Origin of the sequence: Neisseria yangbaofengii, assembly GCF_014898075.1 — a bacterium.
In the GTDB taxonomy this organism is placed as follows: domain Bacteria; phylum Pseudomonadota; class Gammaproteobacteria; order Burkholderiales; family Neisseriaceae; genus Neisseria; species Neisseria yangbaofengii.
On the sequence record NZ_CP062976.1, the window covers coordinates 516,820 to 747,505 of the forward strand.

The window sequence follows — 230,686 nt, forward strand, 5'->3', positions numbered from 1 at the left end:
ATTTTTCAGCGTTAAGTAATGAAGCCAATTTGCAAGGCTTGCCAAATGCGTGGTTGGTGTTTGGGGTAAATGACCACAAACAGATTGTCGGTACACAATGTTATTCAACACAATTAGATATCAATGAAATTAAAAAGGAAATTACCGACAAAACAGGTGTTGGATTTATTGAAATTCATCAGGTAATTCATCCTAATGGAAGAGTGTTATTATTAGAAATTCCAGCAGCACCGCAGGGGATGCCTGTAGCCTATGATGGGCATTTTTACGGGCGGAGTGGCGAATCTTTAGGGGCGTTGGCATTGTCTGAATTGGAACGAATTCGCCATCAGACCCAGATGGATTGGAGTATCGGTATTGTTCCTGAAGCGACTTTTGATGATTTAGATCCACAAGCGATTTTGGTTGCTCGGCAAAAATTTAGTCTGAAAAATCCCAAGCTGGCACAAGAGTTACAACATTGGGATGACATTACCTTTTTAAACAAAGCTAAAATTACCATCAACAATAAAATTACTCGCACCGCACTATTATTGTTGGGTAAAAGCGAATCGGCATATTTACTTAACCCAGCAAGCAGTCAGATTACCTGGATTTTAAAAGATCGAAATGGCATTGAAAAAGATTATCAACATTTTGAATGTCCGCTGTTGCTAAATGTGGACAAGGTTTTCGCTAAAATTCGCCGAATTACTTACCGATATATTCGAGAAGATAATCTTTTTCCTGAAGAGGTGGAACAATACGCTACCTATATTATTCGTGAAGCCTTACATAATGCTATCGCCCATCAAGATTACACACTTGGCGGAAAAATTAGTTTGATTGAATTTGAAGATGATCGCTTAGTTTTTTGTAATGCAGGGCATTTTATTCCTGAAAGCGTTGAAAATGTGATTCAGTCGGATGCCCCTGAAATCCGTTATCGTAATCGCTTTCTTGCCGATGCAATGGTTAATTTAAATATGATAGACACCATTGGCAGTGGTATTAGAAAGATGTTTTTATTACAAAAAGAACGTTTTTTCCCTTTACCTGAATATGATCTGAGTCATAACCGTGTGCAAGTTACCATTATCGGTAGAGTATTAGACATTAACTATGCCCGTCAATTGGCTCAAATGCCTGATTTAACCCTTGAACAAATTATGCTACTAGATAGGGTGCAAAAAAAGAAAACGCTTACTAATGAACAGGCAAAATACTTAAAGCAGCATAGATTGATTGAAGGCAGAAAACCGAATTATTATTTATCTAAAATGGTTGCACAATCAACTGGAGAAACTGGGCAATACATCCGCAATAGGGCTTTTCACGATCAATTCTATAAACAGAAAATTCTCAATTACCTTGAACAGTTTGGTTCGGCAAAGCGAGAACAAATCAATGAGTTGCTTGTGCCACATTTGCCTGATGTGCTGGATGCACAGCAAAAATACAATAAAGTCAAAAACTTATTACAGGCTTTAAAGGCGGATGGGACAATTCGTGTTCACCAACGTCTATGGTACTTGTCTAAATAGACAAGATAAAAGAAAAAATTAGACAAAATCAACCCCAAAATTTTACAAAAACATAGATAAAACAATTGGTTATGATTTGTCTAAATTTGATATAGAGAAAACAGACTATCCTAAATTAGACAAAATTACAATGCCAACTAACTACAACGACCTTTACGCCTTTCTTGCCGTGGCAAAATCAGGCAGTTTTACTCAAGCGGCGAATGGGCTGGGGATTTCGCAATCGGCACTCAGTCGCACGGTGAAATTGTTGGAACAACGGCTCGGCGTGCAACTGTTTCACCGCACCACTCGCAGTCTGTCGCTGACTCATTCAGGCGAACAGCTGTTTGCCGTTGCCGAGCAAAGTTTTGAGCGATTGGATCGGCAACTGACGATGCTTGGGCATTTGAGCGATACGCCGTCTGGCTTGGTGCGGATTACCGCCAGTCAATACGCCATTGATAAGGTGTTGTTGCCGAAACTGGCAGGCTTTAAAACCGATTATCCGCAAATCCAGCTTGAGCTGATCAGCGATACGGCACTCACCAACATCATCAGCGAACGCTTTGATGCGGGCGTGCGTTTTGGCGATGTGGTGGCGGAAGGAATGATTGCGGTGCGGATCGGCGATGATGAGAAAATGGCGGTGGTCGGCTCACCTGATTATTTCCACGCCTACGGTTTCCCCAAAACGCCTGACGATTTACGCCACCATCAATGTATCGGCTACCGTTACGCCAGCGGAGCGATGTATGACTGGGATTTGGTGCAAGACGGCAAACCGATTCAAATTAAAACGCAGGGGCAATGGACGTTTTCCAACGATTATTCCATTCGGGATGCGGCAAAGCGTGGGCTGGGTTTGGGCTATGTGCCACAAGATATGGTGGAAGGCGAACTGGCTCGGGGCGAGCTTATTCAGGTGTTGCAACCCTTTAGCCATACGTTCACTGGCTTTCACCTGTATTACCCACACCGCAATGTGTCTTATGCCTTAAGGTGCGTGATTGATTATTTGAAGGTGTAGCTGGTGTAAAATGCCGTCTGAAAATGTACGCTTGTCTTTCAGACGGCATTTGTCAGCAAAAAACTCTAAAAAAACCGCCCGCTCTTTTACATTTCCGCCTGTTCGCTCACCATAAAATGAGCAATGCGGCGGCTGATTAGCCAGTTGCCGTTGTGTTTTTGATAGCTGTCTTGATAACGCACGCTGTGGGTATGCACGATATTTTGGCCGTCTTTGCTTTCTACCAGTTTGACTAAGCAATAGTTAATGGCGTCGGCACGGTTTTCAGCGGTAAAGGTAACGGTATGCTGTCCGTTGAGATGGTAAACCGTGTGGAAATTTGCCAAAAAATTGCTAAAAACCCGCTCGATTTCGGCTCGTCCTGTCATATCGGCGAACAGTTCGCCGCCGATATAGGTGGTTACGCGGGCGTCTTCGGTGAATAAGGGCATTTGTTCGGCGACTTTTTTCTCGTCTGCGAGATTGGAAAAAGTGTCCACCAAATCTTTTAATGCCAAACGATCTTGAATGTGTTGAAGGTTCATTTTTACTCCTTAATAGATAGTTTGATGTGATTGTGTTGGCAAAATCTTTACTTCAGATGGACGGGAAATACTACCCGAAGTAAATGATTTTGCGTTGATGCAAGCGGTTTTTTTGTTTAAACCTGCAAAATGTCGTCTGAAAGTCGGGGGCTACACTTTGCCAATTCCCAAACTTTGTCCGCTATAACGCTCTGGATCGGCGATAATTTTGCTGATTAAATCGGCAATACTGCGTTTGGAGACTTGCGAACCTTGAAACGGCTCGCCTTTTTGTGTCAGTTGGTAATCAATTTCAGGGCTGTTGGTAAACCACGCCGGGCGGATCAGAGTGTACGCCAAACCGCTGTTTTCCACGATGGCAGCCGAGCGTTTATAGGGCTGCAAAATCACCCCGTGATCTTCGCCTGTTTCGTTGTAAATGCCCATTGAACTGATCCAAATCAAGCGTTTTACACCGCTTTTTTCCATCGCTTTGACGACATTGTCCGCCATTGGCTCAAGGTTGCCGGCAAGGTTGGCATAGACCAAATCTTGTCCTGCCATTGCCGAACATAATGCGTCAAAATCCAATACATCGCCTTTGACAATCCGCACATTCGGGGCGGCAAATTCTGCCAAAGGTTCGCTACGACGGGCAAATAAGGTGAGATGAATATCTGGTTTGGCAAGTAATACAGGGATCACTTGACGAGCCAAACCGCCCGTTGCTCCTAAAATTAAGATGTTTTTCATTCGTTTTCCTTTGTTGTTTGACGATGGGGTTATTCTAAACTAAGTGATTTCATTTGATTAGTAGGGTAAAATTGCATAGGTTTATGAATAAAATTCATCAATGGAAATAGCGATGTCTGAAAATTTAAACGATTTACGCACTTTTTTATTGGTCGCCGAAACAGGCAGTTTTACCAAAGCGGCGGCACAGCTTGGTGTATCGCAATCGGCGTTAAGCCACGCCGTTCGTGGCTTGGAAACACGGCTGGGGGTGAAGTTGCTCAACCGCACCACCCGCAATGTGTCCACGACGGCAGCTGGCGAGCAGTTGCAACAGCGGTTACGCCCACTGTTTGACGATATTGACGAACAGCTCAACGCCCTTGGCACTTTTCGCAACAGCCTAAGCGGAACATTGCGGATCAACAGCACAGAACACGCCTTAAGCACGGTGTTATGGCAGAAATTTCAACAGTTTATGCACCGCTACCCCGATATACAGCTTGAGCTGACCTGCGAAACCCGCTTTACCAACATTGTGGCGGAACGTTTTGATGCGGGTATTCGGCTGGGCGATGATGTGGAAAAAGATATGATTGCGGTGCGAGTGTCGGACGATTTGCGAATGTGCGTGGCGGCAAGTCCTGCTTATCTGGCAAGGCACGGCACGCCAAAAACACCGTTTGAGCTGACCGAACACCAATGCGGTGCAATGCGACTGATGACGCTCGGTAACTTGCTGGTGTGGGAATTTGCCGATCCGCTGAATAAAGGCAAGGTGGTTAAGGTGCAACCGCAAGGACAATTTATCGCCAATCAAACCAATCTGTTGGTGCAATTTGACTTAGCCGATTTGGGGCTGATTTGGATACCCACCGACAGCATTCAGGCACAATTAGCGGACGGGCGTTTGCTAACTGTGCTGGACGATTGGGCGATGGTTTATCAAGGCTACCATCTCTATTACCCTTCCCGCCGTGCCGACTCGCCGATATTTCAAGCCTTGGTCAAATCGTTGAAAGTGTAACAAGCGGGTGGGTTTTGGGGGATTTTTTGCAAAAATGCCGTCTGAAAATTCCCTTTCAGACGGTATTTATCATTTAAAAAACTTTCAAAAAATTAAGCGGGGTTTTTAGTTAAAACTCTTGCTTAGTTGGGCGGATAGTAATCTCGTTAATCGCTACATCTGCTGGTTGTTCAAGGGCGTAGATGACGGCACGGGCGATGCTGTCGGGGGTGATTTCGTTTTGTTGGTAGAACTGTTCCATTGCTTCACGGGCTTGACCGTGTTGAATGCTTTGGGTCAGTTCGGTTTGGATTGCCCCTGGGTAGAGCGTGGTAACGCGAATGTTGTCGCCCGCCACTTCTTCCCGCAAGCCTTCGGCAATGGTTTTCACGGCAAATTTTGTCGCTGAATAAACCGTGCCGACCCCGCTGGCGACTTTTAATCCCGCAACAGACGATAAGTTGATAATGTGTCCGCTTTGCTGGGCTTTCATCGTTGGCAATACGGACGCAATGCCGTAAAGCACGCCTTTGATGTTGACATCAATCAATTTGTCCCATTCATCCACTCGGCAATCACTCATCGGTGCCATTGGCATAATGCCTGCGTTGTTAATCAGCACGTCAATGCGTCCGAAGGTGGTAAGGGCTTGTTGGGCTAAATGTTCCATTTCGCAGTGGCGACTGACATCGGTGGCGACCGCAATGGCTTGTCCGCCGTTAGCTTGAATATCGGCAACTAAGGTTTCAAGGCGATCTAAACGGCGGGCGGCTAATACCAATTTTGCCCCTTTCGGTGCAAGATGGCGAGCCATTGCTTCGCCTAGCCCACTGGACGCGCCAGTAATGATGATAACCTTATCTTGAATGTGGTTCATTGTTTATCCTTCTTATCAAAACTCTTAAAAAACCGCCCGCTCTTTTTGTGCAAGCGGTCTAAAATCGGCAATTTTCTGCAACGTCGTTTTCAACGACCTTATTTTTCCAACGCCTGCAACTGTGCAATCACTCGCTCCGCGTGTTGCTCGGCTTGGCTACGTTGGGCGTCAAGGGCGTTTTGGTCGGTGCGGGCAATGTAGCTAATCCCGTGGGTGTAAACAGACGGTAACCATTCTAAGTTGCATAATTTGGCAGTGCTTTTGAGCGGTAGTAATAAGTCGTCAATGTTGCCCATTGCATCCGCTATATAGGCTTGTTCGGGGGCGCCAGTGGTGAATGAGAGCAACAGTTTTTTCCCGCCCAGTTTGGCGGTTGAGCCGTGGGCAAAGCCGTGCAGGAATACGTCATCAAGATATTTTTTCAGCAATGCTGGCAAGCTGTACCAGTAAAACGGGAATTGCCACACAATCACATCGGCGTTTAATAAGGCTTGTTGTTCGCTTGCCACATCAATAGCGTTCTCGCTGTAAAGAGTATCCAGACGGCGGATTTCGGCATTTGGTAAGCCTTCGGCTAAACGGTTCAAAATGGCTTGATTGGCAACGGATTGTGCTAAATTTGGGTGTCCAGAAATAATTAAGATGTTCATGGTTACTCCTTAAACGTTGAGAATATCGGCGGAAATTTTGCCGACGTGGAATGCTTGAATATCGCACTGGGCAACGCCGTGGATCATATAAGGATCTTGGGCAAGCAGAGCGTGCAAGTTGGCTTCGCTTTCCGCTTTGGCGATAATCAGCCCGCCAGCACTGGCTTCAAAGCGTCCGAACAGCAAAAATGTGCCTTGCTCAAAATGGCGGTTGAGAAAATCTAAGTGGGCTTGGCGGTATTGATCCGCGGTTTCGCTTGGGGTTACGCTTACATTGATTAAAAACATCTTTACTCCTTATTGTTGGATAAACGTTAAATTGCCTTTGCTCCCCAGTGTGTTTGGGGTGAGTTCAAACAGTTGTTTGTCGCTCAACATACTTTTGGTTTGGCTTAAATAATCTTGAAACCACGCCGTTTGGCGGTGTTGCTGATAGGCATCGGCGTTGCGGTAAAGCTCAAAAAATAGCCACTGATTCGCCTGCTCGGCATTGGTAACCGCATACATCGCCAGTACGCCCGCTTCGTTAGCCATAGTTTGTTGCATTTCATTCAACACAATTTGGCGGAAGGCTTGATTATGCTCGGGCTTTACTGTGATTTTGGCGAATTTCACCAGTACGCCCTTTGCCTGCAATAGCTCGGCTAAATCCGCCCGCTCGACGATAAATTGCGGGGCGGTTTCCCATATTTGCTTCGGCTTGACCGCTTTTTTCGCCAGTGCCAGATAGTTTAAAAATTGTGGCGAACGGCGGTGTATTTGGTAGGCGTTGTCATCTTGATAAATCTCCAATACATATTGCGTTTGCGGATTGTCTGCCAACTGCGCCGAATACATTGCCAGCGTGCCTTTTTCATTGGTGATAGACGTTTTAATGTTGTGCTGTCCGACTTGCTGAAACTCGGTAAGATGTGTTGTATCCAACTGCATTTCAAAAATTCGCAAAATCGGTGTCGCTTGTGCGATTTGTGCAAGGGATAAACTGCCAGCGAGCAGTAAAGTTTGCCATTTTTTCATTTTTTCTCTCTTTGCGTGAAATTTTGGGCGTAGTATAACCAATACATTTACCCTTGATAAGACAAAGAATAGCTAATACACTATTAGTTAAAAGCTAATAATTGGAGCAAAAATGAATAGTGCATTGTATGGTTATTTACGCATTTTTCACGCTATCGCCACAGAAGGGAGCATTGTCGGCGCATCAAAACACCTACAAATTAGTTCACCGTCGGTCAGCACGGCATTGAAATCCTTAGAACAGCAACTTGGCTTGCCGTTATTTCACCGCACGACCCGTCATATTGAGCTGACGGACGCGGGTAAAAAGCTGTTTGACGATACTCAACAGGCAATGCAACGCCTAAGCAATGCCGTGGACGATGTGAAACAGTTGCAACAAGCACCGAGTGGTAACTTGCGGATCACGCTTTCCCGTTTTGCTTTTGGGCTGATTATCCAGCCTTATTACGCCGAATTTTGTCGCCGTTATCCCCATATTCAACTGGAAATTTCTATCAATGACGCCACCATAGACATTATTCAACAGGGGTTTGATTTTGGTATCCGTTTCGGCGATAAACTGGCGGATAATATGATTGCTCGTTGTCTGTTGCCAAGTTTTAAGCTCGGTTTATACGCCAACGCGGATTATCTCGCCAATCACGGCACGCCTAACAGCCTGCCAGAACTCGCTCAACACCGTTTTATCAGCTTCCGCCTAAAGACGGCAAACCGTGTGTTGCCGTTGGTGATGATGCAAGATGGGCATCCGCTGAATATAGAAATGGAAAATGGATTGATTACTAACGATATTGATGTCGTCATGGATGCTATCCGCCAAGGGATCGGTATTGGGCAAATGTTTGAGCCTGTCATTGCTCTACAAGCCGATAAAGCGTGCTTTATTCCATTGCTTGGCGATCACTGGCAAAGCTATCCGCCCGTTTATCTCTATTACCCCAAAGATAGCCAAAAAGCCAAACGCATTCAGGTTTTTGTTGAATTTTTACAGGAAAAGCTAGGGCAAGTAGGGTGAAATTGTAGATTTTCCGAAAAAATGCCGTCTGAAAATCGGTTTCAGACGGCATTAACGATTGTTTGGCAATTCAACCTACTTCTCTTCTGCCAAAATCTGCTGGACGGCAAGGGCGATTTGTTCGTCTTGTTCTATGGCGAGTTTGTTCATCGCGTCGTTTTGGTAGGCGGCGATGTTTGGATCGTACACGTCCGCCATCAGCTTGACATTGTGGCGGTCAATGCCGAAGAACATATCGCCGATTTCGTGTACTTTATCCCGCTCTATGCCCAGTGCCTGCAAGGCTTGTTTGCCGGTGCGGAGGGCGGAGTCGAAGGTTTCCCGTATTTGCACGTCCGCCCCCGCTTGTGCCAATTCAAAGACGTGATGGCGGTCGTGGGCTCTGGCGATGATTTTGGTGTGCGGATTAACCATTCGCACGTGATGGGCGATTTTGGTGGCTTTTGCCACATCGTCAATGGCGATAATCACCAGTTTGGCATTTTGCACGCCTGCGGTTTTGAGCAAATCAGGGTGGGACGCGTCGCCGTAATAGCTTTTCATTCCGATTTTTTTCAGTCCGTCTACTAAGGTCGGGTTTTTGTCGATAATCGTGGCGTTAAAGCCTGCCGCTCGCAGCAGTTTGCTGACAATCTGCCCGTATCGTCCGATACCAATGAGCAAAATCGCATTTTGTTCGTCAATGGTATCGGCGGCACGCTCGCCGGTGTTGGCAAAGCGTGGTGCGATAAATTTGTTATGGATAATCATAAACAGCGGCGTTAATGCCATCGACAGCACCACAATCGCCGTCATATTGGCGTGAACTTCTTGGCTGATTACACCTTGTGCGGTGGCAGCGGCGAACAGTACAAAGGCGAACTCGCCCCCTTGAGCCATCACCACAGCACGATCAAGGGCATCGGCATTGTTTGAACCAGTCAGACGAGCCACGATAAAGATAACCAAGCCTTTGACCAACATCATCGCAAACACGGCGGACACAATCACCACCCAGTTGCTGATAACGTGGGCAAGGTTTAAGCTCATACCCACGCCAAGGAAAAACAAGCCCAATAACAAGCCTTTAAACGGATCAATATCCACTTCCAACTGATGGCGGAAACTGGAATTAGACAGCAATACGCCTGCCAAAAACGCCCCCATCGCCATAGACAAACCGCTGGCTTCCATCAATAACGCCGACCCCAGCACCACAAACAGGGCAACGGCAGTCATCAGCTCACGGATTTTGGTGTTGGCGATAATGCGAAACAGCGGATTAAGCAACCAAACGCCAGCCACCACCAGTGCCACTACCGCCCCTAAAGCCGTGCCGATGTGCTGCCACAGCGGGGTATCGTTTACCTGCCCCGTTTCGGGAGCTAAGAATGCCACCAACGCCAGCAACGGCACAATCAGCAAATCTTCAAACAACAGCACCGCAATAATCCGCCGTCCCCGCTCGCTGGTCATCTCGCCCCGTTCCGCCAAGGTTTGCATCACAATCGCCGTGGATGTCAGCACAAAGCCCGACGCAGCAATAAAGGAAAACTGCAACGAAAAACCATAGAGCATAGACACCGCCGTCAAGCCGGCAATGGCGGTGAGAATCTGCATACTGCCCATACCGAAAATATATTTACGCAAGCCCCATAAGTGCTTCGGTTGCATTTCCAGCCCAACCAAAAACAGGAACATCACCACGCCGAGTTCTGCCAAATGGATAATGGCCTCGGCATCGTTAAACAGACCCAAACCAAAAGGCCCGATGGCAAGCCCTGCGGCAAAATAGCCCAGCACCGCCCCCAAGCCTAAGCGTTTAAAAATCGGCACGGCAACCACTGCCGCCCCCAACAGCGTAACCACGCTGACCAATTGACTTGCACCTTCTACGGCCATTATTCCTCCGACAAATAAAAAAGAAAGGCAAAAAATGCCCAAAATGAATTTTTCAACATGAATTTAAAACGGCGGATTTCGCCGTATCCGCCAAACGGCATCTATTCGGTTTGACGAACTATATTGCCCCGTATTTTACTTGAAAACGCAGTAAAAATCTCTGAATTGCCACGAAAATCCGACAAAAATCAAGACTGATTAAACAATGCTTTTTTGTTAAAATAACCGCCCGTTCCAAGCATTTCATTCTGACTAAGGAAAACGATTTATGAACCCGTGGATTTTATTAGCAGCTGCAATTGTTTCCGAAGTTATCGGCACAAGTAGCTTAAAAGCCAGCGAAGGCTTTACCAAACCGCTGTATGCAGGGATTGCCATCGTTGCCTTTGTCGTTGCCTTGTATTTAATGTCGATAATTACCCGCACCTTGCCGCTCGGGCTTGTGTACGCCATCTGGTCGGGTGTAGGCATTGTGCTGACCGCCATTGTCGCCTTCTTTGCTTTCGGGCAAAAACCCGATCTTGCCGGACTTATCGGCATGGCGATGATTATCGGCGGCGTGCTGGTGATTAACCTGTTTTCCCAGTCGTCCGCCCATTGATAAGCGCTTAGACCCGCCGATTTGGGCAAAGGCCGTCTGAAAACCGATTGGGAACTTTCAGACGGCATTTACAAAACGCTACGCTTTGAGTTTGTTTTCACATCTTAGTTCATCTCATCAACCACTTCTTTTAACAAAGTATAAGAATAAGCCTGTTTGTCTTCATCAAAGATAAAACTTTGGGCGATGATTTCGTCAAATTCCACTTGTGTCCGCAGGGCGTGTAGCTGGGCTTTGACGCTCGCCTTTGTGCCTTTGAGCGTGCAACCGGTCATTTTATCCACCAAACGGCGATAACTGTTATGCTGACCCAGCTCGCTAATATCCACAGGGCCAAAATGAACGGAGCGGTTGGAACTAATGATTTCGTCCCACAGGGCATCATCGGATTTTGCCGGCGGTTGCAGTTTATTTTGGGCGTTAGTAACCACATTCAAATAAAACTGGCTTTGCGTGGTCGCCAGGCTCTCGGCTTCTTCATCGCTGTCGGCGACAATCGCATTTACCCCCACGATCACATAAGGCTTGGCTAGATATTGGCTCGGTTTGAAATGCTGACGGTAAATTTTCACCGCATCAACCAACATCGCCGGGGCAAAATGCGAGGCAAAAGCGTAGGGCAAACCAAGTTCTGCCGCCAAATAGGCGCTTTCGGTGCTTGAGCCGAGAATATAAAACGGCACATCTACGTTTTTGGCAGGATAGGCATTGACTTCTGCTGTGCCGTCAAAATAGCTTCGCAGTTCGGCGATTTCTTGCCTAAAATCACCGTGCTGGCGACCTTTTCGCAAGGCAAAGGCGGTCAGCCCGTCAGTGCCGGGGGCTCGCCCCAGTCCCAGTTCCACACGCTCTGGGAAAATGGTTGCCAGCGTGCCGTATTGCTCCGCCACCACATAAGGACTGTGGTTGGGCAACATCACGCCACCTGAGCCTACTTTGAGCGTTTGCGTGTTGGCAAGGGTGTGCATAATCAACAGCTGGGTGGACGAACTCGCCAGATTTTGCATATTGTGATGTTCGGCGATCCACATTCGCTCAATGCCGATTTTTTCCAAATGTTGGGCAAGTTTGATGTGCGATGCAATGGCATCTTGGGCATTTTGCCCTTCACGGATAGGCACAAGATTTAAAGCGGATAATTTCATAGCGTTCTCCAAATCGGTATTTTGATAGCGTTTATTATAGGACGAACCTGATCCAAAACCTTGCTTAAAATAAGCGGATTTTTGCCTAATTTGCCAAATGATAAAACAAAGCCAGATTTGGCTATTTCAAATCTGGGCTTTGCGTGATTTACCTTAAGCGGCAAGGGCGTGCTTGATCAATTTTTCAATTTCGGATTTCGGTCTGGCACCTTCGCTGCGTAGCAACATTTTGCCATTTTTAAATGCCATCAGTTGTGGCACGGCACGAATGTTGTAGTTGGCCGCAGTGTGTCCGGATTGAAATACATTGACTTTAACCACTCGCAGTTTGCCGGCATATTCATCGGACAGCTCATCCAAAGACGATGAAATGGCATTGCAAGGCGGACAACCGTCGGCATAAAAATCCACCAAAACAGGCAGTTGGCTATTCAGCACGGCTTTTTCAAAACCTTCGTCATTGGTATAAATTACTTGGCTCATAAACACCCCCTTAGCCTGCTTTACGGCTAGCCATCAAACCGCCGTCCACATCCCAGATGGCACCTGTGATCCAGCTTGCCTGTTCTGACAACAAAAAGGCGATGGTTTGTGCCACTTCTTCTGGCTGACCATTGCGACCGAGCGGGTGGATTTTGGCAAACGCCGCCATTGCCCCTTTGATCTGCTCATCGTCCATAATGCGAGAAAGCAAGCGGGTTTCCATCATCGCTGGGGCGACCGAATTGACACGGATATTGTGGGCGGCAAGTTCGGCCGCTGCGTGTTTGGTTAAAGTATCCAAGCCGATTTTTGCCATTGAATAAGCCGCCATCGGCGTGCCTTCCAGCGGCAGGCGAGAAAGCACCGCAGAGATATTCACGATTGATCCTGACTTGCCACGGGCGATCAGATTTTTTGCTACCGCTTGCGTGATAAAGAAAATCGCACGGTTAAAATCAAGGAAATTATCATAATCTTGACGGCTATGATCAACAAAGTTTACTGGATAAAAAATCCCAGCCGAGTTTAGCAATAAATCAATATCGCTATGCTCATCAGTAATTTGCGTAATCAGTTTTTCCACTTCGGCAAAATTTGTCAAATTCGCCGAATAGGCAAAGGCGTTATCATTGCCGGCAATCGCCGCTAATTTTTGGCGTGCATCTTCGGCTTTTTGCGGATTACTGCCCACAACCACCACGCTACCGCCTTGCCGAGCAATCAGCTCCGCTGTGGCAAAACCCACGCCAGCAGTACCGCCGAGCACTAATAATTTACGATTTGCAAAAGATTTGTTCATTATCATTACCTCATCAGTTAAGCACAAATGTGCGTTTTGTTTGTGAGTATATGATAGGGGATTTGTGGCGGGATTACTTGCCAAAACCAGCAGAAAAATTGCCTAATTTGATAAGTTGCTCTTAAAAGCTTTTAAAAAAACCGCCTGCTTTTTTTGTACAAGCGGTCAAAAATCACCAATTTTCTGCAAACTTCTACAAAAATGCCGTCTGAAATTCTTTTTCAGACGGCCTCTTTGATTTTGGCAAATCACTTTAATCGATTTTGCCGAATTTTCCGCTTTGGAAATCGCTGAAGGCTTGGCGGATTTCTTCGGCGGTGTTCATCACGAATGGACCGTAGCCGACAACGGGTTCGTCAATCGGAATACCGGAAAGCAGTAAGATTTTGACTTCTTCACTACCGACTTTGATGTGTATGTCGCCACCGGTTTTTTCAAAACTCACCAACTGTCCTGCCGTTGCCTGTTCTTTATCGTTAAAGACAGCATTGCCCCGCAGGACGACCACAGACAGGTTGTGGGTTTCGGGTATTGCCAATACAGCGTCTTTACCGGCGTGAATGACACCATCCCACACGTTCATTTCGGTAAAGGTGTCGGCCGCACCTTTTACACCGTCTTTTTCGCCTGCAATCAGACGCAAGTAGCCTGATTGGTCGGGCAATCCGACAATGGGAATGTTTGCTTTGGCAAGATGTTGGTAGCGTGGCGGTGTATTTTTGTCTTTGGCTGGAAGATTTACCCAAAGCTGCACCATTTCAAAAAGCCCGCCTTTTTTGCTGAAGTTTTCAGAGTGGAACTCTTCGTGGATAATGCCCGAGCCTGCGGTCATCCATTGCACATCACCTTCATAAATGATTCCGCCACCACCACTGGAGTCACGGTGTGCTACTTCGCCGTGATAGGCGATGGTTACGGTTTCAAAACCTTTGTGCGGATGTTGTCCGACACCCCGTGGGCTGCGTGCTTCGTTGGGTGCAAATTGGTAAGGTGCGGCGTAATCAAGCATCAGAAACGGATTGGTACCTCTATCGTCTGCCATATGGGAGAAGAGCGGTTGGACGAGAAAGCCGTCGCCGACCCAATGTTTGCTGTTGGCTTGGTAGATTTGTTTAACGTTGCGCATCATCATATTCCTTCTTTTGAGGCCGTCTGAAATTGTTCAGACGACGATAATCTATATTTGATTGGGTTACTGTATCTGCATTCCGGCGGCTTGCGCACGGCGGAGTTTGGCGGGGGTAATGTCGTTGCCTTCGCTGTCCACTACGCTGACGACCGATAGAATGTTGGTCATTTGTCCGAGAATCTGTTTCAAATAGATTTGGCGCAGTTGTTCCCGTTCGGTAAGTTCGGCGGCGGTAAGACCTGTGGTTTGGTGTTTTCGCGCCAGTTCGTTGATGCAGTCTAATTCTTGGATACGCATGATGTCTCCTGTTTTGCTTGTGGGCGTTGTGTTGATGGATGTATTATATGGGGAACGTATTTTTTTACAAGTACGCACATTTTTTATACTGTTAAAAATATAGTGGATTAAAATAAGAAAGGTGCAAGGCGACTACGCCCGCCGTGTACAAGTAGTACATAAGGACGTAGGCAACGAATCAGATTTCTTATTTGAATTCACTATAGAATGTTTGGAGGAAACGATGTCGGAAACAGAATACGAACACAGTGCTTGCGCCCCTGTTGTTAACACTTTGAATATAATCGGCGGGAAATGGAAGGTATTGATTTTATATTATTTGAGCAGAGATACCCGCCGCTTCAACGAATTGCAGCGGCTGCTTGCCGGCATTACCCAGCGTATGCTGACATTGCAGCTGCGTGAGTTGGAAAACGATGGGATTGTTCATCGGGAAGTGTATCCGCAAATTCCGCCTAAAGTGGAGTATTCGCTGACCGAATTCGGCAAAACGCTGATGCCGGTAATCGAGGCAATGCACGTTTGGGGCGGGCAGTATGCGGCGGAATGTATAAAGCATAAAAAGCCGTTGCAGGAATGAGTTGTTTTCAGACGACCTTTAACGACATAGTGAATTTGCTTTAAAAACAGGACAAGGCAAGCCGTAACAAACCGCAGTCGGAAAAGTAGAAAAAACCGCCTGCTCTTTTTCTGCAAGCGGTTTGATTTTTTAGATTTTTGGCAAAAATACCGTGCGAAACCTAAATTTTACACGGTTTTATCATTCAAAAAACTTTCAAAAAATTACTCACAATCGCAAAAGCGATTGTTCGCTACTTAGTAGCCGTTGGCAAAGCCAACGTTCAAAAAACTTTGTTTTTTGTGAGCGGGGTTTGGGGCTTTATAGGTTTAAGATCATCTGAACATGCGGTATGCCATCTTCCAAGAATTCTTCCGAGCAGACACTAAAACCTTCTCGCTCATAATAGCCGACCACATAGCTTTGTGCTTCAATATAAATCTGCTTTGGTGCAAAGCGTTTTTGAATTTGGTGAATGCCTTCTTTTAAAATTTTCCCGCCTAAGCCCGTTCCACGTTGCACGGTCAGCACTCTGCCCATATGCACGAGATCGGCGTCTTTGGCAAAAGCACGCAAATATGCCACAACTTGCCCATTTTGCTCATAAAAAATATGTAGGCTCGCATAATCTTTATCGTCCATATCCTGATAAACGCAGTTTTGTTCAAGGACAAATATCGCACTACGTGCTTTTAAAATTTCATATAGCTCTGTTGTGGTGAGTTCGTGAAAGAATTTCGCTTTGATTTCCATTGGTTATATCTCTTTTAACGCGTGCTTATTTTTGAATTTATATCATATCAGTTTGTAGCTACAATAAGCCAATCTAAGCAAAAACTCTCAAAAAACCGCCTGCTCTTTTTGTGCAAGCGGTCAAAAATCGCCAATTTTCTGTAAACTTCTACAAAAATGCCGTCTGAAAACTGACTTTCAAACGGCATTATTTTATGCGATGAACTTAATTCCCTTGTTTACGCTGTGCCATTGCACCGCCGTCCACGTCCCAGATTGCCCCTGTTACCCACGATGTTTTGTCCGATAACAAGAACACAATGGTTTCGGCGACATCTTGCGGTGTGCCGTTGCGACCGAGCGGATGGAAATTTTTGAAACTCTCTAAGGTGTCGTTCACCTGTTCGGCACTGGCGAATTTTTCAAAAATTTTAGTTTCAATCATCGCTGGGGCGACCGAATTGACACGGATATTATGGGCGGCAAGTTCGGCGGCAGCGTGTTTGGTCAAGGTGTCCAAGCCGATTTTCGCCATTGAGTAGGCGGACGCTGGCACGGTATCAATCGGCAGGCGAGCTGGCACAGCGGTTACATTAACAAAAGATCCGCCACGCTTTTTCGCCACTAAGTTTTTCGCCACCGCTTGAGTGATGAAAAAGGTTGCACGGTTTAAGTCCAAGAATTTATCGTAATCGGCACGGCTGTGTTCCAAAAAGGTGATGGGGAAATACACGCCGGCGGAATTGACCAGCAAATCAATGTCGCTGTGGTTTTGGTTTAACTCGGCGATCAAATTTTCCACGCTGGCAAAATCGGTCAAATCGGCGGTTAGGGCAAAGGCTTTGTCATCGCCTGCGATTTTTGCCAAGTCTTGACGAGCGGTTTCGGCTTTGGCAGGGTTACTGCCGACAATCACCACCGAGCCACCTTGTTCGGCAACCATTTTGGCGGTTTCAAAACCGATACCGCTTGAGCCACCGACCACGAGTAATTTATGTTGTTCAAATGCTTTCATTTTTTACCTTCTATTTGCTATGGTTAATCAATACGCTTAATTGCGTTAAGTGTGCTTATTATAGTGAGCGTTGTTCGCCGTTGTTTGCCTAAAACACGCAAATTCTTGCCTAATTTGATAAATCTGCTTTTAGCCAAGGCAACACAGGTTTTGGCACGTTGTCAGGGCTTAGTCCGCCACTGTTCACATAATAAAATTGCATTGTAAAATCTATATCCACCGTTGCCTGAATGCGTGGATCGGCATATAACGCCAACATATAGCGATACAGATGTTGAAAGTCGGCAAGCGGTTTTAAGTTTGTGCGGAACAAATCGGCATACACCGCTTCAAAGCGGATCAAGGTTGGAAACAGCCAAAAATCCGACAGCGTAATCTGCTCGCCAAATAAATAGCGTTGCTCGGCTAGGCGTTGATCCAGCTTGCTTAGGCTTTGGAACAATTCTTGCAACTGTTTTTGGTATTTTTCTGGCGTATCGGCATAGCCCACTTGATAGACTTTGCGGTTAATTTTCACATCCAGCCAATCGTTTAGTTTGGCAATCTCATTGCGTAAATGAGATGGAATTAAATCCGCTGGATTATTGCCCAATTCGGCAAATTTCTCGGCAATCTCCCACGCCATTTCCCCTGAATTATGGCTGGCAATGGTTTGGGTTTGCTTGTCCCACAATAACGGCACGCTGGCTCGCCCTGAAAAATCGGCTTTGCCTTTTAAATAAACATCACGCAAAAAGGGCAAATGGTTGGCGGTATCGTAAAAATCTTTGTTAAACGCCAAGCCGTCTGCGGTCATTATTGGGGCGGTGCTGGACGCTGAAATCACATCGGTCAGCCCCAAATAATGGCGAACCAAATTCGCACGGTGTGCAAAAGGGCAACCGTAGGCAAAATAAAAATGATAGCGGTCTTTTTCGGCGATTAACGGCTGTGCGATTTGATCAACCTGCTCCAACTGCACATCGTCGCCTTGCCATTGACCTTTATTCAAAACACCCATTTTTTCTCCTTATATGGACGGCATCGCCAACGTCGGCAATGCCGTATCACGGTGAAGCGGTTATAATTTATGCAACTCTAATGCACCAACTCGGCTTTCTGCTCGTTGATAAGTGTCGCTTTGTTCCACTTGACTGACAAAGCGAGCGATGTTTGGATAGGCTTGCTCTGGCAACATAAAAATCGCCACTTGCAGCGGAAAACTCATCATAATATCAGCACCAGTGAGTTGCTCGCCGCAGAACCATTTTTTATCGGCAAGATATTGCTCAATATAATCAAGGTGCAAGGCAACCTGACCGTTGATATAGTCGGCTTTGTTGCTGTCGCCTGCGACCAGTTTGAGCGTAAAATTCGGCATAATTGAGCCTTCGGCGTAGTGTATCCACTGTTTATACTGGGCGTAATCGGCGTAATTCTCGGCAGGCAAAAATCTGCCGTTGCCGTAGCGTTTGATCAGGTATTCCACGATCGCACCGCTTTCGGCTAGCACCAAATCACCATCGGTTAAAATCGGCGACTTGCCCAATGGGTGCAAGGTTTTAAAAATCGCCGGTGCGGCACGAGTTATCGGCTCACGCTCAAAGTTTTTCACTTCATACGGCACGCCCAACTCTTCAAGCAGCCACACGATACGCTGTGAACGGGATTGTTTAAGAGAATAAATCGTAATCATAATTTTGTCCTTTTGGTTTGGGTTAATGGCGATATTATAGGCAAAACCAGCGGCAAATCTTTGCCTAAAATACGCAGATTATTGCCTAATTTGATAAATGAGGTTGGGGGAGGGGTGGGGAATTTTGGAAGTTTGCAAATAATAATGCCGTCTGAGGGTTGAGTTTCAGACGGCATTGTTTGTAGGAAATTGTCAGGTTTTATGCAAAACAGCTTGTGTTTTTTGATCGAATGATTGCTTTAGGATTTTTGAGCATTATCAATAACCATGCGGCTTTGCAGTGCCTTTTGGCATTCTTTGACAACACTCAAAAATCCCAAAATGGGTCTTCAGGCAAAAAAGCAAAAGTGTAAACAATGCTAGGATTTTCTACACATTGTTATTTAAAAAAAACTCTGAAAAAAAACGCTCTTTTGCTTGCTACAAGCGGTCAAAAATCGCCAATTTTTTGCAACAATATCGTGTGAAGTTTTGTTTTTAGACAGGATCATTATTCTCTTGCCTACAAACATTCCTTAGAAAAAGTGTCATTATGCAACGAAAAATCATTCAATCCTTAGAAAAATGGAAGCAAAATCCTAGCCGTAAGCCTTTGATTATTCAAGGGGCAAGGCAGGTTGGAAAAACTTGGGCGATAAAGCATTTTGGCAAGCAGTCATTTGAACAAGTGGCGTATATCAATTTTGATAACAATAGCCGAATGAAAACCTTGTTTACCGGCGATTACGACATCAACCGCCTAATTCTTGGCTTAAAAATTGAAAGCGGTGTGGATATTCAAGCCCAAAACACGCTGATTATTTTTGATGAGGTGCAAGAAGTACCGCAGGCGTTGTCATCGCTCAAATACTTTTATGAAAACGCACCGCAGTTTTATATCGTGGCGGCAGGGTCGTTACCGGGCATATCGTTACATCATCAGGTTTCATTTCCTGTGGGCAAAGTGGATTTTCTGCCGATGTATCCGATGGATTTCCACGAATTTCTAACCGTACTTGGCAAGCAGGATTTGGTTGAATTGCTTAATATGCAAGATTGGGCGTTGATTGCTGCGATGAAAATGACCTATATTGATTTGTTGCGACAATACTATTTTGTCGGCGGAATGCCTGAAGCGGTGCAAACTTTTATTGATAGGCAAAATTTTGATGCGGTTCGCCAAGTGCAACGAAATCTATTGATGGCGTATGAACAGGATTTTTCCAAACATATTAAAGATGGGCAGACGGTGCAAAAAGTGCGGTCAATTTGGGCGTCCATTCCTGAACAACTTGCCAAAGAAAATAAAAAATTTATGTATTCACAGCTACAAAAAGGGGCGAGAAGCAAAGACTACGAGATCGCCTTACAATGGCTCAAAGACAGCGGTTTGGTGCATCGTGTGCCACGCATTAAAAAGCCCCATTTGCCACTTTCGGCATACCAAGATAACGCCTTTAAATTATACGCTTTGGACGTAGGGTTGCTGGCGGCACAAAGTCATTTAGATGTTAGCGTTTTGTTAGAGGGGAGCCGTATTTTTAGCGAATTTAAAGGGGCTTTAACCGAGCAATATGTGCTGCAACAGCTGATTGCCAACCAAGAAAACCCTGTTTTCTACTGGACAACGGAAAAAGGCACGGCGGAAGTGGATTTTGTGCTGCAACGTAAACAAGCAGTGATCCCGATTGAAGTGAAAGCCGAAGAAAATCTAAAAGCCAAAAGCCTGAAAGTCTATGTGGAACAGTTCCAGCCTGAACAAGCGATTCGTTTTTCAATGGCGGATTATCGTAAGCAAGATTGGCTGGTGAACGTGCCGTTGTATGGATGTGATATAACAAAAATTTGATAGAATATGCTGATATTTATTGTGAGGTGAATGATGGAAGTACAAGATTGGGGTGGTGGCTTAACTGCACACGAAGTAGAAGCAATTGAAAAAATTAAGCAAGCTTTTTCAGTTCCTGCTAATAGGACAAATCAACCCTTGAAAGGGGAAGGATTAAAAGTATTAGGGGCATTAAAATCTATGTTCCCTTGGAAAGGATATTCAGGTTTTCGCTTTGCCGACGTGAAAGAACACAAAGAAGGTGAATTTGACTTGGTAATTATTACGCATTGCAATGTATTGATTGTGGAATTAAAGCATTGGAATGGTGAATCGATTACTAATGATGGTTTACGCTGGTTCAAGGGAAAACAGGATATGGAGTATTCTCCTGTTGAGGTTACTCGGAAAAAATCCTACCTCCTAAAAAAGAAATTAGAAAAGTTTCGTGGGAAATTTGCCAATTCTACGGAGAAATTCCCTATTCCCAAAATAGAATTTTTGGTTGTGATGACAGGAAATTCTGATTTTAGTGGTTTATCAGATAAAGAAAAAATGCACACCATTAGTTTAAATGATTTTTTATTATTGGCTGATAATCAAAAATTTACGGAACAATTTGGAGAATATACAAAATATCCAAATAACCAAACATTAAATAATGATTTCTCTGTATTTGATGAAATTTTCAATGGTAATTCTGTTAAGCCCAAATCCATTAATACAAATGGCTATTATGCTGAAGATACGCCTATTTTTAATCACCCTAAACAGATTTTTCAAGAATATCTTGCTCAAACTGAAAATAAAAAACACCAAGATCAGGCGTTATTACGCCGTTGGAATTTTACTAAAATTAACCGCCCAGAGGCTCAAACTCCAGATGGTCGCTATCGTTTAGTTAGTCGTGAATATGATGTATTAAACCATATAAAACTACAAAATAAAGACTTATATCACACCTGTTTAAATTACAAATCCACACCGCAAAAAGGCGAGATTACTGCCGAACATATTGATTTGTTTGAATTTTTTCCGCAGCAAAAACGCTTTAATCAATTTGTCGGTGGTGTCAGTGGCGAGAATTTAAGCCAAGAACGTCGTTTGGGATTGGTGCAATTGTTGTTAGACAAATTTGCCCAGTTGCACAAAATAGGTATTGCTCATCGAGATTTGGGTGAACATAGCATTTGGCTGTCGGCAGACGATACCATTACTTTGTCAGGATTTGCAACAGCATATTTCAAAGATGAACAAACTGTTGGTGATATTCGTGAGATTTTGGAAGTATCAGGCGATTTGGCAAAAGATGCATTTAAACTTTCAGACAACATTAAACTTACCCCTTATCAATATGATGTGCGTTCATTGGCAGTGTTAGCTTGGCATATTATCAAAGCTGAGCGGATTTCTCCCGCTAGTATCACCGATATGAAAACAAAATTGAGTCAAGCAACCGAATGGTATAGTGATTTATTGCGAGAAGCATTATCTGAAAAAACCTTTAAAAGTGCTGTAGAGTTTTTGGATCAATTTAATCAACATAAACCCGAACAAGCGGTCGATTTTTCCTTTGATTTTGCAAAATTAGATCCATTTATCCACGATATCAACCATTCCCGTGCTTATCGTGAAGATAATGATTTTATTGTTGAAACCAGTGAAAAAGAAGTTTATCAATCTAACGGCTTATTGGTGAAAGCATGGCTGAATGCGGACCCGCAACAAGACCAAACCAAAGCACGAGTGGTATTAAATTGGTTGGAAAACATGGCGAAGCTGGCAAATTTATCGCCTGACTATGTGCCGAAAATCCGAGAATTTGGTATTGCCAAAAAATCTGGCTGCCTGTTTGCCGTGAGTGATTTTATTGATGGGCAGACATGGCAAGCGGTTTGTCAATTGGATTTGCCTGACGAACAGAAATTGACGATTATTCAAAAATTTATTCAGAATATTGAACATTTACACAGTTTGGGTTTTACGCACGGCGATTTGAAACCTGACAATGTGTTGGTAACGCTTGATGACGACAATATCCAGCTTCATATTTTGGATATTCTGGATTTTTCGTCAAGTGGACAAAGCCAGTTCAATACCGAATATTCGCCTGAATTTGACCACGCTACCGAAAAACAACGGGACAATTTTGCCGTCATGAAAATGGCGTGTGAGCTATTAGACGTAGCGTGGAATATGCCGTCTGAAAAACTTGCCAACATCAGCGATGTAGTACAGCAAGAATATTCAGACAGCCAAACAGCGTTTATTTCATTGGTTCGTTTTAAGGAAGCACTTAATCCAAAACCGACCATACCGATGATAAATATTACGGTTGGCGGGCGAGATTCGTTTTTACCGATTGAGATTTATCCTGAAAATGGCGAGTTGTTTGTTCAATTTGAAAAAAGCAAACAAGGCGATGTATTGGTGCAATTCATCGGTTTTGGTGGCGTGTTAAAAGTATTTTATTCTGTCCAAGATAAGCAATTTACTCACGCCTTATCTCCGATTGAACGTAGCTATATCAGCAAGCGAGACCGTGATAACAGTGTGATGAGTTTAAGACTTGGTCTGAATATTACTTATGGTCCTTATAGCGAAATGAAGGCACTCAATGACGCACTAAAAGATGATGAGCTATTTAACCAAACTATCAATCAATTCATTGATGAGCAAATTTCTAGGTTGCCTGAAAAAGAATTGATTGAGGAAGTTAAAGTTTTTGAAACTGATTTTGAAATAGAAATTGCCGATATTGATGCCACAGAACCACTAATTGAGCAACGCCCAAGTATTCAAAAATTGTGGCAAGCAATTTTGGATACGGAAACCGAAGCTTTACCGTCTGTTACTGCAAATGAAGCATTGCAAAAAACTGAAAATGGTGAGATCTATATCCCGTATGACGGTGAAATCAATCCAATTGATCAGTTTCAACGTGATGAAATCGTGGAAGCCATCGGTAAAAGTGAAGATGGCGAAAAAACATTTAAATATGGTGTAGTGGATATTGCTAAAAGCCAGTTAAATGAATTACATATCAAGCCGAAAAGCCTGACCAATTCAGCAAATAATATTCAAGCGGATACGCCTGTTTATCTGCAAAGTGTACAAAATAAAGCGTCATATAAACGCCGTAAAAATGCTTTGCAACGTATTTTAGACGGCGAAAGTGCAGTCAAAGGTTTGGTACATTATTTTGATGAAAGCTGTACGTTGCCGTCTGAAAAATACGATGTTCAAGTAAGTGATAAAGAATTTGCTCGTTATGACCAACCTGAAAAAGGTGTGAGTTTGAATGACGCACAGCGTATCGCTTTTCAAAAACTGATTGCCAATGGACCGCTCTCGTTATTACAAGGTCCGCCGGGAACGGGAAAAACCGAATTTATTTCGGCTTTTGTGCATTATCTGTTTGATGTGCAGAAAGTTCGTAATATTTTGCTGGTCAGCCAATCGCATGAAGCCGTGAATACGGCTGCCGAACGTATCCGTAAACACTGTCGGCGTTTGGGGACAGATTTGCAACTGGTGCGGTTTAGTAACCGTGAAGTAGCGGATTCGGAAATTCTGGAAGATGTGTTTTCGCCGAATTTAGTCAGCCAAAAACGAGCGCAATTAAATGTAAACAAGATTGGTAATATCTGTCAGCTTGGGCGCAGTATGGGGCTGCCTGAAAGCTATTTGCGTGAGCGTGCCGAATTGGCATTTGAGATGGGGACACAAATCCGCCGTTATCAAAAAATCGTCAAATCAAGTAAAGATGAAATTATTGATGAGGACGAAAAACGTTTACGTAAAAAATTAGAAAAAAGTATTAAAGAACAAGCTCAAACAAAGGGACTGCGTGAATTAGTGGAAATTGATGAGATTTTGCCGAAACTGATTGGAGAATTAAATCAAAAACACAATATTCAACCAAGTGAAGATGTACAGGCAGGCAAGCTTATTGATTTAACCCAAGATATGTTAGAAGCTCTTTCCAACGAACGCACCAATTATGATGAGTTTTTGGCTCGTTCCCGCCAGCTTGTGATTGGTACTTGCGTTGGTATTGGGCAAAAACATATCGGCATTGCCGATAATCTTTATGATTGGGTAATTGTGGACGAAGCGGCGCGTTCTATTTCCAGTGAATTGGCGATTGCAATGCAGTCTGGTACTCGGATTTTGCTGGTAGGCGATCATAAGCAGTTACCGCCGTTATATTCGGAAGAACATAAAAATGCACTAGCCCGTCGTTTGGGCATTTCCAAGCGTGGCGAAGAGTTAGATCAAGCATTGGGCAGTGATTTTGAACGGGTATTCCAATCCGAATATGGCAAGCAGACTTGTGCCACGCTCAAAATCCAATACCGCATGGCTCCTGCCATTGGTAGCTTGGTGTCATCTTGCTTTTACGGCAATGTTTTGGAAAACGGTAAACAGGACAGCGATGTGCCGAACAGTTATGACAAGCTGCCTGAAAAACTTAAAGCTTGCGTAACGTGGTTAGATACGGCTTCATTGCCGAAAGCGTATCACGAACAAGGCAAAAAAGGTAGTTTGTCCAACCGTGCCGAAGCCGATGTAATTATTGGTGTATTACAAGACTTGGCGGAAGATGAAACGTTTATGAACAGTAAAACCGTTCATAAATGCTTAGAAAAAAACGAACAAGCCATCGGTGTTATCTGTATGTATGGCGATCAGAAACAGTTGATTCGAAAAAAATTCAATGAACGCAGTTGGAGCGATGATTTCCGCCGTTTGGTTAAAATTGATAGTGTGGATAGCTATCAGGGTAAAGAAAACCGTGTGATTATATTGTCGCTGACACGCTACGATAAATCATACAGTACAGGCTTTTTACATTTGCCGAACCGTATCAATGTAGCCTTATCTCGTGCGATGGACAAACTTGTGATTGTCGGGGCAAAAACCGTATGGGAACAACCGAAAAACAGCAAAGCACCATTGGCAATGGTATTACGCTTTATGCAAGAACAAACAAATAAGCAATATTACGCCATTAAGACCTTAAAAAACGGAGCGAAAAAATGAATGAACAAAAAACGCCGTACAATCAAATAGATTTTGTAATCAAAGCTCCACGCTTCCGAATTGTGTTTTCGTATATGAGTGATAAAGGAGTGGCGTTTGTACGTGAATATTTATTGCGGTTACTTAAAATAACGCCATGCAAACCTGCACAAATTGCTCAATATTTCGGTTTCAATCAATACGAAACCGAAGTAGCTTTGGCAGATTTAGAGCAAAACAAATGGATTGTTTGGCGAGATGACGGTTTGATAGCCTTATCTGCGGAAGGTTTACGTTTGTTTCAAAACGATGGACAAGATTCTCCACAAATCCCCACATTAAAAGAATTGGGTGGCGAATACCGTATGGAGTTACTGGATAATAATTTTTTGCAGAAAAAAGATTGTGATAAAGTCCGTCAGCAAGCGATAGAATTGGATATTGAACCGAAAGTGTTATCCGAAAGCAGTGAAATTGCCCGAAAATCGTTTCAAAACCGTTTCCGCCAATTAATGGAAGATGATATCGTTGAGGTAAAAAATGAAAAGGGAGAGATTGAAAAAGATATTTCATTGTACAAAATTGATGTCATCGAACCCAAAGGCTCGCCTGAATATTTTCGTTTTACGCAGGCATTTGAGCTACTGCCTGAAACAGGCGAAGCCAAAGAACGCCACGATGTACAGACTATTATTCATCAGGATAATATCCGACAAGCCATTACCGCCCAGCTGGAACAGTTTGGTAATTATGATAATTTGCGTGAATTACGCAAAAGTATGGAAGAAATTGGTGATGATGATACCTTGAGAGTATTGTTTGGTGGACGATTTGATATTATTAAGTTTAAGAAAATTCAATATCAATTTGAGCAAGAAAAAGGCTTGTATTTTTTAGGGCAGATTTATCATCAATCAAAGAACAATAAGGAACCTCAATCAAAGAACAATCAGGAACCTCCTGATATGGTTTTTGATAAAATTGACACTATATTAGGTCAGCTTAAAAAAACATCAGAAACTAAAAAACTCTATTGGCTTGCACCAAGCGATATTTATTGGGCAAAACAACGCAAAATTCACGATAAACTGCAAAATTTGGTAGATAAGCAAAAACAAGGTTATGAATTCCGTTTGTATCTGCCATTATCCGACAAGCAAAACCAGCGTGAGCGTGAAAAGAAGAGGTGGCTAAATGAATTTAGAGATATTTCTGACGACAAAATCTTGTACGGATTTTGTGAAGGATTTTTGAACGGTAATACAGAAATTCTACTTTTAGAAGATAAATTTGCAGTGGTCTGTTATCACGCTAAATTAACAGGTTATCCTGTTACTCTACCGATTGGTTTTATGACAACAAAAACAGATAAAGTAAGACATATTATCGAATTGGCAGAAAAATATCTTAATTCAACAATATTCTCTGATATAGATGAGGGAGAGAAAAGAGATTTTGGACTATTGAGCAAACGTTAAAGTGATCCAAGCTATATAACACGCCATTTCTGGCATCGATCCGAGCGTTTGGCCGATTTTCTTCGCGCCGGTGCGGATTGGTTTGTACGGTTTGGTAGCGGTGTAAAGCTTCTTCAAATACCGGCGCACATAAAATCGACATCATTCCCGCGTAGGCGGGAATGACGATCTTTCTGTTTTTTACTGGTTGTTCATGGGGCAAAGATCTTAGCCTTTTATCGGATAAAATTTATCTTATTCTTTTGTAATCTGATTGATTCAGATAAAGAAAAACCATGCCGTCTGAAACGTTCAGACGGCATGGTTTTATTAATTGCTGTTAAACCGTTAATTTCGCCAAACACTCATGCAGCGGATTGAAATAGTTGGCCAAATAGTCGTCAAACGGGATTTCATCGGCGGCCTTCGCTTCGATTTCGGCAAATTCCTGCAAGGATTGTTGGCTTTGCGCTTCCAGTTCGGCTTGTACGTCTTCTGGCAGCGGTTGCTTTAAGGTTTCCAAATGTTGCGCGGTCAAGGCCATTGCCCACGGCAGGAACTCTTGTCCGGCCATTTCGGCTTGTACACGTTGCGGCAGGCGCAGGGTTTCGCCGCTGTTGGCGCGGATTTGGTTTTGTACGGCTTCGCGGTAGCCGATGTTTGCAGAACTTTGGTCAAGGCGCTCGGCAATCGGCAGGATTTCGTGCAGGATTTCATCCGCCCAATCTTGCGCGGAAATGCTGCGGCCGTTTTTAAACAGGCTGAACCCTTCGCTCAAGCCCAAGCAGGCGGTGCGCAGGCGGTTGTGGTTGGCTTCGTTGTAGTCGGCGGTGGTAAATGCGGGCGAATCTTTCAGCAAACACCACAGCATAAAGCCTTCCAAGAAATGGATTTGTTCCAGGCTGATGCCAGCAGGGTCATACGGATTGTTGTCGAGCAGGCGCAATTCGATATAGGCAATACCGCGTGCGCTCAAGGCGCTGATCGGCAGTTCGCCTTTTTTCATCACTTGTTTCGGACGTGCGCCGCTGTAATATTCGTTGGCGATTTGCAGGATATTGGTGCTGATTTGGCGGTAAGAACCGGCCGGGCCGCGCAAACCTAAGTATTCGTACACCGGCGCCGGAGTCAGCACTGCCGCACCCAAATCGCGGACGTATTCGTTCAAATGATTGAAGCTGACGCTGAAATCGACTTTGTTTTGGTAGCCGAGCTGGCTCATGCGCAGGGTAGTGGCGTTTTTCCAGGTAAAGCTTTGCTCGTGCAGACGGTCGAGCACATTTTGCGCCGGTTGGAAACTTTGGTCGCAGGCAGGGGCGGCGCCGAACAGGTGGCAAATCAGCCAGCCGTGGCGCTGGATGTTGCGAATCATGCCCATGTAGCGTTCGTTGCGCCAAGCGTCGGTCGGTTCCACGCCTTCTTGCTCGGCTAAGGCTGCCCACAAGTTTTCCGGAGGCGAATAGTTGAAATGCACGCCGGCAATCATTTGCATGGTGCGACCGTAGCGGTAAGAAAGGCCGACGCGGTAAAGGCGTTTCAATTTCGCGCCGTTGCTTTGGCCGAAGTAGCCGATTTCGATGTGTTCGGGGTTGTCGGGCAGACGGCAAGGCATGCTGGCCGCCCACATGCGTTCTTCACCGATGTTTTGCGCGCTGAATTGGTGTAATTCCAGAAGCTGCCGGTACACGGCTTTCGGGGATTGATGCGGATCGGTAACCAGTTCCAACAACGCTTCGCCATAATCGATGGTGATGTTCGGATGGGTATAGACGTTGCCCAAGGCTTCCGGGTGGCGTGTTCCGGCAAGGTGGCCGTCGGCGGTGGTGCGCAAGCTTTCACGCTCGATGCCGATGTTGCCGCCGGATAGTGGAAGGGTCTCGATGTTCATGTATGTTCCTTGGCAGAAAATGCGGGCTTCTGCGAAAAGTAGATATCGGGATGGCCGTTTGCTGCCATCAAACAAGGCAATTCTAGCACGGAACGGCAGCGGCGGAATATGGTTATGTGTGAGTGAACGGAGGATATTCAGACGGCCAAACGGTTATTCGCAAGCTATCTGTAAAGATAAGCGGATGAGATGGTTATCAGCAAAGTGATTTCAGACGGCATGAATAAAAATATCAGGCCGTCTGAACGTTAGCTTTGTCGCAAAATCCATTTTGCCCGCTCGATAACCGGCGCATCAATCATTTGCCCGTCCACTTGGAAAACTGCTTGGCCGTTGTGTTCTGCTTCGGCAACGACTTTGGCCGCAAAAGCCAACAAGTTTTCAGACGGCCTTAACGCTTCTTTTACCGCAGCAACTTGTTTCGGGTGGATACACAAAACCCCGCCGAAACCCATGTCGCGCCAGTATTCGGCATTGCGGCGGTTGGCTTCGTGGTCGTTGAAATCGGGGAAGGTGGTTTCGATGGGCGGATGCAGGTTGTTGATGCGACTGTGCAGCAGCATGTCGGTGCGCAAACGGTCGAACACGGTTTGCGCGGCGGCGGTGCCGTAGCTCATGCCCAAGTCATTGGCCAAATCCAAGCAGCCGTAGGTGAGTGCGAACAGGCCGTCTGAACGCGCCAATTGCCCCATATCGGCCATGCCTTGCGCCGATTCGATGTCGGCGATAACCGGCTTGCCGGCGGCATGGTACAGCGAAGAAATTTCGTCGGCGCGAACGGTTTTGGAAAGCAGTATCCCTTTGATTTCAGGCATAGTCTTTAGTGCCGCCACATCGTCCGCATAAAACGCGCTGCGCGGATTATTGATTCTGATCCATACCGAAGGCTGACCGGTCTGGCGGCAATATTCGGCGATGTTGGTGCGGGCGGCGGCTTTGTCTTCCGGTGCGACCGTATCTTCCCAGTCTGCAATCACTTCGTCCGCACCGCTGGCAAACGCTTTGGCAATCCGCTCAGGACGTGTGGCGGGAACGAACAGGAAAATTTTCGGAATCGGGCGGTTCAGCATGGCTCCTCCTTTGGTTTTTGATGGCTTTATGCGAAGCATTGTAGCGGATTTTGATGAAAACAGGCCGTCTGAAAACGCAGTTTTCAGACGGCCTGTTTATTTCAGCGATTAAGCAGCTTTGATTTGTTTTTTCGCCGCCCAAATATTCAAGCCCAAGATGGCGGCAACCATGGCGATACCGATTAAATCGGTCGTCAGTTCCGGCACAATCATCATCAGGCCGCCGGCAGCCAACGGCAGACGTTGCCATGTCGGAATGCCGGTTTTAAACCAACCCTCCACGGCGGCCGACAAACTCAATACGCCGACAATGGAAGTGATGCTTACCGATACAATTGTCCACCAATGCGGCAGCGGGAATTCGGTGGCGGTTACGGCGGTGCCGGCCACGTCAATCATCAGCATATTCGGGTTATACACAAACATAAACGGCACGATAAATCCGGCCAGCGCCAATTTGAGCGATTGGAAACCCGTTTTCATCGGGTCTCCACCCGCAATGCCTGCACCGGCAAAAGCAGCCAAAGCCACAGGCGGGGTGATGTTGGCGAAAATACCGAAATAGAACACAAACATATGCGCCACCAATACCGGTACGTCAAACGAAGCCAGCGCAGGGGCAGCCATGGTTGCGGTGATGATGTAGGCCGGAATCGACGGCAAGCCCATGCCCAAAATCATCGAGGCTATCATGGTCAGAAACAGGGTGAAAAACAGCGAACCTGCACCCAAGGTAACGATGGAAGAAGTCATTACCGTGCCGAAGCTGGTGAGGTTGACCACGCCAATCACAATGCCCACCACCACACATGCCGCCATCACCGACAGCGATTGTTTGGCACCGTCTTCCAAGGCGGCCAAAATATCGCGCCAGCCCATACGGGTTTGCGGGCGCAGCCAGCTGACGACGACCGTAATCGCAATGGTATAAGCCGCGGCATAGCCCACCGGCACGGATTCGGCCAACATGACTACCAGTGCGACAATCGGCAGCAGCATATGGCCGCGTGCTTTCAATACTTCTTTCAACCGTGGTAAATCGGCTTTCGGAATGCCTTTCAAGTCGCGTTTGCCGGCGCGGAAATGCACTTGCGCAATCACGCCCAAATAGTAAAGCAGAGCGGGCAACAGTGCCGCCAACGCAATGGTACTGTATTTCACGCCTGTTGTTTCAGCCATGATGAACGCAGCCGCCCCCATAATCGGCGGCAGAATCTGGCCGCCCACCGATGCGCTGGCTTCAACCGCACCTGCAAAATCTCGGTGGTAACCGATTTTCTTCATCAACGGAATGGTAAATGCACCCGTGCCGACCACATTGGCCACCGCAGCACCGTTGATGCTGCCCATAAAACCGCTGGAAATCACCGCCACTTTGGCAGGGCCGCCCTGTTTGTGTCCGGCCAATGCAAGCGCCATATCGTTAAACAATTGCCCCATACCGGAACGCGCCAAAAATGCGCCGAACAGGATAAACAGGAAAATAAACGTTACCGATGCACCGATGGCAGTGGAGTACAGACCTTCTGTTTTCAGGTAAAGTTGGCCGAAAATATCACCCAAATCATAAGGCCGGGTGAGCAGGCGGTCGGGCATGAAATCCATATGGCTGATAAACGGATAAGCTAAGAAGAGCAGCGCAAACACCGGTAAAATCCAGCCGGTAATGCGGCGTGCGGCTTCGATCACGACAACCGTGGTGATCATCGAAAACACGATATCGAGCGTGTTCGGAATGCCGCCGCGCACGGTCATAATTGCGTCGTATTGCCATATCAGATAGCCGGCGCCGGAGAATGCGGCGACAAACCACAGCCAATCATACCAAACCACTTTTTGGCGGCTGCTTTTTTGAGCCGGAGGATAAATCAGGAAAATCAGCGCACAGCCGGCGGCAACGTGAATCGAGCGTTGCAGCAGCGTGGGCATGGGAAAAAAGGTAATGTAAACGTGGAACAGCGAATACAACACCGCAATCGCACCGATGATGTAGCGTACGGTTGAGTTTTGCAGGGTACGCGTTACCGATTCGCGGTCGTATTTTTCTAAAATCTCTTGGCTGTCGGGTGCAGTATCGGTTTTCAGAGGTTCGGTCATAAACAGTGTCCAAAATAAATAAAGATGCGCGGCTTCTTAATGGGAGCGAGGCGCACGGCAGTATAATCGGGCAGGCTGGCAGCCAGCGGCCAAATCTGCCCGTCAACATGGATTTCACCCTGCATATTGCGCGAAACCGTCCAATTTAATTCGAGCAGTTTCAGACGGCCTTGCTGTGCCACAAAGCCTTTATCGGCGGCAACAGGCAGGCCGTCCGAAGGCATACCGGCACCGAAAGTCTGCATTTGCGTGCGCGTTAAGTGCAGCTTTTTGCCATCGGAACGGTATGATTCGCGCCAAAGCTGGTGTTCGACCGAGTGCCGCCATTGCAGCGTAAATTCAGGTGGCAGATAACATTGCCTGCCCTGCAACGATATTTCCACGGCAGCCTGCGGCCAAAGCATAAAGCCGGTGGCAGCAATCAGCAAAACGGCGGTCATGAAACGCAGCATAGGCAGGGAAAGGACAGATCCGGTTTTTCAGACGGCATGTGATAATCAGGCCGTCTGAAAACTTATTATCATGTTGATTAATCAAAATAAAAGCTTAAGCGTGAAACAGTTCAGACGGCCTGATGACTACCGGAGGCCGTCTGAAACACAAAACGCTTATTTGGCTTCGTCAAAATACTTTTTCGCACCCGGATGCATTGGAGCGACAAAGCCTTCTTTGGCAGTGGCCGGGTCGATTTCCTTAGCTGCTTGGTGTGCAGTTTGCAACACGCCCAGGTTGGCAAAGAATGATTTGGTCAGCTTATACACATCGTCTTCGCTCAATTCGCTACTCACCACCAAAGCATTGCGGATGGCGGCGGTCGGTATGTCTTCGGCGTTGCCGTAGGTACCTTTCGGAATATTCATCGCCACGAAATAAGGTTTGTCTTTGGCGATTTCTCTGATTTTGTCGGCAGGGATGGAGACCAGTTGCAAATCGAAACCTTGCTGCAATTCCATCAGCGACGAGTTTGGCAAGCCGCTGGTTAAAAATGCGGCATCGATTTTGCCGGCCTTCAGTGCATCGGCTGCCTCGGCGTAGCCCAAATAATCGATTTTCAAATCATCGTAGGTCATCCCGAAACCGTTAATCAGGTTGCGTGCGTTCACTTCAACGCCGGAATTTTGCGCGCCCACGGCCACACGTTTGCCGCGTAAGTCTTCCAGAGTTTTAATGCCGGATTTGGCCGAAGCCACGACTTGAACATAGTTCGGATACAACGCAGCAATTTGCGAAACGCTGCCGATTTTTTCTTTAAAGCTGTTTTGGCCGTTGACCGCATCGCTCAATACATCACTCATCACAAAGGCCATTTCGGCTTTTTTCTGATTGATTAGGTTGATATTTTCGACTGAAGCCCCGGTAGTTTGGGTTTTGGAATTGACGCCGAATTCTTTGGTATAGGCTTCGGCTAAAGAAGTGGCCAAGATATTGTAAGGGCCGGATGCGCCTCCTGTAGCGATGGTGACAAATTTGGTTTGCAGCTTGTCGGCAGCGGCGGCAGCGGCATTTTCTTTTGGTGCACTGCCGGCGGATTTACCGTTGTCGGAACAAGCGGTCAGGGCAAGTAATGCTGCGGCTGCAATGGCAGCGGAACGTTTGAATTTCATGATCTTTTCCTCTATGGTAAAAGGACGTTTGCTCATAGAAAAGCAGAATGTCCGATAAAGCTTTTCAAGTGTCCGATACCATCTTAAATACGATAAATCGGCATGAACATTTGAATGCGTATTTTTATCAAAATTGCACGCTAAGAGTAGCGGAATTCAAATAGCTTGGCAAGCATAAAGAAGGGCTTAGGAAAATATCGTTTGAAATTAAACGATATGCCTTAAGAATAAAAATGCCGTCTGAAATTGAATTTTCAGACGGCATTTTATGATTTATTCACTCAACCCAAACCGGTTGGCTTTTTCCACTTCGTGCCATGCTTCCAGGATCAGTGTGCCGTCGTTGTCTTTGAGTAGTGTGGCATCGGAGAGCATACGTCGCCAAGTACGTGCGCCTTTGAGGCTGTGCATCAAGCCTAAGCTGTGGCGGGCGATGTGGCGCAAGATGGTGCCGCGGCCGCTTTGGATTTGCGCTTGGCTGTAGGTAAGCAGGCGTTGCACCAAGTCGGCGTATTCGATGGGGGCGTGGCTGCTGCCGTAAAACAGTTGATCCCATTCGCGCATCACCATCGGGTTGTGGTAAGCCTCGCGGCCAATCATCACGCCGTCAACGTGTTGGAGATGTTCGGCGATTTGTTCGTTGGTGGTGATGCCGCCGTTAATCAGGATTTCCAGATCGGGGAATTCTTGTTTCAGGCGGTAAACGTAGTCGTATTTCAGCGGCGGGACTTCGCGGTTTTCTTTGGGTGATAAGCCGTCGAGCCATGCATTGCGGGCGTGGACGATAAAGGTTTTGCAGGCGGTTTTGTCACGCAGGGTGCCGACAAAATCGGCTACGGTTTGGTATTCGGTTTGGCGGTCGACACCGATGCGGTGTTTGATTGTGACCGGAATCTGCACGGCATCTTGCATGGCGTTTAAGCAATCGGCCACTAAATCAACTTCATTCATCAAACATGCGCCGAATGCGCCTTTTTGCACGCGTGGGCTGGGGCAGCCGCAGTTGAGATTGACTTCGTCATAGCCGTATTCTTCCACTGCTTTGGCAGCTTTGGCCAGATCGGCAGGTTCACTGCCGCCCAGTTGCAGCGCAACGGGATTTTCGCCTTCGTTAAACATGAGAAATCGGTTTTTGTCGCCATACACAATCGCGCCGGAGTTGATCATTTCGCTGTAAAGCCAAGTGTTTTGCGTGATTTGGCGTGCCATGTGGCGGTAGTGGCGATCGGTCCAGTCGAGCATGGGGGCCACGGAAAGGCGGCGTGCGGGTAGGATATTTGTTGTCATGTCAAGGTGTTAAGCGGGTGTAAATGGATATGATTATAACAGAGGCGAACGCGGCGATATGGCCGGTGCTGACTATATTATTTGGGCGGAGTCTCTTTGTGATATGTTGCCGATTAAGTGAATTAAGTGAATATTTCAACGAAGTTTGATTTAAAGCATATTTCTTTTTATGTAATATTGTGTAGTCGTATAAATATGTTAGTATTTGTCAAAATAAATATTTATTTAATAATACCATGTTTTATATAATAAATATTTTAACTTTTGAATTTCTATATTTATTTATATAATATTCTTGTTTATTTCTTAACATTTTAAAAGGACATGTCATGAAAGCGTTGAAATCGTTTCTGATATGGGGCTTGGTGGTGTTGGCAGGGGTATTTGCTTTCGCCACTTTAGCGCTCAGCCGCGGCGAACACGTCAGTGCTATTTGGCTGGTGGTGGCTGCGGTATCGGTGTATTGTATTGCCTATCGTTTTTACAGCCTTTATATCTGTAAAAATATTTTGGAATTGGACACACGCCGTATGACACCGGCGGAACGCAACAACAACGGTGTCGATTATGTGCCGACCGATAAAAAAGTATTGTTCGGTCACCACTTTGCTGCGATTGCCGGCGCAGGTCCGTTGGTAGGTCCTGTGTTGGCATCGCAAATGGGTTACCTGCCGGGCACGTTGTGGATTATTTTCGGCGTGGTATTGGCCGGTGCCGTGCAGGATATGATGGTATTGTTTGTGTCTATGCGCCGCGACGGTAAATCCTTGGGCGACATCATCAAACAAGAATTGGGTACTGCCGCCGGTGTGATTGCATCTATCGGTATTCTGATGATTATGATCATCATCACGTCGGTATTGGCCTTGATCGTGGTGAAAGCGCTGACCCACAGCCCTTGGGGTACGTTTACCATTGCCGTGACTGTGCCGATTGCGCTGTTTATGGGTTTTTACGCCCGCTTTATCCGCCCGGGCCGTTTGGGTGAAATCGCAATTGTCGGCTTTATCGCCATGATGAGTGCAGTGATTTTCGGTAACCATGTGGCCGAAAGCGCAATTGGTCCTTGGTTCGACTTAAACGGCGTGCAATTGGCCTTCGGCATTATGCTGTATGGCGGTATTTCTTCGCTGTTGCCGGTGTGGTTTTTGATGACTCCGCGCGATTATCTGGCGACTTTCCTGAAAATCGGTACCATTATTGCGTTGGCCATCGGTATTATTGTGGTTGGTCCTGTGCTGAAAATGCCGGCCGTGACCCACTTTATCGACGGTACCGGCCCGGTATTTTCAGGTAAGCTGTTCCCGTTCTTATTCATTACCATTGCTTGTGGTGCGGTATCCGGTTTCCATGCGCTGATTTCTTCCGGTACGACACCTAAAATGATTGAAAACGAAACCCACGTCCGCGCCATCGGTTATGGCGGTATGTTGATGGAAAGTTTCGTCGCCGTTATGGCTTTGGCAGCGGCTTGCGTTTTGGAGCCCGGCGTGTACTTCGCCATGAACAGCCCGGCAGCCTTGATTGGTACCGACCCTGCAACCGCGGCACATGCCATCACCACCCATCTGCAAATTCCGGTGGATGCGGCAACTTTGGCCGATACCGCGCGTGAAGTAGGTGAGAATTCGATTCTGTCCCGCGCCGGCGGTGCGCCGACTTTAGCAGTCGGTATGGCACATATCATGAGCCAACTGATTCCGGGCGAAGCAATGATGGCTTTCTGGTATCATTTTGCGCTGTTGTTTGAAGCCATGTTTATTTTGACTGCGGTGGATGCGGGTACCCGTACTTCACGTTTTATGGTGCAAGATTTGCTGGGTATTTTTGTGAAACCTTTAGGCACCGGTCAGGGCATGTTCTCGAATCTGGTGGCGACTTTCTTAACCGTCGGCGCATGGGGCTACTTCCTGTATACCGGTGTAACCGACCCGCTGGGCGGCATCAATTCGCTGTGGCCTTTATTCGGTATCGGTAACCAAATGCTCGCCGGTATGGCATTGATTATGGTAGCGGTTGTGTTGGTGAAAATGAAAAAAGAGCATTATGTGTGGGTGCCGTTGGTGCCGGCCTTGGGCTTGTTGATTGTAACCGCCGTGGCTTCCATGCAGAAACTGTTTGATTCCGACCCGCGTGTCAGCTTCTTGGCACACGCTGCGCAATACCGTGAAGCAGCTGCCCGCGGCGAAGTGTTGGCGCCGGCCAAAGACGTGGCGCAAATGGGGCAGATTGTCTTCAACGACTATGTCAACTCAGGCTTGTGTGCGGCATTTATGCTGGTTGTGATTTTCATCGCCATCTACGGCTTGATGACTGCCATGAAAGCGCGTAAAGTGGCTTGGCCGACTGCTAAGGAGGTTCCTGCCGTTTACCGTGACGAGGTTCAAACCAATGAGAAAATTGCTTAATCATCCTTTAATAGGCCGTCTGAAAAAAGTGCATAAAAGCTTTTGTATTGCTGCCAATTATATGGCCGGTATTCCCGATTATGACCGCTACGTTGCCCAACAACGCAAATATAATCCGAATACGCCGGTGATGACTCGGGCGCAGTTTATCGAGTATTGCCGAATCAAAAGCGGAGGCGGTTGCTGTTGAAAGATAAAAAAAGCCCTGTATGGTTGCATGCAGGGCTTTTTCTGTTGATTAAGATAATAAGCAGAGACCTTTGCTTAATCTCCGCTATCTTTGGTATATGTTTTCGTTATGTATAGTGGGTTCGCTATACTAATCAATATTTTAGCATTTTAAGTGCTATGTTTTCGCCTTCTGTACTGCGCTAACTTTAAAATAACGCTCAAATCTGGGATTTGGCCAAAGGTTGCAGTTTTTGATTGATTAAGTAAAAGCCGTCTGAAACATTTCGATAATAAAACGGTTCAGACGGCCTTGGTTTAATCAGAGTTTAATTTGATTACAGGCTGTAATACATCTCAAATTCCAGCGGGTGAGGTGCCATGCGAATGCGGCGGACATCTTCTTCTTTGAAGGCGATGTAGCTCTCAATCCAGTCTTTGCTGAACACGCCGCCGCGGGTCAGGAATTCGTGGTCTTCGTTCAACGCAGCCAAGGCTTCGTCTAAAGAGGCGCACACGGTCGGCACCAAAGCGTCTTCTTCCGGCGGCAGGTCGTAGAGGTTTTTGGTTGCCGGATCGCCCGGGTGGATTTTGTTTTGGATACCGTCCAAGCCGGCCATCAGTAAGGCGGCGAAACACAAGTAAGGGTTGGCCGTCGGGTCAGGGAAGCGTGCTTCTATGCGGCGGGCTTTCACGCTGTTCGCCGATGGAATGCGGATAGAGGCCGAGCGGTTTTTCGCTGAGTAAGCCAGTTTTACCGGTGCTTCAAAGTGTGGCACCAAGCGTTTGTACGAGTTGGTTGATGGGTTACAAATAGCGTTCAGGGCTTTGGCGTGTTTGATGATGCCGCCGATGTAGTAGAGCGCGGTTTCGCTCAAACCCGCATAGCCGTCACCGGCAAACAGGTTTTGGCCGTCTTTCCAAATCGATTGGTGCACGTGCATACCCGATCCGTTGTCTCCCATAATCGGTTTCGGCATGAAAGTGGCGGTTTTACCGAAGTTGTGTGCCACGTTCCAAATCACGTATTTCATGTCTTGGGTTTGGTCGGCGCGACGGACTAAGGTGCCGAATTTGGTGCCTAATTCCATTTGCGAACCGGTGCCTACTTCGCCGTGATGCACTTCGACTTCAATGCCGATTTCTTCCAAAATGTTGGCCATAGCCGAACGCAAGTCCTGGCCTTGATCAACCGGTGCCACAGGCGCGTAGCCGCCTTTGACCATCGGGCGGTGGCCGGTGTTTTGGCCGTCGAGGCGGGCACCGCTTGACCATGCGCCGCTTTCGGAAGTGATTTCGTAACGGGTTTTATGCATGGCGGTTTCAAATGCCACGCCGTCAAATACAAAAAATTCAGGTTCGGGGCCGAAGAAGGCGGTGTCGCCGATGCCGGAAAATTTCAGGTAGGCTTCGGCGCGTTTGGCGATGGAACGCGGGTCTCGGTCGTAGCCTTGGCCGTCGGCAGGATCGATGACGTCGCAGGTAATCACGACGGTGGTGTCATCGTAAAAAGGGTCGATAAAGGCAGTTGACGCATCCGGGCGCAACTGCATGTCGGAAGCCTGAACGCCTTTCCAGCCGCCCATAGAAGAGCCATCAAAGGCTTGGCCGTTTTCAAACCAGTCTTCAGGGTCTTCCAATACAATGTGCGATGGAATGGTAAAGTGGTGTTGTTTACCTTTGGTGTCGGTAAAACGCAAATCAACGAAGCGCGCTTCGCTTTCTTCAATCAGTTTTACAACGTCTTTAATAGACATGTTCAAGCTCCTAAAATAGGGAAATCAGCCAATCCAAATAAACATGCGCCGCAGCAGCTGCATTTGGTTGCATGTTTATTTGAATAAACCGGATCGGCAGGCATTAAAAATCGGGTGGGCTATTTTATCACGTTTAAGGGCTTGTCAGTAGCCGTTAAAAAATAGTGCATGAAGGTTTGGAGCCGTCTGAAAACAGCGGTAAATATAACCATTGCGCTGTGTTTTGCTCGATTCAAACCAATGCTTGAAATATAATTTCAGACGGTCTGATTGTCAACAATTTGCTGCTCAAACGGCACAATACGCCAACTTGCGGTATTTAACGCAACATCCGCTCTTTAATCCTGACAAAATCCCGTTATAATAACGCTTTTTCCTGATGAGTGAAGGAAACCAACCATGAGCAGCAAACCGCGTTACGCCGTATTCGGCAATCCTGTGCAACACAGCAAATCGCCACAAATCCATCAAGAATTTGCCAAACAGGAAAACGTTGCCATTGACTACGACCGCATTTATGCCGAAATCGGCGGATTTGCCGAAGCTGCTGCCGCATTTTTTGCCGAAGGCGGGCAGGGCGCAAACGTGACCGTGCCGTTTAAATTGGATGCTTTCAATTTTGTTGACGAACATTCCGAGCGCGCTTTGGCCGCCGGTGCGGTGAACACCATTATTCCTTTGGGCAACGGCAAATTCCGCGGCGACAATAGCGACGGCGTGGGCATGGTTAACGACATCATTCAGGCACAGGGCGTGCCGGTAGCGGGCAAACGCGTGTTGCTGATTGGGGCAGGCGGCGCGGTGCGCGGCGTGATTCCGGTATTGCAAGGCCATCAACCGGCTGAAATCGTCGTCACCAACCGCACCCATGCCAAAGCGGAAGAAGTGGCCGGGCGCTTCGGTATTCGCGCCATTGCCATGAGTGAATTACCGGAAAACCATTTCGACATTATCATCAACGGCACATCGGGCGGCTTAAGCGGCGAATTGCCAGACATCGCACCGGCCGTGTTCGGCGTGTGTGCCTTGGCGTACGACATGGTTTACGGCAAAGATTCCGAACCGTTTTTAAAATTTGCCGCCGAATCGGGCGCGCGCCAAACCGCCGACGGCTTGGGCATGCTGGTCGGACAGGCCGCGTTTTCCTACCAATTGTGGCGCGGTTTCGAGCCGGACATCAAACCTGTGTTTGAATACATGAAAGACTTGTGATGTTGCGCATTCTTAAATGGCTGATTGCGCTGCCGGTGGCAGGCTTTATCTTGTTCAACGCGTATGTGTACGGCAACATCATCACTTACCGCGCCGTCGCGCCGCACCAAACTGCATTTATGAGCATGCGCATGGGCCAGTTCCAGCAAGAAGGGCGCAGCGAAACGCTGGATTACCGATGGGTGCCGTATGAACGCATTTCGACCAACCTGAAAAAAGCGCTGATTGCTTCGGAAGATGCCAAATTTGCCGCGCACGACGGTTTTGATTGGAGCGGCATTCAAAACGCCATCAAGCGCAACCAAAAAAGCGGCGAAGTGAAGGCCGGTGGCTCGACCATCAGCCAGCAATTGGCGAAAAACCTGTTTCTCAACGACAGCCGCAGCTATATCCGCAAAGCTGAAGAAGCCGCCATTACCGCGATGATGGAAGCCGTGACCGACAAAGACCGTATTTTCGAGCTGTATCTCAATACCATCGAATGGCATTACGGCGTGTTTGGTGCCGAAGCTGCGTCGCAATATTTCTATAAAAAACCGGCGGCCGAATTGACCAAACAGCAAGCCGCCAAGCTCGCCGCCCGCGTACCCGCGCCTTTGTTTTACGCCGAAAACCCGAAAAGCAAACGCCTGCACGGTAAAACCAACATTATCTTGCGGCGCATGGGTTCGGCAGAATTACCGGTTAGCGATACCGAATAATGCCAAATCGCTTATTAATGAAAAAGGCCGTCTGAACACTATTTTTCAGACGGTCTTGGTTTTATCATATAGTCACACAAATAAAAATGATAAGCGTTGAGAAGCTTAATCACGCTTGACCTGTTGACCGACGATTCACCGACCGAGAAGCTTATGGAAAAAATCACACACAGCGCGCACATCAACTTAGCAACCGCGCACAAACTGATTCAATTCGGCATGGAATACGCCGAGCACAAACACCTTCATCTCGCCATAGCCATCGTCGATGCCGGTGGTCATCTGCTTGCCTTTGCCCGCATGGACGAAGCCGCTTTAATTTCCATCGATACCGCCGTCAACAAAGCCAAAACCGCTGTTTACCTGAAAGCCCCATCGAAGCAATTAGCCGACTTTAGCGGTCAAACCGCGCCGCGTATTTTCCCGGCCGATAAGCTCACCGCCCGGCAAGGTGGCATGCCGTTGCTGCACCAAGGCCGCATGGTCGGTGCCGTAGGCGTGAGTGGTGCTGATGGTGAAAGTGACAACCGTACCGCCGAAATGATTGCCGCCGCATTTGCCGGATAAGTTGGTTGGTACATAAAAATAAAGCGATACATAAGGCCGTCTGAAGTTTCAGACGGCCTTGCCGCCTATCGTTGCAACGCCTTTCCCGACTTTAATAGGCCGTCTGAAAGCAAAAGGCAAACCTCAATCAAGCTGATACTGGCCGCGCTCATGCGTAAGCAGGCCGTGACGGCATTCATGTTGTTGGCCACAACGGCCAAGACTTCGACAAAGTCCGATACATATGTAAATAAAAAACGCCCTGAATAAATCAGGGAGGCATTGTTGCACCGTCAAGAAATGTAAGCATTATTGACGGTGCAATATACTATAGTGAATCCACTTTAAAATAGTACGGCGTTGGTTCGCCCGGCCGTATTATCTATACTGTCTTCGGCTCGCCGCCTTGTCCTATTTTTAAAGTGAACCCACTATATCTTTCCATGGCTTTAAAATAAAACGCTAAAACGCGCAGTCTTGATTCAAATCAAGCGGCTTTATTTGTATAATAACGGAAAAATACAGCAGCAATAACAAAGGAACAAATGGAGAAGCAGACTATAGGCATGATTCAGATTACTGTGGCGGCGGTGTGTTGGGGTTCGCTCGGTTTTTTAGGCATTTTGCTCAACCGCGCCGGTTTTGACGGTGTGCAGGTGGCGACTTTGCGCATTGTGATTGCGGCGGCGATTTTGCTGCTGTTACTGCCTTATTTCATGCGCTTTTTGTGCGGATTGGACATCAAGCGCTTACCGATGCTGACGGCTCAATCGCTCATTGGCATGTTGGGCATGAGTTTGCTGTATTTTGCGGCAGTAGCCAAAGTCGGCTCGTCGCTGGCGGTGGCTTTACTGTATACCGCACCGGTATGGAGCTTGATTTTCAGCCGTATGCTGTTGGGTGAACCGATTACGCGGAAAGCTGCCATGCTTACGGTGGTGGCTGCACTGGGGGTGGGCTTGACCATGGCCGGCGGCATGAGTTTTGATGCGGTCGGGATTATGATTGGGCTGGGATCGGGTATTTGCTACGCGCTTTATGGCGTGTTGGGCAAAAAAGTTATGACGGGTGTGCCTCCGATGATGTTGCTGTTTACATCGGTGATCATTTCTGCACTGGCTTTGCTGTGTCTGCCTGCTACGCACCAAACCTTGGTGCAATTGGCTGCGCTGGATTTTTCGGTATGGCTGACCGCGTTTGCCTTGTCTTTGGTTGGCACTATTATTGCATTCGGCTTATTTGTCAAAGGTTTGGAAAAAATGTCTGCCGCCAAAGCCGCTGTGTTTACTGTGTTTGAGCCGTTTACCGCGGTTATGCTGGCGGTGTTCCTGTTGGGCGAACAATTGGGCGCATTGCAATCGGTGGGTGTGTTTTTGATTATTGCGGTGGCGGTGTTGAATGCGGTGGGGAAGAAAGAAAAGATGGAACGGGCATTGGGATAAGTGACACCGGCAAACTTTTCACACTTAAATATAGTGGATTCACTATAAAAATAAAAGGCCGTCTGAACAATATTATTCAGACGGCCTCTATCATTCCAACTCAATCCAAATCAAACCTTATTCCGCCATGGTTTGAAACACTTCACGCGCGATGGCGATGGTTTCGTCAATCAGTTCCGGCGTGTGCGCGGCGGACACGAAACCGGCTTCGTAGGCCGATGGGCCGAAAGCAACATTGCGTTCCAACATGCCGTGGAAGAAATGTTTGAAGGCATTGATGTTGCTGCGTGCCATGTCGCCGTAGTTTTGTGGTGTGTGGTCGGCGAAATACAGGCCGAACATACCGCCGACGCTGTCGGCAGTGAATTGCACGCCGTTTTCTTGTGCAGCGGCGGTGAAACCTTGCACCAGTTGCCCGGTACGGGCGGTCAGGTTTTCATAGAAGCCGTGGCGCTGGATGATTTCCAGCGTTTTCAGGCCGGCGGCGACGGCCAGCGGGTTGCCGGAAAGGGTGCCTGCCTGATAAACGCCGCCGAGCGGGGAAATGGCGGCCATAATGTCTTTGCGGCCGCCGAAAGCAGCCAACGGCATACCGCCGCCGATGACTTTGCCCATGGTGGTGAGGTCGGGTTTGATGCCGTGCAGCGATTGCGCGCCGCCCAAGGCCACGCGGAAACCGGTCATCACTTCGTCGTAAATCAATACGGCACCGTGCTGTTCGGTCAGCGAACGCAGGGCTTTGATGAAGTTTTCAGACGGCCTTACCAAGTTCATGTTGCCGACAAAGGGTTCTAAAATCACGCAGGCAATTTCGCCGCCGAGTTGGGCGAAGGTTTCTTCGAGTTGGGCGACGTTGTTGTATTCGAGTACCAAAGTGTGTTTGGTGAAATCGGCCGGCACGCCGGCGGAACTCGGGTTGCCGAAGGTTAAGAGGCCGCTGCCGGCTTTGACCAAGAGGCTGTCGGAATGGCCGTGGTAGCAGCCTTCGAATTTGATGATTTTGTCGCGGCCGGTGTAGCCGCGTGCCAGACGGATGGCGGTCATGGTGGCTTCGGTGCCGGAGCTGACCAAGCGCACTTGTTCGACGCTCGGCACCAGCTTGGCGATTTCTTCGGCGATGGCGATTTCGCCTTCGGTCGGTGCGCCGAACGACAGTCCGCCCAATGAAGCTTCCCGCACGGCTTCAATCACTTCGGGGTGGGCGTGGCCGACAATCGCAGGGCCCCAAGAGCCGACGTAATCGATGTAGCGGGTGTCGTTTTCGTCCCAAACATAAGCACCTTCGGCTTTTTTGATAAAGCGGGGAATGCCGCCGACGCTGCCGAATGCCCGTACGGGGGAATTCACGCCGCCGGGAATAATGGCTTTGGCACGGTTGAACAAGGTTTCGTTACGGTTCATGCTGGTGTCCTTTGAAAAAGGCCGTCTGAAAGGGTGAGGCCGTCTGAAAAATAAAGTGCTATTTTAACATTGATTTGCGGATAAGCGGTTTCAGACGGCATGATTCAGGCAGCCAAATGCACGGTGCACTTTCAAATTCATGCAGATGAATATGAAAATTATGCTTTAAAAACAATCACTCTATTCATTTTTCATTGGGTTGTGCTATAATCCCGCATCTTAACCGATACTTAGAAAAAATCATGTTACGAGGATTACTGGCAGCCGGCCTTTTACTTTGTTCGTCGCTGACTTGGGCGCAGCGCGATGTGCCTGCGGATATGAGTGTGGCGGTGTTGAAACAAGTCGAATTGCCGTATGTGAAATTGAGCAGCGGCGGCTTTTCGTGGACGAAACTGCTCACTTTGGGCTTGGTTGACGGCAATGCCGGACGCTTCCAATTATCCCGGTTTGTGCGCATCCGCGATGAAAACGACCGCTTCATCGTATTAGGCCGTCTGAACGCGCAAGTCGGTAAACCCTTGGCCGTGAAACAAGACGGCGCAGGCGTAATTCGCGAAATTTGGGTACTGACCGAAGGGGAAGTGCAAAGCTTTGCCGAACGCGTAGACAATCAGGCGCAGTGAGTTTCAGGCCGTCTGAAAACAAATTAAAACCTAAACACGGTTGTTTTCATATCAACAGGCAAACCGTGTTGCTTTAAAATATATCAAATTGAGAGAACCGCACTTTCAGACGGCCTTTGCAATCTTCAAAGGCCGTCTGAAAGTTTTATAAATCAGCCCCGCGATTACGGGCTACCTGAGAAAGCACAAACCATGAAAAAAGTCTTTATCCGCACGTTCGGTTGCCAGATGAACGAATACGACAGCGAAAAAATGCTGGCCGTTTTGGCGGAAGAACACGGCGGCATCGAGCAGGTGTCGCAAGCCGATCAAGCCGATATTATTTTGTTCAACACTTGTTCCGTGCGCGAAAAAGCGCAGGAAAAAGTCTTTTCCGATTTGGGCCGCGTGCGTCCACTCAAAGAAAAAAATCCCGACCTGATTATCGGCGTGGCCGGCTGCGTGGCATCGCAAGAGGGCGAGGAAATCATCAAGCGCGCGCCTTATGTCGATGTAGTCTTTGGTCCGCAAACCCTGCACCGCCTGCCGAAAATGATTGTAGACAAAGAAACCACCGGCCATGCCCAAGTCGATATTTCCTTCCCCGAAATCGAAAAATTCGACCATCTGCCGCCGGCGCGTGTGGAAGGCGGCAGCGCGTTTATTTCCATTATGGAAGGCTGTTCGAAATATTGCAGTTTCTGCGTGGTGCCTTATACCCGCGGCGAAGAATTTTCACGCCCGTTGAATGACGTGTTGACCGAAATTGCCGGTCTGGCGCAACAAGGTGTGAAAGAAATCAATTTGTTAGGCCAAAATGTGAACGCCTACCGCGGCGAGATGGAAAACGGCGAAATCTGCGACTTCGCCACCCTGCTGCGCATTGTGCATGAAATCCCCGGCATCGAGCGTATGCGTTTCACCACCAGCCACCCGCGCGAGTTTTCCGATTCGATTATCGAGTGTTACCGCGATTTGCCGAAACTGGTGTCGCATTTGCACCTGCCGATCCAAAGCGGCTCCGACCGCGTGTTGAGCGCCATGAAACGCGGCTATACCGCTTTGGAATACAAATCCATCATCCGCAAACTGCGCGCCATCCGCCCTGATTTGTGTTTGAGCAGCGACTTTATCGTCGGCTTTCCGGGCGAAACCGAACGCGAATTCGAGCAAACCTTAAAGCTGGTGAAAGACATCGCCTTCGATTTGAGTTTCGTCTTTATTTACAGCCCCCGTCCCGGCACGCCTGCCGCCAATCTGCACGACGACACGCCGCACGAAGAAAAAGTCCGCCGTCTGGAAGCATTGAACGAAGTCATCGAAGCCGAAACCGCCCGCATCAACCAAACCATGGTCGGCACCGTGCAACGTTGTTTGGTCGAAGGCATTTCCAAAAAAGATCCTGACCAGCTTCAGGCACGTACCGCCAACAACCGCGTGGTCAATTTCAACGGCACGCCGGAGATGATTAACCAAATGGTTGATTTGGAAATCACCGATGCTTATACCTTCTCGCTGCGCGGTGTGCCGGTGTCTAAGAATTAATTGAGTTTTTTTATTAAATGTTAAAAGGCCGTCTGAAAATATATGCTTTCAGACGGCCTTTTTATATTCAAGCCATTCAAATCACCCACTGATAAAGCGCAATCATCAGTGGCATACTCACCACGCAAAACAGGGTAGTGATGCCGTAAATTGCACTGGCTTTTTGCGGATTCTTTTGATACAGCACCGCCATTTGAGTAACTGTGGCTGCGGATGAGCTGACGGTTGCCAAAAAGCTGATGAGTACCACGGTTTGGTTGTGGCCGTTTTGCTCGGCGAGACCGAAGAGTTTGATCATCACCAGCAACACCAGCGGCATCAGAATCAGTCGCAGAAAGGTAACGAGATAGATGCGTTTGGAGGCGATGATTTCTTTTAACGGCAGCGAGGCAATCAGCATGCCGGCGATCATCATGGCAATCGGGCCGATCATGCTGCCGACATTGGCCAGTGCACTGTCCGCCACGCTCGGCAGCTTGATTTGAAAGGTAAACATGAATAAGCCGACGGCGATAGACAAAATATTGACGTTGGTGAAGATTTTTTTTACCGACATTTGGCCGCGTCCGGCAAACATCACACGCAGGTGCGTCCAGAATAACACGGTCTGCACAATCAAATAGCCTGCGGTGTAAATCAGCCATTCTGCGCCGAACACGGCCAATACCACCGGAATAATCAGATTGCCCGCATTGGTGTAAATCACGGCGGCTTGTTCCGGGATATCCAGCTTGAATATTTTGGCAAAAAGCTTGCCCAACACAATCAGCGAAAAGTTAAACAACAAAGCAAGTTTCAATGAAAGCCACAAGCCGTCTAGAATCTGGGGTGTATAATCGGCTTGGAAGGCGTGAATCATCACCGCAGGGCTGATGAGATAAAGCGTAATCACGGAAAGCGGATAGCTGTCGGCCGGTTTGAGCAGTTTGGATTTCACCAAGGCAATACCCATTAACACAATCAGCGTGAGCTGGGCAATTTTTTCGGCGAGCAGCAGGGAAGTTTCCATGGAAATATTGATAGGATATGAATGGATAGGGATTTTACGCCTTTGTGATGGGGGCTACAAATTGTGTTGCCTTTTTACGTATTTATTTATGAGAGGCCGTCTGAAACAGAAAGGATGGCAATAAATGATTTTTCAGACGGCCTGAATTGATTTAATTGCCCGAAGGAGTAGGAATTTCAGTATAATACCGCCCAAATTTTTCCTTAACTTTTAAAGATAAACATGAATACTTCAGACAACAGTATGTTCGAGCGCATTTTTAAATTGCGCGAAAACGGCACCAACGTACGCACGGAAGTGATGGCAGGTTTGACCACCTTCCTGACCATGTGTTACATCATCATCGTCAATCCCTTGATTTTGGGTGAGGCGGGCATGGATGTCGGCGCGGTGTTCGCCGCTACCTGTATTGCTGCGGCCGTCGGCTGCTTTGTGATGGGCTTTGTCGGCAATTATCCGATTGCGCTCGCCCCGGGTATGGGCTTGAATGCCTATTTCACCTTTGCAGTGGTAAAGGGCATGGGTGTGCCTTGGCAGGTAGCTTTGGGCGCGGTGTTTATATCGGGCTTGATTTTCATTTTATTCAGTCTGTTTAAAGTGCGCGAAATGCTGGTGAACGCATTGCCGATGGGTTTGAAAATGTCGATTGCGTCCGGTATCGGCCTGTTTTTGGCCTTGATTGCCTTAAAAGGTGCGGGTGTGATTGTCGATAATCCGGCCACGCTGGTCGGCATGGGTGATATTCACCAGCCGTCGGTATTGCTGGCTTTGGGTGGCTTTGCGGCAGTGTGCGTGTTGAGCCATTTCCGCATTAAAGGCGCGATTATCATCACCATTTTGGGCATTACCGTGTTGTCCAGCCTGATGGGTTTGAGCGAGTTCAAAGGCGTGGTCGGCAGCGTGCCGAGCATTGCGCCGACTTTCATGCAGATGGATTTTGAAGGTTTGTTCACCGTCAGCATGATCAGCGTGATTTTTGTGTTTTTCTTGGTGGACTTGTTCGACAGTACCGGCACTTTGGTCGGCGTGGCACACCGCGCAAATTTGTTGGTAGATGGCAAACTGCCGCGCCTGAAACGCGTTTTGCTGGCTGACTCGACTGCGATTGTGGCCGGCGCCGCCTTGGGGACATCGTCAACCACACCTTATGTAGAAAGCGCGGCGGGCGTGGCCGCGGGTGGCCGCACGGGTTTGACCGCTGTAGTCGTCGGCTTGCTGATGCTGGCATGTTTGGTGTTCTCGCCGTTGGCGCAAAGCGTACCGGCATTTGCTACCGCACCGGCTTTGTTATACGTTGGCACACAAATGTTGCGCAGTGCCACTGAAATTGATTGGGGTGATGTTACCGAAGCTGCTCCTGCTTTTTTAACCATCGTGTTCATGCCGTTTACTTACTCGATTGCCGACGGTATCGCAGCAGGCTTTATCAGCTATGTGGTAATCAAATTGCTGTGCGGCCGTACGAAAGAAGTGCCGCCGATGGTGTGGATTGTGGCTGTATTGTGGGCGTTGAAATTCTGGTATCTTGGCGGTTGATTCGCGCTGCTGGAGAATGCTTTAAACAGGCCGTCTGAAAACAATATGTTTCAGACGGCCTGTTTTTATTGTTATAAACAACTGAATAATTGGTTTTGTATGAAAATAATTCAAGTAGAAGTGCGGTTTAGGATAAAATCCGTCAAATAGTCCGTCTAAAAATAGTTGCTCATTTCAAGTATTTGTCAACGCATTTGATTGAAAGCAGTGCCGCTTTAAAATGAATCGACAAAAAAGCTGATTATTTTTTAGGTCTTTAAAAAAAATTGTTGCTTTCGATTATATGCAACTTAAATGGATTTAGACAATAAAATACAATTTATTATGTGTGTTTTAGGTTTGTAATCAGGCTATTTCTAATTAAGTTGTTTATTTTTAATCAATAAAAGTCATCAAGTGGATTGAAAAAATGTTTGACATACAAAAAATTATGGCTTAGATTTAAATCAAATAAAAAAACTACATGAAACTACATCATACAAAGGAACCCGCCATGACTTTCCGCGCAATTTTGCCGCTGTCTCTTCATTTCAACGAAATCTTCTCTTTATCCGCTGTCGCTTTCGGTTTGTTGCCCGTTAAAGTCGTCACGTGTTAAGCCGGTTTATTCTTTCGCTATATCTTTCTGTTTTATTTTAAATCCAAAAAGCTCGAATAATTTTCAATAAGCAGTGGGGCGCGCGTACCACGGCTGGTTTAAGCTCAAACGTTAAGTGTTTATTGAAAATGATTTTAGTGACGCCAATCAAAGTTTGATTTGGCGATGTGATTGATAAGAGGAGAAAAAAAGATGACCCAAGCTTCAGCTGGCCTGCGTTTTCGTCAAGCCGTTCAAGAATCTAATCCGTTGGCAGTGGTGGGCTGCGTCAATGCTTATTTTGCCCGTTTGGCGACCCGCAGCGGCTTCAAAGCGATTTATCTGTCCGGCGGCGGCGTGGCGGCGTGTTCGTGCGGCATTCCCGATTTGGGCATTACCACCATGGAAGACGTGTTAATCGATGCCCGCCGCATTACCGACAATGTGGATACGCCGCTGCTGGTGGATATTGATGTAGGTTGGGGCGGCGCATTCAACATCGCGCGCACCATCCGCAATTTCGAGCGCGCCGGTGTGGCTGCGGTACACATTGAAGACCAAGTGGCACAAAAACGTTGCGGCCACCGTCCGAATAAGGCCATCGTGTCTAAAGAAGAGATGGTTGACCGCATTAAAGCCGCTGTAGATGCGCGTGTGGATGAAAACTTCGTCATCATGGCGCGTACCGATGCGTTGGCGGTGGAAGGCTTGGATGCAGCAATCGAGCGTGCGCAAGCCTGCGTGGAAGCCGGAGCCGACATGATTTTCCCGGAGGCGATGACTGAATTGGGCATGTACAGACAATTCGTCGATGCGGTGAAAGTTCCGGTATTGGCCAACATCACCGAATTCGGTTCAACTCCGCTTTATACCCAGCAGGAGTTGGCTGAAAACGGCGTGCAATTGGTGCTGTATCCGCTTTCAACCTTCCGTGCTGCCAGCAAAGCGGCATTGAATGTATATGAAGCGATTATGCGCGACGGCACGCAAGCCAATGTGGTTGATACCATGCAGACCCGTGCGGAATTGTATGAACACTTGGGCTATCACGATTTCGAACAGAAATTAGACCAATTGTTTCAAAATAAATAAAGCCGTAGAAATAGAAGTTGTTGGATTTTCAGACGGCCTGTCTCAGTGAAAGGCCGTCTGAAAAATAATCATATTAAAAAAGAAATTAATAGGAGAAACATCATGACAACCGAAACCCCGACTTTCAAACCGAAAAAATCCGTAGCCCTTTCAGGCGTGGCGGCGGGCAATACCGCATTGTGTACCGTAGGCCGTTCCGGTAACGATTTGAGCTACCGAGGCTACGACATCTTGGATTTGGCCGAACACTGCGAATTTGAAGAAGTCGCCCACCTGCTGATTCACGGCCATCTGCCGAATACGTTTGAACTGGCGGCCTACAAACAGAAACTGAAATCGCTGCGTGGTCTGCCGATTCGGGTAATTCAGGTATTGGAAAGCCTGCCGGCACATACCCACCCGATGGACGTAATGCGTACCGGCGTATCCATGCTCGGTTGCGTTCATCCTGAACGTGAAAGCCAGCCTTTGAGCGAAGCCCGAGACATTGCCGACAAACTGATTGCCTGCTTGGGCAGTATGCTGCTTTATTGGTATCAGTTTTCGCACAACGGCAAACGTATCGAAGTGGAAAGCAAAGAAGAAAGCATCGGCGGCCATTTCCTGCACCTGTTGCACGGCAAACGCCCGACCGAATCGCAAATCAGAGCCATGCACGTTTCCCTGATTCTGTATGCCGAACATGAATTCAACGCTTCCACCTTTACTTCCCGTGTGATTGCCGGTACCGGATCGGACATCTATTCCGCCATCACCGGCGCCATCGGCGCACTGAAAGGCCCGAAACACGGCGGTGCCAACGAAGTGGCATACGACATTCAAAAACGCTACCGCAACGCCGACGAAGCCGAAGCCGATATTCGGGAACGTATCGGCCGCAAAGAAATCGTGATTGGTTTCGGCCATCCGGTGTACACCATTTCCGACCCGAGAAATGTGGTGATTAAAGAAGTGGCACGCCGATTGAGCGAAGAAAAAGGCGATATGCGCCTGTTTGACATTGCCGAGCGTTTGGAAACCCTGATGTGGAACGAGAAAAAAATGTTCCCGAATCTGGACTGGTTCTCTGCCGTTTCCTACCAAAAACTGGGCGTACCGACCGCCATGTTTACGCCGCTGTTCGTGATTTCCCGCACCACCGGCTGGGCGGCCCACGTTTTGGAACAGCGCCAAGACGGCAAAATTATCCGTCCTAGCGCCAACTACACCGGCCCTGATGATACCCCGTTCGTACCGCTGAGCGAGCGTTAATCAAAAGCCGATAAACTCTTTTCGTGCCTTGATGCGGAATCAGTTTATCGGCCTGTCGATTTTCAGACGGCCTAAAAGATGTACAGGCCGTCTGAAAATCAGAGTGGTAATTAATAAAGTAGCATTCCCCATAAATTATTTATTAATAATTAATTAGTGCCATTCTTTCCATTGTTTGAGCTGTGGTCGGATTTATTTATATTCCGTAATATTTGGAAGGAGTATATATCATGATTATTGGCACTTTAGGCAACACGGAATTCCCGTCTACTTGCAGTTATGTAGCTGTAGTTGGTCAATTTCCAGGCTCCGCTATCAATCTTTACAGTACTTTTGAAGAGGCCGTGCATTGCTTGAAACGGCATGAAGTTGACAAGGTCGTTATACCTGCGGCGTATCCGAAGATCAATCCGATTATCATGGACGAAGATTTGGAGGCGGTTAACAGTTTTATATTTAAAATTCCTGCTTTGGTACTTGCGGCAAAAAACGTATCAGATTCGGAGTTTGAATGTTTGTATTTTCATGAAGCTACATTGAGCCTGTTAAACAGAATAGAAGATAAATTTTGCTTTAAGTCCAAACAAACGGCAAATTCAAATACCGAGGCAGCATTACAAGCAGCGCTATCTGATAAAAATGCTTGTATAACCAATTCTGTTTGTGTTGGAAAATTCGGGCTGAATATTCTGCAAACCGTCAAATCGGGATTTAAAATGCCTTTTATCGAATTTAAAGATAGGGGCTGATTTGTGGATACCGGAAATATTGTTTATTTTTTCCTTTCCAGTGTGTTGGTTGCCGCTCTGCCCGGTCCGGCGATGATGTTGGTGGTGCAAGGATCGGTAAATGGCGGATGGCCCAAAGGGGCGGCGGTTACGGGCGGAATTTTGTCGGCGGATGCGCTATTGTTGGCTGCTGTGTGTCTGGGTGTGGGCAGTTTGATTGCTTCTTCACCTTCGGTATTGGCGGTAATGAATATTTTTTCTTCGCTGTATCTGATCTATCTGGCAGTCGGTTCATTCCGTCAAATACGCAGCCTAAAGTTAGAATTGGAAACACCTTTGCAAAAAAGTACCTGGCAGTCCGGGTTTATTATTACCATCATCAATCCCAAAACCATTATTTTTCTCATTGCCTACCTGCCGCGTTTTGTTAACCGGGATTCGGCTTGGTCGGAAAGTATGCAGTTGGCGGTATTGTCGTTTTGGTTTTTAGCGGCCGTAGCCGTAGTAATGCTGTGTTATGCCTTGGCGGCGCACCGGGCAAGGAATTTTTTGTCGAAGGCGGCGGTACGTCGAGCGATGGAAGCAGTTTTCGGTACGGTTTTATTGTTTATCGGGCTCAGCGGGCTGAGTGAGTTATTGGATTCTTTAAGAAATTAAAGTGAATTCACGTTATTCGGGCAGTGCCTCGGCGGGAACGGCGCAGCAATTGACCGACCGTACATCGGGCATACGGATTAGCGTGGATTTGTGCGGCTTATACCAAAAGTCAGTGTTAATCAAACAGGCCGTCTGAAACCAACGTTAAAGAAAAGTACAATTGAGTATGAGCAAAGATTGGAATCCGCAACACTATCAGCGTTTTGAAAAAGAACGCAACCGCCCGCCGGCTGAATTGTTGGCACGGATTGCGCACATCAAAGCGCAACGGATAACCGATTTGGGTTGCGGTTCGGGCAGCAGCACCGCTTTATTGCGCCAAGCTTGGCCGCAAGCCGAAATTACCGGTGTGGACAGTTCGCCCGCCATGCTTGCCGCCGCGCAGGAAAAATTGCCCGATTGCCGTTTTGTGTTGCAGGATTTTCACGATTGGAAGCCGGAGGTGCCGCAAGATATTGTATTCGCCAATGCGTCGCTGCAATGGTCGGATACGCCGCAAACGCTGTTGCCGTACCTTGTCCGCCAGTTGGACCAAGGCGGTGTGTTGGCGGCGCAAATGCCCGATAATTTGAACGAACCGTCGCATTTTCTGATGCAAGACACCGCTGCTTTACCCAAGTGGAAACATTTGAACCAAGCTGCCGACATCCGTCCGCCGGTGTGGGATGTGTACCGCTATTACGATTTGCTGGCGGCGCAAGGTTGCGAAGTCGATGTGTGGCGTACGGTGTATTACCACGTTTTGCCCGACACCGCTGCTATCGCCGATATGTTTGCCAGCACCGCACTGCGCCCTTATCTGGTGTGTTTGGACGAAGCGCAGAAGTGCGAATTTATGCAGGAATATATCGATCAATTAAACCGGTATTACCCGTGTCGGCACGATGGCAATGTGTTGCTGGCTTTGCCGCGAATGTTTATTGCGGCGCATAAAAATCAGGCCGCCTGAAAGCGGCGATTGCTATCGTCAAAACTATTTTTCAGACGGCCTGACAGCCGGACAGGCTGTCTGAAACCCAAAGCAGTCAAACAGAAGAAAAACATCAATCACTGGAGATCACCATGTCTAGCCAAATCTATAAAAAACCGTTACCCGATACCAATCTGGAATATTTCGATGCCCGCCAAGCCTGCGAAGATATTCAGGCGGGTTCTTATGACAAGCTGCCTTATACAAGCCGTATTCTGGCGGAAAACCTGATTAACCGTGCCGAAAACGTGCCGCTGGAAACTTTGCAGTCATGGCTGAAGCAGCTGATTGAAAACAAACAGGAACTGGATTTTCCGTGGTATCCCGCACGTGTGGTGTGCCACGATATTTTGGGGCAGACGGCATTGGTCGATTTGGCAGGGCTGCGTGATGCGATTGCCGAAAAAGGCGGCGATCCGAGCAAAGTCAATCCGGTGGTGCAAACCCAGCTGATTGTCGATCACTCATTGGCGGTGGAATGCGGCGGTTACGACCCCGACGCTTTTCGCAAAAACCGTGAAATCGAAGACCGCCGCAACGAAGACCGTTTCCACTTTATCAACTGGACGAAAACCGCTTTTGAAAATGTGGACGTGATTCCCGCAGGCAACGGCATTATGCACCAAATCAATCTGGAAAAAATGTCGCCCGTGGTTCAGGTGAAAAACGGCATTGCTTTCCCCGATACCTGTGTCGGTACCGACAGCCATACGCCGCATGTGGACGCTTTGGGCGTGATTTCGGTGGGCGTGGGCGGTTTGGAAGCGGAAACCGTGATGCTGGGGCGGGCTTCGATGATGCGCCTGCCCGATATTGTCGGCGTAGAATTGACCGGCAAACGCCAAGCGGGTATTACCGCCACCGATATTGTGTTGGCGCTGACCGAATTTCTGCGTAAAGAACGGGTAGTCGGTGCATTTGTCGAATTTTTCGGCGAAGGCGCACGCAGCCTGTCTATCGGCGACCGAGCCACGATTTCCAACATGACCCCTGAATTCGGTGCAACCGCCGCCTTATTTTCGATTGACGAACAAACCATTGATTATTTGAAACTGACCGGCCGTGATGATGCGCAAGTCAAATTGGTGGAAACCTACGCCAAAACCGCAGGTCTGTGGGCCGATGATTTGAAAACCGCCCGCTATCCCCGTGTTCTGACCTTCGATTTATCGTCTGTTACCCGCAATATGGCGGGGCCGAGTAATCCGCACGCCCGTTTTGCTACCGCTGATTTGGCGGCCAAAGGTTTGGCACAGCCTTATGAAATTCCGGCCGACGGCAAAATGCCCGACGGTGCAGTGATTATTGCGGCGATTACCTCGTGTACCAACACGTCCAACCCGCGCAACGTAGTGGCCGCCGCCTTGCTGGCACGCAATGCCAACCGTTTGGGCTTGAGCCGTAAACCATGGGTGAAAACCTCGTTTGCTCCCGGCTCGAAAGTGGCGGAAATCTATTTGAAAGAAGCGGGCTTGTTGTCGGAAATGGAACAACTCGGTTTCGGTATTGTGGCCTTTGCCTGTACCACCTGCAACGGCATGTCGGGCGCACTCGATCCGAACATCCAACAGGAAATCATCGACCGTGATTTGTATGCCACGGCCGTATTGTCGGGCAACCGCAACTTTGACGGCCGTATCCATCCGTATGCCAAACAGGCGTTTTTGGCATCGCCGCCTTTAGTGGTGGCGTATGCGATTGCCGGTTCGATTCGTTTCGACATTGAAAACGATGTGCTGGGCATTTCAGACGGCAAAGAAATTCGTTTGAAAGACATTTGGCCGAGCGATGAAGAAATTGATGAAATCGTTGCCCGATATGTGAAACCGCAGCAGTTCCGTGATGTGTATATCCCGATGTTTGACACCGGCGAAGCAGAAAAAGCACCGTCGCCGCTGTATGACTGGCGGCCGATGTCCACCTATATCCGCCGTCCGCCGTATTGGGAAGGCGCATTGGCCGGTGAGCGGACATTAAAAGGTATGCGTCCGCTGGCGATTTTGCCCGACAACATTACCACCGATCATCTTTCGCCAAGTAATGCCATTCTGCCGACCAGTGCCGCCGGTGAATATCTTGCGAAAATGGGGCTGCCCGAAGAAGATTTTAACTCTTACGCCACCCACCGCGGCGATCACCTGACCGCCCAACGTGCCACGTTTGCCAATCCTAAGTTATTCAATGAAATGGTGAAAAACGAAGACGGCACCACCCGACAAGGTTCGCTGGCAAGGGTTGAACCCGAAGGCAAAGTGATGCGCATGTGGGAAGCGATTGAAACCTATATGAACCGCAAACAGCCGCTGATTATCGTGGCGGGCGCAGATTACGGGCAAGGTTCGAGCCGCGACTGGGCGGCAAAAGGCGTACGCTTGGCGGGCGTAGAGGCGATTGTGGCCGAAGGCTTCGAGCGTATCCACCGTACCAACCTGATCGGCATGGGTGTGTTACCGCTGCAATTCAAAGAAGGCACCAACCGCCACACGCTGAAGCTGGACGGCACGGAAACTTATGATGTCATCGGCACACGCGAACCGCGCAGCGATTTGACTTTGGTGATTCACCGTCAAAACGGCGAAACAGAGGAAGTGGCGGTTACCTGCCGCTTGGATACTGCCGAAGAAGTATTGATTTACGAAGCCGGCGGTGTGCTGCAACGCTTTGCACAAGACTTCTTGGAAGGTAACGCCGCATAAGCGTTTCAGACGGCCTTGTGTATCCGCAAGGCCGTCTGAACTTATACAATGGCAAGTAGGGTGGGTGTAAACCCGCATTGTTCAGACGACAAATATTCTGAAAAACTTCAGACGGCCTCATTGCTAAACAGGCCGTCTGAAACCCAAACAAGAAAAAAAGGAGAATCAAAATGCCGCAAATAAAAATCCCGGCCATCTACTACCGCGGCGGCACATCCAAAGGCGTATTTTTCAAACGCACCGATTTACCCGAAGCCGCGCAACAGGCAGGCGAAGCGCGCGATAAAATCCTGTTGCGCGTGTTAGGCAGCCCGGACCCTTACGGAAAACAAATCGACGGTTTGGGCAATGCCAGCTCGTCCACCAGCAAGGCCGTGATTTTGGATAAATCCGAACGCGCCGGCCACGATGTCGATTATCTGTTCGGCCAAGTGTCGATTGACAAACCGTTTGTCGATTGGAGCGGCAACTGCGGTAACCTCACCGCTGCCGTGGGCGCATTCGCCATTTCGCAAGGTCTGGTTGACCCGGCCAAAGTCCCTTCGGACGGCATTTGTACCGTCAATATCTGGCAGCAAAACATCGGCAAAACCATCATTGCCCATGTGCCGATGCAAAACGGCGAGGTATTGGAAACCGGCGGTTTCGAACTCGACGGCGTGACCTTTCCGGCCGCCGAAGTACAAATCGAATTTCTTGACCCTGCCGACGGCGAAGGCAGCATGTTCCCGACCGGCAATGTAGTGGACGATTTAGACGTACCGAATATCGGCACCTTCAAAGCCACCATGATTAATGCCGGCATTCCGACCATTTTCCTGAACGCCGCCGATTTGGGCTACACCGGCACCGAATTGCAGGACGACATCAACAACGATCCGGCCGCTTTGGAAAAACTGGAAACCATCCGCGCATACGGCGCCGTCAAAATGGGCTTGATTCAAGACGTGGCCGAAGCTGCCACCCGAGCGCATACGCCGAAAGTAGCTTTTGTCGCGCCTCCGGCCGATTACACCGCATCCGGCGGCAAAGCCATCAAAGCAGGCGACATTGATTTGCTGGTGCGCGCCATGAGCATGGGCAAACTGCACCACGCCATGATGGGCACGGCTTCCGTTGCCATCGCCACCGCAGCCGCCGTCGAAGGCAGTTTGGTGAATTTGGCAGCAGGCGGCGGTAAACGTGATGCCGTGCGCTTCGGTCATCCGTCCGGTACTTTGCGTGTAGGTGCATCGGCCGAGTTGGTTGAAGGCCAATGGATTGCCACCAAAGCCGTGATGAGCCGCAGCGCCCGCGTGATTATGGAAGGCCGGGTGCGTGTGCCGGATGATACGTTTTAAGGCAGTTTGAAATAAGTTTGATGATAGGCCGTCTGAAACTGAGTTTCAGACTGCCTAACTTTTAACCGGCAGTCACTTGTAAATAAACTGACGAATCCGCTGGCGCAGCCGAACGCAGCATGATTTTGGCAGAGAAAAGGCTCGCTGTTTGAGCCGCCCTAAGCGGCAAGTTCGAGCCTGCTGCCAAAATCTTGTGAAGTAAGAGAAGTCCGCCCCAAAGGATGAACCTGCAACTGCGGCCGCCTTTCTTTTGTTTACTTTCAGCTTCGCAGAAATTCTGCTTTCTGACGGAAACCTCGTTTCAGCTCCGCAGAAACGCTGCTTGCTTCGGAAACTTCGTTTTAGCTCCGCAGAAACTCTGCTTGCTTCGGAAACTTCGTTTTAGTTTCGCAGAAACTCTGCTTCCTTCGGAAACTTCGTTTTAGCTTCGCAGAAACTCTGCTTCCTTTGGAAACTTCGTTTTCTTTGGTGAAACAAAGAAAAAACAGGCGGCTTTGCGTCCATAAAGCGCAAACATCAAATCTACAGAAGTAGTCAATAAATCCGATAAATTGAAATTCAGAAAATATTTTCACGATAGTGTTAAAAAAGTGATGTTTACTTGTTTGCGTAGACAAAAGGCGGTCTGAACCCAAAAACTTTCAGACGGCCTTTTGTCTTTTCAATCAATAAGTTTTACAATATGCGCCGAACCAAAAACATTAAACGCAAAGGACACAAACATGGCACAATTTTTCGCCATCCATCCCGACAATCCGCAAGACCGCCTGATTAAGCAAGCCGCCGACATCGTGCGCAATGGCGGCGTGATTGTTTACCCCACCGATTCCTGCTACGCGCTGGGTTGCCAATTGGGCGACAAAAACGCAATGGAAAAAATCCTGCAGATCCGCAAAATCGACCAAAAACACCACCTGACCTTGATGTGCGGCGACTTGAGCGAATTAGGCACTTATGCCAAAGTGGACAACAGCCAGTTCCGCCAACTCAAAGCGGCCACGCCGGGTAGCTACACCTTTATTTTGGAAGCTACCAAAGAAGTACCTAACCGCACCATGCACCCGAAACGAAAAACCATCGGCCTGCGTGTACCCGACAACAAAATCGCCTTGGCTTTGCTGCAAGAATTGGGCGAACCTTTGTTAAGCTGCACCTTAATGCTGCCCGAAGACGACGAACCGTTGACAGACCCTTACGAAATCCGCGACCGTTTGGAACACAGCGTCGATTTGGTGATTGACGGCGGCTGGTGCGGCACCGAGCCGACCACCGTGATTGACATGACCGACGGCACGGAATTGCTTCGTGAAGGCAAGGGCGATAAGGGTTTGTTTGGGTTGTAAAATATGATGAGAAAAGGCCGTCTGAAAAGGGATCTTTCAGACGGCTTGATACATAAAATCGTTAAGGAGAAAGGGAACTTATGAAAACCTTAGGCATTATCGGCGGTATGTCGCCCGAAAGTACGGTGATTTACTATCAGGAAATCAATCGCTTGGTGAATCAGAAAGCAGGTGGCAATCATTCTGCGCCGATGGTGATGCTGAGTGTCGATTTTGAAGAAATCGTACGGCTCCAGAAAAGCGGCGCATGGCAGGAAACGGGCGGAATTCTGGCAGAAGCGGCGGTTAAGCTCGAAAGCATTGGTGCGCAAGGAATTTTGTTGGCAACCAATACCATGCACAAAAATGCGGCCGAAATTCAGGCAGCCGTGAAAATACCGTTTTTACACATACTCGATGCCACTGCTGAAGTGATTAAGGCACAGGGCATTAAAAAGGCAGGCGTTTTGGGAACGGCATTTACTATGCAGGATGCGTTTTACAGAGACGGCCTCAAGCAGCGTGGCGTAGAGATGGTGGTTCCTGATGGGCAGGCACAAGCGGAAGTCCACCGCATTATTTTTGAAGAACTGTGTTTGGGGAAAATTCTGCCCGAAAGCCGTGATTTTTATTTGGATACTGTGCAGTATTTGGCTGAACAGGGAGCGGAAGGTGTGATTTTAGGCTGCACTGAAATCGGCCTTTTGATTCGCCAAGGTGATCATGAGTTACCGTTTTTCGATACTGCGGCGTTGCATGCGCAAGCGGCGGCAGATTTTGTATTAAGAACGTAAGTGTTTTCAAACCCTTTGCACTGCCTTGAATCCCTACTTTATGCCCATATCTGCAAAATCTGTTATATTCTTGACTATTTGGCGGTTCAGACGGCCTTGATATTGGAAAAGTTGTGTCCCAAAAACGGCTTTCCTCGGAGCAAAAACCATGTTTCAGAATTTTGATTTAGGCATTTTTTTACTGGCGGTGCTGCCGGTGTTGCTGGCGATTACGGTGCACGAAGCGGCGCACGGCTATGCGGCGCGGTATTGGGGCGACCATACCGCCGAGCAAATGGGCAGGCTGACGCTGAATCCGTTAGCGCACATCGATCCGATTGGCACGGTTGTAGTGCCGGCGGTATTGTTTTTTACCACCGGTTTTATGTTCGGCTGGGCGAAACCGGTGCCGGTGATTCCGCGCAATTTCCGTGATGTGCGCTTGGGTATGCGCACGGTGGCAATTGCCGGGCCGTTGTCGAACCTGGTGATGGCGTTCGGTTGGGGATTGGTGGCGGTGGCGGCTGTGTATGCGCCTGAATCGTATCAGCTTCCGATGTCAAAAATGGCGCAATACGGTATTTCGATTAATGCGGTGTTGTTTGTGCTGAATATGCTGCCGGTGCCGCCTTTGGACGGTAGCCGCTTTGTCGATAGTTTCTTACCGGCAAAGCAATCCATGCAATACCGAAAGCTCGAGCCTTACGGCACATGGATTATTCTGATTCTGTTGATGACAGGCGTGTTGTGGTCGGTGATCGGGCCGATGGTGAATTTTATTATGTCGTTGGTAGCAGGATTTGTCGGGTTGATTATATAAAAAAAACTAAGGCCGTCGGAATATTCAGACGGCCTTGTTGTATGTAGATTATCTTAAAAATCGAAACCGATTTGTTCGGCAGAAGAAGCATCGGCAGGGGCGAGTAAGTCGAGTTTGCGGTTGCGGATTTTGTTTTTGCGCATACTCAACAAACGCATGACTTGGTGTTTTTGGTCGTCGCTCATCTGCTGCCAATAGAGCCGTTCTTCACGACTGCGCAAACAGCCTTTGCAATAGCCTTTGGCATTGGCTTCGCATACGCCGGTACACGGGCTGGGAATAGTGAAAAAGTCGGGCTGTTGCATGGCAGGAAAAAATGTCATTTTTCTGCCATGGTAGGCGGTTATTCATGCGAAGTCAATGAGATACGAAAAAGGCCGTCTGAAAGCCGAATGTGTTTCAGATGGCCTTGTGATGAGGCTGAACGGTTTACACGGTTTGCGAATATTTCGCCGTGGTTTCTTTGTGGCGCAAATGGTAGTCGAATACCATGGCAATATTGCGGATCAGGAAACGGCCTTTCGGGGTAACGGTCAGCCCGTGAGGCTTCAAGCGTAGCAAGCCCAGTTCGGCCAGATTCTGCAAGTCGGCCAATTCATCAGCAAAATATTGGTGAAACGGAATGCCGAACACGCTTTCGTAAATTTGGAAATCCAATGAAAAGCGGCACATCAAATCTTGAATGATGTTGCGGCGCAATAAGTCGTCTTGGTTCAACTGATAGCCGCGCATAATCGGCAACCGGCCTTCATCGATGGCGGCGTAATAGGCTTCGATGCCGCGCTCGTTTTGGGCATAAGTGCTGCCGATTTTGCCGATACTGGAAACCCCGATGGCCACCAAATCGCAATCGGCATAGGTTGAGTAGCCTTGGAAATTGCGTTGCAACCAGCCTTCTTTCAGGGCGATAGAAAGCTCGTCGTCAGGTTTGGCAAAGTGATCCATGCCGATAAACACATAGCCGCGGCCGGTCAGGGTTTGTACGCAGTATTGCAGCATGTCGAGCTTTTCTTCACTGCCCGGTACGGCATTGGTGTCGATGCGGCGCTGTGGTTTGAAAATATGCGGCAGGTGGGCATAGTGATACAGTGCCAAGCGGTCGGGATCGAGGCTGAGCACGGTATCAATGGTGGCTTTCATACTCTCTACCGATTGATGCGGCAAGCCGTAAATCAAATCGACGCTGACAGATTTGAAGCCGGCTTCGCGGGCGGCATCAATCACTTCTTTGGTTTCTTCAAAGCTTTGAATGCGGTTCACCGCTTCTTGCACCTTCGGATCGAAATCCTGAATGCCCACGCTCATGCGGTTGAAACCGAGCTTGCCGAGTTTGTGTACTGTTTCGCGGCTGACTTTGCGCGGGTCGATTTCGATGGAATATTCGCCGTTGGGTATGAGTTGGAAATGTTTGCGAATCATCTCAAACACGCGTTCGAGTTGGCCGTCGTTCAAGAAGGTCGGGGTGCCGCCGCCGAAGTGAAGTTGGGCTAATTGATGGCGGCCGTTGAGATGAGGGGCGAGCAGCTCCATTTCACGCTCGAGATACTCAATATAAGCATCGGCACGGGTTTTATCCTTGGTGATGATTTTGTTGCAGCCGCAGTAATAGCAGATGGTATTGCAAAACGGAATGTGAATATAAAGCGATAAAGGCTTGTTGAGCGCGCCCAAACCGCGTAAGTGCAGTGCATGGGTGTATTCGGCTTCGCGAAAGCCATCGTGGAAGCGGTCGGCAGTAGGGTAAGAAGTATAGCGTGGGCCACTTGCCGGAAGTTTGGCAATCAAGTCGCGGTCAAACTCTGGTATATCGTTGTTTTTTATTGAGATTATTTTCATGATGGTCGTGTTGTGTCTATATTTTGTTTAACGAATTAGTAAAATTCGATTTAGTTTGCTAGAATGCCACATTATGATAAACCTGTCTTGATATGAGTCAAGATAAGCTTAGTCAGGGCAAGAAGTTTTATAAAAAAGGTATTTTTATTTTATGGCCACACACAATTCTACACATCAATTGAAAGCATTGTGTTCGACGTGTTCTTTGCGTGAACTTTGTTTGCCGGTTGGTTTGTTGCCTAACGAATTTTCCCAATTGGATGCCGTGATCCGTCAGAGCCGCCGTCTGAAAAAAGGCGAATATCTGTTCCGTGCCGGTGAGCCGTTTACTTCTTTGTTTGCCATTCGCGCCGGTTTCTTTAAAACCACAGTGGCGAGTCAAGACGGGCGTGACCAGGTGACCGGCTTCTTTATGTCGGGCGAGCTGATTGGTATGGACGGCATTTGTTCGCATGTCCACAGCTGTGATGCCGTAGCCTTGGAAGATAGTGAAGTGTGTGAATTGCCGTTTGCACACATGGAGGAGTTAGGTCAAAACATTCCGAGCCTGCAAACACACTTTTTCCGCTTGATGAGCCGCGAAATCGTGCGCGATCAAGGCGTAATGTTGTTGTTAGGCAATATGCGTGCCGAAGAGCGTTTGGCCGCGTTTTTGTTGAATTTGTCGAATCGTTTGTATTCGCGTGGTTTTGCCGCCAATGATTTCATTTTGCGTATGTCGCGTGAAGAAATCGGCAGCTATTTGGGCTTGAAACTGGAAACAGTCAGCCGCACACTGTCGAAGTTCCATCACGAAGGCTTGATTGAAGTGGAACACAAACACATTAAGATTCTTGATTCACAGGCTTTGAAAAAAATGGTATCCGGTTGTGCGCATGCCGTGTAAGGTTGAGGCATAAAAAGGCCGTCTGAAACATTTTGGTTTCAGACGGCCTTTTTATGCCTCCGGGCAGACAAACGCTTTAAATAGAGAAGTCTTCCACAATCGGTGCATACAAGATGCGGTCGATGGTCTCGCGGTTTAAATGCGGTGCGAACATTTCGATAAAGTCATAAGTATAGCCGCGCAAATAAGTATCGGAACGGATAGCAATCCAAGTTGGCGACGGCTCGAACAAATGAGCAACATCAATCAATTCTAAATCCTGATCGGCTTGCGGGTCATAAGCCATTTTCGCCATCAAGCCCGCACCCAAGCCCAGTTTGACATATGTTTTCAGTACATCGGTATCAGCTGCGGCCAAAGCGACTTCCGGCTGCTCCAGCTTGGCTTTGGCAAAAGCGCGTGCAATACTGCTGCCGGAATGGAAGGCGAATTCATAAGTAATCAACGGGAAGCCGGCCAAATCTTCAATGCTGAGCGGATTTCTACAATCGAGCAAAGGATGGTTTTTCGGCACCACCACCGCATGATTCCAGTCGTAGCAGTTGAGTTTGCGCAATTCAGGGTGATCGTCGAGCTTCTCGGTAATGATGGCGATGTCGGCTTCGCCGTTGCTGACCATTTGCGCAATCGCCGAAGGGCTGCCTTGTTTGATAGTAAGATTAACCTTGGGATAATGTTTCACAAAGTCAGCCACAATATGTGGCAGGGCATAGCGCGCCTGTGTGTGAGTGGTGGCGATGGTGAGTGCGCCGCTGTCATGGCCGGTAAACTCACTGCCGATATTTTTGATGTTTTGCACATCCCGCAAAATACGCTCGGAAATTTCCAACACTGCTTTACCTGGCTGCGAAACCGAGACCACACGCTTGCCGCTGCGGATGAAAATCTGAATGCCCAGTTCTTCTTCCAATAATCGGATTTGTTTGGAAATTCCCGGTTGGGAAGTAAACAGCGCGTCGGCTGCTTCGGAAACATTCAGATTATGGCGGTAAACTTCGAGCGCGTAGCGTAACTGTTGTAATTTCATGGTGTTTGAGTTGTGGGCATTGTGCGACAATATGGCGTAATTTAGCATATTTTATTTAATTTGTCGGCGGGAATCGGGTTTCTTTGGGAAGTTTTTGTTTTTTCAAGAAGTATCTGAATTCGATATGAGAAAGTCTTAAAAAGGAACAGTTATACTTTGAAATGGTTGTTGCTTTTGCGCAACGATAGCGTAAACCTTACGGGGATTTATCCATAAATAAATGACACAAGATTGATTTTTCGGCATGATTGGCAATCAGGAAGCAGGCAGTTTCATGATTGTTAAGAGGCATCGAGTATTGACAGTTTGCCCTCGGCTTCTTTATAGTGCAACCTGATATATCCGATTTGCCGCCATTTTATATGCTGCGGCCTGTATATTGGTAAAGTTGCAGCGGCGCATTACAGTATCCGTTGCATAACAATTTTGATGAGGGAATAAAATGACCAAACAGCTGAAATTAAGCGCATTGTTCGTTGCCTTGGTGGCTTCTGGCACCGCAATGGCAAGTGAAGCGCATACCAAACACGGTTACACCGTAAGCAGCAAATCTCAAGAAGTCGTGCGCAACAGCTACGGCGAGTGCTGGAAAAACACTTACTTCGACAAAGCCACTCAAGGCCGTGTTGAATGTGGTGATGCCGTTGCTAAAGTTGAAGAGCCGGAATACGCTGATGAAACTGTTTCATTGTCTGCTAAGACTTTGTTCGGCTTTGATAAAGACGTCTTGCGTCCTGAAGCTCAAGAAAACCTGAACGCTTTGGCCCAACGCCTGAGCAACAGCAACGTACAAACCGTACGTGTTGAAGGCCACACTGACTTTATGGGTTCTGAGCAATACAACCAAGCATTGTCTGAGCGTCGTGCTAATGTCGTGGCTAACTACTTGGTTAACCGCGGTGTTGCTTCTAACAAAATCTCTGCTGTAGGTTTGGGCGAATCTCAAACTCAAATGACTGCAACTTGTGAAGCCGAAGTAGCTAACTTGGGTAAAAAAGTTTCTAAAGCGAAACGTCGTGCTGCTCTGATTGCATGTATCGAACCGGATCGTCGCGTTGATGTGAAAATCCGTAGTGTGGTAACTAAGCAAATTGCTCCTGGTACTGTACAAGGTGAACGTCCTGCTGTTGATGATGGTTGGATCCCTTCTCCACACAGCCGTGTACATGGCTACACCAAACCTTAATTAGGTTTTGAATAAACCCCGCTTCGGCGGGGTTTTTATTTGTATTTTATTGCTGGCAATATTCAATATTGATGGTAAATTGGGTTTATGTCGATTTCAGGCCGTCTGAATTATAAACGCAATGGCTTAATTCAATGTCAGCGCAGACAATTGGTTTTGAGATAAAATAATAAAGATAGATTAGACAATTCAATCATTTGTATAAAAATAATTTTTTAAAACACGGTTAGAGTTGTTTCCTTTTTTGTAATGTGGTTTACTTTTTTAGGAAGCCTGAATGACGGAATTTGATTTTATTCGAAAATACCTGCAAAACCGGCAGCAAGACCATCAAGTTGTGCTGGGTATTGGTGATGATGCAGCAATTGTGCGCCCGCAAGCAGGGTATGACTTGTGTTTTAGTTCGGATATGTTGCTGAAAAACAGGCATTTTTTTGAAGATGTAGAGCCTGAGGATTTAGCATGGAAAGTGCTGGCGGTTAATATTTCGGATATGGCTGCGATGGGAGCGAAACCAAAATGGGCTTTATTGAGTGCAGGGCTGCCTGAATTGGATAAAGATTGGTTGAGTCGTTTTTGCAACAGCCTTTTTGATTTGGCGCAACGCTTCGGTGTGACCTTAATCGGTGGTGATACGACACGCGGCGATTTGGTTTTTAATGTCACGATTGCAGGTGAGCTGCCGCAAGGACAGGCGTTGCGTCGTGATGCGGCAAAAGCCGGCGACGATATTTGGGTTTCCGGGAAAATTGGTCTGGCTGCTTCAGCTTTGAATTATTTGTTGAAACGGTGCGATTTGCCGTTTGAAGTTTTTCGGCGGTGTGAAGCTGAGCTATTAAGGCCCATGCCGCGTGTGGCGTTGGGGCGGGCGATATTGAATGTGGCGCATGCTGCGCAAGATGTTTCAGACGGCCTAGCCCAAGATATCGGCCATATTTTGACAGCTTCAAATGTCGGTGCGGAAATTTGGGCGGATGAGGTGCCGACGTTGCCCTCATTAAAAACTGCATTGCCGCGTGAACAATGGCTGCAATACACCTTAGCCGGTGGCGATGATTATGAATTGGTGTTTACTGCGCCGCAACATTGCCGCGAAGCATTGTTGGAGGCTGCGCAAAAAAGCAACACACCGATTACGCGCATCGGTAGAATTACCGATGCATGCCGTCTGAAAGTGGTAAACTCTGTTTCAGACGGCATGGAAATTGCATTAACTTCTTTAGGATTTGATCATTTTGGCTGATTTTAGACCAACGTTTTCATGGTTGAAACAAAAGCCGCTGTGCTTTCTGGCATTCGGTTTCGGCTGCGGTTTGGCGCCGGTTGCGCCGGGAACCTTCGGCACACTTCCGGCCTTACCGATTGCGTTTGTGCTGGCTTTGCTCGGTATTACCGGTTGGTGGTTAGCATTGGTTTGCGCGGGTCTGTTTGTATGGGGCATTCAGATTTGTAATCATGCCGAAAAAGAATTAGGCATTCAGGATTACGGCGGCATTGTGTGGGACGAAATTGTAGCCATGCTGTTGGTTTTGGCATTTGTGCCGTTTAAATGGCATTGGTGGCTGGCGGCGTTTGTTGTGTTTCGCTTGTTTGATGCCATTAAACCGTGGCCGATTAAATGGTTTGATGCCCGCATACACGGCGGTTTGGGCATCATGCTGGATGATATCATCGCGGCATTCATGGCGTTGATTGTTTTGAATATCGCGGCGTGGATTGTGTAAACAATCCGACATTTTGACCGGAAGCATATCCCGGCAAAATGCAGGTTATCTGATGATGGCTTTTTATAAAATTCACTAAAAAAATATTACCATACGGGGTAAACAACATGAATCAAATTGAAATCAATGTACAGTCACGTTATGTGGCTGGGCAAAGCGATGTTTATCGCGACCGTTATGCCTTTAATTACGTCATTACCATCTGCAACCGAAGCGACGAGGTGGTAACCTTGCGTCAGCGTTTCTGGGAAATTACCGACGGACATGGTGAAACAGAATCGGTCGGCCATCCGGGTTTGGTTGAAGAACAACCGGTCTTGTATCCGGGCGAAGAATACGAATACAACAGCGGTTCGCAAATCAGTACGCCTTGGGGTAGCATTGAAGGCGCGTATGAATTTGAAAACAGCATCGGTAAACGCTTTATTGTCGGTGTGCCGAAATTGGATTTTAAAGCAGGCTTTACCTTGCAGTAATTAACATTGAAATGCCGTCTGGAACTGGTTTCAGACGGCATTTTTAATAAATTGTTGCTTATTTCAACATTATTTTCTAAATTATTCTGAAAATTTGCTAAAAATCATCATGATTTTAGTATTTTATTTTTTATTTTAAAATAAAGGCTTAGCTAAATAAAAAACCAAAACATTCCTGATTTGCAACATAAGTTGTGTACATAACATTGCAAAAATTAACTCTTTATGCTGAAATCAATCCATCTTAACAAAAATGGCAGAGGAGAATGCTGATGGAGGCATTGAAATCATTCTTCGACGTGGTCAGCGGATGGGTGTGGGGTCCGATCATGCTGGTGTTGCTGGTCGGTACCGGTGTAGTGTTGACCGTTATGCTAAAAGGCTTGCAATTCAGCATGCTGGGCTATGCATTAAAACAAGCGTTCTGCCCGCATCCTAAAAAAGACGACCAAGACCATGAAGGTGATATTTCCCATTTTGGTGCGCTGATGACGGCTTTATCGGCCACCATCGGTACCGGTAATATTGCCGGTGTAGCCACTGCGGTGATAGTCGGTGGTCCGGGTGCTGTGTTCTGGATGTGGGTTACCGCCATTTTCGGTATGGCTACCAAATACGGCGAAGGCGTGTTGGCAGTGAAATACCGTGTGCAAAACAAAAAAGGCGAGATGTCCGGCGGCCCGATGTATTATATCGAAAAAGGTTTGGGCAACAAGTGGAAATGGATGGCGTATGCCTTTGCGCTGTTCGGTACGTTTGCATCGTTCGGTATCGGTAGTTCGGTACAGTCAAACTCAGTGGCGCAAGCCGTGCACGCCAGCTTTAATATTACGCCTGGCCTGACCGGCGCGGTATTGACTTTGCTGACCGCGATTGTGGTACTGGGCGGCATCCGCGGTATTGCCAAAGCGGCTTCGGTGATTGTACCGATGATGGCGGTATTGTATGTGTTGGGTGGTTTACTCATTATCCTGATGCACTTGGACATGGTTGCACCGGCAGTCAGCCTGATTTTGCGTGACGCGTTTACCGGTGAAGCAGCAGCCGGCGGTGCGCTCGGTATGGTGATTCGTTACGGTGTGGCGCGTGGTGTGTTCTCTAATGAAGCCGGTATGGGTTCGGCGCCGATTGCGGCAGCTGCGGCCAAAACCGACCACCCTGTGCGCCAAGCTTTGGTGTCGATGACCGGTACCTTTTTGGATACCATCGTGGTGTGTTCGATTACCGGTATCGTGTTGGTAATAGGCTTGATGGGGGCGGGCGGTGAATTTGTAAAACCGGAGTTGAGCGGTGCTGCCTTGACCACGATAATCTTCCAGCAATTATTGCCGGGCGCGGGCGGTTGGATCGTGACCATCGGTTTGATTTTCTTCGCATACTCAACCATTTTGGGCTGGTGTTACTACGGTGAGAAATGCGCGACTTATGTATTCGGCGACGGCTTTGCCAATATCTACCGCGTGTTTTATGTTGCCACCGTAATGCTCGGTACCGTATTGAGCTTGGATTTGGTTTGGTTGGCAGCCGACACCTTCAACGGCTTGATGGCAATTCCAAACTTGATTGCCTTGTTGCTGTTGTCCAAAGTGATTGTCAGCGAAACCCGCGACTTTAAACATAAAGTGAAAAATGGAGAATTGCCACACTGATTAACGTGATGGCTGAAAGGCCGTCTGAAACAGAAATGTTTCAGACGGCCTTTTTTATCTTTGATGAGGGGGAAAGTGAAAATAAATAGGCCGAGACCTGTGCAAAACTCCCTTTCCCAAACAATAAAGATTACTTGAGTTATCAATTAACCTTTATTTCCCCTCCAAACACACAGATTTCCCTAAACTCCCCCGAATCCTGCCACCCAAGCGCCCGCTTTCCCGGGTGCTCCCTTTTCGGCAGCAGGCGCAACGAGGCTGAGTTTATTTGCCGCTTCGGGCAAATTCAAACACCGCTTTCCAATGACTTTGTGCATTCGCTTTCCGTAAGCCGAAATATGTTGCCCTATGGCAGCGGAACTTGCGGTGCAATGTACCGAAGCTCTGTTCCGCCACATAACGGGTATTTGATAAGTATCGGTTGCGTTGTTTGCCTTCGTCTGTTAAGGGGCGGCCACGGCGGGCTTTACCCATAATGCCGTCCGAAAGTTTTTTGTTGTTTAAGCATTCCCGATTGGCTTTGCTGCCGCAGCTTTGCCGGCATATACGGCGGTGTATTCGGCTGTGCCGTCTAAGTGGCGGCACTCGTGTTTGTTGGCAGGGTTGACATGCAGTTGGCCGGTATAGCCTTCTTGGCCGGTACGGGGGTGTTGTTTACAGCTGGTTTGAATTTGCCGTCTTTTTTATCCGACGGGCGTCTTTGTCTTTGCCGGGGGAGGTTTCGCCGGTGATACCTTCTCATCGGTTTCAATAGTCTGACGTTGTTTGCCGCCGGCAGTTTGGATGATGGCGGCGGCAATAACGGCGGCGGCTTTTTCTACTTTGAGCCTTTGTCGGTTAATCGGTTCCGACGGATAAGGCAAAGTTTGGTCTTGCGCCAACCGGCAGCGGCAGAGTGTGCTGTGATCGGGAATGTCCGGTTCGCCAAAGCCGCAGAAGAGGTTGGGGACGATACGGTAATCAGGCTATGTTCGAGTTCGGGGACGGAGAGGCTGTGCCATCGGCCGGTCAGGACGGCTTTGAACATGGAGGGCAGAATAGGCCGGACGGCCGCGGATGGAGCGTTTTTTTTGTTGCTCAAGATAGGTATGGATGGGTTGCCAATTGATGATTTGGTTGATTTTGAGCAGCGGGAAGCGGTCGAAGCCGTTTATGGTAATGATGGTTTGGGCGGTTTGTTGGAAAAAGCTGCCCAAAAAAAAATCCTCTAAATTCGGTTTAGGGGAATTTAGAGGATTTTTTTGGGGAGACAAAAGTTTCAGGCCGTCTGAAAACAAATCATTCAGACGGCCTTGGAACATTTGTAATTGCTTTATTCCGCCGTCACGCCCACGCGCACATCAATCAATTTGCGCACAATAATCGTCACTGCAAAAATTACCGCCATCACCGGAAAAGTAATGCCCAGTGGTGTTTCGCCGGTTAAGAAATTGCGGTACAGCAGGAAACCGGCCAGCCATAATCCTAAACCGACGAAATCGAATTCATGCTGTGATGCGTCGTGTTTCAACACAAAATAGTCGGCAATCAAAATCGCCACCATTGGAGCAAACACCGAACCAATCATCAGCAAGAAGTTTTCAAACCGGGTTACGGGCAGGGTAACGGCCAAGAGGGCGCCGATAACGGCCACCACCGCGCCGACGTGGATTTCATTGGCTTTGCCGAAAATGGTTTTGCTGCTCACGCCGGCGGAATAAGCGTCCAAATAAGTGGTGGTGACGGTGGATAAAATCACCACCAACACGCCGCCGATGCCGATACCAGACATCAGAAAAATCTTGGCAATATCCGATTCCTGCAAAAATAATACAGCGCCCAAGCCCAGTAAATACATCCATGTGCTGGTCACAAAATAAGCCAAAGCCGCAGCAATGGTGGCGGCTTTCGGTTTGGCCGCGCGGCGGGTGTAGTCGGCAGCCAGTGGCAGCCAAGACAAAGGCATGACCGCAGAAAGTTCGACTGCCAGGCCGAACGATATTTGCCCTTCAACCGGTTGCATGCCGCCGGAGTTGCCGAACACACGCACGCTCAGCCACACAGTTACCAACAGCATCAAACCCAGCGAGATTTTTTTCAATAAGCCCACATCGCTGCCGCCCCGGTAAAGCCAGCCGACAATCATCAGGCCGATGACAATGCCCCAAACCGTTTGCGAGCCGAAGCCCCACAGGGAATCACTCAACGCTGCCGCGATTTGTGCACCGGTGTAAATCATAATTGCCGTCCAGCCGATAAGTTGCAACACGTTGGCGCTGGAAAACAATACCGAACCGCGTATGCCGAACGAACGCTGCACCGTTTCCATTGCGCTTTTGCCGGTTTGCGCACCGATTAATGCCGCGCAGAAAAATAAGGCGCAGCCGATGATGTGGCCGAGAATCACTGCCTGCATGCCGCGTTCCCAGCCCAAAGGCGCGAGAAATGTGCCGGTCAGGATTTCGCTCAGAGAAACTGCCGCGCCGAACCAAATCAGGCCGCTGGCGGCGGTGGAAAGTTTGTTTGATGTCATGACGAATCCCGCAAGGATAGTTGATAACAGTGGATTATAAGGCTTGGGTGAGGGAATGAACAGCCGCAGAAGTCAATCAAAACGGTAGTTGGGGACGGGATTGAATGTTTCAGACGGCCAAACACGGATAGTCAGGCCGTCTGAAAACACCAATTGAAAAAAGTTAAGAAAATCTCGAAAACAATACGTTCAGACGGCCTCAACCACAGGCTGCACCAACACCCAAGGCGCGACTACCACTGCCCACATTTCCTGATTATCGGCATAAAACGCACGCGCTTGGTCTTCTCTGACCACGCCAAATTTGCCGTCTGCCATCAAGGGCCGCAGCTTGGCGGCGGCATCGTCGGCAACGTAACGGGCGATTTCAATCAAATCTAAACCGGGTGCGACATACACCGCCGCACCGCGGGCGAAATGGGGCTGTAATTCTGCCCATGCGATGCGGGCGGTCTCGGTGTTTAATTTTTCGTTGAGTAAGGGGGCGGACATGATGCGTGCTTTCGGATGTCTGGCGTGAAAGGGCATATTTTAACCCAAATTATGTAGTGATTTGTAGCGGAAGAATCAGATTTACAAGCATAATGTTATACAGTATCATTAACAACTTTCTATTTATTCGGACGGCCTGTCAGAGGTCGTCTGAAAACATTGGTTTGGCCATGAATTCGATTTTATTAACCGGATTGTTCCAACGGCTGTTGATTGCGCTGGCCGCACTCGGCGCGCTGTGGGGCATTTATTTTTGGGCGGTCGGCACATGAGCATTGTCGTCGATAACTTAACCGTCAGCTACCAACGCCGTCCGGCGGTGCATCATGTGTCGATGGAATTTCCCGATAACGGCATGTGGGCGGTTTTCGGCCCTAACGGCGCGGGCAAGTCTACGCTGTTGAAAGCAGTGATGGGTTTGGAAAAAGCGGAAACCGGCACGGTGCAGTGGGCGGGTTTGCAGCGTAAAGACATCGCCTATCTGCCGCAGCAGGCCGAAGTTGACCGAACACAGCCGATGACTGTATTTGAATTGGCGGCGATGGGTTTGTGGTATGAAATCGGCTTTTTCGGCCGTATGAAAGCGGCGCAGTGCAAACGGGTGTATGAAGCGCTCGAGCGTGTGGAAATGCACGAATTTGCCCGGCGCAGCATCGCGCATTTGTCCAACGGCCAATTCCAGCGTGTATTGTTTGCCCGTATGTTGGCGCAAAACGCCAAATTTTTGCTGCTGGACGAGCCGTTTAACCACATCGATGCGCGTACCACTTATGCTTTGCTCGACGTGTTGCGCCGCTGCCATCAAAGCGGCCAGGCAGTGATTGCGGTGTTACACGATTATGAGCAGGTGCGTGCGTATTTTCCTGAAACTCTGCTGATTGCGCGGGAAAAAATCGCCGCCGGTGCCACGGAAAACGTGCTGACCGGCCAATATCTGCTGCAAGCCAATGCCGCCATGCAGCAGCAAGAACGGGCCGATTGGTGCGCGGCGTAATGTTTCAGACGGCCTCAAATAAATGAATGAAACGTTTGAAACCATATCTCAATATTCAGGCCGTCTGAAAGTATCAGATGATGTTCAGACGGCCTATCACAGAAATCCATCATGAATTTTCAAGAATTGTTCATCGGGCCTTTTGTTGAATTCGATTTCATGCGCTATGCGCTGGCATCGATTTTCTGTTTGGCCTTGAGCGCCGCACCGGTGGGCGTGTTTTTGGTGATGCGCCGCATGAGTTTGGTCGGCGATGCCTTGGGCCATGCCGTATTGCCCGGTGCAGCCATCGGCTATATGTTTGCCGGATTAAGCCTGCCTGCAATGAGCATCGGCGGCTTCGTGGCCGGTTTGTTGATGGCCTTGCTGGCCGGATTGGTGAGCCGTTTTACTACCTTGAAAGAAGATGCCAACTTCGCTGCTTTTTACTTAACCAGTTTGGCCATTGGTGTAGTGTTGGTGAGCAAAAACGGCAACAGCGTCGATTTGCTGCATTTGCTGTTCGGCTCGGTGTTGGCGGTGGATGTGGCCGCTTTGACGCTGATTGCGGCAGCCGCTTCGGTTACCGCGCTGTCGTTGGCAGTGATTTACCGTCCGCTGGTGTTGGAAAGCATTGATCCGCTGTTTTTAAAGGCGGTTAACGGCAAGGGCGGTTTTTGGCATGTGCTGTTTTTGGTGCTGGTGGTGATGAACATGGTCGCCGGTTTCCAAGCACTCGGTACATTGATGTCTGTCGGCCTGATGATGCTGCCAGCGATTACTGCGCGTTTGTGGGCGAAAAGCATGGGCATGATGATTTCGATGGCGGCTTTGATTGCGCTGCTGTGCGGTTTTGCCGGCTTGCTGTTTTCTTATCACATTGAAATTCCGTCGGGGCCGGCGATTATTTTGTGCTGCGGCGTGCTGTATGTATTCTCGGTGGTGTTCGGCCGGGAAGGCGGTGTGGTCATCAAATGGTTGAAACGCCGTCGTCATAAAGCCGGTTAAATTTTCAGACGGCCTGCTTGCCTAACCGGGCAGGCTGTTTTAAAATGGCTGAAATGTTACGTTATATCAAAAGGAATAAAACATGAAACAATGGAAATTGGGCATCATTACGGCGTTGTTGTCCGGTGCGGCTTATGCGGCGCCTTTGCCGGTGGTGAGCAGCTTCAGCATTTTGGGTGATGTGGCCAAGCAGGTCGGCGGCGAGCGTGTGGCGGTGACCAATCTGGTGGGTCCTAACCAAGATTCGCATGCTTATCATATGACCAGCGGTGACGTGAAAAAAATCCGCACGGCGAAATTGGTATTGTTGAACGGCTTGGGCTTGGAAGGTGCCGATGTGCGCCGCGCCGTGCAGCAGAGCAAAGTGCCTTTTGCCGAAGCGGCAAAAGGCATTCAACCTTTGAAAGCACCGGAAGGCGGCCATCACCATCATCATGATGAAGGCGAAGGCCATCACCACCACGACCACGGTGAATTCGACCCACATGTTTGGACCGACCCTGTGTTGATGGTGATGTATGCGAAAAACGTATCCGATGCACTGGTTAAAGCCGACCCTGCCGGCAAAGCCTATTACGAGCAACGTTTGACTGCGTATCAAAACCAACTGGAAAAATTACACAGCGACACCCAAGCCGCCATTAACAGCGTGCCGGTAGACAAGCGTAAAGTGTTGACCGGCCATGACGCATTTGCCTACATGGCCAAACGCTATAATATCAGTTTCATTGCCCCGCAAGGCGTGAGCAGCGCGGCAGAACCATCAGCCAAAGCTGTGGCTTCGATTATCCGCCAAATCAAACGTGAAGGCATTAAAGCCGTGTTCACTGAAAACATCAAAGACACGCGCATGATTGACCGCATAGCCAAGGAAACCGGCGTGAAAGTCAGCGGCCAGTTGTATTCCGATGCTTTGGGCAGTGCGCCTGCCAATACTTATGTCGGCATGTACCGCTATAACGTCAAAGTCATGACCGACGCCATGAAAAAATAATGGCTTGGTAAAGTAACAAGACAAGGCCGTCTGAAAAACATTCCATGTTTTCAGACGGCCTTGTAGTGTTTGGTAACAATATGATATGGCTGTATAATATATAAAAATCTATATACATTTTAAATTCAGGAACCAACCATGATAGAAACCATTGAACGCGACAGCATGCAATACGACGTCGTGATTGTAGGCGCAGGCCCGGCAGGCTTGTCGGCTGCCATAAAGCTCAAGCAGCTTGCCCAAGCAGCCGACCGCGAAATCAGCGTGTGCGTGGTGGAAAAAGCTTCCGAAGTGGGTGCGCATACCTTATCCGGTGCGGTGATTGACCCGATTGCCTTATCGGAATTGCTGCCCGATTGGAAAGAGCGCGGCGCGCCGCTGCGCGTGGAAGTGACCCAAGACAAAGTATTATTCCTGACTGAAAAACGTGCCGTTCCGTTACCGGTTACCCCCAATTTCGACAACCACGGCAACTACATCATCAGCTTGGGCGAGTTGGTGCGCTGGTTGGGTGAGCAGGCGGAAGAGCTCGGCGTGGAAATCTACCCGGGCTTTGCCGCTTCGGAAATTCTCTATCATGCCGACGGTTCGGTGAAGGGCATTGCCACCGGTAACATGGGCGTAGGCAAAGATGGTGAGCCGACCGGCAATTTTCAGCCGGGCATGGAACTTCGGGCGCAGCAGACCCTGTTTGCCGAAGGCTGTCGCGGCTCATTGAGCCAGCAAATCATCAAGCGTTTCGGTCTCGATAAAAACAGCGATGCACAAACCTACGGCATCGGCATCAAAGAAATTTGGGAAGTCGCGCCGGAAAAACACCAACAAGGTCTGGTATTGCACAGCAGCGGTTGGCCGCTTGATACTAAAACTTACGGCGGTTCATTCCTTTATCATTTAGACGACAATAAAGTTGCCGTCGGTTTTGTGGTCGGCTTGGATTACCAAAATCCTTATCTGTCGCCGTTTGAAGAGTTTCAACGCTTCAAAACCCATCCGGCTATCCGCGATACCTTTACCGGCGGCCGCCGCATCGAATACGGTGCGCGCGCCTTGGTTGAGGGCGGCTATCAAAGCATTCCGAAGCTCTCATTTAAAGGCGGCGCATTGATCGGTGATGCAGCCGGTTTCTTAAACATGCCGCGCATCAAAGGCATTCACACCGCCATGAAATCGGGCTTGCTGGCCGCCGAAGCCGTGTTCCCGGTTCTGGATAATTCGGAAGAAGCCGAAAGCGTAGAGCAGGGTAAAGAGGCGGTGCAATACCGCGCCTTGTTCGACCAAAGCTGGGCGCATACCGAGCTGTATGCCGCGCGTAATGTCCGCCCATCATTCCAATGGGGTTTGCTGTTCGGCGTGATGTACACCGGTATGGAGCAATTGTTTTTCAAAGGCCGGCTGCCGTTTACTTTCAAACACCACGGTAAAGACCACGACCAACTGAAAAAAGCCGCCGCGTGCAAACCGATTGCGTATCCGAAACCCGACGGCGTGTTGACTTTCGACCGCTTGAGCAGCGTATTTCTCGCCAATATCGCGCACGAAGAAAACCAGCCCGGCCATCTGACCTTGAAAAACCCGCAAGTGATGATCGACATCAACCACAAAGAATATGCTTCGCCGGAAACGCGCTATTGCCCGGCGGCGGTGTATGAAATTGTGGAAGAAAACGGTGCGCCGCAATTGCAAATCAATGCCTCCAATTGCGTACATTGCAAAACTTGCGATATTAAAGACCCGACGCAGAATATCGTGTGGATTTGTCCGGAAGGGGCAAGCGGGCCGAATTACGGTGCGATGTAAGAGTGGGGGTGAAACCGCATCAGCATCCAAAACGCTAAAACGGCCGTTATTCCCGTGCAGGCGGGAATCCATCTTAAAAGATAAGAAACTAAGTTTGTTGTCATCAAAAATAGATTCCCGCCTGCGCGGGAATGACGTCATTTTGGGGTTTGTTGATTATTAAGGCCGTTTTGTAAACAACAGGCCGTCTGAAAGTATAATGAATCCACTTTAAAATAGTACGGCGTTGGCTCGCCCAGCCGTATTATCTATACTGTCTTCGGCTCACCGCCTTGTCCTATTTTAAAGTGAATCCACTATAAAATAAAAGCCAGGTTTGCTATTGTTTGATTTTTTTACTGTTAAATGAAAGGCCGTCTGAAACACTCCGTTTCAGACGGCCTTTTTAATGAAGCATTAGCTTATTGACCGGCTTTCAAACCTTGCCACAAACGCACGCTTAATTTGCTGGTTTCAGGTGATTTCGGTGAAATCACGAAGCTTTTGTCCATCACTTCTTTGGTTGGGAAGATGGACGTGTCTTCTGAAAGTTTGGCATCCATCAGTTTACGCGCCGGTTGGCTGGCAGGGGCGTAGGTCACGAATGTGCCGTTTTTCGCCGCCACTTGCGGATCGAGCGTGTAGTTGATGTATTTGTGCGCATTGGCAACGTTTTGCGCGTCACGCGGAATCATGAAGGAATCGATCCAAATGCCCACGCCGGTCTTAGGAGTCAAAACTTGCAGGTCCACGCCGTTTTTTGCTTCGATGGCGCGGTTTTTGGCGATGTTCAAGTCGCCGCCGTAACCCACGGCCACGCACAAGTTACCGTTTGCCATATCATCGATGTAGCCTGACGAGCTGAATCGTTTCACGTCACCGCGCACTTTTTTCATCATGTCGACGGCGGCTTTGAGGTCATCGGCATTTTCGCTGTTCGGGTCTTTGCCGATGTAGTTCAAGGCCAGCGGCATTTGTTCGATAGCGCTGTCTAAGTAGCTGATACCGCAAGATTTCAGCTTGGCAGTGTATTCAGGGTTGAATACCAAATCCCATTCGTTTTCAGGCAAAGCATCGCTGCCTAAGGCTTTGGCAACCAAGTCTTTGTTAATCGCCAAGGTGTTGATGCCCCAGAAGTAAGGCACGGCATATTTGTTGCCCGGGTCGACGCCGGCCATCAGAGACAGCAGGTCGGGGTCGATGTTGTTGTAGTTGGAAATCTGGCTCTTGTCGATTTCTCGATACGCGCCGGCTTTGATTTGGCGGCCGACATTGGCAATCGATGGAGCAACCAAGTCGTAACCGGATTTGCCGGTCAAGACTTTGGCCTCTAAGGCTTCGTTGCTGTCGTAATAATCGTAGCGGACTTTGATGTTGTTGTTTTTCTCAAAATCGGCCAAGGTTTGCGGATCGACATAGTCAGACCAGTTGTAGATATTCAGATTGCTGGATTGCGGGGCGGCTTGTTGCGGTTCGCTGGCTTGCGGCGCGGTTGTTTCAGCCGGTTTTTCAGAGCCGCCGCAGGCCGCCAGTGCCAGGGTGATGCAGGCGGTGAGGAAGGTTTTTTTCATGGTGTACAGTCCTTTTGTCGGGAAATGGAATAAATTGCAGCGGTGGGCAAAGGATTTAACCTTTAAACCACATACAAAAGGGAAACTGTGGTGGGGGCGGCAGGCGCTAGATACCTCGTGCCGCCCTTGATTCAGCAGGCTTGCATTAAACGTTAAAAACCTTTCAACTGCAATAGTTTAAAAGCGGTAAAATGATACTTTTACGGGTGTTTTCAGCTATGGGTTTCTTCGCAAACGATAAAATTTTTCAGACGGCCTCGGAAATGTTGTGCTGATTTGTCAAAACCGTATGATTTGTGGGAAAATCGGCGGATTAAATTTTTAAAGGGCGGAACCGTGTTAGACAGAGAAGGCTATCGCCCCAATGTCGGTATTATCCTTACGAACGATAAGAATCAAGTATTTTGGGGCAAACGTGTGCGCGAGCATTCGTGGCAGTTTCCGCAAGGCGGCATCAAGCCGGGCGAAAGTCCGGAAACGGCGATGTACCGCGAATTGCTGGAAGAAGTGGGTCTGTTGCCGCAACACGTGAAAATTTTAGGCCGCACGCGCGACTGGCTGCGTTACGATGTGCCGACGCACTGGGTGCGCCGCGAATGGCGCGGTTCATATCGCGGGCAGAAACAGATTTGGTATTTGCTGCGCTTGGTCGGACGCGAGAGCGATGTCGACCTGCGCGCCACGCACCATCCCGAGTTTGACGGATGGCGTTGGCATGATTATTGGGCACCGGTGGATGAAGTGATTGATTTCAAACGTGATGTGTATTTGGGTGCGCTCACTGAGTTATCGCGCTTTGTGCGCGGCGTGGAAACTTACGGCGAATTCGCCCAACGCATTCAGCAGCAAAAAGAGAAATGAAGCAAACGCTTTCAGGCCGTCTGAAAGCGTTTTTATTTTATCGCAAACAATCTTGGCAGGCCGTCTGAAATGGCGGCCATTGTGTTAGAATACTGCCCAAACGATTATAGACAGCGCAGCAAAACATGAGTAAAACACAATACAGCGAATCCAGTATTACCGTCTTAAAAGGCTTGGAACCGGTGAAAGAGCGTCCGGGCATGTACACCCGCACCGACAGCCCCACCCACATCTGCCAAGAAGTCATCGATAACGCTGCCGACGAAGCTTTAGGCGGTTTTGCCAGCCAAATCGGCGTGACGATACACGACGACGGTTCTTTATCCGTGCGCGACAACGGCCGCGGCATTCCGACCGGTATGCATCCGGTGGAAGGTTTGCCGGTGGTGGAGCTGGTGTTTACCCAATTGCACGCAGGCGGCAAGTTCAATAAAAAAGACGGCGGTGCTTATGCCTTTTCAGGCGGCCTGCACGGCGTGGGCGTGTCGGTGACCAATGCGCTGTCGAAACGTTTGGAAGTGACTGTCAAACGCGAAGGCAAAATCCACCGCATCGTGTTTGCCGGCGGCGACGTGATTGAGCCGTTAAGCGAAATCGGCAAATGCACGGCCAAAGATTCCGGCACCGAAGTGCACGTGTGGCCGGACGGCAAATATTTCGAATCACCGCAATACAGCATTCCCGAATTAGAGCGTTTATTACGTGCCAAAGCCGTGTTGCTGCCCGGTGTGACCGTGTCGCTGACACGTCCGGTCAAAGGCGAAGCCGAACCGCAAACCCAAACATGGCATTACCCCGACGGCTTGAAAAGCTATTTGATGGATTTAATCAGCGAAGCACAGGAAGCAGTGCCGCCGTTTGCCAGCGAAAACTATATTTCAGACGGCCACGACAGTGATTTTGCCGCGGGTGAGGGCGCAGCCTTTGCGCTGACTTGGCTGGAAGAAGGCACTTGCGCCAATGAAAGCTATGTCAATCTGATTCCGACGCCGTTGGGCGGCACACACGAAGCCGGTTTGAAGCAAGCCGTGTTCAACGCCGTCAACAATTTCATCACGCTGCACAATTTATTGCCGCGCGGTGTGAAAGTACAAAGCGATGACGTGTTCAATAAAGCCGCCTTTGTATTGAGCGCGCGCGTGCTCGATCCGCAATTCCAAGGCCAAACCAAAGACAAACTCACCAACCGCGATGCGCTGAAGTTGGTGGCCGCCGTATCGGGAGACCCGTTGGAATTGTGGCTGAACCAAAACGTCGAAGCGGGTAAAAAAATCGCTGAGTTGGCAATCAAACAGGCGCAGGCGCGTATGCGTTCGGTGAAAAAAATCGAGAAGAAAAAAGGCAGCGGCGTGGCCGTGTTGCCGGGTAAACTTACCGACTGCGAAAGCGAAGATGTGCGCGAAAACGAGTTGTTTTTGGTTGAAGGCGACTCGGCCGGCGGTTCGGCCAAACTGGCGCGCGACAAAGCTACCCAAGCCATTTTGCCTTTGCGCGGTAAAGTGTTGAACAGCTTTGAAGTGCATCCCGACCAACTTTTTGGCAATGCGGAAATCCACGATATTTCCGTGGCCATCGGTGTCGATCCGCACGGTGTGAACGACAATCCCGACTTAAGCGGCTTGCGCTACGGCAAAATCGCCATTTTGTCTGATGCCGATGTGGACGGTTCGCATATTCAAGTGTTGCTGCTGACCCTGTTTTACCGCCATTTCCCGAAACTGGTTTCAGACGGCCATATTTATGTTGCCCAGCCGCCGTTGTTCCGCGTGGACGTGAATGCACAAGGCAAATCCAAACCTGCCCGAAAATTCTACGCGCTCGACCAAGCCGAGCTCGACGGCATTTTAGAGCGCCTGCAAAAAGAAAATGTGAAAGAAACGGCCTATTCCATCAGCCGCTTCAAAGGTTTGGGCGAGATGAACCCCGACCAGCTTAAAGACACCACCATGCACCCCGACACCCGCCGCCTGTTGCAAGTGCAGATTCCCGAAGGCAGCAGCGGCGAAACCTACGATATTTTCGTAAAGCTGATGGGCAAAGGCGAAGCCGCCAGCCGCCGCGCGTGGATGGAAGCGGAAGGCGATACGGCCCAAGTGGATATTTGATTAGTGGATTGTGATGGAGGCCGTCTGAAAGCCAATCATCTTTTCAGACGGCCTCAATAAAAGAATCGGGTTATTGTTGACCCGATTCTTTTGTTTTTTGATTCAAAACGCGCTATTATCTTAATTTGATTACGGCTAGACTGCGGTTTTGATTCCCATCTTTTACCTCTCAAGGAGCCGTAACATGAAAACCGCATTATTGATTGTCGATTTCCAAAACGATTATTTCCCGAGCTTTGAAGGTGCCAAATTTCCTTTGGCCGGCACCGAAGCGGCAGCGGAACAGGGCGCGAAACTGTTGAAGATATTTCGTGACAAAAACTTGCCTGTGCTCCATGTGCGCCATGTATTTGCCGGCGATAATGCGCCGTTTTTTGCGGAAAACAGCGAAGGCGTGCAGTTCCATCCATTATTTGAGCCGAAAGAAGGCGAAACGGTGATTACCAAACATGAAATCAACAGCTTCCGCGCTACCGCCGATTTACACGCGCAATTGCAGGAACAAGGCATTAAGCGCTTGCTGATCATCGGCGCGATGAGTCATATGTGTATCGATGCCGCTACCCGCGCAGCGGCAGATTTGGGCTACCAATGCCACGTTGCCCACGATGCGTGCGCGACATGCGATTTGGAATTCGGCGGTAAAACCGTGGCTGCGGCTGATGTGCATGCGGCTTATATAGTTAATTAAAATAAAAACTACTCATTAATGCAGCCATAAAATTGCCTATTTCAGGCAGCACTTTTCGTAGATGCTTTTTAATGTTCGCCCATGCTTTTTCAATCGGATTAAGCTCTGGCGAATAAGGTGCAAGAGCTAAGATTTTATGCCCCTCTTTTTCTGAAATCTCTGCTAAAACAGACATCCGATGAAAGCGAGCATTATCCATCACAATAACAGATTGTTCAGTTAATTCAGGCAGCAATACGCCTTCAAACCATGCTTCAAATAAACGACTATCCATCGTGCCTGAATAAATCATGGGTGCAATTAGATTACTTTGGTCTTTGATTTGAGCTGCAACCAGTGATGTGCGCTGGTATCGTTTACCACTGATTTGCGCTTTAACTGGAAGCCCTTTTGGTGAATAGGCATAAGGACGGTAGTAAAAAGTATCAAATCCTGTTTCATCAAGGAAAACAACTTGATAATCAGCATATTGATTTAATGCTTGTTGATAAGTGGCTACCTGTTCTGGTTTTTGTTCTTTGTAGCTCGTGGTCTTTTTTTACGCGTAATACCCAATACTTTGAACAAATAACAAATATTAGCCGGCGTACACCCAAAATGAGCTGCAATTTCATGCTGGTATGCATCAGGGTGTTCTTTAACATATTTTATGAGCAGGTTTTTATTGACTTTGGTTGCATTGCCACCTTTGACTTGATGTTCAAATGAACCGGTTTGCTCATAGCGTTTTCTCCAACTTCGAAATGTTTTTGGGTCAATTTGGTATGCTTTGCAAACTTCGCTGGCATTTTTGCATGCCTGATAGTATTGGTATGCTTTTTCTCGTAGTTCTATTGAGTATGACATTTTGGACTCTAAATATTCAGTGTTGATTTGGGAATTCTTATTTTAATATACTATATGTCGGCATTGGCGTTTGCTTATGCCAATGTGGATACCGCGGATAATTTGGCAAAATTGGTTTGATAATTTCTTAAAAATCAAGAACAAAGGCCGTCTGAAATGTTCAGACGGCCTTTATTGTATGCATTACTTCAACAGATTTTTAATAATGCCCATCACGCTGCGGGAAATGGCGTTGGTCACTTGGCGGTTGATTTGGCTGCCGACGGCATCGGCCACATTGTAGCCTACGCCTTGGCCGGATTTTTTACGGCCGCCCGTCAGGCCGCCGATAAAGCCGCCGAGCAAACCCGGATTTTGATTGGCTTGGGCTTTGGACGCTTCTTTTTCAGCCTGCGCCTGCGCTTTGGCGGCTTCTTGCGCTTGCTTGGCTGCAGCTTGCTCGCTGTCCAGTTCGGCTAAGGCTTCAAAAGCTGAATAGTTGTCGATCATGTCTTTGTAGGCCGGATACAGATCATCGCGCTGATACAAGGCATCGCGCTCTTCTTTGGATAATGGGGCCAACGCGGATTGCGGCGGCAATACATACGCGCGTTCCACCGGTGCGGGCATGCCTTTTTCGTCTAAGAAGGATACCAAGGCTTCGCCCACGCCCAGTTCGGCGATGGCTTCGGCGACTTTGATATTCGGGTTGCTGCGGAAAGTTTCGGCAGCGGCGCGCACGGCTTTTTGGTCGCGCGGGGTGAAGGCGCGCAGCGCGTGTTGTACGCGGTTACCCAATTGGCCGAGAATGGTATCCGGCAAATCGAGCGGATTTTGCGTCACGAAATATACGCCCACGCCTTTGGAACGAATCAGGCGCACCACTTGCTCGACTTGTTCCAACAATGCAGTAGCGGCGTTGTCGAACATCAAATGTGCTTCATCGAAAAACATCACGAATTTCGGTTTTTCCGGGTCGCCGACTTCAGGCAGCATTTCAAACAATTCGGCCAACATCCACAGCAAAAATGCGCTGTACATACGCGGTGAACGCATCAGCCTTTCTGAATTCAGGATATTAATCACGCCTTTGCCGTTTTCGGACTGCATCCAGTCTGCCAAATTCAACGCCGGTTCCCCAAAGAAATCGTCGGCACCTTCGTTTTCCAAGGTCAATAATTGGCGCTGAATCGCGCCGATACTGGCGGCGGAAACGTTGCCGTATTGGGTGCGGTATTCGGCGGCGTTGTCGGAAACGTGTTTCAACATGCTGCGCAGGTCTTTCAAATCCCAAATATGCCAGCCCCGGTCGTCAGCCACTTTGAACACTAAATTCAGCAAGCCTTCTTGAGTGTCGTTCAAATTCATCAAGCGCGCCAGCAGCATCGGCCCCATTTCAGATACGGTCACGCGCACGGGAATGCCGGTTTCGCCGAATACGTCCCAAAAGCGCACCGGGAAATTTTGCAGCCAGCTTTCGCCCAGTCCGAATTCGGCAATGCGCTCTCCCACCTTACCGCTGGCGGCACCGGCTTGGGAAATACCTGACAAATCGCCTTTTACGTCGACCAAAAACACCGGCACGCCTTGGCTGCTGAAGGCTTCGGCCATACGGCGCAGGGTCACGGTTTTACCGGTACCGGTTGCGCCGGCAATCAGACCGTGGCGGTTGGCCATTTTGCCTTGGATTTCAAGAGAGACGTCGCCGACGCGGGCGATAGGGAAGGTGGTCATGAAGGTTTCCTTTGCTTGGATGGTTTGAAAAATAAGTTATTTTCTTATGTTTCCGCACATAGGGCAACAGATAGGAACAAGGCCGTCCGGAAAGTACGGGACGGTTTTGAAGATTGCTCCGACTCTGAGCATATCGGATACGGGAACCCGTCCGACGGCACCTATGTTCTCGAAAAAAATCAACCTGAAAATTTTGTTAGGCGGTTTTTTATTGTATTTGGGTGGTATTTTCATTTATTAATAAAGCTTATAAAATAGTTATCAAAAAAAATAAACTGATACGGATTATCAGTGTCAATATAACAGCAGACAGATAAAAACGTTTGCTGTTATTTTTTCAACTATTTAGGAGTATTTAATATGCAAACATTGAGCATGAATGATTTACAGCAGGTTTCCGGCGGTTTTGACTTAGGTAAAACGATTGCTTAGGATACAGGCGGATTTGTCGGAGGGGGAGCGGGCGCATTAGCCGGTACCTTTACCGGAATGGCATTAGGTGCGATTGGCGGTCCGGCCGGTATGGCTGCGGGTGGTTATATCGGTGGTGCCGTAGGTGGATATTTAGGCGGCAAATTAGGTTCATTTGTAAGTGAAAAATCGTTTGGCTATTAAATGACCATTGTCATTCCGTATCCTGAAAAATATTGTGAAGGATACGGAATTTTTACAAATTATCGGAAAGGATGCCGATATGAAAAAATTTTGGGAAAATTATAAGAAGAATTTACGCTTGCTGATGAGGCTCAGCAGGCGATACTGGAAGATATTTGCCATTATATGTTTCGCCTCCAGTTTTATCGTTACCGTCATAAACTTCGTTCTGAGCTTTTATATTATCGATGCGAAATATTTTCTGGGAGACGACCGTTTTTTTTCTGACGGTATCAAAGCCATCCTTGTGGTTATGCTAATGCATTTTATGTTTTGGAAATACATAAAATATAAACATAAAAAGAAAAAACCGCTTTCAGATTAGATCGGCAGACTTGCCCAAATCTGTTGGTCAAAGTCGTTCAGACTTATCGAACGCACCGTAAGCAGCGGGCTTCTTCCCGAAGTGGTCACGCACACGGGAATACCGGTGTTGCCGTAAGCATCTCAAAAGCTGTACATAGGTGGGCACTTGCAGCCTACGCTGTTTTGATTTTCCCGAATATCCGAAACAGTGGGCAAATGTCCTCTCTGCGCTTTTTGGGCGTTTCTATTTTAATCCGTGATATTCAGCTGTGTCTAAGCGTTTGCCGTATGGTTTCAGACGGTTTGACGGTCATGCCACTATTGGGAGTAAGAGGCCGTCTGAAACGGTAGCCGTGTCTGCTTCATGCGGTAAATTATTCAGACGGCCTGTGCTTTCAGAATAAATTGAAATCTTTTATAATTTCAAACTTTTCAATTACCGGAAACGGTTTGTGAAGATATTATGACTGCTGCGAAAAAGCCTTTGGGTGAAAAGCAGATGGCGGTGTTGATGGCGATGTTGATTGCGCTGATGCCGTTTTCCATCGATGCCTATCTGCCGGCGATTCCTGAAATGGCGGAAAATTTGGGCTCGAATATTCACCGAATCGAGCAAAGCTTGAGTATGTTTTTGTTCGGCACGGCGTTTGGGCAATTGGTCGGCGGCTCGGTGTCGGACATCAAAGGGCGCAAGCCGGTGGCACTGGTCGGGCTGGCACTGTATTTTATCAGCGTGCTGGGGCTGACGATGATCAGCAACGTCGAGCAATTACTCACCTTGCGTGTGCTGCAGGCGTTTGGTGCCGGTATGACGGTGGTTGTGGTCGGTGCTTTGGTTCGCGACCATTACGACGGACGCAAAGCGGCACAGATGTTTGCGCTTATCGGCATCATTTTGATGATTGTGCCGCTGATGGCGCCGATGGTCGGCGCGCTGTTGCAGAGCTTGGGCGGCTGGCGGGCTATTTTCTGGTTTTTAACCGCTTATACTGTGTTATTGCTGGTGTTGGTGACTTTTTTTCTGCAGAAACCGACGCGCACCGATAAAATCAGCCGCGAAATTTTTGCCGTGGCCGGCGGTAGGTTTAAACATGTGTTGCGCAACAAAGGTGCGATGGGCTATCTGTTTTTCCAAGCGTTCAGTTTCGCATCGATGTTTGCTTTTTTGACCGAATCTTCGTTTGTGTATATGCACTTATATGAAGTTTCGTCACACGGTTATGCGTGGATTTTCGGTTTGAACATCATCACTATGGCGTTGTTCAACCGTGTGACGGCATGGCGCTTGAAAACCGGTGTTCATCCGCAGAATATTTTGCGATGGGGCATCATCATTCAGTTTGTCGCTAATTTGCTGATGGTGCTGCTGGTGTGGGTGAACGGTTTGCCGCCGATGTGGGCATTGGTCGGCTGTGTGATGATTTCCGTCGGCACACAAGGTTTGGTCGGTGCCAATACGCAGGCGTGTTTTATGAGCTATTTCAAGAAAGAAAGCGGCAGCGCCAATGCGGTGTTGGGTGTGTGCCAGTCGGTGATTAGTGCGGTGATGGGCATGTTGACTACATGGCTGCACAACGGCACGGCCTTGATTATGCCGGTGATGATGTTCACGGCCACAGTGTGCGGCATTGTACTGCTGTGGGTGTGTTCGCATGAAGCATGGATTGAAAATGATAAAAAACATGGCGAGTTTAAATAAAAATATTGATTTTGCGTTAAGGGCGCAATGAAATACCGTTTAAACGCAATCATTGGGCTTTAATGCTTTCATTTCCAGCATCAGGCCGTCTGAAAGCCTTTCAGACGGCCTGTTTAATGTTAAAATCGCTACATTCACGAATTCGCAAGAGAAACATCATGTTGATTGATGAGCAGTTAAAACCCCACCGCGATGCGATTGACGAAATCGATGCCACCGTATTGCGCCTGTTAAATGAACGCGCCGGACACGCCCGCGCCATTGGCGAACTCAAGGGCACCGGCACGGTATACCGCCCCGAGCGTGAAGCCGCTGTATTGCGCCGCATTCAGGCATTGAACCAAGGACCGTTGCCGAATGAGTCTGTGGCGCGCCTGTTCCGGGAAATCATGAGCGAATGTCTGGCGGTGGAGCGCCCGCTGACCATCGCCTATTTGGGCCCGCAAGGCACGTTTACCCAGCAGGCCGCCATCAAGCATTTCGGCCATGCGGCTTATACCCAAGCCTGCGCCACTGTCGATGATTGTTTCAAAATGGTGGAAACGCGCCAAGCTGATTACTTGGTGGCACCGGTGGAAAATTCGACCGAAGGCTCAATCGGCCGCACGCTGGATTTGCTGGCCGTATCCGCACTCAAAGCCTGCGGTGAAGTGGTGGTGCGCATCCATCACAATTTATTGCGTAAAAACAGCTACGAAATCAACGGTGTGACCAAAGTATTTGCCCACGCGCAAGCCTTGGCGCAATGTAACGACTGGCTGGGGCGCAACCTGCCCAATGCCGAGCGTATTCCGGTATCCAGCAATGCTGAAGCAGCGCGCATTGTGGCCGGGTCTGATGATGGCACTTTGGCCGCGGTTGCCGGCATCACCGCGGCGGAAATCTATCAATTGAATATTGCCGGTGACTGCATTGAAGATGAGCCGAACAACACCACGCGTTTTTTGGTGCTTGGCCATCAAGATACCAACAGCACCGGCAGCGACAAAACATCATTGGTGATTTCCACGCCAAACCGCGCCGGTGCAGTGATGGGCTTGCTGCAGCCGTTTACTGATTTGGGCATTTCCATGACTAAATTCGAGAGCCGCCCGAGCAAATCGGCATTGTGGGAATATTTGTTCTTCATTGACATTGAAGGACATAAAGATGATGAACGCGTGCAAAGAGCCCTGCAATTATTGAGTGAACGCGCGTCGTTTGTGAAAGTGATCGGCTCTTATCCGACTGTGGTGCTGTAAAGATTTAAGCAAACAAAAGGCCGTCTGAAACCTGATTGCGTAATGCGTGAATGGGCTTCAGACGGCCTTTTGTTTTTTTTAATCGGGATTGGTGTCGATTAGTGATCGACCACAATGCCTTTGCTTTCGCCGGCTGCTTTTTCGGCATCTAATTTCTTTTGCAAGGTGTCGCAAGGTGTTTCGCAATCGCACATTTTTTCCATGCCCAAAGCGGAAATGCCGCCACAGCTGCCTTTAATCGAACGTTTGGAAAAAATATAGCCAACGGCCATGCCTAAAATCACCAGCAGGAAAATGCCGAAGGTTAAGAAAAGGGTTTTCATGATGTGGGTTCCAAGGTTAAATTAATTAACTAACTTTTTGAATGCACTTGACATTTCAGTTTTGTAGCCGTCGCCATCGCAGATGATTAAGAATACCGCCAAACCGTGTTTCTCGGCAAGTGCCAAGGCTTTTTCTTCGCCCAAGACGAATAAACCGGTGGATAGGCCGTCGGCGGTGGTGGCGTTATCGGCAATCACGCTGATGGACGCGAGCTTGTGGCGAATTGGCGCACGCGTTTGTGGATTGATGATGTGGGAAAGGCGGTTGCCGTTTTTGTCCAAATGGAAATTGCGGTAATCGCCCGAAGTGGCCAGAGATTGGTTATCCAGCGGCACAATAATCTGTGTGCCGCTGCCTTGCACCATATTCGGCTGCTCAATGCCCACACGCCATATTTCTCCCGAAGCATTGCGGCCTTTGCCGTGTAATTCGCCGCCTATTTCGACCAAATAGTTTCGAACACCTGATTTTTCAAGATGTTGGGCTACTTTATCCACGCCGAAACCTTTGGCGATGGAGGATAAATCCAAATAAACACCGGCTTGGGTTTTGGCGAGTGTGGCCGACTGGCCGTCGTCAGCCAACACAATTTTATCGATGCCGACTGCTTGCGCGGCTTGTTCGATTTCGGCTTTGCCGGGTGAATAGGTGACTTTTTTATCCGGCCCGAAGCCCCATAAATTCACCAAAGGGCCAACGGTTACGTCTAACGCGCCCTGGGTCATTTGGTTTAATCGCACGGCTTCGGCGGTAACATCGGCAAAATCTTGGGAAATTTTAAGCGGATGGTTGGTTTCGCGCATTTGGTTAAATTGGCTGATTTCCGAATCCGCTTGATAAGTCGACATTTGGCGGTTGACTTCTTGCAGCACATCGTCGATTTGCGTTTGCATGACTTCCGGTTTGGGTAAATCAAGGCCGTCCGAAAGGTATTTGACGGTGTAAGTCGTGCCCATCGTTTCGCCTTGCAATGTGACCGTTTGCGTTTGCTTGTTGCATGCGGCGAGCAGAAACAGCGTGGCGGTGAGGAATAGGAAGGAGAGGGATTTCAAAACGGACATGGGTATTCGACAAAATTTTTCAGACGGCCTATTGTACCGTAAAATGAATACCGATGGGCTGCCGTGAATAACGGTGGGGCAGTGGGAAATCGGCTTAAAAAGGCCGTCTGAATCTTTGGAGTGCTAATATGTGGGCAGTTTATTTGGGTTTGGCTTTTGCGGCGGGAATGGCTTCGGCCATGCAGGCGGCGATTAATACGCAACTGGCGCGGGCAATGGGCGATGAAACCTTAATCGCCACATTGATTTCATTTGCAGTCGGTACGGTGGCATTGTTTTTCATCACATGGGTCAAAACGGATTTGTTCGGCTATTTGGCCGCCATCGGCCAGCAGTCTTGGTGGAAACTAAGCGGCGGTTTACTTGGGGCAATGTTTGTGTTCACCAGTGTGCTGTTGGCGCCTAAATTGGGCATTGCGAACATGCTGTTTGTCATTATCATCGGCCAATTGTTGGCGGCGGCGGTGATTGACCATTACGGTTTCATCGGCATGGCGGTGCGTGAAATGACGATGCCGAAATTAATCGGTTTGGTGGTAATGGGGATTGGATTGGCTTTGTTTTCGTTTGGGGATAAGGTTTGGAAGCAGTAGATTATTTGGGTTAGGTGTAGAAAATCCTAGCGTTGTTTACACTTTTGCTTTTTTGCTTGAAGACCCATTTGGGGATTTTCGAGTGTTGCCAAGAATGCCGAAAGGCACGGCAAAGCCGCATGGTTCTTGATAATGCTCAAAAATCCTAAAATAATCATTCGGGCAAAAAATAAAAGTTGTTTTGCATAAAAAGTAAACAACCCGACAATTTCCTACACGTGAGGCCGTCCGAAAGGTTTCAAACAGCATAAATAAATATAGTGAATCCACTTTAAAATAGTACGGTGTTGGTTGGCCTAGCCGTATTATCTATACTGTCTTCGGCTCACCGCCTTGTCCTATTGTTAAAGTGAATCCACTATAAAAAAGGAAGAAACCGAAGTTTCTTCCTTTTTTTGTTAGCCGCCGAAATCGTCTAGCAGGATGTTTTCGTCTTCCACGCCTAAGTCTTTGAGCATTTTGATTACGGCTTGGTTCATCACCGGCGGGCCGCACATGTAGAATTCGCAATCTTCAGGGGCTTCGTGGTTTTTCAGGTAGTTTTCATACAAGACATTGTGGATGAAGCCTGTATAACCATCCCAGTTGTCTTCCGGCAGTGGGTCGGAGAGGGCAACGTGCCATTCGAAATTGTCGTTTTCTGCAGCCAGTTCGTCGAAGTCTTCCACGTAGAACATTTCGCGTTTCGAACGTGCGCCGTACCAGAATGAGATTTTGCGTTTCGATTTCAGACGGCGTAATTGGTCGAAAATGTGCGAACGCATAGGCGCCATGCCCGCACCACCGCCGATAAATACCATTTCGGCATCGGTGTCTTTGGCAAAGAATTCGCCAAACGGTCCGGAAATCGTCACTTTGTCGCCCGGTTTCAATGACCAGATGTAAGAAGACATTTGGCCCGGAGGCGCATCGGGTTCGCGTGGCGGCGGGGTAGCGATGCGCACATTAAGCATGATGATGCCTTTTTCTTCCGGATAAGAAGCCATCGAGTAGGCACGCAGAATCGGCTCATCTACTTTGGAAACATAGCGCCACAAATCGTGTTTGTCCCAGTCTTCGTGGTATTCCTCAGGAATATCGTAGTCTTTGTAGGCTACAGTATGCGGCGGGGCATCGATTTGGATATAACCGCCGGCGCGGAACGGCACTTCTTCACCTTCCGGAATCGCCAGTTTCAATTCTTTGATGAAGGTGGCTTTGTTGTCGTTGGAGATGACAGTGCATTGCCATTTCTTCACGCCGAATACTTCTTCCGGCACTTCGATATCCATGTCGGTTTTGACATTGACTTGGCACGACAACCGGCAGCCTGCTTTCGCTTCGCGCTTGGTGATGTGGGACAGCTCGGTCGGCAGAATATCGCCGCCGCCGCTATTTACTACCACACGGCATTGGCCGCATGAGCCGCCGCCGCCGCAAGCCGAAGGAATGAAAATGCCTTCGTTGGCCAAGGCGCCCAAGAGCTTGCCGCCTGCAGGCATGGTCAGCTCTTTTTCGCCGTTTATTTTAATGGTGATGTCGCCTTCGTTAACCAATTTTGATTTGGCAAACAGAATCATCAGCGCCAAAATCAAAATGATGACGGTAAACATCACAATACCTAAAATAATTTCCATTGTGTGTCTTCCTTATAACTGAATGCCTGAGAACGACATAAACGCCAAAGCCATCAGGCCGGCGGTGATAAAGGTAATACCCAGACCTTTTAAGCCGTCAGGTACATCGGCATATTTCAGTTTTTCGGTGATGCCGGCCAATGCCACAATCGCCAGCATCCAGCCTGTGCCTGCGCCGAAGCCGTAAACGATGGATTCGGTGAAATTGTAATCACGCTGAACCATGAACGATACGCCACCGAAGATGGCGCAGTTTACGGTAATCAGCGGCAGGAAAATACCGAGGGCGTTGTAGAGGGCGGGGAAGAATTTGTCCAATACCATTTCCAAAATCTGCACCAAAGCGGCGATCACGCCGATGAAGGTAATAAACTTCAAAAAGGTCAAATCCACGCCGTCAATCAGTGCACCTTCTTTCAGCAGCGAGTAAACCAATTGGTTGGCCGGAACTGAAACCGTCAATACCACGATGACTGCAATACCCAGACCAAAAGCAGTGGAGACTTTCTTAGACACAGCTAAAAAGGTACACATGCCCAAGAAAAATGCCAAGGCCATATTCTCGATGAACACGGACTTAACGAATAAGCTCAGATAATGTTCCATGGATTATTTCTCCACCTGTTCAGGTTTCCAAGTGCGGATTGCCCAAACCAGAAAACCGATAATAAAGAATGCGCTCGGCGCCAGCAGGAACAAGCCGTTGGCCTGATACCAGCCGCCGTCTTGGATGGTTTGGAAAATGGTCACGCCGAACAATTTGCCCGAACCGATCAATTCACGCAGGCTGGCAATGATGATCAAAATCAAGCCATAGCCCAAGCCATTGCCGAAGCCGTCAACAAAGCTTTCCAGCGGCGGCTCTTTCATCGCGAATGCTTCCGCACGGCCCATTACGATACAGTTGGTAATAATCAGACCCACGAATACCGATAATTGCTTAGACAATTCATAAGCAAATGCCTGCAAAATCTGGTCAACCAAGGTCACCAATGAGGCAATAATCGCCATTTGCACGATAATGCGGATGCTGTTGGGAATGTAATTGCGCACCAGCGAGATAAACAGGCTGGAGAAACCGGTCACTAATGCCACGGAAATCCCCATGACGATGGCGGTTTCTAATTTGGTGGTGACAGCCAGTGCCGAACAAATCCCCAATACTTGCAGCGCAATCGGGTTGTTGTCGACAAATGGGGAGAACATTAAATGTTTCAAACGTTTGGTATCAGCCATTATTCTGCTCCTGCTTTCAGTTTGGCTAAGTAAGGTTTATAACCGTTTTCACCAAACCAGTAATCGAACGTACCTTGCACGCCTTTGGTGGTCAGGGTCGCGCCGGACAAACCATCTACGCCGTGTTCTTGATCAGCGCCAGCACCTTTACCGACACGGATGGCAACGTTACCTTGCTCATTGTAGAGTTTTTTGCCGACAAATTTTTGCTGCCACAACGGATTGGCAATTTCACCGCCCAAGCCCGGGGTTTCACCCTGCTCATAGTAGGTGATGCCGTTGAGTGTGTTACCGTCGGGTTTCACAGAAACAAAACCGTACATCACTGACCATAAGCCGTTGCCGTGCATAGGCAGAACGATTTGTTCAACCTTGCCGCCTTCGTCTTTCACTAAATAAACATCGGCAAGTTTGGCGCGGGTTTTGATGCTGGCCAAATCGTCTTCGGGATCAATGCGGACGTTTTGTTTCGGATCTTTAGCCGCACTGCGGGCATCGAAGCCTTCCGGCGGATTGTCAACGTATTCACCGGTTGTCAAATCAACAACACGCGGTTCGATTCTTTGAGAGTAGGTTTTAGCGATGTCGGTTTTCTCATCGAGCAAACCGGCTACGCTTAAGATGTAGCTTTGTTTGTCTTTAGCTTTTTGTTCAATTTGCTTCGGTTTGAGACCGACAGCAGAACCAGCCACCACTACAGAACAAACCAAGCTCACCACAATCACGACGGTCAGCGTGCCGCTGAAGCTGTCTTTATTGAATTTAGCCATTGGTGCGCGCCTTTCTGCGTTTGATGTTTGCTTGTGCGACGATGTAGTCGAAAATTGGGGCAAACAGGTTGGCAAACAGAATTGCCAGCATCATGCCTTCCGGATAGGCAGGGTTAACCACACGTATTAACACGGCCATTACACCGATTAATGCGCCATACCACCATTTACCGGTGTTGGTAAACGAAGCGGAAACCGGATCGGTTGCCATAAACAGCATACCGATGGCAAAACCGCCTAATACCAAATGCCAATACCAAGGCATGGCAAACATAGGATTGGCATCTGAACCGATGGCGTTAAACAGCAATGAAGTGGCAATCATACCGATCATGACACCGGCAATAATGCGCCAAGAAGCGATGCGGGCGAATACAATCATCAAGCCGCCGATAATCAGGGCGATGGTTGATACTTCGCCGACGGAGCCGGGCATATTACCAATGAAGGCATCCATCCAAGTAATCGGCTGACCGGTAGCAACGTTTTTCAAACCGGTCATGCCGTCTGAAGCCCATTGCGCCAAAGCAGTTGCGCCTGAATAGCCGTCAACGGCGGTCCATACTTTATCTCCACTGATGTTGGCAGGGTAAGCAAAGAACAGGAATGCGCGGCCAGCCAGAGCAGGGTTCATGAAGTTTTTACCGGTACCGCCGAACACTTCTTTCGCCACCACTACGCCAAAGGTAATACCCAAGGCTGCCTGCCACAACGGCAGAGTAGGGGGAACGATTAAGGCAAACAGAATCGAAGTCACGAAGAAACCTTCGTTGATTTCGTGTTTGCGGATCATGGCGAACAAAACTTCCCAGAAACCGCCGACGATGAATACGGTGGCGTAAATCGGCACAAAGAAAATCGTACCGAAGAGCATTTTGCTCAACCAGCCGGCATCGGCAGCCATATGGATGCCCAAGGCATTAGCCAAGGCATAGTGCCAATCATTGGTGATACTTTGCTGCAGTAATTCCGGTGTCAATACGCTGAATGCTTGTGCACCAACGTTGTACATACCGTAGAACATGGCCGGAAATAACGCCAGCCATACCATAATCATCATACGCTTAGAGTCGAGCGCGTCGCGGACGTGTGCCGCTTTGCGCGTTACCGTACCTTGCGTATAAAAAATCGTTGCCGCTGCTTCATAGAGCGCGTACCACTTTTCGTGCTTGCCGCCCGGCAGGAAGTGCGGTTCGATTTTTTCTAAAAAATGTTTCAAGCCCATAATCAGCCTTCCTTCTCAATAGTATCCAGCACTTTGCGCAACAGCGGGCCGTATTCGTATTTGCCCGGGCAAACGAAGCTGCACAAGGCCAAATCTTCTTCGTCCAATTCCAGACAACCCAAGGCTTGCGCGCTGTCGGTATCGCCGACAATCAAATCACGCAAGAGTAAGGTCGGCAGGATATCGAGCGGCATGATGCGTTCGTATGTGCCGATTGGTACCATGGCACGGTCGCCGCCGTTGACAGCGGTGTTGAACTTGAAGAGTTTGCTTTTGAGAAAATGACCGAGTGTGGTGCGGGTAATGGTGTATTTCTCAGCTTGAGGTGCAATCCAACCAAAAAATTCTTTGTGGCGACCTTCTTCCAAAACCGATACCTGATTGTGATAGCGACCGAGATAGTCGTGTGGGCCAGTGGCGATGCCGCCGTTTAAGACCGATCCGGAAATAATGCGGTTATCCGCATTCACCAATTCACCGGCAGTGAGTTGGGAAAGATTAGCACCTAAAACGGTACGCAACAGACGCGGTTTGCTGACTTGCGAACCACCCAAAGCGACCACGCGTTCGGTGTTCAGACGGCCTGTGGTAAACAGTTGGCCGATGGCAATCACATCTTGGTAGTTGATGGTCCAAACGGTTTTGTTCGCGCCGACCGGTTCGATAAAGTGGATATGCGTGCCGCTCAAGCCGGCCGGATGTGGGCCGTCGAATTCGTGCACAGCAATATTGGCTGCGCTTTCAGACGGTACATTGGCACCGGCTGCTTTACATACATGCACCGTGCGATCGGTCAATCGGCCCAATACGCGCAAACCGTTGGTGAAATCAGCCGCTTTTTCGGTGATGATCACAGTCGGGTCGGCAGCCAGCGGATTGGTATCCATGGCGTTAACAAAAATCGCCGCGGGATTAGCGTCGACCGCAGGCGTTTTGCTGAACGGGCGGGTGCGCAAGGCAGTCCACAAACCTGATTGAATCAGATTGGCACGCACTTGTTCGTTGTCCAAACCTGACAAGGCTTCGGCAGAGTATTGCTCGAAGGTGATTTCATCGTTGCCTGCAACGGAAATCACCACGGATTGCAATACGCGTTTTTCACCACGGTTGATTGCCGTGATCGTGCCTGAAGCCGGTGCGGTAAACACCACGCCCGGGTTTTTCTTGTCTTCAAACAATACTTGGCCTTTTTTGACGACATCGCCTTCCTTGACTTTCATCGAGGGGCGCATGCCGACATATTCTTCGCCAAGCAACGCGACTTCGGTAATGGCCGGACCATCATAGATGGTTTGTTCCGGTCGGCCTGCAATAGGCAGGTCTAAGCCTTTTTTTATCTTAATCATGGAGATGCGTTACTTCTTATCTAGGTTAAAAAACTGGCAAGCCGATGGCGTTGAGTTTGGCCACCGACGTCGGTATTTTGGATGACGACACATTTTTCTTCAAAATCAAATAAATTCATTCGGTCATCAGTTTAATAGTTAATCCTTGTTTTTATTATTAAATAGCGGATGATTGCTGATTGAGGCCGTCTGAAACTTGGTTTCAAGGAAGGAGCAATTTAAAAATATTTGGATGAGTAAATAAAATCTTTGGGATTTTAACAGGAATGGACAGATTTTTGTCACATTCCGCCAGATTTTTTCACTTATAAGGCTAATTTAGTAAGCCATAATAACTAATAATTTATGATATAAAAATAATATCTTAAGAAACGGTATGGATGGGAAATGTTTGAGGCCGTCTGAAAAGAGTAGGCGGATTATTGAAGCAGGCCAATAAAAGTAAGACTAAAATAAACCCGTATTCAACCCAATCGGAGAATCATCATGGTAAAAATATGCTGCCCAATCACAGTAAATTAGGCATGGGAACATGGTATCTTGGCGATCGAGCTGCCACGCGCCAAGAAGAAATTGCCGCATTGCGCTACGGTTTGGAGCATGGTGTGCCGATTATCGATACCGCCGAAATGTATGGCAACGGGTGCTCGGAAAATCTGGTCGGAGAAGCGATTCAGCCCTTTACCCGCGACAGTATTTACCTGATTTCCAAAGTGTTGCCGGGCAATGCCAACCGCCGCAATTTGGAGCGCAGCTTGGATGCATCGCTGCGCCAATTGCAAACCGATTATTTGGATATGTATCTTTACCATTGGCGCGGCGCTACGCCTTTGGCTGAAACGGCCGGGCTGATGGAAAATATGGTACAAAAAGGCAAAATCAAAGTATGGGGCGTGTCGAACTTTGATTTGGAAGACATGCAGGAATTATACGATGCCGGCGGCACCAATTGTGAAGCCAATGAAGTGTTGTATTACTTGGGTTCGCGCGGTATCGAGTTTGTCCTGAAACCATGGCAGGATGCCAACGCGATTTCCACCATTGCCTATTGCCCTCTGGCGCAGGCCGGTGATTTGCAGGTCGGTTTACTGCATAACCCGGTGGTGGGCAAAGTGGCGGACGAGCTCAACATCAGCGCGTATCAAGTGTTACTGTGTTTTACCTTGGCACAGGAAAATATGGTGTCGATTCCGCGCACCGGCAAAACGGCGCATATGAAGGAATTGGTTGATTGCTTGGATATCCATTTGTCGCCTGAGCAATACGCGGCTTTGGATGAAGCTTATCCTGCACCGCAATGGCGCGTGCCGCTGGATATTCAATAATCAAAAAAGTTTAATAAAAAGCCGTTTGGAAAATGAATTTTCAGACGGCCCGAGACCTTTGTAAGACTCAGTTCGAACCAATAAAACTATGCCCGTTATTCCCGCGCAGGCAGGAATAACGGCTTCAAAGATTTCTGAAAATTTACGATTTTTGCAAAGGCTTCGGTGTTTTGATTAAACATCAATCTTTCAAACGGAATTCCGCAGCACGGGCGTGAGCGGTCAGGCTTTCGCCGTGTGCCAGCACACTGGCGATTTGCCCCAGTTTTTGCGCGCCGGCTTCGGAAACCTGAATCAGGCTTGAGCGTTTTTGGAAATCGTATGTGCCCAATGGCGACGAGAAACGGGCGGTGCGGCTGGTCGGTAGAACGTGGTTCGGGCCGGCGCAGTAGTCGCCGAGGCTCTCGCTGGTGTATTTGCCCATGAAAATCGCACCGGCATGGCGGATTTTCCGCGCCCATGCTTCGGCATTTTCAACCGACAATTCCAAGTGTTCCGGCGCGATGTAGTTGGCAATCTCGCAGGCCTCGTCCAAATCTTTAGCCAAAATCATGGCGCCACGGTTGGCCAAGCTGGCTTCGATGATGTCGCGGCGAGGCATCTCTTCAATCAGCTTGTCCATCGCCGCTTTTATTTCGTCCAAATACTCTTGCGACGTGCCGATCAAAATGGCTTGTGCGATTTCGTCGTGTTCCGCTTGGCTGAATAAGTCCGTCGCTACCCAATCGGCAGGCGTGGTGCCGTCGGCAATCACCAGAATTTCAGACGGCCCTGCCACCATATCGATCCCGACCACGCCGAATACACGACGTTTGGCTGCGGCGACAAAGGCATTGCCGGGGCCGGTAATTTTATCGACTTGCGGCACGGTTTCTGTGCCATAAGCCAATGCTGCTACGGCCTGCGCGCCGCCTACAGTAAATACTTTGGTCACGCCGGCCACGTAAGCGGCGGCCAGAACGATGTCGTTGCGTTCGCCTTTCGGTGTCGGCACGACCATGATGATTTCTTTTACGCCGGCCACGTGCGCAGGCATGGCGTTCATAATCACGCTGCTTGGGTAGGCCGCTTTGCCGCCCGGTACATAAATGCCCACGCGGTCGAGCGGGGTGATTTGTTGGCCGAGCAAAGTGCCGTCTTCATCGGTATAGTGCCACGATTCCATTTTTTGGCGTAGGTGGTAGCTTTCCACGCGTTTGGCAGCGGTTTGTAAGGCCGTCTGAACTTCTGCCGGAATGCGTTCAAATGCGTTTTTCAAATCGTCTTGGGTTAAGGTCAAATCGGCGATGGTTTGCGCGGACGTGCCGTCAAATTTATTGGTGTATTCGATTAAGGCCGCATCGCCGAGTTTTTGTACGTCGGCGCAGATGTCGGCAACGGTTTGATCGACTTTGGGGTCTTGGGCGGTTTCAAAAGCCAGCAGGGCTTTAAGCTCGGCTTGGAAACTGTTGGATCGCGTGTTGAGGAATTTCATGGTTTGCCTTGATTCTAATTGATTAAGATAAGAACAAAAGAAAGCGCTTTCAGACGGCCTGCTTATCGGAAAAAGGCCGTCTGAAAAATATTATTTTTCGCTGTTTATCACACCGGCAAATGCTTGGATAATCGGTTCGAGCAGGATGTGTTTGGTTTTCAGCGCGGCTTTATTGACGACTAAGCGGCTGGAAATATCGACAATGTGTTCCACGGCTTCAAGGTTATTGGCTTTGAGTGTGCCGCCGGTGGAAACCAAATCGACAATCGCATCACTCAAGCCGACCAGTGGCGCTAGTTCCATTGAACCGTAAAGTTTGATGATGTCGACGTGTACGCCTTTGGCGGCGAAGTGTTCGGCGGCGATATTCGGGTATTTGGTGGCAATACGCAAGCGGCTGCCGGGTTGGGAAGCGCTTTCGTAATCAAAGCTTTTGCGCACGGCAACCATCATCCGGCATTTGGCAATCTGCAAATCGAGCGGTTGATACAGGCCGTCGCCGCCGTGTTCGATTAAGACGTCTTTACCGGCAATGCCGAAATCGGCCGCTCCGTATTGCACATAAGTTGGCACGTCGCTTGCGCGCACAATTACCAAGCGGATGTTATCGTGATTGGTGTCGATAATGAGTTTGCGTGATTCTTCAGGGTTTTCGGTCGGAACGATACCGGCAGCGGCCAGCAAGGGAAGGGTTTCTTCGAAAATCCGGCCTTTGGAAAGGGCAATGGTTAATGCGTTGTCAGTCATGGTGGGTTCTGCTCTATTTTACGTGTGCGGATAGTGAGAGGCCGTCTGAAAAAGCTTTTCAGACGGCATCGGTTTTATAATTATAATATTATAATAAAGTGCGGATGTCGGCGGCAACGGCATCAGGCTCGGTGCCGTAAGGTGAGAAGATGGCGACTTCGCCTTCTTTATCAATTAAATACGCGCCTGACGTATGGTCAACGAGATAGTTGGTGCTGTCTTCTTTTTGGTTGACTTTGGCGGACACCACGCGGTATTGCTGCTTAATTACCGGCAGGGTTTGGCCTTCGGTGGCGGTAATGCCGATGAAATCAGGGTGGAATTGTTTGGCGTATTTGCCGATTAGCTCCGGTGTATCTCGTTCAGGGTCAACGCTGGCGAACACGACTTTTACGTTTTTGGCATCATCCCCCAATTGTTTTAAAGCGTCGCTGTAAGTCAGCAATTCAGTCGGGCAAACGTCAGGGCAGTGGGTATAGCCGAACGACAGCACCACCACATTGCCTTTTAAGTCGCTGAGTTTAAACGGCTTGCCTTCACCATCGGTCATTTCAAAATCACCGCCGATATCTTCTTTGCGCATATCGGTGCCGTTGATTTGGCCGGGTGCGGCTGCTTTTTGGGCGGGTGCGGATCCAGTGCTTGGGACAGTGGAAGCAGGGGCTTCGGGTGTTTTGGGAGCGGCTTCTTCTTTAGGTTGGCAGGCAGCCAGAGCAGCTAAGGCAAAAACGCTGAACACAAACTTTTTGGCTGTGATGAGCATGGGGTATTCTCCGATTGAGTTAATTTTGCGAGACAATATCCCGTATCTTAACGCTTTTGTCCGTTGAAATGTAACATTTCTGGTGAATTTTATAGAAAATTCATCAAAGTTTGATATAAAAGCATATTCGGGCTGCGCATCAGTACCAAATGGGTTTTAAGGGTGATAAATATAATTTCATTTTTAATCAATAAGTTGTCATTTAATTGTTAAAAAATCATTCAAAGTACTTTACAGGTTTTTTGTGCCGGCTATAATAGCCACTTCTTCACCGCCCAGGTGGCGAAATTGGTAGACGCAGGGGACTCAAAATCCCCCGCCGCAAGGTGTGTCGGTTCGAGTCCGACCCTGGGCACCAAATTCTGAAAACGGCCGCTTAAAAGCGGCCGTTTTTGTTTTGCGTTATAAAAACATAATATTTCATTTCATATCATGCTTGGGAGTGGCATTCGTTTGCCAGCGGGAAATCTGTTGAATTTTATTTCCACGGATTTCATCATGAACAAACAATTTTCTGCTTTGTGGCCATCGTTGCAAAAATTCTTTTTATATTTAATCATGGCTTGTTTCTTATTGGCCAATGCTGCCTGCGGCAGCCCTTCGGCGCATGCGGATAATTTATCGGCACAAGGCAAGCATAATGGCTTGATGCTGGATAATGCGCGCCGTTATTATTCGGTGGCAGTAATCAAACAATATATCGACACACTGGCCGAAAATGGCGGCGGTTTTCTGCATCTGCATTTTTCTGACCATGAAAACTACGGTTTGGAAAGTAAGCTATTGAATCAAAAAGCAGCAGATGCAGATGTTTCGGACGGCCTTTACCGTAATCCGCAAACCGGCAAACCTTTTTTAAGCGATGCCCAGTTGGGTGAAATTGTGGCTTATGCGCATGAGAAAAAGATTGAATTGATACCGGAATTGGGCAGCCCAAACCATATGGGCGGCATTTTTACGCTGCTCACGCATTATCGCGGCAAAGATTATGTGCAGTCGATAAAATCAAATGTGGTGGATGATGAAATCGACATTACCAATTCGCAAAGTATTGCTTTGGTGGAATCACTGATGACGGAAGTGATGGCTAAATTCCCGCACAGCAAACGCTTTCATATCGGTGCAGATGAGTTTGGCTACAGTGTGGAAAGTCATCCTGAATTTGTCGCTTATGTAAACCGATTGGCTGATTTTCTCGCCCGCAAAGGCTGGAAGACCCAAATGTGGAATGATGGCTTAATCAAGCAAAGCTTGGCTGATTTAAATAGGCAAATTGAAGTGGCCTATTGGAGTTACGACGGCAATGCGCAAGATAAAGCCGAGCGTAAGAAACGCCGTCATCTGCGTGCCAGTATGCCGGAATTGATTGAAGCCGGTTTCAAAGTGTGGAACTACAATTCCTATTATCTTTATTTTATCCCCGGCTCAGATGTCGGGTCTTCGCATGATACCAATTACGCGATTCGTGATGTCGAGCAGAATTGGCATTTAGGCGTGTGGGATGATGCCAACAGCAAAAACGCTTTACCGCAATCGCAACAAGCAGCGGTAGGCGGGGCGGCTTTGGCGGTGTGGGGTGAGCATTCCGATTCGTTAAGTGACCAAACCATGTTTGCCTATACGCACAAATTATTGGAAGCTGTGTTGGCTAAGGCGAATCGTCGTAATCACGACTAAGTGAATCAAACAGGCCGTCTGAAAGATTTAAAAATTTCAGACGGCCTGTTTATTAACTTCGAGTGCTTATTCAAACTGTAGACAATTGTGGCATACCAATCAAAAAGGCATAGCAAGTTGGCAGATATTTATTTTATAAAAATCAAACAGTAATTAAATTTAATAAAAATAATGTTAAAAGATGAAAGTTTTTGTCTTGCCTGAAAACACAGATTAGGTTATCGTTGGACTTCCTTATTTTCATAAACTCTGAGCCTTAATCCAATTGTCCGAACGGATTGGCTGTCGTCGTGTCCTAGCAATGTGCGTACCCTAAATCGCTACTTGATAGGCTTGCATTACAGGTGCTGTGACGAAGCTGCCGTTGCTGTTGGTTTAACGCCCTATAAAAGAGGTTGTTATGCAATTATCAGGCGCACAAATCATTGTGCAAAGTCTCAAGGCCGAAGGCGTTGAATACGTTTTCGGTTATCCGGGCGGCGCAGTTCTCGAAATCTACGACGCCATCTACCAGCTCAATAAATTCAAGCACATCCTGACCCGACACGAGCAGGCAGCCGTTCATGCGGCCGATGCTTATGCACGCACCAGCGGTAAAGTCGGTGTGGCTTTGGTGACTTCCGGCCCCGGCGCGACCAATGCGGTGACCGGTATTGCCACGGCTTATTCGGATTCGATTCCGATGGTTGTCATCACAGGTCAGGTCGGTACGCCGGCCATCGGCAGCGATGCGTTCCAAGAAGTCGACACCGTCGGCATTACCCGACCGTGCGTGAAACACAATTTCTTGGTGACCGACATCAACGATTTGGCCAATACCATCAAAAAAGCGTTCCAAATTGCCGCCGGCGGCCGTCCGGGGCCCGTGGTAATTGATGTGCCGAAAGACGTGACGCAGGCGATGGCGAAATTCAGCTACCCGCAAGAAGACATTTTTATCCGCTCCTATCAGCCCGTGGTGCAAGGCCATGCCGGTCAGATTAAAAAAGCGGTGCAGATGTTTGCTTCTGCTAAACGTCCGATTATCTATTTTGGCGGCGGTATTGTATTGGGCAATGCCAGCCAAGAATTGGTTGGATTGGTACACGCCACCGGCGCACCATGCGTCGGCACTTTGATGGGTTTGGGCGCAGTGCCTTCCGGCGACCGTCAATATCTCGGCATGCTGGGCATGCACGGCACGTACGAAGCCAACTTGGCCATGCAGGATGCCGATGTAGTGTTGGCAGTAGGCGCGCGATTTGACGACCGCGTTGTGTCCGTGCCATCCAAATTCTTGGAAAAACCGAAAAAAATCATTCATGTCGATGTTGACCCGTCGAGCATTGCCAAACGCGTTAAAGCCGACATTCCGATTGTGGGCGATGTGAAAAATGTATTGGCCGAAATGATTTGTTTGGTGAACAAACAGCAATCCGTACCGAGCCGCGAGCATTTGGATAAATGGTGGAAAAATATCGAATCATGGCGAAGCCGCGATTGCTTGTGGTTTGATCAAGACGAAGAAACCATCAAGCCACAGTTCGTGGTGAAAAAATTGGCAGAAATCACCAATAATTCGGCCATCATCACATCAGATGTCGGTCAGCACCAAATGTTTGCCGCACAATATTACCCGTTTGAGCGTCCGCGCCAATGGTTGAATTCAGGCGGTTTGGGCACCATGGGTGTCGGTTTGCCTTATGCGATGGGTGCCAAACTGGCGGCGCCGGAGCAGGATGTCTTCTGTATCACCGGCGAAGGCTCGATTCAGATGAACATCCAAGAATTGTCGACCTGCTTCCAGTATAAAATTCCGCTGACTGTTGTCACCTTGAATAACGGTTATCTCGGGATGGTGCGCCAATGGCAAGAGCTTTACTATAGCAACCGCGAATCGGAAACCTATTTCGATTCATTGCCGGATTTTGTGAAGCTGGCTGAGGCTTATGGCCATGTGGGTATCCGCGTGACCAAGCCGTCTGAAGTGGAGGGTGCGATTCGTCAGGCGCTGCAACACAACCGCGAAGGCCGCTTGGTGTTTATGGATTTCATCACTGATAAGAAACAAAACGTGTTCCCGATGGTGGGCAACGGCAAAGGCCTCGACGAAATGGTGCTGCCGGTACACATGCGTGAAACCAAAGCCGACAGCGACGTGAACGATGTCAACGACCGTGATTACGATACAAGGAGCGTGCCATGAGACACATTTTGTCCATTCTGATGGAAAACGAATCCGGTGCAATGAGCCGTGTGGTGGGTTTGTTTTCAGCGCGCGACTACAACATCGATTCATTGTCGGTGGCCGCTACGGAAGACCAAACCTTGTCACGCATGACCATTGTTACCCACGGTGACGACAGCGTACTGGAGCAGATTACCAAGCAGCTTAATAAGCTGGTTGAAGTGATTAAAGTGGTCGATTTGAACGAAAGCCGCTTTGTCGAACGCGAATTGATGTTGGTGAAAGTGCGTGCAGCCGGTAAAGACCGTGACGAATTTTTGCGCTTGACCGAGATTTACCGCGGTCATGTGATTGATGTTACCGACCGCAGTTACACCATAGAAGTAACCGGCTCCAGCGACAAATTGGATTCTTTCTTAGAAACCGTAGGGCGTGCGCAAATTTTGGAAACTGTCCGCACGGGCGCAGCCGGTATCGGCCGCGGCGAGCGTATTTTGAAAATTTAATGCCGCCCTTTTTTCAGACGGCCTTTTAAAATATCAGAGGCCGTCTGAAACCAAATACAGGAGAAGTTTGAGATGTCGATGATTAAGATTGTTGCGTTGATTACTGTAAAACCTGAGCACCGCGAAACATTGTCTGCCCGATTCACGCAGTTGGTTCAAGCCAGCCGTGCCGAAGCGGGGAACAACAGCTATGATTTGCATCAGGACATCCAAAATCCCAACCGTTTTGTGTTTGTCGAGAGTTGGCAATCTCAGGCGGCGGTGGACGAACATAATGCCAGCGAGCATTTTCAGGCATTTGTCAAAGCCATCGAAGGTAAGACCGACCATCTTGAAATCGTGTTGCTCAACAAACTCTCCGTCTGATTTTTTAAAGCTGACTCAACAAACCTATTCAAATAAAAGGAATTGAAATGCAAGTTTATTACGATAAAGATGCCGACCTGTCATTGATCAAAGGCAAAACCGTTGCCATCATTGGTTACGGTTCGCAAGGTCATGCCCACGCTGCCAACCTGAAAGATTCAGGCGTAAACGTGGTGATCGGTTTGCGTCAAGGCACTTCTTGGGACAAAGCCGTTAAAGCGGGCCACAACGTAAAAACCGTTGCCGAGGCCACCAAAGATGCCGATGTTGTGATGATTTTGTTGCCGGATGAAAACCAACCGGTTGTGTACAAAAACGAAATCGCGCCTAACCTGAAAGATGGTGCCGCTTTGGCATTTGCTCACGGTTTCAACGTACACTACAACCAAATCGTACCACCATCAAACGTGGATGTGATCATGGTTGCGCCTAAAGGCCCGGGCCATACCGTACGCAGCGAATTCTTGAAAGGCGGCGGTGTACCTTCATTGATCGCCGTTTACCAAGACAACTCCGGTAAAGCACGCGACATTGCCTTGTCTTACGCAGCAGCCAACGGCGGCACCAAAGGCGGCGTAATTGAAACCAACTTCCGCGAAGAAACCGAAACCGACCTGTTCGGCGAGCAGGCCGTATTGTGCGGCGGTGCGGTTGAACTGGTGAAATGCGGTTTTGAAACCTTGGTTGAAGCCGGTTACGCTCCGGAAATGGCTTACTTCGAGTGCCTGCACGAATTAAAACTGATTGTAGATTTGATGTACGAAGGCGGTATTGCCAACATGAACTACTCAATTTCCAACAACGCCGAATACGGCGAATACGTCACCGGCCCTGAAATCGTGACTCCTGCAACCAAAGAAGCCATGAAAAAAGCGCTGTACCGCATCCAATCCGGCGAATATGCGAAAATGTTCATCCAAGAAGGCGCAGCCAACTATGCTTCGATGACTGCCCGTCGTCGCTTGAATGCTGACCACCAAATCGAAAAAGTCGGCGCGCAATTGCGTTCGATGATGCCTTGGATTGCGAAAAACAAATTGGTTGATTTGGATAAAAACTAATTGTTACCCACAATCACAAAAAATGCCGTATGAAATATTTCAGACGGCATTTTTTATGTCTAACCATTCAAATACATTTAACTTATATCAAGGCTGCCTGAGAAAACCATTGGTAGTATAGTGAATCCACTTTAAAAGTACGGCGTTGGTCAGCCTGGCCGTATTATCTATACTGTCTTCGGCTCACCGCCTTGCCCTATTTAAAAGTGAATCCACTATATTTTCAGACGGCCTATTGATCATTCCATCAAACTAAATGAAACTTGATTGAAATAAAATGAATCTTATATCGAGATATGATAAATCAATCAGTTATTTCTAATTCATAGCATTATTTGTATCTGCTTTAACCATAAAGAATTATTGCACTAATATAAATACACTTTAAGATTTGTAAACTTGATATACATCAAATTATCAATATTAGATGATTCATATAATATTATTGTTTTGAGTAATCGAGTCATCGGGGATAGATTATGTCCGGTTTTGATAGGGATAGGGCAGAGGATAGCAGTCTGCTCAAGTGGGTGGTTGCTGTAGCGCTGGCATTGGTTTTGATGGTCATCAGCTTGCCGGTTCATGCAGAGCGCCTGCCGGAATTTTTGAGCAAAGTGCAGCCGTCTGAAATTTTTCCGACTGCCGACCGCTACGGTGAGCCTGAAGGTAAGCCGATGGTGGCGCGCGTATACAAAGGTGACGAGCAGCTGGGCTTGGTCTTCATCACCACCGATGTCGTAAATACCCGTGGTTATTCGAGCAAACCCATCGATACCATGGTGGCCTTAGCCAATGACGGCACAATTACCGGTGCCAAATTGGTGGCACACAACGAACCGATTATGCTCATCGGTATCCCTCAATCGCGTGTCGATAAATTTATTAACAACTATATTGGTTTGAATTTCATTACCACGCCACCGAAACCGGGTGTGGCGCCTTCCGACATCATTAGCGGTGCTACCGTGACGTTGATGGTGATCAACGACAGTATGCAGCGCTCGATTAAAGCCATTACCCAGCAATACCAAGTGGGCACAGCAGGCGCAACGGCGGCTGTGGCTGTCGATGGTGCTTCTGTGGCACAAACAGCAGTGCAAACCCGTCCGCGCCGTGCGGTTGGCATGGATAAACAAGACATCCAATCGTGGAATGCGCTGCTGGAACAAAAAGCCGTCACCAAGCTGCACATGACGGTGGATGAAGCCAATAAATTATTTGAACAAAGCGGCAAAGAAGGTGTTGTTGAACACGCTGAAGAAGGGCCGGGTGATGATACTTTTGTCGATATGTATGTTGCGGTGGTGAGCCAACCTTCCATCGGGAAAAGCTTATTGGGAGAAGCCGGTTGGAACAACTTGCAACGCCGTCTGAAACCCGGTCAGCAAGCCATTATGGTTGCCGGTGAGGGCCGTTATTCTTGGAAAGGCTCGGGTTATGTGCGCGGCGGTATTTTCGACCGAATCGAGATGATTCAAGGCGATAACAGTTTCCGCTTCACCGATGCGCAACATGAACGTATAGTGGCTTTGGCGGCAGAAGGTGCGCCGGCATTTAAAGAAGTGTCTTGGTTCGCCATTCCGGAAGATGTTGAATTTGATGCTGCCGAGCCATGGCGTCTGCAATTGATGATTCAGCGCGTATTAAGCGTGAACGACAAAGCGTTTGTCACTGCCGATTTAGCTTATGAGTTGCCGCAAGGCTATTACGTTGACGACTCTGACGCCGATCCGGTGACCATCACCGCGCCGATTGAAATACCTGCCGCCGAAGATAGAAAACTGGCCAATCAAACCGCCGGCATTTTGGATGCCGCAACCGATGACGGCGTATCCAACCAACTGTGGAAACAGATTTGGCAGGCGAAAAAAGCGCAGATTATTGTGGTTGGTATTGCCTTAGCCATTTTGCTGCTGGTGTTCTTGTTCCAAGACTGGATTGTGCGTTACGAAAAATGGTATGACCGTTTCCGCATTGCCTTTTTGACCTTTACCTTGGTTTATATCGGCTGGTATGCACAGGCGCAATTGTCGGTGGTGAATACCTTGACGCTGTTTTCTGCCATTTTGACCGATTTCCACTGGGAATTTTTCCTGATGGATCCGCTGGTGTTCATTTTGTGGCTGTTTACGGCGGCGACTATGCTGCTGTGGAACCGCGGTACCTTCTGCGGCTGGTTGTGTCCGTTTGGTTCTTTGCAGGAATTGAGCAACCGTTTAGCAAAAAAATTGGGTGTAAAGCAAATCACCGTACCGCATTTGCTTCACACACGCTTGAGTGCGATTAAGTATGTGATTTTCTTCGGGTTGCTGGCAATCTCGCTCTACGACTTGGGTATGGCCGAGCATTTTGCCGAAATCGAGCCGTTTAAGACCGCGATTATTTTGAAATTCATGCGCGAATGGTGGTTTGTGCTGTTCGCCGTGGCATTGTTGGCAGCCGGTTTGTTTATCGAACGCTTCTTCTGCCGCTACTTATGCCCGTTGGGCGCGGCGATTGCGATTCCCGCACGCTTCCGCATTTTCGACTGGTTGCGCCGCTACAAAATGTGTGGTAATCCGTGTCAGATTTGTACACACGAATGTCCGGTTCAAGCGATTGCACCCGAAGGTGATATTCATCCGAACGAGTGTATCCAATGTCTGCACTGCCAAGTGATGTATCACCATGAAACACGTTGTCCGCAAGTGGTTGCGGCCAACAAGAAAAAACAGCGCCAAGCCGCGGCTAAATCGGAACACGAAGCCGAGCAAACCGCCAAAGCCAATGAATATGTGGTGCACTTTGTAAAACCGGCTGCAAAAATCACTGTCGAAAAGTAACGAGTCAGTTTCCCTTATCCACGGTAGGCCGTCTGAAAAGACAAATACCGAATTTCATCCCAAGGAGAGTTTTATGTCAGACGAAAAATTAGAACAAAACGGCTTGAGCCGACGTTCATTCTTAGGTACTGCCGCGGCTTCCGGTGCCGGTATTGCCGGTGCGGGCTTGTTGGGTTTGGCCGGTTGTTCCAATGCCGGGAGCGATAAAGGTGCTGCTTCCGGTGCGGCAGGTTCTGCACCGGAAGCCAAAGCCGATGCACACGGCAGCGAAGGTGGTCAGTCTGTCCATATTGGTCCGGGCGAGCTGGATCAATACTACGGCTTCTTATCGGGCGGCCAGTCCGGCGAAATGCGCTTGGTCGCCCTGCCTTCTATGCGCGAACTGATGCGTATTCCTGTCTTCAATATGGACAGCGCCACCGGTTGGGGCCGTACCAACGAGAGCCTGCGTATTTTGAACGAAAAAAATACCGCTGAAACCAATGCATTTTTGAAAGCCAGCGGTTTGCGCTGCCTCCCGAACGGCGACTTGCACCACCCGCACTTGTCGTTTACCGATCAAACTTACGACGGCCGTTACGCTTACGCCAACGACAAAGCCAACAACCGTGTGTGCCGCGTGGATTTGGAAATCATGAAAACCGACAAAATCATTGAGATTCCGAATGCTTCCGGTATCCATGGTTTGCGTCCGCAACGTTATCCGAAAACCGGCTATGTCTTTGCCAACGGCGAACACATCGTACCGGTAGACGGTGTAGGCAATCTGAACGATCCGAAAACCTGGAATGCGGTGTATACCGCCATCGACGGCGAAACCATGGAAATTGCATGGCAGGTATTGGTGGACGGTAACTTGGACAATGGTGATGCCGACTATCAAGGCAAATACTCATTCGCTACCTGCTATAACTCTGAGCGTGGTTTGACCGTGCAAGCCGCTTCGGCCAACGAGCAAGACTGGGTAGTCGTGTTCAACTTGGCTGCAATTGAAGAAGGTATTAAAAACGGTGACTTTAAAGAAGTCAACGGTGTGAAAATGGTAGACGGCCGCGCTGAAGCCAATTCTAAATACACCCGCTACATTCCGGTGCCAAACTCACCGCACGGCTGTAACGCATCACCTGACGGCAAATACATCATGCTCAACGGTAAGCTGTCCCCAACCGTGACCGTATTGGATGTGAGCAAATTGGACGATTTGTTTGCCGGTAAAATCCAGCCGCGTGATGTTGTGGTCGCCGAGCCTGAATTGGGTTTAGGCCCGTTGCATACCGCATTTGACGGCCGCGGCAACGCCTATACCACGCTGTTTATCGACAGCCAAATGGCGAAATGGAACATCGAAGATGCGATTAAAGCTTATGCCGGCGAGAAAATCGATCCAATCAAGCAAAAAATCGATGTTCACTATCAACCTGGCCACAACCATACCACCATGGGCGAAACCAAAGAAGCCGATGGTAAATGGCTGGTGTCTTTGAACAAATTCTCGAAAGACCGTTTCTTGAATGCCGGCCCATTGAAACCCGAATGTGACCAATTGATCGACATTTCAGGCGATGAGATGAAGCTGGTGCACGATAATCCGACCTTTGCCGAACCACACGACTTCTGCTTGGTAGCAGCGTCTAAAGTGAATCCGGCTAAAACTTGGGATCGCACCAAACACGCTTGGTGGTGGAAAGATGCCGCCGACATGGCTGCCAAAGACGGCGTTGAGTTGGAAAAAGCCGCCAAAGTGGTGCGCGAAGGCAATAAAGTACGCGTGTACATGACTGCTGTCGCACCGGCGTTCAGCGTGCCGCAATTCGAAGTAAACCAAGGCGACGAAGTGACTGTGGTGGTGACCAACGTCGAAACCATCGAAGACTTGACCCACGGCTTTACTTTGGAAGGCTACGGCATTGCGATGGAAATCGGCCCGCAACAAACCAGCTCGATTACCTTTACCGCCCACCGTCCGGGCGTGCATTGGTACTACTGCCAATGGTTCTGCCACGCATTGCACATGGAAATGTCAGGCCAAATGATTGTAAAACCTAAATAATCTTACCCTGATGTAAACAAGCAGGCCGTCTGAAACGGTAATTCCTTTTCAGACGGCCTTTATAACAAAGCCATTTGGAAATCAGGCAGATGGTTTTGTTATAGTGGATTCACTATATAATGTCGAACTTGTCGCGCCGACGCAGGCCGTCTGAAAACAAGAGAAACCACATGCACACTCTATTTCATGTCAAAACGCTGCAATACGCTGTTTGTGCGCTGCTCACCGCAGCAGGGTTTCAGACGGCCTTTGCTGCCGTGATTGCCGTTTCCCCCGCGGATAATCTCAATGAAATCATCACCCAAGCCCAAGCCGGAGATACGCTCAAATTTGCTTCGGGCGTGTATCAAACCAAAATCATCATCGACAAACCTTTAACCTTAGAAGGGCCGGCAGACCGTTCCGCCATCATCAAAGGCGACCGACGGGGGCGGACGGTCAGCGTGCACGCGCCTGACGTGGTGATTCGCCATCTTACGGTCAGCGGCTCGGGCCTGAGCCTGCCGGATATGGATGCCGGGATTTATCTGGAGGAAACCGCCGCCAACACGGTGGTGGAAAAAAACGATATTCTGGATAATTCCGTCGGTGTATATTTGCACGGCCCCAAAGACGCGGTGGTGCGTGACAACAAAATCGTCGGCAATGCCGAATTGCGCGTGAATGAGCGCGGCAACGGCGTGACCGTGTGGAACGCACCCGGTTCGCAAGTGGTCAGCAACGACATTTCCAAAGGCCGCGACGGCATTTTTTCCAATGCCAGCGCCTTCAATATCTACAAAGGCAACCGCTTTCACGATGTGCGCTTTGCCGTGCATTATATGTACACCAACGACAGCGAAGTCATCGACAACATTTCCATCGGCAACAACATCGCCTACGCCATGATGTTTTCCGACCGCATTAAAGTGCGCGGCAATATCGCCGTGATGAGCCGCGACCAAGGTATCATGCTCAATTACGTTAACCAATCGGAAGTACAGGACAACGTGATTTACCAAGCCGATAAATGCCTGTTTGCCTACAATGCCAATAACAATAAAATCTTCGGCAACCATTTCGAGCAATGCAAAATCGGTATCCACTTCACCGCCGCCATTGAAGGCACGGAATTGACCGACAATTCATTTATCAATAACGAAAGCCAAGTCAAATACGTCAGCACACGCTTCTTGGATTGGTCGGAAGACGGGCGCGGTAATTATTGGAGTGACAACAGCGCGTTTGACCTCGACGGCGACGGCATCGGCGACAACGCCTACCGCCCCAACGGCATCACCGACCAAATCATCTGGCGCGCACCGGTGGCAAGGTTGTTGATGAACAGTCCGGCCGTAAGCATTGTGAAGTGGGCGCAAAGCCAGTTCCCCGCGATTATGCCCGGTGGCGTGATTGACGGCAAACCGCTGATGAATCCATACCAAAACCCGACCATGCCGTATTATCTGCAACACAAAGCGGAAATGTTGCAAACCGCGAAGCAAACCAAATCGGCATGGGTGGCGCAGGCAAACGAATAAAAGGCTTTCAGACGGCCTGTGTCGGAAAATGCCGTCTGAACAAACACACAAGGAAACACCATGAGCAATCATGTTGAATTGAGAAGCGTGACCAAACAATTCGGCGAACAGCGTGCGGTCGATAACGTTGATTTGGTGCTGAAAGCCGGCGAAAGCGTGGGCTTGGCCGGACACAACGGCGCAGGCAAATCCACGCTGATGAAGCTGATTCTCGGCTTGATTACGCCGACGCAGGGCGAAGTGATGCTGCTGGGCGAGAAAACCGGCAGCAAAGCCGGTGCGGCGGTACGCAGCCAAATCGGGTATTTGCCGGAAACGGTGGCGCTGCACCCATCCATGACCGGCTTGGAAACCTTGGCTTTTTACGCCAAACTGAAAAAGCAGCCGCTCAATAAAAACCAAGATTTGCTCGAGCGTGTGGGCATTTCCCAAGCGGCCAAGCGTCGCGTCGGCACTTATTCTAAGGGTATGCGCCAGCGTTTGGCTTTGGCACAGGCTTTGTTGGGCGAGCCGAAAGTGTTGCTGTTTGACGAACCAACCACGGGTCTTGATCCGGCTTCGCGACAAATGTTTTACGAAGTGGTGCGAGAATTGAACGGCAGGGGCGCGACCGTGTTGCTCAGCACACATGCCTTGGCCGAACTCGACGGTCATGCCGACCGCGTGGTGGTAATGAAAAACGGTGCCAAAGTTGCCGATGGCAGCATAGATGAATTGCATGTGCAAAGCGGTTTGCCGCTTACGGTGAATGTTCGCCTGAAACACAGCAAACCCTTGTCGGTACGCTGGCAGCCTTCGGACGGCCTCAATTTTCGCGCGCAATGCGCAGCCGGCGAACGCATGGCTTTATTGGCCGAATTGGGCGATTTAAACGATTTGGCCTATCTCGACATCCATACCCCGACGCTTGATGAAATGTATGCACAATTCTTGAAAAGGGAAGACGTATGACCCCGATTTTGATTATCACCGGCAAAGAAGTGCGCGACAGCCTGCGCAACCGCTGGGTGCTGGCAGCGGCATTGTTGCTGGCGGCATTGGCTTTGTCGCTGGGCTTTTTGGGCAGTGCGCCGACCGGTTCGGTGAAGGTCGACCCGCTTACAGTCACGGTGGTGAGCCTGTCGAGCCTGTCGATTTTCTTGATTCCGCTGATTGCCATGCTCTTGGCCTACGATGCCTTGATTGGCGAAATCGAGCGCGGTACGATGGGCTTATTGTTGAGCTATCCGATTTCCCGCAACCAGATTTTGGCAGGTAAGTTCTTGGGGCACTTGATTATTTTGACCTTGGCGACGACAGCAGGTTACGGTTTGGCCGGTATCGCATTGCAGCTGGCCAACGGCGGCATCAATATCGCCGCATGGAAACCGTTTGCCGGCCTGATTGGCGCCAGCGTGATTTTGGGTGCGGCGTTTTTGGCTTTGGGTTATTTAATCAGCGCAAAGGTGAAAGAGCGCGGCACCGCGGCAGGCATCGCCATCGGTGTATGGCTGTTTTTCGTGGTGATTTTCGACATGGCTTTACTCGGCGTGTTGGTGGCCGATACGCAGCAAACGCTGACCGCACCGATGGTGGAAAGCATTTTATTGTTCAACCCGACCGACATTTACCGCCTGCTCAATCTGACCGGCTATGAAAACACCGCCATGTATTCCGGCATGGCCGGTTTGACCGAGCAAATCAGCCTGACGCTGCCGGTGTTGCTTACCGCGCAGGTGTTGTGGGCCATCATTCCGCTGCTGTTGGCGGCTTGGATTTTTGGAAAGCGACAAATATGAAAACATTTGCCTTAACAATCTGTACCGCCTTGCTGCTCACGGCTTGCGGCGCCAAAGAAAACACCGCGCCGCCGCCGGCTCCGGCGCCGATTACCGCGCAGTCGACCGGTCATTACTGCACCATGAACCTGATGGAACATGACGGCCCTAAGGCGCAGCTTTATCTCAACGGCAAGCCTGACAAGCCGGTGTGGTTCTCGACTATCCGCCAAATGTTCGGCTACACCAAGCTGCCGGAAGAGCCGAAAGGCATTCATGTAATGTATGTCACCGATATGGGTGAAGTGACCGATTGGGCAAAACCGAATGCCAACGAAGCATGGATTGATGCCAAAAAAGCATGGTATGTTATCGACAGCGGCTTTATCGGCGGCATGGGTTCGGAAGATGCGCTGCCGTTTGCGGATAAAGCCAAGGCCGAGCAATTTGCGCAAGAGAAGGGCGGCAAAGTCGTGAGCTTTGATGAGATGCCCGAAGAGTATATTTTTAAATAATGTGAACAGGCCGAGACTTTTGCAAAACCCGATTTGAACCGAGAAAACCATGTTCGTCATTCCCGCGCAGGCGGGAATCCGGAATTTCAAATTACCGGAACAGTTCAATACTTGCGAAACCGATAGATCCGGATTCCCGCCTGCGCGGGAATGACGGTTTAAAGATTTCCGGAAATTTATAAGTTTTGGAGCCTTAGGCCGTCTGAAAAGATTCTCCGGCTTTCAGACGGCCTGAATTTTATTTCAGAAAAACCATGAATATTCCCTTAAGCCGCCGCCGTTTTTTGGCCATCAGTGCCGTTGTGGCCGGCGGTGTGATTTTACCGTTTGCGTTAAACCGCCGAACTGAAAATCCTAAAACCGATGAAGCCGATCCGTTTGTTTGGAAAGGTATTGCTTTAGGTTCGGGCGCGCAATTGCGCCTGTATCATGTCAACCGCCGTCAAGCCGATGATTTGGTAAATAAGGCATTGGCGGAAGTGGCGCGTTTGGAAAAGATTTTCAGCTTATACCGTGACGACAGTCTGATTGTGCAGCTTAACCGGGAAGGCCGTCTGAACAATCCGCCACAGGATTTGTTGGCTTTATTGAGCATCAGCCAAGAAGTTTACCGGCTCACCCAAGGTGCGTTTGACCCGAGTATCCAGCCTTTGTGGAACTTTTACGCCGATTATTTCAGACGGCATCCCAATACCGATAAGCCGCCGGCACAGGCTGAAATGAATCAGGTATTGCAGCGGGTCGGTTTTGACAAAGTGGAATTTGACGATACGTTTGTCCGCTTTCACGGGCAGGGCATGGGCTTGTCGTTCAACGGCATTGCCCAAGGTTACATCACCGATAAAGTGGTGGAATTGCTGCAAAAAAACGGCGTGGAACAAGCCTTGGTCGATATGGGCGAAATCCGCGGCTTGGATACGCGCGGTGAACGTGCTTGGCAGGTCGGTATCCGCGATCCGCAAAATGAACAAGGCGTGTTGTTGAATGTGCCGCTGCAAAACGAAGGCTTCGCCACTTCCGGCGGTTACGGCACGGTGATGGACGAGGCGGGCAAGTTTACCCATTTGTTTGATCCGCGTTCAGGTGTGAGTACACCGCGTTACCGCAGCATGAGTGTGATGGCGCCGACCGCCGTGCTGGCTGATGCGTTTGCCACGGCGTTTTCGGTGATGCCGCAAGATGAAATCCGGCAAGCGGCACAGGCCAAGCGGGCGAAAGTGTGGCTGGTGATGCCGGATAATGAAATTAAAATCATTGAGTAAAAAAACAGAGACTTTTGTAAAATCCCCGGATTTGAGTGCAGTCCAAGGTTATAGCAGCGCAGAAAGCGCAGGCATATCCATGAAGACAGGCAAGCTTTCGGGCAGCGCATAACGAAGAAACGTGCCAAAGATGGGGATTTTGCAAAGGTCTTGTGCCGTCTGAAAAGTAGATATGTTCAGACGGTCTTTCTCTATGGTTTACACCCGATGATTTTCAGACGGCCCGAAAACGTCTTCCAAATTGTCTTCGCGGCGTCTGCGGTCCATGCGGTATTTCACCAAAATGCTCCACGCCTGCAAAATCACCAGTTGCGACAACACAATCACCAAGGCGGCCCGGAAGATATCCCATAAGGTCCAGCTGCCGACCAGCGGCTGCATAAATAGCGCGTGATAGTCGTCAATCACCAAATAAGCGGTCAATGCCCATAAGCCCCAAATCACCAAAAAAGCCGATATGCTTTTGGTGGTGATGCTCAGTGAGCGGCGCTTGGCTTTTCGGATAATCATCTGTTCGCGTAAGTTTGCCTTATACATTTGCTTTTCCTTTAAGTTTATTGAACGCCGCGGTCGGGGCTGACCCAAGTCGCTTGGCGGGTTTTATCGCGGAACACGGCTTTCGGGAAGCCGTGAACCAAGGTAATGCTGTTGAGCAACCAAAAAGCGTAGGGATACCAGATACAGCTGATGAAGTAGCGGAACAAATTGCCTTCGTAGCGGCTGTCGATATACAGGCTAATCGACAATTGCAGCAAAAAGGCCATAAAGGTGGCCAAACTGCCGACTTTGAACAAGGTTAAATCCGCCGTACCCATCACTATTTCAGCAATGCCGAAAATGGAAAAGACCAGCAGCGAATAGGCCCAAATCAAGGTCACAAAATATTCAAAATAAAGCGGCCACAGGCGGATGTTTTTCGTTTTCCAGATTTCGCCGCTGTATTTCAAAATCACTTCCGCGCCGCCTTGCGCCCAGCGCAAACGCTGTTTGTAGAGGCCGCGCAGGGTTTCTGGCATTAAGACCCAACACAAGGCGCGAGGTTCATAAATAATTTCATGGCCTGAAGTTTGTGTTTTCCAACTGATATCGATGTCGTCGGTAATCATGTTTTCGCTCCAGCCGCCGATTTGCCGCCAGATGTCTTTGCGAATGCACATAATCACGCCGGACACGGTAAACAGCGTGCCTGCCATACTTTGAGAGCGTTTGATTAAGCCGATAATCGAACTGAACTCCGCTACTTGCAGTTTGCCCAATACGGTGCTGCGGTTGCGCACGCGCGGATTGCCGGTAACGGCACCGGCTTCAGGATTGTTTTCCAGCGTATCGACAATGTATTCCAGCGCGTTGTAATCCAAAATCGCATCGCCGTCGATGCCGACGATGTATTTGCCGCGGGCGTGTTTGGCGCCGTTGTTCATCGCAGATGCTTTGCCGCCGTTTTTCTGGTCAACCACTTTGACGCGTTCGGAAACATTGCCCCAGCGTTGCAGGATTTTCAGCGTGTCGTCTTTGCTGCCGTCGTTGATGAACACCAATTCATAATTGGGATAGGTAAGTCGCAGCAGGTGGGGAATCGACTCGTCCAAATTATCGGCTTCGTTGTAGCAGGGAATCAACACGCTGACCATCGGCGCGTCTTCACCAAAAACCGGCTTGTCGCCGTTGCGTTCCCACAGTAGGAAGTACAGCATGCCGGAGGTGGTCCAGTAAACGGCCATGATGCCCGGGTAGAGCATGACAAAAATGGCGAGATATTCGTACCAATTCATGATAGTTTCTTTTGTGAGCCTAACAGGTTCAGACGGCGTTGAGGCCGTCTGAAAGATTATTTGATACCGAATACCGGTTTCACTATTTTCAAATCAGGCCGGTTTTGCACGAAATCATCGCTGAAGGCAGCGCCTTTGAAGCGTGCTTTACGCACCTGCATGATGCGTGCCGCCAAGTCTTGCGAACTCATTAACTGCCGGCCGTCGTAAGCGCGGTTGGGAATGTGGAACACGATTTTGTCTTGCGGCAAATCGGTGGCGCGCAAACCGGCCAACAAATTGCCCAGCCATGCTTCCGAAACTTCGCCGTGCCATTCGGTGTCCAATGAATACGGCGCTGCATGAATCACGGTGTGGTTGTAGTGCCGGGTAAATTTCGCCAGATTTTGGCCGAGCCTCACCGGTTGTTCGGACGGCAGGGCGGCTTCTGCCCAAATGCCGCGGGCGGTTTTCATGTCGTTAATCCCATTGAAGCTGTATTGCAGGGCGGCGTTTTTCAGCATGTCGGAATAGGCGATCAGCGCATCGGTTTTGGCGGCATCGTTACCTTGGTTGGCGGCTTCAAATTCGGTAATGAAACCATCACCGCCAAAGGCCAAACCTTTGAAGCGGCTGCTGAAGGCCAAATCTTCGTAAATTTCTTTGACCGCTTGGCGGTTTTTCGCGTTGTAAGGCGACAAACGCTTCACCGCGTTCGCGTTCAGACGGCCTGTGCGCGAATCGGTCAGGTATTCGTAATCGTCACCCAAATCAAACGCCAGCATAGGCATCCACGCTTTTACTTCCACGCCGGAGCGGCCGTTGAGCTGCCATGATACTTGGCTGAACAAATCGGCCTTCATTTTCAGGTGGCGGTTGGGGAAATACGCGCTATCGGCCACGCCGTCGCCGTTTTCATCGGAAACGGCTTGCAGATATACGGTTTTAGTACCTAAAGCACGCATACGTTCGATTAATTTGTCGTAGTTTTGGTTTTGTTTAATCGGGTCGGGATTGTATAAATCGTCTAATTTCACATACACCGCGCGCTCGTTTGGCAACACGAAATATTTGTCTTCCAAATATGATTTCAGATGGCCTAAAGAAGATTCCTGATCCACCAATGAGCGGCCGATACTTTGCTCGCCGATGGTGCTGAGTTTTTCATCTTTCAAGGTCAAGTCGCCGCGGAAACCCAATTCACGGGCGATTTCTACGGCGGTTTGGGTGAATTGGCCGTATGGCCACACCAACACATCAGGTGCGACACCGGTGCGTTGTTTGATGATGTCGCGCGATTTTTTCAAATCGTTGCGGATGCGGGCGCGGTATTCAGACGGCGTTTCATAGCTTTTGTTGCGGTAGTTGCCGGGAAAAACGGCGGCAAATTGCGAGCCGCCCGGATTGCCGGTTTGGCCGTGGTGCATGTCGTGGGTGTGCGAGGCTATTTCAATCAGGCCGCTTTGCTGCATTTCGCGCACTTGTTCCCAAGTGATGAAGGCCGAACGCGGCAGCTTGATGCCGCCGTAATCGATGTGGCCGTCGGCAGGGATTTCCAGCCATGAGGTCACCAAACCATAAACGGCGGGATAATTATAGGCCTGCAAAATCGGATAAATGGTGGTGTAGAAGCTGGCATAGCCGTCGTCAAAAGTAAGTAATACCGGTTTGGCCGGCAATGAGCCTTTGCCTGCACGCGCTGCTTTAATCTGCCGCCAGCTGACCGGGGTGTAGCCGTTGTCGCGCAGCCAGTTGAAATGGGTAATCAAACGCTCAACGGTGATGGTTTGCGGGAAATAAGTGCGGCGAATGTTTTGCGGCATATTGGCAGAAAAAGACGGTTTGCTTTGGTCAATGACGTCGTGATAACAAATCACGCCGTACTTTACATCGACTGCCGCCCATGCGGCGGGCAGGGCAAGGGCGCATAAAAGCGGGAATAAAAGGCGTTGTTTCATGTTGGAATTCTTTATCAATTTGGGAATGTTGTTTCAGACGGCCTGTTGAATAAACAGGCCGTCTGAACATTGTTTATTTAAATTTCACATTCAGACCGATGCTGCCGAAGTTTTGGTATTCGGGCTCGCCATCGTATATGGCTTGGCGTCGGCCGACTTCGTAATTGAGGCTGAGTTTTCTGCCCAACTGCCAATCGTGGCCGTATTTCAGCAGCCAAGTGTTTTCAGCGTTTTCGCCTGCCTGCCAGTAGCGGCCGATGCCTGCGCTGACCGTTTGTTGCAATTTAATGCGGTTGTCAAACGGTCGGCTGTGTGCCAAAGCCAGCGTGCCGCTTAGGCTTTTGCTGTTTTTCGGGTTGTAGTAGTGCGCTTCGGGAATGTCTTTGTTGTTGCTGTAATCCGCCCACAGCGAGCTGGAAAGTTTCCAGCGGTTGTATTGGTAGAGGTTGTTGGAAAGCCATGCGTAAGCGGCTTTGCGCACGTTGCCGTCTTCAAAATCCATCACGCTTGCGCCAATACCTATGCGCAGGTTGTCGGAATACACATAATTTGCGCCGATGTTGTATTCATTGGCATACACGTCTTGATTCAAGGCTTTGGTCGGTGTGTTGGCGCTGTTGTAGGCGGCATTGGCATTCAGACTCAGGCGGCTGTTTAAGCGGTAATTGACACCGGCTTTGGCATAGGCTTTTTTATCCAAATTTATACCATGACCGGCTTCGATGTTGAACGTGGCCGGATAGGCGCTGATTTCCGCACCGGCACCCACACGCCCGGCGCGCAACGGTTCACCGTGGTTGGGTACATAAGTGGTTTGCTCGGTGACATAAGCGCGGTGGCCTTTGGTGCTGCGTTGGCTATATAGCGTGGCGCTTTGCTCCCATTCGGTTTTTTCAGACGGCGAGGTAGCTTTCATGGAGTTGGCGTTGACACTCAAAGCCGGTGCGCGCGCTTGGTCGTAATCCCGGAAAAAGCCTTCATAGCTTAAATTTTCACGGCTGACGCTTTGTACGGTTTGATCGACTTTGCGCCAATTGCCGCTGGCCATCTGCATGGAAGCGATTTTGCTTTTTACCCAGTCTTGCGATTCGGGCGACAAAAATTCCTGCGCGCGGGTAAACCACATTTCAGCTTCTTCTTCGTGGCCGTTCCAGTAGGCCAGTTCGCCGCGCAAAACTTGCGCCCACGGGTCGGCCGGGTATTCGGCAATCCAGGCATCCATTTCTTTGATGGCTTTATTGATGTCGCCACCCCATGCATCCAAACGTGCATTCCAGAAATACTGTTTGTTGTAATATGGGTTGTCGATGTGGACGGTGCGGGTGAAATCGAGCTTGGTGCGGTCGGTGTGCCAATTCGGGATTTGCGCACGCGCTTTGTCGTAATAGCCTAAATCGGCATACGCGCCGATTAAGGATTCATTTAACTGATTGCTCACATGATTTTTCTCTGCCATTTCGCGGTCAGCCGCGGCTTGGTATATTTTGCTGGCTTTATGCGGACTGGCGGTTTCGGTTAATGCCTGGGCGTAGTAGGCTTCAACATAGGCCGGTTGCTTGCCTAGTTTGGCCAACCGGCGGTAATCTCTGACGGCTTCTTCCGGTTTGCCGATAGCGGTGGACGCAGCCAAGCGGTCACGCAGTGCGCCGGTGTGTAAGTCGCTGCCGAATTCGGTGGTGTTCATGATGTCGGTCAGCTCGCGATAGGCTTGTTTGAGCTGATCCTGATCGTAGGTTTGCAATGCGCCGCGCAGACGTGAAGCAGCTTTATTTTTCCGTATCCATAATTGGTCGGCCCGGGTGAAATATTGCGGGAATTCTTTGAGTAAACGCTCCTGCACCGGATATGCCTGCATTTGGGCGGCCAAGCGGTAAGTCTGCAAAACCGTCTCTTTATCGGCTTGCGCGCTCATGCGTTTGCCCAAAATACTTAATTGCTCGGTTTGGGATTGAGCCTTGCTGTTGAGGTATTCTGCGGCTGCCCGAATATCGCCGTCATCACCGAAGCGGCGGCGGTATTCTTCAATACCGGCTGCGGCTTGTGGCCGCTGACCTTGGTCAACTGCCACTAAGGCGCTGCCGAGAAAGCCGATTTTTTTCTGCGGGAAACGGGTTTGCAGCGTGCGGTAAAACTTGGCAGCTTGGTCGAATTTTTTACTGTCACGGGCGGCTTTGGCTAAGTTTTCCAATTCATCGGCCGCCAGTTCAGACGGCATACAATCGGCGCATACGGCCAAAGCTTCTTCGCGTTGGCCGCCGCGCATTAGCAAGGCAATCAAATCGGCGCGCACGGCCGGGTGGTTGGTTTTACGATAAAGCTGCTGCAAAGCATCAACGGCTTCAATGCGTTGCGCTTCGCCGGCGCGTGAGTGGACAACCCAATGCTCGCGTTCGGCATCAATGTTTTGGGCGTAGGAAACGACAGGTACAGAAAAACCGGCCGTCGCAACCAATAAAGAGAGTGGGCGGTTGATGTTCATTGTTAAATTATCAAGCTGATGGCTGCCATGATGACAGAAGGATGAAAGGATGAGTACGTTTCGAAGAATGTGTTTGAATGTATATGGAATATACAGAATTTTTATGATATTTGTTTATCATGATTCTAATGCATCAGATTAATGTTTCAGTTTATAAAACCTTAGCGGTTAATATTTTAACTAAATGGATAAATCATCTAGGCGGAAATAGTTTCAAGAGATAATGGAAAAAAAGAGGCCGTCTGAAACAGACGGCCTGAAAAACTCTTGCAGTTGGGAGTGATAGCAAGAGATTACGACACTTTTAATAAGGTGTGTAAGGAAAGGGATTCGGTTAAGCAAGGGATTTCAGCAGAATGTGTGGCTACGGTAATGCCCGTTGCACGCAGGTTGCTGATGGCTTTGAGCGTGGTCTCCGACGTGTAGCCGCAGCAGGCGCTTAAATTCAGGATAATGTGTAAGCGATGGTTGTAATATCTTAATTGTTGCGCGGTATGGGCCGCTGCCTCTTCGGTGGCCAATCCGCCGATAATTACGGTATCCGCGCCGTTGTCATGCAGCCATTCCAATAAGCCTGTGCTGACAAGCTCGCTGGTATCGTGAAAACACACACCATGACGGTAATCACCGTTGGTTTCAATCACATGGTCGTAATCGGCAGGGCTGGGCAGGCCGGTAAAAAGATGATTGCGGCGGCAGTTGTCTCGTTTTGGGCCGAATACCAAGCCGCTGCGATTCAGCGGGGCTTCTATGCATTCTTGACAAAACACACCGGCAGCCGAACCGTTATTTTCAATCAAAACACGTTTATCGGCGAAACGCGCTTGGCGGTTTAATTCGTCCACGATGTCTTCCGGATGGTGCAGGAAACGGTTTTCATTTGCCGCCATGCAGGAAAAACGATATTGCGGCTGAATGTCGATAGCAATAGTCGTCATGATATTTCTCCTAGTGTTGTCATCGGGTTGTCCGTCATCAATAATCAAGTTTGGATAAATGGTTTTAAAATAAGATAATCGGCTAATTCTCGATAATCGGTATGATATCAGGATAAACGTCATATTGCCAGAAAAATTTAGTAGATTGAAATAATATATTTGGTGAATATTGAACGATAGATTGAATTGAATTTTGAAAATGGAATTTATGATAAATAAATCAAATGATTATGGTGCAAATGGCTGTGTTTTGTTCCGATGAATACAAAATATTTTCATTCTAAGAGAATAGAGGAATGAGACAAAAAGGCCGTCTGAAAGCATAATGTTTTCAGACGGCCTTTACCGTTAAACACTAAATAAGCGGTATTTGCGGCTGCTTAAATCCAGCCTAATGTATTGATGAAGACAATCAGAATGGCAATCGGAGCCAAGAAACGCAGCGTATTGAGCCATAAATGAATCACGGTTTTCGGCACGGTGCTGCCTTCGCTCATGTTTTCCAAAACCGATTGTTTATTGCGCACCCAGCCGGTAAAAATCGCTATGCTTAATGCACCAATCGGCATGATGATGGCGGAAATCATGTAATCCCACAAATCGAAAACGGTTTTGCCGAATACTTTAAATTCGCCCGATACGCCAAATGATAAGGCTGATGGAATACCAACGATGAAAATGGCCAAGCCGATCAGCCAAGTGCGGCTTTTGCGTTTGCTTTCGTCTTGGCGGATGGTGGCGGCAATCACGGTTTCCAACATGGAGAATGCCGAAGTGAGCGTGGCAAATACCACCAGCAGCATAAAGACGGCAAAAAGTATGGTGCCGAACGGAATTTTCATAAACACCGCAGGCAAGACGATGAAGATTAAGCCCGGGCCTTGCGATGGTTCAAAGCCGAACGCAAAGACTGCAGGGAAAATCACCAAACCGGCCAGCAGCGACACCAATAAGTTCATCCACATAATGCTGTTGCCCGAGCGGAACAAATCCTGCTTTTTGCTCAGGTAAGACGCATAAGTAATCATGGTCGATACGCCGATGCTTAATGCAAAAAACGCCTGACCCAAAGCCATCAGCATGGTTTGCGGGGTGAAGTAGGACCAATCAGGTTTCAGCAAAAACGACACACCCTGCATGGCATTGGGCAGCGTCATCGAGCGGATGGCCAAGATGATAAACAACACAAACAAAGCCGGCATCAGATAACGGTTGGCTTTTTCAATGCCGTCTGAAATGCCGCCTTTCACTACCCAAATCGTCATCAGCATAAATAAGCCTTGATAAAACAATACGCTCCAAGGATTGGCGATGGTGGCGCCGAACAAGGCTTCGAAGTCGGCGTCAGGGTGGATTTCGCCGGTAAACGCGTGCACCACATAATTCAGCACCCAGCCGCCGACCACGCTGTAAAACGACAGCAACACAAAACACGCTGCCACGCCCATGCGGCCGACCCAAGGCCATTGTGAGCCGGGTGCCAGCGTTTTGAACGCATCGACTGCATTTTTACCGCTGGTGCGGCCGATATAAAACTCCGCCAATTGCACCGGCAGCGCAACCAAGATGGTAAACAGCAAAAATAATAAAAAGAACACGGCACCGCCATTCGTGCCGGCGGTGTAGGGGAATTTCCAAATGGCACCCAAACCAATCGCCGATCCGGCAGCGGAAAGGATAAAACCCAGTTTGGATGACCAAGAAGCAGAAGCATTCATCATGTATCGAAATGTAAAAAATAATGGCTGATTGTAGCAAAGCTGTTATGCAGATTGCAGCATTTGATGCTGTGGATTAGCGATTAAGCACGGAAGGTGCCGAGAATAGATGGCATAGAGTGAAAACCATCAAAAATTTTGGAATATAAAGAATTAATACAAAGAAAATGGTTGGAAATAGAAATATTATGCTGTCTGAAACCGGAATATCATCTTGGCGTATCAATTTTTCAAACAGGTCTCAGCATCGTCTTGGAAAGCTAGGGAAAGCTGCTACAATAGCCTCCTTTCAAAACACGTCAAACACAAGGAAAATAATGCTTTACGCTATCATAGCCATTATTGCCGGTCTCGTTTTGCTGGTCTGGAGTGCCGACCGCTTTATTGACGGCGCGGCTGCCACTGCCCGCCATTTCGGCATGTCGCCGTTGTTAATCGGTATGGTCATTGTCGGCTTCGGTACGTCTGCGCCGGAAATGGTCGTATCCGTGATGTCTGCCTTAGACGGCAGCCCCGGTATCGCTTTGGGCAACGCCTATGGTTCCAACATCACCAACATTGCCCTGATTCTGGGTATTACCGCCTTAATCAGCCCGATTATGGTGCAAAGGCAAATCGTCAAAACCGAAATGCCAATATTGCTGGTGATTACCGCCTTGGCTGCATTCCAATTGTTTGACGGCTATTTGAGCCTGATGGACGGTGCAGTATTGTTGCTGGTTCTGCTCGGTTATATGGTATGGACGGTGAAAACCAACCTGAAAGGTGTCGACAATATCGTCGAAGACCTTTCTGATGAATTGGAAAGCAGTGAAATGCCGTTGAAAAAAGGTCTGTTTTGGTTGGTTGCCGGCTTGGTGATACTGGTTTTGAGTTCGCGTCTGCTGGTGTGGGGGGCTGTTACCGTGGCGCAAAGCATGGGCGTCAGCGATTTGATTATCGGCTTGACCGTGGTGGCGGTCGGTACATCCTTGCCGGAGTTGGCGTCTTCTGTTGCTGCCGCGCGTAAAGGTGAACACGACATTGCCATCGGCAACGTGGTTGGTTCCAACTTATTCAACACTTTATCCGTGGTCGGCTTGGCTTCTGTGATTCGCCCGATGGAGGTGGCACCGGAAATCCTTACCCGCGATGTCGCCATCATGTCGAGCTTGACCGTGTTGCTGTTTATCTTCTGCTTGGGCAAAGGCGGTGCAGGTCAGATAGGCCGTCTGAAAGGCTTGGTTTTGCTGGGCTCATATGTAGCCTACACAGGTTATTTAATCAGCACCGGTTTTTAGTATATATAGAATAAATGGTGGCTACCAACCTGATTTGTCGGGCGTGGTATTGTATCATTCACAGTATCACTTGTAGCTGCCCCGGTCTGGAATATCGAATCCGGGAAGAGTCAGGTGGGCCTTACCATCAAGCGTCTTCGTGGATTTGGATAACCTTGATCTTTTAGTCGAATATCGGGTCTAAGTTTAAAATCTTGTGTAACTTTTCCTGCCGGGATAGCATTCCCATCACGAATTTGTGGGTATATTTCACTCTACCTGATACTCAATTAGGCATTTCCTGTTTTAATCTCATAAATAACCGGCTTGTTATCTGGAGATCTGGCAATAATATCAGGTCTTGTCCTCCCGCTTGCGAAACCATTTTTGAACGTTACTTCACGACTACTAACACTATACCCCCTGCGGTGGCTGCAACCAGATTTTTAACCGTGCGGCTTCTGCCCAAATCTTTCAGGGTTTTGCCGACGTTGCCTTTGTTGTTAACCAGTGAAACGGAAGCTTGGGTAGCCAGCGAGGTAAATGTTGCGTTGGCGGCGGCGGATGTGGTTCCCTGTGCTGCGCCAATCAAACCGGCACCGGTTCCTCCTGTTGCTGCGGCTACTGCCAGGGCGATAATGGCGGCTCCGGTCAGGCCTTCGGCTTTATAGTCCCACTTGTCGTAGACAAGCTGCACCTGTTTCCAATCGACGGTTTTGGCCGTCTGAAGCTGTTTCAGGTAGGCGTATTCGGGCTGTTTGGCCAGTTTTTCGATTTCGGTTTTCAGATTGCCTTTGGGAATGTCGGCGATGTAGCCGCCGGGGGCGGTCAGTACGGGGGCGACGGGGCCTTTGAAACTCGGCAGTTTGAGGGTTTCTATGTTACTGCCGCGCCCGGCCTGTTTTTGCCAGAGAGCGGATTTTCCGGTACTTACGGTTTCGGTATATACGCTGTTTTTGATGCCTTCGAGGATAACCTTGGCATCGGCTCGCGCCTGTGCGCCTGCGCCTGCACGGATCACTGCGCCGCCGAGGGTGGTTTCAAACTGTGTCCCTTGAAGCTTGGTATCCCAGCCTGATTGTAGGTTTGCCGATTCTGCCGCTACGCGGCTGGGAAGCGCGGTTTGCATCACTTGGGTCGAGGTGTCGTGAACCCTATTGTAGGTAATGCCGATGAATTTGCGTTTTTTACGGCTGTCGAGTTTGTCGTAATTGATTTCGTCGACGGCGCGCAGGGTCAGTTTGCGCCCGGCTTCGATATGGACGCTTCCTTTGGGTGCATCAAATACGGTGGCGTAAGCATCAATGCTGCCGCCGGATTTGATTTCGATGCCTTGCGATGCACTGAGATTGACCGGATCAGCCTTGGCATTTTTATGCTCTTTAACTTCGGTAACGTGTTTGCGGTTGTACCATTTGCCGGTTTTATAACTGCGCTTGTTGAAAGTAAACAGCTCTCCCTGTCCGGCATAATAATATTGGTCGCCGTAGGATTGCAGCCGGATTTTACCGTTGTCGGCGCTGATATCGGTTGCACTCAGCAGAATGCGGCAGCTTCTTGAGTTGCGCGGATATTATCTGCATCACCTGAGCCGTGAATTCATCATGGCGGTCGTAGCGGCCAAGCCTTGTTCAAATAGTACTAAAAACCGTTATCTGGCTTTGATTCGGGCAATACTCAATAAAGCCGTCAAAGAGTGGGAGTGGTTGGATAAAGCCCCATATTTGAAACTTTCATATAGTGAATCCACTTTAAAATAGTACGGCGTTGGCTCGCCCAGCCGTATTATCTATACTGTCTTCGGCTTGCCGCCTTGTCCTATTTTTAAAGTGAATCCACTATAGTGAACCGAAGCGGCGTATTCGCTGGTTGGCCAAACAAGAGACCGCACAAAGCTGAGTGCCGCTCTGCCGACTTATATGGCTGATATGGTTGTTTTCAGCCTGGCAACAGGATTGAGACAGCGTAATGTTTTGGATATGGAGTGGTCGCAAATAGACTTAACCGCGCGAAGGGCATGGATACACGCTTCAGACAGTAAATCTGGTAGAGCAATAGGTGTTGCTTTGAATGATACGGCGGTTACCGTTCTGCTAAAACAGAGGGGAAAGCATTTCCGATTTGTTTTTACACAACAGAATGGCCGTAAAGTTCTAAGCATTAGCTCACGGATTTGGGAAAACGCTTTGGTCAAAGCAGAAATTACGGATTTCCGCCGGCATGATTTGCGCCATACATGGGCTGGTTGGCTGATTCAGGCAGATGTTCCGCTGGCCGCCCTGTAAGAGACGGGCGGCCGGGAAAGTGTTGAGATGGTGCGCCGTTACGTGCACTTAATTCAGTACAGCATTTACAAAATCACGCGGCTTTATTGGATAAGATGAATCTTGCCGATGGCACAAATTTGACACACTTGGACAAAGGAAAGGAGAAAGAAGTATCCAAGCTGTTGATTTATTTGGTGGGTCCGGTGGGTTTCGAACCCACGACCAAGGGATTATGAGTCCCCTGCTCTAACCCCTGAGCTACAGACCCGTCAGAAGCAGGGGCGTATTGTATCATAATTTAACCGATCCGCAAGATTGTGCCATAGGGGGAAATTGGCAAATCGGGCGGTATGGGGTGTATCGGTTGGATATGGTTTTAACGCCGCTCAATCCGGCAAAACGCGTTATAATCAGCCCGACTGCTTTGGCAAAGCTTAATGAAAAGGCCGTCTGAAAAACATGCGGCTGAAAGAGAGTCAAAATGAAATACAAAGACTTACGGGATTTTATCGCGCAGCTTGAGGCGCAAGGCAAGCTCAAGCGCATTTCCACGCCGGTATCGCCGGAATTGGAAATGACCGAGATTGCCGACCGCGTGTTGCGCGCAGAAGGGCCGGCGCTCTTGTTTGAAAATCCGGTTCGCGCCGATGGCACGCGCTACGGCTATCCGGTGTTGGCGAACCTATTCGGTACGCCCGAGCGTGTGGCGATGGGTATGGGTGAAGACAGTGTATCGAAATTGCGCGAAATCGGCCAAACGCTGGCTTATTTAAAAGAACCGGAGCCGCCTAAAGGCATTAAAGATGCCTTTTCCAAATTGCCTTTGTTGAAAGATATTTGGAGCATGGCTCCGAACGTGGTGAAAAACGCGCCTTGCCAAGAAACCGTGTTGGAAGGCGAGGCGGTCGATTTGTATCAATTGCCGATTCAGTATTGCTGGCCGGAAGACATCGCGCCTTTGGTGACGTGGGGCTTGACCGTGACCCGCGGGCCGAATAAGAAACGCCAAAATCTCGGCATTTACCGCCAACAATTAATCGGCAAAAACAAGCTGATTATGCGTTGGTTGTCGCACCGTGGCGGCGCGTTGGATTATCAGGAATTCCGTAAACAGAATCCCGATGCACCGTATCCGGTTTCCGTGGTGCTGGGCTGCGATCCGGCCACCATTTTGGGCGCGGTGACGCCGGTGCCCGATACCTTGAGCGAATACCAGTTCGCCGGTTTGCTGCGCGGCTCGCGTACCGAATTGGTGAAATGTATCGGCAACGATTTGCAGGTGCCGGCGCGTGCTGAAATCGTGTTGGAAGGCGTGATTCATCCGAATGAAACCGCACTGGAAGGTCCTTACGGCGACCACACCGGCTATTACAACGAGCAGGATTGGTTCCCGGTGTTTACCGTTGAGCGCATCACCATGCGCAAAGACCCGATTTACCATTCCACCTACACCGGCAAACCGCCTGATGAGCCGGCTGTGCTCGGTGTGGCACTGAACGAAGTGTTTGTGCCGCTTTTGCAGAAGCAATTCCCCGAAATCGTCGATTTCTACCTGCCGCCGGAAGGTTGTTCTTACCGCATGGCGGTGGTGTCGATGAAGAAGCAATATGCCGGACACGCCAAGCGCGTGATGATGGGCTGCTGGTCGTTCCTGCGTCAATTTATGTACACCAAATTCATCATTGTGGTCGATGAAGATGTGAACGTGCGCGACTGGAAAGAAGTCATCTGGGCGGTCACTACGCGAATGGATCCGGTGCGCGATACCGTTTTGGTGGAAAACACGCCGATTGATTACCTTGATTTTGCCAGCCCGGTCAGTGGGTTGGGCGGTAAAATGGGCTTGGATGCCACCAATAAACGGCCGGGCGAAACCGAGCGTGAATGGGGCAGGGTGATTGAAAAAAATCCTGCCACCGTGGCCAAAGTCGATACTATGTGGAAGGATTTGGGCTTGTAAAAATGATGTGTAAAGGCCGTCTGAAAAATATTTTTTCAGACGGCCTTTATGTTTTTGTTCACTCTTTTTTCCCAAAATCAAGTGCTTTTAAAATCAGAATATTTATATCAAAATAATATGGTATTTATTGTGCTACATCAAAGTTAGAGAGTAGGGGGTTGGGATTATACTGTTGCTGACAAATATTAAATCCCGATTTCATGCATACAGGAACTTAATGATGGACAAGAAAATGGGTTTTAAGCCGATTCCGACTGCAATTGCGGCGGCGTTGGCTTTATTGATTTGGTTTGTGATTCCCGTGCCTGAAGGGGTAACGCCCGATGGCTGGCATTTGTTGGCGATGTTTGTTGGCGTGGTAGCGGCGATTATTGGCAAAGCTATGCCGATTGGTGCGATTGCGATGATTGCCATTACCTTGATTGCGCTCACCGGTGTTACCAACGACACGCCTTCGGGTGCGGTGAAAGATGCGCTGTCGAGCTTTTCCAGCTCGCTGATTTGGCTGATTGGTGTGGCGGTTATGATTTCGCGAGGCATTTTGAAAACCGGCTTGGGCGCGCGCATAGGTTATTTGTTTATCGCCGTGTGGGGTAAAAAAACCTTAGGCATAGGCTACAGCTTGGCTTTATCCGAGTTGCTGTTGGCGCCGGTAACGCCGAGCAATACCGCGCGTGGCGGCGGCATTATCCATCCGGTGATGAAGGCGATTGCGTCAAGCTACGACTCCGATCCGGAAAAAGGCACGCAAAACCGCATGGGTAAATACCTGGCACTGGTTAATTACCACAGCAATCCGATTACGTCGGCCATGTTTGTCACCGCCACCGCGCCCAATCCGCTGGTGGTGGAGTTGGTGGCCAAAGCGACTGACAGCGATATCGAGCTTAGCTGGGGTACATGGGCGCTGGCAATGTTTGTGCCGGGCTTGATTGCCATGATTTTGATGCCGGCCGTACTGTATTTCATTGCACCGCCGGAAGTGAAAGAAACGCCCAATGCCATGCAGTTTGCCAAAGACCGCCTGCAAGAGCAGGGGCCTATGGGTCGCGGCGAATGGATTATGCTGGGCATTTTCGGCATTTTACTGTTTTTGTGGGCAGGTATTCCGGCATTACTGTTGGGCAAAGCGTATGCGGTTGATGCCACCACTACCGCGTTTATCGGCTTATCGCTGCTGCTGCTCTCTGGCGTATTAACTTGGGACGACATCCTGAAAGAAAAAAGCGCGTGGGACACCATCACTTGGTTTGCCGCGTTGGTGATGATGGCTACTTTTTTGAACAAGCTCGGCGTGGTGACATGGTTTTCAGGTTGGTTGGAAAGCAGCATCGCCAGCACCGGTATGGGCTGGATGGGCGCATGTGCCTTGCTTTTATTGGCTTATTTATATGCGCACTATATGTTTGCCAGCACCACGGCCCACATCACCGCCATGTTTGGAGCATTTTACGCCGCCGGTATCGCCTTGGGTGCGCCGCCGATGCTGTTTGCTTTATTGATGGCTGCTGCCTCCAACATTATGATGACTTTAACTCACTACGCTACGGGTACTGCGCCGATTATTTTCGGTTCGGGCTATTCGACGCTGGGTGAGTGGTGGAAAGTCGGCTTTATCATGAGCGTGGTCAATCTGTTGGTGTTTGTGGTGATTGGCGGCATTTGGTGGAAAGTGTTAGGCTATTGGTAAGGTAATTGGCTATTTAGGCCGTCCGAACATGATTGTTCAGACGGCCTTTTATAATGTTTCGCTGCTATCAGCTTGTTTTTGCTATATAATGCCGAACTTGATAAAGTTTTTATTCCATACCCGATTTCATGAAACTGTTTCCGACCTACCGACGCTGGTGGCGTTTTAAATCGTTCCGTAACGATGCCACCTTACCGGCGCATACGGCGGATTGTCCTGATTGCGGCTGCCGCACCGACATTCCGCGTTTGCAGCAGGGGCAGGAAGCGCATTGTCCGACGTGTAATCACGAATTGGTGCAAGTCGGAAAAAATCCCTACATCGCGCCGTTGGCTTATGCCGCCACATCACTGATTTTGATGGCTTTTGTTTACACCATGCTGTTTATGAAAATCGAGATGATCGGGGTCGTGTCGATTTTGACCTTGCCGGAAATGATGCGGCTGCTGGTGTTGCAGGAATTCGGTTTTTTGGCCGAAGTGATGTTTATTCTGACTTTCGGTACGCCTTTACTGTTTTTGCTGATGTGCGTGTATGTGTATTCGGCATTGGCAATGGAAAAAATGCTGCCGGCGCTGTTTTATTGCACGCGGGTGCTGGTGCGTTTGCGCCATTGGATTATGGTCGATGTGTTTTTTATTTCGACGCTGGTGGCGTATATTAAATTGTCGTCGGTGTCGGAAGTCACGTTTGGGCCGGCTTTTTATCTGATGTTGATTTTGGCGGTTATGCTGATTCGCACATCGGTATCGATTCCGCAGCACTGGGTGTATTATAAAATCCACCGCATTTTGGGCTTTAACGCAGTTCAGACGGCCTCGGATGATAAAATCTGCTGCAGCCGCTGTCTGTATTTCCGTGATGCCAATGAGCAGACGTGCGGCGTTTGCGGTGCGGATTTATATCGCCGGCGGCCGTATAGTTTGCGCATTTCGTTGTGTTTTTTAATTGCAGCGGCAATTTTGTATGTGCCGGCCAATGTGTTGCCGATTATGATTTCGTCTAACCCGACCGCGTTGGAAATCAACACCATCATGAGCGGCATTATTTATATGTGGCACGATGGCGATAAGCTGATTGCGGCGATTATTTTCAGCGCCAGTATTTTGGTGCCGGTGTTGAAGATTGCGGCAATGGCGGTGTTGATTGCATCTGCCTATTTCAAACCGCCGCTTGCTGCGCCTCGGATGTCGGTGATGTATCGGATTACCGAAGCCGTCGGCCGCTGGTCGATGATTGATATTTTTGTGATTATTATTTTGATGAGCGCGTTTCACACCAATATGGCACGGGTGGTGCCGGGAGAAGCCGCTGTGTATTTCTGCTTGGTGGTGTTGCTCACCATGCTTTCTGCTTATTTTTTCGATCCGCGCCTGATTTGGGACAAAGTTTCAGACGGCCATAGTGAATATGAACGATAATTTAAACCAACCTGACAACCATTTGCCGCCGCCCCCGCCGGCACGCATTAAGAAAACCAACGTGTTCACTTCGGTGGTGTGGCTGATTCCGCTGATTGCCCTGATTGCGGGCGGCTGGCTGCTGATGAAGCAAATCCGCAATACCGGTCCGACCATCACCCTGCTGCTTGACAGCGCCGACGGCATTGAAGTCAACAATACCGTGATTAAAGTGTTGAACGTGGATGTCGGCCGCATCACCAAAATCAAATTGCGCGAAGACCGCAAAGGCGTTGAGGCCACTGCGCAACTGAGTGCCGATGCACAAGATTTAATCCGTAAAGACACCCAGTTTTGGGTGGTGAAACCGCGTATCGATCAGAGCGGTGTCACAGGCTTGGGCACGCTGCTTTCCGGCTCATACATTGCCTTTACCCCAGGCACCAGCGCGAAAGAAGAATCGGTGTTTAAAGTATTGGATATTCCGCCGATTGCGGCCATCGGCCAACGCGGCCTGCGTCTGAAATTGGTCGGCGCTAACGACAAAATTTTGAGCGTGAGCAGCCCTGTTTTGTATGAAAACTTTATGGTGGGGCAGGTGGAAAGCGCGCGTTTCGATCCTAATGACCAAACCGTGCATTACACCATCTTCATCCAAAGCCCGAATGACAAGCTGATTCATGCCGAAAGCCGTTTCTGGTTGGAAAGCGGCCTCAACATCCAAACATCGGGCAGCGGCATCCAAGTGAATTCAGCACCTTTACCGGCTTTGTTGTCGGGTGCGATTGCGTTCAGTTCGCCGAAAACCGATAATGCACAAGCGGTTAAAAACGAAGACACTTTCACGCTTTACGACAGCCGCAGCGAAGTAGAAAACCTGCCGGACGGCCGCTCGCTTTACTACACCGCCTTTTTCAAACAATCCGTGCGCGGTTTGAGTGTGGGCGCGCCGGTGGAATACAAAGGCATCAATATAGGCGTGGTGTCGGATTTGCCGTATTTCGCCCGCAACGACAGCCTGAACTTGTTTGCCAACGGCTGGATTCCCGTGCGTATCCGCCTGGAGCCGTCGCGTTTGGAAATGAATGCCGATATGCAGACCAAAGCACATTGGCAGCGGCAGTTTCAGACGGCCTTAAACCGCGGCCTCACCGCCACCATTGCCAGCAACAACCTGATTACCGGCAGCAAATTGGTCGAGCTCACCGACGAACCGTCTTCATTGCCGAAGCTGAAACCGCATACAGTGTACGGCGGTGATACCGTGATTGCCACGCGCGGCGGCGGTTTTGACGATTTGCAGGCGCAATTGGCGAATCTGTTGGAAAAATTCAACAAGCTGCCGCTGGAGCAAACTGTCGGTAACCTGAATACATCGTTGGCCGAACTGAAAACCACTTTGAGATCCGCCACTACGGCTTTGAATTCGGTGGATAAATTGGTCGGTAAACCGCAAACACAGAATATTCCGAACGAAATCAACCAAACCTTGAAAGAATTGCGCCAAACCCTGCAAGGCGTGTCGCCGCAATCGCCGATTTACGGTGATGTTCAAAACACCTTACAGAGCATCGATAAAACACTGAAAGATGCGCAGCCGGTGATTACCACCTTAAAAGAAAAGCCGAATGCGTTGATTTTCAACAGTAATACCGAAGATCCTATCCCGAAAGGAAGCCGATAATGCGCCTTTTAGCCTTAAGTTGCACCGTGTTGCTCGCCGCTTGCAGCACACCGCAAAACACCCGATATTTTGTGCTGCCCGACAGCCAATACACCCAGCCGCGCCAAGGCAGCGAAATGGCGGTGAGGGTATATCCGGCCGAGCCGCTGAACCAAGGTGGACTGGTGTATCAAACCGACGCGCATCATTTGAATTTTGCTAAAAACCATTTGTGGGCAAGCCCGCTTGATAGTGCTTTGGCCAATAGTTTGAGCAACAAACTCAACCGCTTAAACGGCCAATATACCTTTATCCCTTCCGGCCGCAGCCAAAGCAGCCAGGTGCTGAAAGTGTATATCGAGGCGTTCAACGGCAGCTACCAAGGCCAAACCGTGGTCAGCGGCTACGCGCTGTGGCCGAACGGGCAAAGCAAGCCTTTCCACGTCGAAACGCCGCAGCAGGGCGACGGCTATGCGGCTATGGTCGATTCTTTGGAAACCGGTTTGAACCGAGCCGCCGAACTAATGGCTTATTAGTCATAAAGGCCGTCTGAAATTGAACTGCCCCCCAATACTTGGACAAGTTAAGAATCTTTCTCAAACAGCCTTTTCAAGCTGGGTTCTGTAGCCGACAGGACTCAGCTTTTTTAAGTTTAAACTAATCCGCTCATGATTGTAGTAACGTATGTAATCATCTATTACCTCTGTCAGCTCTGCCACCGACAACGCACCTTCCTGATAGAAGCTCTCTTCTTTTAATGTACCGAAGAAACGCTCCATCGGCGCATTGTCCCAGCAATTTCCTTTACGCGACATGCTTTGCACCATTCCTTTCTCAGCCAGTTTCGCCCGATAAGCCCCGGTGCGGTAAAGCACACCCCGGTCGGAATGCAGCAGCGGCGTTTGGCCTTTCAGACGGCCAAATGCTTTATCCAACATTTGCGCCACCAGTTTACTGTTTGCTCTGCGGCTTAAAGAATAGGCCACAATCTCCCGATTAAACACATCCGATATCGGCGATAAGTACAGCTTCCCGTCTGTGCATTTGAACTCCGTCACATCGGTCAGCCATTTGTCTGCCGGTTTGCCGGCAGTAAATTCACGATTAAGAATATTATCCGAAGCCTCTCCTATTACCTGCGGACGGTAGGCTTTTTTGCTGCGGACTTTGGCTTTCAGTCCCAACAAACCCATAATGCGCTGCACTTTCTTTTTGTTCCACGACAATACGGCGGCAATCCGCCGATGACCGTAGCGGCCTTTGTGTCGGCGATAGACTTCACTTACTGCGGTTTTGGCCGCCGCATCGGGATCGGCTTTGCCGATATGGTAATGAAAGCTGCTTTTGGGAATGCCGGCACTGTGCAGCAGATATTTCAGCGGGTGCTTCGCTCTCAACGTTTGAACGGTTTCGCAGCTTTGGCGGCGTTCTTTTCGTTGAGGGCTTTCATGTGCTTTAGGTAGTCGTTCTCCGCCCTCATGTAACGTAACTCTTCAATCAGTTCCGCCCGGGTTTTTTCGTGGTCGGGTTTGTCGGCGATAAACGGGTTTTTGCGTTTGGTCTTCATAAACGTAGCCTGCGGGTGTTGAAGTGCGGCGATACCGCCTTGCCGATAGGCGGCTATCCAACGGCGCAGGTGGGTGCGCGAGACGTTGAAGTGCTCTGCGGTGCGCTGTTGGCTGTGCACTTGGTGATAATGGAGTACGGCTCGGTATTTGAAGTGTAGGTTATATTTGGACATAAGAAAACTGCACCTTTTAAAGTTGGAGGGGTGTCCAACTTTTGGGGTGCAGTTCAAAGATTTCAGACGGCCTGTTCTATTTATACAGATTATTTAGCGTATTGTTTCAACAATTCGGCAAAGTCCTTTGCGGTTTCAGGGTGTTTCAAACCATAAGCCAAAGTGGCTTCCAGATAACCTAATTTGCTGCCGCAGTCGTAGCGTTTGCCTTCGAAAGTGTGTGCCAACACAAATTCGTGATCGAGCAGGCGGGCGATGGCATCGGTAAGTTGGATTTCGTTGCCTGCGCCACGCGGCAGGTTGGTCAGCAAATCAAAAATGCGCGGGGTCAGGATATATCGGCCGACCACGGCTAAGTTAGAAGGTGCTTCTTCTGGCTTTGGTTTTTCCACGATATTGGTGATGCGCTGGAAATTTTTGAGTTTTTCCACTTCGACAATGCCGTATGAACCGGTTTGTGATGGGTCTACAGTTTCCACGCCCAATACACTGTTGCCGCTTTGGTTGTAGATATCGGCCATTTGTTTCAATGCACCTTGCGGGGCATCAATTAAGTCGTCGGCCAAAATCACGGCAAACGGTTCGTCACCCACAGCGGCACGGGCACACAACACGGCATGACCCAAGCCCAATGCTTCGGCTTGGCGGATATAGAGACAAGTGATTTCAGGCGGCAGAATGTCTTTAACGTGCGCTAGCAGTTTTTCTTTGTTGCGCTGTTCCAATTCGGTTTCCAGCTCGTAGGCTTTGTCGAAATGGTCTTCGATGCTGCGTTTGTTACGGCCGGTCACAAACACCATTTCGGTGCAGCCTGCGGCAACGGCTTCTTCAACCGCATATTGAATTAAAGGCTTATCCACAATCGGCAGCATTTCTTTCGGGCTGGCTTTGGTTGCAGGCAGAAAACGCGTGCCCATACCGGCAACGGGGAAAACGGCTTTTCGAATTGGTTTCATAATATTTCCTTGAGGTGGTTGAATAAGGTTAAATATTTGACCTTAAAATTTGAAAAAATTTATTTTCTTTATGGATTTAACAATGCCAATAGGGCAGCTTCATCCAACACGGCTACACCTAGCGCATGAGCTTTTCCCAGCTTGCTGCCGGCAGCTTCGCCTGCGACCACGAAATCGGTTTTCTTCGATACGCTGCCGGAAACTTTACCGCCGGCAGCTTCAATCATGGCTTGTGCTTCGTCACGTTTTAAGGTGGGCAGGGTGCCGGTTAAGACGAATGTTTTGCCAAACAGGGACTCGGCTATTGTCGCGGTTTCAGACGGCATATGTGCCAAAAATTGCTGTATGGTCATTAAAAGCGATGAATTGGCTTCAATGCTGCGCCATTGCTGCCAATCGGCGGGTAGGGCTTTGTCGTGGATTAAGCCTTCCACGCTTTTACCGGCCAAATCCCACAGTGCGGCGGCTTTTTTCCCGCTGATTTTGAAACCGGGCAGACGGTTGATCCAGCGTTCGGGTGTGACGTATTGTGCCAGTGGCAGGGTCACGCTTTGTGTTTGCGGCGCAACGCCGACAGCCAGCAATTCGTCAATCATGTTTTGCTGATCGGGTTGGGCGAAGAAGTGGGCAATCGAATGCGCCACCACGCTGCCGATGTCGGGCAAGCACGCCAAAACAGGCTCGGGCGCGCGGCGTACGCTTTCCAAATTGCCGAATGCTTGCGCCAATGATTTTGCCGTGCGTTCACCGACATGACGGATGCCGAGTGCGAACAGGAATCGTGCCAAATCGGGTTGCTTGCTGGCTTCAATGCCGTCGAGAATATTTTGTGCCCACTTGGCCGGCGATGCTTTTTTGTTGCTTTTGAGGCCGTCTGAAAGAGGCAGGGCGGGTTCGGACGGCATATCTTCTGCATTAATTTGTGCTTCCGCTTGTTCGGCGGTTTCCTTCATTTTTTGCAGGGCAGCGATATCTAAGCGGTATAAGTCGGCAAAATGTTGCACCAAGCCCTGAGCCACCAACTGCTCGACTTGGCGTTGGCCGAGGCCGTCGATATCCATGGCTTTGCGTGAAGCAAAGTGAATCAAGCCTTGCGCCCGCTGTGCTTGGCAAAGCATACCGCCGCTGCAACGTGCCACGGCTCCACCTTCTTCACGCTCGATGCCGCTGCCGCAAATCGGACAATATTCGGGTAGGCGGTATTGCGGATAGAGCGGTCGGATATCCGTTTGTGTGTTTTTAGGCGGCGTAGCAAACAAATCATCTTGCAGGCCGTCTGAAAAATTAGTTTTTATTTCAGCCGCTTGCATTGGACGGCGGTCGAATACTACGCGAACCACTTCAGGAATCACATCGCCCGCGCGGCGGACAATCACCGTATCGCCGATGCGCACATCTTTGCGCTGCGTTTCGCCTTCGTTGTGTAGGGTGGCATTGGTTACAGTCACGCCGCCGACAAACACAGGTTGTAAACGCGCCACCGGCGTAACCGCACCGGTGCGGCCGACTTGCACATCAATCGCTTCTACCACGGTCAAGGCTTCTTCGGCAGGGAATTTATGCGCAATCGCCCAGCGCGGTGCGCGCGAAATGAAGCCCAGCGTTTCTTGTTGCGCCAGGCTGTTGACCTTCACCACCATGCCGTCGATTTCATACGGCAGAGAAGGGCGTTTTTGCTGCATTTGTTCGTAAAAAGCCAATACTTCGCCGATATTCGGGAGACAACCGAATTGGCCGTAGGGCAGGCTGAAGCCAAGTTCGCCCAAATAAGCCAATTCTTGAATGTGTTCCTCCGAAACGAAGCCGCCTTCTTGTTGCGCGATGCCATAGGCAAAAAAGTGCAGTTTGCGTTGGGCAGTAATTTTGGAATCCAGTTGGCGTAGGCTGCCCGCAGCCGCATTACGCGGATTGGCAAACGCTTTTTGGTTTTGCTCGGCCTGACGCCGGTTGAGCGCGGCAAAATCGGCTTTGAGCATTAACACTTCGCCGCGCACTTCAATCAATTGAGGTACATGATCACCATGCAGACGCAAGGGAATATTGGCGATGGTTTTCACATTTTGCGTGACATCTTCGCCCGTTGCCCCATCGCCGCGCGTGGCCGCTTGCACTAATACGCCGTCGCGATACAGCAGGCTGATGGCCAAGCCGTCGAATTTCGGTTCAATGACATATTCGGCTGATGCCCCGTTTAAACCGCCGCGCACGCGCTCATCAAAAGCGTGCATTTCCGCATGGTCGAACACGCCTTCTTCGGTTTGCGGTGAAAAAGCATTGTTCAGCGACAACATCGGCACGGTATGGCGCACGCCGGCAAAACCATCCAAAGCTGCACCGCCGACACGCTGGGTCGGGCTGTCGGGCTGTTTCAAATCAGGGTGCTCCGCTTCCAATGCTTCCAGCTCGCGGAACAAGCGGTCGTACTCGGCATCGGGTACAGTCGGCGCGTCGAGCGTGTAGTATTCGTAGTCGTAGCGGTTGAGTAGGGCGGTTAGGTTTTGGATTTTTTGTTCGGTTGCATTCATGGTTTAAAATGTTCAGACGGCCTTTGCATAATAAACAGGCCGTCTGAAAAAGCATAAAAAAGATAGAAAGATAAGTGGATTTTACCTGAAAAAAAGCGGATACACTGTTGTGCGTATCCGCTTTTTTTAGAGAAAAATGGCTTTATGAGAACAAACGCAGCGATTGTTTGCTGCCCGGTTTGATGCCCACTTTCAGCATTTCTTCCTGACGCGCCAACACATAATTGCGCACGTCTTTCAGCCAAGGGGTAGACACTTCTTCCATTTTGTCGTTGACCAAATCCAAGCTCAATTGGCCGGACAATTTAACCGCCAAGTCCATAAACAGGTCGAAGGTTTTTTCACCGGCCGGAATGTGCGGAATGTCGAACAGCATGCTGAAGCCGCGGTAGGCCTGGTTATTCAGCAATGCGCCGGTAAACGGTGAATTGTCGAGCGACGCCAAGATAAACATCGGATTGCCTTTTTCATCAGGGTAGTGGAACGTGCCGTCTTCAGCCAGATTGAAGCCGGTGCCTTCAACGGCTGAACGCAATTCCAAGCCGCTGATGCTTGAGCGCGACACCAAGTGGATGGCGATGGTTTGGTCAACACGCTCGCAGAAATTGTCGAGTGCTTGGGCAACTTCGACAAAAGCCGGCAAATCGGTGTAGCGCACTTGGCCGCCGACCAATTGGGCGAAGGCAGAAACTTGTTGGTTGAATTGATCCAATTCTTCCGGCGAAGCCAAACCATTGCGGCTGACGGCTTGCAGACCCATCACGAAACCTTGGTAATACACGCCCGGAATCGGCTCGGCCACTTGGAAACGGTCATCCATGGTGCAGCCGACTATTTGGAAGCGGTGACGGTTAGACAAGCGAGGCAGGGCATGCAGTTCTTGTGCTTCATTCAAAGCGATGTAGGCCAGATAGTCAAAACGCGGGTCGAACCAAGGCAATTCAATTTGCACCAGCTCATCCAAACTCACTAAATTGCCGTGTTGCGGGGACGGCGTGGTCTGGGTGTTGATTTCATTGTTTAAACCAATCACGGTGTGATGAACCGGCTCATCGGTGAAATCGTCTTCCATCGCTAATTCGATGTCGGTTTTGATGGCGGGCGGTTTGGCCAATTTCGCTTTGGCAGCATAAATTTCATCTTGTTCTTGCAAATTGCGCAAAGCGGCTTCTTCGGCTTTGTTTGGTTTTTTCAACAAGAAACCGCGGCTGCCGGATTCTTTGCCGTCGCGCACATGGCTGGTTTTGCTGGCCAACAGCGCATCTTTGTCGGAATGGCCGAATTGCTCGCGCACTTGTTTGCGGTATTGGTTTTCTTGATACATATTGTAGGCAATCACGGCCAAAATAATGGCCAAGCCTAAAACGATAATAATCATGGTGGGCACTCTTGGGGAAAGAAATTTCTGGAGTGGCGCAATGCCGGATTCGAACCGCAATCGGGACATCACGGTAATGTTCGGATTATAACGAAATTTACCTGTTCTGGCAGCATTAAGCATAAAACCGGCGGCAACTTTGCTTCAGGCCGTCTGAAAAAGTCAACGTTCTACCGGAAAACCTGCTTTGATTAAACGCGGCCAATCGAAAAAACGGCCGGGATCGGTTTTGCGGTCGGGTGCGATATCCTGATGGCCGGTGATGGCTTCGATGGGGTATTGCGCCTGTAATGCGCTTAATAAATGGTGCAGGGTTTGATATTGTGCTTCGGTAAACGGCTCGAAATCGCAGCCTTCCATTTCTATGCCGATGGAAAACAGATTGCACTTTTCCCGCCCTCGGAATGACGACACACCGGCGTGGTAGGCCATGTCGTCGCACGAAACGAACTGCACCGCTTCGCCTTCGCGCGTGATGAAAAAATGGCTGGATACCCGCAAAGTATGAATCACGCTGAAGAACGGATGTTCTTCCGGTCGGATTTGGTTGGTAAACAGCTTTTCTACCGCGCCGTTGCCGTATTCAAACGGCGGCAGGGAAATATTGTGCAACACCACCAGCGAGATTTTTTCACCGGCAGGACGCGCTTCAAAATTGGGCGATTGGACTTGGCGGGCAGCCGACCAGCGGCCTTGTTGCCAAGAAGATGTGAAATTCATGTTTCAGACGGCCTTTAATCTTTGATACTTTTATTTTGATAAATGCTGCGTTAAGAGTAAATTTTCGGCAAAGACAGCGCATTCGGTTATACTGTCGCCGATTAAATTTGATGGCACATCCTACCATGTTGAATAAATTGTTGAAATGGCTGCTGGTGTTTTTGCTGGCCGTGATTGCGGCGGTGGCGGCATTGCTGTTTGTGCCGAAAGACAACGGCAAAATCTATCGCGTGAAAGTAACTAAAAATCAAGGTATTTCGTCGGTGAGCCGAAAATTGGCTGATGACGGCCTGATTTACAACCGTCACGTATTGATGCTGGCCGCATATGCAACTGGCACGCACAATCAATTAAAAGCGGGCACCTACCGCATGCCGGCCAAAGCATCGGCGTGGGATGTGTTGCAAAAATTACGCAGCGGCCGCCCGGACACCGTAAGCGTGAAAATTGTCGAAGGCATGCGTTTTGCCACCATGCGCAAAATCATCAACGAAACCGAAAGCATCCGGCACGACACCGCCCAATGGAGTGATGGGAGGCTGATGGCCGAAATCGCACCGGATGCCTTGAATCCGAATCCGGAAGGCCTGTTTTTTCCCGACAGCTATGAAATCGAGGCCGACAGCAGCGACATTCAGATTTACCGTTTGGCCTATAAAACCATGCGGCGGGAGCTCGGCGCCGCATGGGACGAACGCCAAAGCGGCCTGCCGTATAAAAATCCGTATGAATTGCTGATTATGGCGAGCCTTATCGAAAAAGAAACCGGCCATCCGGCCGACCGCGCACATGTGTCGTCGGTATTTAAAAACCGCTTGGCCACCGGTATGCGCCTGCAAACCGACCCGACCGTGATTTACGGCATGGGAGCAGCTTATCAGGGTAAAATCCGCAAAGCCGATTTGCGCCGCGATACACCTTACAATACTTACACCCGCGCCGGCCTTACCCCGACACCGATTGCCTTGCCGGGCAAAGCCTCGCTGGAAGCCGCCGCGCATCCTTCTGCCGAAAAATACCTGTATTTCGTGTCCCGAATGGACGGCACCGGCTTGAGCCAATTCAGCCATACTCTGGATGAACACAACGCCGCCGTACGCAAATATATTTTGAAAAAATAGCCTGCACATACAAATACAGATACGGGGCCGTCTGAAAAAATACTGCATTATCGTGTAGAATTTCAGACGGCCTAATATTATTTAAGGAACCCCATGAAAGCGCAATTCATTACGCTCGACGGCATAGACGGTGCCGGAAAATCGACCAACTTGGCTGTGATGCAGGCATGGTTTGACGAACGCCGATTGCCGGTGGTGTTTACACGCGAGCCGGGCGGGACAGCGATGGGCGAAGCCTTGCGCGAATTGCTGCTCAATCCGCAAACCCAAGTCGGCCTGCGGGCGGAAACTTTATTGATGTTTGCCGCACGGCAACAGCATTTGGAAAACGTGATTTTGCCGGCGTTGGAAAAAGGCATTCATGTGGTGTCCGACCGTTTTACCGATGCCACGTTTGCCTATCAGGGCGGCGGACGCGGTGTGCCTTTACAGGATATTGAAGTATTGGAAAACTGGGTACAGGGCGGTTTGCGGCCGGATTTGGCGGTGTTGCTGGATGTGCCGCTTGAGGTGTCGATGGCCCGCATCAGCCAAACGCGCGAGAAAGACCGCTTCGAGCAAGAGCAGGCCGATTTTTTTGTGCGCGTGCGTAACGTATATCTCGACCGCGCCGCAGCCGCGCCGAACCGCTATGCCGTGATTGACGGCAACCGCGGGCGCGAACGGGTGAAGCAGGATATTGAAGCCGTATTAAGCCGCCATTTCGGGCTTTAATTTAAAAATAAACAAAAGGCCGTCTGAAAAGCACAATGACCGCTTTTCAGACGGCTTTTCTTGCGTTTTATCAAATACTTTCCTACTGTTGGTAAAAATAATTAAATTAACGGTATGCCCAAGCAGGGTTGCATGTTAAAATTACGCCCGATTACATCGGCTTGAAATTATCGGGTTATCGCTTTTGTATCGCACCGCCCGACCGATTTTCAGACGGCATTCACTCTTCACAGCGTAAATTATTGCAACAGGATTAGCACAATGGAAAATACATTGAAAGATGCAGCACTGAAATTCCACGAATTCCCCGTTCCGGGTAAAGTATCCGTTACCCCGACGAAATCTCTGAGCACTTCGGAAGATTTGGCATTGGCCTACTCTCCGGGTGTTGCATTCCCTTGCTTGGAAATCGAAGCCGACCCGCAAGCCGCCTACAAATACACCTCTAAAGGTAATTTGGTTGGAGTCATTTCCAACGGTACCGCCGTTTTGGGCTTGGGCAACATCGGCGCATTGGCCGGCAAGCCTGTAATGGAAGGCAAAGGCGTATTGTTCAAAAAATTTGCCGGCGTGGATGTATTCGACATTGAAATCGACGAAAAAGACCCGCAAAAACTAGTCGATATCATCGCCGCATTAGAGCCGACTTTCGGCGGCATCAATTTGGAAGACATCAAAGCCCCCGAGTGCTTCTACATCGAACGCGAATTGCGCAAACGCTGCAAAATTCCGGTATTCCACGATGACCAACACGGCACCGCCATCATCACTGCCGCCGCCGTATTGAATGCCCTGCGTTATACCGGCCGCAACATCGGCGAAGCCACTTTGGTGTGTTCCGGCGCAGGTGCTGCCGCGATTGCATGTTTGAACCAATTGCTGGCGCTCGGCCTGAAACGCGAAAACGTGACCGTATGCGACTCTAAAGGCGTGATTTACCAAACCCGCGAAGACAAAGACCGCATGGACGAGTCGAAAAAATTCTACGCGGTAGAGGACACCGGTGCGCGCAACTTGGCTGATGCCGTGAAAGGCAAAGATATCTTCTTGGGCTTGTCAGGTGCGAATGTATTGACCCCTGAAATGCTGTTGGCCATGAACGACAAACCAATCGTGTTTGCCATGGCCAATCCAAATCCTGAAATCATGCCGCCATTGGCGAAAGAAACCCGCGCCGACGTGGTAATCGGAACCGGCCGTTCCGACTTCCCTAACCAAGTGAACAACGTATTGTGCTTCCCATTCATCTTCCGCGGTGCATTGGATTGCGGCGCAACCACCATCAACGAAGAAATGAAACTGGCTTGCGTGTACGCATTGGCGGATTTGGCGATGGAAGAAGTGACCGAAGAAGTGACTGCCGCTTACGGAAAAAAATTCGAATTCGGCGCGGATTACCTGATCCCAACCCCGTTTGATTCACGCCTGCTGCCACGCGTTGCCGCAGCTACGGCTAAAGCTGCGATGGATAGCGGTGTAGCGGCCCGTCCGATTGCCGATTTGGATGCTTACCAAGCCAAATTGAGCGAATGGAAGCTGTAAGGTTTGAATCCGCCGGGCATTTGCCTGATTGAATCCAAACCCTAAAACACAGGCCGTCTGAAACATTTGTTTCAGACGGCCGAATGTCTTTCCGGCATTTGCGCCACCATCTTACCGTTCGCTCTTCGGCCTAAAGAATAAGCTGCAATCTCACGGTTAAACATATCCGGTATCGGTGAACAGTACAGTTTGCCGTCTGTGCATTCAAACTCAGTTACGTCACTGCTTGAGTTTTTTCATGGTCGGGTTTGTCGACGGTAAACGGCTTCTTACGTTTGGTCTTCATACGGGTAGCCTGCGGGTATTGAATCGCCTTACCGGTTAGGCAGCTATCCGACGGCGCAGGTGTGTGCGTGAGACGTTGAAATGGTTTGCAGTGCGCTGTCGGTGTGCACTTGGCGGTAGTGGAGTACGGCTCGGTATTTGAAATCTGGTGTATATTTGGACATAAGAAAACTGCACCCTTCTAAGTTGGAAGGGCCAACTTTGGGGGTGCAGTTTTATTCAGACGGCTTTGATTATGTCGAAAACTTCAATTTATTTCGGTTTGCGGTACACATCGTGACATGATTTGCAGCTTGCGCCCACTTCGCCGTAAGCGGCTTTAATGGTTTCCAAATTACCGCCTTGTGCCGCTTCGTTGAGCTTGGCCACGGCAGTGTGGAATTTTTCTTCTTCGGCTTTGAATTTTGCTTCGTCTTCCCAAATGGCCGGCAGCGCATCGCCGTTGCCCTGCGGGTCGGATTGGAAATGCTCAAATGGCTTTTTGCTGCTTTCGGCAAATTTGGCGGCGTTGGCTTTAAAGGTCTCGACAACGTATGTTTCTTCGCCTTTCACCATTTTGCCCATGCTCATGAATTCCGGCATCATCGATTTGAACGCGGCGGTGCGCTCTTCGGAAATCGCGCCTTTCGGCTCGGCAGGTGCGCCGCCGCAGGCGGAAAGGGCGAAAGCGGCGGCCGCTGAAATCAGGGAAGTTTTGATTTTCATGGTGTGTCCTTGTGGTATGATTGTTTTGATGAAAGACGGGTGAGGCCGTCTGAAAAATAAGATGATGCAATCATACCTGAAACCGTGTGAAAAACGAAAGGAAACAGTATGGCGATTTTGATTACCGGTGCTTCGGCCGGATTCGGCGAGGCGATGTGCCGCAGCTTTGTGGCGGCGGGTTACCATGTCATCGGCGCGGCGCGGCGTTTGGATAAATTACAGGCATTGGCCGATGAATTGGGCGGCCGATTCTATGCGCTGGAAATGGACGTATCGAAAACCGAATCCATCCGCAACGCGCTCGACAGCTTGCCGGAAAATTTCAGCGAAATCGACTGCCTGATTAACAATGCCGGTTTGGCCTTGGGTTTGGATAATGCCGACAAAGCCGATTTCGGCGATTGGGAAACCATGATTCAAACCAACATCATCGGCCTGACTTTTCTCACGCGACAAGTATTGCCGCAGATGGTGGAACGCAATCAGGGCTATATCATGAATTTGGGCTCGATTGCCGGCACATACCCTTATCCGGGCGGCAATGTGTATGGTGCGACCAAAGCGTTTGTGCGCCAGTTCAGCCTGAATTTGCGCGCCGATTTGGCGGGTAGAAACATCCGTATCACCAACATCGAGCCGGGTTTGTGCGGCGATACTGAGTTTTCCAATGTGCGCTTTAAAGGAGACGATGAACGTGCGGCCGATTTGTATAAAAACGTGCAGTTTATCCGTCCGCAAGACATTGCCGACACCGCTTTGTGGCTGTATCAACGTCCGGCGCACATGAATGTCAACGCCATTGAAATCATGCCGGTGGCTCAAACGTTTAATCCGCTCAAAGTTACCAAAGACGAAACTACTGCCGTCGCCGCGGCGGAAGAGGGCTTCGAGAAACAAAGCATCTCATTATTCGACAAAATCAAATCGTGGTTTAAATAAGTTTACCCGACAGGCCGTCTGAAAGCAGCATAAGGCTTTCAGACGGCCTTGATGTATCTGAATACATACAAACACGCTATAATAAGGCCATCTGAAAAGGCCGTCTGAAAGCCCGTTATGAATCCTTTGAAACAGAAAATTTTAGAACAAGCCCGGATCGATGGCGCGCAGGTGACTGCTTTGCGCGAGCAGGTGTTGGATATCGTGTTGCAGCAAACCGGCGTCATCAAAGCCTACAATGTTTTGTCGCTGATGCAGCAGCAAAGTGAAGGCGTGGTCGCGCCGCCTACCGCCTACCGTGCCTTGGATTTTTGGGCGGAGCAGGGCGTGTTGCACAAAGTGGCCGCGGTCAACGGCTATGTATTGTGCAGCCACGCGCAGCATGAGTGCGGCGATCATTGCCATGACGACGAAGAAATCGCCACCCACCACAGCGCGTTTATTTTGGTGTGCACCGAATGCGGCGCGGTCGATGAGCAAACCCTAAGCCGGGAATGGACGGCCTTACGCGCCGGTGTGGCCGAAAGCGGCTTTGCCTTGAAAGAAGAACACGTTGTTTTAACAGGAATCTGCAAGAAATGTCAGTAAAGAAAACCAAAGTCCACCTGATTTCCGGCTTCTTGGGCACCGGCAAAACCACCGCGCTCAAGAGCCTGATGGCGCAAAAAGACCCGAATGAAAAATGGGTGATTATCGTCAATGAATTCGGCGAAATCGGCATTGACGGCGCGGTATTGAGCGATGAGGGCATTCCCGTGGCCGAAATTGCCGGCGGTTGCCTGTGTTGCACCGCCGGTGCGCAAATGGGCAGCACCGTGCAAAAAATGCTGCGCGATGCCGGGCCCGACCGCCTGATGATCGAAGCCAGCGGCTTGGCGCATGCCGCCAGCGTGATTGACGAACTCAAAGCACCGCCGTTGAAAGACTTGGTGGAAATCGGCGCAGTGTTTACCGTGGTCGATCCGCGCCAATTCATCGACCCGAATTATGCCAACCAAGCGCTGTATAAAGATCAAATCGGCGTGTGCGATGTGTTGGTGGCAAGCAAAACCGATTTGTGCGCGCCCGAACAAATGGCTGAGTTTCACGAAAAAGCAGCCAAATTGTTTCCGCCCAAAGCCAAAGTGGTCGAAGTGGCAAATGCCCGGCTCGACATTCAATGGTTGGATATTCCGGTGGTGGAAAAATCACGCTACCGCCTCAAAGCCTTGCCCGACAACACCATGGGTTTCCAATCCGAAGGCTTTACCTTTCCGGCCGGCAAAGAATTCGACGGCGAACGCCTGACCCGTTTTTTCAACGACCTGCCGAAAATGACCGAAGGCTTGGTGCGTGCCAAAGGCGTGTTCCAAGTGCTCGGCACATGGGTGTGGCTCAACTGGGTGGACGGCCAATGGGGTGCCAACCAAGTTTCATGGCGGCGTGATTCGCGTTTCGAACTGATTGCTAAATCGTTTGACGCGGATTTGATTCAGCAGAAATTGAATGAAGCGATGGAGTAAGGCCGTCTGGGTATTTAAGTTTAATGTTTGCCCTTGGGAGAAATATTTTTGAATTATAAGCAAATGAAAAATAAAATGTTTAGAAATTTCATATTGGGTACTTTATTTTGTATACCCAGTTTGGTATCTACATTTATTTCAATTTCAAAAATGTTTTATTTTAAATTAGATGATGGAAGCCAATTTGGACAGATTATTTCTAAGCCATTTAAAGATATTGTTTATTTTATTTATGAACGGAGTAGGTATTTGGATTTATTTTGGAATCATTCACCTGTACCAGATCCATCTAATATTCTAGACAGTCAGGGAATTAAATTTTTTGTGATTTATACAATATTTTTTATTGGATGGATATTTTTGAATTCCAGTATGGCTTTAAAGCGTAAATTAAAAGAAGTTGATGATAAGATTGAACGTGAGATGTTAATGAATTCTGTCGGAAATAACCTTGTTTCCAGAAAAGAAAGAGAATCTCAAGTTAGGTTGCCGGAATCAAATAAAATTCATGATTTATATATTGCGCCGTTAATTGTGGCAATAATTGGCGCGATAATTATTAAGTTCTTTGGTTTAAGTGGCTAATATTTTGAAATAAGGCAAGATAAAAGGCTGTATAGAAAGTAAATATAAGGTGGCTAATAAGCGTATTTCTACATTATATTATTGAAATGGTGGATTACTCTGCCTAACATTTCTCACAGGCCGTCTGAAAACCTTAAACCTTTTTCAGACGGCCTCAAAACTCAAGAAAGCAAATCCCATGTGGCGTTATATTTTCCAACGCTTGTTACTCTTAATTCCCACGTTGCTCGGTATTCTGGCGGTGACGTTTGCGATTATCCAATTCGTGCCCGGCGGGCCGGTGGAGCAGATGGTACAGCAGTTGACCCAAAGCGCGGCGGTGGGTGAGGCGGGCGGCGGTGCGGCGAATATGATGAAATCGGGCAACTTGAGTGCAGATGACATGGCGGTGTTGAATGCGCTTTACGGTTTCGACAAACCGCCGTTGACACGCTTTGTCGAGATGGTCGGCCGTTTTTTACGCTTTGATTTGGGCGAGAGTTTTTTCCATCATCAAACTGTGTTTGAATTGGTGAAAGAAAAAATGCCCGTATCGATGAGCTTAGGGTTGTGGACGTTTTTCCTGACCTACCTGATTTGTATTCCGCTCGGCATTGCCAAGTCGGTGCGCGACGGCAGCCGCTTTGATATGCTCACCGGCATGGTGGTGTTGGCCGGTTATACTATTCCGCCGTTTGTGTTGGGTTTGGTGCTGCTGGTGTTGTTCGGCGGCGGCAGTTTCTTTTCATGGTTTCCGCAGGGCGGTTTGGTGAGTGATGATTGGGAAAATCTGAGTACGTTTGCCAAAATCAAAGATTATCTGTGGCACATGGTTTTGCCGATTACCGCATCGGTGGCAGGCAATCTTGCCGTGATGACGGTGTTGACCAAAAACGTGTTTCTCGAAGAAATCCGCCGCCAATATGTCTATACCGCCCGTGCGAAGGGTTTGCCGGAAAAGCAGATTTTATGGAAACATGTGTTCCGCAACGCCATGATTCCGTTGGTTACCGGCTTTCCGGCCGCCTTTATCGGCGCGTTTTTCACCGGCAGCCTGCTGATTGAAACGCTGTTTTCGCTCGACGGGCTGGGCCTGTTGTCATACGAAGCGGTAATGAAACGCGATTATCCGGTGGTGATGGGCACGCTGTATGTGTTTACACTGATGGGGCTGCTGGCGAAATTGTTGTCTGATATTTCTTATTCGTGGGTCGACCCGCGCATTCATTTTGGCGGGCAGAAGTAGGCCGTCTGAAAGATTTGAGGATAAATCAATGAAAAGTTTGAAAGATATTAAAAAAATTATTGCGTAAAGTCAGGAAGCGCATGAAATCTTGGCGGAGTATTTAGCCGAATTTTATACCATCTCTATCAATTGGCACTAAAAAATTTTTCAGACGGCCTCAACAAAATACAACGATGAAGACTCTCTCTCAAAATCCCACATGGCAGGCTTTTAAGCAGCACAAGCGCGGTTGGCTGGCGTTGCGCGTGCTGACGGTGCTGTTTGCCGTGGCGCTGGCCGCTCCGTTGTGGAGCAACGACAAGCCGCTGTGGATTCAGTATCAGGGCAAAACCTATTTTCCGCTCATCAGTACCTATTATGAAACCGAATTCGGCGGCGATTTCGAGACGCCTGCCGATTATCTCGACCCCTTAATCCGCCAAAACATCACGTCCGACGGCAATTTTGCCCTGTATCTGCCTAATCCTTACGCCGCCGATACCTTAAACGATTTCGACACCCTGCCCGATCCGGCAAGACCGTCTGAGCAGCATTGGCTGGGCACGGACGACCGCGGCCGCGATGTGCTGGCGCGTTTGGTGTACGGTTTCCGCGATTCGCTGCTGTTCGCATTGGCCTTAACCGCCGTAACCACGTTTATCGGCGTGGTGATGGGTGCTGTGCAAGGCTATTTTGGCGGCAAAACTGATTTGCTGATTCAGCGCTTTTTAGAAATCTGGGGCGGCTTGCCCGAGCTTTATCTGCTGATTATTTTGTCGTCGTTTTTTAATCCGGGCTTGCTGATTTTATTGTTGTTGCTGTCGCTGTTCGGCTGGATGGGGCTGTCGGACTATGTGCGCGCCGAATTTTTAAAAAACCGCCAGGCCGATTATGTGCTGGCGGCAAAAAGCATGGGCGTGGGCAACGGCACGATTATGTGGCGGCACATTCTGCCCAACAGCCTCACGCCGGTGTTGGCGTTTTTACCGTTCCGCATTTCCGGTGCGGTGTTGGCCTTAACCAGTTTGGACTTTTTGGGGCTGGGTGTGCCCGCTTCGCAAGCCAGTTTGGGTGAACTGTTGGCGCAGGGCAAAGACAATTTAGATGCATGGTGGATCGGCCTGTCGGCAGTCGGCGCATTAACGGTGATGTTGCTGCTGTTGGTAATGGTGGGCGAAGGCTTGCGCCATGCGTTCGACGTGCGGGTACGCAATTGATTTCAGACGGCGTTTGCCGAATAATCTTGCGTTTTTGCCGAAAATCTCATCGGAACTTGCTTGTTTTTACGCGAAACGGCTTACTTTCTTTATGCTGATTCTATAAAATACAGACGGCCCGGCAACGGGCAGCCTGCGGGGTATATCAAACCATTCCAATAAGAAAGCTTTATGAATTATCTTTATCGCAATTTTTACCAAATGCTGTCGGCGGCAAACCATAAGTCTGCCAAAAATACTGCTATTTTCAACGATCAGGAAAAAATCAGCTATCGCCGGCTCAAACAGCAGGTCGATGCGGTGGCCGCTTATCTGCAAAGTATTGATGTGAAATTCGGCGACAAAGTAGCGCTGGCCGTGTCAAATTCGCCGGATTTTATTGTGGCTTATTTTGCCATCACGGCTCTGGGTGCGGTGGCCGTACCTATGAACACGTTTTTGAAAAACGACGAATTTGCCTATATTCTCAATGATTGCGCGGCCAAATTTCTGTTTGCTTCGGACGGTTTGAAAGAAGTCCGAGGCTTGGAAGACAAAACCAAGCTGGAAAAAATCATTTGGATCGGCGATAAACGGCCGGCCGATAAAAAACACGCCCATTTTACGGCGGCCTTGTCGTTTCCGGAGAAGCCGGATTTAAGCCATCAGCCTGCCATTGATGATTTGGCACACATCATTTATACATCGGGCACTACCGGCCATCCGAAAGGTGCGCTGATTACGTATAAAAACCTGTTTTCCAATCTGCAAGGGGTGGAGCAGGTATTTAAGATTTCGCGCAAAGACCGCTTTGTCGTGTTCCTGCCGATGTTCCACAGCTTCACGCTGACGGCGATGGTATTGCTGCCGATTTACATGGTGTGTTCGATTATTTTGGTAAAATCGGTGTTTCCGTTTTCCAATGTGCTGAAGCAGGTTCTGTTCAAGCGCGCGACCATTTTCTTGGGTGTGCCGGCGATTTACACCGCGATGGGCAAGGCAAAAATTCCGTGGTATTTCCGCTGGTTCAACCGCGTGCGCCTGTTTGTCAGCGGCGGCGCGCCTTTGGCTGAGCAAACCATTTTAGATTTTAAAGCCAAGTTCCCCAGATCCAAGCTGATTGAAGGCTATGGCCTAAGCGAGTGTTCGCCGGTGGTTTCCGTTAATACGCTGGAGCAGCAAAAAGTCGGCAGCGTGGGCAAACCGTTGCCGGGCTACCAAATCAAAGCAGTTAACGATGAATTGATGGAAGTGGAAAAAGGCGGCGTGGGCGAACTCATTGTCAAAAGCGATGCGGTGATGCAGGGCTATCTGAATATGCCGGGCGCGACCGACGAAGCGGTTGTCAACGGCTGGCTGCGCACGGGCGATTTAGTGCAGATTGATGATGACGGCTTTATTTTCATTGTCGACCGCAAAAAAGATTTGATTATCTCCAAAGGCCAAAACATTTATCCGCGCGAGATTGAAGAGGTGCTGTACAAAATGGATGCGGCGGAAGCGGCGGCGGTGATTGGCGTGAAAGACCAATATGCCGATGAGGAAATCGTTGCTTTTGTGCAGGTCAAAGACAAAATGACGCTCGATGAAAAAGAAGTACGCGCCTATTTGCGCAAAAATCTGGCGAATTTTAAAGTGCCCAAGCACATTTATTTTAAAGACGAGTTGCCGAAAAACGCTACCGGCAAGGTGTTGAAACGCGTATTGAAGCAGCAGTTGCAAGAAGAGAAATCGGCCGGATAAGGCCGTCTGAAAAGCGTGGTTGGCCAATCACGCTTTTATGCTATGGAACCCATCATGACCCCGATTTTACAAATCGAGAACCTCAATGCTTCATTTCCGGGCAAACAGGTGTTGCACGGCATCAACCTCACCGTGCAAGCCGGACGCAAGCTGGCGGTTGTCGGCGAGAGCGGCAGCGGCAAAACCGTGTTGGCGCAGGGCATTATGCGGCTGAACCCGGCGGTGTCGTTAACAGGCCGTCTGAAATTTGAAGACGCGGATTTGTTGACGTTGCCTGAACGCAGTCTGCAAAAGCTGCGCGGCCGTGACATTGGCATGGTGTTCCAAGAGCCGATGACAGCCTTAAATCCGGTGATGCGCGTAGGTAAGCAGATTGCCGAAGTGTTGACGCTGCATTTGGGTTTGACCGCCAAACAGGCATGGGCGCGCGCTGTCGGGCTTTTACATGAAACCGGCATTCAGCAGCCGGAAGAAAAAGCCTTTGCCTATCCGTTTCAATTATCGGGCGGACAGCGGCAGCGGGTAATGATTGCGATGGCGGTGGCGGCAGAGCCGAAACTTTTGATTGCTGATGAGCCGACTACTGCGCTGGACGTGGCGGTGCAGGCGCAGATTCTCGATTTGCTGTCACGCTTGCAACAAGTGCACGGCATGACCTTGGTGTACATCAGCCACGATTTGAATTTGGTGCGCCGTTTTGCCGATGACGTGGCGGTGATGCAGCATGGCCGCATTATCGAGCAGGGCTGCGTGGAAGACGTATTCGGGCGGCCCCAACATGAATACACCAAAATGCTGCTCAATGCCGGCGCAGTGCGGCAAGTGGTTGGTTTGCCCGAAAACCCTGCGACTGTGTTGGAAGGAGAAGCCATCAGCGTATCGGTAAAAGAGCGGGACGGTTGGTTTAAGAAAAGCCGCAAAATGCTGCTTCAGCCCGTGGATTTTCATTTGAAAGCAGGCGAAACCTTGGGCATTATCGGCGAGAGCGGCAGCGGCAAAACCACGCTGGCCAAAGCAGTGATGCGTTTGATAGATGCGGAAGGCCGTCTGAAAATCAACGGCCAAGCATGGCGGCCTGAACTGCGCAAAGAAATCCAAATGGTGTTTCAAGACCCGTTCGGCGCATTCAATCCGCGCATGAATGTATTCGATATTGTCGCCGAAGCTTTGCGTGTGCACGAGCCGGAGTTGGGCCGCGAAGCCATGCACGCGCGGGTGAAGGAAACCCTGCGCCAAGTCGGTTTGCCCGAAGACGTGACGACGCGTTATCCGCATGCGTTTTCCGGCGGCCAACGCCAACGGCTCGCCATTGCCCGTGCGATTATCGTGCGCCCGAAAATTTTGGTGTTGGACGAGCCGACCAGTGCGCTTGATGTGCAATGGCAGCAGCAGATTTTGGCTTTACTGGCTGATTTGCAGCGTCGGCATGGCTTAAGCCTGATTATTATCAGCCATGATTTGGCGGTGATTCGCGCGCTGTCTCACCGCGTGATGGTGTTGAAAGACGGGCAGATTGTCGAAGAAGGGGATTTAGAGGCGGTGTTTGCAAATCCTCATGCCGGTTATACGCAAAATCTATTGTTGCACGCGGGGGCTTGAAATTTTCCGCCGTTAGCCCTATTCTGCCAATATACAAAAACCCTCATCTGAAAGGAAACACTATGAGTAGCGAACTGATTGTACACACCACTGATGCCAATTTCGAACAAGACGTTTTGAAATCAGACGTGCCGGTATTGCTGGATTTCTGGGCTCCATGGTGTGGCCCGTGCAAAATGATTGCCCCGATTTTGGACGATGTTGCCGCCGAATACCAAGGTAAAGTGAAGGTTGTGAAAATCAACATCGACGACAACCAAAACACCCCCAACCAATTCGGCGTGCGCGGTATTCCGACTTTGATGGTGTTCAAAGACGGTCAAAACGTAGCCACTAAAGTGGGCGCGTTGGCAAAAGGCCAATTGACTGCATTCTTGGATGCGTCTATCGCTTAATCATTGATGTGATGATAAAGGCCGTCTGAAACCGTATGGTTTCAGACGGCCTTTTTGATGCGGATAAGATATAGGCAGAATGTTTAGACAAGCTGTCGGCAAACTGTGGAAAAATAGGTTTATCTGTTGAAATATCAATAAAAAAATTAAATGCTCAAAATTTAAGCAGATTAATGGTTTTGAGAATATACTGGAAATAAGGCTGTCTGAAGCTGAAAACACACAGTTCCGACCATCAAAACTGTGTGCAGCCTGTGTATAAATCCGATTATCCATTGAAAGATAAACGAAAAATAATACTGCTTAAAATTCAAACGAAAATTGCGATTACTCACAGCATAACAAGAAAGAATTGTGTGCAGCCTGTTGATAACTTATCTATCTTAATGAAATTTAAACATAAAAGAATCATGCTTAAAAATTAAGCAGATGAAGACAGGCGGTTTCAGACGGCCTGCGCTATAATTCCATTATCGGTTGGCACATAAAGGAACATTATGCACACATTGTCGGCAGAAGTGCGCTTGGCGCAGGCCAAAGCGCGGTTGCGTCACAGCCGCCGCCGGGCAACCGGCTTGCTGCTGGCCGCTTGCGTATTGTTTGTGTTGTCCTCGCTGTATCTCAAGCATTATGCATGGCTGGCGTATGTGAAGGCCTTTTCCGAAGCGGCAATGGTGGGCGCACTGGCCGATTGGTTTGCCGTGATTGCGCTGTTCAGACGGCCTTTGGGTTTGCCAATTCCGCATACCGCTATTTTGCCGCGTAATCAGGCGCGTATTGCTGATGAATTGGGCAGATTTATTGAGAATAACTTTTTGCAGGGCAAACCGATTGCCTTAAGGGTGTATCAGGCACAACCAAGCGACAAGCTGCTGGGCTGGCTGGCGGGCGAATCGGTACGCAGCCAATGGTTGCCGCGGGTAGCCAAGCAGATTCCGCTGTTACTGAATATCGCCAAGCCCGGGCAAGTGGCGCGCTTTTCCGGCATGATGCTGGCGCAGCAATACAACGGCGAGAAAATAGCCAAAACACTTTCGGACGGCCTGATTCTGCTCAAAGCACACGGTATGCACGAAACTCTGTATTACGGTTTATTGAAGCAATTACGTCGTTGGTTGAAAAATCCCGAAACGCGCGAAATGCTGGAGCAAAACCTACGGGAATGGGCAACCAAAATTGAAAGCGATGCACCGAGCACATGGGATAAATTCAAAGCTGCGCTGAAATCGACGGTGGTGGATAAAGTTGACGACTGGGCGGCCGCCAAAGCCTTGGATTGGGCAGACGGTTATTTGGCCGCCGCTATGCAGGGTGGCGATAATGCCATGCGTCGCCGTTTTGACGGGCAATACGATGCGGTTATCGAACGGCTGCAAACTTCACGCCTGTGGCACCGCCGTTTGGAAGCGGCCAAAATGCAGATTGCCGAATCGCCGGCCTTGCAAAACAGCTTGGAAGATTTTTGGAAAGGGCTGCAAAACTGGGCAGAGAATGATGTAGCCAAAACCGATTCGTTGTGCGCCGCGCAATTGCAAAAGCTGCTCGATCACATGCTGGCACAAGCCGAAACCTATCCGCAGTTTATGCGCAGAGTCGATGTGCGCCTGTCGCTGATGGTGCGTGATTTCGTCATGCGCTACAAAGAGCAGGCTGCGCAGTTTGTAGCGGATAAAGTGAAAAGTTGGGACAGCGCGCAAATGGTGGAAAAACTCGAACTCAGCGTCGGCAAGGATTTGCAGTATATCCGTATCAACGGCACACTGGTCGGCGGCTTGGTCGGGCTGGTGATTTATGTGGTGTCGCAATGGTTGGGGTAGCAAAATAAGCTTGAGGCCGTCTGAAAAGCAAATGACTTTCAGACGGCCTTGTTTATATTATTGTGAATCAAACAAAGAAAAGGTATTCAAGGGAGAAGTTGCTTTTATTGAAACGGTTCTGAGCATTTATTGACTAAATTGCTTTGGTGAATCATTCGTTTAGAAATTTTCAGACGGCCCGGGATAAGATTTGATGGCGGTGTGCTGTTTATTTCCATCTTATTGGAAATGGTTATTAAAAGTGGCAAATTCCGTCATGTACCGAAAAAAAGTAACATCATACTTGACGAGAATCACAAAAAGATGACAAAAAAAGGCATATTGCCGAGATTGTGTGCCATCAGGTGATGCGGATATTTAATGACATATGGGTATTTTTATATATTTTTATTTTTAAAACAATCTATTGTAAATTTATTTAAGGAATTCAAAGTTTTGGCACGATATTTGCTTGATAGTCAGTAGAAACAAAACGGTGCGCAAGAAAATATCGGCAATCTGTTGGGTTTCTTCATGAAAAAAGCAAACATATTACGTGGAAATAATCAAACGGGAAACCGTTACAACACTCAGCAATAAAATTGCGGGAAAACGTCATCACCATCTTCGGATGGTGATGACATCTACAGAATAAAAAAAGTAACACGAATCTTACCAAATTAAAACAACAGGATTTAAAAATCCGATTATCTCCCTAAAACTATTATGAAAACGCAAGGCCGTCTGAAAAGCGAAGTCTGTATCATACCCGCTTGAAAGACGGCCGCTTTTTTTGCCTAATCTGATTTGCCTGAATACAAAAAAGCCCTGTTGCCGGCAACAGGGCTTTTTTTCGGATGAATTACAGGCCGCTTAAGCGTGCAGTGTCGTGTGCAATCATCAATTCTTCATTGGTTGGAATCACCACGGCAACGGCTTTGCTGTCGGCAGTAGTAATTACACCGGCGTTGCCGAAACGGGCAGCCAAGTTGGCGTCTTGGTCGATGTTCAAGCCCAAGAAGCCCAAGTAGCCCAACACTTTGCTGCGGATTAAGTCAGAATTTTCACCGATACCGCCGGTGAAGGCCAATACGTCCAAACCGCCTGCAGCAACGGACATGCTGCCGATGTATTTCGCCAAACGATAGCAGAATACCTCCAGTGCCAATACCGCGCCGGAGTGGCCGTTGGCCGCTTCTTCTTCGATGGTGCGGCAGTCGCTCGACAATTCAGACAAGCCCAGCAAGCCTGATTTTTTGTTCAACATATCGGTTACTTGCGCGATGGTCATATTGGCGTTTTCAGCCAAGAAACCGAATACCGCAGGGTCAATGTCGCCCGAACGAGTACCCATTACCAAGCCTTCCAGCGGGGTTAAGCCCATGCTGGTGTCTTGGCATACGCCGTTGGCAATGGCGGCAATCGAGGCACCGTTACCCAAGTGAGCAATCACCATGCGCAAATTGTTTTTGTCTTTACCCAAGAAGCGGGCGGCTTCGTCAGACACATAGCGGTAGCTGGTGCCGTGGAAACCGTATCGGCGCAAGCCGTATTTGCTGTACAACTCGCGTGGTACGGCATACATATAAGCGCGTTCCGGCATGGTTTGGTGGAACGCGGTGTCGAATACGGCCACGTTTGGCAGGCCTTTGAAAATGTTTTGTGCGGCGCGCACACCCAACAGGTTGGCAGGGTTATGCAATGGCGCCAACGGGATGCATTTTTCGATGCCGGCAATCACGTCTTCGGTAATCAAAGTCGATTCGCTGTATTCTTCGCCGCCGCTGACAATGCGGTGGCCGATGGCGGCGATTTGGCTGTCGAAGCCGTGTGATTTCAATTCTTCCATCAAGGCTTCAACTGCGCCGGTGTGATTCGGGTTGGCAGCCAATTCAACTTTGTGTTTTTCACCGTTGAATTTAAAGGTGATGTAGGCATCAGGCAAGCCCAGCTTTTCAGCCAAGCAGCTCAGCAGCACGCCGCCGCTGTCGTTATCCAAAACAGCACCTTTTAACGATGAACTGCCGCAGTTTAAAACCAAAATCAATTTTTGAGACATCTGTAGGCTCCTAAAGGTTTTCAGACGGCCTGTGGCATGATTGCCAAAACGTGGGGGAGTCGTCTGAAACAGGTTAATAAAAACATTCGAAGGCTAGTCTATTCGATATAAAAAGTCAATGCCGCGGGGCGACTATCTTGATATAGCTCTATTCATTTAAGCATTGGCGGCAGCAAACTGCTATCCGCAAAAAGATGCTAAGATAGAAGGCCGTCTGAAAGCGTAAAGCAGAGGGTATTGATTTGCCGTTCAGACGGCCTTTTATATGATTTAAAGACAAAACCATGCATTATTTCAGTATCCACACCCAACAAGGCGAGCATTTGGGCTTTTTCATCATGCTGGCCGATGACGAATCCGAAGCGCAGCCGCAAAGCGGGCGGTTTGCCGTTAAACTGCAAAGCGAAGATGTGCCCGAAGACCAAGCGGCTGTCGCTGCCTTGCAACCTTGGCAGGAGGCGGCCGAACCGCTGTTTTGGCGCGTGGAAAAAGACCGCGTCGAACTCTTTGCCGGTAACAGCAATATCGGCGGCATCCGCAACGAATACCTGACCTTATCCGGCCAAATGCTGGTTTTAAACGATTTAACAGGGATGATGTAATGGAAAGTATGTTTATTTTGGTGCCGATCAGCATCATTTTAGCCTTTATCATCGGCTATTTTTTCTGGTGGTCGGGCAAACACGGACAATTTGACGATTTGGAAGGGCCGGCACACCGCATTTTGATGGATGACGACTCCACCGACAAACTGCTGGAAAAAGAACAAGATTCCGCTAAAGGCGACACCAAATGAGCGTAAAAAAAGATTATTTGAATTTCAAAACCAGCCGCCGTTTCGCACCTTTATTTGGCACGCAGTTTCTCGGCGCATTTAACGACAATGTGTTTAAAACCGCGCTGTTTGTGATGATCAGTTTTTACGGCTTGGGCGCCAACGATTGGATTCCGGCCAGCCAAATGCTGAATTTGGGCGCGTTGCTGTTTATCCTGCCGTATTTTCTGTTTTCCGCCTTATCCGGCCAACTGAGCAACCGCTTCGATAAAGCTGTGTTGGCGCGCTGGATTAAGTTACTGGAAATTATCGTGATGAGTGTGGCATCGTATGGTTTTTATATTCAATCGGCGCCGCTGTTGCTGTTTTGTCTGTTTTGCATGGGCACGCAATCGACCTTGTTCGGTCCCTTGAAATACGCCATTTTGCCCGATTATCTGAATGATAAAGAATTAATGATGGGCAACAGCCTGATTGAATCGGGCACGTTTATCGCCATTTTGTTCGGACAGATTTTGGGCACCTCTTTGGCAGGCATTCCGCTGCACATTGCCGGAATGGTGGTGACTGGGGTGGCGGTTTGCGGCACCTTGACCAGCCTGTTTATGCCATCGGTGCCTGCCAAAGCGCCGGATACCGAAATCGAACTCAATATCGTCAAAGGCACGATGGACTTAATGCGCGAAACCGTGTCACAAAAACCCGTGTTTACCGCCATTATCGGCATTTCGTGGTTTTGGTTTGTCGGCTCGGTTTACACCACCCAATTGCCGACCTTTACCCAAATCCATCTGGGCGGCAACGATAATGTGTTTAACCTGATGTTGGCATTATTTTCCGTCGGCATCGCCATTGGCTCGGTGGTGTGTGCCAAACTCAGCCACCAACATTTGCGCTTGGGCTTGGTGACCGTAGGTGCCATCGGTTTGACAGCGAGTGGTTTGCTGCTGGTTTGGCTCACGCACGGCCAACGCTTTGCCGAACTCAGCGGCATCATGTGGTTTTTATCGCAAGCCAATGCTTATCCGGTAATGCTGACCATGATGGCCATTGGCTTTTTTGGCGGCTTTTTCTCCGTGCCGCTCTACACATGGCTTCAGACTGCCTCCGGCGAAACCTTCCGCGCGCATGCGGTGGCGGCCAATAATATCGTTAACGGCATTTTCATGGTGACGGCAGCGATTCTCAGCGCAGTATTATTAATGCTGTTTGAGAGCATTACTTTGCTTTATCTGATTGTGGCGACGGGTAATGTGTTGCTGCTGGTTTATTTGATTAAACGCGAACCACGGTTTGTTTTGAAGAAAAAGCATTAATCAATCACCTAAGAGGATGAGGCCTTAGAGGATGAGGCCTTAGAGGATGAGGCCTTTGTACCATTTTGGATTTGAGTGCAGTTCGAAGTCAAAGCAGCCCGGAAAGCACAGACATATCATTTAGATAGACAAGCTTTCGAGCAGCGCATAACGAAGAAATGCGCCAAAGATAGGATTGTGCAGAAGTCTCAGGCCGTCTGAATTTTCAGACGGCCTTTACTGTTTATCTGTATAATGAATGCTTATTTCAACCCGATTTTCAAGCGCATGATTTATCCGTGGCACCAGCAAGAATGGCAGCAACTTGCCGCGCATTGGCAAAATCAGCCCAATGCGTGGCTGTTTACCGGCAGGGAAAACACCGGTAAAACGGCATTTGCGCGTTATGTGGCGCAGGCTTTGCTGTGTGAAAGGCCGTCTGAAAACCATCAGCCCTGTAGCCAATGCGCTTCGTGTCATTTGTTTTCGCAAAACAGCCATCCCGATTTTTACGAACTCACGCCCGAATTGCCGGAAGACGGCAGCGTAGGGCGCAAATTACTGCAGATTAAAATCGATTCTGTGCGCGATATTGTTGAAAATATTTATCTTACTGCCGTACGCGGCGGGCGGCGGGTAGTGTTGGTTCATCCGGCTGAAAGCATGAATGTGCAGGCGGCCAACGGTTTGCTCAAAGCCTTGGAAGAGCCGCCGCAGCATGTGATTTTTCTGCTGGTAACGCACGCGCGGGATAAGCTGTTGCCGACGATTAAAAGCCGCTGCCGGCAAATGGTGCTGCCCGCGCCGAACCGTGATGAAGCCTTAGATTATTTGCAAGGGCAGGGGGTGGATAATGCGGCTTCGTTGCTGGCGTTTCACAGCGGTGCCCCTTTATTTGATGCCGCGCCCGAATTGGACGATTCGCGCCAAGACTTGCTGAACATACTCGCTACGCCGCGTTTGCTGGCGATGCTGGATTACGCGGCGGCGTTCGACAAACAAAAGCAGCCGTTGGCCGTGGTCATCGATTGGCTGCAAAAATGGCTGGTTGATGTCGGCTTGGCGCAGCAAAACATGCCGCCGCTTTACTATCCTGATTTTGCGGCGCAATCGGCAGCCGTTGCCGCCAAAACCGAACCGCACCGCCTGTTTGCACTCACAGGCCGTCTGAATCAACTCAGCCCTTACGGACATCATACCTTGAGTGTTAAAATGCAGCTTGAATATATCCTGATTGAATATCTCAATTTTTGGCAAAATAAATAAGGTCGCCCAATGAGTACTAAAGAAATCCCGGCCAAGATGATGGCTTTGAAATTAAAAGAAAAAAACACGCTTTACAATTGCTATATGCCGTTTTTCGAACACGGCGGCCTGTTTGTGCCGACCGATGATGTGTTTTCGCTGGGCGAAGACATTTTGCTGGCGGTGGAAATTGGCGAGCATCCCAAGCTTTATTTGCCGACCGAAGTGGCATGGATTAATCCGGCACGCACATCGGCAAATCGTCCGAAAGGTATTGGTTTGGCGTTTTCATCACACGAAAACTGCCTGCAAACCAAATCCATTATCGAAGGCGAGCTGGGCAGCGCATTGCGCAGCGACCGCGCCACGTTTACCCTTTAATTAAGCCGGCTTATTTATGCAACTCATTGATTCACATTGCCATCTGAATTTTGAAGGCTTGGGCGGCCGTTTGCCGGAAGTGTTAGCTAATATGGCTGAAAACGAGGTCAGGCAAGCACTCGCCATCAGTGTGAGCAAACAAAGCTTTGCCGAAGTGTTTGCCATCGCCCAAGCGCACGGGCAAATTTTCTGCACCATCGGCGTGCATCCCGACAGCGAAGAAGCGGAAGAATTTACCGTGGCCGAAATGGTAGCGCAGGCGCAGCATCCGAAAGTGGTCGGCATTGGTGAAACCGGTTTGGATTACCATTGGTGCAAGGGTGATTTGGCTTGGCAGCATCAACGTTTTGCCGACCATATCCAAGCGGCGAATGAAAGCAGTTTGCCGGTAATCGTGCATACCCGCGATGCCGGCGAAGACACGCTGCACATATTAAAAGAATGCCAAACCAATTCAGGCGTGATTCACTGCTTCACTGAAGACGTAGTCTTTGCCAAAGGCGCATTGGATTTGGGACTGTATATTTCATTTTCCGGCATTGTCACCTTCAAAAATGCGCCACAGATTCAGGAAGCGGCAAAATATGTGCCGAAAGACCGCATGTTGGTGGAAACCGATGCCCCTTTCCTCGCGCCTGTGCCGAAACGCGGCAAACGCAACGAGCCGGCTTATGTGCGTCATACTGCTGAGTTTATCGCCCAATTGCGTGGCGAAGCAGTGGAAGAAGTGGCTGCTTATACCACGGAAAACTTTTATAGGTTGTTCCAAAAAGTGCCGCGTTGGATGGAATAACGCTGTCTCAAAAATGGTTGGTCTCAATAATTTTATGCTTTTCAGACGGCCTGTTTGAATAAGCAAAAGGAAATCGGATGTTGAAAGTTTAATAATGACTGTAATCACTGCTGCCGCATTGGCCGCTTGTGCGCAACAAAACGGGCCTGAATCGCCGATAGCCGGTATGCCAATCCCACTGCCGAATGTTGTATGAAGCAGGGCGGCAAATCGGTGATGGAAAAAAGATGCGCAAGGCAATGAATACGGTGAATGCCATTTGTCCGATGGAACAGTATAGTGTATTCACTTTAAAATAGGACAAGGCGGTGAGCCGAAGACAGTATGGATAATAAGGCCAGGCGAACCAACGCCGTACTATTTTAAAGTGGATTCACTATAGTAGAAGCATGGGCTTAACTTCCGTCGGTATCATCAATAATGGTCGATACCTTTGCAAAATCTCCATCTTTGGCACATTTCTTCATTATGCGCTACCCGAAAGCTTGTCCTATCTTTGTGATACGTCTTCGCTTTCTGTACTGTTCCAGCTTCGAATTTTACTCAAATCCGGGGTTTTGCAAAGGTCTCTGGCTATATAAAAGGCCGTCTGAAAAAAATTTTCAGACGGCCTTTTATTATGAAATCAATTCATTACGCAGGAATGCGCAATTTTTGACCCACGTAGATTTTATCAGGGTGGCTTAACATTGGTTTGTTGGCTTCAAAGATTTTCATGTATTGATTGGCATCGCCGTAGTATTTTTTCGCGATGGCAGACAAAGTGTCGCCGCTCACTACGTCGTGATATTGTGCTGCTGCTTCGGCAGGGAATTGCAGGTTGTTGTCGACATCAGAAACGCCGGTCACGTTGCCCGCCGCCAAAACTGCTTTTTCAGCCGCTTCTTGCGAAGGGGCAGAGCCACTCAAGGTAACTTTGCCGCTGGCGCCGTCGAAAGCAACAGCCAAGCCGGTCAGGCCTAAGTTTTGTTTCTCGATGTAAGTTTGGATAGCGGCCGCTGCTTTGGTGTTCAAATCATCGACGTTGGCTGCTGTTTGTGCGGCCACTTCTTTTTCGTCTTTGCCAAACAGTTTTTCGCCTGCATTTTTAATAAAGCTGAACAAACCCATAAATCCACTCCTTTAAATGTGTTTAATAAATGTGTTTAAAAAATTCGGGTTATCCGAATGAACCAATAATCATACGAAACGCGCCGAAAGACAAGCAGGGCAAGGCTTGTATTACCTTGTTTTACAAATACGGGCAGCCAACCTTCATTATTGCTACAATAACAATCTGAAACTTTACCCACAAACCTGCCATGAACAACGAAATTACTTTGCTCACCCTTTTTCTGCTCGGCTTTTTCGGCGGCGGTCATTGCGCAGGCATGTGCGGCGGCTTGAGCAGCGCGTTTGTATTGCAGCTGCCGCCCAACCTGAATCGGGCAGGGCTGATTATCTTGCTGAACTTGGGGCGCGTGAGCAGCTATGTGTTGATTGGTTTGATTTTGGGCTTGGCCGGCCAAATTGGTATTTCGTCAGATGAAACGCGCTGGCTGCAAAATATTCTGTATGTGGCCGCTAATGTGTTGCTGCTGCTGTTGGGGCTTTACTTAGCAGGTATTTCCAGCATGGCGGCCAAAATCGAAGGGCTGGGGCGGCCGGTGTGGAAGCGCTTGAATCCCGTGTTGAACAAGCTTTTGCCCATCCGCTCGATTCCGGCTTGTTTCGCCGTGGGCATGCTGTGGGGCTGGCTGCCTTGCGGCTTGGTGTACAGCGCATCTCTGTATGCCTTAGGCAGCGGAAACGCATGGCATGGCGGCCTGTATATGCTGGCGTTTGCGTTGGGAACGCTGCCGAATTTGCTGGCGATGGGTTTCTTTGCCGCACAGTTGAAAAGCTTTCTGCAAAACCGTAAAGTGCGCTTAATTGCCGGTTTGCTGGTCGCAGCTTGGGCAGTATGGCGTTTGGCAGTATTTTTTATGTAAGCTTGGGCATCATAATCAAAGGCCGTCTGAAACAAATTATTTCAGACGGCCTTTGATTTATAACAATTTCAACAGCATACGCAGCGAAATCAGCAACAGCAATACGCCGAAAACCTTCTTCAATTTATCGGCAGGAAGCTTGTGCGCCAGCTTTACGCCCAGCGGGGCAAACAACATTGTAGCAATGCTTAATACCAATACCGCAGGTAAATAAACAAAGCCCAGCGAGCCTTCAGGTAAATCGGCAATCTGCCGGCCTGCTGCCAAATAACCGACCGTCCCCGCCACCGCAATCGGCCAAGCCAAGCCGCTGGATGTGCCGATGGCACGGTGTGCCGGCATGTTGCAATGCATTAAAAACGGCACCGACAATGAACCGCCGCCTACACCGACCCAGCTTGATGCCGTGCCAAAGATTACGCCCATGACGCTGAGCCCGGCAAAGCCCGGCAGGTGGCGTGAAGGTACGGTTTTGCTGTTTATCAGTATGCGCAAAGCAATCAGCGTGATGAATACGATAAAGAAGATTTGCAACCCGTAAGTGGGGATGGATTTGGCTGAAGCTGCGCCAATAAACACGCCGCCAATCATGCCGGGCGACATTTTGCCGACAGTCGGCCAGTCGATAGAGCGTTTTTTGTGTTGCGCATGTATGCTGGATAAGGTGGTGAACACCATCACCGCAAATGACGAGCCGATGGCCAAATGCTGGGCGTAAGGGTGTTCGCCGCCGTATTGCAAATGCAATACCCACAAAACAATCGGCACGATAATCGTGCCGCCGCCGACACCGAACAGACCGGCCAAAAAACCGGCTGCGCTGCCGCCGGCCAGCAGCGCGAGAATCGCATCAAGATTATTCATTGAAAATTAAGCGGTTTTATGGCGGCGTTTGCGTAACCAACGGCGCGCCGCCAAAATATAGCCAGACAGGCTGTAGCCGAAGAAGAATAAGAATAAAACCAGCGACGGTTCCCACGTCACCAGCAGCAAAATCAATACGGCCAGCACCATGCCCATAAACGGCACTTTGCGGCGGATATTGATTTCCTTGAAGCTCCAAAACGGAATCTGTGCAATCATTGACAAACCGGCAAACAGGGTAATGCCCAGCGCCCACCAATGCACGCCGGGGAAACGCTCGACGCTGTGATTGACCCAAATCAGGCCGACAATCAGCGCAGCGGCGGTCGGGCTCGGAATGCCGATGAACCAGCGTTTGTCCACTTTGCCGATTAAAGTGTTGAACAAAGCCAAACGCAAGGCGGCACAAGCGCAATAGATAAACGCTACCGAATAACCGATTTTACCGAACTGCCAAAGCTGCCATTTATAGGCAATCAGCGCGGGTGCCACGCCGAAGCTGACCATGTCGGCCAAGCTGTCGAGCTGTTCTCCGAACGCGCTTTGCGAGTTGGTCAAGCGGGCGACGCGGCCGTCCATGCCGTCGAGCAGCATGGCGATAAACACCGCAATCGCCGCCGTTTCGTAATGGCCGTGCATGGCTTGGGTGATGGCGTAAAATGCGGCAAAGAGCGCCGCAATCGTGAAGGAATTGGGCAAAAGGTAAATGCTGTTCTGACGTAAAGACGCGCGTGGCGGAACCGGGTTGGGATTTTCCATGTTTTCCATATTTTTCCGTAAGAATGCATGTTATTGAATGTGGGGATACCTTATACCGTTTCTCAAGTGATGGCAACTCTCGGGCAACTCAGGTATCGGCGGTTTTCGTATTTTTACCGGCGTGACGGCGGTTTCACGAAAAATCAAACAAATCGGGCTGCGCCGTTTTGCCGGTAACGCGCACATCGGTTTCACCATCGGCAAACACGATATGCAGTTTTTGGCCTTGCTTCAATCCTGCCGCACTGCGCACCACTTGGCCGCGGCTGTTTTTCACCACCGAAAAACCGCGTGCCAAAATGTGCTGCGGCGACACGGCTTCCAACAGCGCGGATTGCTTTTCCAAGGTTTGGCGGCGTTGCTCGAGTAAAATGCCAAACGATTGGGCTAAGGCCGTTTGAAGCTGCGACACTTCACGTTTCGGTTGCGAAACATCAGGGCGCAAGTGTTGCAAAGCCTGCATTTGGCGCGATAATTGTTGTGTGTTAAAGCGATGGTTTTGCTGCATGGCAAAGCGTAAATGCTGCGCCAATCCCTGCATCTGCAAGCGCTGTTCGTTTAATTTTTGACGCGGATGACGGATTTGCCGCGCCAGCCAATCTGCTTTTTGACTGGCATCATAATAACGCTGCTGCAATACCGTTTTCAGACGGCCTTGTGCCTGCGCCAATTTACGCAGTGATTCCAAACGGTTGGGGCTGACCAATTCTGCCGCGCCGGTCGGTGTCGGTGCACGCACATCGGCCACAAAATCCGCCAGCGTGAAATCCGTTTCATGTCCCACGCCGCTGATCACCGGAACGACGCATTGCTCAATTGCCCGCACCACCGGTTCTTCGTTAAACGCCCACAAATCTTCAATGCCGCCGCCGCCGCGGCACACAATCAGCACATCACATTCCGCCCGCGCCGATGCCGTCCGAATCGCTTGTGCAATCTGCAATTCGCTGCCCGCGCCTTGCACCGCGGCCGGATAAATAATCACCGGAATCTCCGGCGCACGGCGTTTCAGCGTCGACACCACATCACGCAAAGCTGCCGCTGCCAAACTGGTGACAATGCCGATGGTTTTCGGGTGGGCGGGCAGCGGCTTTTTGCGTTCTGAATCGAACACGCCTTCAAGCTGTAATTTGGCTTTCAGCTTCTCATAAGCTTCATACAAACGTCCCAAACCGACCATACGCACTTCGTTGACCGTAATCTGAAATTCGCCGCGCGCTTCGTAAATGCTGATTTTGCCGCTGACTTCAATGTGATCGCCTTCCTTCAAAGGCCGGCTCAAACGCGCCGCCGCCCCCTTAAACATCGCACAACGCACCTGCGCGCGGCTGTCTTTCAGCGAAAAATAATAATGCCCGCTCGCCGCCCGCGTGAGATTCGATACTTCGCCCGCAATCCACAAGCCGGAAAGATGGTCTTCCAGCAGGTTTTTGGCCAGTGCGTTGAGTTCGGAAACGGATAGGGAAGCGGCGGTAAATAAATCGGACATGGCAGGTGTCGGTGATTGGGGAAAGTGGGGATTATAAAGGTTTTCAGACGGCCTTTGTAGGATACCGGTTCAATGCTATAGTAATGAACACTAAAAACATAATATACGGGAAGAACATGAAACATATTTTGATTGATTTTGAAAATGTGCAGCCGAAAGCAGAGCAATTAAACGGATTGGATGATGAAAGCTGCCATATTTGGTTGTTTTTGGGGAAATTGCAGCAAAAGAGCCTATCGGTTGAGTTGTGCGAAGCGTTGTGCCGTTTTGGCAAAAATGTTCATTTTGTTCGTATTGCTAAAACAGGCAAAAATGTGCTCGATTTTTATTTGGCTTATTATTTGGGCAAAATTACAGAACAGGATAATGAAGCATTAATTTGTATTTTGTCGCGTGATGGTGATTTTGATGTTTTGGTTGAGCATTTGGAAGATGTGGGACACTGCAAAGGAATTGTGCGCTTGGCAGCATTGGACGATGCGCGAAAAAATGAAGCTGAATTATTGGAAAGGGCGGAAGGAGAAAGGCCGTCTGAAAATGCCGATAACAAAATTATTCAGGAGGAGCCCATCGTAGAAGCATATAAGAATGCTGCTTTTATTGGGGAATGTACGAGAAAAGTTTTTTTTGAGCTTATGAAGCCGGACGCATTCAAACCCAGTATGATAGGTAATTTGCGGAAGCGCTTACTCAACGTTTTGGCATCAGATTTGCAACCTTTTAACGATAAAGAAAAAATGGCGGCAGTCGTATTGGTGCTTCAGAAATTGAAAGATAAGCAATTTATCACGCAAAATGCAGATACCAATTTTGTGGAATATCATCTGAATAGTGATGATATTTTAGAGAGATTAACGCAAAAACTGGTTCAATCAAAAGTAAAGAGCGTGGAAGGCGCAAAAAATGTTTTAACCGGCCAAGCTAAAATTTTATTTTTCGATATTGACCAAAACACAATCAGCGATATTTTGAAATATTGTGAACGGGAAGGTATGTTGAGAATTGAGAATCAGAAAATAGAATATCCTCCGTTTCCTTTGGTTGTGCCTATTCCTTCGCAAAGTATTGTTGTCAGCAAAGAAGAAGACGTTAAAATCATGCAGAAGGTGGCGGAATTTTTTAATAAATCTGCGAAAAACAAGCCCGCAAGTCTCAAGGCGTTAACCAATTCTTTTAAATCAACTTTAAAGTTAAGTGACAAGCAAATTGAAAAGTTAATAAGAGTTTTGGTTGATAAGAAGAAGTTTGCTGTCGGCGAAACAGGAAAAATAACCTACAAAAAGTAAAGGCCGTCTGAATGCCCAAGCTGCATCAAATCATCGAACAACATTGGCAACGGCCCAAGCCGTGGCTGCGTGTGCTGCTGAAGCCTTTGTCGACCGTGTTCGCCTATATTGCGGCAAAGCGGCGGCAGGATTTTCTGGCGGGGCGCACGCCGAGTAAGAAACTGCCTGTGCCTGTGGCGGTGGTGGGCAATATCCACGCGGGCGGTGCGGGTAAAACGCCGATTGTCTCCGCGCTGGTGTCGGGTTTGCAGCAGCGCGGGGTGAACGTGGGCATTGTCAGCCGCGGCTATGGGCGGACTGAAAAAAATGTGCATGTGTTGACTGCGGGCAGCACCGCTGCGCAAGCCGGTGACGAGCCTTTGCTGCTGTATCGCCAAACCGGCGCGCCGGTAGCGGTGGGCAGCAGCCGGGCGGAAGCCGGGCGGGCGTTGCTGGCGGCTCATCCGCATGTGCAAATCATCGTTGCTGATGACGGTTTGCAACACTATGCCTTGCAGCGCGATGTGGAAATCGTGGTGTTTCCGTTTGCCGATACCGCACGCAATGATTTGGATTTGCTGCCCAACGGCAGCTTGCGCGAACCTTTATCGCGCTTGGCTTCGGTGGATGCGGTGGTGGTCAGCGGCGGGAGAAATCCGGTATTCAGGCCGTCTGAACATATGTTTGCCTGCCGTGTCGAAACCGGCCGAATTTACCGTTTGAACCAGCCGTCTGAAAAACTGGATTCAGGCCGTCTGAAAAACAGCCGCGCCGCCGCAGCGGCAGGCATTGCCAAGCCGGAACGCTTTTTTGATTCCCTGCGTACTCTGGGCATTGAATTGCAAGAAACGCTGGCGCTGCCTGACCATGCCGCTATCACACCGCAGGATTTGCCGCGTGCCGATTTTGTGTTTATCACCGAAAAAGATGCTGTGAAACTTTCGGACGGCCTTAATTCCGATGCTTTAAATCATGTGTGGGTGTTGCCTATTTGTGCGATAATCGAGCCTGATTTAGCTGATTTTGTATTAGGCCGTCTGAATATCGAGCCGCCATCGCAACGGTTTGATTAAGACTGAATCCAACCGACAGACGACCGACAACCACTTTCCCAAAGAAAGCCGAAACCATGGAAAAAAAATTCTTAGACATCTTGGTCTGCCCTGTGACCAAAGGCCCGCTCGAATACCGTCAAGACAAGCAGGAATTATGGAGCCGCCAAGCGAAATTGGCTTATCCGATTCGCGACGGCATTCCGTTTATGCTGCAAAACGAAGCGCGCGAATTGACCGAAGAGGAATTGCACGCATGACCGAATTTGTGGTGTTGATTCCGGCGCGTTTGTCGTCTTCACGCCTGCCGGGCAAAGCGTTGGCCGATATTCACGGCAAACCGATGGTGGTGCGCGTGGCCGAGCAGGCCGCCAAAAGCCATGCGGCGCGCGTGGTGGTGGCAACCGATCACGTTGATATTCAAGCGGCTTGCAAAGCGCACGGTGTAGAAGTGGTGATGACGGCCGATACACATGAGAGCGGCAGCACACGTTTGGCCGAAGCGGTGAAAACACTCAATCTGCCGCAGCATTTGATTGTGGTGAACGTGCAGGGTGATGAGCCCTTAATCGAGCCGGAACTGATTAACCGCACCGCTGAAGTGTTGGTGGAAAACAATGTGCAAATGGCCACCGCTGCGCATGAATTGCACGATTTCGATGAATTTATGAATCCGAACGTGGTTAAAGTGTTGCTGGATAAAAACCGCAATGCCATGTATTTCAGCCGCGCACCGATTCCGTTTCCGCGCGACACCATGCGCGGAAATCTGCGTGAATTGCCGCAGGAAACACCTGTTTTGCGCCACATCGGCATTTATGCCTACCGCGCCGGTTTCCTGCAACGCTATGCCGAAATGAGCGTGTCGCCGCTGGAAACCATTGAATCGTTGGAACAATTGCGCGTGTTGTGGCACGGTTTCCCGATTGCGGTGGAATTGACCGGCCATGCGCCGGCCGCCGGCGTGGATACGCAAGAAGATTTAGAGCGTGTGTTGCAGGTGTTTCAAGCATAAATACATATAGGTAGGCCGTCTGAAAAAAATTGTGCGCTTGCCGCAAATCTTTTCAGACGGCATGTAAAGTATTATGATAGTAATGTAAAAGTCATTGACACAAACAGAGGACAAACCATGAAAGTATTATTGTTGGGTGCACCCGGCGCAGGTAAAGGCACGCAGGCGCAATTCATTACCGCCGCTTTCGGCATTCCGCAGATTTCGACCGGCGACATGTTGCGCGCGGCCATCAAAGCCGGCACACCGCTGGGACTGGAAGCGAAAAAAATCATCGATGAAGGCGGCTTGGTACGCGACGACATCATCATCGGCATGGTTAAAGAGCGCATCGCCCAAGACGATTGCAAAGACGGTTTCCTGTTCGACGGTTTCCCGCGTACTTTGGCGCAAGCCGAAGCCATGGTTGAAGCCGGCGTGGATTTGGACGCTGTGGTGGAAATCGATGTTCCCGACGGCGTGATTGTCGACCGCATGAGCGGCCGCCGTGTGCATTTGCCGTCAGGCCGCACTTACCACGTTTCTTACAATCCGCCGAAAACCGAGGGCAAAGACGACGTGACCGGCGAAGATTTGGTTCAACGTGATGACGACAAAGAAGAAACCGTGAAAAAACGCTTGGACGTGTATCACGGGCAAACCGAAGTGCTGGTGGATTTTTACAGCAAATTGGAAGGCGAACACGCACCGAAATACATCAAAGTTGACGGCACGCAAGCCGTTGAAGCGGTGAAAGAGCAAGTATTGGCTGCATTGGGTCAATAATTTTGCGCCCATGAAAAGACAAAAAGGCCGTCTGAAAAATTTCTTTCAGACGGCCTTTTTGTATGGAAAAACTGTTAAAATCCGGATTAACTGATGATAAAGGCCGATGCGGATTTCACTGTGCGGCTCGCTTTGATAGGAATTATAATGAACCCGTTAATCACTGATTTTCACCTGCCGCAAACCCGCACGCCGGTGATTGTGGCTTTGGATTTTGCCAATGAAGCCGATACGCTGAATTTTGTGCGCACGCTCGACCCGAGTTTGTGTCAAATTAAAATCGGCAAAGAATTGTTTACCGCAACCGGCCGCCCGTTGGCGGAAAAACTGATTAACCAAGGCTTTAAATTATTCTTGGATTTGAAATACCACGATATTCCCAACACCGTTGCCCAGGCCTGCCGCGTGGCGGCCGATATGGGCGTGTGGATGGTCGATTTACATGCTTCGGGTGGCCGCCGCATGATGGAAGCCGCAGCGGAAGCCGTCGCCAATCATGCGCAAAAACCGCTGCTGATCGGTGTGACCGTATTGACCAGCATGGAACAAAGCGATATGGCGGAAATCGGCTTGGATATCGAGCCGGAGCAGCAAGTATTGCGTTTGGCTAAATTAACCCGAAGATCAGGCTTGGACGGCGTTGTCTGCTCGCCTTTGGAAGCCGTGCCGTTGCGCCGTGAGTTGGGCGAAGATTTTGTGTTGGTAACACCGGGCATCCGCTTGGATATTGCCGGTAACAACGACGACCAACGCCGCATCATGACCCCGGCCGAAGCGCTGGCAGCCGGTTCGACTTATCTGGTAATGGGACGCCCGGTAACGCAAGCAGCCGACCCGATAGCCGTATTGCGCGAAGTAAACCGTATGGCCAATCCGGCGGAATAATTTCAGACGGCCTTAAAGGTGGTAGCTTGGATTGAAAACCCAAAAAAATCCTATTGAATGTAAAAACATAACCATAGCGGCGTGAACGCAAGGCCGATTCATGCCGTTGAGCAGTAAACCCAAATCAGGAATTTATTTAATATGGTACAAAAATTCCAGGCAGCAGATGTACAGCAACGTTTCGCCCAAGCGCGGGTGTTGGTGGTGGGCGATGTCATGCTCGACCGTTATTGGTTCGGTGACGTATCGCGCATTTCGCCTGAAGCGCCGGTGCCGGTGGCGAAAATCAACCAAATCGACCAACGTGCGGGCGGAGCCGCCAATGTGGCACGCAATATTGCTTCATTGGGCGGTAAAGCCGGATTGTTGTCGGTAACCGGTCATGACGAAGCCGCTGATTCGCTTGAACAGCTGATGCAGCAAGACGGCGTAGAATCTTATTTAATGCGCGACGAACAAATAGCCACCACAGTAAAATTGCGTGTGGTGGCCCGCAATCAGCAATTGATTCGTTTGGACTTTGAAGAATTGCCGCATCATGAAGTGTTGGAACAAGTCAAAGAACGTTATCGGGAAGTCTTGCCCGATTACGATGCGGTGATTTTTTCCGATTACGGCAAAGGCGGCCTGGCCCACATAGCCGACATGATTGATTGGGCGAAACAGGCGGGCAAAATCGTGTTGATTGACCCGAAAGGCGATGATTACGAAAAATACGCCGGCGCGACCTTGATTACGCCCAACCGCAGCGAATTGAAAGAAGTGGTCGGCAGTTGGCGCAACGAAGACGAGTTGGCCGGAAAAGCGCAAAGCCTGCGCCGCCATCTCGATTTGACCGCTATTTTGCTGACCCGCAGTGAAGAAGGCATGACGCTGTTTAACGACGGCGAAGCGGTGTATCAGCCGACGCGGGCGCAGGAAGTGTATGACGTTTCCGGCGCGGGTGATACCGTAATTGCGGGTATGGGCTTGGCAATGGCCGCCGGTTTTACCATGCCCGAATCCATGCATTTGGCCAATACCGCCGCCGGTGTGGTGGTGGCGAAATTGGGTACGGCGGTTTGCTCGTTTGATGAGTTGCAAACTGCGTTGGCCGGCCAATAAACATTGAATATTCAACGATTCAGACGGCCTTGATTGAACAGACCGTCTGAAAAACAAAAGGAATTGTTATGACCATCATCGTAACCGGCGCGGCCGGCTTTATCGGCAGCAATATTGTCAAAGCGTTGAACGCGCGCGGCATCACCGACATCATAGCGGTGGATAACCTGACGCGCGGCGAAAAATTCAAAAATCTGGCCGAGTGCGAAATCAGCCATTATCTCGACAAACACGAATTTATCCGCCAAGTGCGCGAACATGCCTTGCCTTACGATGATATTCAAGCCGTGTTTCATCAAGGTGCGTGTTCCGACACCATGAACCACGACGGCCTGTATATGATGGACAACAACTATCAATATACGCTGGATTTGTTCGATTGGTGCCAAGACGAGCGCATTCCGCTGCTGTATGCGTCGAGCGCGGCGGTGTACGGCAAGGGCGAGGTTTTCCGTGAAGAGCGCGAACTGGAAAAACCGCTGAATGTGTACGGCTATTCAAAATTCCTGTTCGACCAAGTATTGCGCCGACGCATGGAGGAGGGCTTGACCGCGCAAGTGGCGGGCTTCCGCTATTTCAATGTTTACGGCCAAATGGAACAACACAAAGGCCGCATGGCTTCGGTGGCTTTCCACCATTTCAACCAATACCGTGAAAACGGGTATGTGAACCTGTTCGGTGCCAACGACGGCTATGGCAACGGCGAGCAAACCCGCGATTTCGTCAGCGTGGAAGACGTGGCCAAAGTGAACCTGTTTTTCTTCGATAATCCTGAATTATCAGGCATTTTCAACTTAGGCACCGGCCGCAGCCAGCAGTTTAACGACTTGGCCGCCGCCACCGTCAACGCCTGCCGCGCCGCCGAAGGCAAGCCGGAAATGAGCTTGGAAGAATTGGTGAAAGAAGAACTGATTCGCTACATTCCGTTCCCTGATGCATTAAAAGGCAAATACCAAAGCTTTACCCAAGCCGATATCAGCAAACTGCGTGCAGCCGGTTACAATGAATCCTTCTTTGATGTCAAAGAAGGTGTAAGCCGTTATGTGCAATGGATGTTGGCGAACTTGGTTTAAGCATTGAATTTGATTCAACAGGCCGTCTGAAATGTTTTCAGACAGCCTGAAATATTTGTTGGAAAGACTGACCCAAGCAAGTCAGGATTTACAATATCTGCCGTTTATGCTTTAATTTTCCTTAACCGAAACAGGGGTGCTGCGCCACGCGCGGCTGAGAATTACCCTTATACCACCCGATCAGGATAATACCTGCGTGGGGAGTTTCAGCGAGTTTATTTTTCAGACGGCCTTATGCAATCCGTCAGGCCGTCTGAAACCGCCAAACGCCGCTCCTGTTTTGTTTTATTCTAAACGAGAAACAGGAGCACTTTTATGGCACTCAAAACCAACGGCAACGAAACCGCCCAACTCGACCGGCTTTCCCATGATTTGGGCATTCAGTTTGCCTATCCCAATTCCGACAAAGTCTATATTTCCGGCAGCCGCGCCGACATCCGTGTGCCTTTACGCGAAATCCGCCAAGACGACACTGTGAGTGATCGCGGCCGCGAACCGAATCCGCCGATTCCGGTGTACGATACCAGTGGCGCATACGGCGACCCGACCGTCAAAATCGACCTGAAACAAGGCTTGCCGCATATCCGCAGTGCATGGCTGGACGAACGCGGCGACACTGAAATTTTAAGCGGCTTATCCAGCGAATACGGCTTGGAGCGTGCCCGCGACCCGCAAACCGCGCATCTGCGTTTCAACCGAATCACCCGGCCGCGACGTGCCAAAGCCGGCGGAAACGTCACGCAAATGCACTACGCGCGCCAAGGCATCATCACGCCGGAAATGGAATTCGTCGCCTTGCGCGAGCGTATGAAAATGGACGAATTGTTCAGACGGCCTGAATATGCCAAATTAATCAAACAACACCCCGGCGAAAGTTTCGGTGCCAATCTGCCGACCCATCCTGATCAAATCACCCCCGAATTTGTACGCCAAGAAATCGCCGCCGGCCGTGCCGTCATTCCGGCCAACATCAACCACCCCGAATTGGAACCGATGATTATCGGGCGCAATTTCCGCGTCAAAATCAACGGCAATTTGGGCAGTTCGGCGGTTACGTCCGGCTTGACGGAAGAAGTGGAAAAAATGGTCTGGGCGCTGCGTTGGGGCGCGGATACGATTATGGATTTGTCCACCGGCGCACATATTCACGAAACACGCGAATGGATTATCCGCAACGCGCCCGTGCCGATTGGCACTGTACCGATTTATCAGGCTTTGGAAAAAACCGGCGGCATTGCCGAAGATTTAACGTGGGATTTGTTCCGCGATACCTTGATTGAACAGGCCGAGCAGGGCGTGGATTATTTCACTGTTCACGCCGGTGTGCTGTTGCGCTATGTGCCGTTGACGGCCGGCCGCCTCACCGGTATCGTGTCGCGCGGCGGCTCGATTATGGCGAAATGGTGTTTGGTGCATCATCAGGAAAATTTCCTCTACACGCATTTTGACGAAATTTGCGAAATCATGAAGGCATATGACGTGTCGTTCAGTTTGGGTGACGGTTTGCGCCCGGGCTGCGTGGCCGATTCCAATGATGCGGCGCAGTTTGGTGAGTTGCACACTCTGGGTGAATTGACCGCCAAAGCATGGCAACACGATGTGCAGGTGATGATTGAAGGCCCCGGCCATGTGCCTTTGCAGCGCGTGAAGCAAAATATGACCGAAGAATTACAGCATTGTTTCGAAGCACCGTTTTATACCTTAGGCCCGTTGGTGACCGACATCGCACCGGCTTACGACCACATCACCTCCAGTATCGGCGCGGCCAATATCGGCTGGTACGGCACGGCCATGCTGTGTTACGTTACTCCGAAAGAGCATTTGGGCTTGCCGGATAAAGAGGATGCGCGTACCGGCATTATCACCTACAAACTCGCCGCCCATGCTGCTGATTTGGCCAAAGGCTGGCCAGGCGCACAAGTGCGGGATAATGCCTTATCTAAAGCACGTTTTGAATTCCGCTGGCGCGACCAATTCCGCCTAAGCCTTGATCCTGAACGCGCCGAAAGCTACCATGACGCAACCCTGCCTGCCGAAGGCGCGAAAACCGCCCATTTCTGCTCGATGTGCGGCCCTAAATTCTGCTCGATGAAAATCACGCAGGAAGTGCGTGACTATGCCGCCGCGCAAAAAGGGATGGCGGAAAAAGCGGTCGAGTTTGTGCAAAAGGGTGCTAAGATTTATAGTTGATGGCTGCAATTTAAGCTATAAAGAGGCCGTCTGAATCGGTAAAGTGTTTCAGACGGCCTCAAGCTTTATCGGCAAGATATTAATTAAATGTAAGAAAACCCGCGTTGTTTACAGTATTTGAAAGACAATGCCGCAATGAGCATTTACAAAAACACCCGACTGACACCGCACCAACGTTAAGCCGTTTGGAGAGCCTATACACAGAATAAAACCGCTTCAGGAAATGGCCAGGCTGGCCGGTTGCAGCGTATCGCTGGTAAAGCCGGTGATGCGGAAATATAAAGCAGAACAGTATGATACGGAAAGATAAAAAGGCCTTCTGAAAGATTGTTTTTTCAGACGGCCTTTATGCGTGTAGGCGGTAGAACGCGTGCGTGTTAGAGCCGTAATCTGCCTTTAAATTTTAGATTTTACACAGACCACAGACTACAGCTTGCTATTTTATAGCTGAAGCATATTATGTCATTTGTTTAAAGAAGGAATCTTTATGGAAGCATTGTTTTACTTCGGGATATTTTTGATATTAGGTGTGATTCCCGGATTTCTGATAGGTGTATCTTGTTATAGGAATATGACGCAGAGAAACAATGAGGAGGAAGTATGATTGGATTGATTGCCATCATCTTGATTATTGTTGTTTTTGGCGGCATTGGTTTTGTTTCGGGGTGGCTCTTTGCTATATGGGACGAACGCAGCGGTATTTTAAGCTCGCCCAAAAGGTTTCTCTGTTATCTACTTGGCTTGGCAGTGTTGTTTTTGGTTTTATTCGGCGACGAGATTATCGGCAAGATGCAGTTTGATGCTTTATGTAGAAAGGCAGAGTTCAAGCTGTTGGTTGATGAAGCTGAGCTTAAGGATAAAAAATTGATCTCCTACCGTAAAAAAGGGAAACGAATAGAATACCACGGGGTGCGAATTTATCATTACATTGACGATTATCAAGATGATGAAAAGGGAGTAGTCTATTTTTCTACCAGTTCATATTATGCATTTGGAGCAGGATGGCTTTCAAATATTGTTACTTTAGGAAACAGGCAATTTTTAATATTCTCTAATAAATTAGATAATAGAATTTGTAGTAATCCAAAATATGAAGAATTTAAAAAGAAATATCATTTTTCAATAATTCATGAACGATAATGGAGTTTGAATGAATACGTTACAAAACACATACATTAATGCATTATTAGCTGATGCGGTATACGTTAAAGAACTTAATAATAAACTGTCATCTAAAAGTTTGACAGCTTTATTGACTGAAAGAATGACCTACACCCAAGCTCAGTATATTGCTGATAATTTTGAAGTACTTGCAGTAAAAGAAACCGATGATTGGATAAAAAGCGGGTTTGATGCCGTTATCTGGCGCGGTAAAGAAAATGGTATTGCTGCCGGAAAAATCTTTGTTTCTTTACGAGGCACGGAAGGGGCACAGGATTTTATTACTGATGTGGATTTGGCTTTGTCTGTAGCCGCACGCGGTCAGATTATCGATATGGTCAACTGGTGGAATCAGGTTGTGACACCGACCAATCAAATGGCCGCACAGATTAAAGAAGTAGGAGCTGATTCCAATTTAAGTTCAAAGCCAAATATGCTGGAATTTCGTTTTGTAGAAAAAAGCGATTCGGTCAAAGGATTAGGGATATTGGTGTCTGATGAAGGTGCAAATTTATCGGTAACGGTAAATGGTCACAGTTTGGGTGGTCATTTGGCAGGTGCATTTGCGAGATTGTTTCAAGACAGTATTCAGATTGATGAGGTAAATACCTTTAATGGTGCCGGTTTTCTTTCTACTGGTGAATTCTTTTTTAAACAAATTGAAACTGCATTATCATTAGAGCCAACCAAATTTTATACACCTCAAAACAACTACTTTGCTGCGCACGGCATCAATGTCACTACTAATGACTGGTGGTTTAAGCAGATAGGTAGCAGGCAGCCTATTTTTAATGAAGAAGGTACGACAGTTCCTAATCATTCGCCCACGCCCTGCGGCAACTCGGCAAACATCTGACTATCAGTATCCATGCCGCTTAACCCTTATTACGTTATTTCACGATACAGGCCGTCTGAAACCGACGGCTTGTGTAACAAATACCTAAAAACAGAGGATTATATGTGTAAAACTAAGCCCTTAATTTTCCTGCTTATTTTGACAGCATGCTCTCCTACTTCTAATATCCCGTTTCAAAAAGCAACAAAGAGTTTTGAATCCCAAAACGTAGATAACATGAAAAATGTCCAAATCCGGCAAGGAGATTTGTGCCAAATCTCTCCCGATCTGACATTTGGCAAGGTATATGCCTATCACGAAATCACCTGCCAAAGCGGGGAATCCGGATACATTCTTGATGAATACTTCCAATATTTTGAACCTGCCGATAATTAAATTGCCGGCAGGCTCTACCGTTATTGGATTTTTGGATAATCATTCATTTTCACAACCGATTTGGATTTACTTAAAAAATTTGCCATATCAGCCGGAGAAAATACATCGCCAAATACCCATCGGGGGTCAACAACATTGACCCCAATATCACCAAAAGCAGCAACAATCTCTTTTGAGCAACTGTGATCTAAAACACCATACTTTGCATTAACCACGATTTTCTTTTCAATCGAAGCCAATAATTTCAATTTATCCTTTTCCGATAACTGAAGCACAAAACCACGTGTTTTGCGATAAGTTTGCTGTTTCTCTATATATGTGCGCTTTTCCCTAATATCCCATGACCCCGGACTCCGACCATATACCAAACCACCAATATTAACGGCAACATGCCCAAATTCAGAACCGCCACTCGGGATTCGTCCATCACTGATTAAGATTTCAACATGATTGTTTTTCAGTATATAGTCAATCCCCCTAATATAAATTACAATCTCCCCCATGACCTATTCAACAGACTTCCGCCAACTTGCCTTAGCCAAACTCGCCCAAGGCCTCTCCATCCGTCAAGTAGCCAAAGAGCTCGGCATCGGCAGCGATACCGTGTTCAAATGGAAAAAGAATCCCACTCCCAAAGGCTATCCCAAAGACAGAAAACCCCTCAAAATTACCAAAGAAGCACTGCTTAGAGACGTCGAACAATACCCCGATGCCTATTGCTACGAACGGGGACAACGGCTCAACTGTTCGACCAACGGCATCCACCAGGCATTGAAAAGATACGGAATCAGTCGAAAAAAAGACCAATAAACACCCCAAAGCAGATGTTCGGCTCAGAAAACGCTTTATCAGACTCAGACACCGTTTCCAACTGAAAGAGCGTCCGATTGTTTGGCTGGACGAAAGCGGATTCAGAGCTTCCGTCCACCGTCCTTACGGTTATGCCCCAAAAGGCAGACGGTGTATTGATACCCATGACTGGCAGGGACGTAATCAGACCAATGCCGTCGGAGCGTTATTTCACGGCAAACTGTTTGCCGTCGGGTTGTTTGATTGCAGTATTGACCGCCGAATATTTGACGCTTGGGTGGAGCGGATTTTGATTCCGGAGCTACCGCAAAACAGTGTGGTGGTGATGGATAATGCGACGTTTCATAAGGGGAGTGCTTTAACACTTCTGAAGGAGAAAGGCCATACTGTGTTATGGCTTCCGCCCTATAGCCCTGATCTGAATCAGATAGAGAAAAAGTGGGCTTGGATTAAAGGTGTTAGGAATCGGCTGCGAATTACGGATGTGGATTGGCTGTTTCAGATGTGTATCGATAAATAAATTTATTTGCTATATTTGACACAGATAAGGCACAAAGCAAAAAGACAGCTTAAAAAATAAGCTGCCCGCAATAAGGATTTAAATTCGTAAGTATCAGTAATTAAATAAATTATTGGTGCCCGGAGCCGGAATCGAACCGGCACGACCTGTTTAGGGTCGACGGATTTTAAGTCCGTTGTGTCTACCTATTTCACCACCCGGGCAACAGTTTTATGAGAATAAAACTATTGAAAGTGGAGGCGGGAGTCGGAATCGAACCGGCGTAGACGGATTTGCAATCCGCTGCATAACCACTTTGCTATCCCGCCATAATGAAAAAGCTGCTCTATTACAAACAACTCTGTTATTTTGGAGCGGGAAACGAGTCTCGAACTCGCGACCTCAACCTTGGCAAGGTTGCGCTCTACCAACTGAGCTATTCCCGCATTCGGTATTACATTCAATGATAAACTTTGGAGCGGGAAACGAGTCTCGAACTCGCGACCTCAACCTTGGCAAGGTTGCGCTCTACCAACTGAGCTATTCCCGCATTCGGCGTTACATTCAATGATAAACTTTGGAGCGGGAAACGAGTCTCGAACTCGCGACCTCAACCTTGGCAAGGTTGCGCTCTACCAACTGAGCTATTCCCGCATTTGATTAAATTTGAATGGAGCGGGAAACGAGTCTCGAACTCGCGACCTCAACCTTGGCAAGGTTGCGCTCTACCAACTGAGCTATTCCCGCTCAAATTTAATCCGATTGTTACGCTCTGTAACAAGGAAGACACCATTATTATGGATTTGCTTCTAATCGTCAAGCAGTTCGTGCTATTTTTTTTAACTTTTTTGAGCCATTTCTTTCCAGGCCATTTTCAGATAATAGAGCATCGACCACAGCGTGAGTACGGATGCGATAAACATCAATATGTTACCAATCATGATTAAGTCGAGGCCGTGAAAATTAGGTAAACCGATGAGCAGCAATAGGATGGCGGCCATTTGCACGGTGGTTTTTAATTTGCCGATGGTGGCGACGGCCACGCTGTTACGCCGTCCCATTTGTGCCATCCATTCACGCAGTGCAGAAATGGTGATTTCGCGACCGATGATGATTATGGCAAAGATGACGTAAGTGCGGTCAAGACTAACGAGCAGCAGCAGGGCAACGGCGACCATTAATTTGTCGGCGACAGGATCGAGAAATGCGCCGAAGTCGGAGGTTTGCTTCCATAGTCGTGCTAAAAAGCCGTCAAACCAATCGGTAATGGCGGCCACGGCAAAAATGACGGCGGCGGTCCAGTTGACAGTTTGCGGGTCTATCCAGTTTTCCGGCAGATAAAAAAGTACGGTAAACACCGGAATGAGCAAAACGCGCATCCAAGTGAGTAGAATGGGAATATTCCAAGGCATTTGGCGACCTTTTCAGTAGGCTGTGGTTCGCTTGATATCAAGTCGGCTATTATAGCGAATTTCATCGCCTGCCGATAATTTCTGAGGGTAAAAATTCCGTTGTAAGGTTTTGGGTTGGCCGGGCAGATTTAGATGATGATGAAACATCGATAACGAGGCAGTAATTGACGTTGCAAAGGATTATCTAAAAATGGGTGTAGGACCGTCTGAAAAGCAGGCAGGTGGTGGCTATGCGGATTATGCGGTAAATAATGTGCGGCATAATAGTGGGCAAGTAAGTCGGCTTGCTGTTCCATATTTAAGTCGCTGAAATGTTGAATGGTATGTGGCGGCGGATACACATAGGCTTTGCGACGTACATAGCCGCCGACTGCCGTCAGCAAGATGCCTGCCCACCATGTTTTAAAACCGAGCTGGTGCTGCCAAACATGAGTAAGTTCGTGAATCAGCCACATTTGATAACTGTGACCGGCCAGAGCGAAATCGGCAGGGCAGTTTTGGCGCGGAAAGTAAATGTGGCCGTTGGGTGCAATCGCTACATTGATGCCGGGCAGATAAGGAATGCCGTGATAGATTTTGACGCGCGCATAATCGATGCCGTCTGAGAAAACGCGGCGGGCCATTTCGATTTCGTTTGCCGTTAAACGCCGCCAATGCTTACTCACGCGCTTCCTTTCGTTTGCGCCAATGGTATTGGGTAAGCAGCCGCCAGCCGACCAATACGGCGATATAGCCAATCACGGCCAAAATCGAACCCAAAACTGGCACGCCGACCAGCAGGGGTTTGCCTGCGCCCAGCAGCCAAGTGCCGAGTTCGCTGAAAAAATTCGTATCCGACCAGCTTGGGAAGTCCAGCGTGTCTGCTGTTTCTATGCCCAAAATCAGCGAGCCGATTTTGTAGGCGGCGTAATAGAGCGGCATATAGGTGATGGGGTTGGTATAGAGAGTGCTGAACACGGCTACCGGCAGGTTGGTACGCAAAAAGTAGGCGACAATAAGCGCGCTGATCATTTGTGTAGGGCCGGGCATTAAGCCACAAAACATACCGACCGCTACCGACACCGCAGCTTGACGGCGGTTGAGTGTCCAGAAATAGGGCCTATCAAACAGTGGCGCAAAAGGTTTGCTCCAGCGAGATGCGAAAATCTGCTGTCGGCCGGGTAATTTTTGGCGTAAACGGTTGAGATAGGATTGGCTCATGGATAGGCGTTGAAGTGAGACATACAGGGTAACATGGTGGGTTGTGGCCGAGTTTTAAAGAGAAGGCAGTCTGAAAAAGAATAGGTGCGGTGAAGCAGGTAATCAAATTTATCGATAATAAAAGGCCGTCTGAATGCAAGTTTGACTTTCAGACGGCCTTGAATTTTATCGGGCGTTATCCGTGCCGAACAATTTATCCATCGGGGTCAGATTGATGGCATTGCCTTGGCTGGTAATCCATTTGTCTTCCACACGCCAGATACCGGCTTCATCAGCCACACGCACATACCAGTGATTGGTGGCGGGCAAAGGTTTGAACACGGCATCGTATTCCATGCGTTCGGATGAGACGTTGCTGCCTACTGCTTTGAGGGTAATGGTTTGGTCTTCTGCTTTTTTTGCAGGGTGCAACAATTGCAGGTAAACCGGCTGCTTGGCGTCGAAATCGCCGCTGACAAACACTTTGGCTTTATCCATATCCGGGCTGATTAACACTTGCGCCTGAATATGGCGTTTGACCGCTTCTTCGTCGCGCTTCAATTCGATTCCGATGTGCTTGCCGTCTTTGTAGTAATCGTCGGATACCAAGTCGGTCATGTTTTGCTTGGCAACAAAAAACATGGATACGCTGGCGATGACTACAAAAATCGGGCCGACCATCAAAAACCAGGGCCAGAAGTTTTTATACCAAGGTTGTACATTTTTTTTCTGCGACACATTACTCTCCGATAAAGGTTGCTTCTTCTTCAATCGTCACTTTATCCGAATCAGCTTTGCCTGATTCTTGGTAAACGAAGATAAATTCAATAGGATGGCTGCCTTTGTCGGCATATTCCGGAATGGTGGATACCTGCACAGGAATGGTGATGGTTTCACGGGCAGGCAATTTCAAACCTTCTTCCGGTAAACCGGTCAAGGCGATTTCTTCAAAGCCTTTTACGCTGGCGGTCAGGACTTGGTCGTATTCGCTGTTGTTGATGATGCGCAGGTTATACGCATTTTCCAACCAGCCTTGGTTGTTTTCACGAACCATCACGCCGCGGTCTTTTAAGATATCCACTTCAACCATTTTTCGGGTGGAAATGCCGGTAATAAAGGCAATAATCACGATTGCCAATACCGCGCCATAACCGGCTACGCGTGGGCGTTTCAAGCGTTTCTTGATGTCGGATTCAGGATATTCATGTTCCAACGCGCCTTCGGTAGTGTAGCGAATCAGACCGCGCGGATAGCTCATTTTATCCATGATTTCATCACAGGCATCAATACAGGCGGCACAACCGATACACTGATATTGCAAACCGTCTCGGATGTCGATGCCGACCGGGCACACTTGCACGCACATATTACAGTTGATGCAGTCGCCCAGCGGTGTTTCTTCGCGGGAAACGCTTTTCTTACGTGCGCCACGCGGTTCGCCACGCTCGTAATCATAAGAAATAATCAGCGTGTCTTTATCAAACATCGCACTTTGGAAGCGCGCGTAAGGGCACATGTGCAGACACACTTTTTCACGCATGATGTGCGCCATAAAGAAAGTCATGAAGCCGTAGAAGGCTGCGGCAAAGACGGCACCGCCGCCGGCTGAGCCATTAAACAATGCCGGTACAAACTCACGAATCGGGTTGAACCAGCCGGCAAAGGTAATGCCTGTCCATGCGCAGAACAGGAAAATTAGCAGGTATTTGGTTGCTTTGATGCGGATTTTGGTGAAATTCCACGGTGATTTTTCCAGCTTCAGGCGTTTGTTGCGGTCACCTTCAACCAAGTTGTCAATCCAAAGCATGATTTCGGTGTAAACTGTTTGCGGGCAAGAATAACCGCACCACAAGCGGCCGGCAATGGTCGTCCACCAAAACAGGCCGAACGCGCAAATCATCAGCAATAATGCCAAGTAAATCAAGTCGCCCATGCCCAACGACAGGCCGAAGATATAGAAATGGCGATCGGGAATGTTGAATAATACCGCTTGACGGCCGGACCAGTTAAACCACGGAATAATGTAAAACACAAATTGCGTTGCCAATATTGCCGCAATACGCAGCTTGGCAAAGCGGCCTTCGGCTTTTTTCGGGTGGATGCGCTCGCCCGCCGGATGAATTTGAATTGCGGCCGATTTCGGCTTGGCAGGCTTCGGCGGAGTTAATTTTTCCTCTTTGGCTTGAGCCCCGATGTCTTTTTTAGGCTCGGTTTGCGGCTCGTCGGCATGATGTTCGGGTTCTGCGGCCGGTGTTGGTTTTTCTTCGGCAGACATGGCTTGTTCCTTAATATCAATATGTTTTAATCATGGTAGTGGGTGTGGCAATGCATTTTCAGACGGCCTGAGTCTGAGAAAATGTTTTGCGGCCGGAACTTTGTAATCATAACATTTTCTGCTGTTCCTGCCGACCAAACTGCTTGCTAATTTGTAGAGATTCATCTAATATTTTTTGAACTAATACAAAAAAAGCTTTGTATGACTCAATTAAAACCTAAAGGCAATACCGCTGTCAATATTGCCCAATCCATCGAGCAGCTTATCCGCCGCAAAGTGTGGCCTGAAGGCTGCCGTTTGCCGACGGTGCGCAGTTTGGCGGACGAATTGGGGGTCAATCCCAATACCGTATCGGCCGCTTATAAACAATTGCGTGCTGCCGGCATTATCGATACCGATGGCCGGCGCGGCAGCTTTGTGCCACACAAAACCGAAATTTTGCACAGCGAAACCGCCGTTCCGCAAGGTTTGGTCGATTTGGCTTCGGGCAATGTCGACCGCCGCTTACTGCCGCCGCTGGCGCCGGATTTATTCGATCATTACAGTTTGAATGCTGATGTGGGCAATTATGGTGACCATCCTGAATTAATAAAATTTTTAAAAAACTGGTTGGCCGAGCACATCGGCATTGAGAGCGAATTAATGTTGCTTTCGAGCAGCCTGGATATTATTGAGCGCATTCTCATGCAACGCTGCATCAGCGGCTGTAAAGTATTGATTGAAGATCCATGCTGGCCGCCGCTGCCTGCTTTGTTGGCTGCTTTGCGCTTAGAAGCCGTGCCTTTGCAGATGGATGATGAAGGCGCGGTGGTACCCGAGCAATTGAGCGGTGATTTTTCCGTGGTGATTCTGACGCCGCGTGCGCATAGCCCGACCGGCATTAACTACAGCCGCGCGCGTTGGCAGCAATGGCAGGCATTTTTGAATCAGTACGATGCTTTGCTGATTGTCGACGACCACTGGGCGGCTTTGAGCCGGCAGCCTTTTTACGGCATGCAAGGTTTTGAAGGCGAATGGATCTACACCACGTCCACCAGTAAATTTCTCGGCACTGATGCGCGCATAGCGATTGCGGCCGGCAACAGCAATATCCTGCATGCCATGAAAAAGCGATTTGCCTTGGGGCCGCGTTGGATCAGCAAAATTCTGCAACATTTGACTTGGCAGCTGTGGCAGCGGCTGGAAGGAGAGGCTATGCATGAGATTTCGGAAAGCTATCGTGTCCGCCGCCAAACTTTGTTTGTATGTTTGAATCAACACGGCATTTTCCCTTTAGGCAAAAATGGCGAAGGCTTCCATATTTGGCTGCCGGTCGCCAATGAAGCGCAGGTGATTCAGTTTTTGGCGGCAAAGGGGTGGGCAGTGCAAAGTTGCGCGGCATTTCATTTTGCCAAACGCGGCTCGGTACGCATTACGTTCAGCAATCTGGATTTGGCTGATTGCGCGCGTTTGGCCGGCGACATTGCCGAAACGCTGAATGCAGGCCGTAAAACGATTTATTGAGTGTACAGGCCGTCTGAAAATTTTTTGCATAGTTTTCAGACGGCCTTTTGTTCTGTCGCAATACTGTGCTTGAAAGCCTTGCAAAATCAAGCGATAATTCAAACCGTTTTCCCGCATTCACATCTTTAAAAGAAAGAAGGTACTGATGTCACAACTGGCAAACGCAATCCGCTTCCTTTCCGCAGACGCGGTACAAAAAGCCAACTCCGGCCACCCGGGTGCGCCGATGGGCATGGCTGAAATGGCCGAAGTTTTGTGGACGCAATATCTCAACCACAATCCTGCCAATCCGAAATTCTACAACCGTGACCGTTTTGTATTGTCTAACGGCCACGCGTCGATGATTTTATACAGCCTGTTGCACCTGACCGGTTACAATGTTTCTATTGAAGATTTGAAAAATTTCCGCCAACTGCACAGTAAAACGCCGGGCCACCCGGAATACGGCTACACCGACGGCGTAGAAACCACTACCGGCCCATTGGGCCAAGGTATTGCCAATGCGGTGGGCATGGCTTTGGCGGAAAAAATCTTGGCGGCCGAGTTCAACAAAGACGGTTTGGACATTGTCGATCACTACACCTATGTGTTCTTGGGTGACGGCTGCTTGATGGAAGGCGTGTCACACGAAGCCTGCTCGTTGGCCGGTACCTTAGGCTTGGGCAAATTGATTGTTCTGTATGACGACAACAACATTTCCATTGACGGTAAAGTGGACGGCTGGTTTACCGAAGACATTCCGCAACGGTTTGAAAGCTATGGCTGGCATGTAGTACCGAATGTCAACGGCCACGATACCGCAGCGATTCAGACGGCCATCGATGCCGCCCGCGCCGAAACCGGCAAACCTTCCATCATCTGTTGCAAAACCTTAATCGGTAAAGGAGCGGCAACCAAAGAAGGCAGCCATAAAACCCACGGTGCGCCATTGGGTGCGGATGAAATCGAAGCCACGCGCAAACATTTGGGCTGGACGCATGCCGCGTTTGAAGTGCCGCAAGAAGTGTATGAAGGTTGGGATGCCAAAGAAAAAGGCGCGCAACTGGAAAACGAATGGAACAAACTGTTTGCCGAATACCGAAGCCGCTTCCCTGAAGAAGCCGCCGAATTCGTGCGCCGCATGGAAAAAGAATTGCCGAAAAACTTCGATGCTTATGTTCAGACGGCCTTGAAAGAAGTGTGCGACAAAGCCGAAACCATCGCTACCCGTAAAGCCAGCCAAAACAGCATCGAAACCTTGGCCAAAGTGTTGCCGGAATTTGTCGGCGGCTCGGCGGATTTGACCCCTTCTAACTTAACCGACTGGTCAGACAGCAAAGCCGTTACCGCTCAAAACGGCGGCAACTATGTGCATTACGGTGTGCGCGAATTCGGTATGGGCGCCATCATGAACGGCTTGGCACTGCACGGCGGTGTGAAACCGTTTGGCGCGACTTTCCTGATGTTCAGCGAATACCAACGCAACGCCTTGCGCATGGCGGCACTGATGAAAATCAACCCGATTTTCGTGTTCACCCACGATTCCATCGGCTTGGGGGAAGACGGTCCGACCCACCAACCGGTCGAGCAAACCGCCACCTTGCGCCTGATTCCGAACATGGATGTATGGCGTCCTTGTGACACTGCCGAATCTCTGGTGGCATGGGCAGAAGCGGTGAAAGCTGCCGATCACCCGAGCAGCCTGATTTTCAGCCGCCAAAATCTGAAATTCCTGCAACGCAGCGACGAGCAGTTGGGCAACATCCAGCGCGGCGGCTACGTCATCAGCGAAGCCCAAGGCGAAGCCAAAGCGGTGATTATCGCTACCGGTTCGGAAGTCGAATTGGCCTTGAACGCACAAGCCGCCTTGGCCGAAGAAGGCATTGCCGTGCGCGTGGTGTCTATGCCGTCAACCCATGCATTCGACCGCCAAGACGCCGCTTACCAAGCCGGCGTATTGCCGGCCAACCTGCCGCGCGTCGCAGTAGAAGCGGGAGTGACCGGCGGTTGGTACAAATACGTCGGCTTAAACGGCAAAGTGGTCGGTCTCGATCGCTTCGGCGAATCGGCTCCGGCAGAGTTGCTGTTTAAAGAGTTTGGCTTTACTACGGACAATGTGGTTGCGGCCGTGAAATCAGTGTTGTAAGTCAAATGGTTTGAAGAAAGGCCGTCTGAAAATTTCAGACGGCCTTTTTGATTGACTCAAAAATCTTAAAACTCTTCCGTATCAATCTCGGTTTGCGCGGCGGCAGGATAGCGGGCGCCTTTGACGCTGTGTTGATTGATTAATTCACCGGCTTGCCGCAATATGTCTGCGGCAATATTCAAATCTGCGGCGGCGATGTTATCGGCCAAGTGCTGCGGGTTGGTGGTGCCGGGAATCGGCAGGATGTTGTCGGATTGCGCCAGCAGCCATGCCAAGCCCAGTTGGGCGGCGGTACAGCCTGCTTCATCGGCAAGGGTTTGCAGTTGGTCGCGCAGTTTCAGGTTGGCAGGATAGTTTTCGGCACTGAAACGCGGCATCGGGCGGCGGATGTCTTTTTCTTCCAAGGCGGTAATGTCGCGCAGATTGCCCAAGAAGCCGCGGGCAATCGGGCTGAAGGCGGCAAAGGCGATGCCCAGCTCACGCGTTTTATCTAAAACGGCAATTTCGGGATTGCGTGTCCATAAGGAATATTCGGTTTGCAAGGCGGCAATCGGGTGCACAGCGTGGGCTTTTTCCAAGGTGTCAGCGGAAACTTCGGATAAGCCTATGGCGCGGATTTTGCCTTGCTCAACCAAGCGCGACAGGGTGCCGACGCTTTCTTCAACCGGCACGTTTTTGTCCCGGCGGTGCAGGTAATACAAGTCGATGACATCGGTTTGCAGGCGTTGCAGCGATTCGTCGGCTTGGCGGATTAAGGTTTCGGGACGGCCGTCGATGACGCGTTTGCCGTTGATGCCGCCCATGCCGCATTTGCTGGCAAGGAAAATATTGCTGCGGTGATTTTTCAGGGCTTTGCCGACTAAGGTTTCATTGGCGCCGAAACCGTAAAGGGTGGCGGTGTCGAAATGGTTGTAACCCAAATCTATGGCTTGGCGTAGGAAATCGATGGCGGTTTGTTTGTCCGGCGGCGTGCCGTATGCATGACTGAGGTTCATGCAACCGAGGCCGATGGGATGGACGGGGGTATTGTTGATGGTGCGGTTTTGGGGCATGGTGATTCCTTATTTGAGGCCGTCTGAAATCTATTTTCAGACGGCATGGCAAAATGCAAAAGGCCGAGGCTTTTGTAAAACTCAATTTGAACTAACAAAACTGTGTTTGTATTCGCCTATGCCGGAATGACGGCTTAAAGATTTCTGGAAATTTATAGCGAATCCACTATACAAGTTTTGCAAAAGCCGCAGGCCGTCTGAAAGAATGATGTTTTTCAGACGGCCTGCGGAGATTGGATTAAGCCAACTGTTTTTCCAGTCCGCCCAATACTTTGTAGCATTCAATCACGCTTTCGACGCCGGAATTCGGCTGGCGGCCTTCGCGGATGGCGGCGAAGAATTCGCGGTCCTGCAGCTCGATGCCGTTCATCGATACGGCAACATTGCTCACGTCAACCGGCTCTTCTTTACCGTTTACCAAATCGTCGTAGCGGGCGATGTAGGTGCCGTTGTCGCAGATGTAGCGGAAGAATGTGCCCAATGGGCCGTCGTTGTTGAACGATAGCGACAAGGTACAAATTGCGCCGTTTTCGGCTTGCAGTTGAATCGACATGTCCATGGCGATGCCCAGTTCAGGGTGTTTCGGACCTTGGATGGCGTTGGCTTTCACCACTTTGCTGCCGGTTTGGTATTGGAACAGGTCAACGGTGTGCGCAGCGTGGTGCCACAGCAGGTGGTCTGTCCATGAGCGGGCTTCGCCTTTGGCGTTGGTGTTGGTGCGGCGGAAGAAGTAGGTTTGCACGTCCATTTGCTGGATGTTCAATTCGCCGGCTTGAATTTTGTTGTGCACCCATTGGTGGCTTGGGTTGAAACGGCGGGTGTGGCCGACCATGGCAACCAAGCCGGTTTCTTTTTGCACGCGCAACACTTCTTCAGCGTCCGCCCAAGAATCGGCCAACGGGATTTCCACTTGGACGTGTTTGCCCGCGCGCAGACATTGCAGCGTTTGTTCGGCGTGCAATTGGGTCGGGGTGCACAAAATCACGGCATCGACTTCAGGCATGGCCAAGGCATCGGCCAATTCGGTGGTGGCAAAACCGATGCCGTATTTTTCGGCTACGGCTTTGGTTTTTTCCAAATCACGGCTGATGAGCGCTACGACTTCGACATCGGGAATGTTTTTGATGCCGTCAAGGTGTTTTTCGCCGAATGCACCGGCACCGGCCAGCGCGACTTTGATGGTTTGTGCCATAATCTATCCTTACTTTTTAGAAAATGAGTGGGGAAGGCCGTCTGAAAGATTCAGACGGCCTTGTCATGATATTACTTCTTAGGTGCTTCCAAAATCAGGTGGCCGACAGCGGTATTCGAGGCCGGAACATGATAGAAGCGGTGTTTCACGATTGGCTCTTCGCCTTCGTCGCACATGGCGGCGCGGGCAATCAGCCACATCACTAATTCAATGCCTTCCGAACCGGCTTCACGCACATATTCGACATGCGGTTTTTTCGCCAATTCTTTCGGGTCGGCAATCAGATCGTCTAAGAACCGGTTGTCCCATTCTTTATTGATCAAGCCGGCGCGCGGGCCTTGCAGTTGGTGGCTCATGCCGCCGGTGCCCCAGATGTGGACGTTTAAATCTTCGTCGTAGCTTTCGACGGCTTTTTTGACGGCTTTGCCCAAATCGTAGCAGCGTTGGCCGCTCGGTACCGGATATTGCACCACATTCACATGCAGCGGAATCACTTTCACCGGCCATTTTTCCATATCGCCGAACATCACGGTCAGCGGCACGGTCAGGCCGTGGTCGACTTCCATTTCGTAGCACAAAGTCAAATCGAAACCTTGCTCGATTACCGAGTGCGCCAAGTGCGAAGCAAAATTTTGATCGCCCGGCACATTCGGCACAGGGCGGCGGCCCCAGCCTTCGTCGGCGGGTTGGAATTCTTCGTTCATGCCCAAGGCGAAGGTCGGAATCAGGTCGAAACCGAAATTGTTGGTGTGGTCGTTATACACCAAAATAATCACGTCGGGATTATTTTCTTTTTGCCATTCTTTGCTGTATTCGTAGCCGGCGAATACCGGTTTCCAGTAGTCTTCGCCGGTTTTTTTCAAATCCCAAGCCACACCGACAGCCGGAATGTGGGAAGTGTAAACGCTTGCGGTAATTTTAGCCATGCGGGTCTCTCCGGTTGGGGTTATTGGTTTTCTTGTTCGTGTAAGTAGCGGTTGCCTTCGATGCTGCGGCCGCCGTTGATCATCATGTTGCGGTATTCTTCTTCGCTCATGCCGGTCATGCTGCCGGCCATTTGCTGGAAGGTCAGGCCGTCGGTGGCGCCGATTTTGGCCAACACGTAAATATTGCCGCCCAATTCCATGCAGCGGTTCAAATCACGCGCCATCACGGCTTGCTTTTGCTCTTCGCTCATCGGCCATTCGTCGAGATAGGCGCGTTCGTCGGCTTTGAAACGCTCGCGGTTGGCGGCAGAACGCAGCGACATGCAGAATTGGTTGAGGTGATATCCCTTGCCGGCCTGTTCCGAATCGAAAATGAGGGTGCCGGGAATGTCTTTGTAAGGCTTGTCCAATGCCATGATATGGTCTCCTTTGTGAAATGTTTCAGACGGCCTGCCGATATTCTTGTGTTTTTGAATATAACGCGTCCGCTTGGCGGGTGTAACAAGAGGCCGTCTGAAGAGATTAAGCTTGATATTCTTCCGGCCAGTATAAACGCATCGGATTATCGACCAACAGTTTTTGGCGTTCGACTTCGGTCGGAGCGATTTGTGCAACCCAATCAACCAGCAAACCGTCATCCGGCATGTGGTCTTTTAAGTTCGGGTGCGGCCAGTCGGTGCCGAACAAGACGCGGTCGGGGAATTCCTGCATCAGGCGGCGGGCAAACGGTACAACGTCGGTGTAGGCGTTTTGTTCGCCGTCGAGTGCTTTCGGGCCGGTGTTACTCAGGCGTTCCGGGCAAGACAGTTTGCTCCAGAAATTCCCGTTTTCGCGCATGAGTTTGACAAACAATTCAAAATCGCCGCCGTGGGCAGGTTGGGCAACGTCAGGGCGGCCCATGTGGTCAACGACCACGGTAGTCGGCAGCGACGTGAAGAAATCGTAGTATTCGGCCAAATCGGCGGCTTCAAAATAAATCACGATGTGCCAGCCCAAAGGTGCGATTTTGCCGGCAATGGCGCGCAAGGCTTCTACCGGTGCGGTATCGACCAAGCGTTTCACAAAGTTGAAGCGCACGCCGCGCACACCGGCTGCATGTAAGCGTCGCAATTCTTCTTCCGTCACATCGGCTTTCACCGTGGCTACGCCGCGGGCTTTGTTACCGGCGGTTTCGAGTGCATCCACTAAGGCGCGGTTGTCGGTGCCGTGGCAGGTGGCCTGCACAATCACGTTTCGCTCAAAGCCGAGCAAATCGCGCAAGGCAAACAATTTTTCTTTGCCGGCATCGCAAGGAGTGTATTTGCGCTCGGGGGCGTAGGGAAATTTGTCGCCGGGGCCGAACACGTGGCAGTGGGCATCGACTGCACCTTGCGGCAATTGCAGTTTGGGCTTGGACGGATTAGGGTAAAAATCCAACCAGCCCGGTGTTTTTTCAAATGTGCTCATGAAGTTCTCCTAAATGAGGCTGTCTGAAAATTTCAGACGGCGTTTTTCTTTTAGTAAGGCAGGCCGACGTAGTTTTCTGCCAAGGTTTTGGCCGCGTTTTCGGTCAAATTCAATTGGTTGAACTCTGCTTCCTGTATTTTCCGTTCGAAATCGTCGCTGTCGGGGAAGGTGTGCAGCAGCTTGGTCATGTACCAAGAGAAACGCTCCGCCGCCCACACGCGTTTCAAGCAGCGATCGGAGTAGCCGTCAATGCCTGTGTTGCTTTGATTGCGGTAGTAATCGTCAAAGGCATCGGCCAAACATTGCACGTCACCCGCGGCCAGATTCAGGCCTTTGGCACCGGTCGGCGGCACGATGTGCGCGGCATCGCCTGCTAGAAACAAAGATTTGTAGCGCATAGGCTCGCTCACGAAGCTGCGCAATGGGGCAATGCTTTTTTCCAAGCTCGAACCGGTCACCAATTTGGCAGCGGTTTCGGCCGGCAGGCGGTTTTTCAATTCTGTCCAGAAACGCTCGTCTGACCAATCTTCTACTTTGTCGGTCAGCGGCACTTGCAGGTAATAGCGGCTGCGGGTGTTCGAGCGTTGGCTGCACAACACGAAACCGTTGTCGTGTTTGGCGTAAATCAATTCGTCGGAAACAGGGGGCGTGTCGGATAACAAGCCCAACCAGCCGAATGGGTACACGCGTTCGTAAGATTTCAACACATCGGCCGGAATGCTTTGGCGCGATACGCCGTGGAAACCATCGCAACCGGCGATGAAGTCGCAATCCAAGCGGTGTTCTCCGCCGTCTTTGGTGTAGGTGACATAAGGCGCGGCGGTGTCGATGCCGTGCAGGGACACGTTGTCGGCTTCGTAAACGGTCACGCCGCCGGTAGCTGCGCGGGCATCCATCAAGTCGCGGGTGACTTCGGTTTGTCCGTACACAACCACGTTTTTGCCGACTTCTTTTTCAAAATCGATGCGCACATGCCGGTCGTTGAACAACAATTCCACGCCGGTATGCACCAGGCCTTCTTTGTGCATGCGCCCGGCAGCACCGGCTTTTTCCAAACCTCGCACGGTGGTGTGTTCCAATACGCCGGCACGAATGCGGCTCAATACATATTCGCCGCTTTTGCGCTCTAAAATCACATTGTCGATGCCGTTTTGATACAGCAATTGGCCGAGCAGCAAACCCGACGGGCCTGCGCCGATGATGGCAACTTGGGTTTTCATGGTTTTCTCCTAATCTTGATTCAGTCGCTAAATCTCAATGTATGTTCAGACGGCCTTAGGAAAGGTTGCGTACTTTGGCCGCTTTTTTATATTTGATATGAAAATGCAGGTGTGCCGGTGTTTCAGACGGCCTGTTTTTATTCAGGCCGTCTGAATGCGTTGGCGGCTTAGTCGATATACTTCAAACCGGCTTTTTCCAAGCCTTCGCGCATTTTGTAGTAATCCAAGCCTAAGATGCCGTTGGCGAAGATTTGGCGTTTGTCGTCTTCATTGGCTTCGCGTTTTTCTGCGGCATCGGCAATTTCCATTGCGCGCCCGGCCGGAACCACAACCACGCCGTCGATGTCGGCCACAATCACGTCGCCCGGGTTTACCAAGGCACCGGCGCACACGACCGGCACGTTTACCGAACCCAAAGTGGCTTTGATTGTGCCTTTGGCGTGGATGGCTTTGGAAAATACCGGAAATTCCATTTCGGTCAAATCCGCCACGTCGCGCACGCCGCCGTCGATAATCAAACCTTTGCAGCCTTGTGCTTTGAATGAAGTGGCCAGCAGGTCGCCGAAAAAGCCGTCGGCATTGTCGGAAGTACAGGCGGCAACGGCGACATCACCCGGTTGCAATTGTTCGGCGGCAACGTGCATCATCCAGTTGTCGCCCGGTTGCAGCAAAATGGTTACGGCGGTACCGCAGATTTTCGCGCTCGGATAAATCGGGCGCATGTAAGGTTTCATCAGGCCGATGCGGCCCATGGCTTCGTGAATGGTGGCGCTGCCGAAGCGCGACAGTTTTTCCACGGTGGCGGGTTCGGCTCGTTTGATGTTGCGTTTCACCACGCCCAATTGGTTCAGATATACGTCGGTCATGTTTACAGTCCTTTCGCTTTCAGGCGGGCATCCAAGCGCGGGAACACGCGGCGCGCGTTGCCTTCGTAAATTTGGTGTTTGTCGTCGTTGGAAATATTGGCCGCTTCGATGTAGCGTTTGGTGTCGTCGAAGTAGAAGCCGGTGCGCGGATCGATGTCGCGTACGGCGCCAATCATTTCGGATGCAAACAAGATGTTTTTGTTCGGCACCACGTCCAACAGTAAATCGATGCCCGGCTGGTGGTACACGCAGGTGTCGAAGAAGATGTTGTTCAACAAATGCTCTTCCAATTCCGGTTTTTTCAATACCATCGCCAAGCCGCGGAAGCGGCCCCAGTGGTAAGGCACCGCACCGCCGCCGTGCGGAATCAAGAAGCGCAGGGTCGGGAAGTCTTTAAACAAATCGCCTTGCAGCAATTGCATGAATGCGGTGGTGTCGGCATTCAGGTAATGCGCACCGGTGGTGTGGAAACAGTTGTTGCATGAAGTGGAAACGTGAATCATGGCCGGAATGTCGTATTCGACCATTTTTTCATAAATCGGATACCAGTATTTGTCGGTCAGCGGCGGGGAAGTCCAATGGCCGCCCGATGGATCGGGATTCAGGTTGATGCCGACGTTGCCGAATTCATTGACGCATCGTTCCAATTCGGCGATACAGGTTTCAATCGGCACGCCCGGGCTTTGCGGCAACATCGCTACCGGCACGAAATTGTCGGGGAAGAGTTGCGATACGCGGTAGCACAATTCGTTACAAATCGCGGCCCAAACGGACGACACTTCAAAATCGCCGATGTGGTGTGCCATAAAGCTGGCGCGCGGTGAGAACAGGGTCATGCCGGCACCGCGCTCTTTCATCAGGCGCAATTGGTTTTTCTCGATGGTTTCGCGCAATTCGTCGTCGCTGATTTTCAATTCGCCGGCTTTCGGCATTTGCGAAGGGTTGCCGATGGCGGCGATTTGTTTGTTGCGCCATGCTTCGAGCGAAGGCGGGGCGGTGGTGTAATGGCCGTGGCAGTCGATAATCAGGCTCATGGGTGGGCTCCTTGATGATTTTTTATGGGGTAAACAGGTCGTCTGGGTTAAACACAAGTTATTTGCCTCTTAAGGTAGGATAACTTGGGTTAAATTTAAGCCAAATGAGATAAATATTTAATAAAAACAAAATCTTATTCTATTGAAAATTTATCTAAATAGAACTTTTTTTCTTTTTCATTATCCCCTGTTGTGGAATTAAGATTAGTTTTTTCAAATTCCTTTTCCTTTTCAATTCTTTTTCATTAAGGAGAATCACAATGAAAGTTTTAACTGACCAAGATTTAGAAAATATCCAAGGTGGATTCGGTCCTATCGGTGCCGTCGTAAGTGCTGCTGGCGGAGCAGCCGGCTACTTGGTAGAACAGCAGAGCAGTGGGAGCAAATTTTCACCTACCGCGCTAGGGACTTATGTATTGGGCGGCGCGGTTGCGGGCGGAACCGCAGGCCCCTTGGGGGTTATTTGGGGGTTTAACGGTGCATTGGCCGGAGGCAGTGTACGCGGAGTTGCTGCATGTCAAGGCCGGTAATGTATAGTTCTATTAAAATCAAGGCATTGCTGAATATCTTATTAATAGCAGGATGGCTGGTTTTACAGTACTTTAATAGTAAAATCAACAAGGCGGCCTCAGGGGATCTGATTCTGTTGTTCGCAACCATTGCACTTTGGTTTGCAAAGAATCCCCAAACAAGTAAGCAGAAAACTTTTCTCATACTGGCTTATTGCTCTGCGTTTATCTGTTATCTCCTAATCTATTTAGCAGGACGATACGGCATATAAATCCCATTCATAACCGACGGTGGAACGAAAGTTCCGCAAAAATATTGCAACTGTTTTCAGACGGCCTGAAGGTTGGTAAAGGCCGTCTGAAAACGGTTTAACTGCTGCCGTAGATTTTCTGCTTCATTAGCAGACATACGGTCATAATTAATGAGGGAATGGCGAGAATCATGAAAATACTTACAAAATCCAGTTTCCAAGCAATCAGCTGGCCGGTGAGGAAAGTGCCGGCAATCGCACCGAAGCGGCCGATACCCAACATCCAAGATACGCCGGTAGCGCGGCATTCGGTCGGATAGAATTTGGCAGCCAATGCAGGCAGGGAGGTTTGCGCAGTGTTTTGCATCACGCCGGCGAATAACACCACCGCAATCAGCATACCCAAGCCCTGTCCCAGCGACCAGCCGATACAGGCCACGGATACCGCGGTCAAGAAAGACAGGAATGCAATCAATCGGTTGCCGTTGAAGCGGTCCATCAAGTAGCCGCTGGCAATCGCGCCCAAGCCGCCCAAGGCAAACAGACCGGAAATACGCGGGCCCAGTTCGGGCGGCATATCCGCTTCTTTAAACAATACCGGCATCCAGTTGATCATGGCGTAGAAAATAATCAGGCCGCTGAAGTAAGAGAGCCACAGCAAAATCGAACCGGCGCGGAAGTGGCCGCCCAACACCATCGCCATCGGGTTACCGGTTTTCTGTCCGGCATTTTTTTCAGGCAATACAAACACGGCATTGCTCAAATCGGCTTTCGGATTAATGCGTTGCAGGATTTTGCGCACCTTCTCGGCAGGTTGCTTTTTAGACACCAAAAACGAAGCCGAACGCGGCATGATGAAAATCATCAATACGCCCAAAATCAAAGGCAGTAAACCGCACCACAGCATCGCCGTGCGCCATCCGTATTCCGGAATGATAAACGAAGCAAAGAAACCGCCCGCAGCCGCCCCCACCGGGAAGCCGCAATACATGGTATTGAGGATTAACGAGCGGTTGTGATCAGGGCAGTATTCAGACAGCATCGCCACCGCATTGGGCATTGCCGCGCCCAGACCCAGGCCGGTAATGAAGCGCAAAATGGTCATCTGCGTCAAATCTTGGGCAAAAGCCGAGGCCACGCAGAAGCCGGAAAAAATCAAAACAAAAACAGTAAGGACGATTTTACGGCCGAATTTATCGGCCATGGGGCCGGAAGTCATTGCGCCGATGGCCAAGCCGAACAGTGCCGCGCTCAATACCGGTGCCAACCGGCTTTTTTCAATGTCCCATTCTTCCAAAAGGCTCGGTGCGACATAGCCGATGGCCGCCGTGTCCATGCCGTCAAAAAAGGCAATCAGCAGGCAGATGATAAAAATCATCCATTGATAACCGGAAAATTTATTTTCATTTAAGAAGTTTTGCACATTAACCGTGCGGCCGGTGGTTTCCATGAGTTTCTCCAAATGGTATTGAGTTACCTTGTAATCATTAGAAACCTAATGATTTATAGGTATGTTTTTGTAATTCCATTATTATAGATAAAGCTGTTAAGTTAAAGTGTGTAACCTTTCTAAGAGGTATAACAAAAATGTATAACTAAAAGGCCGTCTGAAAGTAAATCCGCTATTTCAAAGCAGTGTTTATAGCAAAAATGGATAGATAAAACATAAGAGCTATAATCAAAATGATATGGTTTATATGAATGAATTCACTAAAATAGCAGTATGTTACACATGATTACAGAGGTGGAAACCATGCAGCAGCCAGCACGCCGGATCATTGCCGATTGGCAGTGCGATGTATTAATTGCCGGAAGCGGAGCGGGCGGATTGTCGGCAGCGGTGACGGCCGCGTATCATGGTTTGGCTGTCTTGGTGGCCGAACGTGCCGCTACTTGCGGCGGCGCAACGGCGCGTTCGGGCGGCTGGGCTTGGACGCCGGGCAACGCTTTTGCCAAGGCCGACGGCGTCAACGAGCCGCGCGATGATTTCCGCAGCTATCTCAAAGCCGTGATTGGCGGGCAGGATTACGATCATGAGCGCATTGAAATGTTTTTGGAAAACGTGCCGCACATGGTCGGCTTTTTCGAGCACAAAACGCCGCTGAAATTCACGCCCGGCAAGAAAATTTGTGATATTTACGGTAATCTGCCCGGTGCCGGCACCGGCCATCGTTCGGTGGCGGCGACGCCGTTTTACGCCAAATCGCTGCCGAAACATCTGCTGAACATTCTGCCTGATCAATACAAAATGACTTCGTTTTGGGGTATGGGCATCATGGCGGGAGAGGATTTGGGGCATTTTCTCAACGCCATGAAAAATCCGCGGAGTTTTTTCCACGCAGCCAAACGGTTTTCCATTCATGTGTGGGACAAAGCCGTACACAAACGCAATATGCAGATGGTAAACGGCTTGGCGCTGATTGCCAAGCTGGTGCAGGCTGCCGATGAAAAAGGCGTGCGCATTGAAGTGAATACCGCCATCAAGGAACTGATTGGAGATGAAAACGGCCGAATTGCCGGCGCTTATCTCGAAACACCGCAAGGCTTGGTGCGCGTATCGGCGGCCAAGGGCGTGATATTGGCCACCGGTGGCTATCCGGCCAATGTCGGGCGGCGCAAAAATTTTCCGCGCAACCCGAGCGGCGAAGAACATTGGACGCTTGCACCGCCGGAAGCGGACGGTGCCGGATTGGCATTGGCCGAAAGCGCGGGCGGTTATTTAGACGATTCCGGGCGCTCACCGGCGGCATGGTGTCCGGTTTCGCTGGTGAAATTCAAAGACGGCAGCGAAGGCGTGTTCCCGCACATTGCCGACCGCGCCAAGCCGGGCATCATCGGCGTATTGAAAAACGGCAAACGCTTTGTCAACGAAGCCAACGGTTATTACGACTATGTGACAGGTATGCTCAAAGCCGTGCCGGAAGGCGGAAAAGTCGAATCGTGGCTGATTGGCGACAAACGCGCCGTGCGCAGCTATATGTTCGGCTATGCCAAACCGCGGCCGATTCCGCTGCAGATTTACACCGATTACCTGAAATGCATTACCGAGGCCGATACTCTGGATCAACTGGCGGAAAAGTGCGGTATTGATCCTGTGGGCTTGATGACCACGGTAGCTGAATTTAATCAAATGGCCAAAGCGGGGAAAGATGTTGATTTCGGCCGCGGCGACACGCCGTTTAACCGTTCCGGCGGCGACAGCTCAACCGGTTTTCCCAATCCGTCATTGGCACCTTTGGGCAAAGGCCCTTATTACGCGGTGAAAGTGCAGGTTGGATCATTCGGCACATTTGCCGGTATCGCGGTGGATGCGTGGTCGCGTGTGTTGCGTCCGGACGGCAGTGTGGCGGAAGGTTTGTATGCTGTGGGTCTGGATCAGAAATCCGTGTTCGGCGGCAATTATCCTTGCGGCGGCATCAATATCGGTCCCGCGTTGACATTCGGTTATGCCGCTGCCCGCCACATCGCCGGCGTGACCGCTTATGAGGACGACGGCAGCAGCTTCCCATCGGCAGATTATCAAGGCAGTTTTTAAGATGAGGCCGTCTGAAAACCTGGTTTCAGACGGCCTGACAACCATTTCCCAACAAAGGAGCAAACAATGAACAAACGCCTAATCGGTATGGCGCCTTTGAGCGTATTGGGCACCGAGCCGGTGGATTTTATCCGAGCCGCGGCGAAAACCGGTTTCGATTTCATCGGCTTGCGCACCCGTCCGGTGACCGCCACCGAAAAAGACCTGAATCTGTTGCACCATAATCCGCGCATGAAAGAAGTATTGGCGGCCTTGAAAGACACCGGCATGAAAGTGGCCGATACCGAATTTTTAGCCATCGATGAACACGTCACGCCCGATGTTTGGCTGCCTATGCTGGAAGCTGCCGCGCAATTGGGTGCGCAAAGCCTGACCACCACCATCACCGATCCTGATTTGGCACGCGCCACTGATGTGATGGGGCGCTTGGTCGGAGATGCCGAAAAATCCGACATCATCATTACCTTAGAGCCGATTTCTTATCAAACGGTCAAACTCTTAACCGAAGCGGTGGATGTGGCCGGGCAGACCGGCTGTCGGGTATTGTTCGATACGCTGCATTTTCACCGCGCATTCGGCGAGCCGGAACACATCATTCCTGCCTTGCCGTATTTGGCCAATATGATTCAATTGTGCGACGGCGTGCTGGCCGAGCGTGCGGATACACGCGAAGGCTTGATTGAAGAATCGCGTGCCAAACGTGGCGTGCCGGGCGAAGGCGATTTCAAACTGGTCGAATGCGTGGCTTTGTTGCCGGAAGACATGCCGGTAAGCATTGAAGTGCCGAATCCGAAATTTGCCGAATTGGGCTTGGAAGGCTATCTGCGCCATTTGAAAACGGCGGCGGAAAACGTGCTGGCGCAGGCAGCGGTATTGCGCAAATAGGGATTGGCATCAACAGGAAAGGCCGTCTGAAAAATATTTTTCAGACGGCCTTTTAAGATGTGCAATCAAAACATACAGGCGTGTTCAGACGGCCTGTTTGTTTTTACGGCTTAGAATTTGAAACTGAGCGAACCGAGAATGCTGCGGCTTTGGCCGTAGTAGCAGTAGTTGTCGCAGGCAGCGATGTATTTGCGGTCGCTTACGTTGTCGATGTTGAGCTGTGCTTCCCAGTTTTTGGCGAAACGGTAGCGGGCAAACAGGTCGAATACGGTGGAAGACGGTACTTTGCCGTTGGATACCAGCGAGTAGTCTTTGGAAGTGTAGCTGGTGCCGACGTAGCGTACGCCTGCACCGAGCGACAGGCCGTCGAGTTTGCCGCCGGTGAAGCTGTATATGCCGCGCAGGGAGGCGGTGTGTTTCGGCATCAGGGGCATGCGGTAGGCGGAGCCTTGGGCGGGATCGGTTATGCTGCTCAGGTAGGCGTAGGCGAACTGGCCGCTCAGGTTGTCGGTCAGGTTGGCTTCGGCTTGCAGCTCTATGCCTTTGCGTTTAATCGGTTCGTCGCTATTGACGGTGGCTCCGGTGTTGTTGGAAACCAGCGCGCCTTTGTCGCGTGCTTTGAACAGAGCCAGAGATGCGGAGCCGTCTATCAGGGAAGGAATGTATTTCACACCGATTTCGTATTGTTCGGTGGTGCTGGATTTGTATTGCGTGCCGTTGCCGCTGATGCCGGTCGGCAGGATAAATGCTTCTTTGTAGGCCAGATAAGGATTCAGGCCGTAGGGGGCGTAGTACATCAGCGAGCCGGAGTAGGCGGTGTTGTTGGCTTTGACGGTATTGCCGCCGAGGGTTTCTTCGCCGCGTGCTTTGTCGTGACGCAGCCCCAGCGTGATGCCGACGGTATTAAACAGTTTCATGCTGTCTTGCAGGTACAGGCCGAGCTGTCGTGATTTGATGCCGATCGGGGTGTGCGGGTTGGTTTGCGCTTGGCCATAGGAGTCTGCCGGACGGTACACGTTTACGCTGCTTGCGCCGCCGAACAGGTCGTAGAAGCCTTCGATTTTTTGCTGACGGTAGTCGATGCCTGCCAGCAGGGTGTTGTCGATGGCATCGTTTTTAAAACGCCAGCTGAAACGGTTGTCGATGCTGTGGCTTTTGGCCGTGCCGTCGTTGAAAACCACGCCGCGATACAGCGAGTAATTGTTGGCCGCGCTCAATGTGGTAATGCCGGATGCGCCGTAAACGTTCGGGTAGATGTAGGTGCCGCGATGGTGGTTGCGGACGTTTTGATAACGGTAGTTTTGGCTGAATGTCATGCCTTTGCTGAAATCATGGCTGAATTCATAACCGATTGATTTGGAATTATTTTCTTCTTTGTCCTGTGATGGGTCGCCCAAGTTGTTGCTGCGCGGAATAGTGCCTAGGCCGGTGGGAACGAGCGTGCCGCTTTGGGGCAGGAAGTTCGAGCTGGGCGTTCCTTGGTCTTTTTGGATGCTGGCGAGCAGGGTCAGACGGGTGCGGTCGCTGAAATCGAAGGCTAGCGAGGGCGCGAAGTAGTAGCTTTCGTTGTAGGTGCGCTGCCAATCGCCGTCGGCACGTTTGTATGAACCGACCAAACGGTAGCGTGGGGCTTGGTGGCCGCCGAGTTTGCCGGTGTAGTCGGCGGCGATGCCGCGTTGGTTGCCGGTGCCGACATGGGCTTTGATTTCACCGTGGCCGACTTGTGACTCGTGGGGGCGTTTGCTGATGTAGTTGACCAATCCGCCTGCGTTCGACGCGCCGTAGGTAAGGGCATCGGCACCTTTGGTAACTTCGACTGCTTCAAGGCCGAAGATATCGATGTGGGGGGTAAAGAAGCCGTATTCGGTCATCGGTGCGCCGTCAACCGATTGGCTGGCTTCTGCGCCGCGGATGCGGAACCAGTTGGTGTTGGTGTCCGAACCGTAGGGCTGGTTGGTAAAACCGGCTTGATAGCGGCCGAGTTCGTCGGCTTTTTCCACGCCTTCTTCGCGCAGAGTATCGGCGGAAATGTCAACGGCAGACTTGGCTTGGCGGAAGGGAACGCCCGACAGTTTGTTGATGGAGCCGACAACCCGTACGGTATCCAGTTCGACCTGTTCCGCAGCGGGAGCCGCTTCGTCGGCGGCAAAACCGTGGCTGTATGCGCCGATAATTGCGGCAGCCAGCAGGCTGCGGGTAAAGATTTTGTTTTCCATGATTTTCCTGAAAGAAAAATTAAGAGAAATGTTATTTGTAATAATTATCAAATAACTGGTCGGCGGATTATAGCAAAGTCCGTGCTTCATACGCAATTTATGTTATTTGAGAACGATATATTGAAGAATTGGCCACAACTCAATAGGGAAACGGGTGTGATTGGAGAACCGTCCGAAAACGGTAAAACAGGTTTTCAGACGGCCTGAGACCTTTATATATTTATATATAAAACTTAACTTAAACCAAAAAATTTATGCCTGTCATTCCCGCCTGCCGGGGAATGACGTAAACCTGTTTTCAGGTTTGACCTGAGTTTTACAAAGGTCCCGGCCTGATTGGCGGTAAGGCCGTCTGAAAATCAGGCGGATTACATTTTGCGCATCACGGCCATAAAGTATGCGCCGCCAATGAGGGTGGCGGTCAGACCGGCGGGAATTTCGTAGGGGTAGAGCATTTGGCGGCCGAGCCAGTCGGCGGCAGTCATCACGGCAGCTCCGATGAGGGCCGCGGCAAGCAGTTGCTGTTTGGGCCGGCGTGCGCCCATTAAAAACGCCAGATGCGGAGCGAGCAGGCCGATGAAGCTGAGCGGGCCGATGAGCAGGGTGGCAGAAGCGGTCAGCACGGCACTGAGCAGGATTAAGGCGGTTCGTGCGCGTGCCACGTTTACGCCCGCAGCTTGGGCGACGGTGTGGTCGAGCGACAGCAAACCGAGCCAGCGGTGCAGCGGCAGGGTGGCGGCGGTGAGCAGCAGGGCGAATGCGCTGACGCTTAGGGCAGATTGTGGAGTGGCCTGATAGGTGGAACCCGACATCCAGATCAGCAGCTGCTGTATGCGGAAGTCTCCGCTGGCCGTCCAAATGCGGATAACCGCATCGGAGAGGGCTGCCAATGCCATGCCTGTGAGCAGCACCTTTTCCGGCTGCAAACCGTTTTTCCGGTTGAGAAACATCAAAACACCGAGCGACAGCAGCGCGGAAAGCACGCCTGCCAACCAAAAGCCGAGGCTGCCCGAAGCGATGCCGAACAACAGCATGGCCGCCATCGCGCCGAGCGCAGTGCTCGAGCTGATGCCGAGCAATTCAGGGCCTGCCATCGGATTTTGCGTGAGCCGCTGCAACAGCACGCCGACCAGCGCGAGAATGCAGCCGGTGGCGGCCGCCAGCAGTACGCGCGGGTAGCGGAACGTGAAGAACACGCTGTCGAAGGTGAAACCGTTGTCGTCGCGTCCGGCAAAGAGTGCGAACAGCAATACGGCGGCCGACAGCAGCGGCAGCAGGCGGAGCAGCGGCGATGCGCAGAGTGTGGCGGTAAGGTGTCCCGAGGCCGTCTGAACGGGGCGGGACGGCGCTTTTGCCATCAGCCACAGCAACAGGGGGGCGCCAATCAGCGCAGTAACCGAACCGGCGGGCAGATCGGCGGCGGTATAGTGTTTCAGCAGCACCAGTGCGTTGTCGGTAAACAGCAGCAACAGGCCGCCGAAAACAAACGATGCGGCCAAACGCGCCCGCAGGGTACGGATACCGGCCTGACGCACGGCAGCGGCGGCAGCCAGTCCGGTAAAGCCCATCATGCCGACATAAGCCACCACGTTCGCGCTCAGAAAAGCGGCCAGCGCAAGCGCGGCAAGGCGTACTTTTTTAACCGGAATGCCCAGAGCCTCGGCCTGCGTATCGCCCAAACCCATCACGGACAAGGGTTTGAGCAGCAGCAGGCACAGTACGGCTGCTGCCGCGGTGAGCCACAGCATATGCAGCGTATCGTGCCAACTGTCCTGCATCAGCGAACCTGCGCCCCACTGCATCACGCCGCGCGTTTCTTCGCTGAAAAACAGCATCAGGATGCCGGTTACCGCGCCGAGATAGAGGCTGACCACCAGTCCCGACAAAATTACGGTCAGCGGCACCAAATCCCGTCGGGCAGACAGAAAAAACACCGCAGCCAATGCCGCCAACGAACCGGCCAGCGCAATCAGCGGCGTGCCGTGAAGCAGCAGGGCAGGGGCGAAAACGGTCGCCAACACCAATGCCGCCTGTGCGCCGCTGCCCACGGCCAGTGTGCTGTCGGCCGCCAGCGGATTGCGCATCACCTGCTGCATCAGCGTGGCGGCCGCTGCGGTACTGCCGCCGGCAAGCAGAGCCATCGCCATGCGCGGCAAGGTGTTCTGCTGCACGGCCAGCGCGTCGAGCGGCAGGCTGTCGGCGGCGGCGAAGAGTTGCGCGGGCGGCAGATGCCATTGCAGCCGCAAAATCCACAGCGAACCGGCCAGACACAGCAAGGCGGGCAGAATGAACCAGAGGGAAGGCCGTCTGAAAAAAGGGTTTACCATGGCTGTTCTTCCTTTTCAGACGGCAGTTGCGTCATCAGCTGCTCGGCAAACAGCCGCATCGAGGGTAACGCGCCGTAACTCCACACCGGTGGCAGAATGCGGCGGTGGCGCGGTTCGGCAAACGGCAGGCGTTGCCACAACGCGCTTTTTTCCAATGTACGGCGCGTGTTTTGCGGATGCGGTTTGACAATCAGCAAAACGGTTTCAGACGGCAGTTTGGCCAGTTCCGCGATGCCGATATTGGCAAAGCCCCATTGCCCCGACTCGCCCGTCCAAGCATTTTTCATGCCGACTTTGTCCATCACGGCCTGAAACATCGAGGTTTTGCCGTAGATGCGCAGGTGGCGGCCGTCGGTGAACTGCACGACTGCCAGCGGCCGGTGCTTGAACGCCGCCAGTTGCCGACGGGCTTGGGCAAACGTGTGTTCGGTGTCGGCAATCAGCTTTTCAGCCGCCGCCGTGCTGTCGGTCAATGCCGCCAGTTTGCGCGTTGCCGCCAGCGTGTGGGCGTAGTTGATGCCTTCGGGGGCGGCAAAATCGATTTCGTACACGGGAGCGATTTTTTCGAACTGCGGCTTGGCTGAGGCGTACCACGGTGATTGCACGAAGAAATCGGGTTTGATTTGGTGGAGGCGTTCGATGTTGGGCTGGAAACGCAGACCGGCTTCGCGCACGGAGGAAGGCAGCGGCGGATGGTTGACCCAGATGTCGTACACGCGGCGGTCGGCAACCGATACGGGCGGACGTTTCATGGCGGTCAGCGTTTCGGCGACGGTCCAGTCGGAAGTGGCCACGCGGGGCGCAGCGTGAGTGCCGGGCACAGCAAACAGCAAGGCGGCGGACAGCAGGGTTTTGAGGCCGTCTGAAAAAAGGGTTCGGATCATAAAAATCATCGGGAAAGGCCGTCTGAAAAAATAGGCTGCACGGTGGCGGCGGTTTTCAGACGGCCTGAAAACGGTTGGAGGAAACATCGGGCGGTTGCCGGTAAGAAACGGGTTTCAGGGCAGAGCGACAGGGCGGCCGCTTGCGGGGTGGGCGATGATGTTCATGTCCACGCTGTAAATGTCTTTCAATACCTCGGCGGTCATGATTTCAGACGGCCTGCCGGTTTTCAGCAGCCTGCCCTGTTTCAGGGCAATCAGTTCGTCGCAGTATTGTGCCGCCAGATTGATGTCGTGGATGACAATGATGATGCCCAAATGCAGGCTGCGCGACAGTTTGCGAACCAGTTCCATCACGTCGATTTGATGGGCGATGTCGAGTGCGGCCAGCGGTTCGTCGAGCAGCAGGTAGCGGCTTTGTTGCGCCAGACACATGGCCAGCCAGACGCGCGAGCGTTCGCCGCCAGACAATACGTCGATCAGGCCGTCTGAAAACCGTTCGGTGTGGGTCAGCCGGAAGGCTTCTTCCACCGCCGCGCGGCCTTGTTCGCCGTTGCATCCGAGCAGGCCGGTCCAGGCGTAACGCCCCATTTCAACCAGTTCTCGGGCGGTGAGGGATGTGGATTGCGGCAAATGCTGCGGCAGGTAGGCAACCTGTTTGGCATAGTCGCGGGCGGAGTAGGCGGACAGCGGCCGACCGTCCAGCAGGATTTCGCCTGCGTCGGGACGGTGTTGGCGGGTCAGGAGTTTGAGCAGGGTGGATTTGCCCGAACCGTTGTGGCCGATGAGGCCGTATACTTTGTCGGTTTCGAAATTCAGATTGATGCCGGACAGCAATTTGCGGCCGGGTACGCTGAATGCGGCATTGCGGATTTGGAACACGGATGGGTTTCCTGTAGGAGCGGCTGAAAAGCAGCCGTTATCGGCTGTGCTGTGCAAATTATAATAATTCTTGTTTGTTGGGGCAAATAAAAGGCCGTCTGAAAATGTACGGGCATTTTCAGACGGCCTTTTGATGCGGCCGGACAAAACGGTACTTTTTTTGCAGGCGGCTTCAAAGTTACGCCTGATGCAAAACCGGCTGCTTATTCCCGCTGCCGTTTCCAATACAAATCCTGCGCCACCAGGCGTACGGGAGCATTGGCGGCGCCGTATTGGTCGTAGCCGCCGCGGCGTTCGCATATTTCAAAGAAAAAGCGGTTTTCGATCAATTGCGAATAAGCATGCAGGAATTCGCCGCCGTTGCCGTCGGCATCATAGAGCAAATGATGTTCGCGCAGGCGGTCGAGGAAATCGTCGGCCAAACCGAATCGTGCCTGCAAATCGTCGTAATAGTTTTGCGGGATATCGAGCAGGTTGGCGCCGTTTTGGCGCAGGAAGGCCACGGTTTCAAAAATATCGTCGCTGGCAAAGGCAATGTGTTGCAGACCGGCACCTTTGTAGTTGGCCATCGAACGCGATACCAAAGTGTTTTGGTTGTCGGAAATGTTCAACGGCAGACGGATTTGGCCGTTTGGGCTGCGCAACACACGGCTTTTCATCAGGCCGTAAGGGTCGGGCAGGGTTAAGTCGTTTTCAATGTCGAATCCGAATAATGCGGCGAAATGCAGCGTCCAGCGATCCATCATGTCGTTGGGCACACCATAAGCGGTGTGGTCGATGCGGCTGAGTTTCGGTTCGCCTTGGAATTTGGTTTTGTGGAAATCGATGCTGTAAATGTCGCTGTCGACAAAATACTGCAAACCGCCATTGGGCGAGCGGATGGCGTGGACATGGCGCTCGTTCGGGCCGACTTTGCCTTGGTAGAAAATATTGCCGTATTCGATGGCGCGCCGATACATGGCTTCGGCATCGCTGACTTTATACGCAGCCGCGCAGACCGATGTGCCGTGTACGTTGAAAAAGGCATCGGCCAAAGAATCCGGCTCGGCGTTGAGAATCAGGTTCACGCCGCCGTGTTGGTAGAGCGAAACGTTTTTGCTTTTGTGCAGGCCGGTTTTTTGGAAGCCGAATTGGCGCAGGATATTGTCCAAACGCTGGGCGCCGGCATCATTGACGGCAAATTCGACGAAATCGGTGTCTTGAAATTCGGGCGCGGCGGGCGGGGTGAACAATTCGGCGGAAACGGTCAGGTTTTGCTGTTTCAGACGGCCTGCGGCTTGCTCTTCCAAATACAGCAGCGAGCGGATGGCATCGGATGCGGTCGATACGCCCGGCGCGGCGCGGAATTTGTCGTTGAACACTTCCAGCGACAACGGGCCGGTGTAGCCGTTGGCAATGATCGGCGTGAGAAATGCGGCCACGTCCAAATCGCCTTGGCCGGGGAAATTGCGGTAATGGCGGCTCCATTCGAGCACATCCATTTTCATCAGCGGCGCATCGGCCAATTGCAGGAACACGATTTTTTCCGGCAGAATTTCGTTCAGACGGCTTAAATCATCATTGATGGAAAGGGTGTGGAAGCTGTCGAGAATAATGCCCAAATTAGGGTGATCGACTTGTTTCACCAAATCCCAAGCGTGGCGGTAAGAGAAAACGTGTTTGCCCCAAGCCAAGGCTTCGTAGCCGACTTGCATATTGTGTTTCGCAGCGATTTCGGCCAGCTTGTGCAAATCATCGGCGATCAGGGCATCGTCGGTGCCGGTGTCGGGCAAGACATTGCTGCATACGAGCAGGCGGTCGGTACCGAGTTCGGCCATCAATTCGAATTTGCGTTCGGCGCGGTTGAGCTGCTGCGCCAATTTGTCGCGCGCTCCGCCTTCAAAATCGCGAAACGGCTGAAACAGCATGATTTCAAGATTCAGGTCTTCGCACATTTTGCGGATGTCGGCAGGCGGGCCGTTGAAATACAGCAAATCGTTTTCAAAAATTTCCACGCCTTCAAAGCCGACGGCGGCAATGGCTTGCAGCTTTTCGGGCAGGGTGCCGCTTAAAGATACGGTGGCGATACAGTGTTTCATGATGTGGCTCCGTTGGCCGCATGGGCGGCGCGGGTGATTGGGGAAATATGCCGGTTTTGCCGCTTGGGTCGAATCTTGTTGAAAGGCCGTCTGAAAATCCGGTTTCAGACGGCCTATTTTAACGGCTTATTCCGACACGCTCAAATTTCAGTGCCAGGCTGGTTGCGGTACAGGATGTATTTGATGGTTAACGACACGGCGATCAGCAAAGCCGGTACGGTCAAAGCCATCGCAACGGTTGAGAAATTCCAGCCCGCGTTCAACATCCATGCGCCGGCAAATGCAGAAATAATCGCACCGGTGCGGCCGATACCGTGCATCCAGCTGTTGCCGGTCGCGCGGGCGCTCAATGGGAAGAAGTTGCTCGACAGAGCGTTCATACCGGTGCCGCCGCCGTTAAACGCTGCGCCGATGTAGAACGAAGTGATACACAGCAGCAGATATTCCGCGCCCAAGCTGCTCATAAATACCAATACTGCTGCGCCGCTGATGTAAGAGAGTGCCAATACGCGGTGTGGCTCGAAGCGGTCCATAAACCAGCCCAACATAATCGAACCCAACGGGCCGCCCAATTGGAACATAGCCGAAATAATCGACGCCTGCGCCGCGGTCATGCCGGATTCTTTAATCATGGTCGGCATCCAGCTGCCCAACAGATATACCAAGAACAAATGGCTGAAGTAAATCACCCACAGCAGCAAAGTGCCTCTGGCGTAGTGTCGGTTCAACACGGTTTTAATTGGGTTTTCATTGCTTTGTACTGTTTGCGGTTGCGGAATGAAGAAGGTCGATTGCCCGGTGGTGCTGCCCGGGGCGCATTGTTCCACGATTTTGCGGATTTCTTGGCGGTCGGCGCCTTTGTGCACCATATACGCCAGCGATTCAGGTAGTTTGAAAATCATAAACAGGCTCAACAGAATCGGCACAATCCCGCCAAAATAGAAGACGCTCGGCCAGCCCCAGTGCGGAATCATCCAAGCTGCCAAAAAACCGCCGCCTGCCGCGCCGACGGTAAAACCGGCAAACACGATGGTTACCAACAGCGAGCTGCGGTGTTCGGGCGAATATTCTTTGGCCAAGGTCGCCACCATCGGCATGATGCCGCCCATGGAAAAGCCGGCGATGAAGCGGAAGGCAATCATGTGCCAAATCTGCGTAGCGAAAGCCACCAACAGCGTAAACAAGCCGAAAATAAACACGCTTGCAATCAATACTTTGCGGCGGCCGAAGCGGTCGCCCAACGGGCCGGCGGCCAGCGCGCCGAAGGTCAGGCCGAATAGGGCGGCACTCAATACCGGTGCCAAATCGTCATTGGACAAATTCCAAGCTTCTTTCAGGCTCGGGCCGACAAAGCCCATAATTACCACATCGAAGCCGTCCATGACCACAATCAGGAAGCAGAGGAAAATCACCAATTTTTGGTAGGTGCTCACGCCGCGGCTGTCGAGCAGCTCGCGGACGTTGATTTCATGATTTTGCGACATTTGGTTTCTCCTTATCAATCGCGTTTTTCTTATCAAACCGTGTTGCATCGGTTTTCAGACGGCCTTGAGGTAAAGAGAGGCCGTCTGAAACCGTCAATACTGAATACGCGCCACTTCGCGCAGGTGCTCGGCAGTGGTGGCCGGCAGGCCGAAATATTCCAAGTAAACCGGAATCTGCTCAAACAGCATATCGGTGCCGGCTTGGATCACGCAGCCTTTGGTTTGGGCGGCGGCCAAAAATGCCGTGATTTCGCTTTGCAGCACCACGTCGGCGGCAAACGCTTCCGGCGCAATGCGCGCCACATCGACCGGCATCGGATCGCCTTCATGCATCCCCATCGGCGTAGCGTTCGCCACCAAATCAAAACCTTGCGGATCGTTGCTGCCGGTTTCGACGATTAAATCGGCATAGTGCTGTTTCAGACGGCCTGCCAACGCTTCGGCTGCTGTTGCGTTGACATCAAACAAAGCCAAACGCGCCACACCTGCCGCGGCCAAAGAAGCCGCAATCGCGCAGCCTACGCCGCCGCTGCCGACTACCAAAGCCGCTTTGCCTTCCGGTGCAAAACCTTTGCGGCGTACACTGCGCACAAAGCCTTCGCCGTCGAACATATCGCCCTCCAGCCTGCCGTCCGCACCGCGGCGCACGGCATTGCACGAACCGGCGATTTGCGCGGTCGGTGTCAATCGGTCGACCAAATCAATGGTGGCCACTTTGTGCGGCATGGTTACCAGTGCGCCGATGACGTTTTCGCAGGTGAACACGCTTTTCAGAAAATCAGGATAAACCGGCGCTTGCGACGAAAACGGCACCACCAGCGCATTGATGCCGGCCGCTTCGAAATAAGGGTTGTAAATCATCGGTGATTTGAAGGTTCGGGTGGGGTAGCCGATGTGGGCAATGACTTGGGTAGAGCCGTTGATGTTCATGAAGCTTCTCCTTTTGTTTTGAGTGAAATTCGGTTTTTTTTTTTCGGATTCTTTCAGACGGCCTTATTTATATCGATACTCGGGCCGTCTGAAAAAAATAGAATCATAAACCTAATCTGTGTTTAGCGGTTGTTTATTTTTGAATATTCCAACCAAGGCCGTCTGAAAAAGAAAGATTGAAGCCTTTGCAAAATGCTTCAATTCCAGAAATCTTTTAGCCGTCATTCCCGTGCAGGCGGGAATCCAGTCCCATCGGCTCAGGAATATTCGGCTATTACGGTAATTTGAAGTTCCGGATTTCCGCCTGCGCGTGAATGGCGCAAATAGCTCTCTTAGTTTAAATTGGGTTGTTCAAAAGTCTCGGATTGTGGTTCAAACGGTTTTGCCATCATCTATTTGCCCGCCCAAACATGCGCCGGAACCATCACTTCGCCGCGCATGATGTTGCGTGCGGTGCGGATTAAAGCCGCGCCGTTGACTTTGCCGTTGCCATCGGTTTCCAAAGCCACGCTGAATTCGCCGCTTGGGTGTTCGATGGAAAGCGAAGCCGGATTGTCGGCTACGGCCAAACCGTCGGCCACGCTGTCTTTCATCACGCAGGCGGTGGCGATGGTTACGGCTGCCAATACGCCGATGGCTTCGTGGCACACATGGGGAATAAAGCAGCGGGTGTGTACCGCGCCGCCGTCAACAGGGGCGTTGAGCAGACACATTTTCGGGTAGTTTTTGGCGGAAACGTCGCCCAAGCCCATTTTTAAAGACGCCGTCAGACGCAGCTTTTCCAAGATGGCTTTGAGCTCGTCGTCGTTGTTTAATTCTTCCACGCTTTCGTAAGCCGTGCGCTGCACATCGGCGGCCCGTACCAATATCATCGGCATGCCGTTGTCGATGCAGGTGGCTTCCAGTTGGCCAAAACCTTCGATGTCGAACACATCGCCGGTGTTACCCGTCGGCAAAAGGCTGCCTGCCACCGAGCCTTCGGTATCTAAGAAGCGGATGCGGATGGGAGCGGATGTGCCGGGTACGCCGTCGATTTTGGTATCGCCGTCGTAATTGATGATGCCATCGGGTGTTTTGACGGTGATGTCGCTCAACATGCCGGTGTTTAAGGTCAATACGCGCACGGTCGTTTCATCGCCTTGTGCCTGAATCAATCCTTTTTCCAACGCAAACGGCACCACTGCCGCCAGCATGTTGCCGCAGTTGGGTTTGGTATCGACAATATCGTTTTTCGGCTGTAATTGCGCAAACAAAAATTCCAAATCCACACCTTCCCGTTTACTCAAAGATACCACGCCCACTTTGCTGGTTAAAGGATGTGCACCGCCGGCACCATCGACTTGGCGTGGGTCGGGCGAACCCATGGCCGCGAGCAGTACTTGATTGCGAATGGCTTCGTCGGCGGGTAAATCAGCAGCGGCAAAAAACAGGCCTTTAGAACTACCGCCACGCATCAGCATGGCAGGGACAGCGGTTTGGGCAGCCATTTTGATTCCTTTGTAAATGTAGTGGTATGTAGTGGATTATTATAGGTAAAGAAATGTTTGGAAAGGCGTTGAAGCGACTATCAGCTATATCAAAATAGTATAATTGCAAAGCCAAGCTATACTAAAGTAATAAGTGCCGTAAAACCAATAGCCGGAGAGAGAGAAAAGTTATGGATTTGAAACAGTTACGTTATTTTCAGCAGGTGGCGCAGCAAGGCAGCTACACCCGCGCCGCCGACATTTTGGGCGTGGCACAGCCGGTATTGAGCCGCCAAATCCGCCTGCTGGAAACCGAATTAAGACAAAGCCTGCTCAACCGCCACGGACGCGGCGTTTCCCTCACCGACCCGGGCAGAATTTTGCTGGAACACTGTGGAGTGATTTTGCAGCAGATTGAAATGATTCAGGAAGATTTGAGTTTAAACAGCGGCAAACTCAGCGGCCACATTACGCTCGGCTTACCGCCGACGATTGCCAAATTATTGTCGCTGCCGATTATCCGTGAGTTTCGCCAACATCTGCCCGATGCCCAATTGCGCATCACAGAAGGCTTGAGTGCGCAGCTGCAAGATCGTTTGCAGCAAGGCAAAATCGACATGGCGCTGCTGTATAACCCTGCCTATTCGGCTGATGTGGAAACGCAATTGCTGTATGAAGAGCGGCTGTATCTGATGGCGCCGAAAAATGATCACCTGCTCAATGCAGATACGCCCGTCAACGCCGAACATTTGGCTGCCTTGCCGCTGATTCTGCCTTCCGTGCCCAATACCTTCCGCTTGCTTGTCGAGCAGGAAATGGCGCGGCATAATCTCGTGTCCAATATCGTGATGGAAATCGACAGCGTGGAAACTATGCTGCAACTGGTGGCGGAAGGCATGGGCTATTCGATTTTGTCGAAATATTCGATTGATTTGATGAATTATAAAGAATCGATTCAGGTGATTCCGATTGAATCGCCGCAATTCGTCAGCCGCCTGTTTTTGGCGACTTCGGCCAAACATGTACTCACACGCACACAGAAAGAAGTGGATAAAATTTTGAAGCGGGTGTGTTTGAATTTGGTGGAGGAGCGGGTTTCAGACGGCCTTTAAAGTGGATTATGGCCGTCCGAATCAATCGAAACACTTTAGTCATAAAAAGGTGGGATTATGGATTGCCGGAATTTTTTGGTTTTTATAAAGCCGGCTTAATAATGAAAAAGGGAAATTTTATAGTGAATCCACTATATTTTATGAATAGTCGTCACATCGTTAATTTTGACGGATACGCAGCAAATACAGGCAATCGGATTTGTTTCCCGTTGTGGTGTGATGGCAAAGTGACATTTCAGACCTCTTGAAAGTCGGTTAATAAACTTGTCAAGGGGTATCAACGATTTTTACGTCCCTTGCATGAGCGTATTATAGAAGGCCGTCTGAAAAAGTTTTGAATCTGAACTTTTCAGACGGCCTTTTTAGATGATTTCCGGTTAAATTCACTTTAATCTTTCAACGCCACAAATTTACCCGTAAATACCGCTGCCAGTTCGCCTTCGGAGAACACATCGATTTCCAGCACCACTTTACCTTTGCCGCGCTTGGTAAACATATCATTCATCTGCTGCCAGCTTTCGGCGGCAACGGGGCGGGTTTGGATAGTTAAATCGCCGCGGGCCGGGCGCAGGTATTGGGTTTCGCCTTGTTGAATCACGATATTGCCGCCTGCTTCGGGCAGATGGCCGTGCACCAATGCCCAGCCGCAAGTGGTCGCCCCTAGGGCGATGGAACCGCCGAATACGGTGTTTTTGTGGTTGCGGTTTGGGGTGTGCGGCATGGTGAGAACAACATGTTCGCGGTCGGCTTCCTGCACCTGAATCTGAAGGGCGGCGGTAGCAGGGATGCAGGTGTGCAAAAATGCTTGTAATAATTGTGCTGTCATGATTGGATTGCCTTGCAGTTTGGTATAGAATTTTACGATTGATTAGATGTAGGGAACCGCCGGGTTGTTTACACTTTTTATGCCAAACAACTTTTGTTTTTTGCCTGAACGATTGTTTTAGGATTTTCGGGCGTTATCAAGAATCATGCGGCTTTGCCGTGCCTTTCGGTATGCTTGGCAACGCTCGGAAATCCCCAAACGGGTCTTCAGGCAAAAAAGAAAAAGCGTACACAACGCTGGGGTTTTCTACAGATTAGATTGAAAGGTTTAATCTGTAAACAGGTCGCCCGGTAACGGAATTTTATAATGTTCAGAATGGCGGCGTAAAATAAAACAAGCTTCGGAGTCAAATAATGCGGACTTTTTTCGGCGTGTGTTTGCTGGTTATCGGCGGGTGGGTGTTGACGCTTTGGGATATGTTGTTGTTTTTCGATATTTTGGCAGAAATCCGCGGCATGTTGTTCGGCATTTTGGCTTTGGCTTCGCTGGTGTTGATTAGTTTGGGCGTATTGGCCGTGAAGGCGCGGCGGTATTATGTGCTGGGCATGACTTTGCTGCTGTCGTCTTTGGTGATGTGGGCGACGGTGATTGGTTTTGGCATCGTCGATTCGCACCCGCACTGGAGCCGCTACCTGCCGACAGATTTCACCGAATCGTTTAGCAATCTTTCTCCGGCGTTTACGTGGCTGCTGTTGAAAACGCTGGCCGGATTCGGTTTGGTGTGGCATTACCGTAAAGCCTGATATTTTCAAGGCCGTCTGAAAAATTTCAGACGGCCTCAAATGAAGTGTTCGGATTATTTCACCCAAGTCACCAATTCATCGAGCGGACGGCGGAATTTGCGGGTGATTTCTTTGGCGCGGTAGCCAAAAGTACATGCCACGGAAACACCCCATTCTTCGGGAGAGAACAGGCCTTCTTCGACTAAAATGCGGTTGACTTCCTTATAATCCAAGCCTTCTACAGGACAAGAGTCAATGCCGATTAAGGCGGCGCCGGTCATCATATTGGCCAAGGCGATGTAGGTTTGCTTGCCGGTCCAGTCAAACAGGGCGCGTTCGTTGCCGTAGATTTCGATGTCGTGTTTTTGGAAATTTTCATAAATGGCCACGCTTTTGGCCATTTGCTCGTCGGTCAGGCCGCGTTTTTCCAAACCGGCGCGCAGGAAATCGGAATCATAAGTGGCGTTTTTCTTCGCCAAATACACCACCAAATGGCTGCACGCATCCAGTTGACGCGCCATGCCCCAGCTAAACGGCTTCAGTTTTTCGCGCAACCCAGGGCTTTGAATCACCAGAAATTTCCACGGCTCTGAGCCGACCGAGCTTGGCGATAAACGCGCCAGTTCCAACAGGTAATTAAAATCTTCATCGCTGATTTTGCGCTCGGCATCATAGTAGCGGCAGGCAGAGCGGAAGGTGAAAGCGTCTAATACTTGTTCTTTAGTGATACCAAACATTTTGATTCCTTTACGGGTTTGGAAGTTGAGAAAATTGTTTTCATTATAGACCCATCGGGGCCGTCTGAAAAAGCATCCCGAAAAGATTGATGTAAAGTTCAGACGGCTTCAACCTGCCGCCCGACAAATTCCACAAACGCCCGTACAATGCTGGAAGGATAACGATGCGACACGTAAATCATCGAAATGTCGTACCGCGGGAAATCGACATCGGCCAATACTTCCGCCAAACCGTGCTGCATCATCACCCGATTGGCCGAGTAATCCGCCAATTGACACACCGCCTTGCCCGCGACGGCCATATATTCTAATGCCGAGCTTTCGTTGCAGGCAAATACATAAGGCACGAAATGCGCCTGTTTGCCCGCCATTATTTTAAGCGTATTTTCGCCATTGCGCGCCCAACCGGCTACGGGCAAAGCGGCTAATTCGGCCAAGGTTTGCGGTGTGCCGAATTTGGCCAATAAATCAGGGTGCGCCACCCATTTTGCGCCGACCGACAATACTTTTTTGGCAATAAAATTATCGCCGTGCAATTCGCCCATGCGGAAGGCCACGTCAATGCCGTCTGCAGTCATATCCAGCACGCGGTCGGTCATGGTGCAATGCACTTGAATCAACGGAAACTGCGCTTGAAATTCCGCAATCCATGCCAGCACCGGTGTGCAATCGGGTGGGGCGGAAATGCGTAATAAGCCTTTCAGACGGCCTTGTTCGGCAAACAATACCTGCTCGGCATTGACCAGATTATCCATGCTGACATACACCTGCTCATACAGCCGCTGCCCCGCCATGGTCGGCTTAACGCCCGATTTGAAGCGGTCAAACAATTGGATATTCAACGATTTTTCCAGCTCGCTGATTTGGCGGCTGACGGTGGCAATCGGTACGCCTGATTTTTCCGATGTTTTCGACAAGCTGCCGTCTTGCACAACGGCAACGAATAAGCGTAGGGCATTGAGGTTCATAAAATTTCCGTTTATGGAAGGTGGATTTCCATTTTAGTGGCTTCTTATTTTGTTTTCAATAAAATAAACTGAACGCCATTGCATTGTTCAATCAGAGGAACGCCATGTTAGATTTTGAAACCACCGTCAAAACCCGTCAGTCTATCCGTAAATTTCTGCCGACCGAGATGACCGAAGCAGAAATCAAACAAATCCTTGCCGATGCGCAAAATGCGCCGTCTGCCTGCAATATCCAGCCTTGGTTGGTGCATATTGCTTCGGGTGAAACCTTGCAGCGCTTGCACAAAATCATCGGTGAGCGTTTCCGCGAGGGCAAATTCAGCCCGGATTTCGAGTTTGACCAAAGCAAATTCACCGGTATTTACGAGCCGCGTTGGCGCAATCAATACGCCCATGTGTTTACCACCAGCTTCGGTGTGCCGCGTGAAGACAGAGCCGCCCGCCAGCCGGTCATCGAGCAAAACATCACCGGCTACGGCGCGGCGCACATGGCGTTTCTGTTTATGCCGAGCGTGGATAATCACGATGTCAACATTGCCGCCGATATGGGCATGTATTCGCAAACCTTTTTATTGTCGCTGACCGCGCGGGGCTTTGGCGGCATTCCGATGCTGTTTTTAGGTCTGTTTGCCGATGATATCCGCCGTGAGTTGGGTGTATCCGATGAGTATAAATTGCTGCACGGTATTGCCTTCGGCCATCCGGATTGGGACGCGCAACAGAACAAAACCCATTTAGGCCGCGTGCCGGTTGAAGAAAGTGCCGTATTGCATTGGTAAGAACCGGGCCGTCTGAAAACTTTCAGACGGCATTTGTTATGCTCGTTATGGCTGTCTTTGGAAAATTAAATTTTGAACAATATAATTATGTGATAGAATTGTCTTTATTTAATCCGGAGTACTGCCATGTACGAGCAACTCAAGCTTTCAAACCAATTGTGTTTTCCGCTTTATGCCTTATCCAAAGAAATCACCCGCCGCTATACGCCTTTTCTGCAAGCGCTGGATTTGACCTATCCGCAATATCTGGTCATGCTGGTGTTGTGGGAACATAGCGAACAAAGTGTGGGCGAGCTGGGTGAAAAGCTGCATCTAGACAGCGGCACGCTCACACCGCTGCTGAAACGCTTACAAGCCAAAGAATTAGTTGAGCGCACACGCAGCATCGAAGATGAACGCAGCGTCATTATCCGCCTGACCAACAGCGGCAGAGCCTTGGAGCATCAAGCAGCAGAGATTCCCGCAAAAATGGGCGCATGCCTGAATTTATCGGCCGACGAAATCGCATTGTTGCGCAAAATTGCGGCGCAATAATCTGCTTAATCATCGAAATCGACCCATGGCAAACCATGATTTTATTTTCTAATCATCAAATTGCAAAATTAAACCGATAATCAATCAACGTAGCACGAGGTATTTATGACTGATTTGTTCGCCCCTTATCCTTTAAACAACGGCATAACCATTAAAAACCGACTGGTAGTCGCCCCGATGACGCATTTTGCATCCAATCCTGACGGCACATTGAGCGAGCAGGAACAGCGGTTTGTCGGCAACCGCGCCGGCGACATCGGCATGTTTATCACCGCCGCAACTTTGGTTGCAAAAAACGGCAAAGCGTTTGCCGGTCAGCCTGAAGCCATCGATGAGCGTCATTTGGCAGGTCTGAAACAGCTTGCCCAAACCTTGCAAAATCAAGGTGCCAAAGCGATTTTGCAGATTCATCACGGCGGCACGCAAGCGGTAAAAGACTTGCTCGGCGGCCAAGCATTGATTGGGCCATCGGGCCATGAGCCAAGCGGTGCCAAAGCAGCGACGGAAGACGAAGTTTTATCGCTGATTCAAGCTTTCGCCAATGCTGCGGAATTGGCCATTTGGGCCGGATTTGACGGCGTGGAAATTCATGGCGCCAACGGCTACTTGATTCAGCAGTTTTTCTCGGGCGAATTCAATAAACGCGACGATGCTTGGGGCGGCAGCCTTGAAAAACGCTTGAAATTCCCATTGGCGGTAGTCGATGCCGTGGTAAAAGTGCGTGAAAAACATCAAAAGCCCGACTTCATCATCGGCTACCGCTTTTCACCCGAAGAGCCGGGCGAACACGGCTTGACCATGGCCGATACTTTCGCCCTGATTGATGCATTATGCGGCAAACCCTTGCAATATCTGCATATTTCGCTGTGGGATTTCAGCAAAAAAGCCCGCCGCGGCGCAGACACCAATCTGACCCGTATGGAACTGGTTCACCGACAAATTGCCGGCCGCCTGCCTTTAATCGGCGTGGGCAACTTGCTCAGCGGTCAGCAAATCCGTGAAGCCTATGCCACAGGTTTTGCAGAATTTATCGCTTTGGGCAAAGCTGTGATGATTAATCCAAACATTGGCACACTGCTGAAAAACGGTCAAGATGATCAGATTGTCAGCACGCTCGACCCGCAAAAAGACGACCATTACGGCATTCCGGATATGCTGTGGGGCTTGTGCCTGAAAGGCGGCCAATGGCTGCCGCCTGTTCAAGGAAAAGATTGGCAACCGGTGGATTTATAAGCAGATTTTTGAATTGTATATTTAAATAAAAGGCCGTCTGAAAGCTGTAACAGGTTTTCAGACGGCCTTTTATGTGGATTGGCTAAGCCGACGCATAAAATATAGTGAATCCACTTTAAAATAGTACGGCGTTGGTTCGCCCGGCCGTATTATCTATACTGTCTTCGGCTCACCGCCTTGTCTTATTTTAAAGTGAATCCACTATAACATTTTAAAAATGAAAATATCGTTTTCAAAAATCGCTATTTATCTGAAGATTTGAAACCCCTTATACTGAAAACCTATTCCATCATTTCCAAAAGGGTATGCAATGAAACACATCATGGAACCGGCTTTTTTAGCATTGGTATTGGCATTTTCAGCAAATTCTTTGGCCTTGGCGCAAAATGCGCCTGATAACGCCGCACAACAATGGGGTGCCAAACAGACTATTCAAAAAATCAAAACCCAAGACGGCTTAAATCTGCACTTGGTTAAAAACCATCCGCAGCGAAAAGCTAAAGCCGTTTTGGTGATTTCACACGGTTTGGCCAGCCATTCCGGCGTATTTAACGATTTTGCACAACGCATGACCGACAACGGTATTGCCGTTTACCGCTTCGATGCACGCGGACACGGCAAATCAGACGGCCGTGACAGCATTCACATCAACAGCTATTTTGAAATGGTCGAAGATTTGCGCCGTGTAGTGGAAAAAGCCAAAGCCGAAAATCCGAATTTGCCGGTTTTCGTGATGGGCCACAGCATGGGCGGCCATATCACCGCCTTATACGGCACCAAATATCCGAAAGGTGCGGACGGCGTGATTTTGGCGGCGGGCGTATTGCGCTACAACCAAATGAACTTCGGCTATTTGCCGCGTCCGGAACCGAAAGGCAGCTTTATCAACGGCTTTGAAGCCGCCCATAAAACACTCAATCTGCCCGTACCCGACACCGGCGCAGGCTTGTCGTTGCCAAATGATCCTTTAATGCTGGAAAAATTCTCGGTGTCTTTCCCGAACAGCTTTAAAGAAGGGATTCAATATCTGAAAGACAATGACGACAAATTTGTTGCCCCTGTTTTATTGGTGAGCGGTGATGCCGATTTGTATGTCGTGCCGAAAGACGCCATTCAATTCTATGAAGAAACCAATTCAACCGATAAAAGCCTGCGTTTATACAACGGATTAGGGCATATGCTGATGATTGGCGAAGGCGGCGGTGTGGTGGCGGATGATATCGTGCGTTGGATTGGCGATCGGGCGAAGTAATTGATTTAAGAGATTGAAAAACACCGTTTCCAAATGAAAACGGTGTTTTTGCTTTTCAGACGGCATGAAAAATCTGTTCTACACAATCCGCCCAAAATTCATCTCATCATCTTTTAACCGCTGGATATCACGCAGGGGCGGTTCGCCAAACAGTCGGGCGTATTCACGGTTAAACTGGCTCACGCTTCCATAGCCTACTTCATAAGCTGCCGTCGTGGCATCAATATTTTGTTTGAACATCAGTCGGCGTGCCTGTTGCAAGCGGAGCTGTTTTTGGTATTGCAGGGGGCTGACCCCTGTAATTTTTTTAAAATGCTCACGAAACGATGATGCACTCATCGAATGCTCGTTTGCCAGATGGGTGATGTCTATTTTATCGGCATAATGTTTGTTGAAATAGGCAATGGTTTTGGCGATTTTTTGTTCTACCGTACCGTTATGGAACAGCCGCCTTAACATCGGCAAATGAGGGCTTGCCAAAATTCTAAGGGCGATTTCTTGTTCAATGAGCGGGGCTAGATGGGGCTGTAATGTCGGGTTGTCCAAAAGTTTGACAAGCCGTAACACTGCCCCCAACAGTTCATCATCAATTTCAAATACCGACAGGCTGTCCGACACGGCTGACGATGTCGTCTGCCAAGCGGTCTGCTCGTCCAATTTACGCAACAGCATAACATCAAGTTCAATCCGCACACTCAAATAAGGCTTATCGGTACTGGCGTTGAGCACGTTGGAGACCACGGGCAAATCCAGCGTGGTCAAAGCTGATTGCCCTGCCGATAAGGTCATGACCGTGTTGCCAAAATTAATGTGCTGACTGCCTTGAACAACCACAAACAGACTAAGCGGATAAATGCACGGCATGGGCTCGGTGCTGTGATTTCGCCGGCACAGGGTGATACACGGCAAAGCGGTCTCAAAAAATCCGCCTATAGGCGTGGTGTGTTTGCCAAGACAATCGGCAAGTTCGCCAAACATCGATTCCCGCATGAGATTTCCTTTGATAAATTTGTGCCATTTTATCTAATTTTGTTGTTTTGGGTAAAAAATTCTTTATTTTAGGCAAGCGTAATTTTTGATGTTTTTTTATGATAACCGGCTTTGTTTTGATTTGTAAGAATTTTATGGCAAGCACATCAGGCAATATCATGCTGTCTGGGGTTTGTTTAATAACAGGTGGTTAAAATGGCACAAAGCAGTCAATTATTCAGCGTAGTTACGCTCTTGTGGGCGGCGGTTGTCGCTGTTCCGTTATTTATACGATTGGGGCTTGGGGCCCCGGCCATTTGGTGTCAGGTCTGCTCATCGGGCCTTTTGGTTTAAAACTGTTTAATGATGCACACGCTGCCATTCATTTCGCCGAATTGGGTGTGGTGATGTTTTTGTTTTCGGTTGGGTTTGAAATGCAACCAAAACACTTGCGGGGATGACGCAAACCCATTTTTGGATTAGGCAGTTTGCAGATTTTTAGTGCCATTATCGGTCTTACGCTCGTTGGTTTGGCGTATGGTTTTTTTGCAATTTTCTTTTGTTGCCGCATAGGGCTTTGTGTTGATCTCTACCGCCATTGTGATGCAGACGCTGGCAGAGCGGGGAGGAATGACAAGCGAGCGGGGCAAACGCATTATTGCGGTATTGCTGTTTGAAGATTTGCTGATTGTGCCGTTATTGGCATTGGTGGCATTTTTGTCGCCCCAAATAAAACAGTCGGATTTACCCGGTTGGCAACAGTTTGGTGTGGCAGTCGGGGCGGTGGCGGTACTGGTGGCGGCAGGCATTTGGTTGTTAAACCACCTTGTTTCGCCTTATCGCCAAAACCAAAATCCGTGAACTATGACGGCCGTTGCTTTATTTGTAGTGCGTGGCACGCCTGACGGGTTCTGACACAGAAGAAAGCTTGAACCGTGCGGTGATGGTGGCACAAGATGGGGAATTTGCTTTTATACTGTTTGCGGCGGCGTCAAATCAAGGGCCATCAGTCAAGAAGTCAATGCCAATATGACAGTGATTGTGGTGTTGTCTATGCTTTTGACACCGCTTGTGATGATAGCTCGTCAAAAATGGCTTGTCCCGCGTTTTGCCCCGATACAAAAAACCGATGATGTCATTGATGAGAAGCGCAATGTTATCTTGGCCGGACTGGGGTGTTATGGGCAGATTGTGCATCATCTTTTGCGTTCGGCGGGGTTTAGTGCCGATGTCATCGAACAAAATGAAACCTTGATTAAAGGAATGCAAAAATTGAGTGTAGAAAGCTATTATGGTGATGCAAGTCACCCTGATTTGCTTGAAAAAGCAGGCATAGGCACAGCCGATTTGTTGATTTTGGCAATCAATCACCCAAGCCAAGCCGCTCAAATTGCCAAATTTACCCGGCAACGCAACCCCAATATTCGCATTATTGTCCGTGCTCATGACCGAATCCATACCGTTGAATCGGTGCAGGTTAAAATAACCGCCCAAAGCTCAAAAAGAGTTGAGTATTGGGCGGTTTTTCGCGTTTGATTGGCGTAATAAATTTATATTTGTTGTTTTAGGCAAAAATTACCTTGCTTTTGGCAAGAAGTTTTGCGGCGGTCTTTTTATAATACGTTTCATCAAATCAATGTTGCCTTAATCCGTAAAAGGAAACTGCCATGAGCAAAAAAGTCTTAATTATCAACGGCCGTCAATATTGCCCTGTCTTTGCATAGGTACGCTGGCCCGTTCGTTTATCCAAGCGGCAAATGATGTATTGGCTGGCAAAGACAATGAAGTCAAGCATTCCGGCGTAGAAAACTACGATGTTGCCGAAGAGTTGGAAAAATTCCAATGGGCGGATGTGGTTATTTTTCAATTTCCGTCCAATTGGATGGGGCTGGCGTGGAAAGCCAAACGCTACCTTGATGATGTGTGGAATGCTGGGCGTGATGTGTGTTTCAGATGGCCGAAGTCGCGGTAACCCCGATATCCAATATGGCGCAGGCGGTTTATTCGCCGGAAAAAGCCATATGCTTTCGGTAACATTCAATATGCCTAAACTGCTTTGATGACCCCAACCAGTATTTGTTTGCAGGCAAAGGTTTGGATGATTTATTGCTTCCCATTCATGCGGATTTCCGCTATATCGGCATGAAAACATTGCCTACTTTTGCCGGTTTTGATGTGCTGAAAAATCCGAAGTTAGATGAAGATTTGCAGGCATTCGGCAACCATATTAACCATAATATCTAAGGATTTTAAAATGAGTAATTCTGTTATTTATAGCAATTTTGCCGATTTTGGCAAAGATGTGTTGCAGTCTGATGTGCCTGTTTTAGTGGATTTTTATGCCGATTGGTGTCCGCCTTGCCAAATGATTGCCCCAAGCCTTGAAATGCTGGCGGACGAATATCAAGGCAAAGCTAAAATTGTCAAAATCAATATTGACCAAAGCCCGGAGCTATCAAGCGCTTATGCGGTGAGAAACATTCCCACGCTCATGACCTTTAAAAACGGGGAAATGACGCACCGAAGTGCAGGGGCAATGCCTAAATCACAATTAGCCAATTTGATTAACCAAGTTTTATAAGCTGTTCAGGCTGTTTAATCGGTTTTTAGACAGCCTAAAAAGAGTGCTTAATGAAACTCAAAATCCCGCCTGTGTTGCTGTTTTTAATTGCCACGGCTTTGATGTGGTGTATTTCGCATTTAGAGGTGCTGACTTTACCAAAATCCCCCGTTTTGGCGGTGGTTGTATCTGGTGCCGTGGTGATTGCTCTTGGCGGTTCGGTACTGCGTCAGGCAGACACGACCAGTAATTATGCCGCGCCGGAACAAAGCAATGAGCTTGTGGCCAAGGGTATTTACCGCCATACCAGAAATCCGATGTATTTGGGGTTTGCTCTGATGTTGTCAGGCTGGGCGGTGTGGCTGTTGCAAGGGCTTGTTTGGTTGTTGGTTGCGGGGTTTGTTATTTACATCCAACAATTTCAAATCTTGTCCGAAAAGCGGGTTTTAAGTGAAAAGTTCGGACAACACTATCGAGACTATTGCCGGAAAACACAGCGGTGGTTGTGATTTTTGATTTGATGTAATCAATTAATTAATTTTTTTCAATTAACAATGCCTTAAGGAGCAAAATATGCAACCATTTGTAGAAGCCGGCCAAGTTGCCGAAGTGGCAAATGCTGTCAAAGCCAACCCAAAGCTCGGACAATTTACCGTAACGATGTCCAGCCAATCCAATGGTGGCGTGAGCGTCAAAACCCGCACTGAAACAACCGTACAAGGCGGTGTGGCGGACAACAGCCGTGTGGGTAAATTTCAAACTATTGGTGATGAACCGCCGGCCGTATTGGGGCAAGACAAAGGCTTGTCGCCGATGGAGTACGCCTTGCAAGCCTTGGCGGGCTGCTATACCGCCACTTTGACCTTGCTTGCGTCTGGCAAAGGCATTGATTTGACCAAGATTGAATTAAAACTAAGTGCCGATTTTGATTTGAATGGCTTTTTAAAATTCAATCCTGATGTACGAAACGGGGCAAGCGAAATCCGTGTGGATATTCACGTTGAAAGCTCAAACGCCAGCCAGGACGAAATCAACGCCTTAATTGGCGAAATCCCAA

The 230,686-nt window shown here is 49.6% G+C and carries 208 protein-coding genes, 8 tRNA genes, 5 pseudogenes and 1 riboswitch (2 of these 222 running past the window's edge); of the genes and pseudogenes, 122 read left to right on the plus strand and 99 right to left on the minus strand.

Annotation, left to right across the window (positions count from 1 at the left end; translation table 11 throughout):
• Positions 1-1,523, plus strand: partial view of an RNA/DNA-binding domain-containing protein gene (locus H4O27_RS02600; protein WP_165008510.1) — the 3' portion only. It extends 106 nt beyond the left edge of the window; the window shows 1,523 of its 1,629 coding nt (coding positions 107-1,629); its start codon lies off the left edge, out of view; its stop codon occupies positions 1,521-1,523.
• A gap of 130 nt (positions 1,524-1,653) precedes the next feature.
• Complete coding sequence (locus H4O27_RS02605) at positions 1,654-2,532, plus strand: LysR family transcriptional regulator (RefSeq protein ID WP_165008509.1); 879 nt, start codon at positions 1,654-1,656, stop codon at positions 2,530-2,532.
• An 86-nt stretch (positions 2,533-2,618) separates the two neighbouring features.
• Here the strand turns inward: H4O27_RS02605 and H4O27_RS02610 are convergent, their stop codons facing one another.
• Both H4O27_RS02610 and H4O27_RS02615 read right to left on the minus strand, forming a co-directional pair.
• Entirely contained in the window at positions 2,619-3,056 is a 438-nt protein-coding gene (locus H4O27_RS02610; protein WP_165008507.1) for a nuclear transport factor 2 family protein, read from the minus strand.
• A gap of 150 nt (positions 3,057-3,206) precedes the next feature.
• Positions 3,207-3,788 carry an NAD(P)H-binding protein gene (locus H4O27_RS02615; RefSeq protein WP_165008505.1) on the minus strand — a complete coding sequence of 194 codons (582 nt, stop codon included), beginning with the start codon at positions 3,786-3,788 and terminating at the stop codon, positions 3,207-3,209.
• A 112-nt stretch (positions 3,789-3,900) separates the two neighbouring features.
• Between H4O27_RS02615 and H4O27_RS02620 the strand changes: the two genes are divergently transcribed.
• A complete protein-coding gene (locus H4O27_RS02620; RefSeq protein WP_165008503.1) occupies positions 3,901-4,794 on the plus strand; it encodes a LysR family transcriptional regulator in 894 nt (297 codons plus the stop codon).
• A gap of 109 nt (positions 4,795-4,903) precedes the next feature.
• Here H4O27_RS02620 and H4O27_RS02625 read toward each other — a convergent pair whose 3' ends face one another.
• The 4 genes from H4O27_RS02625 to H4O27_RS02640 all read right to left on the minus strand — a co-directional run bounded on the left by H4O27_RS02625 (position 4,904) and on the right by H4O27_RS02640 (position 7,317).
• Complete coding sequence (locus H4O27_RS02625; protein ID WP_165008501.1) at positions 4,904-5,650, minus strand: SDR family oxidoreductase; 747 nt, start codon at positions 5,648-5,650, stop codon at positions 4,904-4,906.
• A gap of 98 nt (positions 5,651-5,748) precedes the next feature.
• Positions 5,749-6,300, minus strand: coding sequence for an NAD(P)H-dependent oxidoreductase (locus H4O27_RS02630; RefSeq protein WP_165008499.1), 552 nt, complete (start codon positions 6,298-6,300; stop codon positions 5,749-5,751).
• Between the two features lie 9 nt (positions 6,301-6,309).
• On the minus strand, positions 6,310-6,588 hold the full coding sequence (locus H4O27_RS02635; protein WP_165008497.1) for a YciI family protein: 279 nt from the start codon (positions 6,586-6,588) through the stop codon (positions 6,310-6,312).
• Positions 6,589-6,597: 9 nt separating this feature from the next.
• Positions 6,598-7,317: a putative quinol monooxygenase gene (locus H4O27_RS02640; protein WP_165008496.1), complete on the minus strand. Its 720-nt coding sequence runs from the start codon at positions 7,315-7,317 to the stop codon at positions 6,598-6,600.
• Positions 7,318-7,429: 112 nt separating this feature from the next.
• On the opposite strand from H4O27_RS02640, the gene H4O27_RS02645 reads away from it, so the two are divergent.
• Positions 7,430-8,335, plus strand: coding sequence for a LysR substrate-binding domain-containing protein (locus H4O27_RS02645; protein WP_165008494.1), 906 nt, complete (start codon positions 7,430-7,432; stop codon positions 8,333-8,335).
• A 75-nt stretch (positions 8,336-8,410) separates the two neighbouring features.
• Here H4O27_RS02645 and H4O27_RS02650 read toward each other — a convergent pair whose 3' ends face one another.
• Positions 8,411-10,216: a monovalent cation:proton antiporter-2 (CPA2) family protein gene (locus tag H4O27_RS02650; RefSeq protein ID WP_165008493.1), complete on the minus strand. Its 1,806-nt coding sequence runs from the start codon at positions 10,214-10,216 to the stop codon at positions 8,411-8,413.
• Positions 10,217-10,484: 268 nt separating this feature from the next.
• On the opposite strand from H4O27_RS02650, the gene H4O27_RS02655 reads away from it, so the two are divergent.
• The gene (locus tag H4O27_RS02655) at positions 10,485-10,817 is read left to right on the plus strand and encodes a DMT family transporter (protein ID WP_165008491.1); all 333 of its coding nucleotides are present in this window, start codon (positions 10,485-10,487) and stop codon (positions 10,815-10,817) included.
• Between the two features lie 104 nt (positions 10,818-10,921).
• On the opposite strand, the gene H4O27_RS02660 is transcribed toward H4O27_RS02655, so the two are convergent.
• The 5 genes from H4O27_RS02660 to H4O27_RS02680 all read right to left on the minus strand — a co-directional run bounded on the left by H4O27_RS02660 (position 10,922) and on the right by H4O27_RS02680 (position 14,670).
• The gene (locus H4O27_RS02660; protein ID WP_165008489.1) at positions 10,922-11,962 is read right to left on the minus strand and encodes an LLM class flavin-dependent oxidoreductase; all 1,041 of its coding nucleotides are present in this window, start codon (positions 11,960-11,962) and stop codon (positions 10,922-10,924) included.
• A gap of 153 nt (positions 11,963-12,115) precedes the next feature.
• Positions 12,116-12,445 (minus strand): thioredoxin family protein, encoded by a 330-nt coding sequence (locus tag H4O27_RS02665; RefSeq protein WP_165008487.1) that lies wholly within the window; start codon positions 12,443-12,445, stop codon positions 12,116-12,118.
• A gap of 10 nt (positions 12,446-12,455) precedes the next feature.
• Complete coding sequence (locus H4O27_RS02670; protein WP_165008485.1) at positions 12,456-13,244, minus strand: SDR family NAD(P)-dependent oxidoreductase; 789 nt, start codon at positions 13,242-13,244, stop codon at positions 12,456-12,458.
• A gap of 253 nt (positions 13,245-13,497) precedes the next feature.
• Positions 13,498-14,370: a pirin family protein gene (locus H4O27_RS02675; RefSeq protein WP_165008540.1), complete on the minus strand. Its 873-nt coding sequence runs from the start codon at positions 14,368-14,370 to the stop codon at positions 13,498-13,500.
• 66 nt (positions 14,371-14,436) lie between these two features.
• Complete coding sequence (locus H4O27_RS02680; RefSeq protein ID WP_165008483.1) at positions 14,437-14,670, minus strand: DUF896 domain-containing protein; 234 nt, start codon at positions 14,668-14,670, stop codon at positions 14,437-14,439.
• A gap of 223 nt (positions 14,671-14,893) precedes the next feature.
• Here H4O27_RS02680 and H4O27_RS02685 point away from each other — a divergent pair, with 223 nt between their 5' ends.
• A complete protein-coding gene (locus H4O27_RS02685) occupies positions 14,894-15,250 on the plus strand; it encodes a winged helix-turn-helix transcriptional regulator (RefSeq protein WP_165008481.1) in 357 nt (118 codons plus the stop codon).
• Between the two features lie 300 nt (positions 15,251-15,550).
• Here the strand turns inward: H4O27_RS02685 and H4O27_RS02690 are convergent, their stop codons facing one another.
• The 4 genes from H4O27_RS02690 to H4O27_RS02705 all read right to left on the minus strand — a co-directional run bounded on the left by H4O27_RS02690 (position 15,551) and on the right by H4O27_RS02705 (position 18,651).
• Positions 15,551-15,982, minus strand: coding sequence for a GNAT family N-acetyltransferase (locus H4O27_RS02690; RefSeq protein WP_165008479.1), 432 nt, complete (start codon positions 15,980-15,982; stop codon positions 15,551-15,553).
• Between the two features lie 205 nt (positions 15,983-16,187).
• Positions 16,188-16,976 (minus strand): SDR family NAD(P)-dependent oxidoreductase, encoded by a 789-nt coding sequence (locus H4O27_RS02695; protein ID WP_165008477.1) that lies wholly within the window; start codon positions 16,974-16,976, stop codon positions 16,188-16,190.
• A 109-nt stretch (positions 16,977-17,085) separates the two neighbouring features.
• A complete protein-coding gene (locus H4O27_RS02700; protein WP_165008475.1) occupies positions 17,086-17,976 on the minus strand; it encodes a glutathione S-transferase C-terminal domain-containing protein in 891 nt (296 codons plus the stop codon).
• Positions 17,977-18,036: 60 nt separating this feature from the next.
• Positions 18,037-18,651: a glutathione S-transferase family protein gene (locus tag H4O27_RS02705; RefSeq protein WP_165008473.1), complete on the minus strand. Its 615-nt coding sequence runs from the start codon at positions 18,649-18,651 to the stop codon at positions 18,037-18,039.
• 532 nt (positions 18,652-19,183) lie between these two features.
• Here H4O27_RS02705 and H4O27_RS02710 point away from each other — a divergent pair.
• The 3 genes from H4O27_RS02710 to H4O27_RS02720 are packed head-to-tail and all read left to right on the plus strand — an operon-like array spanning position 19,184 to position 26,961.
• Positions 19,184-20,479: an ATP-binding protein gene (locus H4O27_RS02710; RefSeq protein ID WP_165008471.1), complete on the plus strand. Its 1,296-nt coding sequence runs from the start codon at positions 19,184-19,186 to the stop codon at positions 20,477-20,479.
• Positions 20,480-20,509: 30 nt separating this feature from the next.
• Complete coding sequence (locus tag H4O27_RS02715; RefSeq protein ID WP_226883421.1) at positions 20,510-25,504, plus strand: AAA domain-containing protein; 4,995 nt, start codon at positions 20,510-20,512, stop codon at positions 25,502-25,504.
• The gene (locus H4O27_RS02720) at positions 25,501-26,961 is read left to right on the plus strand and encodes a hypothetical protein (protein WP_165008469.1); all 1,461 of its coding nucleotides are present in this window, start codon (positions 25,501-25,503) and stop codon (positions 26,959-26,961) included. The genes H4O27_RS02715 and H4O27_RS02720 overlap by 4 nt, the downstream gene beginning before the upstream one ends.
• 319 nt (positions 26,962-27,280) lie before the next feature.
• Here the strand turns inward: H4O27_RS02720 and gshA are convergent, their stop codons facing one another.
• The 6 genes from gshA to dusA all read right to left on the minus strand — a co-directional run bounded on the left by gshA (position 27,281) and on the right by dusA (position 34,886).
• On the minus strand, positions 27,281-28,828 hold the full coding sequence (gene gshA, locus H4O27_RS02725; RefSeq protein ID WP_165008467.1) for a glutamate--cysteine ligase: 1,548 nt from the start codon (positions 28,826-28,828) through the stop codon (positions 27,281-27,283).
• 248 nt (positions 28,829-29,076) lie between these two features.
• Positions 29,077-29,898 carry an HpcH/HpaI aldolase/citrate lyase family protein gene (locus H4O27_RS02730; RefSeq protein WP_165008465.1) on the minus strand — a complete coding sequence of 274 codons (822 nt, stop codon included), beginning with the start codon at positions 29,896-29,898 and terminating at the stop codon, positions 29,077-29,079.
• 108 nt (positions 29,899-30,006) lie between these two features.
• A complete protein-coding gene (locus H4O27_RS02735) occupies positions 30,007-31,995 on the minus strand; it encodes a TRAP transporter permease (protein WP_165008463.1) in 1,989 nt (662 codons plus the stop codon).
• Complete coding sequence (locus tag H4O27_RS02740; RefSeq protein WP_165008460.1) at positions 31,992-32,435, minus strand: DUF1850 domain-containing protein; 444 nt, start codon at positions 32,433-32,435, stop codon at positions 31,992-31,994. Before H4O27_RS02740 ends, H4O27_RS02735 begins: the two co-directional genes overlap by 4 nt.
• A gap of 168 nt (positions 32,436-32,603) precedes the next feature.
• Positions 32,604-33,599 carry a TAXI family TRAP transporter solute-binding subunit gene (locus tag H4O27_RS02745; protein WP_165008458.1) on the minus strand — a complete coding sequence of 332 codons (996 nt, stop codon included), beginning with the start codon at positions 33,597-33,599 and terminating at the stop codon, positions 32,604-32,606.
• 273 nt (positions 33,600-33,872) lie between these two features.
• Positions 33,873-34,886: a tRNA dihydrouridine(20/20a) synthase DusA gene (dusA, locus tag H4O27_RS02750; RefSeq protein WP_165008456.1), complete on the minus strand. Its 1,014-nt coding sequence runs from the start codon at positions 34,884-34,886 to the stop codon at positions 33,873-33,875.
• A gap of 329 nt (positions 34,887-35,215) precedes the next feature.
• On the opposite strand from dusA, the gene H4O27_RS02755 reads away from it, so the two are divergent.
• The gene (locus H4O27_RS02755) at positions 35,216-37,294 is read left to right on the plus strand and encodes a carbon starvation CstA family protein (protein WP_165008454.1); all 2,079 of its coding nucleotides are present in this window, start codon (positions 35,216-35,218) and stop codon (positions 37,292-37,294) included.
• Positions 37,278-37,484, plus strand: coding sequence for a CstA-like transporter-associated (seleno)protein (locus tag H4O27_RS02760; protein WP_165008452.1), 207 nt, complete (start codon positions 37,278-37,280; stop codon positions 37,482-37,484). The genes H4O27_RS02755 and H4O27_RS02760 overlap by 17 nt, the downstream gene beginning before the upstream one ends.
• Before the next feature lie 316 nt (positions 37,485-37,800).
• On the opposite strand, the gene glnA is transcribed toward H4O27_RS02760, so the two are convergent.
• Positions 37,801-39,219, minus strand: coding sequence for a type I glutamate--ammonia ligase (gene glnA, locus H4O27_RS02765; protein ID WP_165008450.1), 1,419 nt, complete (start codon positions 39,217-39,219; stop codon positions 37,801-37,803).
• Between the two features lie 399 nt (positions 39,220-39,618).
• On the opposite strand from glnA, the gene aroE reads away from it, so the two are divergent.
• The 4 genes from aroE to H4O27_RS02785 all read left to right on the plus strand — a co-directional run bounded on the left by aroE (position 39,619) and on the right by H4O27_RS02785 (position 43,120).
• The gene (gene aroE, locus H4O27_RS02770; protein WP_165008448.1) at positions 39,619-40,431 is read left to right on the plus strand and encodes a shikimate dehydrogenase; all 813 of its coding nucleotides are present in this window, start codon (positions 39,619-39,621) and stop codon (positions 40,429-40,431) included.
• Complete coding sequence (gene mtgA / locus H4O27_RS02775; protein WP_165008446.1) at positions 40,431-41,132, plus strand: monofunctional biosynthetic peptidoglycan transglycosylase; 702 nt, start codon at positions 40,431-40,433, stop codon at positions 41,130-41,132. The genes aroE and mtgA overlap by 1 nt, the downstream gene beginning before the upstream one ends.
• 153 nt (positions 41,133-41,285) lie before the next feature.
• The gene (locus H4O27_RS02780; protein ID WP_165008444.1) at positions 41,286-41,699 is read left to right on the plus strand and encodes a GlcG/HbpS family heme-binding protein; all 414 of its coding nucleotides are present in this window, start codon (positions 41,286-41,288) and stop codon (positions 41,697-41,699) included.
• Between the two features lie 524 nt (positions 41,700-42,223).
• A complete protein-coding gene (locus H4O27_RS02785; RefSeq protein WP_165008443.1) occupies positions 42,224-43,120 on the plus strand; it encodes a DMT family transporter in 897 nt (298 codons plus the stop codon).
• 117 nt (positions 43,121-43,237) lie between these two features.
• Here the strand turns inward: H4O27_RS02785 and hemL are convergent, their stop codons facing one another.
• A complete protein-coding gene (hemL, locus tag H4O27_RS02790) occupies positions 43,238-44,521 on the minus strand; it encodes a glutamate-1-semialdehyde 2,1-aminomutase (RefSeq protein WP_165008441.1) in 1,284 nt (427 codons plus the stop codon).
• A 242-nt stretch (positions 44,522-44,763) separates the two neighbouring features.
• Here hemL and H4O27_RS02795 point away from each other — a divergent pair, with 242 nt between their 5' ends.
• Together H4O27_RS02795 and miaB are read left to right on the plus strand one after the other, a co-directional pair.
• Positions 44,764-45,147, plus strand: a complete 384-nt coding sequence (locus H4O27_RS02795; RefSeq protein ID WP_165008439.1) for a hypothetical protein — start codon at positions 44,764-44,766, stop codon at positions 45,145-45,147.
• Between the two features lie 192 nt (positions 45,148-45,339).
• The gene (gene miaB / locus H4O27_RS02800; RefSeq protein ID WP_165008437.1) at positions 45,340-46,671 is read left to right on the plus strand and encodes a tRNA (N6-isopentenyl adenosine(37)-C2)-methylthiotransferase MiaB; all 1,332 of its coding nucleotides are present in this window, start codon (positions 45,340-45,342) and stop codon (positions 46,669-46,671) included.
• A 76-nt stretch (positions 46,672-46,747) separates the two neighbouring features.
• On the opposite strand, the gene H4O27_RS02805 is transcribed toward miaB, so the two are convergent.
• A complete protein-coding gene (locus tag H4O27_RS02805) occupies positions 46,748-47,680 on the minus strand; it encodes an AEC family transporter (protein WP_165008435.1) in 933 nt (310 codons plus the stop codon).
• Positions 47,681-47,902: 222 nt separating this feature from the next.
• On the opposite strand from H4O27_RS02805, the gene H4O27_RS02810 reads away from it, so the two are divergent.
• From H4O27_RS02810 to H4O27_RS02860, 12 genes are all read left to right on the plus strand, one after another.
• Positions 47,903-49,216, plus strand: a complete 1,314-nt coding sequence (locus tag H4O27_RS02810) for an NCS2 family permease (RefSeq protein WP_165008433.1) — start codon at positions 47,903-47,905, stop codon at positions 49,214-49,216.
• Between the two features lie 790 nt (positions 49,217-50,006).
• Positions 50,007-50,885, plus strand: coding sequence for a methylisocitrate lyase (prpB, locus tag H4O27_RS02815; protein ID WP_165008431.1), 879 nt, complete (start codon positions 50,007-50,009; stop codon positions 50,883-50,885).
• A 102-nt stretch (positions 50,886-50,987) separates the two neighbouring features.
• Positions 50,988-52,136 (plus strand): bifunctional 2-methylcitrate synthase/citrate synthase, encoded by a 1,149-nt coding sequence (prpC, locus tag H4O27_RS02820; protein ID WP_165008429.1) that lies wholly within the window; start codon positions 50,988-50,990, stop codon positions 52,134-52,136.
• A gap of 230 nt (positions 52,137-52,366) precedes the next feature.
• Positions 52,367-52,885: a hypothetical protein gene (locus H4O27_RS02825; protein ID WP_165008427.1), complete on the plus strand. Its 519-nt coding sequence runs from the start codon at positions 52,367-52,369 to the stop codon at positions 52,883-52,885.
• A 3-nt stretch (positions 52,886-52,888) separates the two neighbouring features.
• Positions 52,889-53,521, plus strand: coding sequence for a LysE family translocator (locus H4O27_RS02830; RefSeq protein WP_165008425.1), 633 nt, complete (start codon positions 52,889-52,891; stop codon positions 53,519-53,521).
• A gap of 1 nt (position 53,522) precedes the next feature.
• The gene (locus H4O27_RS13295; RefSeq protein ID WP_255525188.1) at positions 53,523-53,657 is read left to right on the plus strand and encodes a hypothetical protein; all 135 of its coding nucleotides are present in this window, start codon (positions 53,523-53,525) and stop codon (positions 53,655-53,657) included.
• A 30-nt stretch (positions 53,658-53,687) separates the two neighbouring features.
• Positions 53,688-54,470, plus strand: coding sequence for a trans-aconitate 2-methyltransferase (tam, locus tag H4O27_RS02835; RefSeq protein ID WP_165008423.1), 783 nt, complete (start codon positions 53,688-53,690; stop codon positions 54,468-54,470).
• 113 nt (positions 54,471-54,583) lie between these two features.
• A complete protein-coding gene (gene acnD, locus H4O27_RS02840) occupies positions 54,584-57,187 on the plus strand; it encodes a Fe/S-dependent 2-methylisocitrate dehydratase AcnD (protein WP_165008421.1) in 2,604 nt (867 codons plus the stop codon).
• A 170-nt stretch (positions 57,188-57,357) separates the two neighbouring features.
• On the plus strand, positions 57,358-58,527 hold the full coding sequence (gene prpF, locus H4O27_RS02845) for a 2-methylaconitate cis-trans isomerase PrpF (protein ID WP_165008419.1): 1,170 nt from the start codon (positions 57,358-57,360) through the stop codon (positions 58,525-58,527).
• Between the two features lie 722 nt (positions 58,528-59,249).
• The gene (locus H4O27_RS02850; protein ID WP_165008417.1) at positions 59,250-59,870 is read left to right on the plus strand and encodes an L-threonylcarbamoyladenylate synthase; all 621 of its coding nucleotides are present in this window, start codon (positions 59,250-59,252) and stop codon (positions 59,868-59,870) included.
• An 80-nt stretch (positions 59,871-59,950) separates the two neighbouring features.
• The gene (locus H4O27_RS02855; protein ID WP_165008415.1) at positions 59,951-60,643 is read left to right on the plus strand and encodes an aspartate/glutamate racemase family protein; all 693 of its coding nucleotides are present in this window, start codon (positions 59,951-59,953) and stop codon (positions 60,641-60,643) included.
• Between the two features lie 148 nt (positions 60,644-60,791).
• Complete coding sequence (locus H4O27_RS02860) at positions 60,792-61,442, plus strand: site-2 protease family protein (RefSeq protein WP_165008413.1); 651 nt, start codon at positions 60,792-60,794, stop codon at positions 61,440-61,442.
• A gap of 53 nt (positions 61,443-61,495) precedes the next feature.
• Here the strand turns inward: H4O27_RS02860 and H4O27_RS02865 are convergent, their stop codons facing one another.
• Both H4O27_RS02865 and hemN read right to left on the minus strand, forming a co-directional pair.
• Positions 61,496-61,747 (minus strand): DUF1289 domain-containing protein, encoded by a 252-nt coding sequence (locus H4O27_RS02865; RefSeq protein WP_165008536.1) that lies wholly within the window; start codon positions 61,745-61,747, stop codon positions 61,496-61,498.
• 124 nt (positions 61,748-61,871) lie between these two features.
• Positions 61,872-63,278 carry an oxygen-independent coproporphyrinogen III oxidase gene (gene hemN, locus H4O27_RS02870; protein WP_165008411.1) on the minus strand — a complete coding sequence of 469 codons (1,407 nt, stop codon included), beginning with the start codon at positions 63,276-63,278 and terminating at the stop codon, positions 61,872-61,874.
• Positions 63,279-63,429: 151 nt separating this feature from the next.
• Here hemN and fnr point away from each other — a divergent pair, with 151 nt between their 5' ends.
• Positions 63,430-64,164, plus strand: coding sequence for a fumarate/nitrate reduction transcriptional regulator Fnr (gene fnr, locus H4O27_RS02875; RefSeq protein WP_165008409.1), 735 nt, complete (start codon positions 63,430-63,432; stop codon positions 64,162-64,164).
• Positions 64,165-64,240: 76 nt separating this feature from the next.
• On the opposite strand, the gene H4O27_RS02880 is transcribed toward fnr, so the two are convergent.
• Positions 64,241-65,191 carry a CysB family HTH-type transcriptional regulator gene (locus H4O27_RS02880; RefSeq protein WP_165008407.1) on the minus strand — a complete coding sequence of 317 codons (951 nt, stop codon included), beginning with the start codon at positions 65,189-65,191 and terminating at the stop codon, positions 64,241-64,243.
• Positions 65,192-65,633: 442 nt separating this feature from the next.
• Here H4O27_RS02880 and H4O27_RS02885 point away from each other — a divergent pair, with 442 nt between their 5' ends.
• From H4O27_RS02885 to H4O27_RS02905, 5 genes are all read left to right on the plus strand, one after another.
• Positions 65,634-66,377 carry an OmpA family protein gene (locus tag H4O27_RS02885; RefSeq protein WP_165008405.1) on the plus strand — a complete coding sequence of 248 codons (744 nt, stop codon included), beginning with the start codon at positions 65,634-65,636 and terminating at the stop codon, positions 66,375-66,377.
• Between the two features lie 277 nt (positions 66,378-66,654).
• A complete protein-coding gene (gene thiL / locus H4O27_RS02890) occupies positions 66,655-67,620 on the plus strand; it encodes a thiamine-phosphate kinase (RefSeq protein WP_165008403.1) in 966 nt (321 codons plus the stop codon).
• Positions 67,613-68,101, plus strand: coding sequence for a phosphatidylglycerophosphatase A family protein (locus tag H4O27_RS02895; protein ID WP_165008401.1), 489 nt, complete (start codon positions 67,613-67,615; stop codon positions 68,099-68,101). Before thiL ends, H4O27_RS02895 begins: the two co-directional genes overlap by 8 nt.
• 107 nt (positions 68,102-68,208) lie before the next feature.
• Positions 68,209-68,577 (plus strand): Co2+/Mg2+ efflux facilitator ApaG/CorD, encoded by a 369-nt coding sequence (gene apaG / locus H4O27_RS02900; protein WP_096295717.1) that lies wholly within the window; start codon positions 68,209-68,211, stop codon positions 68,575-68,577.
• A gap of 272 nt (positions 68,578-68,849) precedes the next feature.
• Positions 68,850-70,226: an alanine/glycine:cation symporter family protein gene (locus tag H4O27_RS02905; RefSeq protein ID WP_193004323.1), complete on the plus strand. Its 1,377-nt coding sequence runs from the start codon at positions 68,850-68,852 to the stop codon at positions 70,224-70,226.
• A 182-nt stretch (positions 70,227-70,408) separates the two neighbouring features.
• Here H4O27_RS02905 and H4O27_RS02910 read toward each other — a convergent pair.
• The 3 genes and pseudogenes from H4O27_RS02910 to H4O27_RS02920 form a co-directional block, all read right to left on the minus strand.
• Positions 70,409-71,422, minus strand: a pseudogene (locus tag H4O27_RS02910) (transposase).
• Positions 71,423-71,538: 116 nt separating this feature from the next.
• Entirely contained in the window at positions 71,539-72,738 is a 1,200-nt protein-coding gene (gene cytX / locus H4O27_RS02915) for a putative hydroxymethylpyrimidine transporter CytX (RefSeq protein WP_165008398.1), read from the minus strand.
• Positions 72,739-72,927: 189 nt separating this feature from the next.
• A complete protein-coding gene (locus tag H4O27_RS02920) occupies positions 72,928-73,230 on the minus strand; it encodes a DUF2288 domain-containing protein (protein ID WP_165008397.1) in 303 nt (100 codons plus the stop codon).
• Positions 73,231-73,498: 268 nt separating this feature from the next.
• Here H4O27_RS02920 and H4O27_RS02930 point away from each other — a divergent pair, with 268 nt between their 5' ends.
• The 4 genes from H4O27_RS02930 to H4O27_RS02945 all read left to right on the plus strand — a co-directional run bounded on the left by H4O27_RS02930 (position 73,499) and on the right by H4O27_RS02945 (position 78,005).
• Positions 73,499-74,224, plus strand: coding sequence for a metal ABC transporter ATP-binding protein (locus tag H4O27_RS02930; protein ID WP_193004325.1), 726 nt, complete (start codon positions 73,499-73,501; stop codon positions 74,222-74,224).
• Between the two features lie 111 nt (positions 74,225-74,335).
• Positions 74,336-75,211, plus strand: coding sequence for a metal ABC transporter permease (locus tag H4O27_RS02935; RefSeq protein ID WP_165008395.1), 876 nt, complete (start codon positions 74,336-74,338; stop codon positions 75,209-75,211).
• A gap of 82 nt (positions 75,212-75,293) precedes the next feature.
• The gene (locus tag H4O27_RS02940) at positions 75,294-76,205 is read left to right on the plus strand and encodes a metal ABC transporter solute-binding protein, Zn/Mn family (protein ID WP_165008394.1); all 912 of its coding nucleotides are present in this window, start codon (positions 75,294-75,296) and stop codon (positions 76,203-76,205) included.
• 138 nt (positions 76,206-76,343) lie between these two features.
• A complete protein-coding gene (locus H4O27_RS02945; protein WP_165008393.1) occupies positions 76,344-78,005 on the plus strand; it encodes an electron transfer flavoprotein-ubiquinone oxidoreductase in 1,662 nt (553 codons plus the stop codon).
• 401 nt (positions 78,006-78,406) lie between these two features.
• On the opposite strand, the gene H4O27_RS02950 is transcribed toward H4O27_RS02945, so the two are convergent.
• Complete coding sequence (locus H4O27_RS02950) at positions 78,407-79,555, minus strand: polyamine ABC transporter substrate-binding protein (RefSeq protein WP_165008392.1); 1,149 nt, start codon at positions 79,553-79,555, stop codon at positions 78,407-78,409.
• 336 nt (positions 79,556-79,891) lie between these two features.
• Between H4O27_RS02950 and H4O27_RS02955 the strand changes: the two genes are divergently transcribed.
• The 3 genes from H4O27_RS02955 (at position 79,892) to H4O27_RS02965 (ending at position 83,212) form a co-directional block, all read left to right on the plus strand.
• Positions 79,892-80,416, plus strand: coding sequence for an RNA pyrophosphohydrolase (locus H4O27_RS02955; RefSeq protein WP_165008391.1), 525 nt, complete (start codon positions 79,892-79,894; stop codon positions 80,414-80,416).
• A gap of 125 nt (positions 80,417-80,541) precedes the next feature.
• Positions 80,542-82,521, plus strand: a complete 1,980-nt coding sequence (gene parE / locus H4O27_RS02960) for a DNA topoisomerase IV subunit B (RefSeq protein ID WP_165008390.1) — start codon at positions 80,542-80,544, stop codon at positions 82,519-82,521.
• Positions 82,522-82,705: 184 nt separating this feature from the next.
• Positions 82,706-83,212, plus strand: a complete 507-nt coding sequence (locus H4O27_RS02965; RefSeq protein ID WP_165008388.1) for a cysteine hydrolase family protein — start codon at positions 82,706-82,708, stop codon at positions 83,210-83,212.
• Here H4O27_RS02965 and H4O27_RS12925 read toward each other — a convergent pair.
• Positions 83,205-84,058: pseudogene (locus H4O27_RS12925) on the minus strand (IS630 family transposase). The gene H4O27_RS02965 and the pseudogene H4O27_RS12925 sit on opposite strands and share 8 nt — an antisense overlap.
• A gap of 183 nt (positions 84,059-84,241) precedes the next feature.
• On the minus strand, positions 84,242-85,771 hold the full coding sequence (locus H4O27_RS02980; RefSeq protein WP_165009533.1) for a helicase HerA-like domain-containing protein: 1,530 nt from the start codon (positions 85,769-85,771) through the stop codon (positions 84,242-84,244).
• A gap of 489 nt (positions 85,772-86,260) precedes the next feature.
• On the opposite strand from H4O27_RS02980, the gene H4O27_RS13305 reads away from it, so the two are divergent.
• The 4 genes from H4O27_RS13305 (at position 86,261) to pheA (ending at position 89,671) form a co-directional block, all read left to right on the plus strand.
• A complete protein-coding gene (locus H4O27_RS13305) occupies positions 86,261-86,386 on the plus strand; it encodes a hypothetical protein (protein WP_255525190.1) in 126 nt (41 codons plus the stop codon).
• Between the two features lie 79 nt (positions 86,387-86,465).
• Positions 86,466-86,750, plus strand: a complete 285-nt coding sequence (locus H4O27_RS02985; RefSeq protein ID WP_165009531.1) for a hypothetical protein — start codon at positions 86,466-86,468, stop codon at positions 86,748-86,750.
• A 444-nt stretch (positions 86,751-87,194) separates the two neighbouring features.
• Positions 87,195-88,430 carry a multidrug effflux MFS transporter gene (locus H4O27_RS02990; RefSeq protein ID WP_165009529.1) on the plus strand — a complete coding sequence of 412 codons (1,236 nt, stop codon included), beginning with the start codon at positions 87,195-87,197 and terminating at the stop codon, positions 88,428-88,430.
• A gap of 158 nt (positions 88,431-88,588) precedes the next feature.
• A complete protein-coding gene (gene pheA / locus H4O27_RS02995) occupies positions 88,589-89,671 on the plus strand; it encodes a prephenate dehydratase (protein WP_371865582.1) in 1,083 nt (360 codons plus the stop codon).
• Between the two features lie 98 nt (positions 89,672-89,769).
• Here the strand turns inward: pheA and nqrM are convergent, their stop codons facing one another.
• Together nqrM and H4O27_RS03005 are read right to left on the minus strand one after the other, a co-directional pair.
• Positions 89,770-89,994: a (Na+)-NQR maturation NqrM gene (nqrM, locus tag H4O27_RS03000; RefSeq protein WP_165009525.1), complete on the minus strand. Its 225-nt coding sequence runs from the start codon at positions 89,992-89,994 to the stop codon at positions 89,770-89,772.
• 21 nt (positions 89,995-90,015) lie between these two features.
• Positions 90,016-91,056 (minus strand): FAD:protein FMN transferase, encoded by a 1,041-nt coding sequence (locus tag H4O27_RS03005; RefSeq protein WP_165009523.1) that lies wholly within the window; start codon positions 91,054-91,056, stop codon positions 90,016-90,018.
• A gap of 128 nt (positions 91,057-91,184) precedes the next feature.
• Here H4O27_RS03005 and H4O27_RS03010 point away from each other — a divergent pair, with 128 nt between their 5' ends.
• The gene (locus H4O27_RS03010; RefSeq protein ID WP_165009521.1) at positions 91,185-91,649 is read left to right on the plus strand and encodes a DMT family transporter; all 465 of its coding nucleotides are present in this window, start codon (positions 91,185-91,187) and stop codon (positions 91,647-91,649) included.
• Positions 91,650-92,047: 398 nt separating this feature from the next.
• Here the strand turns inward: H4O27_RS03010 and nqrF are convergent, their stop codons facing one another.
• From nqrF to H4O27_RS03040, 6 genes are read right to left on the minus strand one after another with little or no spacing between them, the layout of a single operon-like run.
• Entirely contained in the window at positions 92,048-93,265 is a 1,218-nt protein-coding gene (nqrF, locus tag H4O27_RS03015; RefSeq protein WP_165009519.1) for an NADH:ubiquinone reductase (Na(+)-transporting) subunit F, read from the minus strand.
• Between the two features lie 12 nt (positions 93,266-93,277).
• Positions 93,278-93,871 (minus strand): NADH:ubiquinone reductase (Na(+)-transporting) subunit E, encoded by a 594-nt coding sequence (gene nqrE, locus H4O27_RS03020; protein WP_165009517.1) that lies wholly within the window; start codon positions 93,869-93,871, stop codon positions 93,278-93,280.
• 3 nt (positions 93,872-93,874) lie between these two features.
• On the minus strand, positions 93,875-94,501 hold the full coding sequence (locus H4O27_RS03025; RefSeq protein ID WP_165009515.1) for an NADH:ubiquinone reductase (Na(+)-transporting) subunit D: 627 nt from the start codon (positions 94,499-94,501) through the stop codon (positions 93,875-93,877).
• Complete coding sequence (locus H4O27_RS03030) at positions 94,501-95,271, minus strand: Na(+)-translocating NADH-quinone reductase subunit C (RefSeq protein ID WP_165009513.1); 771 nt, start codon at positions 95,269-95,271, stop codon at positions 94,501-94,503. Before H4O27_RS03030 ends, H4O27_RS03025 begins: the two co-directional genes overlap by 1 nt.
• Positions 95,264-96,496, minus strand: a complete 1,233-nt coding sequence (locus H4O27_RS03035; RefSeq protein WP_165009511.1) for an NADH:ubiquinone reductase (Na(+)-transporting) subunit B — start codon at positions 96,494-96,496, stop codon at positions 95,264-95,266. The genes H4O27_RS03030 and H4O27_RS03035 overlap by 8 nt, the downstream gene beginning before the upstream one ends.
• Before the next feature lie 2 nt (positions 96,497-96,498).
• Complete coding sequence (locus H4O27_RS03040; RefSeq protein WP_165009509.1) at positions 96,499-97,842, minus strand: Na(+)-translocating NADH-quinone reductase subunit A; 1,344 nt, start codon at positions 97,840-97,842, stop codon at positions 96,499-96,501.
• A gap of 497 nt (positions 97,843-98,339) precedes the next feature.
• On the opposite strand from H4O27_RS03040, the gene H4O27_RS03045 reads away from it, so the two are divergent.
• A complete protein-coding gene (locus H4O27_RS03045; RefSeq protein ID WP_165009507.1) occupies positions 98,340-99,167 on the plus strand; it encodes an aldo/keto reductase in 828 nt (275 codons plus the stop codon).
• A 181-nt stretch (positions 99,168-99,348) separates the two neighbouring features.
• Here the strand turns inward: H4O27_RS03045 and hisD are convergent, their stop codons facing one another.
• From hisD to H4O27_RS03060, 3 genes are all read right to left on the minus strand, one after another.
• Positions 99,349-100,641, minus strand: coding sequence for a histidinol dehydrogenase (gene hisD, locus H4O27_RS03050; RefSeq protein WP_165009505.1), 1,293 nt, complete (start codon positions 100,639-100,641; stop codon positions 99,349-99,351).
• Positions 100,642-100,731: 90 nt separating this feature from the next.
• A complete protein-coding gene (gene hisG, locus H4O27_RS03055; RefSeq protein WP_165009503.1) occupies positions 100,732-101,388 on the minus strand; it encodes an ATP phosphoribosyltransferase in 657 nt (218 codons plus the stop codon).
• An 88-nt stretch (positions 101,389-101,476) separates the two neighbouring features.
• On the minus strand, positions 101,477-102,151 hold the full coding sequence (locus H4O27_RS03060; protein ID WP_165009501.1) for an SCO family protein: 675 nt from the start codon (positions 102,149-102,151) through the stop codon (positions 101,477-101,479).
• A gap of 273 nt (positions 102,152-102,424) precedes the next feature.
• On the opposite strand from H4O27_RS03060, the gene H4O27_RS03065 reads away from it, so the two are divergent.
• The 13 genes from H4O27_RS03065 to H4O27_RS03125 all read left to right on the plus strand — a co-directional run bounded on the left by H4O27_RS03065 (position 102,425) and on the right by H4O27_RS03125 (position 117,854).
• A tRNA-Leu gene (locus H4O27_RS03065) sits at positions 102,425-102,509 on the plus strand.
• Between the two features lie 140 nt (positions 102,510-102,649).
• Entirely contained in the window at positions 102,650-103,828 is a 1,179-nt protein-coding gene (locus tag H4O27_RS03070; protein WP_206222745.1) for a beta-N-acetylhexosaminidase, read from the plus strand.
• 400 nt (positions 103,829-104,228) lie between these two features.
• Positions 104,229-106,013 (plus strand): biosynthetic-type acetolactate synthase large subunit, encoded by a 1,785-nt coding sequence (ilvB, locus tag H4O27_RS03075; RefSeq protein ID WP_165009499.1) that lies wholly within the window; start codon positions 104,229-104,231, stop codon positions 106,011-106,013.
• Positions 106,010-106,501: an acetolactate synthase small subunit gene (gene ilvN, locus H4O27_RS03080; RefSeq protein WP_165009496.1), complete on the plus strand. Its 492-nt coding sequence runs from the start codon at positions 106,010-106,012 to the stop codon at positions 106,499-106,501. The genes ilvB and ilvN overlap by 4 nt, the downstream gene beginning before the upstream one ends.
• A gap of 72 nt (positions 106,502-106,573) precedes the next feature.
• Positions 106,574-106,867 (plus strand): putative quinol monooxygenase, encoded by a 294-nt coding sequence (locus tag H4O27_RS03085; protein WP_165009494.1) that lies wholly within the window; start codon positions 106,574-106,576, stop codon positions 106,865-106,867.
• Between the two features lie 47 nt (positions 106,868-106,914).
• A complete protein-coding gene (gene ilvC / locus H4O27_RS03090) occupies positions 106,915-107,928 on the plus strand; it encodes a ketol-acid reductoisomerase (protein ID WP_165009492.1) in 1,014 nt (337 codons plus the stop codon).
• 560 nt (positions 107,929-108,488) lie between these two features.
• On the plus strand, positions 108,489-110,750 hold the full coding sequence (locus H4O27_RS03095; RefSeq protein ID WP_193004381.1) for a NosR/NirI family protein: 2,262 nt from the start codon (positions 108,489-108,491) through the stop codon (positions 110,748-110,750).
• Positions 110,751-110,823: 73 nt separating this feature from the next.
• Positions 110,824-112,800 (plus strand): TAT-dependent nitrous-oxide reductase, encoded by a 1,977-nt coding sequence (gene nosZ, locus H4O27_RS03100; protein ID WP_165009490.1) that lies wholly within the window; start codon positions 110,824-110,826, stop codon positions 112,798-112,800.
• Between the two features lie 170 nt (positions 112,801-112,970).
• Positions 112,971-114,320 (plus strand): nitrous oxide reductase family maturation protein NosD, encoded by a 1,350-nt coding sequence (locus tag H4O27_RS03105; RefSeq protein WP_165009488.1) that lies wholly within the window; start codon positions 112,971-112,973, stop codon positions 114,318-114,320.
• Between the two features lie 60 nt (positions 114,321-114,380).
• Entirely contained in the window at positions 114,381-115,271 is an 891-nt protein-coding gene (locus H4O27_RS03110) for an ABC transporter ATP-binding protein (RefSeq protein ID WP_165009486.1), read from the plus strand.
• Positions 115,268-116,098 carry an ABC transporter permease gene (locus H4O27_RS03115; protein WP_165009484.1) on the plus strand — a complete coding sequence of 277 codons (831 nt, stop codon included), beginning with the start codon at positions 115,268-115,270 and terminating at the stop codon, positions 116,096-116,098. The genes H4O27_RS03110 and H4O27_RS03115 overlap by 4 nt, the downstream gene beginning before the upstream one ends.
• Positions 116,095-116,592, plus strand: a complete 498-nt coding sequence (locus tag H4O27_RS03120; RefSeq protein ID WP_165009482.1) for a nitrous oxide reductase accessory protein NosL — start codon at positions 116,095-116,097, stop codon at positions 116,590-116,592. The genes H4O27_RS03115 and H4O27_RS03120 overlap by 4 nt, the downstream gene beginning before the upstream one ends.
• Positions 116,593-116,846: 254 nt before the next feature.
• Positions 116,847-117,854, plus strand: coding sequence for an FAD:protein FMN transferase (locus tag H4O27_RS03125; protein WP_165009480.1), 1,008 nt, complete (start codon positions 116,847-116,849; stop codon positions 117,852-117,854).
• 198 nt (positions 117,855-118,052) lie between these two features.
• Here the strand turns inward: H4O27_RS03125 and H4O27_RS03130 are convergent, their stop codons facing one another.
• The 6 genes from H4O27_RS03130 to H4O27_RS03155 form a co-directional block, all read right to left on the minus strand.
• On the minus strand, positions 118,053-118,391 hold the full coding sequence (locus H4O27_RS03130) for a hypothetical protein (protein WP_165009478.1): 339 nt from the start codon (positions 118,389-118,391) through the stop codon (positions 118,053-118,055).
• 17 nt (positions 118,392-118,408) lie between these two features.
• A complete protein-coding gene (pgaC, locus tag H4O27_RS03135) occupies positions 118,409-119,626 on the minus strand; it encodes a poly-beta-1,6-N-acetyl-D-glucosamine synthase (RefSeq protein WP_165009476.1) in 1,218 nt (405 codons plus the stop codon).
• Positions 119,627-119,682: 56 nt separating this feature from the next.
• Positions 119,683-121,563: a poly-beta-1,6-N-acetyl-D-glucosamine N-deacetylase PgaB gene (gene pgaB, locus H4O27_RS03140; RefSeq protein ID WP_165009474.1), complete on the minus strand. Its 1,881-nt coding sequence runs from the start codon at positions 121,561-121,563 to the stop codon at positions 119,683-119,685.
• A 73-nt stretch (positions 121,564-121,636) separates the two neighbouring features.
• Positions 121,637-124,042: a poly-beta-1,6 N-acetyl-D-glucosamine export porin PgaA gene (gene pgaA / locus H4O27_RS03145; protein WP_165009472.1), complete on the minus strand. Its 2,406-nt coding sequence runs from the start codon at positions 124,040-124,042 to the stop codon at positions 121,637-121,639.
• A gap of 293 nt (positions 124,043-124,335) precedes the next feature.
• Positions 124,336-124,980 carry a cysteine hydrolase family protein gene (locus H4O27_RS03150; RefSeq protein ID WP_165009470.1) on the minus strand — a complete coding sequence of 215 codons (645 nt, stop codon included), beginning with the start codon at positions 124,978-124,980 and terminating at the stop codon, positions 124,336-124,338.
• A 380-nt stretch (positions 124,981-125,360) separates the two neighbouring features.
• Entirely contained in the window at positions 125,361-126,698 is a 1,338-nt protein-coding gene (locus tag H4O27_RS03155; RefSeq protein WP_165009537.1) for a sodium-dependent transporter, read from the minus strand.
• A 317-nt stretch (positions 126,699-127,015) separates the two neighbouring features.
• Here H4O27_RS03155 and H4O27_RS03160 point away from each other — a divergent pair, with 317 nt between their 5' ends.
• Positions 127,016-127,978: a calcium/sodium antiporter gene (locus H4O27_RS03160; protein WP_165009468.1), complete on the plus strand. Its 963-nt coding sequence runs from the start codon at positions 127,016-127,018 to the stop codon at positions 127,976-127,978.
• 400 nt (positions 127,979-128,378) lie between these two features.
• Here the strand turns inward: H4O27_RS03160 and H4O27_RS03165 are convergent.
• Positions 128,379-129,503 (minus strand): annotated as a pseudogene (locus tag H4O27_RS03165) (DUF637 domain-containing protein); the annotation flags it as partial.
• A gap of 61 nt (positions 129,504-129,564) precedes the next feature.
• Between H4O27_RS03165 and H4O27_RS13690 the strand changes: the two are divergent.
• Together H4O27_RS13690 and H4O27_RS12930 are read left to right on the plus strand one after the other, a co-directional pair.
• Positions 129,565-129,690: pseudogene (locus tag H4O27_RS13690) on the plus strand (phage integrase SAM-like domain-containing protein); the annotation flags it as partial.
• Between the two features lie 186 nt (positions 129,691-129,876).
• Positions 129,877-130,242 (plus strand): site-specific integrase, encoded by a 366-nt coding sequence (locus H4O27_RS12930; protein WP_241158677.1) that lies wholly within the window; start codon positions 129,877-129,879, stop codon positions 130,240-130,242.
• 174 nt (positions 130,243-130,416) lie between these two features.
• On the opposite strand, the gene H4O27_RS03180 is transcribed toward H4O27_RS12930, so the two are convergent.
• A tRNA-Ile gene (locus H4O27_RS03180) sits at positions 130,417-130,492 on the minus strand.
• 213 nt (positions 130,493-130,705) lie between these two features.
• Here H4O27_RS03180 and ubiD point away from each other — a divergent pair.
• From ubiD to H4O27_RS03205, 5 genes are all read left to right on the plus strand, one after another.
• The gene (gene ubiD, locus H4O27_RS03185; protein ID WP_165009464.1) at positions 130,706-132,184 is read left to right on the plus strand and encodes a 4-hydroxy-3-polyprenylbenzoate decarboxylase; all 1,479 of its coding nucleotides are present in this window, start codon (positions 130,706-130,708) and stop codon (positions 132,182-132,184) included.
• Between the two features lie 232 nt (positions 132,185-132,416).
• Positions 132,417-133,874 carry a DASS family sodium-coupled anion symporter gene (locus H4O27_RS03190; RefSeq protein ID WP_165009535.1) on the plus strand — a complete coding sequence of 486 codons (1,458 nt, stop codon included), beginning with the start codon at positions 132,417-132,419 and terminating at the stop codon, positions 133,872-133,874.
• A gap of 128 nt (positions 133,875-134,002) precedes the next feature.
• On the plus strand, positions 134,003-135,295 hold the full coding sequence (locus tag H4O27_RS03195; RefSeq protein WP_165009462.1) for a paraquat-inducible protein A: 1,293 nt from the start codon (positions 134,003-134,005) through the stop codon (positions 135,293-135,295).
• On the plus strand, positions 135,285-136,958 hold the full coding sequence (gene pqiB / locus H4O27_RS03200) for an intermembrane transport protein PqiB (RefSeq protein ID WP_165009460.1): 1,674 nt from the start codon (positions 135,285-135,287) through the stop codon (positions 136,956-136,958). The genes H4O27_RS03195 and pqiB overlap by 11 nt, the downstream gene beginning before the upstream one ends.
• Positions 136,958-137,473: a PqiC family protein gene (locus H4O27_RS03205; RefSeq protein ID WP_165009458.1), complete on the plus strand. Its 516-nt coding sequence runs from the start codon at positions 136,958-136,960 to the stop codon at positions 137,471-137,473. Before pqiB ends, H4O27_RS03205 begins: the two co-directional genes overlap by 1 nt.
• 60 nt (positions 137,474-137,533) lie before the next feature.
• Here the strand turns inward: H4O27_RS03205 and H4O27_RS03210 are convergent, their stop codons facing one another.
• The 7 genes and pseudogenes from H4O27_RS03210 to ampD all read right to left on the minus strand — a co-directional run bounded on the left by H4O27_RS03210 (position 137,534) and on the right by ampD (position 144,257).
• Complete coding sequence (locus tag H4O27_RS03210) at positions 137,534-138,334, minus strand: IS3 family transposase (protein ID WP_193004245.1); 801 nt, start codon at positions 138,332-138,334, stop codon at positions 137,534-137,536.
• Entirely contained in the window at positions 138,331-138,678 is a 348-nt protein-coding gene (locus H4O27_RS03215; RefSeq protein WP_165009354.1) for a helix-turn-helix domain-containing protein, read from the minus strand. Before H4O27_RS03215 ends, H4O27_RS03210 begins: the two co-directional genes overlap by 4 nt.
• Positions 138,679-138,767: 89 nt before the next feature.
• The gene (gene galU / locus H4O27_RS03220) at positions 138,768-139,634 is read right to left on the minus strand and encodes a UTP--glucose-1-phosphate uridylyltransferase GalU (RefSeq protein ID WP_165010002.1); all 867 of its coding nucleotides are present in this window, start codon (positions 139,632-139,634) and stop codon (positions 138,768-138,770) included.
• Positions 139,635-139,702: 68 nt separating this feature from the next.
• A complete protein-coding gene (locus tag H4O27_RS13550; protein ID WP_371865587.1) occupies positions 139,703-140,944 on the minus strand; it encodes a helix-hairpin-helix domain-containing protein in 1,242 nt (413 codons plus the stop codon).
• Positions 140,945-140,980: 36 nt separating this feature from the next.
• Positions 140,981-142,159, minus strand: a pseudogene (ligA, locus tag H4O27_RS13555) (NAD-dependent DNA ligase LigA); the annotation flags it as partial.
• Between the two features lie 142 nt (positions 142,160-142,301).
• Positions 142,302-143,537, minus strand: coding sequence for a cell division protein ZipA C-terminal FtsZ-binding domain-containing protein (locus tag H4O27_RS03230; protein ID WP_165009998.1), 1,236 nt, complete (start codon positions 143,535-143,537; stop codon positions 142,302-142,304).
• A gap of 162 nt (positions 143,538-143,699) precedes the next feature.
• The gene (ampD, locus tag H4O27_RS03235; protein WP_165009996.1) at positions 143,700-144,257 is read right to left on the minus strand and encodes a 1,6-anhydro-N-acetylmuramyl-L-alanine amidase AmpD; all 558 of its coding nucleotides are present in this window, start codon (positions 144,255-144,257) and stop codon (positions 143,700-143,702) included.
• Between the two features lie 125 nt (positions 144,258-144,382).
• Between ampD and mltG the strand changes: the two genes are divergently transcribed.
• From mltG to H4O27_RS03250, 3 genes are all read left to right on the plus strand, one after another.
• The gene (mltG, locus tag H4O27_RS03240) at positions 144,383-145,378 is read left to right on the plus strand and encodes an endolytic transglycosylase MltG (protein WP_165009994.1); all 996 of its coding nucleotides are present in this window, start codon (positions 144,383-144,385) and stop codon (positions 145,376-145,378) included.
• A 93-nt stretch (positions 145,379-145,471) separates the two neighbouring features.
• Positions 145,472-146,092, plus strand: a complete 621-nt coding sequence (gene tmk, locus H4O27_RS03245; protein ID WP_165009992.1) for a dTMP kinase — start codon at positions 145,472-145,474, stop codon at positions 146,090-146,092.
• A 261-nt stretch (positions 146,093-146,353) separates the two neighbouring features.
• Complete coding sequence (locus tag H4O27_RS03250; RefSeq protein WP_165009990.1) at positions 146,354-147,634, plus strand: malic enzyme-like NAD(P)-binding protein; 1,281 nt, start codon at positions 146,354-146,356, stop codon at positions 147,632-147,634.
• A 537-nt stretch (positions 147,635-148,171) separates the two neighbouring features.
• Here H4O27_RS03250 and H4O27_RS03260 read toward each other — a convergent pair.
• Positions 148,172-148,624 carry a c-type cytochrome gene (locus tag H4O27_RS03260; RefSeq protein ID WP_165009988.1) on the minus strand — a complete coding sequence of 151 codons (453 nt, stop codon included), beginning with the start codon at positions 148,622-148,624 and terminating at the stop codon, positions 148,172-148,174.
• Between the two features lie 108 nt (positions 148,625-148,732).
• Between H4O27_RS03260 and H4O27_RS03265 the strand changes: the two genes are divergently transcribed.
• The 10 genes from H4O27_RS03265 to H4O27_RS03310 all read left to right on the plus strand — a co-directional run bounded on the left by H4O27_RS03265 (position 148,733) and on the right by H4O27_RS03310 (position 159,604).
• Entirely contained in the window at positions 148,733-149,563 is an 831-nt protein-coding gene (locus H4O27_RS03265) for an SDR family oxidoreductase (RefSeq protein ID WP_165009986.1), read from the plus strand.
• A 117-nt stretch (positions 149,564-149,680) separates the two neighbouring features.
• Positions 149,681-150,151, plus strand: coding sequence for a Fur family transcriptional regulator (locus H4O27_RS03270; RefSeq protein WP_165009984.1), 471 nt, complete (start codon positions 149,681-149,683; stop codon positions 150,149-150,151).
• Positions 150,142-151,065 (plus strand): CobW family GTP-binding protein, encoded by a 924-nt coding sequence (locus tag H4O27_RS03275; RefSeq protein WP_165009982.1) that lies wholly within the window; start codon positions 150,142-150,144, stop codon positions 151,063-151,065. The genes H4O27_RS03270 and H4O27_RS03275 overlap by 10 nt, the downstream gene beginning before the upstream one ends.
• Before the next feature lie 48 nt (positions 151,066-151,113).
• Entirely contained in the window at positions 151,114-151,650 is a 537-nt protein-coding gene (locus H4O27_RS03280; protein WP_165009980.1) for a YniB family protein, read from the plus strand.
• A gap of 178 nt (positions 151,651-151,828) precedes the next feature.
• On the plus strand, positions 151,829-152,875 hold the full coding sequence (locus H4O27_RS03285; protein WP_165009978.1) for an ABC transporter permease subunit: 1,047 nt from the start codon (positions 151,829-151,831) through the stop codon (positions 152,873-152,875).
• Between the two features lie 173 nt (positions 152,876-153,048).
• Entirely contained in the window at positions 153,049-154,071 is a 1,023-nt protein-coding gene (locus H4O27_RS03290) for an ABC transporter permease (RefSeq protein WP_165009976.1), read from the plus strand.
• 171 nt (positions 154,072-154,242) lie between these two features.
• On the plus strand, positions 154,243-155,793 hold the full coding sequence (locus H4O27_RS03295) for a fatty acid--CoA ligase (RefSeq protein ID WP_165009974.1): 1,551 nt from the start codon (positions 154,243-154,245) through the stop codon (positions 155,791-155,793).
• Between the two features lie 51 nt (positions 155,794-155,844).
• Positions 155,845-157,392, plus strand: coding sequence for an ABC transporter ATP-binding protein (locus H4O27_RS03300; protein ID WP_165010006.1), 1,548 nt, complete (start codon positions 155,845-155,847; stop codon positions 157,390-157,392).
• Positions 157,393-157,454: 62 nt separating this feature from the next.
• A complete protein-coding gene (gene trxA, locus H4O27_RS03305) occupies positions 157,455-157,787 on the plus strand; it encodes a thioredoxin TrxA (RefSeq protein ID WP_165009972.1) in 333 nt (110 codons plus the stop codon).
• Positions 157,788-158,284: 497 nt separating this feature from the next.
• Positions 158,285-159,604, plus strand: a complete 1,320-nt coding sequence (locus H4O27_RS03310) for a DUF445 domain-containing protein (RefSeq protein ID WP_165009970.1) — start codon at positions 158,285-158,287, stop codon at positions 159,602-159,604.
• 841 nt (positions 159,605-160,445) lie between these two features.
• Here the strand turns inward: H4O27_RS03310 and H4O27_RS03315 are convergent.
• Entirely contained in the window at positions 160,446-161,642 is a 1,197-nt protein-coding gene (locus tag H4O27_RS03315) for an acetate kinase (RefSeq protein WP_165009968.1), read from the minus strand.
• A gap of 284 nt (positions 161,643-161,926) precedes the next feature.
• Between H4O27_RS03315 and H4O27_RS03320 the strand changes: the two genes are divergently transcribed.
• The 6 genes from H4O27_RS03320 to H4O27_RS03345 all read left to right on the plus strand — a co-directional run bounded on the left by H4O27_RS03320 (position 161,927) and on the right by H4O27_RS03345 (position 166,131).
• A complete protein-coding gene (locus tag H4O27_RS03320; protein WP_165009966.1) occupies positions 161,927-162,244 on the plus strand; it encodes an HLGFF motif protein in 318 nt (105 codons plus the stop codon).
• Positions 162,244-162,438 carry a cbb3-type cytochrome oxidase assembly protein CcoS gene (gene ccoS / locus H4O27_RS03325; protein ID WP_165009965.1) on the plus strand — a complete coding sequence of 65 codons (195 nt, stop codon included), beginning with the start codon at positions 162,244-162,246 and terminating at the stop codon, positions 162,436-162,438. Before H4O27_RS03320 ends, ccoS begins: the two co-directional genes overlap by 1 nt.
• Positions 162,435-163,733: an MFS transporter gene (locus tag H4O27_RS03330; RefSeq protein ID WP_165009963.1), complete on the plus strand. Its 1,299-nt coding sequence runs from the start codon at positions 162,435-162,437 to the stop codon at positions 163,731-163,733. Before ccoS ends, H4O27_RS03330 begins: the two co-directional genes overlap by 4 nt.
• Before the next feature lie 267 nt (positions 163,734-164,000).
• Positions 164,001-164,978 (plus strand): DNA polymerase III subunit delta', encoded by a 978-nt coding sequence (locus H4O27_RS03335; RefSeq protein ID WP_165010004.1) that lies wholly within the window; start codon positions 164,001-164,003, stop codon positions 164,976-164,978.
• Positions 164,979-164,987: 9 nt separating this feature from the next.
• Positions 164,988-165,338 (plus strand): PilZ domain-containing protein, encoded by a 351-nt coding sequence (locus H4O27_RS03340; RefSeq protein WP_165009961.1) that lies wholly within the window; start codon positions 164,988-164,990, stop codon positions 165,336-165,338.
• A 16-nt stretch (positions 165,339-165,354) separates the two neighbouring features.
• Positions 165,355-166,131, plus strand: a complete 777-nt coding sequence (locus tag H4O27_RS03345) for a TatD family hydrolase (protein WP_165009959.1) — start codon at positions 165,355-165,357, stop codon at positions 166,129-166,131.
• Positions 166,132-166,764: 633 nt separating this feature from the next.
• Here the strand turns inward: H4O27_RS03345 and lysM are convergent.
• The gene (gene lysM, locus H4O27_RS03350; RefSeq protein WP_165009957.1) at positions 166,765-167,241 is read right to left on the minus strand and encodes a peptidoglycan-binding protein LysM; all 477 of its coding nucleotides are present in this window, start codon (positions 167,239-167,241) and stop codon (positions 166,765-166,767) included.
• A gap of 191 nt (positions 167,242-167,432) precedes the next feature.
• Here lysM and H4O27_RS03355 point away from each other — a divergent pair, with 191 nt between their 5' ends.
• Positions 167,433-168,101 (plus strand): sulfite exporter TauE/SafE family protein, encoded by a 669-nt coding sequence (locus tag H4O27_RS03355; RefSeq protein WP_165009955.1) that lies wholly within the window; start codon positions 167,433-167,435, stop codon positions 168,099-168,101.
• A 57-nt stretch (positions 168,102-168,158) separates the two neighbouring features.
• Here H4O27_RS03355 and H4O27_RS03360 read toward each other — a convergent pair whose 3' ends face one another.
• The 3 genes from H4O27_RS03360 to xseA all read right to left on the minus strand — a co-directional run bounded on the left by H4O27_RS03360 (position 168,159) and on the right by xseA (position 171,213).
• Complete coding sequence (locus H4O27_RS03360; RefSeq protein WP_165009953.1) at positions 168,159-168,965, minus strand: sulfite exporter TauE/SafE family protein; 807 nt, start codon at positions 168,963-168,965, stop codon at positions 168,159-168,161.
• Positions 168,966-168,971: 6 nt separating this feature from the next.
• The gene (gene pssA / locus H4O27_RS03365) at positions 168,972-169,724 is read right to left on the minus strand and encodes a CDP-diacylglycerol--serine O-phosphatidyltransferase (RefSeq protein WP_371864826.1); all 753 of its coding nucleotides are present in this window, start codon (positions 169,722-169,724) and stop codon (positions 168,972-168,974) included.
• Positions 169,725-169,857: 133 nt separating this feature from the next.
• A complete protein-coding gene (gene xseA / locus H4O27_RS03370; RefSeq protein WP_165009949.1) occupies positions 169,858-171,213 on the minus strand; it encodes an exodeoxyribonuclease VII large subunit in 1,356 nt (451 codons plus the stop codon).
• An 83-nt stretch (positions 171,214-171,296) separates the two neighbouring features.
• Here xseA and H4O27_RS03375 point away from each other — a divergent pair, with 83 nt between their 5' ends.
• The 12 genes from H4O27_RS03375 to H4O27_RS03430 all read left to right on the plus strand — a co-directional run bounded on the left by H4O27_RS03375 (position 171,297) and on the right by H4O27_RS03430 (position 182,954).
• A complete protein-coding gene (locus tag H4O27_RS03375; RefSeq protein ID WP_371865586.1) occupies positions 171,297-172,499 on the plus strand; it encodes a PIN domain-containing protein in 1,203 nt (400 codons plus the stop codon).
• Positions 172,500-172,510: 11 nt separating this feature from the next.
• Positions 172,511-173,551 carry a tetraacyldisaccharide 4'-kinase gene (gene lpxK, locus H4O27_RS03380; RefSeq protein ID WP_165009945.1) on the plus strand — a complete coding sequence of 347 codons (1,041 nt, stop codon included), beginning with the start codon at positions 172,511-172,513 and terminating at the stop codon, positions 173,549-173,551.
• Positions 173,552-173,607: 56 nt separating this feature from the next.
• Positions 173,608-173,790, plus strand: coding sequence for a Trm112 family protein (locus H4O27_RS03385; RefSeq protein WP_165009943.1), 183 nt, complete (start codon positions 173,608-173,610; stop codon positions 173,788-173,790).
• Positions 173,787-174,545, plus strand: coding sequence for a 3-deoxy-manno-octulosonate cytidylyltransferase (kdsB, locus tag H4O27_RS03390; RefSeq protein ID WP_165009941.1), 759 nt, complete (start codon positions 173,787-173,789; stop codon positions 174,543-174,545). The genes H4O27_RS03385 and kdsB overlap by 4 nt, the downstream gene beginning before the upstream one ends.
• A 117-nt stretch (positions 174,546-174,662) precedes the next feature.
• Complete coding sequence (gene adk / locus H4O27_RS03395; protein ID WP_165009939.1) at positions 174,663-175,310, plus strand: adenylate kinase; 648 nt, start codon at positions 174,663-174,665, stop codon at positions 175,308-175,310.
• Positions 175,311-175,457: 147 nt separating this feature from the next.
• Positions 175,458-176,195: an orotidine-5'-phosphate decarboxylase gene (gene pyrF, locus H4O27_RS03400; protein ID WP_165009937.1), complete on the plus strand. Its 738-nt coding sequence runs from the start codon at positions 175,458-175,460 to the stop codon at positions 176,193-176,195.
• A 141-nt stretch (positions 176,196-176,336) separates the two neighbouring features.
• Positions 176,337-177,299, plus strand: a complete 963-nt coding sequence (gene rfaE1, locus H4O27_RS03405) for a D-glycero-beta-D-manno-heptose-7-phosphate kinase (RefSeq protein WP_165009935.1) — start codon at positions 176,337-176,339, stop codon at positions 177,297-177,299.
• A gap of 68 nt (positions 177,300-177,367) precedes the next feature.
• The gene (gene rfaD, locus H4O27_RS03410) at positions 177,368-178,372 is read left to right on the plus strand and encodes an ADP-glyceromanno-heptose 6-epimerase (protein ID WP_165009933.1); all 1,005 of its coding nucleotides are present in this window, start codon (positions 177,368-177,370) and stop codon (positions 178,370-178,372) included.
• A gap of 122 nt (positions 178,373-178,494) precedes the next feature.
• Positions 178,495-178,592, plus strand: a riboswitch (TPP riboswitch).
• Positions 178,593-178,687: 95 nt separating this feature from the next.
• Positions 178,688-180,562: a phosphomethylpyrimidine synthase ThiC gene (gene thiC / locus H4O27_RS03415; protein WP_165009931.1), complete on the plus strand. Its 1,875-nt coding sequence runs from the start codon at positions 178,688-178,690 to the stop codon at positions 180,560-180,562.
• 600 nt (positions 180,563-181,162) lie between these two features.
• Entirely contained in the window at positions 181,163-181,702 is a 540-nt protein-coding gene (locus H4O27_RS03420) for a hypothetical protein (protein ID WP_165009929.1), read from the plus strand.
• A 10-nt stretch (positions 181,703-181,712) separates the two neighbouring features.
• Complete coding sequence (locus H4O27_RS03425; protein ID WP_165009927.1) at positions 181,713-182,579, plus strand: alpha/beta hydrolase family protein; 867 nt, start codon at positions 181,713-181,715, stop codon at positions 182,577-182,579.
• A gap of 216 nt (positions 182,580-182,795) precedes the next feature.
• The gene (locus H4O27_RS03430; protein ID WP_193004328.1) at positions 182,796-182,954 is read left to right on the plus strand and encodes a hypothetical protein; all 159 of its coding nucleotides are present in this window, start codon (positions 182,796-182,798) and stop codon (positions 182,952-182,954) included.
• A 20-nt stretch (positions 182,955-182,974) separates the two neighbouring features.
• Here H4O27_RS03430 and H4O27_RS03435 read toward each other — a convergent pair whose 3' ends face one another.
• On the minus strand, positions 182,975-183,457 hold the full coding sequence (locus H4O27_RS03435; protein WP_165009925.1) for a hypothetical protein: 483 nt from the start codon (positions 183,455-183,457) through the stop codon (positions 182,975-182,977).
• Between H4O27_RS03435 and H4O27_RS03440 the strand changes: the two genes are divergently transcribed.
• Positions 183,456-183,764: an IS630 transposase-related protein gene (locus H4O27_RS03440; protein ID WP_165009923.1), complete on the plus strand. Its 309-nt coding sequence runs from the start codon at positions 183,456-183,458 to the stop codon at positions 183,762-183,764. The two genes, H4O27_RS03435 and H4O27_RS03440, sit on opposite strands and share 2 nt — an antisense overlap.
• 37 nt (positions 183,765-183,801) lie before the next feature.
• Positions 183,802-184,284 (plus strand): IS630 family transposase, encoded by a 483-nt coding sequence (locus tag H4O27_RS13560; protein ID WP_226883494.1) that lies wholly within the window; start codon positions 183,802-183,804, stop codon positions 184,282-184,284.
• Positions 184,285-184,397: 113 nt separating this feature from the next.
• Here H4O27_RS13560 and H4O27_RS03450 read toward each other — a convergent pair.
• The 11 genes from H4O27_RS03450 to ccoG form a co-directional block, all read right to left on the minus strand.
• Positions 184,398-184,487: transfer RNA gene (locus H4O27_RS03450), tRNA-Leu, on the minus strand.
• Between the two features lie 31 nt (positions 184,488-184,518).
• Positions 184,519-184,592: transfer RNA gene (locus H4O27_RS03455), tRNA-Cys, on the minus strand.
• 41 nt (positions 184,593-184,633) lie between these two features.
• Positions 184,634-184,709: transfer RNA gene (locus tag H4O27_RS03460), tRNA-Gly, on the minus strand.
• A 28-nt stretch (positions 184,710-184,737) separates the two neighbouring features.
• Positions 184,738-184,813: transfer RNA gene (locus H4O27_RS03465), tRNA-Gly, on the minus strand.
• Between the two features lie 28 nt (positions 184,814-184,841).
• A tRNA-Gly gene (locus tag H4O27_RS03470) sits at positions 184,842-184,917 on the minus strand.
• Positions 184,918-184,934: 17 nt separating this feature from the next.
• Positions 184,935-185,010 (minus strand) — tRNA-Gly (locus H4O27_RS03475).
• A 92-nt stretch (positions 185,011-185,102) separates the two neighbouring features.
• Positions 185,103-185,675 carry a CDP-diacylglycerol--glycerol-3-phosphate 3-phosphatidyltransferase gene (gene pgsA / locus H4O27_RS03480; protein WP_165009623.1) on the minus strand — a complete coding sequence of 191 codons (573 nt, stop codon included), beginning with the start codon at positions 185,673-185,675 and terminating at the stop codon, positions 185,103-185,105.
• 128 nt (positions 185,676-185,803) lie between these two features.
• Positions 185,804-186,340 carry a type IV secretion protein Rhs gene (locus H4O27_RS03485; RefSeq protein WP_165009621.1) on the minus strand — a complete coding sequence of 179 codons (537 nt, stop codon included), beginning with the start codon at positions 186,338-186,340 and terminating at the stop codon, positions 185,804-185,806.
• Positions 186,333-186,875 carry a DUF2062 domain-containing protein gene (locus tag H4O27_RS03490; protein ID WP_165009619.1) on the minus strand — a complete coding sequence of 181 codons (543 nt, stop codon included), beginning with the start codon at positions 186,873-186,875 and terminating at the stop codon, positions 186,333-186,335. Before H4O27_RS03490 ends, H4O27_RS03485 begins: the two co-directional genes overlap by 8 nt.
• 165 nt (positions 186,876-187,040) lie before the next feature.
• Complete coding sequence (locus H4O27_RS03495; RefSeq protein WP_165009617.1) at positions 187,041-187,592, minus strand: FixH family protein; 552 nt, start codon at positions 187,590-187,592, stop codon at positions 187,041-187,043.
• A gap of 1 nt (position 187,593) precedes the next feature.
• A complete protein-coding gene (gene ccoG, locus H4O27_RS03500; RefSeq protein WP_165009615.1) occupies positions 187,594-189,129 on the minus strand; it encodes a cytochrome c oxidase accessory protein CcoG in 1,536 nt (511 codons plus the stop codon).
• Positions 189,130-189,330: 201 nt separating this feature from the next.
• Here ccoG and H4O27_RS03505 point away from each other — a divergent pair, with 201 nt between their 5' ends.
• Together H4O27_RS03505 and tkt are read left to right on the plus strand one after the other, a co-directional pair.
• The gene (locus tag H4O27_RS03505) at positions 189,331-190,632 is read left to right on the plus strand and encodes an aminotransferase class I/II-fold pyridoxal phosphate-dependent enzyme (protein WP_165009613.1); all 1,302 of its coding nucleotides are present in this window, start codon (positions 189,331-189,333) and stop codon (positions 190,630-190,632) included.
• A gap of 145 nt (positions 190,633-190,777) precedes the next feature.
• Positions 190,778-192,757, plus strand: a complete 1,980-nt coding sequence (tkt, locus tag H4O27_RS03510) for a transketolase (RefSeq protein WP_165009611.1) — start codon at positions 190,778-190,780, stop codon at positions 192,755-192,757.
• 65 nt (positions 192,758-192,822) lie between these two features.
• On the opposite strand, the gene H4O27_RS03515 is transcribed toward tkt, so the two are convergent.
• The 8 genes from H4O27_RS03515 to H4O27_RS03550 all read right to left on the minus strand — a co-directional run bounded on the left by H4O27_RS03515 (position 192,823) and on the right by H4O27_RS03550 (position 200,493).
• On the minus strand, positions 192,823-193,809 hold the full coding sequence (locus tag H4O27_RS03515) for an aldo/keto reductase (protein WP_165009609.1): 987 nt from the start codon (positions 193,807-193,809) through the stop codon (positions 192,823-192,825).
• Positions 193,810-194,047: 238 nt separating this feature from the next.
• Entirely contained in the window at positions 194,048-195,001 is a 954-nt protein-coding gene (locus H4O27_RS03520; protein ID WP_193004330.1) for a Gfo/Idh/MocA family oxidoreductase, read from the minus strand.
• A 71-nt stretch (positions 195,002-195,072) separates the two neighbouring features.
• Positions 195,073-195,927: a class III extradiol dioxygenase subunit beta gene (locus H4O27_RS03525; protein WP_165009607.1), complete on the minus strand. Its 855-nt coding sequence runs from the start codon at positions 195,925-195,927 to the stop codon at positions 195,073-195,075.
• A 20-nt stretch (positions 195,928-195,947) separates the two neighbouring features.
• Positions 195,948-196,343, minus strand: coding sequence for a protocatechuate 4,5-dioxygenase subunit alpha (gene ligA / locus H4O27_RS03530; protein WP_165009605.1), 396 nt, complete (start codon positions 196,341-196,343; stop codon positions 195,948-195,950).
• A 106-nt stretch (positions 196,344-196,449) separates the two neighbouring features.
• Complete coding sequence (locus H4O27_RS03535; RefSeq protein WP_165009603.1) at positions 196,450-197,373, minus strand: amidohydrolase family protein; 924 nt, start codon at positions 197,371-197,373, stop codon at positions 196,450-196,452.
• Between the two features lie 50 nt (positions 197,374-197,423).
• Positions 197,424-198,593: a 4-hydroxybenzoate 3-monooxygenase gene (gene pobA, locus H4O27_RS03540; protein ID WP_165009601.1), complete on the minus strand. Its 1,170-nt coding sequence runs from the start codon at positions 198,591-198,593 to the stop codon at positions 197,424-197,426.
• Between the two features lie 167 nt (positions 198,594-198,760).
• A complete protein-coding gene (gene ligK, locus H4O27_RS03545; protein ID WP_165009599.1) occupies positions 198,761-199,459 on the minus strand; it encodes a 4-carboxy-4-hydroxy-2-oxoadipate aldolase/oxaloacetate decarboxylase in 699 nt (232 codons plus the stop codon).
• Between the two features lie 2 nt (positions 199,460-199,461).
• Positions 199,462-200,493, minus strand: coding sequence for an amidohydrolase family protein (locus H4O27_RS03550; protein ID WP_165009597.1), 1,032 nt, complete (start codon positions 200,491-200,493; stop codon positions 199,462-199,464).
• A 260-nt stretch (positions 200,494-200,753) separates the two neighbouring features.
• Between H4O27_RS03550 and H4O27_RS13565 the strand changes: the two genes are divergently transcribed.
• Complete coding sequence (locus tag H4O27_RS13565; protein WP_165009595.1) at positions 200,754-201,023, plus strand: class IIb bacteriocin, lactobin A/cerein 7B family; 270 nt, start codon at positions 200,754-200,756, stop codon at positions 201,021-201,023.
• A gap of 348 nt (positions 201,024-201,371) precedes the next feature.
• Here H4O27_RS13565 and H4O27_RS03560 read toward each other — a convergent pair whose 3' ends face one another.
• Positions 201,372-202,703, minus strand: a complete 1,332-nt coding sequence (locus H4O27_RS03560; RefSeq protein ID WP_165009594.1) for an MFS transporter — start codon at positions 202,701-202,703, stop codon at positions 201,372-201,374.
• A gap of 273 nt (positions 202,704-202,976) precedes the next feature.
• Here H4O27_RS03560 and H4O27_RS03565 point away from each other — a divergent pair, with 273 nt between their 5' ends.
• Entirely contained in the window at positions 202,977-204,788 is a 1,812-nt protein-coding gene (locus H4O27_RS03565; protein WP_206224760.1) for an FAD-dependent oxidoreductase, read from the plus strand.
• A 66-nt stretch (positions 204,789-204,854) separates the two neighbouring features.
• A complete protein-coding gene (locus tag H4O27_RS03570; protein ID WP_165009592.1) occupies positions 204,855-205,673 on the plus strand; it encodes a sugar phosphate isomerase/epimerase family protein in 819 nt (272 codons plus the stop codon).
• Positions 205,674-205,783: 110 nt separating this feature from the next.
• Here H4O27_RS03570 and H4O27_RS03575 read toward each other — a convergent pair whose 3' ends face one another.
• The 8 genes from H4O27_RS03575 to H4O27_RS03610 form a co-directional block, all read right to left on the minus strand.
• Complete coding sequence (locus H4O27_RS03575; protein WP_165009590.1) at positions 205,784-207,889, minus strand: TonB-dependent siderophore receptor; 2,106 nt, start codon at positions 207,887-207,889, stop codon at positions 205,784-205,786.
• A 368-nt stretch (positions 207,890-208,257) separates the two neighbouring features.
• Positions 208,258-210,216, minus strand: a complete 1,959-nt coding sequence (fhuB, locus tag H4O27_RS03580) for a Fe(3+)-hydroxamate ABC transporter permease FhuB (RefSeq protein ID WP_165009588.1) — start codon at positions 210,214-210,216, stop codon at positions 208,258-208,260.
• Positions 210,210-211,187, minus strand: coding sequence for an ABC transporter substrate-binding protein (locus tag H4O27_RS03585; RefSeq protein ID WP_226883422.1), 978 nt, complete (start codon positions 211,185-211,187; stop codon positions 210,210-210,212). The genes fhuB and H4O27_RS03585 overlap by 7 nt, the downstream gene beginning before the upstream one ends.
• A gap of 27 nt (positions 211,188-211,214) precedes the next feature.
• Positions 211,215-211,979: an ABC transporter ATP-binding protein gene (locus H4O27_RS03590; RefSeq protein ID WP_165009586.1), complete on the minus strand. Its 765-nt coding sequence runs from the start codon at positions 211,977-211,979 to the stop codon at positions 211,215-211,217.
• 203 nt (positions 211,980-212,182) lie between these two features.
• A complete protein-coding gene (locus H4O27_RS03595; RefSeq protein WP_165009584.1) occupies positions 212,183-214,057 on the minus strand; it encodes a bifunctional sugar phosphate isomerase/epimerase/4-hydroxyphenylpyruvate dioxygenase family protein in 1,875 nt (624 codons plus the stop codon).
• A 140-nt stretch (positions 214,058-214,197) separates the two neighbouring features.
• Complete coding sequence (locus tag H4O27_RS03600) at positions 214,198-215,541, minus strand: MFS transporter (RefSeq protein WP_165009582.1); 1,344 nt, start codon at positions 215,539-215,541, stop codon at positions 214,198-214,200.
• A 93-nt stretch (positions 215,542-215,634) separates the two neighbouring features.
• Positions 215,635-216,471 carry a shikimate dehydrogenase family protein gene (locus H4O27_RS03605; protein WP_165009579.1) on the minus strand — a complete coding sequence of 279 codons (837 nt, stop codon included), beginning with the start codon at positions 216,469-216,471 and terminating at the stop codon, positions 215,635-215,637.
• 392 nt (positions 216,472-216,863) lie between these two features.
• A complete protein-coding gene (locus H4O27_RS03610) occupies positions 216,864-217,958 on the minus strand; it encodes a 4-oxalomesaconate tautomerase (RefSeq protein ID WP_165009578.1) in 1,095 nt (364 codons plus the stop codon).
• A 170-nt stretch (positions 217,959-218,128) separates the two neighbouring features.
• Here H4O27_RS03610 and H4O27_RS03615 point away from each other — a divergent pair, with 170 nt between their 5' ends.
• The gene (locus tag H4O27_RS03615) at positions 218,129-219,049 is read left to right on the plus strand and encodes a LysR family transcriptional regulator (protein ID WP_165009576.1); all 921 of its coding nucleotides are present in this window, start codon (positions 218,129-218,131) and stop codon (positions 219,047-219,049) included.
• Between the two features lie 388 nt (positions 219,050-219,437).
• Here H4O27_RS03615 and H4O27_RS03620 read toward each other — a convergent pair whose 3' ends face one another.
• A complete protein-coding gene (locus H4O27_RS03620; protein WP_165009574.1) occupies positions 219,438-219,875 on the minus strand; it encodes a YiiD C-terminal domain-containing protein in 438 nt (145 codons plus the stop codon).
• Positions 219,876-220,228: 353 nt separating this feature from the next.
• On the opposite strand from H4O27_RS03620, the gene H4O27_RS03625 reads away from it, so the two are divergent.
• Positions 220,229-220,618 (plus strand): hypothetical protein, encoded by a 390-nt coding sequence (locus tag H4O27_RS03625; RefSeq protein ID WP_165009572.1) that lies wholly within the window; start codon positions 220,229-220,231, stop codon positions 220,616-220,618.
• 53 nt (positions 220,619-220,671) lie between these two features.
• Here H4O27_RS03625 and H4O27_RS03630 read toward each other — a convergent pair whose 3' ends face one another.
• Together H4O27_RS03630 and H4O27_RS03635 are read right to left on the minus strand one after the other, a co-directional pair.
• The gene (locus tag H4O27_RS03630) at positions 220,672-221,334 is read right to left on the minus strand and encodes an NAD(P)H-dependent oxidoreductase (protein WP_165009570.1); all 663 of its coding nucleotides are present in this window, start codon (positions 221,332-221,334) and stop codon (positions 220,672-220,674) included.
• A gap of 98 nt (positions 221,335-221,432) precedes the next feature.
• A complete protein-coding gene (locus H4O27_RS03635; protein WP_165009568.1) occupies positions 221,433-222,302 on the minus strand; it encodes a LysR family transcriptional regulator in 870 nt (289 codons plus the stop codon).
• Positions 222,303-222,406: 104 nt separating this feature from the next.
• On the opposite strand from H4O27_RS03635, the gene H4O27_RS03640 reads away from it, so the two are divergent.
• The 4 genes from H4O27_RS03640 (at position 222,407) to H4O27_RS03655 (ending at position 226,100) form a co-directional block, all read left to right on the plus strand.
• On the plus strand, positions 222,407-223,081 hold the full coding sequence (locus H4O27_RS03640; protein WP_165009567.1) for a nitroreductase: 675 nt from the start codon (positions 222,407-222,409) through the stop codon (positions 223,079-223,081).
• A 126-nt stretch (positions 223,082-223,207) separates the two neighbouring features.
• Positions 223,208-223,615, plus strand: coding sequence for a MarR family winged helix-turn-helix transcriptional regulator (locus tag H4O27_RS03645; protein WP_165009565.1), 408 nt, complete (start codon positions 223,208-223,210; stop codon positions 223,613-223,615).
• Between the two features lie 105 nt (positions 223,616-223,720).
• On the plus strand, positions 223,721-224,848 hold the full coding sequence (locus tag H4O27_RS03650; RefSeq protein ID WP_165009563.1) for an NADH-dependent flavin oxidoreductase: 1,128 nt from the start codon (positions 223,721-223,723) through the stop codon (positions 224,846-224,848).
• 310 nt (positions 224,849-225,158) lie between these two features.
• The gene (locus H4O27_RS03655; RefSeq protein ID WP_165009561.1) at positions 225,159-226,100 is read left to right on the plus strand and encodes an alpha/beta hydrolase; all 942 of its coding nucleotides are present in this window, start codon (positions 225,159-225,161) and stop codon (positions 226,098-226,100) included.
• Between the two features lie 78 nt (positions 226,101-226,178).
• Here the strand turns inward: H4O27_RS03655 and H4O27_RS03660 are convergent, their stop codons facing one another.
• Positions 226,179-227,090 (minus strand): AraC family transcriptional regulator, encoded by a 912-nt coding sequence (locus tag H4O27_RS03660; RefSeq protein ID WP_165009559.1) that lies wholly within the window; start codon positions 227,088-227,090, stop codon positions 226,179-226,181.
• A gap of 299 nt (positions 227,091-227,389) precedes the next feature.
• Here H4O27_RS03660 and H4O27_RS13570 point away from each other — a divergent pair, with 299 nt between their 5' ends.
• The 8 genes from H4O27_RS13570 to H4O27_RS03690 form a co-directional block, all read left to right on the plus strand.
• Positions 227,390-227,530: a cation:proton antiporter domain-containing protein gene (locus H4O27_RS13570; RefSeq protein WP_206222765.1), complete on the plus strand. Its 141-nt coding sequence runs from the start codon at positions 227,390-227,392 to the stop codon at positions 227,528-227,530.
• A 118-nt stretch (positions 227,531-227,648) separates the two neighbouring features.
• A complete protein-coding gene (locus tag H4O27_RS13310; RefSeq protein ID WP_206224759.1) occupies positions 227,649-227,930 on the plus strand; it encodes a cation:proton antiporter domain-containing protein in 282 nt (93 codons plus the stop codon).
• Positions 227,931-228,098: 168 nt separating this feature from the next.
• Positions 228,099-228,605, plus strand: a complete 507-nt coding sequence (locus H4O27_RS03670; protein ID WP_165009557.1) for an NAD-binding protein — start codon at positions 228,099-228,101, stop codon at positions 228,603-228,605.
• Between the two features lie 169 nt (positions 228,606-228,774).
• Positions 228,775-229,041: an NAD(P)H-dependent oxidoreductase gene (locus tag H4O27_RS12935; protein WP_226883423.1), complete on the plus strand. Its 267-nt coding sequence runs from the start codon at positions 228,775-228,777 to the stop codon at positions 229,039-229,041.
• 122 nt (positions 229,042-229,163) lie between these two features.
• Positions 229,164-229,313: an NADPH-dependent FMN reductase family protein gene (locus tag H4O27_RS12940; RefSeq protein ID WP_206222763.1), complete on the plus strand. Its 150-nt coding sequence runs from the start codon at positions 229,164-229,166 to the stop codon at positions 229,311-229,313.
• Between the two features lie 10 nt (positions 229,314-229,323).
• Positions 229,324-229,650, plus strand: coding sequence for a thioredoxin (trxA, locus tag H4O27_RS03680; RefSeq protein WP_165009555.1), 327 nt, complete (start codon positions 229,324-229,326; stop codon positions 229,648-229,650).
• Positions 229,651-229,700: 50 nt separating this feature from the next.
• Positions 229,701-230,138 carry a methyltransferase family protein gene (locus tag H4O27_RS03685; RefSeq protein WP_165009553.1) on the plus strand — a complete coding sequence of 146 codons (438 nt, stop codon included), beginning with the start codon at positions 229,701-229,703 and terminating at the stop codon, positions 230,136-230,138.
• Positions 230,139-230,202: 64 nt separating this feature from the next.
• Positions 230,203-230,686 carry the 5' portion of an OsmC family protein gene (locus tag H4O27_RS03690; RefSeq protein ID WP_165009551.1) on the plus strand. The gene runs 62 nt beyond the window's last position, so only the first 484 of its 546 coding nucleotides appear in the window; the start codon lies at positions 230,203-230,205; its stop codon lies beyond the right edge, outside the window.

What these genes read in the sequence shown, in the direction of transcription:
- H4O27_RS02860 (WP_165008413.1), top strand. Translation starts at nt 60,792, where the DNA reads ATGTTTCAGAATTTTGATTTAGGCATTTTTTTACTGGCGGTGCTGCCG.
- ilvN (WP_165009496.1), top strand. Translation starts at nt 106,010, where the DNA reads ATGAGACACATTTTGTCCATTCTGATGGAAAACGAATCCGGTGCAATG.
- H4O27_RS02950 (WP_165008392.1), bottom strand. Translation starts at nt 79,555, where the DNA reads ATGAAAAAAACCTTCCTCACCGCCTGCATCACCCTGGCACTGGCGGCC.
- ccoG (WP_165009615.1), bottom strand. Translation starts at nt 189,129, where the DNA reads ATGTCTGCCGAAGAAAAACCAACACCGGCCGCAGAACCCGAACATCAT.
- hemN (WP_165008411.1), bottom strand. Translation starts at nt 63,278, where the DNA reads ATGAAAATAATCTCAATAAAAAACAACGATATACCAGAGTTTGACCGC.
- H4O27_RS03005 (WP_165009523.1), bottom strand. Translation starts at nt 91,056, where the DNA reads ATGTCCGTTTTGAAATCCCTCTCCTTCCTATTCCTCACCGCCACGCTG.
- H4O27_RS02930 (WP_193004325.1), top strand. Translation starts at nt 73,499, where the DNA reads ATGAGCATTGTCGTCGATAACTTAACCGTCAGCTACCAACGCCGTCCG.
- H4O27_RS03490 (WP_165009619.1), bottom strand. Translation starts at nt 186,875, where the DNA reads ATGAGCCAATCCTATCTCAACCGTTTACGCCAAAAATTACCCGGCCGA.
- H4O27_RS03515 (WP_165009609.1), bottom strand. Translation starts at nt 193,809, where the DNA reads ATGCCCCAAAACCGCACCATCAACAATACCCCCGTCCATCCCATCGGC.
- H4O27_RS02905 (WP_193004323.1), top strand. Translation starts at nt 68,850, where the DNA reads ATGGAGGCATTGAAATCATTCTTCGACGTGGTCAGCGGATGGGTGTGG.
- H4O27_RS03160 (WP_165009468.1), top strand. Translation starts at nt 127,016, where the DNA reads ATGCTTTACGCTATCATAGCCATTATTGCCGGTCTCGTTTTGCTGGTC.
- H4O27_RS02685 (WP_165008481.1), top strand. Translation starts at nt 14,894, where the DNA reads ATGTCGGAAACAGAATACGAACACAGTGCTTGCGCCCCTGTTGTTAAC.
- H4O27_RS02625 (WP_165008501.1), bottom strand. Translation starts at nt 5,650, where the DNA reads ATGAACCACATTCAAGATAAGGTTATCATCATTACTGGCGCGTCCAGT.
- H4O27_RS02985 (WP_165009531.1), top strand. Translation starts at nt 86,466, where the DNA reads ATGAAAAAATTTTGGGAAAATTATAAGAAGAATTTACGCTTGCTGATG.
- H4O27_RS02945 (WP_165008393.1), top strand. Translation starts at nt 76,344, where the DNA reads ATGATAGAAACCATTGAACGCGACAGCATGCAATACGACGTCGTGATT.
- H4O27_RS03150 (WP_165009470.1), bottom strand. Translation starts at nt 124,980, where the DNA reads ATGACGACTATTGCTATCGACATTCAGCCGCAATATCGTTTTTCCTGC.
- H4O27_RS03045 (WP_165009507.1), top strand. Translation starts at nt 98,340, where the DNA reads ATGCTGCCCAATCACAGTAAATTAGGCATGGGAACATGGTATCTTGGC.
- H4O27_RS03205 (WP_165009458.1), top strand. Translation starts at nt 136,958, where the DNA reads ATGCGCCTTTTAGCCTTAAGTTGCACCGTGTTGCTCGCCGCTTGCAGC.
- H4O27_RS02880 (WP_165008407.1), bottom strand. Translation starts at nt 65,191, where the DNA reads ATGAAATTACAACAGTTACGCTACGCGCTCGAAGTTTACCGCCATAAT.
- pyrF (WP_165009937.1), top strand. Translation starts at nt 175,458, where the DNA reads ATGAACCCGTTAATCACTGATTTTCACCTGCCGCAAACCCGCACGCCG.
- H4O27_RS03195 (WP_165009462.1), top strand. Translation starts at nt 134,003, where the DNA reads ATGAAACTGTTTCCGACCTACCGACGCTGGTGGCGTTTTAAATCGTTC.
- H4O27_RS03440 (WP_165009923.1), top strand. Translation starts at nt 183,456, where the DNA reads ATGACCTATTCAACAGACTTCCGCCAACTTGCCTTAGCCAAACTCGCC.
- H4O27_RS03125 (WP_165009480.1), top strand. Translation starts at nt 116,847, where the DNA reads ATGAATATTCCCTTAAGCCGCCGCCGTTTTTTGGCCATCAGTGCCGTT.
- H4O27_RS03270 (WP_165009984.1), top strand. Translation starts at nt 149,681, where the DNA reads ATGAATCCTTTGAAACAGAAAATTTTAGAACAAGCCCGGATCGATGGC.
- H4O27_RS02610 (WP_165008507.1), bottom strand. Translation starts at nt 3,056, where the DNA reads ATGAACCTTCAACACATTCAAGATCGTTTGGCATTAAAAGATTTGGTG.
- H4O27_RS02735 (WP_165008463.1), bottom strand. Translation starts at nt 31,995, where the DNA reads ATGACCGAACCTCTGAAAACCGATACTGCACCCGACAGCCAAGAGATT.
- H4O27_RS03290 (WP_165009976.1), top strand. Translation starts at nt 153,049, where the DNA reads ATGAAGACTCTCTCTCAAAATCCCACATGGCAGGCTTTTAAGCAGCAC.
- H4O27_RS02855 (WP_165008415.1), top strand. Translation starts at nt 59,951, where the DNA reads ATGAAAACCTTAGGCATTATCGGCGGTATGTCGCCCGAAAGTACGGTG.
- H4O27_RS12930 (WP_241158677.1), top strand. Translation starts at nt 129,877, where the DNA reads ATGGCTGATATGGTTGTTTTCAGCCTGGCAACAGGATTGAGACAGCGT.
- tmk (WP_165009992.1), top strand. Translation starts at nt 145,472, where the DNA reads ATGAAAGCGCAATTCATTACGCTCGACGGCATAGACGGTGCCGGAAAA.
- H4O27_RS13550 (WP_371865587.1), bottom strand. Translation starts at nt 140,944, where the DNA reads ATGCAAGCGGCTGAAATAAAAACTAATTTTTCAGACGGCCTGCAAGAT.
- H4O27_RS03685 (WP_165009553.1), top strand. Translation starts at nt 229,701, where the DNA reads ATGAAACTCAAAATCCCGCCTGTGTTGCTGTTTTTAATTGCCACGGCT.
- H4O27_RS03130 (WP_165009478.1), bottom strand. Translation starts at nt 118,391, where the DNA reads ATGTATAAGGCAAACTTACGCGAACAGATGATTATCCGAAAAGCCAAG.
- H4O27_RS02640 (WP_165008496.1), bottom strand. Translation starts at nt 7,317, where the DNA reads ATGAAAAAATGGCAAACTTTACTGCTCGCTGGCAGTTTATCCCTTGCA.
- nqrE (WP_165009517.1), bottom strand. Translation starts at nt 93,871, where the DNA reads ATGGAACATTATCTGAGCTTATTCGTTAAGTCCGTGTTCATCGAGAAT.
- nqrF (WP_165009519.1), bottom strand. Translation starts at nt 93,265, where the DNA reads ATGGAAATTATTTTAGGTATTGTGATGTTTACCGTCATCATTTTGATT.
- H4O27_RS02635 (WP_165008497.1), bottom strand. Translation starts at nt 6,588, where the DNA reads ATGTTTTTAATCAATGTAAGCGTAACCCCAAGCGAAACCGCGGATCAA.
- H4O27_RS03310 (WP_165009970.1), top strand. Translation starts at nt 158,285, where the DNA reads ATGCACACATTGTCGGCAGAAGTGCGCTTGGCGCAGGCCAAAGCGCGG.
- glnA (WP_165008450.1), bottom strand. Translation starts at nt 39,219, where the DNA reads ATGTCTATTAAAGACGTTGTAAAACTGATTGAAGAAAGCGAAGCGCGC.
- H4O27_RS03420 (WP_165009929.1), top strand. Translation starts at nt 181,163, where the DNA reads ATGATTGGATTGATTGCCATCATCTTGATTATTGTTGTTTTTGGCGGC.
- apaG (WP_096295717.1), top strand. Translation starts at nt 68,209, where the DNA reads ATGAATCAAATTGAAATCAATGTACAGTCACGTTATGTGGCTGGGCAA.
- hisD (WP_165009505.1), bottom strand. Translation starts at nt 100,641, where the DNA reads ATGAAATTCCTCAACACGCGATCCAACAGTTTCCAAGCCGAGCTTAAA.
- nosZ (WP_165009490.1), top strand. Translation starts at nt 110,824, where the DNA reads ATGTCAGACGAAAAATTAGAACAAAACGGCTTGAGCCGACGTTCATTC.
- H4O27_RS02700 (WP_165008475.1), bottom strand. Translation starts at nt 17,976, where the DNA reads ATGGGTGTTTTGAATAAAGGTCAATGGCAAGGCGACGATGTGCAGTTG.
- H4O27_RS03295 (WP_165009974.1), top strand. Translation starts at nt 154,243, where the DNA reads ATGAATTATCTTTATCGCAATTTTTACCAAATGCTGTCGGCGGCAAAC.
- tkt (WP_165009611.1), top strand. Translation starts at nt 190,778, where the DNA reads ATGTCACAACTGGCAAACGCAATCCGCTTCCTTTCCGCAGACGCGGTA.
- pgaC (WP_165009476.1), bottom strand. Translation starts at nt 119,626, where the DNA reads ATGAATTGGTACGAATATCTCGCCATTTTTGTCATGCTCTACCCGGGC.
- H4O27_RS03215 (WP_165009354.1), bottom strand. Translation starts at nt 138,678, where the DNA reads ATGTCCAAATATAACCTACACTTCAAATACCGAGCCGTACTCCATTAT.
- H4O27_RS03315 (WP_165009968.1), bottom strand. Translation starts at nt 161,642, where the DNA reads ATGTCTCAAAAATTGATTTTGGTTTTAAACTGCGGCAGTTCATCGTTA.
- gshA (WP_165008467.1), bottom strand. Translation starts at nt 28,828, where the DNA reads ATGAACATCGAGACCCTTCCACTATCCGGCGGCAACATCGGCATCGAG.
- H4O27_RS02850 (WP_165008417.1), top strand. Translation starts at nt 59,250, where the DNA reads ATGGCACAATTTTTCGCCATCCATCCCGACAATCCGCAAGACCGCCTG.
- H4O27_RS03625 (WP_165009572.1), top strand. Translation starts at nt 220,229, where the DNA reads ATGCGGACTTTTTTCGGCGTGTGTTTGCTGGTTATCGGCGGGTGGGTG.
- H4O27_RS03585 (WP_226883422.1), bottom strand. Translation starts at nt 211,187, where the DNA reads ATGTTTCCTCCAACCGTTTTCAGGCCGTCTGAAAACCGCCGCCACCGT.
- H4O27_RS03275 (WP_165009982.1), top strand. Translation starts at nt 150,142, where the DNA reads ATGTCAGTAAAGAAAACCAAAGTCCACCTGATTTCCGGCTTCTTGGGC.
- prpF (WP_165008419.1), top strand. Translation starts at nt 57,358, where the DNA reads ATGCCGCAAATAAAAATCCCGGCCATCTACTACCGCGGCGGCACATCC.
- pobA (WP_165009601.1), bottom strand. Translation starts at nt 198,593, where the DNA reads ATGAAAACCCAAGTTGCCATCATCGGCGCAGGCCCGTCGGGTTTGCTG.
- pgsA (WP_165009623.1), bottom strand. Translation starts at nt 185,675, where the DNA reads ATGCCTTGGAATATTCCCATTCTACTCACTTGGATGCGCGTTTTGCTC.
- H4O27_RS02655 (WP_165008491.1), top strand. Translation starts at nt 10,485, where the DNA reads ATGAACCCGTGGATTTTATTAGCAGCTGCAATTGTTTCCGAAGTTATC.
- H4O27_RS02760 (WP_165008452.1), top strand. Translation starts at nt 37,278, where the DNA reads ATGAGAAAATTGCTTAATCATCCTTTAATAGGCCGTCTGAAAAAAGTG.
- prpB (WP_165008431.1), top strand. Translation starts at nt 50,007, where the DNA reads ATGACCCAAGCTTCAGCTGGCCTGCGTTTTCGTCAAGCCGTTCAAGAA.
- H4O27_RS03520 (WP_193004330.1), bottom strand. Translation starts at nt 195,001, where the DNA reads ATGGCACAAACCATCAAAGTCGCGCTGGCCGGTGCCGGTGCATTCGGC.
- H4O27_RS13565 (WP_165009595.1), top strand. Translation starts at nt 200,754, where the DNA reads ATGAAAGTTTTAACTGACCAAGATTTAGAAAATATCCAAGGTGGATTC.
- H4O27_RS03635 (WP_165009568.1), bottom strand. Translation starts at nt 222,302, where the DNA reads ATGAACCTCAATGCCCTACGCTTATTCGTTGCCGTTGTGCAAGACGGC.
- H4O27_RS02645 (WP_165008494.1), top strand. Translation starts at nt 7,430, where the DNA reads ATGAATAGTGCATTGTATGGTTATTTACGCATTTTTCACGCTATCGCC.
- pgaA (WP_165009472.1), bottom strand. Translation starts at nt 124,042, where the DNA reads ATGAACATCAACCGCCCACTCTCTTTATTGGTTGCGACGGCCGGTTTT.
- pqiB (WP_165009460.1), top strand. Translation starts at nt 135,285, where the DNA reads ATGAACGATAATTTAAACCAACCTGACAACCATTTGCCGCCGCCCCCG.
- fhuB (WP_165009588.1), bottom strand. Translation starts at nt 210,216, where the DNA reads ATGGTAAACCCTTTTTTCAGACGGCCTTCCCTCTGGTTCATTCTGCCC.
- H4O27_RS02745 (WP_165008458.1), bottom strand. Translation starts at nt 33,599, where the DNA reads ATGAAATTCAAACGTTCCGCTGCCATTGCAGCCGCAGCATTACTTGCC.
- hemL (WP_165008441.1), bottom strand. Translation starts at nt 44,521, where the DNA reads ATGAACCGTAACGAAACCTTGTTCAACCGTGCCAAAGCCATTATTCCC.
- ilvB (WP_165009499.1), top strand. Translation starts at nt 104,229, where the DNA reads ATGCAATTATCAGGCGCACAAATCATTGTGCAAAGTCTCAAGGCCGAA.
- H4O27_RS02785 (WP_165008443.1), top strand. Translation starts at nt 42,224, where the DNA reads ATGGAGAAGCAGACTATAGGCATGATTCAGATTACTGTGGCGGCGGTG.
- H4O27_RS03030 (WP_165009513.1), bottom strand. Translation starts at nt 95,271, where the DNA reads ATGGCTAAATTCAATAAAGACAGCTTCAGCGGCACGCTGACCGTCGTG.
- H4O27_RS03620 (WP_165009574.1), bottom strand. Translation starts at nt 219,875, where the DNA reads ATGACAGCACAATTATTACAAGCATTTTTGCACACCTGCATCCCTGCT.
- adk (WP_165009939.1), top strand. Translation starts at nt 174,663, where the DNA reads ATGAAAGTATTATTGTTGGGTGCACCCGGCGCAGGTAAAGGCACGCAG.
- nqrM (WP_165009525.1), bottom strand. Translation starts at nt 89,994, where the DNA reads ATGAAAACCCTTTTCTTAACCTTCGGCATTTTCCTGCTGGTGATTTTA.
- H4O27_RS03375 (WP_371865586.1), top strand. Translation starts at nt 171,297, where the DNA reads ATGAACACTAAAAACATAATATACGGGAAGAACATGAAACATATTTTG.
- H4O27_RS03570 (WP_165009592.1), top strand. Translation starts at nt 204,855, where the DNA reads ATGAACAAACGCCTAATCGGTATGGCGCCTTTGAGCGTATTGGGCACC.
- H4O27_RS02710 (WP_165008471.1), top strand. Translation starts at nt 19,184, where the DNA reads ATGCAACGAAAAATCATTCAATCCTTAGAAAAATGGAAGCAAAATCCT.
- H4O27_RS03525 (WP_165009607.1), bottom strand. Translation starts at nt 195,927, where the DNA reads ATGGCTAAAATTACCGCAAGCGTTTACACTTCCCACATTCCGGCTGTC.
- H4O27_RS03660 (WP_165009559.1), bottom strand. Translation starts at nt 227,090, where the DNA reads ATGCGGGAATCGATGTTTGGCGAACTTGCCGATTGTCTTGGCAAACAC.
- H4O27_RS03115 (WP_165009484.1), top strand. Translation starts at nt 115,268, where the DNA reads ATGACCCCGATTTTGATTATCACCGGCAAAGAAGTGCGCGACAGCCTG.
- rfaE1 (WP_165009935.1), top strand. Translation starts at nt 176,337, where the DNA reads ATGGTACAAAAATTCCAGGCAGCAGATGTACAGCAACGTTTCGCCCAA.
- H4O27_RS03340 (WP_165009961.1), top strand. Translation starts at nt 164,988, where the DNA reads ATGAGTACTAAAGAAATCCCGGCCAAGATGATGGCTTTGAAATTAAAA.
- H4O27_RS03595 (WP_165009584.1), bottom strand. Translation starts at nt 214,057, where the DNA reads ATGAAACACTGTATCGCCACCGTATCTTTAAGCGGCACCCTGCCCGAA.
- H4O27_RS02990 (WP_165009529.1), top strand. Translation starts at nt 87,195, where the DNA reads ATGACTGCTGCGAAAAAGCCTTTGGGTGAAAAGCAGATGGCGGTGTTG.
- fnr (WP_165008409.1), top strand. Translation starts at nt 63,430, where the DNA reads ATGGCCACACACAATTCTACACATCAATTGAAAGCATTGTGTTCGACG.
- lpxK (WP_165009945.1), top strand. Translation starts at nt 172,511, where the DNA reads ATGCCCAAGCTGCATCAAATCATCGAACAACATTGGCAACGGCCCAAG.
- thiL (WP_165008403.1), top strand. Translation starts at nt 66,655, where the DNA reads ATGACGGAATTTGATTTTATTCGAAAATACCTGCAAAACCGGCAGCAA.
- trxA (WP_165009555.1), top strand. Translation starts at nt 229,324, where the DNA reads ATGAGTAATTCTGTTATTTATAGCAATTTTGCCGATTTTGGCAAAGAT.
- galU (WP_165010002.1), bottom strand. Translation starts at nt 139,634, where the DNA reads ATGAAACCAATTCGAAAAGCCGTTTTCCCCGTTGCCGGTATGGGCACG.
- ampD (WP_165009996.1), bottom strand. Translation starts at nt 144,257, where the DNA reads ATGAATTTCACATCTTCTTGGCAACAAGGCCGCTGGTCGGCTGCCCGC.
- H4O27_RS02605 (WP_165008509.1), top strand. Translation starts at nt 1,654, where the DNA reads ATGCCAACTAACTACAACGACCTTTACGCCTTTCTTGCCGTGGCAAAA.
- hisG (WP_165009503.1), bottom strand. Translation starts at nt 101,388, where the DNA reads ATGACTGACAACGCATTAACCATTGCCCTTTCCAAAGGCCGGATTTTC.
- H4O27_RS02665 (WP_165008487.1), bottom strand. Translation starts at nt 12,445, where the DNA reads ATGAGCCAAGTAATTTATACCAATGACGAAGGTTTTGAAAAAGCCGTG.
- H4O27_RS03385 (WP_165009943.1), top strand. Translation starts at nt 173,608, where the DNA reads ATGGAAAAAAAATTCTTAGACATCTTGGTCTGCCCTGTGACCAAAGGC.
- H4O27_RS02805 (WP_165008435.1), bottom strand. Translation starts at nt 47,680, where the DNA reads ATGGAAACTTCCCTGCTGCTCGCCGAAAAAATTGCCCAGCTCACGCTG.
- H4O27_RS03060 (WP_165009501.1), bottom strand. Translation starts at nt 102,151, where the DNA reads ATGCTCATCACAGCCAAAAAGTTTGTGTTCAGCGTTTTTGCCTTAGCT.
- H4O27_RS02615 (WP_165008505.1), bottom strand. Translation starts at nt 3,788, where the DNA reads ATGAAAAACATCTTAATTTTAGGAGCAACGGGCGGTTTGGCTCGTCAA.
- H4O27_RS03550 (WP_165009597.1), bottom strand. Translation starts at nt 200,493, where the DNA reads ATGAGCCTGATTATCGACTGCCACGGCCATTACACCACCGCCCCGCCT.
- H4O27_RS03085 (WP_165009494.1), top strand. Translation starts at nt 106,574, where the DNA reads ATGTCGATGATTAAGATTGTTGCGTTGATTACTGTAAAACCTGAGCAC.
- H4O27_RS03645 (WP_165009565.1), top strand. Translation starts at nt 223,208, where the DNA reads ATGTACGAGCAACTCAAGCTTTCAAACCAATTGTGTTTTCCGCTTTAT.
- H4O27_RS02670 (WP_165008485.1), bottom strand. Translation starts at nt 13,244, where the DNA reads ATGAACAAATCTTTTGCAAATCGTAAATTATTAGTGCTCGGCGGTACT.
- xseA (WP_165009949.1), bottom strand. Translation starts at nt 171,213, where the DNA reads ATGTCCGATTTATTTACCGCCGCTTCCCTATCCGTTTCCGAACTCAAC.
- H4O27_RS02980 (WP_165009533.1), bottom strand. Translation starts at nt 85,771, where the DNA reads ATGACCACCTTCCCTATCGCCCGCGTCGGCGACGTCTCTCTTGAAATC.
- parE (WP_165008390.1), top strand. Translation starts at nt 80,542, where the DNA reads ATGAGTAAAACACAATACAGCGAATCCAGTATTACCGTCTTAAAAGGC.
- rfaD (WP_165009933.1), top strand. Translation starts at nt 177,368, where the DNA reads ATGACCATCATCGTAACCGGCGCGGCCGGCTTTATCGGCAGCAATATT.
- H4O27_RS03335 (WP_165010004.1), top strand. Translation starts at nt 164,001, where the DNA reads ATGATTTATCCGTGGCACCAGCAAGAATGGCAGCAACTTGCCGCGCAT.
- pgaB (WP_165009474.1), bottom strand. Translation starts at nt 121,563, where the DNA reads ATGAAACAACGCCTTTTATTCCCGCTTTTATGCGCCCTTGCCCTGCCC.
- prpC (WP_165008429.1), top strand. Translation starts at nt 50,988, where the DNA reads ATGACAACCGAAACCCCGACTTTCAAACCGAAAAAATCCGTAGCCCTT.
- H4O27_RS03010 (WP_165009521.1), top strand. Translation starts at nt 91,185, where the DNA reads ATGTGGGCAGTTTATTTGGGTTTGGCTTTTGCGGCGGGAATGGCTTCG.
- H4O27_RS03610 (WP_165009578.1), bottom strand. Translation starts at nt 217,958, where the DNA reads ATGGCTGCCCAAACCGCTGTCCCTGCCATGCTGATGCGTGGCGGTAGT.
- aroE (WP_165008448.1), top strand. Translation starts at nt 39,619, where the DNA reads ATGAGCAGCAAACCGCGTTACGCCGTATTCGGCAATCCTGTGCAACAC.
- H4O27_RS03360 (WP_165009953.1), bottom strand. Translation starts at nt 168,965, where the DNA reads ATGAATAATCTTGATGCGATTCTCGCGCTGCTGGCCGGCGGCAGCGCA.
- H4O27_RS03560 (WP_165009594.1), bottom strand. Translation starts at nt 202,703, where the DNA reads ATGGAAACCACCGGCCGCACGGTTAATGTGCAAAACTTCTTAAATGAA.
- H4O27_RS02740 (WP_165008460.1), bottom strand. Translation starts at nt 32,435, where the DNA reads ATGACCGCCGTTTTGCTGATTGCTGCCACCGGCTTTATGCTTTGGCCG.
- H4O27_RS02940 (WP_165008394.1), top strand. Translation starts at nt 75,294, where the DNA reads ATGAAACAATGGAAATTGGGCATCATTACGGCGTTGTTGTCCGGTGCG.
- H4O27_RS03190 (WP_165009535.1), top strand. Translation starts at nt 132,417, where the DNA reads ATGGGTTTTAAGCCGATTCCGACTGCAATTGCGGCGGCGTTGGCTTTA.
- H4O27_RS03285 (WP_165009978.1), top strand. Translation starts at nt 151,829, where the DNA reads ATGTGGCGTTATATTTTCCAACGCTTGTTACTCTTAATTCCCACGTTG.
- H4O27_RS02675 (WP_165008540.1), bottom strand. Translation starts at nt 14,370, where the DNA reads ATGCGCAACGTTAAACAAATCTACCAAGCCAACAGCAAACATTGGGTC.
- H4O27_RS03260 (WP_165009988.1), bottom strand. Translation starts at nt 148,624, where the DNA reads ATGAAAATCAAAACTTCCCTGATTTCAGCGGCCGCCGCTTTCGCCCTT.
- dusA (WP_165008456.1), bottom strand. Translation starts at nt 34,886, where the DNA reads ATGACAACAAATATCCTACCCGCACGCCGCCTTTCCGTGGCCCCCATG.
- H4O27_RS03575 (WP_165009590.1), bottom strand. Translation starts at nt 207,889, where the DNA reads ATGGAAAACAAAATCTTTACCCGCAGCCTGCTGGCTGCCGCAATTATC.
- H4O27_RS02695 (WP_165008477.1), bottom strand. Translation starts at nt 16,976, where the DNA reads ATGAAAGCATTTGAACAACATAAATTACTCGTGGTCGGTGGCTCAAGC.
- H4O27_RS03040 (WP_165009509.1), bottom strand. Translation starts at nt 97,842, where the DNA reads ATGATTAAGATAAAAAAAGGCTTAGACCTGCCTATTGCAGGCCGACCG.
- H4O27_RS03070 (WP_206222745.1), top strand. Translation starts at nt 102,650, where the DNA reads ATGAACAAACAATTTTCTGCTTTGTGGCCATCGTTGCAAAAATTCTTT.
- H4O27_RS03250 (WP_165009990.1), top strand. Translation starts at nt 146,354, where the DNA reads ATGGAAAATACATTGAAAGATGCAGCACTGAAATTCCACGAATTCCCC.
- H4O27_RS02755 (WP_165008454.1), top strand. Translation starts at nt 35,216, where the DNA reads ATGAAAGCGTTGAAATCGTTTCTGATATGGGGCTTGGTGGTGTTGGCA.
- H4O27_RS02620 (WP_165008503.1), top strand. Translation starts at nt 3,901, where the DNA reads ATGTCTGAAAATTTAAACGATTTACGCACTTTTTTATTGGTCGCCGAA.
- H4O27_RS02720 (WP_165008469.1), top strand. Translation starts at nt 25,501, where the DNA reads ATGAATGAACAAAAAACGCCGTACAATCAAATAGATTTTGTAATCAAA.
- H4O27_RS03640 (WP_165009567.1), top strand. Translation starts at nt 222,407, where the DNA reads ATGTTAGATTTTGAAACCACCGTCAAAACCCGTCAGTCTATCCGTAAA.
- H4O27_RS02705 (WP_165008473.1), bottom strand. Translation starts at nt 18,651, where the DNA reads ATGATTACGATTTATTCTCTTAAACAATCCCGTTCACAGCGTATCGTG.
- miaB (WP_165008437.1), top strand. Translation starts at nt 45,340, where the DNA reads ATGAAAAAAGTCTTTATCCGCACGTTCGGTTGCCAGATGAACGAATAC.
- H4O27_RS03025 (WP_165009515.1), bottom strand. Translation starts at nt 94,501, where the DNA reads ATGGCTGATACCAAACGTTTGAAACATTTAATGTTCTCCCCATTTGTC.
- H4O27_RS02650 (WP_165008493.1), bottom strand. Translation starts at nt 10,216, where the DNA reads ATGGCCGTAGAAGGTGCAAGTCAATTGGTCAGCGTGGTTACGCTGTTG.
- H4O27_RS02935 (WP_165008395.1), top strand. Translation starts at nt 74,336, where the DNA reads ATGAATTTTCAAGAATTGTTCATCGGGCCTTTTGTTGAATTCGATTTC.
- H4O27_RS03535 (WP_165009603.1), bottom strand. Translation starts at nt 197,373, where the DNA reads ATGAGCACATTTGAAAAAACACCGGGCTGGTTGGATTTTTACCCTAAT.
- H4O27_RS03565 (WP_206224760.1), top strand. Translation starts at nt 202,977, where the DNA reads ATGTTACACATGATTACAGAGGTGGAAACCATGCAGCAGCCAGCACGC.
- pheA (WP_371865582.1), top strand. Translation starts at nt 88,589, where the DNA reads ATGTTGATTGATGAGCAGTTAAAACCCCACCGCGATGCGATTGACGAA.
- H4O27_RS02690 (WP_165008479.1), bottom strand. Translation starts at nt 15,982, where the DNA reads ATGGAAATCAAAGCGAAATTCTTTCACGAACTCACCACAACAGAGCTA.
- H4O27_RS03615 (WP_165009576.1), top strand. Translation starts at nt 218,129, where the DNA reads ATGGATTTGAAACAGTTACGTTATTTTCAGCAGGTGGCGCAGCAAGGC.
- mltG (WP_165009994.1), top strand. Translation starts at nt 144,383, where the DNA reads ATGTTGAATAAATTGTTGAAATGGCTGCTGGTGTTTTTGCTGGCCGTG.
- H4O27_RS03670 (WP_165009557.1), top strand. Translation starts at nt 228,099, where the DNA reads ATGACAGTGATTGTGGTGTTGTCTATGCTTTTGACACCGCTTGTGATG.
- H4O27_RS03425 (WP_165009927.1), top strand. Translation starts at nt 181,713, where the DNA reads ATGAATACGTTACAAAACACATACATTAATGCATTATTAGCTGATGCG.
- ubiD (WP_165009464.1), top strand. Translation starts at nt 130,706, where the DNA reads ATGAAATACAAAGACTTACGGGATTTTATCGCGCAGCTTGAGGCGCAA.
- H4O27_RS02730 (WP_165008465.1), bottom strand. Translation starts at nt 29,898, where the DNA reads ATGCTGAACCGCCCGATTCCGAAAATTTTCCTGTTCGTTCCCGCCACA.
- H4O27_RS03650 (WP_165009563.1), top strand. Translation starts at nt 223,721, where the DNA reads ATGACTGATTTGTTCGCCCCTTATCCTTTAAACAACGGCATAACCATT.
- ligA (WP_165009605.1), bottom strand. Translation starts at nt 196,343, where the DNA reads ATGGCATTGGACAAGCCTTACAAAGACATTCCCGGCACCCTCATTTTC.
- thiC (WP_165009931.1), top strand. Translation starts at nt 178,688, where the DNA reads ATGGCACTCAAAACCAACGGCAACGAAACCGCCCAACTCGACCGGCTT.
- H4O27_RS03600 (WP_165009582.1), bottom strand. Translation starts at nt 215,541, where the DNA reads ATGTCGCAAAATCATGAAATCAACGTCCGCGAGCTGCTCGACAGCCGC.
- H4O27_RS02920 (WP_165008397.1), bottom strand. Translation starts at nt 73,230, where the DNA reads ATGTCCGCCCCCTTACTCAACGAAAAATTAAACACCGAGACCGCCCGC.
- cytX (WP_165008398.1), bottom strand. Translation starts at nt 72,738, where the DNA reads ATGACATCAAACAAACTTTCCACCGCCGCCAGCGGCCTGATTTGGTTC.
- H4O27_RS03355 (WP_165009955.1), top strand. Translation starts at nt 167,433, where the DNA reads ATGAACAACGAAATTACTTTGCTCACCCTTTTTCTGCTCGGCTTTTTC.
- H4O27_RS03430 (WP_193004328.1), top strand. Translation starts at nt 182,796, where the DNA reads ATGAAAAATGTCCAAATCCGGCAAGGAGATTTGTGCCAAATCTCTCCC.
- H4O27_RS02680 (WP_165008483.1), bottom strand. Translation starts at nt 14,670, where the DNA reads ATGCGTATCCAAGAATTAGACTGCATCAACGAACTGGCGCGAAAACAC.
- ligK (WP_165009599.1), bottom strand. Translation starts at nt 199,459, where the DNA reads ATGACCGACGTATATCTGAACCAATTGGGCGTGGTGAAACGCAACATC.
- pssA (WP_371864826.1), bottom strand. Translation starts at nt 169,724, where the DNA reads ATGGAAAATCCCAACCCGGTTCCGCCACGCGCGTCTTTACGTCAGAAC.
- H4O27_RS02630 (WP_165008499.1), bottom strand. Translation starts at nt 6,300, where the DNA reads ATGAACATCTTAATTATTTCTGGACACCCAAATTTAGCACAATCCGTT.
- H4O27_RS02885 (WP_165008405.1), top strand. Translation starts at nt 65,634, where the DNA reads ATGACCAAACAGCTGAAATTAAGCGCATTGTTCGTTGCCTTGGTGGCT.
- H4O27_RS03035 (WP_165009511.1), bottom strand. Translation starts at nt 96,496, where the DNA reads ATGGGCTTGAAACATTTTTTAGAAAAAATCGAACCGCACTTCCTGCCG.
- acnD (WP_165008421.1), top strand. Translation starts at nt 54,584, where the DNA reads ATGTCTAGCCAAATCTATAAAAAACCGTTACCCGATACCAATCTGGAA.
- trxA (WP_165009972.1), top strand. Translation starts at nt 157,455, where the DNA reads ATGAGTAGCGAACTGATTGTACACACCACTGATGCCAATTTCGAACAA.
- H4O27_RS02965 (WP_165008388.1), top strand. Translation starts at nt 82,706, where the DNA reads ATGAAAACCGCATTATTGATTGTCGATTTCCAAAACGATTATTTCCCG.
- H4O27_RS03435 (WP_165009925.1), bottom strand. Translation starts at nt 183,457, where the DNA reads ATGGGGGAGATTGTAATTTATATTAGGGGGATTGACTATATACTGAAA.
- mtgA (WP_165008446.1), top strand. Translation starts at nt 40,431, where the DNA reads ATGTTGCGCATTCTTAAATGGCTGATTGCGCTGCCGGTGGCAGGCTTT.
- H4O27_RS03265 (WP_165009986.1), top strand. Translation starts at nt 148,733, where the DNA reads ATGGCGATTTTGATTACCGGTGCTTCGGCCGGATTCGGCGAGGCGATG.
- H4O27_RS03320 (WP_165009966.1), top strand. Translation starts at nt 161,927, where the DNA reads ATGCATTATTTCAGTATCCACACCCAACAAGGCGAGCATTTGGGCTTT.
- H4O27_RS03095 (WP_193004381.1), top strand. Translation starts at nt 108,489, where the DNA reads ATGGTCATCAGCTTGCCGGTTCATGCAGAGCGCCTGCCGGAATTTTTG.
- H4O27_RS03655 (WP_165009561.1), top strand. Translation starts at nt 225,159, where the DNA reads ATGAAACACATCATGGAACCGGCTTTTTTAGCATTGGTATTGGCATTT.
- H4O27_RS13305 (WP_255525190.1), top strand. Translation starts at nt 86,261, where the DNA reads ATGGCATTAGGTGCGATTGGCGGTCCGGCCGGTATGGCTGCGGGTGGT.
- H4O27_RS03345 (WP_165009959.1), top strand. Translation starts at nt 165,355, where the DNA reads ATGCAACTCATTGATTCACATTGCCATCTGAATTTTGAAGGCTTGGGC.
- ilvC (WP_165009492.1), top strand. Translation starts at nt 106,915, where the DNA reads ATGCAAGTTTATTACGATAAAGATGCCGACCTGTCATTGATCAAAGGC.
- lysM (WP_165009957.1), bottom strand. Translation starts at nt 167,241, where the DNA reads ATGGGTTTGTTCAGCTTTATTAAAAATGCAGGCGAAAAACTGTTTGGC.
- H4O27_RS02795 (WP_165008439.1), top strand. Translation starts at nt 44,764, where the DNA reads ATGTTACGAGGATTACTGGCAGCCGGCCTTTTACTTTGTTCGTCGCTG.
- H4O27_RS02715 (WP_226883421.1), top strand. Translation starts at nt 20,510, where the DNA reads ATGATGGAAGTACAAGATTGGGGTGGTGGCTTAACTGCACACGAAGTA.
- H4O27_RS02660 (WP_165008489.1), bottom strand. Translation starts at nt 11,962, where the DNA reads ATGAAATTATCCGCTTTAAATCTTGTGCCTATCCGTGAAGGGCAAAAT.
- tam (WP_165008423.1), top strand. Translation starts at nt 53,688, where the DNA reads ATGAGCAAAGATTGGAATCCGCAACACTATCAGCGTTTTGAAAAAGAA.
- H4O27_RS03505 (WP_165009613.1), top strand. Translation starts at nt 189,331, where the DNA reads ATGACTCAATTAAAACCTAAAGGCAATACCGCTGTCAATATTGCCCAA.
- H4O27_RS03105 (WP_165009488.1), top strand. Translation starts at nt 112,971, where the DNA reads ATGCACACTCTATTTCATGTCAAAACGCTGCAATACGCTGTTTGTGCG.
- H4O27_RS03605 (WP_165009579.1), bottom strand. Translation starts at nt 216,471, where the DNA reads ATGAACATCAACGGCTCTACCCAAGTCATTGCCCACATCGGCTACCCC.
- H4O27_RS02865 (WP_165008536.1), bottom strand. Translation starts at nt 61,747, where the DNA reads ATGCAACAGCCCGACTTTTTCACTATTCCCAGCCCGTGTACCGGCGTA.
- ccoS (WP_165009965.1), top strand. Translation starts at nt 162,244, where the DNA reads ATGGAAAGTATGTTTATTTTGGTGCCGATCAGCATCATTTTAGCCTTT.
- H4O27_RS02825 (WP_165008427.1), top strand. Translation starts at nt 52,367, where the DNA reads ATGATTATTGGCACTTTAGGCAACACGGAATTCCCGTCTACTTGCAGT.
- H4O27_RS03230 (WP_165009998.1), bottom strand. Translation starts at nt 143,537, where the DNA reads ATGATTATTATCGTTTTAGGCTTGGCCATTATTTTGGCCGTGATTGCC.
- H4O27_RS03155 (WP_165009537.1), bottom strand. Translation starts at nt 126,698, where the DNA reads ATGAATGCTTCTGCTTCTTGGTCATCCAAACTGGGTTTTATCCTTTCC.
- H4O27_RS03120 (WP_165009482.1), top strand. Translation starts at nt 116,095, where the DNA reads ATGAAAACATTTGCCTTAACAATCTGTACCGCCTTGCTGCTCACGGCT.
- kdsB (WP_165009941.1), top strand. Translation starts at nt 173,787, where the DNA reads ATGACCGAATTTGTGGTGTTGATTCCGGCGCGTTTGTCGTCTTCACGC.
- H4O27_RS03330 (WP_165009963.1), top strand. Translation starts at nt 162,435, where the DNA reads ATGAGCGTAAAAAAAGATTATTTGAATTTCAAAACCAGCCGCCGTTTC.
- H4O27_RS03110 (WP_165009486.1), top strand. Translation starts at nt 114,381, where the DNA reads ATGAGCAATCATGTTGAATTGAGAAGCGTGACCAAACAATTCGGCGAA.
- H4O27_RS02780 (WP_165008444.1), top strand. Translation starts at nt 41,286, where the DNA reads ATGGAAAAAATCACACACAGCGCGCACATCAACTTAGCAACCGCGCAC.
- H4O27_RS03630 (WP_165009570.1), bottom strand. Translation starts at nt 221,334, where the DNA reads ATGTTTGGTATCACTAAAGAACAAGTATTAGACGCTTTCACCTTCCGC.
- H4O27_RS02810 (WP_165008433.1), top strand. Translation starts at nt 47,903, where the DNA reads ATGAATACTTCAGACAACAGTATGTTCGAGCGCATTTTTAAATTGCGC.